The sequence below is a fragment of the Pseudomonas sp. TAA207 genome, from assembly GCF_001529285.1.
In the GTDB taxonomy this organism is placed as follows: Bacteria; Pseudomonadota; Gammaproteobacteria; order Pseudomonadales; family Pseudomonadaceae; genus Aquipseudomonas; species Aquipseudomonas weihenstephanensis.
Window position 1 is genome coordinate 115344 of the sequence record NZ_LLWJ01000069.1, and the last position, 179784, is coordinate 295127.

Here is a 179784-nt window from a genome sequence, read left to right on the forward strand (position 1 = left end):
CGATGATGGATGTCATCACCGGCAAGACGCGCCCCACCGAAGGCCAGGCCTGGTTCGGCGAAACCCTGGATTTACGGCACATGAGCGAAGTGCAGATCGCCCAGTCGGGCATCGGTCGCAAATTTCAGAAACCCACCGTGTTTGAAGCCCTGAGCGTGTTTGAAAACCTTGAGCTGGCGCAAAAAACCGACAAGTCGGTATGGGCCAGCCTGCGCGCCACCCTCACGGGCGAACAAGCCGACCGCATCGGTGAGGTGCTCAACACCATTCGCCTGACGAGTGCGGCGCATCGTCCGGCAGGGTTGCTGTCTCACGGGCAAAAGCAGTTTTTGGAAATTGGCATGTTGCTGGTGCAAGACCCGCAGCTGTTGCTGCTGGACGAACCGGTGGCGGGCATGACTGACGCTGAAACCGAGTTCACCGCCGAGCTGTTCAAAAGTCTGGCGGGCAAGCACTCGCTGATGGTGGTGGAGCACGACATGGGGTTTGTCGGTTCGATTGCCGATCACGTCACCGTCCTGCATCAGGGCAGCGTGCTGGCCGAAGGGTCGCTGGCGCAGGTGCAAGCGGATGAACGGGTGATCGAGGTGTATCTGGGACGTTGAACAACGGGTCGGCGTCGTTTATCAGGAATCCAAACATGCTTAAAGTCCAAAAGCTGCATCAGTTCTACGGCGGCAGCCACATCCTGCGCGGCGTGTCGTTTGAGGTAAACGTCGGCGAAGTCACTTGCCTGCTGGGCCGCAACGGCGTGGGCAAAACGACGTTGCTCAAGTGCTTGATGGGCTTATTGCCGATCAAAGAAGGGGGCGTGAGTTGGGAAGGTCATGCCATCTCCACCCTCAAACCCCACCAGCGGGTGCACGCAGGCATTGCGTACGTGCCACAGGGCCGGGAGATTTTCGGCCGCCTCAGCGTGGAAGAAAATCTGCTGATGGGCCTGTCGCGCTTCCCCGGCAGCGAGGCCAAAGAAGTGCCCGCGTTCATCTACGAGCTATTCCCGGTGCTGCTGCAAATGAAGCATCGGCGCGGCGGCGATCTGTCGGGCGGGCAACAGCAACAACTGGCCATCGGTCGCGCGCTGGCCAGTCGCCCGCGCCTGCTGATCCTCGACGAACCCACCGAAGGCATCCAGCCCTCGGTGATCAAGGAAATCGGCGCCGTGATCAAAATGCTCGCGGCACGCGGGGACATGGCCATATTGCTGGTAGAGCAGTTCTACGACTTTGCCGAGGAACTCGCGGATCAGTACCTGGTGATGTCACGGGGTGAAATCATTGCGCAAGGTCGCGGTGAAAATATGCAAACAGAAGGTGTGCGCGGGCTCGTGACGATTTAATCTGTAACTCTTTGTTACCAGAATGGCCTCTTATGAATTTACCTGCCAATACCGCCTTGTTCACCCCTAGCTGGCAGGCCGAGCTGGAGCTGGGTTATGGGCGTTTTGGCGACAGTACGCGCCCGACCCTGCGCCGTCATCTCGGGCCTTTGCGCGTACAAAAGCACCTGTACGCCGAAGGCCCCCAAGTGTGCCAGCACATCATCGTGCACCCCCCCGGCGGGATTGCCGGCGGCGATCAACTCGACATTCGCGCCAGCGTCGGGCCCGATGCCTGGGCCCAACTCACCAGCCCCGGCGCCGCCAAGTGGTACCGCGCCGCAGGCCCGGCGTATCAAAGCGTTGAGCTTAAGGTGGCCGCAGGCGCGACGCTGGAGTGGCTGCCGCAAGAAACCATCGTATTTAGCGCAGCGCAGGCCGAGCTCACTACGCGCATCGCGCTTGAGGGGGATGCCCGTTTGTTTTATTGGGACATGGTGGCGTTGGGACGACTGGCCAGTGGTGAGCGTTTCGAGCACGGGTCTTTTCAATCGCAACTGGATATTCGCCGCGACGGCCAGTTGCTCTGGCATGAGCGCCAGCGCATTGTGGGCGGCGACGGATTGCTGGCCTCGCCCATTGGGCTGGATGGCCACCCGGTGTTTGCAACGTTGCTGGTGACGGGAGAAATCAGTGCTGAGCTGCTGCAAACCTGCCGCAGCCTGGCCAACCCGGTGCGGGGTGATCTGACGCAATTACCGGGTTTACTGGTGGCCAGGTGCCTGGCGGGGGAAGCGTTGCAGGCCCGGGGCTGGCTGATTGATTTATGGCGACTGCTGCGCCCGGCATTGTTGGGGCGCGAGGCGTTGGCGCCGAGAATCTGGAGCACCTGAAGAGCCCCTCGCCCCAACCCTTTGAGCTGAACGCAGGTGAGCACACACGTCACGCGACACACAAAATAGCCCTCTCTTGCTCCGGGAGAGGGTCAGGGCAAAAGGCCCGATTACTTTTTAACTGCCGAACACGGACCCCTCATGGACCTGACTCCACGCGAAAAAGACAAAATGCTGATCTTCACCGCTGGCCTGCTGGCGGAGCGCCGATTGGCGCGCGGGGTGAAACTCAATTACCCGGAAACCATTGCCTATATCTCAGCCGCCCTGCTCGAAGGCGCCCGCGATGGCAACACCGTGGCCCACCTGATGCATTACGGCACCACCTTGCTCACGCGCGAGCAGGTCATGGAGGGCATCCCGGAAATGATCCCCGACATTCAGGTCGAAGCCACCTTCCCGGACGGCACCAAGCTGGTCACGGTCCACCAACCCATCGCCTGAGGCGCAGCCATGGCTTACGTTATTCGTGATGCAGTCCCGGCCGACCTGCCGGCGATTCTCGATATTTACAACGATGCAGTGCTCAATACCCTCGCCATCTGGAACGAGAACACCGTCGACTTGAGCAACCGCCAGCAATGGTTCGACGCTCGCCAAACCCAGGCTTACCCCATTCTGGTGATCGTGGATCACGCCAACGTGCCATTGGGCTATGCCTCATTTGGTGACTGGCGCCCCTTTGAGGGCTTTCGTCATACCGTCGAGCATTCGGTGTACGTGCACCCCGATCAGCGCGGCAAACGCCTTGGCCCGCAGTTGCTGGCAGCGCTGATTGAACGCGCCAAAGCGTGTGACAAACACGTCATGGTCGCCGCGATTGAAAGTGCCAATGCCGCCTCGATCCATGTGCATAAGCAACTCGGGTTCGTCACCAGCGGGCGCATGCCGCAAGTGGGCATCAAGTTCGGGCGCTGGCTGGACCTGACCTTCATGCAATTGATGCTCAACCCCGGCGCCCTGGCGCCACAGGAGCGCGACCAATGAGCGCTGAACAGGTGCTGCGCGTCACGCCGCAAACGTTCGCTCGCTACCGTGAAGGCTTGATTGCGCTGCTGGTGGACGCCGTTCATCACGGCGCGTCCGTCGGGTTTATGGCCAACCTGGACCCGGCCCAGGCCAGCCAGTATTTCAACGAGGTGCATACCCAACTGGAGCAAGGCAGTGTGCTGCTGTGGGTGTTGGTCGAAGACCAGCGCGTGCTCGCCAGCGTGCAATTGGCCTTATGCCAGAAAGCCAACGGCCTCAACCGGGCCGAAGTGCAAAAGCTGCTGGTGCTCAACGAAGCGCGGCGCCGGGGCTTGGGCCAAGTGCTGATCCACGCGTTGGAACAAGGCGCACGCCAGCAACACCGTGGCCTGTTGCACCTGGACACCGAAGCTGGCTCGCCCGCCGAAAACTTCTACAGCGCGCTGGGGTATACCCGCGTCGGTGAACTGCCCAACTATTGCCGCAGCCCCGACGGTCACTACAGCCCCACCGCCATCTACTTTAAAACCTTGAGTGAACCGCAATGATTCCAGGCGAATACCGCATCGAGTCCGGCGATATCGAGCTGAATGTGGGCAGGCGTACCCACACACTGAGTGTGTCCAACCGCGGTGACCGACCGATTCAGGTCGGTTCGCACTATCACTTTTTCGAAACCAACGATGCGCTGATGTTTGATCGCGGTGACAGCCGTGGCATGCGCCTCAATATCCCGGCTGGCACCGCCGTACGCTTCGAGCCGGGGCAAACTCGTGAAGTGGAACTGGTCGAACTGGCAGGTTTGCGCCGCGTGTTCGGCTTTGCCGGGCGAGTCATGGGCGATCTGGATTGACATAAGCCACACAAATGCCGCCTTTGCGGTTGCTTCGCGACCGGGCGCAGTCTTCAGCAACTGCTACAGGTCACTATTAGGAACGACACACCATGAAAATTTCCCGTCAGGCCTACGCCGATATGTTCGGCCCCACCGTTGGCGACAAAGTTCGCCTGGCCGATACCGAGCTGTGGATCGAGGTCGAGCAGGACTTCACCACTTACGGCGAAGAAGTGAAGTTTGGCGGCGGCAAAGTGATTCGTGACGGCATGGGCCAAAGCCAGTTGCTCGCGGCCGAGGTGGTCGACACTTTGATCACCAACGCGCTGATCGTCGACCACTGGGGCATTGTCAAAGCCGACGTGGGCCTGAAAAACGGGCGCATTCACGCCATCGGCAAAGCCGGCAACCCGGATATCCAGCCCAACGTCAGCATCGCCATCGGCGCCAGCACGGAAGTGATTGCGGGCGAAGGCATGATCCTCACCGCCGGTGGTATCGACACCCATATTCACTTCATCTGCCCGCAACAGATCGACGAAGCACTCAACAGTGGCGTCACCACCATGATCGGCGGCGGCACCGGCCCGGCGACCGGCAGCAACGCCACCACCTGCACCTCTGGCCCGTGGCACATGGCGCGCATGCTGCAAGCGGCAGACGCATTCCCGATGAACATGGGCTTCACCGGCAAGGGTAATGCCAGCCTGCCACAACCCTTGATCGAGCAAGTCGAAGCGGGCGCCATCGGCCTTAAATTGCACGAAGACTGGGGCACCACACCGGCCTCCATCGACAACTGCCTGACGGTGGCCGACCGGTACGACGTGCAAGTGGCGATTCACAGCGACACGCTGAACGAGTCGGGGTTTGTCGAAACCACCCTCGCCGCCTTCAAGGGCCGCACCATTCACACCTATCACACCGAAGGCGCGGGCGGCGGGCATGCGCCTGACATCATCAAAGCCTGCGGCCTGACCAACGTACTGCCCAGCTCGACCAACCCGACCCGCCCGTTTACGCGCAACACCATCGACGAACACCTGGACATGCTGATGGTGTGTCACCACCTGGACCCCAGCATCGCCGAAGACGTGGCCTTCGCTGAAAGCCGCATCCGCCGTGAAACCATCGCCGCCGAAGACATCCTGCACGACCTTGGCGCGTTTTCGATGATCAGCTCCGACAGCCAGGCCATGGGCCGTGTGGGCGAGGTCATTACCCGCACCTGGCAGACCGCCGACAAAATGAAGAAACAACGTGGCCCGCTACCGGAAGACGGCGTGGGCAACGACAACTTTCGGGCCAAACGCTACATCGCCAAATACACCATCAACCCGGCCATCACCCACGGCATCAGCCACGAAGTCGGCTCAATCGAGGTGGGTAAATGGGCCGATCTGGTGCTGTGGCGCCCGGCGTTTTTCGGGGTTAAACCGACGTTGATTCTCAAAGGTGGCGCCATCGCATCGAGCCTGATGGGCGACGCCAACGGCTCCATCCCGACCCCGCAGCCGGTTCACTACCGGCCAATGTTCGCCAGCTACGGCGGTTCTCGGCATGCCACCAGCCTGACCTTCATCAGCCAGGCGGCCGCTGAGGCCGGAGTGCCCGAAACCTTGGGCCTGAAGAAGCAAATCGGCGTGGTCAAAGGCTGCCGTGATGTGCAAAAAACCGACCTGATTCATAACGGCTATTTGCCCAACATTGAAGTCGACCCGCAAACCTATCAGGTCAAGGCGGACGGTGTATTGCTGTGGTGTGAACCGGCAGACGTGCTGCCAATGGCCCAGCGCTACTTTCTGTTTTGAGGCCAGGCGCAGGTCAGGTTGCGATCTGACCTGCGGTTCACTGGCTCAGATCAAGAGTCACCCCGGCCAGTGATGGGTTCGTCCTCATCCGGCGTCGACACTTCACGTCCCATCGCTTCATCCGTCAGTGCCTCCATCAATCTGCGCCGCTCAACCCCAAAGGCGAGGACTTGCGCATCGTAGACGTCATCGGGCATGACATACCCCTCAGGGACAGAGCCGGGCAACATGCCCAGGGTGCGAGCCTTTTGCACAATGGTTTCGCGCAGTGCGGCCTTCTGTTCAGCCGACAGGTCGGTACCCGAAACCCACGCTTGCTGCGCGACCTGCAAGTCGGTCAAGGCATCGACTTTGAGCGCCAATGCGTCAAATCTGGAGCGATAGGCACCCTCAATAAAGTTGATCCACATCGGCTGCTCCAGCAATTGATTACGCAAGCCCTCTCCTTGCTCCAGCGCCCTCACCCAATCATGTGCGCTGTCCGTCATGGCCTCGGTCACGTCCTCCTCCGGGAACATCAGTTCAGGTGACTGCCACGGCAACCCCAGCCGGTCCGCCAACAGCGTGGTGTAGGTCAGGTACACCTCCACTTCATCAATATCGCGCATCGCGACACCCTGTTCATCGTAGTGAAGGATACGGTCCCCCAACGCGTTGTATTGCGGATGGCGGCGCCCTTGTGCCTCCAGCTCAGTCACGCGTGCACGGGCAACACGCCCTAGTTGATCCAGACGGCACTTGCCTCTGGCCAGGTCTAACACTTCAAGCCTGACCAGCCATTCCATGGGTGCCTTGTAGGCTTCATGCAATAACACCTCGACACCCAGCGCATTGAACAACTGAGCCCCTGCATCCACGCAGGTAAAAGGCGCCTTGGCCATCAAAAACAGTTTGTCGCGCAGTTCATCGCTTTCATCCATCGCCTCCAGCATGCGCCAGATTTTGGTGCTCATGTCCGCCTGGAACGCAGGCGTGCGATAGCGCATGTTGCTTGCTTGATCACTGAGGATTTCGAAGAACGGCTCCGCGTTACCGGCATATTCGATACGGTTCCACAACGCCTGTTTAGGCGCCACGTCATCGACCGACAAGACGCTGATCCAGTGATGGCTGGCCAACTCCTCGCGCGGGGGGCGCGCACGCTGGGAAGAGATGCCCACCGATTCGCTGTACAGGTTGTATCTGGCCAACACCTCTTGCGTTAAAGCGTGACGTGTCACGACCGTGCGGGCCAGGGTGCCCGCCATGCTGGAGCCTGGCTCAACGTGGGGGATGTGCGCCAGGGGATTGTTTTCGAGATAAAGCCTGAACGTGCGAGGTCGCGGATGCGCCAGCAACCCGGTTGGCCAGCGATCAAGACCGCAACCGTTGAGGGAGACGCCGACCAAATCCGGCATGCGGCTGATGTCCAGCGACACACCGATGGGGCTTGCATCCAGAGACAAGGCCCGCATTTGGGTCATTCGGCCGATCTGTTGAACATCGCCGGGCGTGAGGACAATTTTATTGGACGCCAAATCCAGCTGTTCAAGCTGGCGCATTTGCGCAAGGGAGGGGGGTAAGCGGGTCAGTTGGTTGCTGTCCAGGTCAAGCGCACGCAATTGAGTGAACTGAGACACAAACCCGTCAATGGCATCGCTCGCGCCAATGCCTGACAAGGACAACTTGCTGACATGGGTAAAATCGGCCGTTAACGGCGGTAGGGTTTCCAGTACTGCGCCTAATGCATCGACATCGAGGATCAGAGCCTGACCCATGTGCCGCCCGGCATCATTAAAATGGCGCGAACCTGTTCGCTGCCATGCACAAAGCAAACGGTCCTGGACCCATAATCTGGCCTTGACGGTCGGGCGCTGTGTGGCCAGCGGCGAATCAAGCTCCACCGGTTGGCCATCGATGGGCAATATCAACCAGTCTTCAAGATCGGTTACAAGCTGCACAAACTCATCTTCCAGAGCGGCTATGTGCGTGCGTGCATTGACACCATGCAACTCTAGGAACCCGGTCAATTCGGCTTGCGTAAAGCTGGGGTAGAGCTGAAAAAGGCGCGTCCTGTAGGTATCGGCAAGGCTTGACTGCGCCGTGATTGGCCCCCGACCACTCAACGGATAACCAACCCGGCCGCCTGGCAGGCGTTCGGGCGGCAGGAAAAAGGGTTGGCTTTCACCGCGCATTTTCAGTAATACGCGCAAGTGCTCGCGGGGCAAAGCGTGTTGCTGGATGCGGCCTTTTAACGCCCCACCTTGCCAGACACCCGGCAAACCTATGGCCCGGCGATGAGCGTCGGGCAATGCATGCTGAAGGCTGTTGTACAGGTTATCGACACCGTGCAGCTCATTGCCCAGACCATCGAAAGCCTGATATTTACCGTCCGACACGCGGACCAGTACTTTGCGCTCTGCGACATCGCTGGCCCCGCAACTTGCCCTCACCTCCCCCGAAAACCTGTTGCTGCGTATCTCCAGGCGCACATCGTTGCGCCAGCCCGGTAACTCCAATAGCGTGTTCAACACCAACATTTCAGTGTCTTTGTCGACCAGCCCTTCCAGGTACAAGCCCAGGTAAGCAGAGGACAGCCGCGAGTCACGCTGTATTCGCCTGGCAGCGCCCATCAGCCTGGACGGGACCTTGCCTGAGTTTAACGCTGCCAGTTCCAGAGCATTGGCATCGGCCACTAACCTGCGGGCAATTGAGGTCGGTAGCGTGGGGAATATCCGTTGCAATAACTCAATAGAAGGCCGCGCAGGATCGGTGCTCAACAGAGGGTCTTCATACAGGCTGATGAACAAACGCTGCGTATTGAACTCCATTTGCTGGCTCAAGCGGTGCCTGAATGACTCAAGGCGCTCTGAACGCTCAAGCGTGGTGCGCTCGCCCAGCAAACGTTCAAGTTGCGAGGTACTCAGAGCATCCACTACACGCTCGGGCAACTGGCCATTCATCAGGTCCGCACGGCTTATGCGAATCACATCCGCACCGCTGGCGTTCGCATTGCCATAACGGACCACAGCACTCTGCGAAGCCAGCGAGTCATACAGTTCAATGGCTTTACTGGCAGGCCACCCTGGCAATTCAACGGTAAAAGCGGTGGCATAACTGCACAGCTCGTTGGAAATACGCCCGGCCCGGACTTCGCTCACCGCACTCATGGCCTTGGAGTAAGCCCTGAACTGGCGCAGGCTTTCTATTAACAGCAAGGGGGTGGGTTCGTTCTCGGTATAAAGGCGTCGCAACTCATCTTCGCGTACGTCGCAGACCTTGAGGATGTGCTCAAAATCATTGTCGCTAAACCCCTGCGCCAGGGGCCCGAGACGGCGCTTGAGCTGACTGCGCTCCCACATCACAGGTTGCTCGCCTTCATGCACCCAGACGCCGTGCCCGTTGTGTCTGAATGTGGGTTGATAAGCCTGCGGGCGACGTGGGTGGACTGCGCGGTAGTGCTCAGTCAGAGGGTCTTTACTCAGCACATAGTGCTTGCCTTCATGGGGTAAAACCTGCTGATTATTGAGCCGGTGCAGACCAGCGTCGTTGGGGTTGGAGTGAGGCGGTACGTCAATCGTGTGTGCATAGGGCGTTATATCCCCGCTCCACAAGCGTTGCCTGGCACCTGGCAAGGTAATCACTTTGAGTTTTTCAATCACCGGCGTGACGACGGCATGCATCGCCGCGCCGCCCACGGCCAGGGTCGCCAGGTTCTCCACGACATCACTGATGTGCCCCCACGCGGCATCGGTATCGCCTGCCGACCATTCTTCAATGCCTTCAATGGTTTCGTAGAGCAACTGCGCGACCATCACCACCATCATGACTTCGCCTAATGCAGGCACAGCCATTGCCACCAGGTTTACCGCAAACAGGCCAATGTTCAGGTAATGCGCCCAGCGCGCAGAACGATTATTCGCGTCCGCATCGGCGGTCGGCACGGCCAGGTTGCGGGCATTGCCAAACATGCGCCCGCGCATGTCTTCAAACAACACCCCCCACACGTCGACCTCATCCCTTAGCTGATGGCCGCTCATAGCGCAGAGCACCAGATGAATCTGCGGGTGTTCGGCCTGCTCACGATGTGTGTGCACATCTGGAATGGGTTCCACGCGAATAAGCGCAAACGGCACAGGGGCCAAGGCGTGAAACCAGAACTGGGTCTTTTCGGAACGAAACCACTCGCCACCCCACGGTTGAGCGGGAGCTTCTTTGACCAACTCGGTCAGCCGTTTGTAGTAATAAGGGCGCTCTTTCTGGTCGATATAACGGCTTAAGAACTGCTGATAGGGGGTCAGTGTTGTCAGCCTGGCTTGATCAGGTCTGGCCGTGAGTTTGCGCACCCACTCGTCACGCAAGCTGGCATAACTCGCATACTGCTTGAGCGGGTGTTGGGGGTCGCCGGGTATCCAGGCAATCAGCTTCTCAGTGCGCCTATCCTCATAACTGAGCGAAAAAATCACGCAGCCTTTGAGTTCAATGCCCATCACACAAGGGGTGCGATACCAAAGCTGTCGACCATCCGCCAGTTTGATCCCGCGTTCGCCATTCAGCACTCGCTGAATCAAGGCATGCGATGCGCTGTCTATATCGCCCTTATGCCACGCAACCTGCGCATCGACTTTAAGCACCGCGTGCTGATGCGTGAGGTAGCGAGAGCGTAAAAGATCAAGCGACACCTTGTTGACCGGGTTCAAGGTGTTGCTGAGCAAGGTTTGATACTGCCCGCCAATATCCAGCCTTCGACACAACTGCGTAAACGCCTCAAGGGTCAGGTCGGTGGCATACGATTTAAAGCGGCCCTGCTCATCGGGCGATGTAATAAAGCCCGAACCTCCCGCAAAATAACGCTCTTGGGTCTCGGGTTCTTCAAAGTTATGCAGCGCGGCTTGAAGCAATGACAGGGTGCGCGTACTAAACCCGCCGGTGGCGACGCCAAAGGCATCAAACGAAGGCGTGTAGAGGCGCACATATACCTGATCGACGGGCACGCTGTAGCCTGCGTTTGTCAGTGCTTGCGTCAACAACGGCCGGGCAAAGTCGTTCAACGCAGGAATAACACCCAGCGCTTTCTCCAGTGTGTTCAGCGACTGACCACGAGCGTCGATCATCACTTTGAGTGCGTCTTTTTCTTTGAGCGTTAACCCGCCAAACCACTCAGGTACTTGGGCCTGGGTTTGCCTTAAGGCTGAGCGCCGTTCAGTGGTCGTTTCAACCAGCCACGGTGGAACCACGTGTTTAAAAAGCCGGTAATGGCGCCTGTGCTCCACAGGAACAGGCGACGCTGACAGGGGTTTATCAAGGGGTTGGGCCATGTCAAAAACCTCATAAATGATGAGGCCCGAGCTTATCGGCGGGGGTCTTTAGACGCGGGGTATCTATCTATAGAGGCGTCCAGCGGCAGTATTGAAAAAGATCGACAAGCGCTAAGATGCGACCTCTTTTTTCCTGTGCTTCATAGCAAGGTCGCGGTTATGCGTTTATCTGAGTTCATCGTGCAAGAGGTTGACCGTATCGTCGATGAATGGGAGAGGTTTGCCGCTACCATCACTCCCGCCGCCAACACGATGGACAGCATCGCGCTGCGCGATCACGCCAAAGTCATTTTGCTGGCCGCCTCACGGGACATGAACACCGCTCAGACAGCCAGCGAGCAGCAGGCAAAAGCTGAAGGTGAGGGCGCTGAAAAAACCCCAAGCCTGGACCAGGCTGCCGCCAGTCACGGAGAGCTGCGCCATACCGTGGGCTTTGATCTGGTGCAGATGACCTCGGAATTTCGTCATTTACGGGCCACGGTCATCCGCTTGTGGGTAGGCAGCCTGCATGTCCCCGAGCAAGCGCATTTCACCGACATGATCCGCTTCAACGAAGCCATTGACGAAGCGCTGGCCGAATCCACCGCGGCGTATGCCGAACAGGTTAACCGTTCGCGGGATATCTTCCTCGCCATCCTGGGCCACGACTTGCGTGCGCCCTTGCAAGCGGTGAGCATGTCCACCGAAATGCTGGTGCGCAAAGCCAGGCTCGATGCCGATGCCCTGAACTATGTGAGCGCGATTAAAAATGGCACTCGCCATATGGGCTCGATGGTCAGCGATTTGTTGGCATTTGTGCGCAGTCGCCTGGGCAGCCAGTTGCCTATCGAACGTGTCACGCTGGATTTGGGCGAAGCCTGCCGCGCCGCCCTGGCCGAAGCGTGTGCCGGGCAACCCGACTGCGAGCCGGTGCTGACCGTTGACGGCCCAGTGCAAGGCGAATGGGACCGTGGGTTGATCAACCAACTGCTGCAAAACCTGATTGGCAATGCGCTGCAACATGGCAGCCACAGCCGCGTGGTGACCGTAACCTTGACCGGCGGCGCCGAACAAGTGCTGCTCTCGGTGCACAACCGCGGTACACCGATTGACGAAGGTTCGCTGGCTACCCTGTTCGACCCGTTGGTTCGCAGCCCGAGCGAAGACGTCAGCCTGCCGGGCACCTCCACCAGCCTGGGGTTGGGCCTGTTTATCGTCAAAGAAGCGGTCAACGCCCACGACGGCACCATTGAGGTCACCTCGACCGAAGCCGAAGGCACCACGTTTACCGTGACATTGCCGAAAAAAGCTTAACCCGTGCAGGCGCTGGCGCAGACTGCGAGCTGTTGATATTGAGTCACAGATCGCAGCCTGCGGCCGCTCCTACCGGTCGGTCATGCGTTGGTGTTGCCCACAAACCGTCCCAACTGCTGCTTCAATCGACGGTTTTCAGCGCGCAGTTGCTGCACTTCTTCCACCAGCTGCAGCGCCAGAGCAACGCCCTCCCACTCCAGTTCAAGCTCCTGATGCAGCTTGGCTGCACGCTTTGCGATGACCAGTTCATAGTCTTCAAAACGCCACGCATCGGGTGCGCGGCCCTGAGGTTCGATAATTCCGTGTTCGACGATCTCTATCACGTAAGCGGCCGGGATATTGGCCTCTTCGCAGAACCTTTCCATGTCCAGCTGAACGATCAGGGTGCTGCTCATGATCAATTACTCCATTGGGCTCTCGGATCAAAGGCGGCTTTATCAGCCAACGCTTGCCACAGGGCTTTGGTCGCCTCGTCGGTGTGTTTAGGCATGACCACTTTCAATTGGGCATACAAATCGCCGCGCTGACCTTTCTTGTCTGCCAGGCCGTGGCCTTTGATGCGCAAACGCTGGCCGCTCTGGCTGTCCGCACGAATGGTCAGGTTGAGGGTACCGGTCAGGGTGGGCACAGCGACCTTGGTCCCCAGTGCCGCTTCCCACGGAGCCAACGGCACCGTGATCACCAGATCGTGACCTTCAACGTCAAACTTCGGATGCGGTGCAAAACGAATGATCAGGTACAGATCACCGTTGGCCCCGCCACCTGCGCCCGGGCCGCCCTGCCCTTTCAGACGGATGCGCTCACCGTCGGTCACGCCGGCCGGGATTTTCACGTTCAGGGTCTTGCTGACGCCACCGATCTGGAAACTGATCGGTTTGGACTCGCCCGACAGGGTTTCTTCAAGGAAAATCGGCAATTCCATTTCTACATCCTGCCCACGACGGCCCGCACTGCGGCCCGATTGCCCACCAAAGCCATTACCGCGCGAACCGAAGATCGAGCTGAAAAAGTCTGAAAAATCGCCTGTATCCTCGAAGCCACCGCTTGAGCGACCCTGCCAGCCAGGGGGGCCCTGAAATGGCTGCCCGTGCTGACCGTACTTACGCATTTCGTCGTACTCAGCACGTTTGTCGGCACTTTTGAGTGCTTCATACGCTTCATTGACGTCCTTGAACTTGTCCTCGGCGTCCTTTTCCTTGCTCACATCCGGGTGATATTTGCGCGCCAGCTTGCGATAGGCGGTCTTGATCGCCTTATCGTCAGCCGTGGGCTCGACACCCAGGATCTTGTAATAGTCTTTGAAGTCCATGTAAGGATCACCATCCGTTATCAAAAGCGCGCCGCTCGGGTTACCCGGCCTGTCGATTGACCGATCTCAACCTTGTGACTGAACAGCGCTGCAAAAGTTTATCGGCAGCCTGCGGGCTTCACGCAATCGCCTGCCAACTACCAAGCCAATGTCTGGAAGTTTGGGGGTGAAGGATAGTCTTTCAAGGGGATTAAAACCTGCGAATTAACGAATAGTCGCGCTTCGATTCTGTGAGCGACTGACATACACTGCGCGGCCGTTTTTTAACCGGAACACGACAGACATGAAAAGCGCCTCTCCAGCACGTGCCTGCGGCATCGACTTCGGCACGTCCAACTCCACCGTCGGCTGGCTGCGCCCAGGCGTGGACACCCTCATTGCGCTGGAGGACGACAAGATCACCCTGCCCTCAGTGGTGTTCTTCAATATAGAAGAACGCCGCCCGGTGTATGGCCGTCTGGCGCTGCATGAATACCTGGAAGGTTACGAAGGCCGCCTGATGCGCTCGCTCAAGAGCTTGCTGGGCTCCAAGCTGATCAAGCACGACACCAGCGTGTTGGGCACTGCCATGCCATTCAAGGACTTGCTGGGGCTGTTCATCGCGCAGCTGAAAAAGCGCGCCGAGGCCACCGCAGGTCGTGAATTCGAAGAAGTGGTACTGGGCCGCCCGGTGTTTTTCGTCGATGACGACCCGCTGGCCGACCAGGAAGCCGAGAACACCCTGACCGACGTGGCACGCGCCATCGGTTTTAAAGAAGTCTCCTTCCAGTACGAACCCATCGCCGCTGCCTTCGACTACGAGTCGACCATCGAGCGCGAAGAACTGGTACTGATTGTCGACATCGGCGGCGGTACGTCCGACTTCTCGCTGGTGCGCCTGTCGCCCGAGCGTCGCGGCATGGACAACCGCCAGGACGACATTCTGGCCACCGGCGGCGTGCACGTAGGCGGTACTGACTTCGATAAACAGCTGAGCCTGCAAGGCGTGATGCCGCTGTTTGGCTACGGCAGCCGGATGAAAAGCGGCGCCTACATGCCCACCAGCCACCACATGAACCTGGCGACCTGGCACACCATCAACTCGGTGTACGCGCAAAAATCACAATTGGCGCTGGGCAGCATGCGCTACGACATCGAAGACACCGGTGGTATCGACCGCCTGTTCAAATTGATCGAACAGCGCGCCGGTCACTGGCTGGCGATGGAAATCGAAGAAACCAAAATCCAGCTGACCCACAACGAAAGCCGTCATTTGCCGCTGGACCGGGTAGAACCCGGGCTGGCCGTTGATTTGAGCCGCGTCATGTTTGAAGCGGCGATCGACAACCAGCTTGAGCGCATCCGCAACAGCGTGACGCAATTGTTGGGCAGTGCAGGCGTGGCTGTCGAGCAAGTGGATACGGTGTTCTTCACCGGGGGTTCGAGCGGCATTCCGGCGTTGCGCCAGAGTGTTTCGGCCATGCTGCCCAATGCACGCCATGTAGAAGGCAACATCTTCGGCAGCATCGGTAGCGGTTTGGCAATTGAAGCCAAGAAGCGCTACGGCTAAAAGCCCCTCACCCCAGCCCTCTTCCAACAGGAGAGGGCTGGCGGCTAAACCAACCCCACCTGCTTCAACTCACTCTTCAAATACGCGTAGTAAATCGGCCCAGCCACCACACCCGGCAGGCCGAACGCCGCTTCAAACACCAGCATCGCCAACAACAGTTCCCACGACTTGGCGCTGATCTGCCCGCCCACAATCTTGGCGTTCAAAAAATATTCCAGCTTGTGGATAACAATCAGGTAGGCCAACGCCCCCACGGCCACCCAAATCGACAGCGACAAGCCCACGATGGTGATCAGCGTGTTGGAAATCAAATTGCCAATCACGGGTAACAAACCCAGCAGAAAGGTCAGCACGATCAGGGTTTTGGTCAGTGGCAAGTGCACACCGAACAACGGCAGCACCACTGCCAGGAAGATCCCGGTAAACGCGGTGTTGAGCAGTGCAATCTTGATTTGCGCAAAAACGATGTTGCGAAACGCCTGCACCAACAGGTGCAAACGCTCAAACAGGGCCGCAGACAACGGCTTGCGCCGGCTCACATCAGGAATGCGCTGCAAGGCGATGATCGCGCCCAGCACCATGCCGATCAGCAAGGTCACGAACATGTGCGCCGCATCCTTGCCCACCAGTTGCAAGTCACTGAGGTGCTTGTTCATCCACGCGCCAATGGCCACACGGAACTCGGCAGCACTGGCGGGCAAATAACTGTCTACAAACGGCGGCAGCTGCCCGCGCGCTTTGTCGACCACGGCCATGAACTTGTTCAGCGAGGCGCCGGGATTTTCGGCTTCATGCAGTAGAAAGCTGATGGCACCGGCAAATATCAGCGCCAGTACGCTGACCACCAACGTGCCCAGCAACATCACGGCCAGCCATCGCGCACGACGCCCGGCGATCAGGCGTTGCAGTTGCGGTGTGAGCATGTTGACCAACTCGTACACCAACAGACCCGCCAGCAAACTGGGTAACAGACGCAAAGGAAAAACCAGCAGCAAGCCGCCCGCAATAATGATGTAGCTGGCCAGCAGAATGTGACGCTGAGAAAACGATGGCATACAGCCTCAAAACAAGCAGCGCGAAAGGATGGGCAGTCTGCCAGCCTTCGACGGGGATCACTACAACTTGTGACTGGCGCAGGCGTGTGCACGCCTCATATCGGGTCGATAGGCAAGCGGCGAAGGGTTAGAGGCGCGTCTGAATGAACGCGCTACTGCGCAACTCTTCGCAGTCTGCGGCAGCGACTACGCCGGTTCAGTGCATTATTTGCTCTTCAAGCACGTGCTCATGAAGGCTTTGCGGGCGTCGCCTTTAAGCGCTTGGGTGCCTGCGGTGGCGTTGCAGGTTTTCATTTTTTCCTGCTGCGTGGCAGCACCGGCCGGTTTGGCTTTGAGGCAGGCGCTCATGAATGCTTTACGCTCATCGCCCTTGAGGGTTTTGGCGCTGGCATCTGCGTTACAACGGGTCATTTTGTTTTGTTGGGCCGTGGCCGCAAACCCCTGGGAGCACAGCAACACACCCAGCAGCAGCAAAGGAACACGCAGCATTTTCATGGAGTTTTCTCCTTACGCCGTGCCGGATGGCCACGGACTTCATCGCAGTGTAGACAAACTCTGTTACAGCTTCCTCTGTGCGATCAAACATGCCGCGCCTGACGCCGGTACTGCTCAGGCGTGCAACCGGCCTGGCGTTGGAACATTGCAATAAACGCCGACGCGGTGCTGTAGCCCATGTCAAAGCCAATGTCCTGCACGCTGCGTGGCGATTCCAGCGCCTCGATGGCCGCCAAAAACCGCAGGCGCTGGCGCCACTCACCAAAACTCATGCCCAACTCGCGCACAAACAGCCGCGCCAATGTGCGTTCACTCACATGCACCTGTGCGGCCCATTGCCCCAACGGGCGGTTGTCGCCGGGCTGATGTTGCAGCGCGGCCAGCACCACGCCCAAACCCGGGTGATTGGCGTAGGGCAAATAACATTGATGCACCGACGCCTGGCTCAGTTGATCGACCAATACGTGGGCCAGCCGTTTGTCAGCCTCACCCTGGGGAATGTTGACGTCACGGCGTGCGAAATCGCTGAGGATGGCTTTGAGAATATCGCTGATCGCCAGCGTGACCGGCTGGCTCGGCAAATGCTGACAATGCGCCACGTCCAGATACACCGAACGGTAAACAATCGCCTGCGCGTTATAGGAGCTGTGCTCCGTGTGGGGTGGAATCCACAACGCGTACTGCGGCGGCGACATAAAACGCTGCCCTGCCACCTCGTACCGCATCACCCCGTGGGCCACATAGTCCAGCGAACCCCACGCATGGCAATGCGCCTGCGCATGGCTGTCAGCGTCAATTTCGGCGTAACGAAAGTAGACCGGAGCCGGTAAAGCGTCGAACTCGGGGACGCTGATCAGATTCTTGCGCATGCTGTCTGGATTCAATAAGAGGTTGGCCGGATCGAAGTATAGGCCTGCGAACAGACAAGCGGATAATCGCCGCTCATTAACCCTGTGGTTGTTCCTGATGCAATACGCGTATCCCCTGCTGGCCATTTTTATCTGGGCCGGTAACACCGTTATCAACAAACTAGCGGTCGGCGCGATCTTCCCCTCAGAGATCGGCTTTTACCGCTGGCTGCTCGCGGGTCTGTTGTTCACCCCGTTTATGCTCAAACCGATAGTGGCCAATTGGCCGGTGATCCGCCCCAACCTGGGCAAGATTTTCGTCCTGGGGGTGCTCGGCATGGCGGTCTATCAAAGCCTGGCCTACTACGCGGCCGCCCGCACGTCGGCCACCAACATGGGCATCATCTTGTCGCTGATGCCCTTGATGGTATTGGCCATGTCCATCATCAGCCTCGGCCAGCGCCTGACAGCGGGTGCATTGGTCGGCGCGGTGCTGTCATTTATCGGCGTGCTGGTGGTGGTGTCCGGTGGCAGCCTCGGCGCATTGCTAGATCACGGTTTGAACCTGGGCGACGCGATGATGCTGGTCGCCACGCTGGCCTACGCGATCTACAGCACCTTGTTGAAAAAGTGGCAGCTGCGTTTACCGCCGTTGCAGATGCTGTACCTGCAAGTGTTGGTGGCAATTGTGGTGCTACTGCCGCTGTACCTGATCTCGCCCAAGGTTGGCCCAACCGTGCACAACTTTGGGTTGGTGCTGTACGCGTGCGTATTGGCCTCCATGATTGCGCCGCTGGCCTGGATGAAAGCCGTCGTGTTGCTCGGCCCGAGCCGCACCACGCTGTTCTTCAACTTGCTGCCATTAATTACCGCACTGATTGCCGCCGTGGTGCTCAAAGAGCAACTGCACAGCTTCCATCTGATCGGGGGGGCGCTGACCCTGGGCGGCGTGATTCTGTCGGAACGCTGGACTACACCGGTGCGCAACATCCGATAAAACTTTCTCGGCCAGCTGAACTCACACCTTATGAACCGACTTCGCCAGCAGAGCGAGGCGGCAACCGGATTAGTGAGGAGATTGAAATGACCGAGATGCAATTGTCCGACAAGCAAACCCTTCGCGATCGCGCTCGCAAGAACGTCGAAGAAGGTGCCGTAACCGAAGGCTACAGCGCAGATCGAGAAGAAATCCTGCGTTTGCTCAACGAGTCGCTGGCCACAGAATGGGTGTGCGTGCTGCGTTACAAGCGCCACTACTTCATGGCCACGGGCCTGAAAGCCAGCGTGGCCGCGGATGAGTTTCTGGAGCATGCCAATCAGGAAATGCAACACGCCGACAAACTGGCCGAGCGCATCGTCCAGCTAGGTGGCGAGCCGGAGTTCAACCCGGACCTGCTGTCCAAGAACTCCCACGCTCAATACGTGGCCGGTAAAAACTTGAAAGAGATGGTCTACGAAGACCTGGTGGCCGAGCGGATTGCGGTCGACAGCTACCGCGAAATCATCCAGTACATCGGCGACAAAGACCCGACTACCCGCCGGATCTTTGAAGAGATTCTCGCCCAAGAGGAAGAACACGCCGACGACATGGCGGATATTCTCAAAGACCTGTAAGCCTTCGCAGATATTGAAAAGCCCGCCCTCAGGCCATGAGGGCGGGCTTTTTTATGCCGGTTGAACAGCGCCCTCACCGTTCAGCAGAGCGCTGATCGGCGGTGCGACGCGGACTGGCTCTGCTCTTGGCCCCCTCCCCCACCGGGAGAGGGTCAGGGTGAGGCAAAGCCCTTATTTCACCGTCTTCGGCACTTTACCCTGCTGCATTTGTTGCAACAGCGGTGCGCATTGGTTCGGCTCATCGCCGCTCGGTGCCACCAGCGCCAGCAGCCCGGCCGCTGGTCCCGCAATCACCCCCAGCGCAACCATCCCCGCGCCCCGCAGCAGTAATGGCACTGCCTGCACACCCGCCGACGGGTTGCCAAAGGTGCCACGCACGTACAAGGGCGAACGCAGCGAGAACAAACGCAGCCCCTTGGACTCCGGGGTGATTTTCAAATCGAGCTGTTCGGTCGCGAAGTTGGCCGTGCCATCGATGTAAATGATCGCGTTCTCGGTATCGAACACGAACAGCTGCGACGTGGCCAAACCGTCTTTGATGGCAAAATCGGCCGCCGCGCAGTTGATCTTCACGTCTTCGTCACCAAAGATCTTGCCCACGACATAGTTGCCCACATTCAACCCGGCAATTTCCATCAGGCTACGGCTGATTGCGCCATCGTTGACGATCATTTTCAAACCGCCATTGGCGGTGCCCAGCAACTTGGCGACCGAGTTGCCACGGCCCGACAGTTCAGCATCGCCGTTAAGCTCACCAAAACTGGTTTTCATCGGTTCAAACGTTGGGAACAGTTGCTTGAGTTTGAAGTTGCGCGCGGTCAACTTGGCGCGGCCTTCGAGCGGCGTATCACGGCCATTGAGACGGATTTGCGCGTCCAGCTTGCCGCCCGCCACACCGAAGCGCAGCGGTTCAAGGCTCAACACACCGTTGTTAAGCACCAGGTGCGTGTAGAGGTCGGTGAACGGCAACTCGGCGCTTTGCACAATGCGCTTGCCGGTGAACTCAACATCGGCGTCCATGTCGCGCCAGCGCTCAGTGCGGAACTCTTCAACAGGCAACACCTTGCCCGCAGGTTGTTTACTCGCGCCGCCACGGGCCTTTTGCTCAGTATTGCTGTCAGCCCCGATCAGCGGCCCCAGGTCGGCCATCAACAGCTGGTTGGACACCAACTTGCCCGACAGCTTGGGACGCGGCTGGCTGGCGGCGTATTTCAAATCACCGTGAATATCGCTGCTGCCGATCTTGCCGTTGAAGTTTTCATAGATGAACACCGCACCCCCCGGCTCATGCAACTTGGCAATCAAATGGCCATCGGTCGAGTACGGCGGCGAGTCCGGCAAGGTCACGCCGGTTAATGGATACAGGTTGCTCAAACTGCTGCCCGCCAGTTTCAAACGCAGGTCCAGGGCACCCAGATTCAGTGGGTCGGTCAGGGTGCCTGCCAAGGCAACGTTGGTATCGGCAATGCTGACTTGGGCTTGCAGCGGGAACGGCTTGTTCGCATCTTGCAGCGCCAGCAGGCCACCGATCTTGCCGGTGCCATTGAGTTTCTGACCGTGATACTGACCTTTAACCTTCAAGGCGAAGGCATAGTCCTGCGGGGTAGCGCCTTTTTCCTGAGTCTTTTTCGCTTCTTTCTCACCAACGATTTCACTGAACGGAATCGGCTTGCCCAACGGATCAATCAACACATCCAGTTGGGTCTTCAACGTTTGGTCATTAAGCGTGACGTGGCCTTTGTCGAACTTGATGGCGCCGATATCCACCGTCCAGTTGGACGGTTCTGCGTTCGGGTCTTTAGGGTCGAAGGTGAACGTCCAGTTGGCGCGACCGTCAGCCAAACGCACCAGATCGGCACTGGGTTCGGTCAACTCGATACGCGGGATGACCACGGTTTGGGTCAACAGAGGCAGCGGCGACAAGCGCGCCTGGACCCTTTTAAGGCTGACCATTTGCGGCGTTTTGGCCCACTGCGGATTACCCAGGGTCAGGTCTTGCGCAATAACGTGCGGCCACGGCACCCATGCGCGCCAGCCACCTTCATCGGGTTCACGTTGCCACTGCACCGCCAGGTCGCCATTGATGGCAAAAGGGCGATGGAGCATCTCGGACACCTGGGTGTTGATCGTGGGCTTGAGACGGTTCCAGTCGAAGGTGGCGATCAACACCACCAGCACGGCCAGCACGGCCAGCAACAAGACAAAAATCCCGCCTGCCCAGGCAAGCGTTTTACGGGTGCGCGTCATGACACGGCTCCTTATTACGTCTGAACGTCCAGATTGCGACGCGTATAAAAGTACGACCGACAAACACGGCCCAAGGTTTAACTGGCGTACCGCTTTGTCCTAAAAAAGCCCCGAGTCGTGTTTTACCTGCTCCTAAACCTGCGGGCTAGAGGGCTTTGGTTGAACAATCAATTTTGTCGATTATCACCATTGGCCTTATGAACTTGGTTATCGAAAATCCAAGCGTAGCATTGCCTGCGTACCCCACTTATTGCCCTGCTACGGAGCACCTGCATCATGAAACGCCCAGTCCTGTTTGGTTTGTCCCTCTCACTGCTTGCCTTTAACGCCTTTGCTCTGCCCGCCGCTGAGCAGCCTGCACCGCAAATTCAGCCCGCACCCAGCACCTTGAACCAGCCGCTTGACCCTGTCGCCGAAGACGGTGCGCAACGCACGCTGGATCAACAAAACCGCGTGGCCGAAGATGGCTATGACCGCACCCAGAAACAACAGCAAAATCGCCTGGCCGAAGGCGGCGCTGAGCGTTTGGCTGAAAGGAATCAACGTGCCAGCTAAGCGGTCTCGTTATGTCTGACCCGCACATTGATCGCTACACCGTTCGACGTCATCAAAGCTGATTTGCTAGAGTGCGCCGCTGCCCTAGTCAGGAAGACCAGCCCCGATGCTCCCCCGCGCTAAACAGAAGCAACAAACCCGCCTTGCGCTGATGGACGCCGCCCGCCACTTGATGGAATCGGGTCGCGGCTTTGGCAGCCTGAGCCTGCGAGAAGTCGCAAAAACCGCGGGCATCGTGCCCACCGGGTTTTATCGCCATTTCAGCGACATGGACCAATTGGGCTTGGCATTGGTCAGTGAAGTCGGTCAGACCTTTCGTGAAACCATCCGTTTGGTGCGCCATAACGAGTTGTTCATGGGCGGTGTAATCAATGCCTCGGTGCGCATTTTTCTCGATGTGGTGCAGGCCAACCGCTCGCAGTTTCTATTTTTGGCGCGTGAGCAATATGGCGGCTCGCAGCCCGTACGGCAGGCAATTGCGGCCCTGCGCGAAGACATCACCTCGGACTTGGCAGCCGACCTGGGTTCCAAACCCAAGTTACAACACCTCAACGCGGCAGCGCTGACGGTCATCGCCGACCTGGTGGTTAAAAGTGTGTTTGCCGCCCTGCCTGACGTCATCGACCCGCCCGCCGAACCCTTGCCCGAATACCTGCAACCCCAAGCCAAAATCAGCCAGCAGCTGCGGTTCATCTTTATCGGCCTCAAGCGCTGGCAGGGTTTGGGCAGCACGGAATAAACCCTGACGCACCTTAATGGCGCGCAACCGCCTTCATTGCGCCCCCCTTTGGATCAAGTTTCATCTTCCTGCCCTCTTTTTGAGCTTACGATTCCACGAAAAGTGCAGCCCACTGCAAGGTTGGCAAGCCCCTTGCTCTGAGCACGTATATCGTCAATCGCAGGAAGCCTTCCGATGCTGGTCATTCACCGAAGAGTCGACGCCCACCCCGTGTGGAGCGCCGAGTTGCACCTCAACTTCGAAGCCCGAAGCAAAAGTCGCCTGCGCTGTTTCAGCAGTGAGGGCGAAGATGTCGGTTTGTTCCTTGAGCGCGGTCAGCCGCCACTGCATGACGGCGAATGCCTCCAGGCTCAGGACGGACGCATCCTGCGCGTCTGTGCTCGCCCTGAGCAGTTACTGCACGTGACCTGCAGCAATACCTTTGAGCTGACCCGCGCCGCCTATCACCTGGGCAACCGCCATGTGGCGTTGCAAGTGGGTGACGGCTGGCTGCGCCTGCTCGATGACTACGTGCTCAAGGCGATGCTTGAACAGTTGGGCGCCCACACCGACGCCATTGAAGCGCCGTTTCAACCCGAACACGGCGCCTACGGCGGCGGGCATCATCATTCACGGGCGGGCGAAGAAGACTTCAACTACGCGCCCAAAATCCACCAGTTTGGCGTGCGTTTGTGAGTCCGGCCTGGGCGCTATTGCGTCTGGCCAGCCCACAGCTGCCAATCGGCGGCTACAGCTATTCACAAGGGTTGGAAATGGCGGTTGAGCAAGGCCGTGTGCACGACCCGGTCAGCGCTGCACGCTGGATCAACGATCAGCTACTGCTCAATCTGGCACGCTTCGAAGCGCCGTTATTGCTTGCCCATTGCCTGGCCGCCGCGCAAGAAGACTGGGGCACCCTGCAACAGTTTTGCGACCAACACCGCGCCAGTCGCGAGACCCGCGAACTGCATCAGGAAAGCCGGCAGATGGGGTATTCCTTGCAGCAACTGCTCACCGGCTTACCTGAACTGGACGAGCCAGCGCGCCACTTCCTTGTACAACAGCGCGAGCCGCATCTGGCACTGGGCTGGGCCTTGGCTGCCCGCGCGTGGGGCATTAGCCCGCAAGATGCACTGGCCGCCTGGCTCTGGAGCTGGCTGGAAAATCAGTTGGCGGTGCTGATGAAAACCCTGCCGTTGGGCCAACAGGCCGCACAACGCATGACCAGCGAGTTGTCCCCCAGCTTGCAGCTGGCGCAACTGCACGCCAGCAACCTCGATTTATCCCACATGGGCAGTGCCGCTTTTGGCCTGTCATTAGCGAGCATGGCCCACGAGCGCCAGTACAGCCGCCTGTTTCGTTCCTAGGAGATTTGAATGAACGCACAACCCCTGCGTGTCGGCATCGGTGGCCCGGTAGGCTCCGGTAAAACCGCACTCACCCTCGCGCTGTGCCTGGCGTTGCGCGAACGCTATAACCTGGCCGTGGTCACCAACGACATTTACACCCGCGAAGACGCTGACTTTTTGGTGCGCAACGAGGCGTTGGCCCCTGAGCGCATTATCGGCGTAGAAACCGGCGGCTGCCCGCACACCGCGATCCGCGAAGATGCGTCGATCAACCTTGAAGCAGTGGACCAATTGAACCGCCGCTTCCCGGGGCTGGACGTGATTTTGGTGGAATCGGGTGGGGATAACTTATCGGCGACTTTCAGCCCTGAATTGTCTGACCTGACGATCTACGTGATCGACGTATCAGCGGGCGACAAGTTACCGCGCAAAGGCGGGCCGGGGATTTGCAAATCAGACTTGCTGGTGATCAACAAGATCGACCTGGCACCGCTGGTGGGCGCCTCCCTGGAACTGATGGACAGCGACACGCGCCGCATGCGCGGCGACAAGCCGTTTGTGTTCAGCAACCAGAAAACCGGGCATGGCCTGGACACGATCGTTGCATTCATCGAACGCCAAGGGCTGCTCACGCAATAGCCCGAACGTCGCCGTTGGCGCAGGCGACGTCCGATTGCGAAGCAAGCGTAAACCGGCTGACAGCGGTATGCCGGATGCTGCGCGTTGCCAGGTTTAGCGAGCGCTTCGCGCCCGGACGTAGCTTCGCGCTACTCCTCAACGGCTACAAAGTGAACCCACGCGCTTTATGCAATCCATTTGCGATCGCCGGTGAAGCTGATGGTCAGCCAGCGTGCACTGTCCGCCTTGCCCAGCAATTGGGAGATTTCTTCGCGCAGGGCATCGAGGGTTTTCACGCTGGTCAGCGGGTAACCCGCTGGCAACACAATGTGGATCTCGATAAACCGCGCCCGTCCATGTTTCTGCACATAGGTTTTATAGCCTTCAAAACCATGGCGCGCTGAAGCGATTTCCAGTGCATCACGCACTTTGTCGTCCAATGCGTCCGGGGCAATGCCCAGCACATCGCGCAACGCCGGTTTGAGGATCTTGAATGCAGGCGCCAGCATGCTCAGGGCCAGCACAATCAAAATCGCCGGGTCTACGTAAGCCGCCCACTGTGCATAACCTTGATGTTTTAAGGCCAATGCCGTGACAAAACTTATCAACAGCCCCACCGACAACATCGCGTCTACCAGCCAACTGATGTTGTCGAACTGGATCAGTGTCGATTTCAATTTGCGGTTTTTGCGCCGCACCCAGAAGTAATAGCCGAATTCGATCACGGTAAACACCGCCGCATAGACGATGACCAACCCCAATTCGATATCGCGTCCGCCATTGATGATGCCGAAAACACCGTTCAAAAAGGCGTAGATCGCAATCAATAACAGGAAGCTGCCTTCAATCAACAACACCATTGGCTCAAGGTGCCAGAAGCCGAACTGGAAGCGCTGGTTACTTTCTTTGGCAATAAGTTGCGCTGTAATCAGCATCAACACTTTGATAAAGGTCGCGATCAACGAGAAGAATCCATCAAACAGGATGGATTGGGAACCTGACATAAAACCCGTCACGATGCCGGCAATGGCCACCGCGAACATCAGAACAGTCGATTGTTTGAGCAGTTTCTGCTCACCACGGTTACTCACAAAAACTCCTTTCAGCCCTATTGAGTGCGACCCCTCTCAGGGGTCGCGGACGGGCTGCCAGGCGCGAGTTTACTCCTTGGCGTGCCTGTGGATGGCAAAACCGCTCCAGGACTGCGTAACGGGCATCAGCTCAAGGCGATTAATGTTGATGTGCGCCGGGGTGTTGAGCACCCAGAAAATGGTTTCGGCGATGTCCTGCGGCTGAATCGGCTCAGCCCCTTGATAGGTGGCGTCGTAACGCGCCTGGTCGCCACCGAAACGCACCATCGAGAATTCGCTCTCGCACAACCCCGGCTCAATGTTGCTGACGCGCACACCGGTGCCTTGCAAGTCGCAACGCAGGTTCAGGGAAAATTGCTTCACAAACGCTTTGGTGCCGCCATACACATGGCTGCCGGGGTAAGGGTAGTTACCGGCAATGGAACCCAAGTTGACGATCCCGGCTCCACGGCCGTAGGCAATAAGACGCGGCAACAGCAGATTAGTGGTGTAGAGCAGGCCCTTGATATTGGTATCGACCATGGTTTCCCAATCGTCGAGTTTGCATTGCGGGGCCGGGTCGGTCCCTACGGCCAGACCTGCGTTGTTGATAAGCCCACGCAGCTTGCTGAATGCAGGCGGCAAGTTGGCAATCGCCTGCTCCATCGCCGCACGATCACGTACGTCCACCACCAGGCCATGTACTTCAGTGTGTTTGGACAACTCTTCGCACAGCGCCTCCAAGCGTTCTTTACGGCGGCCGGTCAGCACCAGTTTCCAGCCTGCTTGTGCAAACTTGCGGGCACACGCCTCACCAAATCCAGAAGTCGCGCCGGTAATAAACAGGGTGGAAGTCATCGTGTTCTCCTTGGCTGGCGGGCAGTGTCCGCCGTTGAAATGGGACGCCGAGCAGAATGCCCCGACTGCGGTTGAGCGGCAACCCGAATAGCGTTCACCGCGTTCAGCTGTACAAAAAACAACCAGCGGCGTCAAAGCCGTGCTGCATAAGGGATAGCGCCATATGCACTCACCTTATCCACAGGCCCGTCCACAGTCTTTGGGGGCAAGTCGAAAAACGCAAAGCCACGGCATACAAGGCTTTCAGCCAACTTTTAAGCGTTTTTTACTTGACCGGAACACAAGCCGCATGCAGCCGCCCCAAAAAGGTGCGACGCCAGGCAACCAAGGGGATAGCCAGAGGCCAGTCTTTACGGCACTCAGGGCATTCTTTCCAGAGTTTAACCACAGACTTATCCACAGGCTGACGGAGCATTTTCAGCGCCTTATCTTTATCAACAAAGCTGTTGACAAATCGACCGCGCGGGCAACCAAAAGAAGCTGATCAAAAAACAATCACACCTCTACACGCCTTATAAACAAAGGGCTACAGCCAACTACTCCCACGTTACCCACAGCCACCTCCACAGCAAACGGGGACAAGTCAAAATGATGACAAAACAGGGGTTTACAGCGTCTTTATGTCGCGCTTTCGCAGCCCCGCAATTTTGTTTTCCACAATTTGAGGGCGTCTCAATTTTGTTGTTGATGCACGCCTGTTCGCGAAAGCACTCGGTACGGCTCTGACAGGCAAACCTCGACAAACCCATCGCGAGTACGCTCGCGCCTACAAGGCGATGGGATATTCGAGACGCCCGTTAACGCTTAATGCCCGCCCAGATACGCGTTGCGCACCTCTTCATTGCTGAGCAATTCTTTACCGGTGCCGGTCAGGCGGATTTCGCCATTGACCATCACGTAGGCCCGGTCAGACAGGCGCAGCGCATGGTTGGCGTTCTGCTCGACCAAAAAAATGGTCATGCCGGTTTTCGCCAGTTCACGCAAGGTGGCAAAAATCTGTTTCACCACAATCGGTGCCAACCCCAAGCTCGGCTCGTCCAGTAGCAGCAGCTTGGGTCGGCTCATCAGCGCCCGGGCGATGGCGAGCATCTGCTGCTCGCCACCCGACATGGTCATGGCCCGCTGGTTTCGCCGCTCCTTGAGGCGCGGGAACAGTTCGAACATGCGTTGCATGTCTTCGCCCGCATGCTTGTCGCCAATGGGAATGGTGCCCATCAGCAGGTTTTCCTCAACGCTCATGTCCGGGAACACCCGCCGCCCCTCCGGCGATTGGGCAATGCCATTGGAGGCAATGTAATGCGATGACTTTTGGGTAATGTCGACACCCTGGTAAATAATCTGGCCACCGCTGGCACGAGGCTGACCAAAAATCGACATCAGCAAGGTGGACTTTCCCGCGCCATTGGAGCCGATAAGGCTCACGGTTTCGCCCTCATCAATGTGCATCGAAACCTTTTTCAGCGCCTGAATCGGCCCGTAATGGACATCCAGCGCATTGAGTTCGAGGATCGGGTGGCTCATATCAGTTCCTCTTCGTCAGCACCGAGGTAAGCCGCGATCACTTTCGGGTCATTGCGAATGGCCTGCGGGCCACCCTCGGCGATCACGTTGCCGTGGTCGAGCACCACAATGTGATCGGAAATGCTCATGACCATGCCCATGTCGTGCTCAATCAGCACCACCGTCAGGTCGTGCTCGTCGCGTAACAGGCGAATCATGCCGCTCAGCGCTTCGGTTTCTTGTGGGTTGAGCCCGGCGGCCGGTTCGTCGAGGCAGATGATTTGCGGGCGCGTACACATGGCCCGGGCAATCTCCAGGCGCCGCTGCTGCCCGTAAGACAGCTCCCCGGCCAAACGGTTGGCGCAGTCCACCAGGTCCACTACTTCGAGCCAGTAAAACGCATGGTCGAGGGCATCGCTTTCGGCCTTGCGATAGCCCTGGGTGTTCAGGATGCCCGCCAGCATGTTGCGGTTGACCCACATGTGCTGAGCCACTAAGAGGTTTTCCAGCACGGACATTTCCTTGAACAGACGAATGTTCTGAAACGTACGCGCCAGACCTGCGCGATTCACCAAATGAGTGCCGCCGAACATCTTGTAATACAAACGGCTGGCGAAGGCTTTGGGCGAAATGAAGTCGGTCACGCGAAACGGTTCGCCCAACAGCTGGATTACGTTGGTGCGGGTGCCACGGGCACTGAGTTCGATTTTGCCGCCACTGGCCTTGTAAAAACCGGTCAGGCAGTTGAAAACCGTGGTTTTGCCTGCCCCGTTAGGCCCGATCAGGGCGAAGATCGAATTGCGTCTGACCTTGAGGCTGACATCGCTCAGGGCCTTGATGCCGCCGAAATGCATCATCAGTTTGTCCACCGAGAGCACGATGTCTTTGTCCATAGAAGGCTCGTTCATGGCGCGACTCCCTTGCGTGGTGTAACCCCCACCCGGCTGATACGGATCAGGCCGCGTGGCCGCCAAATCATCATCAACACCATCAGCACGCCAAACAGCAGCACGCGGTATTCAGCAAAGCTGCGCAGCAGTTCCGGCGCCACGGTCAACACGAACGCGGCAATCACCACGCCCACGGTCGAGCCCATGCCGCCGAGCACCACAATCGCCAAAATCAGCGCCGACTCAAAAAAGGTGAACGAGGAGGGGTTCACAAAACCCTGGTAACTGGCGAAAAACACACCGGCCAGCCCAGCGGTGGAGGCACCCAACGTGAAGGCCGAGAGTTTGACCAGCACATGGTTAAGGCCCATCGCACGGCAGGCGATTTCGTCCTCACGCAGGGCTTCCCACGCGCGACCGATTGGCATGCGGGTCAAGCGATGCTTGATGTACAGCACCAGCAGCACCACCAGAAACAGCACGATATAGATGAACAGGAATTTGATATTGGGGTTGTAGTCCAGACCGAAGAACTCGTGGAAAGGCACCCCGCCATCTTTGGCCCGGCGCCCGAACTCCAGACCGAAAAACGTCGGCGACGGGACGGGCATGCCGTTTGGCCCACCGGTAAACGACAGCCAGTTGTTGAGCACCAGCCGGATGATTTCACCAAACCCCAGCGTCACGATGGCCAGGTAATCGCCGTGCATGCGCAGCACCGGAAACCCCAGAATGCACCCCGCCATCGCCGCCGCAATCGCTGCCAGTGGCAGCACTGTCCAGAACCCCAGCCCCAGGTATTGATAGCCGAGCGCCAGCCCATAAGCCCCGATGGCATAGAACGCCACATAGCCGAGGTCGAGCAGGCCCGCCAGCCCCACCACGATATTCAGGCCCAGGCCGAGGAGCACGTAGATCAGGCCCAGAATCACCACGGTCAGCAGGTATTTGTTGGCAAAGAAAGGAAACACGATGGCGATCACGATCAGCAGCGGCACGATCCAGCGCAGTCGCGTTTTGTAATCCGGGGGCAACACGTGCACGCCAGACCCCGTGGACTCAAAGCCTTGAAGCACTTTGAGGCCCTTGGGCGTTTGCAAAAACAGGCTCAGGGCAAAGCGCCCTGCCATCACAATCGCCACCAGCCAGCCCACCCGCGCCGGTTGCAAGTTGAAACTGTAACCGTCGAGCACCACGCCCACGATGGGCCCGAACACAATCAAGGAGATCAACCCGGCAAGGATCGAGTCGACAAGGCTTTTTTTGATATCAATCGGTTTATTAATGGCCGCAGACATACTCACACCTTCGCCACGAGAGGACGACCCAACAGGCCTTGAGGACGGAAGATCAGGATCAGCACCAGCAGCGAGAAACTGAACACATCTTTGTCGTCCGAGTTAACCAGCCCTGCGAACAGCGACTCGGAAATCCCCAGAATGATGCCCCCGAGCATGGCGCCGGGCAGCGATCCAATCCCGCCGAGCACCGCCGCCGTGAACGCCTTGATGCCAATGATGAAGCCTGCATAAAAGTCAAAAGTGCCGTAGTTCATGGTGATCAGCACACCGGCCAGGGCGGCCATTGCGGCGCCGATCACGAACACGTAGGAAATCACCCGATCCGTGTTGATGCCCAGAATGGAGGCCATTTTGCGGTCTTGTTGGGTGGCGCGGCACATGCGGCCCAGTTTGGTGTACTTGATGATGTAAGTGAGCAGGCCCATGCCGATGAAGGCCGCGACCAGAATGAAGACTTTGGTGTACGTGAGTTGCACGAAACCTGAGCCGATATCGACTCGCCACGCACCGCTGAGCAACGTAGGCACGCCTTGTTGGCGCGAACCCTGAGCGATTTGTACGTAGTTTTGCAGGATCAGGGAAATACCGATGGCACTGATCAGCGGTGCCAGTCGCGTGGAGTTTCGCAGGGGCTTGTAAGCCACGCGCTCGATCACCCAGCCATAGACGCCAGTGACTACCACGGTGAAAATCAACGTGCCGAGCATCAGGAGCGGAAAGGACTCAATACCGAAATAGGCCAACAGAGCCAGACTGATTGCCGCCAGGTAAGCAGAAATCATGTACACCTCGCCATGGGCGAAGTTGATCATGCCGATGATGCCGTAGACCATTGTGTAGCCGATGGCGATCAGGCCGTAGACAGACCCGAGGGTCAGGCCGTTCAGCAGTTGCTGTAGGAATATACCGTCCATAACGCAATCTCACGCACTGGAGCCATCACGCAGACACACGCCTCCCACGCCGTCCGCGGACAGCTTGTTTGGCAGGGTTTGCGTGGCTCCTGGAAAAGAAGACAGGTGAGGCAGATGTCACCCGCCTGAACGGTCGCCCAAGCGCCGTTCAGGGGTGGGGGTCATCTCACTTCTGTTTTTCCAGCTGGTGATACTTGCCGTCTTTGTCCCACTGATACACCACGTAGTCAGAGACTTTGAGGTCGCCTTTGCTGTCCCAGGCTTTTTCGCCCATCACGGTTTTCACCGGGTTGGCTTTGAGCCATTTGGCAGCGTCTTCGCCTTTATTGGATTTAGCGCCGTTGAACGCTTGAGCCAAGGCTTGAATCGAGGCGTAGGCATACAAGGTGTAGCCTTCAGGCTCGGTGCCAGCTTTGCGGAACTGGTCCACCACCGCTTTGCTGTCAGGCAGCAGGCGTGGGTCAGCACCAAAGGTCATGTACACACCTTCAACGTATTGCGGGCCACCTGCGGTGGTGACCAGCTCATCAGTGACCACGCCATCATCGGACATGAACTTCACGTCTTTAAGACCCTGCTCACGCAATTGGCGCACCAGAGGGCCGGCTTCCGGGTGCAGCCCGCCGAAATACACAACATCGGCGCCGGTTGAACGGATCTTGGTCACCACGGCACTGAAATCTTTTTCGCCACGGGTCAGGCCTTCGTACAGCACCGGCTCGACGCCACGTTTGATCAGTTGGGCTTTGGTGGCATCGGCCAGGCCTTGACCGTAGGTGTCCTTGTCATGCAGCACCACCACTTTTTTGCCTTTGAGCACGTCGACAATGTAGTCCGCCGCCACGATGCCTTGCTGATCGTCGCGCCCGCACATACGGAACATGGCGCTCAGGCCGCGCTCGGTGACTGCCGGGTTGGTGGAACCCGGCGTGATTGCGATCACACCCGCATCGGCATACACCTCAGAAGCCGGAATCGTGGACGAAGAACAGAAGTGCCCCACAACTGCCGCAACCTTGTCCTGATCGACCAAACGGTTGGCCACCGCTACCGCCTGTTTAGGTTCACAAGCATCGTCGCCTTTGACCAACATGATTTTTTCGCCGTTGATGCCCCCTGCGGCGTTGATCGTATCGGCTGCCGCCTGCGCGCCCTTCATGTACTGCTCACCAAATGCCGCATTGGCGCCGGTCATCGGACCCGCTACACCAATTTTTAAATCAGCCTGAACAAACGTAGAAACACCCAGCGCAGTCGCCACTGCGAGGGCCAGAAAACCTTTCTTATAGAACGTCTGCGACATGAGGTGATGCTCCTGAGGTTTTTAGTAGGCACTTCGACTTCACGTAAAGCGCTGAGCAAGGCGCGTGCCATTGGTTTTTTATTCTTATAAAAGCCGTTGTCTTATTGTTTTATCGACTGTTTCGGGCCCATTTTTATTGGGTGTGCAACCGTCTAAACCGAGGAAGGTGAAACTGTTGATGGTTGCCGGGTGCTACCTGCGCACCCGTGTAGCGCAACCGGATCGCCCTGGGGTGCGCAGGCAACCTGTAACCACCTGCGTCACCTAACTGCACACTCCCGGTGCGTGATTGCTACAGCCCGCACCATGTGAGGCTAGTCGCTACGCAGATAAACGCCGGGCTATATGACGATTCTTAAACACTGCCCCGCGTGGTACAGCGAAAAGCCGGCTTCATATAAACAACTGCGCAAACCCGTGCCCGAGAGCGGTTGCATGGCAGAAAAAGGGATCGGCAGGGCCTTGGCGTCGCCATGGCACAGATAATCGGCAAACGCCTTGCCCACCACGCTGCCAGTGGTCACGCCCCGGCCGTTGTAACCGGTGACCGCGACTAAACCGGGCGCAGGCTCAAATAAACGCATCAAGTGGTCTGGGGTAAACGCAATGCAGCCGGTCCAGGTGCATTCCCACTCCACGCCTTTCAAGTACGGGAAGTAGTGCTGTTGCACCCGATCGGCCCAGGCTTTGAGGAACCACGCCGGTTTTTGGTTGCCATTGCCCAGGCTGCCGAGCAGCAAGCGGCCCTCGGCATCCCTGCGGATGCTGCTCAGTACCTGTCGCGTGTCCCAGGAGCCTTGACCGCCGGGCAAGATGCGTTGCGCGGCCTCGTCCGTCAGGGGTTTGGACGCCACCTGGTAGTAATAACCGGGGAAAAAATGCCGCCGCAAGTCAGTCCATTCGCCTTCGGTATAGGCATTGGAGGCCAGCACCACCTGCTCAGCACTGACCGCACCAAGGGCCGTGTGCACTGACCAGCGCTGCCCCTGGCGCTCTAGCCCGGTAACGGGCGAGTGATCGAACAGGCGCGCGCCCAAATCACTGGCGGCCTTAGCCAAGCCGGATGTGTAAGCCATCGGGTTGAGCGTACCGGCACGTCGATCCAGCAAGGCTGCCGCAATTTTTGCAGTGCCGGTGGCCGCTTCGCAGGCGGCGCCGGTCAGAAGTTCCACGGGCGCACCGCGACGTTTCCATTGCTGCTCACGGCTGCGCAGGTCCGCTTCACCTTTGGCGTTATGCGCCATGTGCAACGTGCCTTCGCGGCGCAGTTGGCAATCAATGTTGTAGGTATCAATCAGGCTGAACACCAAGGCAGGCGCAGCGCCAAGCATACGGTTGAGCTGGCTGCCCACGGTGTTGCCAAATCCGGCTTCGATGTCATCGGGGGCAATCCACATCCCCGCGTTCACCAGCCCCACATTTCGCCCCGAGCCGCCGTGACCGGTGCGATGGGCTTCGAGCACGCAGACGCTTTTGCCTTGTTCGAGTAAATGGATCGCACTGGATAAACCGGTAATGCCGGCTCCAATCACACACACATCAACGTTTAATTCGCCCTTGAACGCGGGCGATTGGGGGCGTTGTGGCGTGAGGGTTTCCCACAGACATTGTTCTTGTAGTGGCATTGCCAAGCTCCAGAAATGAAACCTAACCCAAGGGCAAACATCACATCAGTCAAAGGTAATGCCCTGTGCCAACGGCAACTCCAGTGAGTAGTTGACGGTATTGGTCTGGCGCCGCATGTAGCCACGCCACGCATCCGAACCCGACTCACGCCCGCCGCCCGTTTCTTTTTCGCCACCAAAGGCGCCGCCAATTTCCGCACCGCTGGGCCCGATATTGACGTTGGCAATCCCGCAATCACTGCCCGTCGCCGACATAAACTGCTCAGCCTCTCGCACGTCGGTGGTAAAGATGCACGACGACAAACCCTGCGGCACGGCGTTATTGAGCCGCAGCGCCTCAGCGAATTCGCTGTAACCGACTACGTACAAAATGGGCGCAAAGGTTTCGTTGCACATCACCTCGCTCTGCTCGGGCATTTCAACAATAGCCGGGCTGACGTAGTACGCCTGGGGATAATGGCTGACCAATTGACGCTCACCACCAAACACCCGCCCGCCTTCGCTCAGGGCCTGCTCCAGCGCATCCTGCATGTTTTCAAAGCTGTGTTTGTCAATCAGCGGCCCGACCAAATTGCCCTCCAGCGGGTGGCCGATACGGACGTTGGAATAGGCGGCTTTGAGCCGGGTAACGATCTCGTCTTTCACCGATTCATGGGCTATCAAACGGCGCAGACTGGTGCAGCGTTGACCTGCCGTGCCCACCGCGCTGAACAGAATGGCGCGTACCGCCATGTCCAGATCCGCACTCGGCCCCAGGATCATGGCGTTGTTACCGCCCAATTCAAGAATGCTGCGGGCAAAGCGCGCGGCAATTTTAGGTGCCACTTCACGGCCCATGCGCGTGCTGCCGGTGGCGCTGATCAGGGCCACACGCGGGTCATCGACCAAGGCTTCGCCAGCGTCGCGGCCACCGATAATCACTTGGCTGAGGTAGTTGGGCGCATCGCTGAAGGTGCTGAGCACGCGATCAAACAACGCCTGGCAGGCCAGCGCAGTGAGTGGGGTTTTTTCGGAGGGTTTCCAGATCACTGCGTTACCGCACACCAGCGCCAGCGTGGTGTTCCATGCCCACACCGCGATCGGAAAGTTGAACGCGCTGATGACCCCGACCACACCCAGCGGATGCCAGGTTTCACGCATGTGATGGCCGGGGCGCTCGGAGGCGATGGTCAGACCATACAACTGGCGGGACAGCCCGACCGCGAAGTCGCAGATGTCGATCATTTCCTGCACTTCACCCAAACCTTCCTGAGTGATTTTGCCCGCCTCCCACGACACCAACTCGCCCAGGTCTGCTTTGTATTGACGCAGTAAATCGCCAAATTGGCGCACCAACTCTCCACGACGAGGGGCCGGCACCTTGCGCCACGCATCAAAAGCATGTTCGGCACGGGTCACGTGCTGCTCGACTTCGGCCCCACCTTCCCAGTGCACGGCGGCAATCTGGCTGCCATCAATGGGCGTGTGTACGGGCTGCTTGCCCTGTTGATACAACGCAGGGCTTACCCCTAAACGATCCAGCAATGCGCCAACCATGTGAACACTCCCTCAACGTGAAGACATTTGCCGCAGTCAGCGGCACAGGTCTTTAGTTGTAGCTGGCACTTTGCGCGCCAACAAACGACCTTTAAGCGAGATATCATTCCGAAAATTCATGCTGCGCTGGTAACGTTGGCTTACAACAAAAATACGAGGCTGCTCATGCTCAATAAACGCTACCTGCCGTCGATCACTGCCTTGCAGTGTTTTGAAGCCGTGACTCGCCATCTGAGTTTTACCCGCGCGGCGCAGGAGTTGAACTTGACCCAAAGTGCGGTCAGTAAACAGGTCGCACAGCTCGAAGAATTGCTCCAGCATTTGCTGTTCCGGCGGGTACGGCGTCGTCTGCAACTGACGCCTGCCGGTGATTTGTATTTGGTAGAAGTCCGAAAAATCCTGACCCAAGTCGAAATGTCGACCCACACACTGCGCTCCTACGGCGGCGAAACTGAAGTGTTGCGCGTCTCCACCCCCTCAACCTTCGGCGCACGCTGGCTTGTGCCACGGCTTAAAGGTTGGCGGCTACGGCACCCGCAGATTCATCTGGATGTGTGCAACGAACAGCAGGCAGACGATTTGTTGCAAGGGCACAGCGATCTGGCGTTTTACTTCGGCCAAGGCTCACGCCCCGGCAGTGAGTGCCTGAAAGTGTTGGAAGAAGAGTTGGTGGCCGTGTGTGCGCCCTCAAGCTTGCCCGGCACTGCGTTCACCGATCCCACGCAATTGACCGATTTGGTACTGCTGCAAAACGCTTCACGCCCACAAGCGTGGCATGAATGGTTTGAACATCAGGGCTACCGCACGGACCACAGCTACCACGGCCCGCGCTTTGACACCTTTTATATGTGCATTCGTGCAGCTCAGGTCGGCTGCGGGGTGGCCTTGCTGCCACGGTTTTTGGTCGAAGAGGAATTAGCAGATGGCAAATTGGTAATCGCCTGGCCGTACGCCATGCCCAGTCACGATGCGTATTACCTGGCCTACCCCGAGCATTCTGCGAGCGTGCCCAAAGTGCAGGCGTTCGTCAGCTGGATGATGGAGCAAAGGGCCACCCCGCCGTCTGCGGCTGTCGAGGGCGAGTCGCTCTAAACGTAAAAACCGCTGGCACAACCGCCCACGGATATGCGCCACTAGCGTCATTCATTGAAAGAGCTGAAAGCCGTGGCAATCAGGCACGGCCAGCATGGAGATTCGCGTTATGAGCGAGAGTGTGTTTGCCGATCGCATCGTGCAGAACCTGCTCGACACCGACTTCTACAAATTGACCATGATGCAGGCGGTGCTGCACAACTACCCCAACGTGGAAGTTGAATGGGAGTTTCGCTGCCGTAACAGCGAAGACTTACGCCCCTACTTGAGCGAAATCCGTCATCAGATCGAGCGTTTGGCTGACTTGAGCATGAGCCAGGACCAACTGGGTTTTCTGGAACGGATTACGTTTATGAAGCCTGACTTCATACGCTTCCTGGGCCTGTTTCGCTTTAACTTGCGCTATGTCCACACCGGAATCGAAAACGGCGAGCTGTTTATCCGCCTGCGTGGCCCGTGGCTGCATGTGATTCTGTTTGAGGTGCCATTACTGGCGATCGTCAGCGAAGTGCGCAACCGCTCACGCTATGCCGATACGGTTCTGTCGCAAGCCCGTGAGCAGCTCTATCGCAAGTTTGACTGGCTGCAAGCCAATGCCAGCGCCGATGAACTGGCCGGTTTACAAGTGGCCGACTTCGGTACACGTCGCCGGTTTTCGTACCGCGTGCAGGAAGAAGTGGTCAGCGTGCTCAAGCATGACTTCCCCGGTCGTTTTGTGGGCACCAGCAACGTCAACTTGTCCCGCGAACTGGACATGAAGCCCCTGGGCACAATGGCCCACGAATGGATCATGGCCCATCAGCAACTGGGGCCACGGCTGATCGACAGTCAAAGTGCGGCGCTCGATTGCTGGGTGCGTGAATACCGGGGCCTGCTGGGGATTGCACTGACGGACTGCATCACCACCGATGCCTTCCTCAAGGATTTCGATCTTTACTTTGCCAAGCTGTTTGACGGCTTGCGCCATGACTCGGGTGACCCCGTGGTGTGGGCCGAAAAATGCATCGCGCATTACCACGCGCTGGGCATAGACCCAATGAGCAAGACGCTGGTGTTTTCCGACAGCCTGACCCTGCCCCGCTCACTGGAAATATTCCGCACGTTGCGCGGCAGGATCAACGTCAGTTTCGGTATCGGCACCAACCTGACCTGCGACATTCCGGGGGTTGAGCCGATGAGCATCGTCCTTAAAATGACCGGCTGCAACGGCTCACCTGTGGCGAAAATTTCGGATGAGCCGGGCAAGACCCACTGTTCCGACCCCAACTTCGCCGCCTATCTGCGCCATGTTTTCCAAGTTCCTGAACATTCTCCCAAGGAGTGAACCATGCAGGCCGTACAGCGCCAAATTGCACAAGACCTCAAGGTCCAGCCGCCGTTTAAAGACACTGCTGCCCTTGAAGCTGAAGTCGCACGTCGCATTACCTTTATTCAGTGCTGCCTGCACAACGCCAGGCTCAAGACGCTGGTACTGGGCATCAGCGGCGGTGTCGACTCACTGACCGCAGGCCTGATGGCACAACGTGCGGTCAAGCAACTGCGCGAGCAGACCGGCGATCCGGCCTATCGCTTTATTGCGGTGCGCCTGCCCTATGGCGTGCAGCACGACGAAATCGACGCGACCGCAGCGGTGGACTTCATCAACCCCGATGAACGCCAAACGGTAAACATTGGGCCTGCGGTCAAAGCGCTGGCAGCTGAAGTGGCCTCGTTTGAAGGCAAGCCACCGGCCACTGTGGACTTCGTGCTGGGCAATACCAAAGCGCGGATGCGCATGGTGGCGCAATACACCATCGCCGGTGCAACGGGCGGGCTGGTGATCGGCACTGACCATGCGGCAGAAGCGGTGATGGGGTTTTTCACCAAGTTTGGTGACGGCTCGTGTGATTTGGCGCCGCTGAGCGGGCTGGTGAAACATCAGGTGCGGGCGATTGCACGGCATTTTGGTGCGCCCGAGTCGCTGGTGGAGAAAGTCCCGACGGCCGACCTCGAAGACCTGGAACCGGGCAAGCCCGACGAAGCGTCCCACGGCGTCACCTATGCCGAGATTGATGCCTTTTTGCAGGGCGAACCGGTAAGCGAAGAGGCGTTCAACATCATTTGCAGCACGTACGAAAAAACCCATCACAAGCGTGAGATGCCGTTCGCGCCTTGAGACCGCGCTCAACCTTTGCCCTCCCCCCAAACTCTGCGAAAAGGAACGGGGGTGAGGGGCTTTGGACCTTGCGCACGCCAGCCAGAAAAAACGGAATGACCCCAGCGTTTTTTTTCGCTTGTGGCCTACCCCGTCTACAGCTTTGATAGACGCCTGTTTCGTCGCCAGAGCCCTGCCCGCCATGTCTTCTTTCGATGGTCTTTTTTCGCTTGTCGAATCCACGCTCGACTCGTCTGCCGCCCACTGGCTGCGCGAGCATGTCGAGGTGCCTGAAGCCCTGCTGCGCTTCAGCTGGCATGAACAGGCGTTGCACCGCGTCTGGCTCGCCGAAGCGCTGAACCTGTGTCTTCTGCACACGCTGGTCAATGCCGTGCCCGATGGCTATCGCTATGTGGAAGAACAGGCGCGAGGTGGACGCAAGGTGGTGTTCGATCATGGGGCGCTGCGTACCGTGGACTGGCCGCACAATGGTGAACTGCCCCGTGGCCGTCAGGCATTTGCACGCTTGCTGGAGCCGTTGGGCTTTAACGATGTGCGAACGTACCCGCTGACCAAACTGAACATGACTGGCTGGGGCTACCGGCAAATGGACTTGCCCGAAGACATCGCACAGTTTTTTGTGTCGGAGTTACACCCGGGGCGGTTCAGTGAAACCTTCCAAAGCGCCGTGACCCGCGTCGTCAGCAGCAGTCGAGATCCATTGGGCGCTGAACACGTCAGCATCCTTAAGCGCCTGCAACTGACCCGCCATTGCAGCCTGCCTGAGGCTCAAGCCCTGTTGCCGGGGTTGTACCGCGCCTTCGACCGCCAGCATGGCGCCGTGCTCGAAACTGACTATCGCTGCCTGCTGGATGAAAGTGCGGAGATGGCGTGGATTGCAACTGAAGGCAACCGCTTCAACCATCTGACTGATCGGGTAGCGGATTTGGAAACCACCGTCGCACAACAGCGCGCTTTGCAGCGGCCCATGAAAGACAGCATCGAAGTCTCGGCCACAGGTCGAGTCATGCAAACCGCCTATCGCGCGTGCGCGGTGACCCGTGGTCTGGTCGATGCCAGCGGCCACTACTGCGAGCATCAAGTGCCCGGGTCATTTGTTGAGTTCATCCAACGCAAGGTGGATCCAGACACCGGGCGCCTGGACCTGAATTTCGACAGCAGCAACGCTCAGGGGATTTTCAAGATGACCGCCTCAAAAACCTGAGCCTGAACGTAAACAGCCCTGACGGCATGAAGCGCGTCAGGGCTGTATTTGAAAGCGTCTGCGTTCTTATTTCAGAACCACAGCACCTTTCATCATCGAGTTGTGGCCCGGGAAGGTGCAGAAGAATTCGTACTCTTCACCCGCTTTGAGCTTGGAAACGTCGAAGGTCACAGAATCTTTCTCGCCGGCACCGATGATCTTGGTGTGAGCGATGATGCGCGTGTCGCCATCTTTCAGGTAGTTTTTGTCCAGACCGGCGGCCATGCCGTCATTGGTGACGCCCTGCATGTCTGCTTTAGTGCTCAGGACCCAGTTATGACCCATGACATTTTTTGGCAGGCTGCCGGAGTGAGTCAGGTTTACCGTGAAGGTTTTGCAGGACTTGTCGATGGTGATTTCTTTGGTGTTGTACGACATTTGATCAGTCGAATCGACTGTCACGCTGCATTCAGCCGCCAGCAAATGGCCGCTGGCCAGGGTCAAAAGGGATACCGCAACAACTTTGGCAAACATGGTGTATCTCCAAGGCAGGGTATAAAAATTCCACAATTTGTATACAGGTTGCCCGAAAATCGTCTCAATTCCAATGACCTGGGTCATGACCAAGCACGTTAATCGGGTGTAATAGCCTGCTAGACGAACTGCGGGCTTATAACCTTAGGCCATGTTTTTGATTTTTGGAGAATAAGTACCCTGCTTAACAAGCCGTTTCCTACAGATTTTTTACGAACTGTCGGAACTGATTTATCACGCGATAAACAACCTTGCAAAAACCCAGCTAACGGCTAAGCACTAATACAGGGCAGAATACCCTTCGCTCACCACACCTTCGAGCACAAGAGGATCGCCCATGGCCAAACCAAACTACAACTTCGCAAAGCGTCAAAGAGACTTGGCTAAAGAGCAGAAGAAAGAAGAAAAGCTTCAGCGCAAGAAGGCTGCCGCTGAAGGTGGCACCGTAGACCTGGAACAGGACGTCGAGACACCCGCCACAGAAGGCGAAGTTGCCGCGCAAGAGACTGGCGCTGTAGAAGAAGACAAAGCACCCAACGCGTAACACCCTCGGCCCGGTTATCCACAACCCGGCCCACAGGATCTGTGATCAGGATCAGCAGCTCAGCTGTTGATCCTCGCAGTTAACCTGACCGCCTCGTAACGCCCTCAGACGCTTTGATACTCATTACCTGACGAAGCCTCAGCATAAAGCCTACAAACCCGTGGCAGGCTTCTCAGCGCGCAGAAAGCACAACGCCAGCTCGATGGCTGGCGTTGTGGCGCACTCGAACCCGTAGTTGCCGGCGCAGGCTGCGATAAAGTCCAAAGGCGCGACCCCTTCAGGCTCGATCGCCGCCTGTGGCAGCGACTACACGCTTGTTTAGCGAGGCACGACGGGCTTGCGGGCCGGACGTTGGCTTTTGCCACCCTTGGCCGCTTCATGACGCTCTTTGGCCGCCTGCTTGTTACGCGCAAAGGCCGCCGCTTTGGCTTGCTCGCGCTTGTCCCACGGGTTGCCGCCATCACTGGCGCGCGGCGGCAGGCCGGTGTGCTGAGTGAGGATCTTGGTCGTCTTTTCCCCGGCGACTTTGTGGCTGCCAGCAGGGGTCGAGTTTTTACGACGGGCACTTTGGTAGCTATCCGTCGCAGGTTGATGCAACGGGATCAACTGGTCTTTGCCCGAACCGATCAAATCGGCGCGGCCCATACGCGTCAGCGCTTCGCGCAGCATCGGCCAGCCTTTGGGATCGTGGTAGCGCAAGAACGCTTTATGCAAACGGCGCTGTTCTTCGCTCTTGACGATGGTGACCGAGTCGCTCTTGTACGTGACCTTGCGCAGCGGGTTCTTGCCCGAGTGGTACATCGCCGTGGCCGTGGCCATTGGCGAGGGGTAGAACGCTTGCACCTGGTCAGCCCGGAAACCGTTGCCCTTGAGCCACAGCGCCAGGTTCATCATGTCTTCGTCTTTGGTGCCGGGGTGAGCGGCGATGAAGTACGGGATCAGGTACTGCTCTTTGCCCGCTTCCTTGGTGTACTTCTCGAACATGCGCTTGAACTTGTCATAGCTGCCAATGCCCGGCTTCATCATTTGGTTGAGCGGACCTTCCTCGGTGTGTTCCGGGGCGATCTTAAGGTAACCACCAACGTGGTGCGTCACCAGCTCTTTGACGTATTCCGGCGACTCGACCGCGAGGTCGTAACGCAGGCCGGAAGCGATCAGGATCTTCTTCACACCCGGCAACGCACGGGCGCTGCGATACAGCTGAATCAGCGACGAGTGGTCGGTGTTCAGGTTCGGGCAAATGCCGGGGAACACGCAGGATGGCTTGCGGCACGCGGATTCGATTTCCGGCGTTTTGCAGGCGATGCGGTACATGTTCGCGGTCGGGCCGCCGAGGTCGGAAATGACGCCGGTGAAACCTGGCACCTTGTCGCGGATCTCTTCAATCTCGCGAATGATCGACTCTTCAGAACGGTTCTGAATGATGCGGCCTTCGTGCTCAGTGATGGAGCAGAAGGTGCAGCCGCCGAAGCAGCCACGCATGATATTCACCGAGAAGCGGATCATGTCGTAGGCAGGGATTTTTTCCTTGCCGTACGCAGGGTGCGGGACACGTGCGTACGGCATGCCGAACACGTAGTCCATTTCTTCGGTGGTCATCGGGATCGGCGGCGGGTTGAACCACACGTCGACTTCGCCATGCTTCTGTACCAGCGCACGGGCGTTGCCCGGGTTGGTTTCGAGGTGAAGCACGCGGTTGGCGTGGGCATACAGAACAGAGTCGCCACGCACTTTTTCAACCGACGGCAGACGGATGACCGTCTTGTCGCGGGTCATGCGCGGGCTGGCCAGAATTTGTACAACCTGTGCTTCGTTCGGGTCTTCAACCGGGCCTTTTTCTTGCTCGATGGCGCAGGCTTGAGTGTCCTGGGTGTTCACGTACGGGTTGATGATCTTGTCGATCTTGCCCGGACGGTCGATACGCGTGGAGTCGACTTCATACCAGTCTTTTGGCGTATCACGACGAATGAACGCAGTACCGCGCACATCGGTGATGTCTTCGATTTTGTGGCCGTAGGACAAGCGCTGAGCCACTTCGACAATTGCGCGCTCGGCGTTGCCGTACAACAAGATGTCGGCGCAGGCGTCGATCAGGATCGAGTTACGCACACGGTCTTGCCAGTAGTCGTAATGTGCGATGCGACGCAGAGAGGCCTCAATGCCACCCAATACAATCGGCACATTCTTGTAGGCTTCTTTACAACGCTGGCTGTAAACCAGGCTGGCGCGATCCGGACGTTTGCCTGCCATGCCACCGGGGGTGTAGGCGTCATCGGAACGGATCTTTTTATCAGCCGTGTAGCGGTTGATCATCGAGTCCATGTTGCCGGCGGCGACGCCGAAAAACAGGTTCGGCTCACCCAGCTTCATGAAGTCGTCTTTGGACTGCCAGTTCGGCTGCGCAATGATGCCCACACGAAAGCCCTGAGATTCCAGCAAGCGGCCAATGATGGCCATGCCGAACGAAGGGTGGTCGACGTACGCATCACCGGTGACGATGATGATGTCGCATGAATCCCAGCCAAGCTGATCCATCTCCTCCCTGCTCATCGGCAGGAATGGCGCTGGCCCGAAACATTCGGCCCAGTACTTCGGATAGTCAAATAGAGGCTTGGCTGCTTGCATGTCGATGACCGGTGTTGAGTGCATAAAGAGGGGCGCGACATTTACTGAGAAATTCGCGGGCGCGGAATATAGCACAAAAAATGATCAATTCCGACTAAAGCGCTTGGCTTTATCGACGAGGTGCATGCCGACCTTATACAAGGCAGAAGTCAAAACCTTAAAGGCAGGTGATCCAGAAATGAAATGGAGTGGCGCGGCCACGGAAGTGCGTGCCAGGCGGCGGCCTCCCACTCAGGCGCCAAGGGTGTAAACGGCAACCCGCGCGACGCTGTGTTGAAAAGCGCCTGGACACCCCAGTCCCATCGCTGCACGCCGGTGACCGAATACATGATCAGTGCGACATCGGCATGGGTGATTTTCACCTGCTGCTGCGACCTAAAACCCGGCGTGTTGTGCATTTTGCGCAAGGTTAACAAGCACAGACCCAGGGTCCACAGAATGAATCGACGTATCCCCTTCTGCTCTACCGGAATCAGCAGGGCGTATTGGAGGGCCAGATGCAAATGCGCGTGAGCCGTGCCGATCAGCACTGACAGCGCGCAGGCATGATTGGGGGCTGCATGCCCCGGATCGAGCGCGTGTAAATGCACGCCATACGCCCTGAAAAGTTCACGAGGCAGCCAGCAAATGCCGCGCTCACGGTCCTCCCATTGATCCTTGAGGATATTGGTCAACTGCAGGGCCGCACCGAACGAAATCGACAGGCGATGCAACGTGGCTCTGCGCGCTTCAAGAGACGGGACGGCCTCGATAAAAAACTCGGTCAACATTTCGCCCACAACCCCCGAGACGCAATAGCACAGGCGATCAAGGTCATGGAACGTTGCCAACCCCTGAAGCCCCAAACCTTGCCGAAACTCGGACATGCCTCGCGTCATGACCGCCAGGCAATTGAGCAGGGCCGCACGCTGCACAGGCGTCAGCAGGCTGTGAACCTGCATCACCCACGGCAAGTGCTGCATTAACTCGCGCTCGGCGTCTTGGGTTTGCCCCGTCAGCAATGCGCACACTTGATCGCTGAAGCGCCGGGCATCCGCTCGCCCAGCCACAACCTCAAGAAATGCGTCCTCATAAACCCGAATTTGCTGCGCAGTCAGCGCAGGCTCATCTTCTATGGTGTCGGCCAGACGAAGCAGTAAATAGGCATGCGTGACCACCGTTGCCAGCTCGGCGGGCAACTGCGGGATAGTCAACGCAAAGGTGCGTGAAACCCGCGACAGGATCCGGGCCTGATAACCCAGTGGGTCGGGATGAGGCGTGGCGACATCTTGTGGGTCACGCAGGTCTCTTGGGACGTTACGCACTGGCTTGATCCCCTGTCGCTCGTTACGCGGGATGGGTTAAGCATGCACAAGCAAACGCCGCTCGACCGGGCACCTTCGCGACGGCGAGCATCGATGGGCAATATTTGCGCACCAAGCAGCACGACAAAACTGTCAATTGTGACAGTGCCGATGAGCGGTTGAGGTCAAGACGAGGGAGGATGCAGGAAGAGGTGATGAGAAGCGCGGGCAGCAGGCTTTACCCACATGCCCAACGCCTGCGCCACTACCGATTAGTCATCGTCGAAGTTGTAACTGCCTGGCGCAAGGTTTTCGAAGCGCGTGTACTTGCCGATAAACGCCAGCCGCGTGGTGCCAATCGGCCCGTTACGCTGCTTGCCGATGATGATTTCGGCAATGCCTTTGTGCTCGGTCTCGGGGTGGTACACCTCGTCGCGGTACACGAACATGATGACGTCGGCATCCTGCTCGATGGCGCCGGATTCACGCAAGTCGGAGTTGATCGGGCGCTTGTTGGGGCGCTGCTCCAGGGAGCGGTTGAGCTGTGACAACGCCACAACCGGGCAGTTGAATTCTTTGGCCAGCGCCTTGAGCGATCGCGAAATCTCGGAAATTTCATTGGTTCGGTTATCACCGCCCGAACCCGGAATCTGCATCAATTGCAGGTAGTCGATCATGATCAGGCCGATGTCGCCATGTTCACGCACCAGGCGGCGGGTACGCGCACGCATTTCCGAGGGACTGATGCCCGCCGTGTCATCAATAAACAGCTTGCGGTCGTTGAGCAGATTGACCGCCGAGGTCAGGCGCGGCCAATCATCGTCCTCAAGACGACCCGCACGGACCTTGGTCTGGTCAATACGCCCCAGGGACGACAGCATACGCATGATCAGCGACTCACCTGGCATCTCAAGCGAGTAAACCAGTACCGCTTTTTCGCTGCGCAATACCGCGTTTTCGACCAGGTTCATCGCAAAAGTAGTTTTACCCATCGACGGACGGCCCGCCACGATGATCAAGTCCGACGGCTGCAAGCCACTGGTCATGCCATCAAGATCGGTGTAACCGGTGGACAAGCCGGTAATGGCGTTGTCGGTGTTGAACAAGGTGTCGATACGGTCGATGGCCTTGGTCAACAGATCGTTGACACTGACCGGGCCGCCGGTTTTTGGCCGGGCCTCGGCAATGGCAAAGATCTGGCGCTCGGCCTCATCAAGGATTTCTTCGGCACTGCGGCCTTCAGGGTTGAAAGCGCTGTCGGCGATCTCGGTACTGATGCCGATCAACTGCCGCAAGGTCGCCCGCTGGCGGACGATCTGCGCGTAGGCCTTGATGTTGGCGACCGACGGCGTGTTTTTTGCCAGCTCGCCCAGGTAACCCAGCCCACCGACTTGCGAGGTCTGACCTTCCTTGTCCAATTGCTCGGCAAGGGTCACGACGTCGATCGGCGAGTTCTGGTCCGCCAGTTTGGCGATGGCCCGGAAGATCAGGCGGTGGTCATGTCGATAAAAGTCACCGTCCGACACCTGATCCAGCACGCGTTCCCAGGCGTTGTTGTCCAGCATCAAACCACCGAGCACGGCCTGTTCGGCCTCGATGGAATGCGGTGGCACCTTCAAGGATGCGGTTTGCAGGTCGTATTGCTCAGGAGCGGAGATATCGTTCATGGCCACGTGTAATTTGGGGGGTGAAAATCAACGTCTGTAGAAAGACAAAGGGCACGACCTGTAAACAGGATCGTGCCCGATGTTAACCGTCTGACACACAAGGTGCCAGTCAGTTAAGACTGCTTAAGCAGCTACCACAACAACGCGTACGGTTGCTTCAACTTCGGCGTGCAGGTGCACAGCCACGTCGAATTCGCCAACGTTGCGGATAGTGCCGTTCGGCAGACGAACTTCGCTTTTTGCAACTTCAACGCCAGAGGCGGTCAGTGCATCAGCGATGTCGTGAGTGCCGATCGAACCGAACAGCTTGCCTTCGTCACCGGCAGTGGCAGTGATAGTCACTTCCAGCTCAGCCAGTTGGGCAGCGCGTGTTTCAGCCGAAGCTTTCTTGTCTGCTGCTGCTTGTTCCAGCTCAGCACGACGCTCTTCAAACGCAGCCAGGTTGGCAGCGGTTGCAGCGGTAGCTTTGCCGTATGGCAGCAGGTAGTTACGACCGTAACCGGCCTTAACATTTACTTTGTCGCCCAGGTTGCCCAGGTTCGCGACTTTTTCCAGAAGGATCAGTTGCATGTGAAAATCCTCTTAACTTTTAACCTTCACCGTTCGCAGAGTCTTTATCGACGTCTTTCGGCGCCAAACGTCCGCGAAAATCAATCAGGCTGTCGACAATGGCCAAAACCACGAGCAACGGATAGATCAGCTGCATGAACAGCAACAGCGTGACGTACAACCCCACCAGCCAAAACTTGCCCAGTCGCTTTTGCGCCACCAGCCCATGAATCAGGGCCAGCCCGGCGAAGAACAACGCTACGCTGCACAACGGCGTAAGCATGGCCATTTGCGGACCGAAGTTCGGTCCGACAAGCATGCACGCCAGCAACAGTAACGCTGGACCCAGCGGTAGGCGGATGCTGCGAAATTCGCTGGCAAAACCGCCCGGGTTATACAACAACGCTTGCCAATAACGCCCAAGCATCAGGCTCAGCACGCTGACGACCTGCATCAAAGCTGCAATCAAACCGGTCAGGACGGGTGCAATCAGTGCTCCAAGGCGCGCTCGCTCTACGTCAGATAACGTGTCGTAGAGACCATTGAGGACCTGCGGCAGAAGTTTTTCCAACTCCTGCGCCATCGCACCAATGGGTTCGCGGAAAACCGTGCCCAGGATAACGCCATACACACCACCCAATGCCACGCTGACCAGCAGCACGCGATGCCAGGGCTGACCGGCGCGCAAAAACAACGCCAGCCCCAGAGTCCCCAACAACACCATCAAGGTGCGAGGTTCTCCGATAAACCACCAGACCAAGGCCGGCAGTAACGCCCATGAGAGGATGCTCAAGGCATCTCTCGGACCGCGCCGCAGGAGCACAAGGCTTCCTGCAGCAGCACTCAACCAGAACAAAAACGGCAATGCCGCACATCCGGCCACGACTAACGTGGCCTGCACACGGCCTCGCATGATGAACTCAGCTAAGGCGCGCATGCTTTCAATCCTTTACTACGTGTCGACTGCCCGGTCTCAGCGGCCGTGGCTGTCGGTGTAGGCCAGCAGGGCCAGGAAGCGGGCGCGCTTGATAGCGGTGGCCAGCTGACGCTGATAACGAGCTTTAGTACCGGTGATGCGGCTTGGAACAATTTTGCCGGTCTCGGATACGTAAGCTTTCAGAGTGTTGAGATCTTTGTAATCGATCTCTTTCACTTCTTCTGCTGTGAAGCGGCAGAATTTACGACGACGGAAGAAACGTGCCATGTAATTGGCTCCTCAAAAGGTCCGTGGATTACTCGTCAGCGTTATCGCTGGCGTCGCTGTTATCGCTGTCATCGCCATCGGCGCTGTCAGAATGCTCAGGACGGTCACGACGCTCACGGCGCTCACTGCGGTTCTCTTCAGCCTTGAGCATCTCGGACTGGCCAGTTACGGCTTCGTCGCGACGGATGACCAGGTTACGGATCACAGCATCGTTGTAACGGAAGTTGTCTTCCAGCTCAGCCAAAGCCTTGCCAGTGCACTCAACGTTCAGCATCACGTAGTGAGCCTTGTGAACATTGTTGATTGCGTAGGCCAGTTGACGACGGCCCCAATCTTCCAGACGGTGGATTTTGCCGCCGTCTTCTTCGATCAGCTTGGTGTAACGCTCTACCATGCCGCCGACTTGTTCGCTTTGATCCGGGTGGACCAAAAAGATGATTTCGTAATGACGCATGAATGCTCCTTACGGGTTGTAGCCTGCCGCTAACTAAAAAGCGGTCAGACAAGGAGTGAATGACACTTGTGTGTCTTGCCTAGAGAGGCACATATGCGCCCGCCATGACGGCAAGGGGCGCAATTGTAGAGAAGGCACAAGAGAGGCGCAAGGCAATTGGTGATTATTTGAACAATCTTGCCGTACGGTGACCTGTAGCCGCTGCCGCAGGCTGCGATCGAGCGCGAAGCACTCGGCTTGTCGACTCAAGCTTGAAGGCCTGCGGCCTTATCGCAGCCTTCGGCAGCGGCTACAAATTATTTCTTCTTGGCAGGGGACTTGGCTTTGACGCTGCGCTGACGCAGGGCTTCGAACAGGCAAACACCCGTCGCTACCGAAACGTTCAGGCTGCTGACACTGCCAGCCATCGGCAGGCGCACCAGGTAGTCGCAATGCTCGCGGGTCAGGCGACGCATGCCTTTGCCTTCTGCACCCATGATCAGAATGGTCGGGCCGGTCATGTCTTGCTCATACAGCTCTTGCTCGGCCTCGCCAGCTGTACCAACGATCCACAGCCCGCGCTGCTGAAGCTTTTTCAGTGTGGCCGCGAGGTTAGTGACAGCCACCAACGGGATAACTTCAGCCGCGCCGCATGCCACTTTTCGCACAGTCGGGGTCAATGTTGCGGACTTGTCTTTCGGCACGATGACCGCCAGCGCACCGGCAGCATCTGCCGTACGCAAGCAAGCACCCAGGTTGTGCGGGTCGGTCACGCCGTCCAGCACCAAAATCAGCGGTGCGCCTTCGGTACGGTCGAGCAATTCATTGAGCATCGCCTCGCCCCACACCTGGCTGGGGCTTACGTCCGCCACAACACCTTGGTGCACGCCTTCAACCCAAACGTCCATTTCACGACGTTCGGCGTTACCCACCGGCACCCGGCTTTCATCGGCCAGCGTAATCAGGGTCTGTACGCGAGGATCGCTACGACCCTCGGCCAGCCACACCTGCTTGACGCGCTTGGGGTGATGACGAAGCAACGCTTCTACAGCGTGAATGCCGTAGATTTTTTCCAACTGACTCATGACTTAGCCTTAGGTTTGCGCGACCCGCCGCTTTTGGCGGCAGGCGCTGCGCCCGATTTTGGCGGGCCTTTACGATGTTTGCTCGGCTTGGAAGGCTTGCCCGCGTCTTTAGCGGGTGCTGCCCTCCCCGACTTTCCCGGCGCCGATGTCCGACCGCCGCTTTTCGATTCGGCCAGCAACGCCTGTTTCAATTCACGACTCTTGCGCAGCTCGGCATTTTTGGCCGCTGCATCGCCAGGGCGATAGGCATCATCGGTATTTTTGCTGGTTTTGGCGGGTGCCCGACGAGGCGCCTTTGCCGATTCAGCAGGCTTGTCTGTGTCGTAGCCACTCGGCTTGCCAGCTGGCTTGCCGGTTTTGGCAGCAGGCTTTTCAGTGCCACGGTTTTTACGACCGATTGGCGCACTGAGGGTTTTCTCAGCCATCTCGAAGTCGATTTTGCGCTCGTCAAGATCAACGCGCATCACCCGCACTTCGACGGTATCGCCCAAGCGGAAGCTGCGACCGGTGCGCTCGCCCGCCAAGCGGTGATGCACAGGGTCGAAGTGGTAGTAATCGCCCGGCAAGGCCGTGACATGCACCAGACCTTCGACGTAGATGTCGGTCAATTCCACAAACAGACCAAAACCTGTCACGGCAGTGACCACACCCGGGAACGACTCGCCGACGCGGTCTTTCATGAACTCGCACTTAAGCCAGTTGGTCACGTCACGCGTGGCTTCGTCGGCACGGCGCTCACTCATCGAGCACTGTTCGCCAAGCTGCTCAAGGGCCGCTTCGTCGTACGGATAGATGCGCGCTTTCGGAATGGTCATCGCGCCAGCACGACGTACGTGCGGTGTGTCCATTTTGGAATGGATCACACTGCGGATCGCACGGTGCGTGAGCAAGTCCGGGTAGCGACGGATCGGCGAAGTGAAGTGGGTATAGGCTTCGTAATTCAGGCCGAAGTGGCCCTGGTTGTCCGCGCTATAGACCGCCTGACTCAACGAACGCAGCATCACGGTCTGGATCAGGTGGAAGTCCGGACGATCCTTGATGCTGGCCAACAACGCTTGATAATCCTTCGGCGAAGGACCGTCCTTGCCTTTGTGCAGGGTCAAGCCCAGCTCACCCAGGAAGGCACGCAGTTTTTCCAGACGCTCTGGCGGAGGGCCATCATGCACGCGGTACAGCGCAGGGATTTCGTGCTTTTTGAGGAATTCAGCCGTGGCCACGTTGGCCGCCAGCATGCACTCTTCGATCAGCTTGTGGGCATCGTTACGCGTGGTTGGGCGAATCTCAGCGATTTTGCGATCTGCCCCGAAGATGATGCGGGTTTCCTGCGTTTCAAAATCGATCGCACCACGGGTATGGCGAGCCGCCAGCAACACCTTGTACAACGAATAAAGCTGCTTGAGGTGCGGCACAACATCACCGTACTCCGCGCGCAATTGTTTGGCTTCGTTGGTTTTGGCGTGCTCAAGCATCGTGCTGACCTTGTTGTAGGTCAGACGTGCCTGCGAATGGATCACCGCTTCGTAGAACTGGTAGTCGGTCATTTCGCCGGTTTTGGAGATGGTCATCTCGCATACCATCGCCAAACGGTCAACTTTCGGGTTCAGGGAACACAGGCCGTTGGACAGCTCTTCCGGCAACATCGGAATCACGCGCTCAGGGAAGTACACCGAGTTGCCACGTACCTGCGCTTCAGTATCCAGCGCCGAACCGATTTTCACGTAGCTGGAAACGTCGGCAATGGCCACGTACAGCTTCCAGCCACCCGAGAACAGGCGAAGCTTGCCCGGCTTGGCTTCACAGAACACCGCGTCATCGAAGTCGCGTGCATCTTCGCCGTCAATGGTGACGAACGGCAGATGACGCAGGTCGATGCGCTTCTCTTTGTCTTTGTCTTCAACTTCAGGCTTGAGACGACGCGCTTCTTTAACCACAGCTTCTGGCCAAACGTGCGGAATGTCGTACGTGCGCAGGGCAATGTCGATTTCCATGCCCGGAGCCATGTAGTTGCCTACCACCTCAAGCACATCACCTTGCGGCTGGAAGCGCGGCGTCGGCCAGTGAGTAATCTTCACTTCAACGAACTGGCCAATCTTGGCGCCCGCATTGCGGCCGGGTGTCACCAACACTTCTTGCTGGATTTTCGGGTTATCGGCAACAACAAAACCAATGCCGCCTTCTTCGAAGTAACGGCCGACGATGGTTTCGTGAGCGCGTGATACCACTTCGACAATCACGCCTTCACGGCGACCACGGCGGTCCAGCCCCGAAACACGGGCCAGCGCACGGTCACCATCAAACACCAGGCGCATCTGCGACGGGCTCATGAACAGGTCGTCACTGCCGTCATCCGGGATCAGAAAGCCGAAGCCGTCACGGTGACCACTGATGCGGCCGAGAATCAGGTCGAGCTTATCCACCGGCGCATAAGTGCCACGGCGGGTGTAAATCAATTGTGCATCGCGCTCCATCGCTCGCAAGCGACGGCGCAGGGCTTCGATCTGGTCTTCCGTGGTAAGACCAAACTCTTCTACCAACTGCTCGCGAGCGGCTGGCGAGCCACGCTCGGCCAGATGCTGAAGGATCAGCTCGCGGCTAGGGATAGGGTTTTCGTATTTTTCCGCTTCACGTGCGGCCTCGGGATCGAGGGTCTGCCAATCGGCCATTAGATAGTTTTCACCTTGTCTATATGCGGGTTAGTTTGGCATACGCGTATTGAAACGGGAAATTTCGGACTCACTCAGAGCCTTAATAGTCCTTTCTGACGCGCTTTGCCGCTGTTGTCCCACCGTTCGCGAAATATTTTGGATATTTTTATTCACAACGCTTTACAGGTCAAAGGGTCATCCGTATAGTGCGCGCCATCGACAACGGCAACGTTGAAGATGCTGCCCAGATGGTGAAATTGGTAGACACGCCAGCTTCAGGTGCTGGTGATCGCAAGGTCGTGGAAGTTCGAGTCTTCTTCTGGGCACCAATTTAGAGATGCAGATTAGTACAATCTTCAGCCTCACACAAAAACCCGCGAAAGCGGGTTTTTGCATTCTAAGCCCCTGATTTAATAAAACTAAAACAGGGGGTTTACAGATTTAAAAGCGCTCCGTATAGTGCGCCACATCAACAGCGGCAACGTTGCTGATACTGCCCAGATGGTGAAATTGGTAGACACGCCAGCTTCAGGTGCTGGTGACCGCAAGGTCGTGGAAGTTCGAGTCTTCTTCTGGGCACCAATTCAGGTTTACAGCTTCACGCTGTAAACCACTCAAAAAGCCCGCGAAAGCGGGCTTTTTAGTTTCTGTCATTCAGCCTCCCGCCTTTTATCAGACCTTCTATCAGCCCTTCGATACTGTGTTTGATAATCCATCTCAATCGCACTAATATCCGGCCATCTTCAGATCGCTCATGCGTACTCCTGGAAACCCGTGCCCGACACCAACGAACGGCTTCAACTCTACCTCACGCATCGACATGCCCTGGTGGACTACGCCGCCCCTATCGTGGGCTGCCGCGCCAAGGCCGAAGACGTGGTGCAAGACGCCTGGCTGCGATTCAACCAAGGGGCAGACAACGCCAACCCTTTGACCCAACCCGTTGGCTACCTCTATCGAATCGTGCGCAACCTGGCCTTTGACCTCAATCGCCGCACCAGCCTTGAAAATCGCCACACCACGCGTGAAGACGCGCTGGATGAGCACATTTCCAACACCCCGTCACCCGAGCAGCAAGCGCTGCATGTGGACGAGCTGCGCAAATTGCAACATGCTCTGTCCCGCTTGCCCGAGCGCACACGCCAAGCGTTCATCCTGCATCGCTTACAGGGCCTGACATTTCAGCAAATTGGCGCCCAACTGGGGATTTCTGTCAGCCTGGCCCACCAATTGGTACGCGACGCCCTGACCTACTGCGCGGAACAACTGAGCGATGACTGACTTTTTCGACCTGCCACCACGCTTCGTGCCCACTCACGGTTTTGATACGGGCAGCATGTTCCGTGGCGCCTGATAACCCGAACCCGATCTGGGAAACCGCGCTCGACTGGCTGCTGCTGATCCAGCAACACCCTGACGACCCCGACCTGACTCAGCGCCTGAACGACTGGCGCGCCAGCGCTCCCCAACATGACGCGGCCTACCGCAAAGCGCTGAAAGTCTGGCGCCTGAGCGGTGAAGCGCTGAGCTTGGCGCAGGAGCCAACCCCCGCACCCGCCGCTCCCCCCGCGCCGAGGCTTGCGCCTGCACCCCGTCGATCTAGCCGCCGTAAGCGCTCACTCATCGGCGCGGCCGTCGCCGCCTGCGCCGTGTTCATGCTGCTACCGGACTGGCCAGCTTTGCGCGCCGACTGGCATAGCCCAATGGCCGAACACCGCGACATTATTTTGAGCGACGGCAGCCGCGTGCAACTCGACAGCAACAGCCTGATCGATGTGCAATTTGACCCGCAGCAACGGGAGGTCACGCTGTTACGCGGCCAGGCATTTTTCTCGGTGAAGCCCGATGCCACACGCGCGTTTTACGTGAAGGCGGGGTCTGTGCGTGTGCGCGTCACAGGGACTGAATTCGCCGTGAGCCTGAATGACAGCAACGTTGACGTCAGCGTCCAAAGCGGCACCGTCGTGGTCAAAACCCCGGATTCGTCTGCTCGCCCTGAGCACGTGCTGCATCACGGCGACCAATTAAGCTACCGCGCCACCCATCAAACCACCCGCCTGGCTCAATTGCCCGACGAACAAATTGCGCCGTGGCGCCGCTGGCAATTGGTAGCGATTGATCAATCGGTGGACGACGTCGTGTCGCACTTACGGCGTTATCAGCCAGGACTGATTGTGCTGACGGACAAAGCGCTCGGCCAACGGCGCATTACCGCCGTGTTAAACCTGCGCGACCCCAAGCGTGCGTTGCAGGCCGCCATCGCCCCGCTGGGTGGGCGCGTGCAAGACAGCGTGCCCTATACGCTGATCGTTTCGGCAAAACCTTAGCCCAGTAGACGCTGGCGAAGGTTGCGACAAAGGCTTACAGCGCAAGCCTTCGCAGCTTTCGCCAGCTCCCACAGGCTTCGTACTGACCCCGGTTTGCATGCGCGGATAATTATTTTCGTTTATTTCTGGAAATCCTTTGGCGCCGAGAGTCTTTACCTACGAACGTCACTGATAAAGATTCGCATTAGTGACTATGACGTTTCATTTCGTAGGTCATCTCATGCCTTCTTCGCGTTTGTGCTGCGCCCGCTTTGCTCGTCATCTGTCGTTAGTGCTGACTTTCTGGCTCGTGTTACCTGCGCTGGCCAACGCCGCCCAACCCCATTTTGAAATTGCGGCGCAACCATTGGCCTCCGCGCTGGTTGCGTTTTCTCAGCAATCGGGCTGGCAAGTCAGTGCAGAAAGCACCTTGCTCACCGATCGGAGCAGCCCGGCCGTTACGGGCGATATGAGCCCCGAGAAAGCCCTGGCCCGGTTGCTCGATGGCAGCAACCTGCAATGGGAGGTCACCTCTGCCGACAGCGTGTCGATCCTGCCGCCTACCGACAGCAATGTGCTTCTGATCAAAAGCACGCCCATCACTGCCTTGGACTCGACGTTTCAGGGCGAGCAAACCATTGACCGGGCAATGATCGACAGCCTGCCTGCCGGCAACGGTGACATCACCAGCTTGCTGCGCACCAACCCCAATGTGCAATTCGATAACAGCCAGTTAAACAGCAAATCCCCCGGTGAAATCGCCCCGGCCAACATCAGCATCAACGGCGCCCAACCCTGGCAGAACCTGTTCATTGTCGACGGCATGAACATGAACAACGACCTCGACCCCGGCAACACCAACGATGACATGGACGAAATACCGGGCCGCAGCCAGGGCCTGGCGCTCGACACTGACCTGCTCAGTGAGATCAAGGTCTATGACAGCAACGTGCCCGTGGAATACGGTGGTTTCAATGGCGGCGTGGTGCAGGCCAACACCCGCGACCCCAGCATGGACCTGCACGGCAAACTGTCGGTACAAATGACGCGTTCGCAGTGGACCCGCTATCACCTGAACGAAGATGACCCCGACCTCGAAAATTATGAGGCGGGCTTCGGTAACAGCTCGCAGCCCGATTTTAAAAAGGTCATCACCCGCGCCACGCTAGAAGGGCATTTAACCGAGAACTTCGGTTTGTTGGGCAGCTTCTCGCGCAAGGATTCGACCATTCCGACCCGCGTCTTCTCAGTCGCCAACCAGACCGACACCGCCAATGCTGCCCAGGTGCAGACCCGGCGCATCGACAACTACTTCCTCAAAGCCGCCTGGCAAATTAACGAAGACTGGAAACTCGATGTCAGCGTGACCCATGCACCGGAAACCGCAGAGACGTTTGGCCCCAACGCCATTCTCTCCGGGCGGGAGATGACCGCCGGGGGCGACAGTGTCAGCGCACGCATGGTGTGGAATGCGCCCCTGGCCAGGGTTGAGCAAAACATCAGCTGGAGCCAAATGAACACCTCTCGCACATCAGACAGCGATTACATGGTGTTCTGGCGCGCATCGACCTCCAAGAACTGGAGCAATCTGGCGATGGCCACCGAAGGCGGTTTCGGCGATATCGAAGAGGCGCAGAAAACCCTGGCCTACAAACTGAAAGCCGACTGGAACACCGTCAACTGGCTGGGCGTCGATCACGCCGTGCAAACCGGACTTGAGCTGGCGCAGAACGCCGTGATGTACGAACGCGACTCGCCCTACACCAGCTATTCAGTGGCCAAGGCCACCGCCTGCCCACCCAACGACTCTCTGTGTTCGATGGGCCAGACCACCAATGGCTGGGGCGGACAATACGCCAACAAAAAAACCGTGACTCAGGGTAAAACGTCCTTCGATACACGCTCTTGGGCGCTCTACCTTCAAGACGAAATGCGCTACAAGCGCCTGACCGTACGTCCCGGCCTGCGCCTGGACGGCGATGACTACATGAACCAAGTCACCCTCGCGCCGCGATTCGCCATCGAGCTGGATGTATTCGGTAATGGCCAGACCCGCCTCACCGGTGGCGCCAACCGTTATTACGGACGCAACCTGTACGCCTACAAATTGCGCGACGGCGTGGCCGCCATGAATACCGAATACACCCGCCCCAACCCGTCCGCCGAGTGGGAAATGAGCAAACGCGTACCCAACGACAGCCAGTTCAATCAGTTGAAAGTACCCTATGACGACGAACTCACCTTGGGCTTGAGCCATGTGCAATGGGACACCGAGTTTGCCGTCAAGTACGTCAACCGCAAGGGCCGCGAACAGGTGAGCCGTGCCTGGGGTTCACAAATTGGCGCCCCCACGGACGACCCCACCACCCTGGCCGCCAATTACTACACCTATTACAACGGCGGCAACAGTGAAGCCGATATTTACACCCTGACCATCACCCCGCTGCACCCCTTTGTACTGGGCAGCACCCGCACCAGCGGGCAGTTCGCCATGGACTGGAGCAAGGTGCAAAACACAGGGCTGTCCAACTACAGCGCCAACATTGGCGCCACGTATGTCGACGACCCGACGATTCAATACGACGGCAAGTTCATGAAGTATTCCGACATGCCCGCGAGTAATTACAACCGCCCCTGGACGGCACGCCTGACCACCGTCACCGAAGTCGAACCCCTGCACCTGACCTGGAGCAACTTCCTGCGTTACCGCGACGGCTACCGGCGCATCGCAGCCACCGGCAAAACCACTGAATTCCAGGGCGCTGCCGTGCGCGTGTGGGAAGAAACGCCGTTTTCCGGCGCCCTGACCTGGGACACCCGCCTCGCCTGGGCGATGCCCACAGCCAAGGATCAGACGGTGTTCGTCAACCTCGATGTCACCAACCTGCTGGACAAGCAAATCGTCAGCACCACCGACACCACGGGCCTGACCACCTTTGAAGTGGGTCGCCAGTTCATGGTCGAAGTGGGGTACACATTTTGAAGCGCATTATCCTGCTCAGCGTGTTCGGCCTCGGATTGGTCGCGCCAGCCTGCAACGTGAACGCCGCCCCCTGCGACACAACGTCTGCCGACTACACACACTGCATCGCCAACCTGTATCGCCAGCCGGTTGCCCAGTGGCCCGCACCTACCGTGGACGCCGATGTGAAATGGCAAGAGATGGCCGCCCTCCCCGCCCATGCGCCTGCACCGCCCGACAACCCGTTCACTGACGCCAAGGCCGAACTCGGCAAAAAACTGTTCAACGACCCCAAACTCTCGCGTTCCGGCCAGATTGCCTGCGCCTCCTGCCATGAAGCCGACATGGCGTTTGCAGATGGGCGACGCGTTTCATTTGGCCACGACCGCCAAAGCGGTCGACGCAACGCCCCAAGCCTGGTGATGAGCGGCTACAGTCAGACCCTGTTCTGGGACGGACGGGGCGCCGGCCTGGAACAACAGGCCATGCACCCCATCATCGACCCAGTAGAAATGGCCTTCGATATCCCGCAATTGCTGCAACGGCTCAATTCAGACGCAGCCTACAGCGCGCAGTTTGCCCAAGTGTTTGGCCCCGGCCCGATTACTCAGCAAAACACCGCAAAAGCCTTGGCCACCTTTCAGCGCACGCTGGTGACCGCCACGCGCAACACCGGGTTCGAGCAACTGCTGCGCGGGCGCCCGCAGCGCATGAACGACGAGCAGTTGTACGGCCTGCACCTGTTTCGCACCAAGGCCCGCTGCATGAACTGCCACTTCGGGCCGGCGTTGAGCGACGAGCAATTTCACAACGTTGGCCTGAGTTATTACGGACGCAAATACGAGGACCTCGGGCGTTACGAAGTGACCGGCAAGCCCGCAGACGTCGGGGCTTTTCGCACGCCGTCGTTGCGTCTGGTCAGCAAAACCGCGCCGTGGATGCACAACGGCCTGTTTGTGAACATGCAAGGCACGTTGGCGTTCTACAACATGGGCATGCCGCGCCCGCGCCCCACCGCACAACAGGTAAACGATCCGCTGTTCCCGAGCACCAGTGAACGCCTGAAAGCACTGAACATGGACAAGGATGAACTGCGGGCCTTGCGCAGTTTTCTGGACACACTTTGAAGGAGGCGGCATCACAGTTGGTCGCGTTTGCGCAATTGGACGCTGGGTCAAGCGCACTTGAGAAACGATATCGTTTATTATTGTTACAAGTTTTGTAGTACCCAAGCGAGGAACCCAGCGAATGATGCTCCGAAATACCCAGCTTGCGACATTCCTACTGCGCGGCCTGTCCATCGCCGCTCTTGGTCTGACACTGACCGCACCTACCGCCTACGCCGCAGACAAAGTTTCCCTGACGCTGTACAACGGCCAGCACAAGGAAGTCGGCGACAACCTCGCCGCAGCCTTCGAAGCCAAGACCGGCATTCACGTCAATGTGCGCAAAGGCAGCAGCAACCAATTGGCCAGCCAGATTATGGAAGAAGGTGATCGCTCGCCCGCCGACGTGTTCTACGCCGAAGAATCCCCGCCATTGAACAACCTGGGTGAACAGGGTTTTCTGGCCAAGGCCGATGACGCCACGCTACAAGCCCTGCCCAAAGAGTACGTAGCGACCAATGGCACCTGGATTGGCGTCACTGCGCGCACCCGCGTCGTGGCCTTCAACCCGAAAAAGATTAATGAAAAAGACCTGCCCAAATCGGTGATGGATTTCGCTGATCCTGAATGGCAAGGCAAAATCGGCTTCGTGCCCACCAGCGGCGCGTTCCAGGAACAAGCCGTGGCCATCATCAAACTGCACGGCCGTGAAGCCGCTGAAGAATGGCTGACTGGCCTGCGGGCATTCGGCAAAACCTACACCAACAACATGGTTGCGCTCAAAGCCGTGGAAAACGGCGAAGTAGCGGCGGTACTGGTCAACAACTACTACTGGTTCGCTTTGCAGCGCGAGAAAGGCCAACTGGATTCCAAGCTGCATTACTTCACCGATGGCGATGCGGGCGGCTTGATCACCGTGTCCAGCGCCGGCGTGCTCAAGGCCAGCAAACACCCTAAAGAAGCCCAGCAGCTGCTGGCGTACATGGCCAGCGAAGAAGGTCAGCGTGTGATCACCAACACCACGGCTGAATACCCGATGCGCAAAGGCATGGTCTCGGAGCGCGGCCTCAAGCCGTTCGAGGAGCTGCAACCACCGAAAGTGACACCGGCTGACTTGGGCAATGCCGAAGAAGCGCTGGACCTCGAACGCGACGTTGGCCTGCTCTGATGCTGTCGGTCGCCCAACCTGCCCGCTTCACCCTCAAACGCAAACGGCCTTCGATCTGGCTGCTGCTGCCCGTCCTGTTGCTGGTGGGTTTAAGCCTGTTGCCGTTGCTGTATGTCGGCACCAAAGCGTGGCAGGCCGGGTGGGCGCAAGCGGTGCACATGTTGTGGCGCCCTTATGTGTTCGACCTGATGCGCAACACCTTGCTACTGATGGTCGGTGTGACCGTGGTGTGCGCAGTGGTCGGCCTTTCGCTGGCCTGGTTGCTGGAACGCAGCAACCTGGCGGGACGACGCTTGTGGGGGGTGATTTTGTGCCTGCCTTTTGCCGTTCCGGCATTCGTCAGCAGCTTCACCTGGGTGTCGCTCAGTTCAAGTTTTGAAGGTCTGGGCGGCGCGATTCTGGTGATGAGCCTGTCCAAGTACCCGCTGATTTTCCTGCCGGTGGCGGCAACCTTGCGCAACCTCGACCCGGCGCTTGAAGAATCGGCCCGCACCCTGGGCCAGAACCGCTGGGGGGTGTTTTTCAGAATCACCTTACCGCTGCTCTGGCCGTCGCTGCTGGCAGGCTCGCTGCTGATTGCCCTGCACATGCTGGTCGAGTTCGGCGCGCTGTCGATCATCGGCCTGCAAACCTTCACCACGGCTATTTATCAACAGTTTGAGCTGGAGTTCAGCAACGCCAATGCGGCCATGCTGTCCGCCGTTTTGCTGGTGATGTGTTTGACGCTGTTGTGGCTGGAACTCAAAGTGCGCGGCAAGGGCCGCCATGTGCGGATTGGCCAGGGTGCGGCGCGGCATGCCGGGCAGGTTAACCTGGGCACATTGGCACTGCTCGGCCAGTTGTATTGCCTGGCGCTGGCGATTGTGGGCAGCGGCATCCCGCTGGGGATGCTGGTGTACTGGCTGATCAAAGGCAGCTCTGCGGCGTTCCCCGTTGCACAAATCGGTGAGGCATTGCTCTCCTCGGTGTCGCTGGCGCTGGGGGGTGCTGCGTTGTGCCTGGTGCTGGCGGTGCCGGTCGGGTTGCTGGTGGTGCGTTACAAAGGCCAATTGGCGATCTGGGCCGAACGCTTGCCGTATCTGCTGCACGCTCTGCCGGGACTGGTGATTGCCCTTGCACTGGTGTATTTCGCGCTGCACTGGGTGCCTGCGCTGTATCAGACCTCGGCGCTGTTGCTGATCGCTTACGCCTTGCTATTTCTGCCGCTGGCGCAGGCACCGATCCGTACCGCACTGAACAAGGCCGCGCCACAGCTTGAAGAAGCTGCGCGTACGCTGGGCGCTTCTTCGTTCTCGGCGTTTTGCCGGGTGACGTTGCCCATCATCTTTCCTGCGTTGGGTGCGGCGTTTGCACTGGTGTTCCTTGATGCGATGAAGGAGCTGACCGCGACCCTGCTGCTCAGCCCGACCGGGCTTAATACGCTGGCGACACAAGTGTGGTCGCACACCTCGAACATCGAGTTTGCAGCGGCGGCGCCGTATGCGGCGCTGTTGATTCTAGTGTCGGGGTTGCCGGTGTATTTGCTGACTACGCGGATGTATTTGAGTCGATGACACGCCCTTCACCCCGCCCCTCTCCCGCGCAGGAAAGGGGTGGAGTGAAGGCTTTTGGTTTCAGGCCCTGAATTGCCCCAGGCTCGCTTTAAGTTGCGCAGCCAATCCGTCCAGCACTTTGCCACTGGCCGTGGTTTCATTCACCGCCTGCGCAGCACGCTCAGCCTGTGCATGAATTATTTCTACACGCCCGCGCACCGCCTGCGCACCTTGCGCTTGATGCGCTGCGGCACGGGTCGCATCACCAATGGCCGCGTGTACTTTTTCTACGGACGACTGCACGCTTTTCTGCAGTTTCACGCTGCCACGCAACACGTCCAGCCCCTCCGTGGCTTGACGCCCCGCCAGGCCGATAGCCGTCACGGCCTCTTTCGCACCTTGCTGCAACGCCACAATGTGCGCCTGAATATCTCCGGTTGAGCTTTGGGTCTTACTCGCCAACGCCCGCACTTCATCAGCGACCACCGCAAAACCACGCCCGGTTTCCCCTGCTCGCGCCGCTTCAATCGCCGCGTTCAGCGCCAGCAGGTTGGTTTGCTCGGCAATGCCGTGAATCACGGTCAACACCACCTCGATCTGCTCACTTTGCTGGGCCAGGCGCTCAATCACTTTGGCGCCCGCGCCCACCTGCCCCGCCAGCGCCTCAATCAGCCCGCCCACTTGCGCGGAGGTGCGTGTGTTTTCATCCGTGGCCTGACGAATATCCAACACTTGCTTAAGCGCTGCCTGCATCGCCTGACTCTCAGACTGCGCCGCATCAGCCATCGTTGATAACGCCTCAAGGCTTTGCGCCACTTCATCACGCTGCAATTGTGCAGCGGCATCGGCCCCGGCATTGCGCAGGGTCATGGCACCAATCTCGACGCCGGTACGCTGCGCCACATCGCCCGCCTCACGCACGATGGGCTGCAACTTGTCGACGAAACGATTGACCGCTGCCGCCATGTCGCCAATCTCATCCTTGCTGTTGAGGCCCACACGCTTGGTCAAATCGCCCTCACCGGCCGCCAGATCGTTCAGCGCCGCGATCAACAGCAGCAATTTGTTGACCACACGCCGCCCCAGCACGACGGCCACCAACAGCAACACACCCAACCCCACAATCGCCAACCCCAACCCCATACGCCAGCGCAACGTGTCCGCGGCGTCGCGCACGGTGGCAGCGGTATTGGCCTGCATCTGCGCTGCCGCGGTTTGCGCCGAGGCCAAGCGGGTACGTAACGCGCCCGCGCTGTCACTGGCCGCGCCTTGCAGGCTTTCATCGACCAATTGCTCACTGCTGACAATCAGCTGCGAAAAACGATGATCAAGCGCTACCAGGTCTTGCTCAATCGAGGCAGTGGAGACGCCCATCAGCACCTTGCCAATCTCCACGCCATTGGGGCTGATGGGGGCTTCGAGGTAGTAGACGGCGGGGTCATGCCGCGCGGCATCCAGCACTTTGTCCAGCGCGCGGTCGCCTTTGCCTTTTTCCAGCAGTGCTTTGTTGATGGGATTTTCACGGTTCAGGTAGCGCGTCAGATGCTGACCCGTGGCGTCGTCGTACACCACAAACAGCACATTGGGATTGCGCTGAGCACGACGTGCGAATTCGGACAGCGTCGGCACATCGCTGTCCCACATAGCCCGAGGCGCCACTGCCGCCAGCAGTTGCGCCATATCGTTGGCCGAGTCCATCAGGCTCTTTTCCAGCGTCGCCCGAACCTGCGCTTGCTCATCTTTCAAGCGCGGGGACAAACCCGCCGTCAACCGTTGTCGGGTACTGGCAGAAAGTCCCTCCAGACTGCCTTTCACCTCGCGTGCGGCCTGTTCAAGTTCGGCGGAGAGTTTCTGGCTGTCGGTGCCCAGGCGCGCGTCCAAATCTGCTTCTAACGCGGTGACTGTGCTCCGAGTCAGTGCAACAGCGACCAGTACCTGCACCAAAAGAGCGATACCGAGGGTAACGAACACGGGTCGCAACAGACGGCTTTGTAACAGTGAAAGAATGGCTGACATGAAGAACCCCTCTACGGCGGTGCCATTACATTGATGGCACCCTTGATGGGTTCTCTACAGCAAGGGTCGTGCCGCACACCGGGGCGGGGCAAAAACAACAAAGGGCCCCGAAGGGCCCTTTGTTTTACAGCACGACGACTTAAGCGAACGGGTGACGCAGAACGATGGTTTCGTTGCGGTCCGGACCTGTCGAAATGATGTCGATCGGCGCGCCGATCAGTGCTTCTACGCGCTTGATGTAAGCACGCGCGTTTTCTGGCAGCTCTTCCAGGGTTTTGGCGCCCACGGTCGATTCAGTCCAGCCCGGCACTTCTTCATACACAGGCTGTAGGCCCACGTAGCTGTCAGCGTCGGTCGGTGCGATCTCGTTACCTTCTGCATCTTTGTAGCCAACGCAGATGTTGATGGTGTCCAGACCGTCGAGTACGTCCAGCTTGGTCAGGCAGATGCCCGAGATGCTGTTCACATCGATAGCGCGACGCAGGATAACGGCATCGAACCAGCCGCAACGACGTGCGCGGCCAGTAGTGGCGCCGAACTCGTGGCCTTGCTTGGCCAGGTGAGCGCCGACGTCGTCGAACAGCTCAGTCGGGAACGGACCCGAACCTACACGCGTGGTGTAAGCCTTGGTGATGCCCAGGATGTAGTCCAGGAACATCGGGCCAACGCCCGAACCGGTCGCAACGCCACCCGCGGTGGTGTTGGAGCTGGTCACGTACGGGTAGGTGCCGTGGTCGATGTCGAGCAACGAGCCTTGAGCGCCTTCGAACATGATGTCTTTGCCAGCGCGACGCAGGTCGTGCAGCTCAGCGGTCACGTCCAGCATCAGCGGCTTGAGCAGCTCGGCGTACTCTTTGCACTCGGCCAGGGTCTTGTCGAAGTCGATGGCAGGCTCTTTGTAGTAACCGACCAGCATGAAGTTGTGGTAGTCCACCAATTCACGCAGTTTGGCTTCAAAGCGCGGCATGTTCAGCAGGTCGCCAACACGCAGGCCACGACGTGCAACCTTGTCTTCGTAAGCCGGGCCGATGCCGCGACCGGTCGTACCGATCTTCAGCTCGCCACGGGCTTTTTCACGGGCCTGGTCCAGCGCCACGTGGAACGACAGAATCAGCGGGCAAGACGGGCTGATACGCAGGCGCTCACGCACCGGTACGCCTTTCTCTTCCAGCTTGATGATTTCACGCAGCAGGGCATCGGGTGCAACCACGACGCCGTTGCCGATCAGGCATTGCACGCCTTCGCGCAACACGCCCGACGGAATCAGGTGCAATACGGTTTTTTCGCCGTCGATCACCAATGTGTGGCCAGCATTGTGGCCACCTTGGTAACGCACTACAGCGGCAGCATGTTCGGTCAGCAGATCAACGATCTTGCCTTTGCCCTCATCACCCCATTGGGTGCCCAGGACTACGACATTCTTACCCATAACACTTGTCCTCATTCGCGCAAACTTGGTGCCGGCTGTCGCCGGCAGGAAAACTCAAGAAGCCAGCGGCACTACTTGCCACAAGCCGTTCTGCTGAATCAATTGGCGGTCGCAGTCTGCCTCATGGGCGCCAGCCTGCTGTTGCCCAGGCAACGCCTGAACCACACGCTGACCTTCACTGCGAAGCTGGCAAACCTGCTGCCAGAGTGCCGCATCCGTGCTGTCAGGCATCCAGATACCGCCAGACGGCAACTCGACCTGCGCCCGCCCCAGGGTCACCAGGGTTTTCAAATCGGTCGAAAAGCCGGTTGCCGGCCGGGCACGCCCGAACACAGCACCAATGTCGTCATAACGACCGCCCTGAGCGATGGAATCCCCAACGCCCGGTACAAAAACCGCAAACACCACACCTGTGTGGTAGTGATACCCACGCAACTCACCCAGGTCAAAGTACAGCGGCAACTGCGGGAAACGCACAGACAACCGCTCGGCAATTGCCAACAAGTCGTCCAGAGCGGCCAACACAGGGGCCGGAGCCTTGGCCAGACGCTCACGCGCAGCAACCAGAACGTCGTGGCCGCCACACAAATCAACCAGTGCCTGCAGCATGCCAGCCAAATCAGCCGGCAAGCCTTGGGTCAAGGCCGTTACTTCGTCGATCGCTTTGCGTTGCAGAGCGTCGAACAATTGTTGTTCTACTTCAACCGACAGATTGGCCGCACGGGCCAACCCACGATAAATACCGACATGCCCCAGGTCCATGTGGACATCCGGGACATCAGCCAGTTGCAGCATGGCCAGCATCAGGCTGATGACTTCAACATCGCTGCTCGGGCTCGCATCGCCATACAACTCGGCGCCCAACTGGATCGGGCTGCGCGAGGAAGACAAACCGCGAGGCTGTGCATGCAGCACGCTACCGGCATAGCACAAGCGGCTTGGGCCGGCGCGTCGCAAGGTATGCGCATCGATGCGCGCCACTTGCGGCGTGATGTCTGCACGAAAACCCATCTGGCGACCCGTTTGCGGGTCAATCACCTTGAAGGTCCGCAGATCGAGATCCTGGCCAGCCCCGGTCAACAGGGATTCCAGGTATTCGATATGCGGGGTGACGACGAACTCATAGCCCCAGCTCTGGAACAGATCCAACACCTGACGGCGCGCCACTTCGATGCGAGCGGCTTCAGGTGGAAGTACTTCTTCGATGCCATCTGGCAAGAGCCAGCGGTCTACCGTTGCCATTACGCCATTCCCCTATGATCCGGGCGGCCAGCCAGCAGGCGAGCCTTGAGTAAAGCAGAACGTGGCTGCGTCTTGAACGCGCACAGCAAAAAAGCCCTAAACGAAAGGCTCACACAGCACATTCCTCGAAAAATCTGCCGACGCTGTACCAGCCGATCGGGCAATCAAACATGCAGACGCAAAAAAGCCGGGAATTTCCCGGCTGCCGCATCATACACACGTTTTCTAAAAGGATCACCCCGCCAGGCCATTTGCCCGCCCGGCGGAGTGAATACATGCATTTGATACGCACTGTGGGAGCGAGCTAGCTCGCACCTACAGGGTTATTGCGGCTTGGACTTTTCCAGGTAACGGAAGAAGTCACTGCTTGGGTCCAGCACCAGTACATCGCTCTTGTTCGCAAAGCTTTCGCGGTAAGCACGCAGGCTGCGATAGAACTTGTAGAACTCCTGGTCCTGGCCATAAGCCTTGGAGTAAATCGCGGCAGCTTGAGCGTCACCATCACCGCGTGCTTCTTCAGACTGACGATACGCCTCAGCCAGCAGAACACGACGTTGACGGTCGGCGTCAGCACGAATGCCTTCTGCCAGCTCGTTACCTTTGGCCCGGTGCTCGCGTGCTTCACGCTCACGCTCGGTGCTCATGCGTTCGAAAACGCTGCGGTTTACTTCTTTTGGCAAGTCGATGGCCTTGACGCGAACGTCGACCACTTCGATGCCCAGCTCTTTTTCAGCCATTTTGTTCAGCGACGCGGTGATGTCAGCCATCAACGCATCACGCTCACCCGACACCACTTCGTGCAGGGTGCGCTTACCGAACTGGTCGCGCAGGCCGGATTCCAGACGACGCGACAAACGCTCGTCAGCAATCTGCTTCATACCCGAGGTGGCGGTGTAGAAGCGCTCGGCATCTTTCACGCGCCACTTGGCGAAGGCATCAACCATCACAGCTTTCTTTTCCAGCGTCAGAAAACGCTGCGTCGGCGCATCCAGCGTCATCAGGCGGGCATCAAACTTGCGCACCTGGTTAACGTAAGGAATTTTCACGTGCAGGCCCGGCTGGACATCCGCCTGAACCACACGGCCGAAACGCAACATGACTGCGCGTTCGGTTTGCGAAACGATGTAGAAGCTGTTCCAGGCAACCACTGCCACGACAACGCCGACAATAAGGGCGATCAGCGATTTATTGCTCATCAGCGGCTCTCCCTGGTACGCGGCTGTTGCGCCTGATCGGTGCTGACATGCGAAGCAGCATCGTTGTTGGTGCTCGCTGCGGCGGCCGAACCCGTTGCCGGGGTGCTGCCATTACGGCCTTCAATCATTTTGTCCAACGGCAGATAAAGCAGGTTGCTCTGGCCGTTTTTGTTACCGGTCACGAGTACCTTGCTGGTATTGCTGAAGACATCTTGCATGGTGTCCAGGTACAGACGATCACGCGTAACTTCGGGTGCTTTGCGGTACTCGGCAACCAGTTTGGTAAAGCGGTCAGCCTCACCCTTGGCACGCGAAACCACTTCATCACGGTAGCCGTTGGCATCTTCGATGATGCGCTGAGCCTGACCGCGCGCTTCCGGCACCACGCCATTGGCGTAGCTTTCTGCCTGGTTGCGGGCACGTTGCTCGTCTTCACGGGCGCGAATCACGTCGTCAAAGGCTTCCTGCACTTCACGCGGTGCAGCTGCGTTCTGTACGTTGACCTGCGTTACGGTGATACCGGTCTTGTAGGTATCGAGGAAGCGTTGCAGACGCTCCTTGATTTCTACAGCCATCTGCTCACGGCCTTCGGTCAGCACTTTGTCCATCGAGGTCGAACCCACGACGTGACGCAAGGCGCTGTCTGTAGCCTGTTGCAGACTGATTTCCGGTTGATCAACGTTGAGCACGAAGTCGCGCAGGTTGCTGATCTTGTACTGCACGGTCAGCGGCACTTCGACGATGTTTTCGTCTTCAGTCAGCATCTGGCCCTGCTTGGTGTACGCACGCTCACGCGTCACGTTCTCCATGTACTTTTTGTCGAACGGCGGGAAATAAATGTTCAGGCCCGGCCCAACGGTGTCGTAGTACTTGCCCAGGCGCAGCACAACAGCTTGCTCCTGCTCGTCGACTACATAAACCGCGCTGTACAGCCAGACGGCTGCCATGACGACCAGTACGATGCCCAGCACGCCAAAGCCGGCGCTTTTGCCGCCGCTTGAGCCGCCATCGCTACCGCCTGTACGTTTTTTCCCACCACCGAACAACCCATTCAGGCTTTCCTGCAGCTTTCGGAAGGCCTCGTCGAGATCTGGTGGTCCCTTGCGGTCGCCATTTTTAGGGCGTTTGCCACCCCAAGGATCTTGATTATTCGAGTTGCCACCCGGCTCATTCCAAGCCATAGCGCTCTCCATCTGATAAAGCAAAGACGCGCCCACGGCGCGCCGACCAATGCTACAGAATGCCTATCACAGCGGCACGACCGCTTTGCGAGGCTTTTATTGCAAAGTGTGTTCTTCGATGAACGCTGCTGGCTCCAACCCTTCGCGGCTGACCAGGCGATTAAGCTCGGCTCGCGGCAGGCGAACGTCCAGCAGGCAGACCCCTTCATCGTCATGTGCTTCTTTTTGCACTGCACCCAATTCGAAGAATTGCGCACGCAGTCGAGCAAATCGCTGCGGCAAGCGCAAGGTGGCGACGAACAAATCGTTGCCCAACAACTCGGCGATGGCCTGTTCCAGCAGCTCCAGCCCTGCACCGTCACGGGCCGACAACCAGACCCGCTGCGGTTTGCCATCGGCATCACGCTGGATCTGCGGCTCAACCGCTTCAAGCAAATCGATTTTGTTGTAGACCTCAAGGATCGGCAAGTCCTGAGCGCCAATCTCGCCCAAAACCACCATCACCTGCTCGATCTGCGCCATGCGCTCCGGTTCGTGTGCATCAATAACATGCAGCAACAAGTCCGAATTGCTCGACTCTTCGAGCGTAGACCGGAAAGCCTCAACTAGCTTGTGCGGCAAGTGACGAATAAAGCCCACGGTGTCGGCCAGTACGATGGGCCCCAGGTCGGCCAGATCAAGACGGCGCAAGGTGGGGTCAAGCGTGGCGAACAATTGGTCAGCGGCGAACACTTCAGAGCCGGTGACCGCATTGAACAGCGTGGATTTCCCGGCGTTGGTATAGCCCACCAGCGACACCGTAGGAATGTCGGCGCGTTGGCGCCCTCTACGTGACTGCTCGCGTTGACTGCGGACTTTTTTCAGACGGGCCTTGATCTGGCTCATGCGCACACGCAGCAGGCGACGGTCGGTTTCGAGCTGGGTTTCACCCGGCCCACGACTACCAATGCCACCGCCTTGACGCTCAAGGTGGGTCCAGCCGCGCACAAGACGCGTGCTCATGTGGTCAAGCTGGGCCAGTTCAACCTGGAGCTTGCCTTCATGGGTACGGGCGCGTTGAGCAAAGATGTCGAGAATCAGCCCGGTACGGTCAAGCACGCGACACTCGAAAACACGTTCGAGGTTTCGCTCCTGACTGGGCGTGAGGACGTGATTGAAAATCACGATGTCGACCTTCTCGGCCTTGACCAGGTCGCGTAACTCTTCGACCTTGCCAGTGCCAATCAAGTACTTGGCCGATGGCCGATGACGCGGCACGTTAAAAAACGCGACGGTCTCGGCGCCGGCCGATACAGCTAACTCCTGGAACTCCTGCGGATCTTCGCGCGCCTCAGGGTCCTGACCTTCCAAGTGAACGAGGATCGCTCGCTCACCACCACCGTGGCGCTCAAAGAACAAAGCAGACTCCTATCAAGCGTTACCTGGTTCAGCGTCTGCCTGTTCCGATTCTGCTGCGCTTGGCAGACGAATTGGACGTACAGGAACGACTGTCGAGATAGCGTGTTTGTAAACCATTTGGCTGACGGTGTTTTTCAGCAGAATCACGAACTGGTCGAAAGACTCGATAGTCCCCTGCAGCTTGATCCCGTTGACCAGGTAGATGGAAACGCCAACCTTCTCTTTACGCAAAGTATTCAAGTAAGGGTCTTGTAGCGAATGCCCTTTTGACATATGCCGCACTCCTGTAAGGATAAAAAATAGAAACAAAATGTAGAGGGTCGATGACGCCACACCCATAGGATAGACGGCATTTCTGGAGACTCAGCTCAATATGGAGACCGATCCCAGGTATTTCAAGGCTCGTGGCAGATTGTCGCAGGCCAGGCTGTCAAGCCAATGCAGGTCATCCCAACCGCGCAACCAGGTGAACTGTCGCTTGGCCAATTGGCGCGTGGCAATGATGCCGCGCTCCTTCATCTCGGCCTGTGACAGCTTGCCGTCAAGGTAGTCCCAGACTTGTCGATAGCCCACTGCACGTATAGACGGCAACCCCGCATGAAGGTCACTTCTAGTCCGCAGGGCTAGGACCTCATCAATGAACCCCTGTTCCAGCATTTGCCCGAATCTTTGTGCAATTCGCTCATGCAGTACCTGACGATTCGCCGGGGCGATGGCCAGATTCGCGACAGTATAGGGCAATTGACTGGAGCCTGAAGCCGCTGCTTTAGTAGATTGTTCAGATTGTTTCAAGCGATGGGCTGTCATGCTCAAACCGCTGACCCGATAAACCTCCAGCGCCCGCGTCAAACGCTGCGGATCGTTGGGGTGAATGCGCGCGGCCGACTCGGGATCAATCGCTGCCAACTGCTCGTGCAAGGCTTGCCAGCCCAGGCGCTGAGCCTCTTCTTCAAGCTGCGCCCGCACCTCTGGATCGGCGGCGGGCATGTCAGCCAGACCGTCAGTCAGGGCCTTGTAATACAACATGGTGCCGCCCACCAGCAGCGGAATATTGCCGCGCGCGGTGATCTCGGCCATCGCCTTGAGTGCATCGGTACGAAAGTCAGCCGCCGAATAGCTTTGAGCCGGGTCGAGGATGTCGATCAACTGGTGCGGATGTTTAGCCAAAATGTCGCGCGAGGGCTTGGCGGTGCCAATGTCCATGCCGCGATAGACCAGCGCCGAATCGACGCTGATCAGCTCACACGGCAATACCTTGCTCAGCTCGATGGCCAAGTCGGTTTTGCCGGCAGCCGTGGGGCCCATCAAGAAAATGGCGGGGGGTAAAGCGTTGGAACCTGTCATCAGCGACCGCGCAAAAAGAGTTTGTCCAAGTCGTCCAGGCCCATTTGGGTCCAGGTGGGACGACCATGATTGCACTGACCACTGCGCTCGGTGTTTTCCATGTCACGCAACAAGCCGTTCATTTCAGGGATCGCCAAGCGGCGGTTGGCCCGAATGGCACCGTGGCATGCCATGGTCCCAAGCAGCTCGTTGAGGTGGGCCTGAATCCGGTCACTGGTGCCGTATTCCATCAGATCAGCCAGCACGTCGTGTACCAGACGCTGCGCCTCGGCCTGCTTGAGCAACGCCGGGATTTGGCGGATGGCCAGGGTTTCGGGGCCAAGGCGTTGCAACTCGAAGCCCAGGCGCTGGAACCACTCGGCGTGTTCTTCGGCACAGTCGGCTTCACGCTGACTGACCGCAATCGACTCCGGCACCAGCAATGGCTGCCCGCTCAGCCCTTCACTGGCCATAGCGATTTTCAGCCGCTCGTACATGATGCGCTCGTGCGCGGCGTGCATATCGACCAGCACCAGCCCTTGGGCGTTTTCCGCAAGGATATAAATGCCCTTGAGCTGCGCCAACGCAAAGCCTAACGGGGGGATATCACCCTGCCCGTCCGGTAGCGGCGCGGCATTGGCTTCAGGCAACGGTGCAAAGAATTCGCGGTAGGCATTGCGGGCTTCTTCGGCGGGCACAGCAGGTGCTGAAGGCTGAGGGCGATATTGATACTGATAACCCGCCCCCGCACCTGAACCGGCAACGTGCGGCATCGGCGCGGCTTGCTGCTGTTCCAGCGCATGGGCGGCCAGGCGCATTTCGCCTTGCGGGCCAAACTCACCCGCATCCAGACCGCTCGCACGCTCGGCCCCCGGCACAGGCGCCGGGGCGGCCAACTGGTCTTCGGGGCGCACATCACCCAACGCACGGTGCAAGGTGCCGTACAAAAAGTCATGCACCATGCGTCCGTCACGAAAACGCACTTCGTGCTTGGTCGGGTGAACGTTGACGTCGACCACCGCAGGGTCGACTTCAAAAAACAGCACAAACGTCGGATGCCGACCGTTGAACAGCACGTCGCGGTACGCCTGACGCACCGCATGCGCCACCAGTTTGTCGCGCACGGCACGGCCGTTCACATAGAAGTACTGCAAGTCGGCCTGGCTGCGCGAGAACGTCGGCAAGCCGACCCAACCCCACAAATGCAGGCCGTTGCGTTCAACCTCAATCGGCAGCGCCTGCTCCAAAAAGGCCGAGCCGCACACCGCCGCCACACGCCGTGCGCGAGCGGTGTCGTCACGTGCTTCATGCAGGTTGAGGATGGTTTTGCCGTTGTGGCGCAGGTTGAACGCCACGTCGAAACGCGCCAACGCCAAACGCTTGATCACTTCTTGCAGGTGATCGAATTCGGTTTTTTCGGTTTTAAGAAACTTGCGCCGCGCCGGGGTGTTGAAAAACAGGTCGCGCACCTCCACCGAGGTCCCGACCGGGTGTGCGGCAGGCTGAACCCTGGGCGCCATGTCGCGACCCTCAGTTTCGACCTGCCAGGCCTGATCGGCGCCACGGGTGCGCGAGGTCAGGGTCAGGCGTGCCACCGAACTGATGGAGGCCAGCGCTTCTCCGCGAAAACCGAGGCTCATCACCCGCTCGAGGTCTTCAAGATCACGGATCTTGCTGGTGGCGTGACGCGCCAGCGCCAGCGGCAAGTCGTCACTTGAGATACCGCTACCATCGTCGCGCACGCGCAACAATTTGATGCCCGCCTGCTCCACGTCCACATCAATACGCTTGGCGCCCGAGTCGAGGCTGTTTTCCAGCAACTCTTTTATCACCGAGGCCGGACGCTCAACCACTTCGCCTGCTGCAATCTGGTTAGCCAGACGCGGGCTGAGCAGTTCAATGCGTGTATTGGCGTTCAACTCACCGTCACTCATTGCTTGGACACCAACTCACTGGCCGGAATGTTGAGGGTCTGGCCGATTTTCAACTCATCGCTTTTCAGGCTGTTGCTGGAGCGCAACGTCGCCACGCCCACTTGATAACGCACGGCAATCATGGCCAGCGTTTCACCGGGTAGCACGCGGTGTTCGCGCGCGCCCTGGGCAATTTTGCCGGTGTCGCGCAACCAGGCGATGTAAGTGCCCGGTGGCGGGTTCTGCTGGAAGAACTGCCGCACGCCGCTGCTGATCGAACGCGCCAGCGCCTGCTGGTGGTTGGAGGAAGCCAGTTTCGACGCTTCGTTGGCGTTAGAGATAAACCCGGTTTCGACCAGAATCGACGGGATGTCCGGCGATTTCAGCACCATAAACCCGGCTTGCTCTACGCGCTGCTTGTGCAGCGGCGTGACGCGGCCGATGTTGGTCAGCACTTTTTGGCCCACGTTCAGGCTTGAGGTCAGCGACGCGGTCATCGACAGGTCGAGCAGCACACCCGCCAGCATGCGGTCCTTGTCATCGAGGCTGACGTTGCCGGCACCGCCGATCAAGTCAGAACGGTTTTCACTGTCCGCCAGCCAACGCGCTGTTTCAGAGGTTGCGCCGCGTTCAGACAACGCAAACACCGAGGCACCAAAAGCGGCCTTGGACGGTGCCGCGTCAGCGTGGATCGACACAAACAGGTCGGCGCCCTTTTTACGGGCGATTTCGGTACGACCGCGCAACGGAATAAAGTAGTCGCCTGTACGGGTCAGCTCAGCTTTAAAGCCTTTCATGCCGTTGATTTGGCGTTGCAACTCTTTGGCAATCGCCAGCACCACGTCTTTTTCACGCTGGCCCGCAGAGCCGGATGCACCGGGGTCTTCACCACCGTGGCCAGCGTCAATTACCACGACCACGCTGCGCTTGCCACTCGGGATCGGCGGCAGTTTCACATCAGGCTGCGCCGGGGTGACCGGCACCACCGGGACTTTTGCCACGTTGGTCGCGGGCAGGCTTGGCGCCAGATCAACACCCTGGTCATACAGGTCGACCACAAGGCGATTGCCGTACTGCGCGTTCGGCGCCAGCACAAAGCTCTTCGGGGTCACCGGTTTTTTCAGGTCGATGACCACGCGCAAATCGGTGGGCGTGCGTTGCGCAGAACGCAAGCTGGTGATCGGCGTGTTGGCCATCGGCACGTTCAACGCGCCTGCCAGGGTTGCACCGTTGATATCAATCACCAGCCGATCTGGCGACGTCAGGGTGAATACGCTGTGCTGCACGGGACCTGTGAGGTCAAACACCAAACGGGTGTTGTCCGGAGCACGCCACAAACGCACACTTTTTACCTGGGTCGCGGCCACGGCATTGACGGCCATGACACTGAGCAACACACCCACCACACTGACTAACGCGCGAAAGCGCATACCAAACCCCATCATTATTTGTATTCCGGTGCCAAAGCGGCACACCAAGACTCGCCACGAGAACCTTGGGGCGTCAGCTTCAGCAAACGCCCGGTGTTATGCGGGGTAATGGTAATGGTCAGGTCGGGCTTTGGCAAAACGCCTGCACCCTTTTCGGGCCACTCGATCAGACACAGGGCGTCTTCATCGAAGTAGTCACGAATACCCATGTACTCCAGCTCTTCGGGATCGACCAAGCGGTACAGGTCGAAATGGAACGCGCGTATATCGCCAATCTCGTACGGTTCGACCAACGTGAAGGTCGGACTTTTTACCGCCCCGGTGTGCCCAAGCCCGCGAATCAAGCCGCGCGACAAGGTGGTTTTGCCCATCCCGAGGTTGCCATCCAGAAAAATCAGGCCGTGGCCTTGGGTGACAGTGGCCAAACGCGCGCCAAAGGCGGTCATTGCCTCTTCATCGGCCAGTTGCAGTGTTATTTCGTGCACGGTGCGTGTTCCTCCAACAACTGACGAATGGCTGGTATCAAATCACTGGCCGCCAGCCCACGGCCCAGAATGCCTTGTTGCTCACCGGCGCGGGCATGTAGCCACACCGCCAGGCATGCCGCATCAAACGCGCTCATGCCTTGTGCCAGCAGCGCGCCAAGCACGCCCGCCAACACATCACCTAGCCCGGCGGTGGCCATTGCCGGATGCCCGTGGTTGCAGATGGCCAACTCGCCATCGACCCCGGCAATCAAACTGCCCGCTCCTTTAAGGACGCAAACAACTGAGTATTTTTTAACCAGAGCCCGCGCCGCAGCAGGGCGATCGGCCTGCACCTGCTCGGTGCTGATGCCCAGCAACCGTGCGGCTTCGCCGGGGTGCGGGGTGATTACCGAGCCGCGAGCCAATTCAAGGCCAGCGTTGGACAACAGATTCAGCGCATCAGCATCCCAAACCTGTAGGATTTTTGCCTGCGCCGCCGCAGACAACAAACTGCGGCCCCACGGCGCCTGCCCCAAACCGGGACCGGCCACCAACACCGACGCGTGGGCCAACACGCCCATCAGTTGATTGGCAGACGACACACCCAACGTCATCACTTCAGGCAAGCGGGTCAAGGCGCCAGGCACGTGTTCTGGGCGCGTGGCCAGTGACACCAGCCCGGCGCCACAGCGTAATGCGGCTTGAGCGCTCAACATGATCGAGCCGCCAAATCCCCGGTCGCCGCCAATCAGCAGCACATGCCCAAACTGGCCTTTGTGAGCGTCTGGCGCACGCGCAGGCAGGCGCGCCAGTGTCTCTGCGCGCAGGACATGAGGTTCGGGTAACAGGTGTTTGGTCTGCGGCATACGTGTCGGGCTCCGATGTCTGGCAGAATTATACGCATCTCAGCTCCGGTTTCCCTTGCCTCATGCCTGCTAATACTGTCGACCTTCCCGTTCTCGCTCAATCCATCAAGGAATGGGGCCGCGAGCTGGGCTTTCAACAAGTCGCCATTGCTGGCCTCGACCTGGGAGAACACGAGCAACATCTCGAACGCTGGCTCGCGGCGGGCTACCACGGCGAAATGGAATACATGGGCGCCCACGGCAGCAAACGTTCGCATCCTGAAGAGCTGGTACCCGGCACGTTGCGCGTGGTCTCGCTGCGCATGGACTACCTGCCTGGCGACACGCACATGGCGCAGCTCTTGGCACAACCCGAAAAAGCCTACGTGTCGCGTTATGCACTGGGCCGCGATTATCACAAGCTGATCCGCAAACGCGTGCAGCAACTGGCAGATCGTATTCAGGCCGAGATTGGCCCGTTTGGCTTCCGGGCGTTTGTCGACAGTGCTCCGGTGCTGGAAAAGGCCATCGCACAAAAGGCCGGTTTAGGCTGGATCGGCAAGAACACCTTAGTCCTCAATCGCAAAGCGGGCAGTTACTTCTTTTTGAGCGAACTGTTTGTCGACTTGCCGCTGCCCGAAGACCCGCCCCACGACACCGAGCACTGCGGGCGTTGTACCGCGTGCCTGGATATTTGCCCGACCAATGCCTTCGTGGGGCCGTATGTGCTGGATGCGCGACGCTGTATTTCGTACCTGACCATCGAACTTAAAAGTGCGATCCCGGTGGAACTGCGCTCAATGATCGGCAATCGGGTGTTTGGCTGCGATGACTGCCAGATCGTATGCCCGTGGAACCGTTTTGCCCGCACCACGGGCGAAGGCGACTTCAAACCACGGCACAATCTGGACAACGCCGAGCTGGCCGAACTGTTTATGTGGGACGAAGACACGTTCCTGAGCAGTACCGAAGGGTCGCCATTGCGTCGAGCGGGCTATGAGCGCTGGTTACGTAACCTGGCCGTGGGCCTGGGCAATGCACCGTCGAGCATTCCGGTGCTGGAAGCGCTAAAAGCACGACGTGAGTACCCCTCAGAGCTGGTGCAGGAACATGTGGAATGGGCGCTGCAACAACACGCAGATCGGGCCTGACCACCCCGTTTCACCCCGGCGCCTGCGCAACCGTGCTTAATGCTCGTCGTTGTAGACAAACTTGGGCATTTCCCAATTGAAGCGAATGGCCAGCAAGCGCAGCAGCAGGCCACCGAACAACGTCACGAAAATCGCCTGATCGTTGGGCATGTCCAGGTAGGTACACAGCAAAAAACACCACGCGGCCGCAAACGAGACGCTGGCGTACAGCTCACGGCGAAAGATCAACGGGATGTCGTTACAGAAGATATCGCGCAGGATACCGCCGAACACGCCGGTGATCACGCCACTGACCGAGGCCACGAGCATGCCCTGGCCCATTTCCAGCGCGGTCATGCAGCCAATCAGGGTGAACGCCACCAACCCCAGCGCATCGAGCACCAAAAACAGCGAGCGCAAATGGCGCATCAAGGGGGCGATAAAGATCGTCACCAATGCTGCAAATGTCGTGAGCACCAGGTATTCCGGGTGTTTGACCCACGTCAGCGGGTAATGCCCCAGCAGCATGTCGCGCACCGAACCGCCGCCCAGCGCCGTGACGCACGCAATCAGCACCACACCAAACCAGTCCATGCCCCGACGCCCGGCAGACAGCGCCCCGGTCATGGCTTCCGCAGTAATGGCAACTAAATAGAGCATCAGCAACATGGCGGCGATCCTTGCAATAAGGCGCGCAGTCTACTCAGTTGGCGCGAGCACCAAAAGGGGGCGGCGAAGAAGGTTTGCACCGACCCCGTAGCAGTAGACGAAGGCTACGTCCGATTGCGAAGCCATCGTAAACCCTGAGTCCAGGGTGCGCCTGATACACCCCGATGCCTGACTTCACGACGACTGTGTCGCCGAACGCAGCCTTCGCCAGCGGCTAAGACAGTGCGCTGACATCATCAAAACTTGATGAAATGCTTACGGTAGTGCTGCAACTCGGCAATTGACTCACGGATGTCGTCCAGTGCCAGGTGCGTGCCTTTTTTCACCAGGCTGTCGCGCACTTCAGGTGCCCAGCGGGCGACCAGTTCTTTAAGCGTCGAAACGTCGAGGTTGCGGTAGTGGAAGTAGCTTTCAAGGGCTTTCATGTGGGTGTACAGGAAGCGACGATCCTGGCAGATGCTGTTACCGCAGATGGGGGATTTGCCTTTTGGCACCCATTGTTCCAGAAAGGCGAGGGTCTGCGCCTCGGCCTCGGCCATGCTGGTGGTGCTGTCTTTGACGCGCTGGGTCAGGCCGCTGCCGCCGTGGGTGCGGGTGTTCCACTCGTCCATGCGCGCCAGTACGGCGTCGCTGTGGTGGATGGCAATGACCGGACCTTCAGCCAGGGTGTTGAGGTTGCTGTCGGTGACGATGGTGGCCATTTCGATAATGACGTCGTTATCTGGGTCCAGACCGGTCATTTCCAGGTCGATCCAAATCAAATTCTGTGGGTTTTGCATAGAAGGCTCCTGGGCTTAGTCGCGCAGTTTAGCTTAGGCGTGCAGCCCTCGTGCTAAACTCGCCAGCGTTTTACCTTCCTTATCGTTTTATCAACACGGAACACCCATGGCCAAACGCCAGCTCAACCGTCGCCAAAACTGGCGCATCGAAAAGATCCAGGGCGAGCGCGCTGCCCGCGCCGCCAAACGCGAATCCAGTGCCGTCGAAGCGCTCGAAGGGGGCGATCTGGGCCCTGAGCAACTCGGGCTGGTGATCGCGCACTTCGGTGTGCAGGTCGAAGTCGAAGCCCAAGAAGGTGAGCTCAAAGGTCAGATGTTCCGGTGCCATTTGCGCGCCAACCTGCCAGCGCTGGTCACGGGTGACACTGTTGTTTGGCGCGCGGGCAATCAGGGTATCGGCGTTATCGTCGCCCAACTGCCACGCAAAACCGAACTGTGTCGCCCAGACAGCCGCGGCCAGCTCAAGCCGGTGGCCGCTAACGTCGACATGATCGTGATTGTGTTCGCGCCCATGCCCGAGCCGCATGCCAACCTGATCGACCGCTACCTGGTCGCCGCCGAGCACGCGGGTATCCGTCCGTTGCTGTTGCTCAACAAGGCCGACCTGATCGACGACCAAAACGCTCCCGCGCTGAACGCGCTGTTGGGGGTTTATCGTCAACTGGGCTATCCCGTGCTGGAAGTGTCAGCCCATCACGGCGACGGCATGCAACAGTTGCAAGCCCAGCTGGACGGTCATATCAGCGTGTTTGTGGGTCAGTCGGGCGTCGGTAAATCGTCGCTGGTCAACAGCTTGCTGCCAGAGGTCAACCTGCGCGTCGGGCCGCTGTCCGAAGTCTCCGGTCAGGGCACGCACACCACGACCACGGCGCGACTGTTCCACTTCCCGGGTGGCGGCGATTTGATCGACTCCCCCGGTATTCGCGAGTTTGGCCTGGGCCACGTGAGCCGGGCCGATGTTGAGGCGGGCTTTATCGAGTTCAACGACTTGATCGGCCGCTGCCGCTTCCGCGACTGCAAGCATGACCGCGAGCCGGGCTGTGCCTTGTTGATGGCACTCGAAGATGGCCGCGTACAGCAACAGCGCATGAACAGCTACCGCTCGATCATCGCCAGCTTGCCTGAGTCCAGTTACTGAAAGCCCCCTCAGCCACTCCTCGCCCAAAGGCAGAGGAGTGGCTGAGGGCAAGCAGCGTTAAGGCTTCGGCGCTTCTGGCGCTTTGTCGTCGAACAGGTTCAGCTTTTCCCGTTCTTCGTGCATCGCCGGGGGGATTTGGTCCGCAGGCAGTGTGATCGGGTCAATCGGGGTGGTCGGCGTTTCGGGCTTGGCCAGTTCAGAGCCTTGTTCACCTTCGATGGCGCGCTGCGCCTTTTTCGTCAGCACCACGATGTCGATGCGGCGGTTGACCGGGTTCAGCGGGTTGACCTTGTCAAACAGCACCGAAGACGCGTAGCCCACAATCCGCGCCACCTGGTCTTGTGGATAACTGCCCGCCACCAGTGCACGACGCGCCGCGTTGGCGCGGTTGGCCGACAACTCCCAGTTACCAAACTCCGCATCGCTGGTGTACGGCGTGGCATCGGTGTGGCCGCTGATGCTGACTTTGTTCGGCACCGCTTTGATGGTGTCGGCCATGGCCAGCAAAATATCTTCGAAGTAAGGCTTGAGGCGCGCACTGCCGACGTCAAACATCGGGCGATTTTCAGCGTCCATGATCTGGATACGCAGGCCGTCCGGGGTGATTTCGAACAACAATTGATCTTTGAATTTGCGCAGCTGCGGGTTTTCTTCGACCTTGTTCTGCAACTCCTGAAGCAGCAGTTCGAGGCGTTCTTTCTCGACCTGCTCAGCCATGCCTTCCACCTGGTCGGTGTCGACCGTGATCTTGTCCGGCTGGGGCTGCATTTTTTGTTCAGGGTTGAGGGTGTTGTCCGGCGCCATCGTCGGCGTGCCGCCCAAGTCGATGATGTACGGCGTGCCACTTTCCGAAAACCCGATCGGGTCTTTGAAGTAGCCGGCAATGGCGATTTTCTGTTCCGGGGTCGCGGTGGACATCAGCCACAACACCAGAAAGAACGCCATCATCGCCGTCGCAAAGTCAGCGAAGGCGATTTTCCAGGCGCCACCGTGGTGGCCCGCTGCGAAGCGCTTGACGCGCTTGATGATGATTGGCTGATTGTTTTCCATGGATCAGCGACCGCGAACCACTTGTTCCAGCTCGGCAAAGCTTGGACGGTGCTTGGGGTACAGCACTTTACGGCCAAACTCGACGGCCAGCGAAGGCGGCATGCCGGAGGCCGACGCCACCAGCGAAGCTTTAATCGACTCGTACACGTTGAGTTCTTCTTTGGCATCGTGGGCCAACGAGGTGGCCAGCGGACCGAAGAAGCCGTACGCGGCCAAAATACCGAAGAATGTACCCACCAGAGCGGCACCTACGTGGACACCGATCATGGCCTGGTCACCGTCGCCCAGCGACGCCATCGTCACCACGATCCCCAATACCGCCGCCACAATACCGAAACCCGGCATGCCGTCAGCGATGCCGGTCACGGCGTGCGAGGGATGCTCCAGCTCTTCTTTGAGGCTGAACAGCTCCATATCGAACAAGCCTTCCAGCTCGTGGGGCGCCATGTTGCCCGACGACATGATGCGCAAGTAGTCGCAGACGAAGGCCGTCATCCGGTCATCTTTGAGCACAGCAGGGTATTTGGCGAAGATCGGGCTGGCGGCCGCGTCTTCAATGTCGCCTTCGATGGCCATCATGCCTTCGCGACGACTCTTGTTAAGAATCTCGTAAACCAGGCCCAACACTTCCAGGTAGAAGGTGTGGGTGAACCGCGAGCCGAACATGCCCAGTGATTTTTTGATCACGTGCATGGTCATGTAGCCGGGGTTGGCTTGCAGGAAGGCACCAAACGCCGCCCCGCCGATAATCAAGACCTCGAACGGCTGAATCAGCGCCCCGATCTTGCCGTGGGAAAGCACGTATCCGCCGAGCACGCTCGCGAACACGACAATGATGCCGATAATTTTAGCCATAGGAATTCAGGTACTTCTGCGTCGGGTTCAAGGTCATATTCGAGAGTTAAAAAACTCTTCTTCTCCTTATCGGCAAAACTGCGCCAGACTATAGGCCATAAAGGCGAAAAGCCAGTTGGGCCCACTCCGGGCGTGTAAACAATGGATGATGACCACTCTCCCATCATGGCTAATGAAACCAGCAGCTCGACCCCAATCCCTTCTACCCTCGATGCGTGGGTTAAGCAGCTCGACGCCGTTCGCCTGCCCATCCCGCTCGACAGTCATGAGCGCGTTTGCAAGGCGATCAACGACAATCGCCGCTCGTTGCGCGACATTGCCGAGCTTATGCAAGACAGCCCGGCGCTCGCGCTGAGCCTGATCCGCGACGCCAATCACCACACTCACGGCAGTTTGAGCGAGCCGGCCGAAAGCCTCGAAGTGGCGATTAATCGTTTGGGACTGGCGCGCACTCAAGAAATGCTTGAGCGCTTGCCCGCCTTGCCGTGGGAAGAAATCCCACAATCATTCCGCCAAATTCAACTGATCAGCCAGCACGCCGCGCAACAAGCCAGCGGCTTGTTTGGTAATCGGCTGGCGCGCCTGTGGCAAGAAATCTACTGGGGCAGCCTGCTGTTTCTCTCACCGTTATGGGCGATGGCGCTGACGCATCCCGAGCAACTTGAAGAATGGGAGCTGCGGGTCATTCACAAAGGCGAATGCGCAAGCAAGGTCGAACTGAAACTGTTCGGCGTGCGCCTGTTTGAAATCTGCCGCGCGCTGGCCCAGCTGTGGCGGCTGCCCGAGTGGGTGTTGCAGGGCTATGCGGTGATTACTGATGAACAGCGCACGCTGGTCAAAGTGCTGCACATCGCCCGCGACAACCATCATCGCCTGCGCCAGCAACAACGACTGGACGCCGACCCGGCACTGCGCCGCTGGCTGAATCAGCCGTCGAATACCGTGCTGCTGGCCAATGGCCTGGCACTGTCGGCGCAACAAGCCTGGGACACGCCGCACAATTTGCGCTGGCAGTACCTGACCAGCCTGTACCTGCAAATACCCATTGAAGAACTGCAACAGCAGGTTCACCAAAACGCAGCCAGCAGTGCGCGCTATCACTCGATGCCCGACCTGTGGCACCCGGCCGAATCGCTGTTGTGGCCGTGGGAAATGCGCCGCGTACACCGCGGCTTGTTACCGGCTCCGCCGCCCTCTGCCGAGTCACTGCTGGTGTGGCGTAAACAGTGCGGGCAATTGCTGGCCGAGCCGAGCACCTTCACCAACTCAATGCACCTGACCACCTGCGCCCGCGATGCGCTGACGGCCTGCGGCATGCGTCGGGTGCTGCTGTTGATGGCCGATAAAACCTCGACCACCCTGTCTGTGCACCAGATTGCCGGCCTGCCCAAAGCGGCCTTCGATTTAAGCCTGCCGATCAAAAACAGTGCGGTGCTGCAACGCCTGATGACGCAACCGGCACAATTTCGTCTGACACCTGAGAACAATGCACAGATTTCGGCGGTCTTACCCAACAGCCTGCGCAGCCTGTTCCCCGGCGAGCACTTGTTGTTGCGCTCGATCAGTAACAATGGCCGCGTGGTGATGCTGATACTGGCCGACCAAGGCGGCGGGCCGTTTTCAGAAACCAGCGTGCAGGCGTTTGGCAAAACCGCGCAGTGCATCGAAAAAGCCTTAAACAGCTTTACCACCCGCGGGCGTTAACGCTTGCGCTACAATTCGCCCCTTTTCGCTCTGGAGACCTCACATGCCTGACTTCTCTGGCTTGCCGCTGTTGATTGAGCCATGCGATCTGCACGCACGGCTCAACGCGCCCAACGTGATCATTGTCGACCTGACCAGCGAGGCGCGTTACGCGGCCGGGCACATCCCGGGCGCTCGCTTCGTCGACCCCAAGCGCACCCAGCTCGGCCAACCGCCAGCGCCCGGCTTATTGCCGTCGCGCACTGCACTTGAAGCGCTGTTCGGTGAGTTGGGGCACACCCCGAACGCGGTCTACGTGGTGTACGACGATGAAGGCGGCGGTTGGGCCGGTCGGTTCATCTGGCTGCTGGATGTGATCGGGCACAAGGCTTACCACTATGTAGACGGTGGCATTCATGCATGGGTTGCTGAGGGCTACGGCACCTCTACCGACGTACCCCCCATCGCGCACCACCCGGTGACCCTGACGTTGCACGAGGAGCCAACCGCCACGCGCGAATACGTGCAAAGCCGTTTGGGCGCCGCAGACCTGGCAATTTGGGACGCGCGCAGCCCGGCCGAGTACAACGGCGAAAAGGTGCTGGCGGCCAAAGGTGGACACATTCCCGGCGCGATCAATTTTGAATGGACCGCCGGCATGGATACACACCGCAGCCTGCGAATTCGCACGGACATGGCGCAGATCCTCGAAGATCTGGGCATCAGCAAAGACAAAGAAGTGATTACCCACTGCCAGACTCACCACCGTTCTGGCTTTACGTATCTGGTGGCCAAGGCGCTCGGTTACCCGCGCGTCAAAGGCTATGCCGGCTCCTGGGGCGAATGGGGCAACCACCCCGACACCCCCGTCGAGCTGCCCGTCAATCATTAAGGACCTGTAATGAAAAAGCGTTTGTTTCTCTTGAGTCAGTACCTGTTGCCGCATCACTTGCTCTCACGCCTGGCAGGCTGCGTAGCGGAGTGCCGTGTGCGCTGGTTCAAAAATGCCTTCACCACCTGGTTCGCCAAGCGCTATCAAGTGGACATGTCCCAGGCGCTGGTTGAAGACGTTACCGCGTATGAGCACTTCAATGCCTTCTTCACCCGCGCATTGAAAGACGGCGCCCGCCCGCTGGATCAAACCCCCGGCGCCGTTTTAAGCCCCGCCGATGGCGCCATCAGCCAGTTGGGCCCGATTGAACACGGACGCGTGTTTCAGGCCAAAGGCCACAGCTACAGCGTGCTGGAACTGGTGGGCGGCGACCCGGCTGTTGCGGCGCAATTCATGGGCGGCGAATTTGCCACCATTTACCTGTCGCCCAAGGATTACCACCGCGTGCACATGCCGCTGGCCGGTACGTTGCGCGAAATGATCTACGTGCCGGGCCGTCTGTTTTCGGTCAACCAGACCACCGCCGAAAACGTGCCGGAACTGTTTGCCCGTAACGAACGTGCCGTGTGTATTTTTGATACCGAGCGCGGCCCGATGGCCGTGGTATTGGTGGGCGCCATGATCGTGGCATCGATTGAAACCGTATTCGCCGGTCTGGTGACGCCGCCTAAGCGCGAGCTGAAAACCTTGCGTTATGACGAAGCGGCACGCGCACCCATCCACTTGGAAAAAGGGGCCGAACTGGGTCGCTTCAAACTGGGTTCGACAGCCATCGTATTGTTTGGCCCAGAACAAGTGAAATGGGCCGAAGGCCTGACGGCGGGTACGCCGGTGATGATGGGCCAGAAGCTGGGCGAATAACCGGTCGTCGCTGCCGCAGGCTGCGAGGGGTCGCAAAGCGGCCCCGCTAAAAGCGAAGGGCCTTGGGCCCTTATCGCCGCCTGCGCAACGACACGTTCTGTTTAGCCCTGGCTGTTACGGTCGCGCTGACCCAACAGATACAACACGCCGTCCAGGCCCAAGGTTGAAATCGCGTGCTTGGCCGACTTCTTGACCAGCGGCTTGGCGCGGAACGCCACACCCAACCCTGCAATGGCCAGCATGGCCAAGTCATTGGCGCCATCACCCACCGCAATGGTCTGTTCGAGGCTCAAGCCTTCCTTTTGTGCCAGCTCACGCAGCAAGTTTGCTTTGCGCTGCGCGTCAACAATCGGCTCAACCGCCACACCAGTCACCTTGCCGTCGACCACTTGCAGCTCGTTGGCAAATACGTAGTCGATGCCCAACTTGGCCTGCAATTGTTTGGCGAAGTAGGTGAAGCCGCCTGACAAAATGGCAGTTTTATAGCCCAGACGCTTGAGTTCGGCGAACAGCACCTCTGCGCCTTCGGTCAAACGCAGCGACGCACCGATGGCATCCAGCACACCCACGTCCAACCCTTGAAGCAACGCCAGGCGCTCCTTGAAGCTGGCTTTGAAATCCAGCTCGCCAGCCATCGCCCGCTCGGTGATAGCGGCCACTTTGTCGCCGACGCCCGCCGCTTTTGCCAGCTCATCAATGACCTCGGCTTCGATCAGGGTCGAGTCCATATCAAAGACCGCAAGGCGGCGATTACGCCGAAACAGGGTGTCTTCTTGCAGCGCGATGTCGATATTAAGCGCTTGCGACAAGTCGAAGAACTCGGCCCGTAGAGCCTCAAGGTCCGCCACTTCGCCGGTCACGCGCAGCTCGATGCAGCTTTTGCTCAGATGGGTGGGTGCATCCAGCGGCACGCGGCCCGACAGGCGATCGGTCTGCTCAATGTTCAACCCGTGCTGGCTGATAACCGAGGTCACGCGCAACAGCTGTTGGGCTGTGACCTGGCGACTCATCAGCGTCACCACGTGACGCTTCTGGCTTTGCTCGTTCACCCAGCGCTGGTAATGCGCTTCGGTGATGGGGTCGAAACGCAGTTGCAGCCCTTCATTGGCGATCAAGGGTTGCAGGTCCTTCAGCACCGCCGACACCTGATCGGCTTGCTCGATCTCAACCAGATAACCCAACGACAAAACGCCATGAATGACGGCCTGGCCGATGTCGAGCATGTTCACACCATTGTTGGCCAATACACCGGTAATGGCCGCTGTGAGACCCGCACGGTCCTCACCCGTGATGTTTATCAAGACGATTTCGCGCAAGGCACACCCCCATTCGCTAAAAAAAACGCATTCTACCCACTTTCAGTGACCATCGGGCATCGCCAAGGCTTTGCCGCCTCAGGGCTGCTCGCTATACTGCGCACCAACTTAACGGACTAAGAGCCGCGCTCAGTGAACCGGCCATTGCCTGTAAAAACCGATAACTTCTTCCTGCTGATCTTCCGGGCCTTGCGCGATCGTCGCGTTCCGCTTGCGCTGCGTATTGCCAGCCATAACGTGATTCTGGTCGCGTTGGCCCTGGTGATTTACGCCGTGGTCATGGGCCTGCAATTCAAGCAAGCCATGCACGAACAAGCCGATGCGCTGGGTCAGAGCCTGACCACGCAAACCGCCACCTCGGCGACTGAGCTGCTGGTGTCCAACGACATCCTCAGCCTCAACGTGCTGCTCAACAACCTGACCAAAAACCCCTTGGTGGCCCACGCTGCTATTTATAGCGTCGACAACCGCATCCTCGCGGAAGCCGGGGAACGTCCCAAAAACGGACTGTTGGGTGAAGCCGAAGGCATGTATCAGACCAAGATCACGTTCCAGGACGTGACCGCCGGGCATCTGCGCATCAGCCTCGACATGAACCAGTTCCAGCAGCCGATGACCATCAGCCTGCAAAGCATGGGCATCCTCAGCGCTATCTTGCTGGCGTTGGCCCTGGCCTTGAGCTTGCGTCTGGGCCGTCATATTTCGACCCCGCTGCTGCAACTGCGTGTCTGGCTGCGCGAACCCGACCCGTACACCCCGGCCATCAACCGTCAGGATGAAATCGGCGATCTGGCGCGTCAGCTTCACACGCGTCTGGCACCACCGGCCCCGGAACCCGAGCCAGAACCTGAGCCGGAGTACGACGACAGCGACTACGAGGACGCCGACGATCACGAGCCTCATTTTGAGGTGCGCAGCCTGCGCGACCCAAGCTTTGACGAAACGCCGGCTGTGCCTGCGCCAAAAGCCGTTGCGCGTCATGTGATCCACGCCGAAGAAGACGACACCGAAGAAGACCCGTTTGCCGATGTGCGTGACAACAGTGCTGCCCCTGTTGCGCAGGCCAAGCCAAAACCGCTCGTACCTGCCGCGCCGCAACCCAGCGCAGTACTGGCCGTGCAACTGGGCGCGCAAGATCAACTGCGCCGCCTGCCCCGCGCGCGTTTGACCGAGCTGCTTGAGCGCTATCGCGATTGCCTTGAACAGGCGGCATCGTTGTACGAAAGCGAACTGCATACATTGAACGATGGCAGTACGCTGATGCTGTTCCACAGCGAAGAGAGCGGCGACGACTACCTGACCAACGCCATATGCTGCGGCGAGTTGCTGCGCGCCTTGGGCCATGCCTTGCAAATTGAAGTGGCTGACAGCGGCATCACCCTGCAATTGCAATTGGGCCTGGTGCTGGGCGAAGGGCTGACGGGCATGAGCCAGATCGACCTGTTGCTGACTGAAACGGCGCAGGATGCTTTGGCACTGTCGCAACACAGCCGCAACCTGCTGCTGGTGGAACGCAAGATCAGTGACGATGCCCTTATTCGCCAACGTGCGCGTATCCGCCCGATTGCCAGCCCTGAAGGTGCCTGTTGCGTAGAACGCTTGATGGAACCTTACCCCTCGATGCTCGAACGCCAACTGGCGCGCATGCATGAGAAACGCGGGTAACCGTTGCAGCCCCTCACCCTGCGGGTGAACGGCTTTTGAGGCGCCAAAAAAAATCCCGCACATGTGCGGGATTTTTTGGTTTCAGCCACCGGCTCAGAAGCGAAACACTTCCATGTCGGTACGAATCGGTGAAGCCATCGGAATGCGAGGCTTTTCAGATTCTTGCTTTGCAGCAGGCTTGGGTTCCGGCTTGCGCGCATCCACCACAGGCGGTTGATTGGCCAACGGCTTAAGCGCCACTGCCAATTGCTGACTCATCTGTTGCAACAACTCGCCTTGCGCCTTGACCTGCGAGGCCGTAGAGCCATCGTGCGACTTCTCCAGATGCACCATGCGGTTGTCACGTACCTGGCCGCGACGATCAATCAAGCGCCACTGGGCATCCAGGATCGCAGGCTGATTTTTGCCGGAATCCAACCGCGTGATCGACAGCAAGACTTGCACGTCAGGACTGAAGCTCGCCGGGGCTGGCGACAACACAACGCGCTGGCTGTCCAGGCGCCAGGCCAGTTGACGAAGCAGCAGTTGGTCGATGTCAGCCGACAAGCTACCCGCCCACCGACCATCAGTGGCCGCACTCAGGCTGCCGTCGCTTTGACGTTGCAACAAGGTTTCACGTTGCAGGTAGTCAGCCACGGTCACCGGGCCAAGTACCACCGCCATGCCAGCGCTTTGCGCAGGCTGGCCGGGTGTGCCGCTGTCCAGTTGGTACAAGGCCGCAGGCTGGTGCGTGGTGCACCCCGCCAAGCCGAGCACGCCCGTCAGCAACGCAATTAAAGGAAGGCGCAGAACGTTCATCATTCCATCCAGGTGGCAACCATCAGGCACGCCACAGTGTGATTCTCGAAAAATTCGTTGGGCTCGTCGCCATGAGCGATGCCAGAAGTGCGCCATATCATCCGCGAATATCCGGTTCGACTCCAGCCTCGTAGCGCCGATCTACGCGAAAAAACGCAGATCGGACGCTCTAAATCGGCTTAATTTGGCGTTTCTACCAACATCGCATCCACGCGCTGGAAGCCACGCGGCAATTTATTGCCACGCCGCCCGCGCTCACCACGGTAATGTTCCAGGTCATCCGGCTTGAGCGACAGGTTGCGCTTGCCCGCCTGTAACACCAGCGTGGCGTTATCTGGCAGCACGGCAATATCAGTCACGTACTCTTCGCGACTGGCTACCCGATCTCCGGGAATGCCAATGATCTTGTTGCCCTTGCCCTTGCCCAACTGCGGCAAATCGCTGACTTTGAAAATCAGCAAACGCCCTTCGGTGGTCACGGCGGCCAGCCAGTTGTGCTCGCGATCCGTGACGGGACGCGGCTGCATCACCTTGGCGCCTTTAGGCAAGCTCAACAACGCTTTGCCCGCTTTGTTTTTGGCTTGCAGGTCTTCACCTTTGACCACAAAGCCATAACCGGCGTCGGAGGCGATCACGAACAGCGAATCGTCTTCAGGCAGCAACACGCATTCAAAATTGGCACCCGGTGGCGGTGTCAGGCGGCCGGTCAACGGCTCACCCTGACCACGGGCCGACGGCAAGGTGTGGGCCGCCACCGAATAGCTGCGCCCGGTGGAGTCGATGAACACGGCAAATTGATTGGAGCGCCCCGCCGCCGCTGTTTTGTAGCCATCGCCTGCTTTATAGGACAAGCCCGTCGCGTCGAGGTCATGACCTTTACCGCAACGTACCCAGCCTTTTTCAGACAACACAACCGTGACCGGCTCAGTCGGCACCAGCTCGTTTTCCGACAGCGCTTTGGCTTCTGCACGGGCCACGATAGGCGAACGACGGTCATCACCGTAGGTTTTGGCGTCTTCGATCAACTCAGTGCGCACCAGCTTTTTCAGCTTGGCTTCGCTGCCAAGCAAGGCTTGCAGCTTGGCTTGTTCTTTACGCAGCGCGTCCTGCTCGTCGCGCAGTTTCATCTCTTCAAGGCGGGCCAGTTGGCGCAAGCGTGTGTCGAGAATGTAGTCGGCCTGGGTTTCGGTCAGGCCAAAACGGGCAATCAGCTCGGCCTTGGGGTGCTCCTCGGTGCGAATGATATGAATCACTTCGTCGAGGTTCAGGTACGCGGTGAGCAAGCCGTCCAACAGGTGCAGGCGGCGCTCGACTTTGTCCAGGCGGAACTGCAAGCGGCGGCGCACGGTGTTGATGCGAAACTCCAGCCATTCCACCAGCAAGGCACGCAGGTTTTTCAGCTGCGGCTTACCGTCCAGGCCGATGATATTGATGTTGACCCGGAACGTGGACTCCAGCTCGGTCACGGCGAACAAGTGCTGCATCAGTTCGTCGAGATCGACTTTGTTGTTGCGCGGGATGATCACGATACGGCAAGGGTTTTCGTGGTCTGACTCGTCACGCAGGTCGGTGACCATGGCCAGCTTGGTCGGCTTGGCCTGCATCAGTGCCGCGATTTGCTCCAGCACCTTGGCGCCCGACACTTGGTGCGGCAACGCGGTGACAACGATATCGCCGTCTTCAACGTGATACACCGCCCGCATGCGCACCGAGCCACGGCCGGTCTGGTAGATCTTCAACAGATCGGCGCGCGGGGTGATGATTTCAGCTTCGGTCGGGTAATCCGGGCCTTGAATGTGTTCGCACAGCTGCTCAACCGTGGCCTTGGGTTCGTCGAGCAAACGCACGCAGGCAGTGGCCACTTCGCGCAGGTTATGCGGCGGCACGTCGGTGGCCATGCCCACGGCAATGCCGGTGGTGCCATTGAGCAAAATGTTCGGCAAACGCGCAGGCAATACCGCAGGCTCGTCCATTGTGCCGTCGAAGTTCGGCACCCAGTCCGCCGTGCCCTGGCCCAGCTCGCTGAGCAGCACTTCGGAGTAGCGCGACAAACGTGCTTCGGTGTAACGCATGGCCGCGAAAGACTTGGGATCGTCCGGTGCACCCCAGTTACCCTGGCCGTCGACCAGCGTGTAGCGGTAGCTGAACGGCTGAGCCATCAGCACCATCGCTTCGTAACAGGCCGAGTCACCGTGCGGGTGAAACTTGCCGAGCACGTCGCCGACGGTACGTGCCGATTTCTTGTGCTTGGAATCGGCGTCCAGCCCCAACTCGCTCATGGCGTACACGATACGCCGCTGTACGGGCTTGAGGCCGTCACCGATGTGCGGCAAGGCCCGGTCCATGATCACGTACATGGAGTAGTTGAGGTAGGCCTGTTCTGTGAAGTCGGCCAGTGACCGGCGTTCTACGCCGTCCAAGCTGAGATCAAGGGAGTCGCTCATGCGGACCTCATTCAGTTCGTTGTCTGGCGCAGCAGCATGGTGCCGCCGCGCTGGGTAAATTCAAGTTTGTTTAACGCGCTCATGCCCAGCAGCACTTGTTCGCCTTCCAGCCCCGGAGCCGCCACTGCGCGTACGTCGCGCAACACGATGGCGCCCAGTTGCAGACGCTCGATTTGCGTGCGATAGCCCTGCGCCCGCCCATTGGCGGTGTTGAGGGTCACGGCCACGCCTTTGGGCAAGGCCAATTGCCGGGCTAAATCCAGCGGAACCGCCACATCGGTGGCCCCGGTATCCAGTAAAAATTCCACCGGCACATTGTTCAGGCGGCCGTTGGCGACGAAGTGACCCTGCACGTTGGCCAGCAACTTGACCTCGATGTAGCCCTCGCCCTGCTGCGAGGTCACTTCAGTGTTGGGGTTTTGCTGACGTTGTTCCCAACGCCCAAAAAAATGCGTGGCCAAGTACAAACCGGCGCACCAGGCCACGATCATAAACACACGACCGGCACCCTTGCCCGGTGGTTGCTGGCTCATGGTTTTGCACTCCAGCCACCTTGCGGGGCAGCGAAACGCCACACGACCGGGCGTTTTTCACCATCGGCGCGTACATGGTTGCCGTTGTCGACACCCACCCATGCGCCTTTGTCGTCAATGCTCAGCGCTTCGGCATTGCCGTAGGCCGAGGTGTAACGCCGGGCATCGGTCAATGCGTCCTGGGCGAACGACCAGCAGCGCTCAACCTCGCCGGTACTCGGCGTACGACGGCAAATGCGATAAGCCATGCGCTCAAGGGTAAACAGCTTGGCGTCGAACAAGGCCAGGTCGGAGAAGTCTTTGGACTGCGGTTTGGCCTTGAGTTGAACGGGCGGTTGTTCAGGCCCGGCTTCGCTCATGATCACGCAGCCGTCTTCACAATCCCACACGCTCTGTTTTTTACGCACCGTCAGCAAACCGCGGCGTTCGCGCTCTGCCGCGAGCCAGATCTGATTGCCCTGCGGGTTTACCGCAATGCCTTCAAACAAGGCGTTGAAATGCAGCAACATGCCGCTGGCGCGCGCCTGTCGAACCAGGCCCGAATCGATTTTCAGCCACGAGGCATTGCCCTGTGGCGCAACCATCAACACTGCGGCATACGACTCGCTGACCACGTAGCGGTTGCCCGCTGCGTCGCAGGTGATGCCTTCGAAATCCAGATCGCCACCGCGCAGCGGGGCGATAGCTTTACCCATCATGCGCACGCCCCACGGCAGACCGCTTTCAGGCGGCGCGGGCACGTTGATGCTGACCTCATTGGCCAGCCACTCGGGATAACGGGTATCCAAACGGTAAATCTGATCGTCATCGCGGTCAGACACCGCCCACATTTCGCCCTGACACATCGCCAAACCCGACAGGTTAGCGCCGCGCATGCCTTCAACCGGATGCTCGGACTGCAACACCAGTTCTGGCCATGTCTGGGCCAGCACCGGTGTTGCTCCCAGCAAAAGCAGCGCCAGCAAGGCTCTGCGCATCAGGTCAGCACCTGCGCCAGGTTGCCTTTGGATTCGAGCCAGGACTTGCGGTCACCGGCGCGTTTTTTCGCCAGCAGCATGTCCATCATTTCTGACGTAGCGGCGAAATCTTCCAGCGTAAGCTGCACCAGGCGACGCGTATTGGGGTCCATCGTGGTTTCGCGCAATTGCGGCGGGTTCATTTCACCCAGACCCTTGAATCGTGTGACCTGCGGTTTGCCACGCTTCTTCTCGGCCACCAGACGATCAAGAATGCCATCGCGTTCCGCTTCGTCCAGCGCGTAGAAAATCTCTTTGCCCAAGTCGATGCGGTACAGCGGCGGCATGGCCACATACACGTGACCGGCGTCGACCAAGGGCCGGAAGTGCTGCACGAACAACGCGCAGAGCAAGGTTGCGATGTGCAAACCGTCAGAGTCGGCGTCGGCAAGGATGCAGATTTTGCCGTAGCGCAGTTGGCTGATATCGGCCGCGCCCGGATCGACACCAATCGCGACCGCGATGTTGTGCACTTCCTGACTGGCCAGCACTTCGCTGCCGTCGACTTCCCACGTGTTAAGAATTTTGCCGCGCAGTGGCAGGATCGCTTGAAACTCTTTGTCCCGCGCTTGCTTGGCCGAGCCGCCAGCGGAATCACCTTCGACCAAAAACAGCTCGGAACGCATCGGGTCTTGCCCGGCGCAGTCTGCCAGCTTGCCCGGCAACGCCGGCCCTTGGGTGATGCGCTTGCGCTCGACCTTTTTGCTGGCCTTGAGGCGGCGGCCCGCGTTGTTGATTGCCAGTTCGGCCAACTGCATGCCCAGCTCAGGGTGCGCGTTGAGCCACAGGCTGAAGGCATCCTTGACCACGCCGGAGACAAACGCCGCGGCTTCACGCGATGACAGACGCTCTTTGGTCTGGCCGGAGAACTGCGGCTCCTGCATTTTCATCGACAGCACGAACGCAATGCGCTCCCACACGTCTTCGGGCGCCAGCTTCACGCCACGCGGCAGCAAGCTGCGGAACTCGCAGAACTCGCGCATTGCGTCGAGCAAACCTTGGCGCAGGCCGTTGACGTGGGTGCCGCCCTGAGCCGTCGGGATCAGGTTGACGTAGCTTTCCTGAACGCTGTCTCCACCTTCCGGCAACCACAGCAATGCCCAGTCGACGGCTTCTTTATTACCCGCCAGGCTGCCGCAAAACGGCTCGTCCGGCAGGCGCTCGAATTCGCTGACCGCATCGACCAGATAAGAACGCAGGCCGTCTTCGTAATGCCATTCGACCTTTTCACCGCTGCTTTTGTCTTCAAAGGTGACCAGCAACCCCGGACACAATACGGCCTTGGCTTTGAGTACGTGCTTGAGGCGGCTGACCGAAAACTTGGGTGAGTCGAAGTATTTTGGGTCCGGTGCAAAGTACACGCTGGTGCCGGTATTGCGCTTGCCCACGGTGCCGACAATTTCCAGGTCGGTGGCTTTGTAGCCATCGGCGAAGGTCATCTGGTACTCGTTACCGTCGCGCTTGACCTTGACCCGAACCTGAGTCGACAAGGCGTTTACCACTGAAATGCCAACCCCGTGCAGACCGCCCGAGAACTGGTAGTTCTTGTTCGAAAACTTGCCGCCCGCGTGCAGCTTGGTGAGGATCAGCTCGACACCAGACACACCCTCTTCGGGGTGGATGTCGACCGGCATGCCGCGCCCGTCGTCGCTGACTTCCAGCGAGTGATCGGCGTGCAGGATGACGTTGACCGACTTGGCGTGCCCTGCCAGGGCTTCGTCGACACTGTTGTCGATGACTTCTTGCGCCAAGTGGTTCGGACGACTGGTGTCGGTGTACATGCCGGGGCGTTTGCGCACCGGGTCGAGGCCCGAGAGGACTTCGATGGCGTCGGCGTTATAAGAGCTAGCGCTGGGAGTGGCCATAGGGTCTCGTCGTTAGTCGTAAATGAAAAATAAGGGTCATTCGACGGGCGCCTTAAAGGGCCGCAAAGTCGATGGTTTGAAACTGTTGCGCAGCAATCCCGGCAAAACTCAGCAGCGCTGGCAATTGCAAGGCAAACCCCTGATAACTGTGATCGCCACCGGCCTGAATACGCAAGGCACATGCTGCGTAGTACTTTTCGGCGTGGCGGTAGTCCAGGGTTTCATCGGCGGTCTGCAACCACACTTGAATACGCTGCGGGTCTTGCGGAGCCGACACTTCCAGTTCAGCCAGGGCTGCAACGTGGTCATGGGTCAGCTCCCAGGTCTGGCCGCTGTACAGGTTGGTTTGCGTCCCCAGATAACCGTCAAACATCCGGTGCGGACTGACGGCAGGGTTGACCAGCAAGGCCTTGAGGCCATGCCGTTCGGCCAGATACGTCGCATAGTAGCCGCCGAGTGAACTGCCAACCAGCAGCGGGCTACCCAGCTCGCTGATTGCCGCATCGAGCTGCATCAGGGCCTGACGCGGGTGATGGTGCAAGGCCGGCACCTGCAACCGGTCATCAAGCCCCATTTGCTGCATCACTGACCTCAACTGCGTCGCTTTTTTCGACTCGGGCGCACTGTTGAAACCGTGGATATACAAGATGGAACCCGACATGCCGTTACTCCCGAGAACAAATTCAGCCAGACGCAGCCTTGAGAAAGACGCGCAGTTTAGCCTGACTCGGGGTGAATGACTCGACCCATCATCTGTAAGTTTGTCCAGTACTCAATATTTACCCGCGCCATAGTCGGGTTCGAAGTCAAAGTGCGCCACCCGCGACACGCCTGTCTGCAAAGTGCCATCAGGTTGCAGGCGCAGCCAGCGATAGCCGGGCGCCTCGTTGCTGACGTTGAAATCGGCGCTGTGAGGCGCGAACTGGAAGCAGGTCGAAGGCGTGGCCAGCAGCCTTAGTCCGTTGCGCTGCTGGTCGAAGGGCTGATGAACATGCCCCCACAGCACTGCTTTAACCTGCGGAAAACGGTCAATGACGGCCCAAAATGCCTCGGCGTTGAGCAGCCCGATCGGCTCGATCCATTCGCACCCCACCGCGACCGGGTGATGGTGCAGGCACACCATATGGTGGCGATCCGGGGCTTCGCTCAACGATTGCGCCAATAATTGAAGCTGGTTGTCTTCCAGATAGCCGTAGCTCTTGTTGGCGACATTGGAGTGCAACAACGTGATACGCCAATTGCCGATATCGACACGCGGCTCCATCAAACGGCTTTGCACTGCGGCCGCCGCCATATGCTGGACATTGTCATGATTGCCAGGCAGCCAGCGTGCCACCGCCGCGAGCGGCTGGGTGGCCTGCCGAAACTGCTGATACGCCGCAACGCTGCCATCCTGAGCCAGATCGCCGGTCGCCAGCAGTACATCGATAGACGGCTGCTCGGCGCGTACCAACGCAATCACCTGTTGCAGGCTTTGGGCGGTTTTGAGCCCTAACAGCGAGCCATCTGCGTCAGCAAACAAATGGCTGTCGGACAGCTGCACCAGCAGCACCGGGGCGTCGGTGGTCAGCGTGGATACACTCGGCAAGGCAGCTCTCCCGGGAGGCGTCGATGAATGGCGCGATTATGCCACTGCGTCTTGCAGACTGAACACCAACTCGCACCGCGAACCCATGAATCAAAAGATCGCAGCCAGCGCCTACTGCCTAGCGCACTTGTGCGTATTCGTGACCGCACGCCAGGCAATGGCTCAACCACTCACCCAAAAACACATTGAGCTGGGCTTTTTCATCCGGCTGGTGCATGGCGTCGTTGGGGTAAGGATAGATGCTGCGAAAGCGGCGCGCGTGTTCGGCACCAATCACTTCGGCCATGCGAGCGTCGTGGTACACCTGCACCTGCAACTCAGGCACCGGCAGCCACGGCAAGCTATGTTCCTGGCGCACGCGCAACGTGCTGGTATACGGGCATTCGAGCATCACTTCGAGGGTCAGCACCCCGAGCATTTGATCCCCCTGGGTCACGGCGATCCGCCGCACGTCCGGCTGCTCGCGCATGTCGGGTAGCAAACGCATCAGGCGCGCATAGTTGGCTTCGCAGGCAGCCTGCAAGCCAATCAAGTCGACCCGATAACGGTCACGCCCCCCATTTACGACCATCGCCCCCTCACCTCCGCGCGATTAAGCGCCAGCCATTGCAAGGCAATAATGCTCGCCGCATTGGAAATCCGTCCATCTCGTACAGCTTGTAGCGCCTCTTCGTACGCCCAAACTGTTACGCGGATATCTTCTGCCTCTTCTTCAAGCCCATGCAAGCCACCCACGCCTTCAGTGCTGCAACGCCCCAAAAACAGATGCACAAACTCAGTACTGCCGCCCGGTGACGGGAAGTAGCGGGTAATGGGCCATAACGAGGAGAAGGTCACCCCGGCTTCTTCTTCGCCTTCGCGGTGGGCCACCTCTTGCGGGTCAACCTCACCTTCCTTGTCGATCAGCCCGGCCACCAGTTCGATCAGCCACGGGGTATCGGTCTTGCCCATCGCGCCGACCCGGAACTGCTCGATCAGCACCACTTCATCACGTTGCGGGTCGTAGGGCAGTACACACACGGCATCATGGCGCACAAACACTTCGCGACTGATCTCACGGCTCATGCCACCGGCAAACAGTTCGTGGCGCAGGTGCACGCGATCCAGTTGATAAAAATCTTTAAAACACTGTTCGCGCTTTACGATCTCGACTGTGCTGGGCGTGGCCCGGGTGATATCCGTCATGTAAAACCTCTTGCTGGCAAATACTCGCCGGGGTGGCCCACGGCATCGCGCATCCTAACGCGCCGGCGCGCTGCGATGCAGCCTCTTTTCTGACACGGGGATAGACGGATCACCTGCAAACCAACTCTAATTGACACTATTGAGCTTAGTGGCGAACTGATGCCTTTGTGGGCAGTCAAACCACCATAATTTTTGCTTTTGTTTTGTTGATGAAGGACGACCATGTCGCTTTTAAAGATTGCCTCCATGACCTGCATCGCCCTGACCCTGGGCGCCTGCCAAAGCGTGTTTCAAGCGTCTGCGCCAAAGCCGCTGGCCATTACGCCCGATGCATCGGAGCAGCTCAAGGCCGGTTGCAAAGGCCAGGACTGCCCGCTGGTCAACATTGACACTGTGCATTTTGCAGACGAACCAAAGCTGGACGCGCTGATTGAAGCTCGCCTGCTGAAAATGACCGTCAACTCGCCGCAAGATAAAGTGGCGCCGTCGCTCAATGCTTACCGCGAACAGTTTTTACGCACCGCGCAAAGCCGCTACAGCAGCTACTTGCAGGCCAAGGTACGTGAGCAGCATGACGGCCTGGTGATTGTCGAACTGTCGAGCTACCTGGACACCGGCGGCGCGCATGGCATGCCGGGGCGCGGGTTTATCAACTATTCGCGCAAAGACCAAAAAGAAGTGACCTTGCAGGACATGTTGGTGCCAGGCCAGGAAAAGGCGTTTTGGGCCGCAGGCAAAGTGGCGCACAACAACTGGTTAATCAGCACCCGCTTTGGCAATGACCCGGAATTCGTGAAGACCTGGCCGTTCCAGCAAACCCCGCACGTAGCCCTGCTCAAAGACAACGTGGTGTTGAAATACGACGTGTACAGCATTGCGCCGTACTCCGAAGGCCATGTTGAACTAAAGATCCCTTATTCGCGTTTGAACGGGATTCTTAAACCAGAGTGGTTCCCAGCTTAGGGTCAATAAACACCGCCCCAAGCCTCTCCCGCCGGGAGAGGCTTGGGGTGAGGGCCTTTAGCGGTGACGGCCCATTGCCCACTGCAATGCACCCGCCACAACCAATGCGGGCAAGGTCGCGCCCACGTCCGGGCACACAGTGGCCAGCAGGTGATACAGGCTCACACCCCCCAACCACGCCAATAACGCCGCCCGGCGAAACAAGGCCGGGGCCACCTGCGCACTGCGCTTGCGCAAGATGAAGTGATCCACCAACACCACGCCAAACAATGGTGCAAACACCGAGCCGATCAGCAACAAAAAGTTCTGGTACTGCGCCAGTGGCGCAAAACAGGCGATCAAGGTGCAGATCACCCCGATGGTCAACGCTAAATGTTCGACCTTCAATTTGAGCAAGATCCCGCCCGAAACCGCTGCCGAGTGGATATCAGCGAACGCGTTTTCAGACTCATCAAGCAAAATCAGCAGCAACGGAATGCCCAGCCCTGCCCCGGCCAGCGCCAACAGGAGTGCATTGACTTCACCGCTCGGAGCAAACGCCAGGGTGTAGGCCACGCCCAAGCTCATCAACCAGACGTTGCCAATGAAGAACCCCAATGCAGTGCCAGCAAACACTTTTTTTGCGCGTGAACCAAAGCGCGAGTAATCGGCAATCAAAGGCAGCCAGGACAGCGGCATCGCAATGGCGATGTCAAAACCCACGGCAAAGGGCAGCGAACCATCGCCCTTCTGCGCCCATAACGCAGGCAGGTCGGCTTTGGCGAACAGGTTCCAGGTCAGCCACACACAAGCTGCCAACAGCAACCAAATCCCCCACTTGCGCAGCACTTTGCGCACAAACGTCAGCGGCCCGCTCACCGCCAGCAACGTCGCCAACGCACCGAACAACAGCGTCCACAACAGCGGGTTACTCAATAAGCTGCCTTCGCTGAACGCGCGGGCGCCGAGCAAACTGGCCGCGTCGCGCATTACGATGATTTCAAATGAGCCCCAGCCAATCAGTTGCAACACGTTGAGCAGAGCCGCAAGCATCGCACCACGGCTGCCGAGGCTGAGCTTGAGCGCCGCCATGGACGACAGGCCGGTGTCGCTGCCAATCACCCCGACCGATGCCAACAGCGCCACGCCCACCAGCGTGCCGAGCACAATCGCCAGCAACGCGCCTGACAAACCCAAGCCCGGTGCCAGCAGCGCACCGGTCTGCAACACCATCAGGCCAATACCGAGCGAAAACCACAGTGAAAACAGGTCGCGGGTGCCGAAAACGCGCTTATCCAAAGGCACCGCCACGTCAGGGGAATACAGGCCGGGTGTGTTCAAGGGATGAATCTCAAAAAGAAGGATAAAGCCCGGTGTAGCCGCTGGCGCAGGCTGCGTCCAGCGGCTACGGGAGAGGTGCGCCAGATGGACTGGCGCGGTTTACATCAGACTTTTTTGTACAGTTGGCTGCCTTCCTGCTTGAAGCGCTCGGCCTGTTCGGCAAGGCCTTTGGCAACATCGACGTCAATGGCGTCGATACGTTGGTTGGCGGCGTAGATGCGCACTTCCTGGGTGATTTTCATCGAGCAGAATTTCGGCCCGCACATGGAGCAGAAATGCGCGACTTTGGCCGAGTCCTTAGGCAGGGTTTCGTCGTGGTAAGAGCGCGCAGTGTCCGGGTCCAGGCCAAGGTTGAACTGGTCTTCCCAGCGGAATTCAAACCGCGCCTTGCTCAACGCGTTGTCGCGGATTTGCGCACCCGGATGGCCTTTGGCCAAGTCCGCAGCATGGGCCGCGATCTTGTAGGTGATGATCCCGGTCTTCACGTCATCCTTGTTCGGCAAGCCCAAGTGTTCTTTAGGCGTGACATAACAAAGCATGGCGCAACCAAACCAGCCGATCATCGCCGCACCAATGCCCGAGGTGATGTGGTCGTAACCCGGCGCAATGTCCGTGGTCAGCGGGCCAAGGGTGTAGAACGGCGCTTCGTCGCAGCACTCCAGCTGCTTGTCCATGTTCTCTTTGATCAACTGCATCGGCACATGGCCCGGGCCTTCGATCATGCACTGCACGTCGTGCTTCCAGGCGATCTTGGTCAACTCGCCCAGGGTTTCCAGCTCACCGAACTGCGCAGCATCGTTGGCGTCGGCAATCGAACCCGGACGCAAGCCGTCACCCAGCGAGAAGCTGACATCGTAGGCTTTCATGATTTCGCAGATGTCTTCGAAGTGGGTGTAGAGGAAGTTCTCTTTGTGGTGCGCCAGGCACCACTTGGCCATGATCGAGCCACCCCGGGACACGATGCCGGTCACCCGCTTGGCGGTCAGCGGCACGTAACGCAGCAACACACCGGCGTGGATGGTGAAGTAGTCGACGCCCTGCTCGGCCTGTTCGATCAAGGTGTCGCGAAACAGCTCCCAGGTCAGGTCTTCGGCCACACCGTTGACCTTCTCCAGCGCCTGATAAATCGGCACGGTGCCGATCGGCACGGGTGAGTTGCGGATGATCCACTCGCGGGTTTCGTGAATGTGCTTGCCGGTGGACAAGTCCATGACCGTGTCCGAGCCCCAGCGAATGCCCCACGTCAGCTTGGCCACTTCTTCTTCAATGGACGAACCCAGCGCGCTGTTGCCGATGTTGCCGTTGATCTTCACCAAAAAATTACGACCGATGATCATCGGCTCCAGCTCAACGTGGTTGATGTTGGCGGGGATGATGGCGCGACCGCGGGCGATTTCATCGCGGACAAATTCGGGGGTAATTTCCTTGGGGATGTTGGCGCCGAAGCTGTGACCGGCGTGTTGCTGGTCGAGCAAGCCCGCCGCCCGCGCCTCTTGCAGCTTCATGTTTTCGCGGATGGCGACGTATTCCATCTCGGCGGTAATGATGCCCTGACGCGCATAGTGCATTTGGCTGACATTGACACCGGCCTTGGCCCGACGCGGATTTTTGACGTGGGCAAAACGCAGCTTGGTCAGTTCAACGTCGTCGAGGCGCATTTGCCCGAAGTTCGAGCTCAGGCCCGGCAGGCGTTCGGTGTCCGCCCGGTCATTGATCCATGCCGAACGCACGTCGCCCAACCCTTTGCGCACGTCAATCTGCACAGACGGGTCGGTATACGGGCCAGAGGTGTCGTAGATCAATACCGGGGCGTTGATTTCGCCGCCAAAATCAGTGGGTGTCACATCCAGGCTGACTTCACGCATCGGCACTAGAATGTCGGGGCGCGAGCCCTGTACGTAGACTTTTTGCGAGCGGGTAAACGGCTTGACCGACTGCTCATCGACTTTTGCCGAGTCACTGAGATTGATCGCGTTTTTTGGTTTTGTACTCATCACGGCTCTCCAGACTGCATCCAGGCGGATTGTCGGAGGGAGAACCTGAAAAATGTACGGGTGCACCCAAGGACTGGGTGCTGAGTGACGACCTCGAAGGATTGCTCATTTTTTGAACAATCGATCCCGGACGGCACTCAAGAGGACTCGCCGGGTGACGAGAAATCTTGTTCCCTACGCAGGCGTTAACCTGATCAGGTTCAACGGGATCCGAAATTATTCGATCTCAGCCTCATAGCAAGGCACCCCGACAAGAACCCGGCCAGTCTAGACAAGAGTGACCCTGAACGCCAACCCCTGATTTTTTAACGTTACGTAAAGACGTACTAAGAGCATTGTTGCAAGGTGTCACGGCTACTACACTCGCTACGTCTTGAAACCACGAGTCGGACTCGGGGGTTCATTTTCCGCATTCTTGAACTAGGGATCGCTCATGCTGCGCAAACTCTCACTGGCTGTCGCCGTGTCTTGGGCAACCAGCGCAATGGCGCTGGAGACAACGGCCCCGTTGGCCAGCCAAAATGGCCTGGTCAGCGTGTATCACGAAGCCGTTGATAACAACGCCGACCTGGCGGCGGCACGCGCCAACTACGCAGCACAAAAAGAAGTCGTGCCGCAGGCCCGCGCCGGTTTGCTGCCTAATCTGTCGGGCGGTGCCGAGTCGAGCAGTGTGCGCACCTCCATCGACCAGCCTTCGCTGACCACCACCCGCAGTGCCGTGGTGTATCAGGCGACCCTGGCCCAACCGATCTTCCGCATTGACCGCTGGTTCCAGCTCAAAGCCGCCGAGTCGGTCAACGAACAGGCAGCGCTGCAACTGTCGGCCACCGAGCAAAACCTGATTTTGCAAACCGCCGAGTCCTACTTCTCGGTACTGCGCGCCCAAGACACGCTGGCCGCAACCAAGGCTGAAGAAGCCGCGTTCAAGCGCCAGCTCGACCAGTCCCGTGAGCGCTTTGACGTGGGTCTGTCAGACAAGACCGATGTGCTGCAATCCCAGGCCAGCTACGACACCTCGCGTGCCAACCGGATTGTGGCCCAGCGCCAGGTCGATGACGCCTTTGAGGCGCTGATCACCCTGACCAACCGCCAGTACAACTCGATTGAAGGCATGCGCCACACGCTGCCGATCCTGCCGCCTTCACCCAACAACGCGAAAATCTGGGTTGAAACCGCAGCCCAGCAAAACTTGAATTTGCTGGCCAGCAATTTCGCCGTGGATGCCGCGCAAGAAACCCTCAAGCAACGCAAGGCCGGCCACGCGCCGACCCTCGATGCCGTGGCGCAGTACAAAACCGGCGACAACGACGGTTTTGGCCTGAGCAACCCCAATGCCTTGCAGCAGCGCTACAGCGGGGACGTCTCGCAACGCAGCATTGGCATTCAGTTGAACATTCCGATCTACAGCGGCGGGCTGACCAGCTCGCAGGTACGTGAGTCGTACTCGCGGCTCGATCAAACCGAGCAACAGCGCGAAGGCCTGCGCCGCCAGGTGGTCGAAAACACCCGCAATCTGCACCGCGCAGTGAACACCGACGTTGAGCAGGTACAAGCGCGCAAGCAGTCGATCATCTCCAACCAGAGCGCGCTGGAAGCCACAGAAATCGGCTATCAGGTGGGCACGCGCAACATCGTTGACGTGCTGGACGCCCAGCGCCAGCTGTACAACTCCGTGCGCGATTACAACAACACCCGCTACGACTACATCCTCGACAACCTGCGCCTCAAGCAAGTGGCTGGCACGCTGAACCCCGGCGATCTGGACGCGTTGTCGCGCTATTTGAAAGCTGACTACAACCCTGACAAAGACTTTCTGCCGCCTGACCTGGCACAGGCCGCAGAAGCCAACATGCGCTCCCCCGGTAATTGATGGTCGAGTATCACGGGCGCTAAACCTGTCGTCGTTGAGGCATCACACGAGGCTGAAATCCGCGACATCAGGGGGTGGTATATACCAATACCACCCGTCCTTGAGAGTTCCAGAGGTAAATACGACACCGGTCGTGTGACCTCCATGAATTCAATACAGGTACGCCCATGCCATCACCTTCTATTGCGATACCCGTCGCGCCCACCGCCACCGCAGTGAAGGCACAATTCGCTGCTGCCCCCTCGCTTGAATCGATTACCCGCCAGATGCTTGCGCAGGCCATTGCTCAAACCTGCCCGACATTGAAAATCGACCTCACCCGCACCCAACTGGCCGTGCCCATGCCAAACGGGGGCTGGGAGTTGCAACCGTTCATGCAACGGGTCATGGACTACCTGGGCAGTGGCACTGCGCTGGATTTGAGCCCTGTCAATGCGCAGCCCTATTACCTCAGCGATGACGCGCCGAACAGGCTCAAGCCCGATCAAGGCGAGCTGGACATGCAAGACATCGAAAAGGCCGTCAAGGAACTGACCTGGCGCCTGCCTATTGGTTTGCAAAACGCATTGAACGACTTCTGGGCGGCGCCCTCGCACGCAACAGGCATCAGCCGCTGGCAGTGGCTCAGTGACACCCTCAAGGACACACTGAGCATCAGCGTGCTGAAGCAAACAAACTTGTCCAACAACGCACGGGATGCCATCAACCAAGTGATCCTGTTCCCAGTCTCCGAAGACCGCACACGCCAATACGGGGAGCGGGCTACACGGGCCTACTGGCTGAAGACCAGCTTGATCAACAACAGCACCCGACGCTCAGCGCTAAGCCCCAGCGTTGTATTGGAGAGCGCCAATCAGGCGCTGATATTCAGAGTTGACGGCAACATCAGTGCTTACCCGTCGCTGGACGAGCTGGGCAAGGCATGGAGCCGCCGAATTAACCGGCTTTATACCGCCGATGAAATCCATATCACGCGGTTCGAACTGGATGGCAATGTATTCGACGTTCAGGCCGCTGCCATCCAGAACCGTCAATCAGAAAAACTGGGAGCACTCACACTGCCCACGACTGTGGGCTGGCAGGGGTTGCAAGCCGTTTTTGACGACATCACTGACACCTCGCTGTTCTTTGCCAATGCGCCAACTGCCGACCTCTACACCCTCAATACGCTAAAACAGCAGCTTCCCGACTGGCTGGTGCAAGCCAGCCCCGCGACTCAGGCCCTCTATCGCCAATACAGCGTGGCGTGGGCTCGCGCCAAAAAAAACAGCAGGGGGCAAACTTACCTCAACAACATTGCCGATATCCGTACCTATGCAGCGCAGGTGTTGCATCAACAGATGGTGCGTGACCAGATCACATTCGAGCCGAGCCCCTCTGCCCGCGCGCCCGAAAGCATGCTCGACCCCAACGACATTGAGTTGACGTTCCTCATTGCAACCGGCCTGCCAGATACCGTCGGCATCGTAGAACGCATCACCATGACCCTGACCGAGCTGTCACTGAAAAATCTGATTGGCCGTCCCAAGGGGGTCTTGACGCTGCGCCATCGCCTTGGGGTTTCGTTGCCCGAGTGGCTCACACCCGCTTACATCACACACCGCGAGGGTTTGATTGAGCAGGTCAACATCGGCCAGGCCTACCCCCAACAGCTGGAAAACCTGTTATTGAGCGACACCCCCGAGGCCAAGGTGCGTGAACAGCTTTTTGCCGAACAGTTACGCGTGCAATTACCGCTGCAAGCACTGGAACATAGCCTCAAAAAAGAACACGCCATTACACCGCTCGGTGCCCGTTATGTCGCGGCACTGATGGAACCCGGCACCACCGAACGTCAACTTGAAGGGCTGCCGATCGTCATTCGACGTCTGGCACTGGTACGCAAACCCGAGGCGCTGCCCGATATCGTCAACAACATGTACATCATTGAACCCAGTGACGTGGAGAAGGGACCGCACCTGTTGTATCGGCCGTTTTATACCCAGTCGCTGCTTGAGTTCCCCACACGTTCCGCCCTGCTGGACGCCATCGCCCAGCCTGGGGATCTGCAAAACAGCGTGCTGACTTGGCTAAACGATATTGCCCGGCCCATCTATGACAACGGCGGATTCACCCAACCGCACTACGTGCGATTTGGATTGGGCAGTGAATTTGATCCACTCGAAGTCCCTGCGCCAGCCCGTCTTGCAACCAACGGCATCAGTAACGAGCTGCTGCAATTTATGAATAATGACCAGTTGACGCTCTACCTGTATGGCTGCAACGCCAGGGCATTGGTCGATCAGGCGAGCGCCGAATCGGTGTCCAACCGTGAAAGCCGTTGGCAGGCGCTGTTTGAAGGTGGCAACCTGATTTTCAATAGCTTGCTGCTACTCCCCGGTTTGCCTCGCCCGCTCATGCTGGCAGGGTGGTTTCTGAGCGTAGCGAGTGCCGCCCGCCAGGACATACCGGCACTCGCCAGCGACGACGCCACCGAACGGGAACTGGCCGCGGCCGATGTGTTACTCAATGTGGGGATGCTGCTGTTTCACCTCAATCCGGTGGCCGCACCGCAACGCGCTCGGGGGATCGGTGCCCTCAGCAAAAAAACCCTGCGCCCGTTTGCGCCCTCGCCCATCGCCGAACTGTGGCCTGAACCGCCCTTCCCAAAAGTACTGGAGGGCATTGTTGCCCTGCCGGGCGACTTCCCCAATACAGAAAGTACAGCCCTGGACTTCAGTTTTGCCAGCGCCCGCAATCGCCTCACGCCCAGCCAACGCGAGCGTTTGCAGCTGTACAGCGTCCCAGCACCCGATCCGCTGCCTGTACCGCAATCAAGCGGGCCACACAAAGGGCTCTATCTGTTTCAAAACAAATGGCATGTGTTGCTCGATCAGCAGCTGTACGCCATTGCGCTAAATACAGACGGGACGGCCACCATCTTGTCGCCATCGGACTCGGCTCACCCTGGCCCTAACGTGAAGGTCAACGATGAAGGTCAGTGGTCGCTTGACCTGCGTTTGCGCTTGCAAGGCGGCATGGGACCCAAGCGAATTGCCGCCTTCCAACAGAAAAAAGCCGCCCGCATGGCCCAACTGGAAACCGAACTCCAAGCGACGTTCCAGCAAGAAGAACCTCTGCATCGAACGGTCGAAATCATTCAATCCGCCCTGCAAGCGGCCAGAGCGGATCAGCATTTTGCACTTGAAAAACTTGCGACCCTGAATGATCGGTTCAACGGCGCATTAAAAAACCAGTTCGACATTTATCAGCAACTGCTGGACAGCCAAAAAGAACGCACCGAGCTGGGCATCCCCCTGAGTGCAAGGATTGTGCTCTCTCTGCTAGAAAAGATTTTCGATAACAAAAATAAGGCCCTGGCCAATGGCCTTTATGAGCAACGCTTTTTAGTCAAAAAATGGCCGACATTCACCACACCCAGCCCCGAGTTAGAGCCGGCCAGTGAAGCGGACCCTGAAGGCTTTATGCAGTACATGAGGGAGCAGGTGGAGTTCAACACGCGCAGTATCCAGCACCTGGAACGCAGGAACAGTGCACTGGAGCAACTGTCCACCCTCAGCGAAGCAGGTGCCGAAGTTGCTAACGGTTTGGCATCAGGACTTTCCCCGAATGAACACACACCCCTGACCCTCAGAAGCTTCCAAATGAGCTGCCTGAAACTGGCCAGCACAAAAGTGATGGCCACACGCCTGGTCGAGAGAGGTCTGGATGAGGCGATCGACCCGCTTCAGGTGCATTTACGCACCCACGGCGAGCTGAACAGCTTTGAGTTCCCTCCCAGTAAACGCCTTGAGGTGCTGGACAGTCTGGTCAGCCAGTACGGCCAGGCACTGGACGCGTTGCAGGGCATCAGCCTGGTACACGCCGAGGAACTTGAGCCGGCGTACTTCGAACAATTGCGACAGTTACTGAACGAGCTGTATCAGGATGTCGTTGCGCAGTTGGCGGGCGAGATCAAACCCACGTCCGCACCGCGCAAAAGCTCACGCAAACGCACCCCTTCGGCGTCCGGAAAGCCGCAGAAAAAAGTGATCAATACCCGCGAAAAGGGCCCGTTGATTGGTGACCTCAAGCCTGCCGGAGCCGAATGGCCGATAGAGGTCATAGAAATTCGCTCTGCCTACGACAACCAGTTGCTGTCCACGTATTCACAACAGGGCGAAGAATGGGTCGAGATCGAAACCGTACGCGCCAAACCGACTGCGGCGACACGCGCTCTGAACGTCATCAAAGGCGACGCACGCAAGCTCTACGCCATGTTCGAAATGCAGCTATACAAGGCCAGGCAATACAAGGCCCAGTGCAAACACCCCGTAGAGATCGAAGAGCTGTTCAACCTTGAAGCCTCCAGACTCGACACCTTGGCCACCGAGCTGCACCACGCCTACCAGGCCCAGCCCCATTCGGCACAACTGCCAGGCGATCAGACCCTCATCGACGATATGCGACTGGCCGCTAAAACCTTCACCCATGAAGGCAAGACGCTGCGTATCGAATTAAGCCTGCAATTAGCGCCCACCCACGGCAACCTGCAATACCTGCTGGATCAAGGCCATGTACAGATCGCCAGGCTGGGCGAGCGCCTGGCGTTACAGGGCGAGCGCCGTGACTTCATTCAGGAATACACGGTCAACGACAAGAAAGGCTTTGCTCTGTGGTATGCGCACTTTCATTACGCCGAGACCACAGACCCCAAGCAGAGCTACACCGTGGCCCACTTGAAAACCAAAGCACAACGCAAGCAGAGCTACTACTCACAACTGGCTAACGCACAAAGCGGGCATGCCATTGTTAACGTGCATCGAGGCCAGATCGGCAAGCTGCTGGCAGAGCGCTGGTTTCTGCCTTTGGCGCCCTGAACAGGTCAAGTTTTGAACGGCCCCAAAAGGCCAGGCGAGCCATGAATCATCGAGGCAGCCTGGCCTTTGGAACAGATCAATGAAGCAGTCGGGCCAATCCGGCCAGTAAACGCTGCAAGGCTCCCTGATTGGCCTGCATCACCTTCAGGCCAGCCTCAGCCATGCGTTGCGCGTCTTGTGGCAACTCAAACAAACGCTGCACTGCCACGGCTAAACCGGGCGCATCGTCGACTTCTTCCAACGCGCCAGCCTCACGCAACAGGGCGGCGATTTCCAGGAAGTTGAACAAGTGAGGCCCGCTCAATACCGGCTTGCCCAACGCCGCAGGCTCCAACACATTGTGCCCGCCGTTGGGCACCAGGCTGCCGCCCACGAAGGCGCTGTCTGCCACCGCATACAAAAACAGCAGCTCGCCCATGGTGTCACCCAGCAGTACCTGAGTTTGAGCGCTGACGGGCGTGTGTTGCGAACGACGCACCGTCACAAAGCCTTCACGCTGGCACAACTCAAATACGCTGTTGAAGCGCTCAGGGTGACGCGGCACCAGCATCAGCAAGGCATTCGGATAATGGGCGAGCAATTGCCGATGCGCCGCCAGAACGATTTCGTCTTCCCCTTCATGGGTGCTGGCCGCGATCCATACCGGGCGCTCTTGCGCCTGCCATTGCTCGCGCAGCTCGCGGGCCTTGACCCACAGTTGAGGATCAATGCTCAGGTCGAACTTGATCGAACCCGTGACCTCTACGCACTCAGGTCGTGCGCCTAACTGGCGAAAACGCTCGGCTTCGGTTTGAGTCTGCACGGCGATCAGGCTCATCGCTTCCAGCATCGGCCGTGTCAGGCGGGCAAAACGCGCATAACCTTTGGCCGAACGGGCCGACAGGCGCGCATTGGCCAGCGCTACCGGGATCCCGCGCTTGGCACATTGGTGGATAAGGTTGGGCCACAGCTCGGTTTCCATGATGACGCCGAGCCTGGGCTTGATCCGGTCCAGAAAACGCGCGGCCGCCCACGGTAAATCGTAAGGCAGGTAGCAATGTTGAATGCGCGGTTCATCGGCAAACAGGGCTTGAATACGCTCTGAACCTGTCGGCGTCATGCACGTCACCGTAATGGGCAACTGTGGATAACGCGTGAGCAGCGCCCGAATCATCGGCGCAGCGGCAATGCTTTCACCCACGGACACCGCGTGTACCCAAATCCCGCCCGGCTGCATCGGGGGCAGGTTCAAGGCAAAGCGTTCGCCTATTCGCCTGGCGTACGCAGGCGCCTTGCGCGCTCGCAGCCACAACCGAATCGCCACCAGTGGTAGCCCCAGATGAAACAACAAGGTGTACAGAGTTCTATTCATGGGCGCGGAGTTTACTTGAAAACGACACGCACAATGATGGCACCGAACACGACCATCGCCCGGCGAAATAAAAAACGGCTACACACTTTTACAACCTCTAGAATGCCTTGCTGTTAAATTGCCTCGCCTCATATTCAGGACCTCATCATGAACGCTTACTACTACTTGGCTATCGCCATTTGTGCCGAAGTGATTGCCACCGTATCGATGAAAGCGATCAAGGGTTTGAGCACCCCCCTGCCACTTGTCCTCGTGATTGCCGGTTACGCCACCGCCTTCTGGATGCTGACACTGGTGGTGCGCACCATTCCCGTAGGCGTTGCCTACGCAGTGTGGGCCGGTATGGGGATTGTGATGGTGAGCATCGCCGCCTTATTCATCTACGGCCAGAAACTCGATGTACCCGCCATCTTGGGCATGGGTTTGATCGTGCTGGGCGTGGTGGTCATTCAGTTGTTCTCCAAAACCGCCGGCCACTGAAACACGCCACCTCCTGGAACAACCGCCTGAGGAGCGCAGCCTCGCGCAGCACAGATCAAGCTGCGACAGGGAAAAGGCCAGGTTGAGGATCAGGCTGTATACTCCCGGCCTTGTCTTTGAACGCTGAGGTCGCCCATGCCATCTGTTATTTCCACCGACGTGCTGATTGTCGGCGCGGGTATTGCCGGCCTCTGGCTCAATGCACGCCTGCGTGCCCAAGGGTTTTCGACCCTGGTGGTCGAGCGCGAAAGCCTGGGCGGCGGCCAAAGTGTGAAATCTCAAGGGATCATTCACGGCGGCGCCAAATATGCGTTGCACGGCGCGCTGACCGGCGCATCCGAAGCCATTGCCGACATGCCGCGTCGCTGGCGCGAAGCCCTGGCCGGTGACGGCGAGCTGGACTTGAGCGGCGTACGCATTCTTTCCCAAGCCCACTATCTGTGGTCACCGGGCACGCTGGCTGGCAACCTCACCAGTTTTTTTGCCAGCAAAGCCGTGCGCGGCCGCGTGGATCAGGTCAAGGGCGATCAATTACCGCCTGCGCTGCAAGACCCGCGTTTCAAGGGCAAGGTGTATCGACTGGCCGAACTGGTGGTCGACGTGCCGAGCCTGATCGAACGCCTGGCAACGTTGGCGGGCGATGGCCTGTTGGCCGGGCACGTCATCGAACCGCTGTTTGAGCACAACGAACTGGTGGGCCTGCGGGTCGACGGCCGCGAGATTCATGCGCAGCGCATTGTGTTCAGCGCTGGCGCCGGGAATGCCGAGTTGCTGGCGAGCGCCGGTATCAGCGTGCCCGCTCAACAGTTGCGACCCCTGCACATGGTGCTGGTCAAAGGGCCGACCCTGAAACCCTTGTACGCCCACTGCCTGGGGGGCGGCCCCAAGCCGCGCATCACCGTGACCACGCACCCGGCAGCCAATGGCGAGTGGGTGTGGTACTTGGGCGGTGACATTGCCGAAGCCGATGGCGTGGCCCGTGAACCTGACGAGCAGATCGCCGTGGCGCAAAAAGAGTTGGGCCATTTGCTGCCGTGGGTCGACCTGAGCCAGGCGCAATGGGCGACGTTACGGGTCAATCGCGCTGAGCCAGCCCAGTCAGGGCTGGTGCGCCCGGACAATGCATTCCTCGCCGACCAGGGCCGCCTGCTGGTGGGTTGGCCCACCAAGCTGGCGCTGGCACCTGACTTTTCGGATCGCGTGCTGCAAGCACTGGAACATGACGGCATCAAACCGGGCCAGACCCCTGCCCTGCCTGCTGATTTGCCGCGCCCTGCACTGTGTAAAACTGCGTGGGAGCAATTGCTGCCATGAGCCAGGCGACTTTGCACGACCTGCATCGCCCACTGGGCAGCACCGGTCTGTTCGTCTCCCCACTGGGGTTGGGCACCGTCAAGCTGGGCCGTGATCAAGGGGTGAAGTACCCCAGCGGCTTTCAGATCCCGGATGACGACGACGCGCGCAGGCTGCTCAAGCTGGCGCGCGATATGGGCATCAACCTGATCGACACCGCGCCCGCCTACGGGCGTAGTGAAGAACGCCTTGGCCCGCTGCTGCGCGGCCAACGTCAGGACTGGGTGATCGTCAGCAAAGTTGGCGAAGAGTTCGTCAACGGTGACTCAAGCCACGACTTCAGCGCGCTCCACACACGGCGCTCGGTCGAACGTAGCCTGCAACGTTTGGAAACGGATTTCATTGATCTGGTACTGGTGCATTCCGACGGCAATGACCTGGCGATTCTCAATGAATGTGAGGTTTACCAAACGTTGGCCGAGTTAAAGCGTGAAGGTAAGATTCGTGGTTTTGGCTTGTCGGGCAAAACCGTAGAAGGCGGCCTTAAAGCCCTGGAAACCGGCGACTGTGCGATGGTCACCTACAACCTCAACGAGCAGGCCGAAAAAACGGTGATCGACTACGCCGCCGCTCACGGCAAAGCGATTTTGGTCAAAAAAGCCTTGGCCAGTGGCCACGTCTGCTTAAGTCCGGGGGTGGACCCGGTGCGCGCCAGCTTCGAACTGGTGTTTGGCCATCACGGGGTTGCCAGTGCTATTGTCGGCACCATTAATCCTTTGCACTTGGCCCATAACGTGGCAACTGTTGCGCAGGTGCTGCGCAAATCCTGATGCCGCCGACGCGGCCGACCCCGACGCAAGAAGGAGCCGACATGCCGCGTTCACTCATCCGCAAGAACCCCAGCGACTTCAAAACCTTGCCGCTGTTCGTCGAAGCCACGCCTGAAGGCCTGAGCTATCAAAGCGTCGGCATGCCGCTCAACTTTGCCCAAACCCTGCAAAAGCGCCGACAGGTCAATGTGACCGACACCGAGCGTTTTGGCCTGGAGCTGGCGAACCTGGGCGTGTCCGTACGCCTGACGCTGCACTGGCAAGGCCGTGATTATTGGGTGCTGGTGCGCCAACGGCGTCAGGACCGTGGCGACGTCGTACTCAAACTGATCTCAGGCTACGTGCCGGCCCACGAGGTGAATCTGCCGTTGCATACGGCCATTCAGGAGGTGGCTGAAGAGTGCCTGCTCGAAACCCCGGAAGGCTGGCTGGGGGGTCGTTTTAATGAGACATGGCTTCCAGCGCCCTACATCAGCGCACTGCATTACCGCGAAGCGCTGCCTTTTCGCCTGACGCCCAACTCAGGCGCGGCGCGGCCCGTACGGTGTGGCAGCCAGCCTTTGCTCGAACGCCCCAGAGCGTATGTGCATTTACCCACTGCGTCCCTGCAACTGATCTATGACCTGCGCCTTGAAGTGCCCAAAGAAGCCAAATCGTTGAGTTTGTTTCATGTCGATGAGCGTTTGGAGGGTGATCAGTTGGTGGCCCGACTGGATCGAAAGCGGCCTGATTTGTACCTCATCCCCCTGACCGACGGCCAGCCGTGTGCCGAGTTGTACACCCTGAGCAAAGACCGTTTGCAGGCTGCCAGTACACGCGGGCTGTATTTGGCGGAGAGCTTTGCGCCGCAGGACGGCTGGGTGGTGCGCGATGAGCGGATTCGCTGGAAGGACTGGCTCAAACAGCAGGGCTTGAGCGAAGCGGGTAAAGAGTCGCGGCTTAAGCGCTTGACGGGAAAGGCACGGCAGATATTCAAGAAGGTGGTGAAAACCAAAAGCCCCTAACCCTCTCCCGGAGGGAGGGTTAGGGCAAGGCGCTCATCACTGACCGCGAATCTTCTCGACGATGGCCGTGGTCGAGCTGTTCTCAACCAGACCCAGCACTTTCACTGTTCCACCATAAGACGCCACGATGTCAGCACCCACCACTTGGTCGATACCATAGTCACCGCCTTTGACCAGCACGTCGGGCCTGACCTGAGCCAGCAGGTTTTCCGGTGTGCCTTCGGGGAAGCTGATGACCCAGTCCACCGCGCCCAGTCCGGCCAATACCGCCATGCGCCGGTCGACACTGTTGATCGGGCGACCCGGGCCTTTCAAGCGACTCACAGAAGCGTCATCGTTAACCGCAACGATCAAGCGATCACCCTGGGCACGCGCCTGCTCCAGATAGGTCACATGCCCCGCGTGCAGAATGTCGAAACAGCCGTTGGTGAAGACGATTTTTTCGTTGTGAGCGCGTGCATCGTCGATGGCCAGCAGTAGCTGATCAAGGCTCAAGACACCGCGCTCCGAGCCTTCTTCGCGCTGTATGGCACGACGCAGTTCCGGGGCGCTGATGGCCGCCGTGCCCAGCTTGCCCACCACAATACCCGCAGCCAGATTGGCCAGCGCTACGGCGTGGGGCAGCTCTTCACCCGCAGCGATGGCCGCGGCCAGCGTAGAGATCACGGTGTCACCCGCGCCGGTCACGTCAAACACTTCACGCGCACGCGCAGGCAAGTGCATGGCCGCAAAGTTTGGGCGCAACAAGGTCATGCCGTGCTCGCCACGCGTCACCAGCAATGCCCCCAAATCGAGGTCAGCCATCAATTTGGCGCCCTTGGACACCAGCTCGGCTTCATCGGCGCAACCGCCGACGATGGTTTCGAACTCGCTCAGGTTGGGCGTAATCAGGCTGGCTCCCCGGTACACCGAGAAGTCCTTGCCCTTGGGGTCGGCCAGCACCGGGATGCCTTTGGCGCGTGCGGCCTGGATCAGCACCTGGTGGTTTTTCAACGCACCTTTGCCGTAGTCCGACAACACCAGCACCTTGATGCCTTCAAGCAAGTTGTCGACTTCAGCGCCCAGTGCCAGTGCATCCGTGGCAAAGGGTTCTTCAAAATCAATACGCAGCAGTTGCTGGTGACGGCTCATGACCCGCAGCTTGACGATGGTCGGCTGGTGCGCAATGCGCTGGAACAGTGCACGAACACCCGCGCCTTGCAGGCTGTTGGCCAGGCTGTCGGCGGCTTCGTCGTCACCGGTCACGCCCACCAACGAGGCAGGAGCACCCAGTGCAGCAATGTTGAGCGCAACGTTGGCAGCACCGCCCGGACGGTCTTCGATCTGCTCGACTTTGACCACCGGCACTGGCGCTTCAGGGGAAATCCGTGAGGTTCCGCCATGCCAATAACGGTCGAGCATGACATCGCCTACCACCAAGACAGGGGCTTGATCGAATCGCGGCATGGACAACTTCATGGAGAACCCACATACAAAATGAACAGGGGCGCGATATTAACACAGGGTGAACGCTGGTCAGTTCACGGTATTAATCGCGAGGAATGAGAATCAGACGTGGCTTACAAAACCTGCGCTCAATGACACACAGGCCCGTGCAGGAGATGGGCGAACCCATCCCCTGCAAGGGATCAGGCGATGTCGCCCGACGCCAACGGTGCATCAAGCCCCAAAGAATGCAGGCGAGCGTAGTAACCGTTTTGCGCCAACAGCTGGGCATGAGTCCCGCGCTCAACGATCTGGCCCTGGTCCATGACCAGGATCATGTCGGCTTTTTCGATGGTCGAAAGGCGGTGTGCAATCACCAGGGTGGTGCGGCCTTTCATCACATGATCCAGTGCGGCCTGAATGTGACGCTCGGACTCGGTGTCGAGCGCCGAGGTCGCTTCATCCAGAATCAGCAGCGGGGCATTTTTCAGCAAGGCGCGGGCAATCGCCAGGCGCTGGCGCTGACCACCCGAGAGCAATACGCCGTTTTCACCGACCTGAGTGTCCAGGCCCTGGGGCAGTTGCTCGATGAAGTCCATGGCGTAGGCGTCGCGCGCAGCCTTCTCGATATCGGCCCGCGGCGCGCCCGCCAGGTCACCGTAGGCAATGTTGTTGGCCACGGTGTCGCTGAACAGGGTGACGTGCTGGGTCACTTGCGCAATATGACGGCGCAGATTGAGCAGGCGGTACTGCTCGATATCAATGCCATCGAGCAGAATTTCACCCGAGGTGTGATGGTAAAAACGCGGAATCAGGTTGGCCAGCGTTGACTTGCCGCTGCCCGAACGCCCCACCAATGCCACCATCTGGCCCGGCTCGGCAATGAACGACACATCCTTGAGCACCTGGCGATCGGTGTCGGGGTAGGTGAAGTTCAAGTTGCGCACCTCAAGGCGACCGCTGACGTGGTCGCGCTCAACGGTGCCGGTGTCGACTTCCGGTTTTTCGTCCAGCTGTTCGAAGATGCTCTCAGCGCCCGCCACACCCTTCTGGATCGTGGAGCTGACTTCGGACAATTGACGAATCGGCTTGGGCAGCAGGCCCGCCAGGGTGATGTAGGCGATCATGTCGCCCGCCGAAGCATCGCCACGCATGTACAGCACCAGAAACATCAGGATGCCCATGGCCACGTAGATCACCAGTTGCAGCATCGGCGTGTAGATCGCCCCGGTACGGGTCATGCGCAACTGTTTATCGGTGTTGCTCTGGCTGGCTTTCAGAAAGCGTCTTTGCTCGTAGGTTTCGCCGCCGAAGCTGCGCACCACGCGATAACCCTGAATGGTTTCCGAGGCCACGTGGGTGACGTCGCCCATCGCTACCTGAATCTTCTTGCTCTGCTTGCGAAACTTCTTGCTGGCCGTGCTCACCATGACCGCGATCAGCGGCAGGATGGCGATCATCACCAGCGTCAGGCGCCAGTTCATCCACAGCAACGATGCAAACAGGAACACCACGGTCATGCCTTCGCGGATGACGACCTTGATCGCATCGGTGGCAGCACCCGTGACCATGGTCACGTTGAAGGTGATACGCGAAATCAGATGGCCCGAGTTGTGTTTGTCAAAGTAGCGGTTAGGCAGCACCAGCAGGTTGTTGAACAACTGAACCCGCAGGTCGTGAACCAGTCCCAAAGACACCTTGGCCAGGAAGTAGTTACCCAGGAAGGAACCCAAACCCTGCCAGGCCGCGATCAGCACGATCAATAGCGGCACCGCTTGCAGCAGGCGCAGGTCGCGCAAGTACGGCACGGACGGGAACAGCACCGCATCCGGGTTGGACAGGCCGTCAACAAAGTACTTGAGGATGTAACCCAGCATGGGCTGAGTGGACGCAAAAATGAGGAAGCCGACAATACTCAGCAGAAACAGACCGATATAAGGCCGGACATAACTGAGGAGGCGCAGATAGATCTTCAAGCTCGATTCGCTTGAGCTGGGGCTGGATTCGGTCATATCACGCGACAGTTGTGAAAAAAGGTTGCTGACTTTATCACAGCTTCTCTGGTGTACTGCCAGCCGGTTGGGACAAGGTCTCACAGGACGCCTAAAACGACATTAAATGGCCATTACGTTAGTATGGCCATCCAAAACCTGGAATGAACCTTTCAGCATGCAATTCAGTTACTTGAGCTACTCAAAACATCGGATGTTCGATTTCATTTGCCTGTGGCTACTGCCAATCGGGCTTTTTTTGCTTCTATCTGATTTGTATTTTGTGCCTGACCGCAGCATCCATCACAAACTGTATTACGGTTTATTCAGCATTCCGACGTTGATTGCCCTGCTGCTGCGTCCGCGGGAGATGAAAACGCTGCTTCAGGAACCCCTGATCCTGGGCCTGCTGGCGTTTATCGGCTGGTCAATGTTCACGCTGATATGGAGCCCCACCGCCGACAGCGCACTGGGCCTGCTCAAACCGCCGCTGCACATTTTGATGTTGTTTCTGGGCTGTTCTCTGTTGGTCAAATACCGCAGTGAAAGCCTGCAACCGATATTTTTTAGCGCCGCCGTGATCGCGATGCTGATCACGCTGTATAACCTCTACGTGTTTGCCGGGGAGTGGTCGCCCGACATCCCCGAGCAACGCATGATTGGCGCCGGCGCCTTCGATAACCCGTTGCTCAGCTCCCACGCCTTCGGTTTTTTCTGCATCTATTGGCTGACGCTGGGCATGACCAGCAAGCGCAAGGCCATCGTCATGGCGGCGGCCCCTGCGTTTCTCATCATGTTTGCCGCCTTGCTGGCTACAGGCTCGAGAACGCCGCTGGTGGCGGTTGTCCTGAGCATGGTCTGGCTCAGCTTCATTTGCTGGAATCGCCGTTCTCTGGCCTTGATCGGCATGCTCACAGCAGGCGCCGTGGTGGTGCTCGCGCTGTTCTCAGAGATGATCTTTCTTCGCGGCAGCTCGTTCCGGCTGGACATCTGGCGCATGGCGCTGGAGCTGATCGCGCAACGACCGTTTATCGGGCACGGGTATGAAGCACCTTTGGCGTTTGATGTGCCGCAAGTGGGTTACACACTCAGCGAGCCGCACAACTTCGCCCTGGGCGTGCTCTATTACGTTGGCATCATCGGTTTCATTCCGTGGGTGTTCATGCAGGTGTGGGGGCTTTACAGCAGTTGGCGCCATCGCGTTAACCCTTTGTTCATTCTGGCGTCTGCCTGGTTGGTGTACGGCATCGGCGCCGCGTTGACCGAGGGCGGGGGAATCTTGCCGCGACCTAAAGAACACTGGTACTTGCTGTGGATTCCACTGGCACTGATCGCCGCGTTAAGCATCAGCCAACGCCTCAAAACCTTGCTCGACCGCCCGGTTAAGCGCCTGAACAACGCTGATTACAGTGCGCTGCTAGCCCATGCAAAAGTGATCGAAGAAGACGGCCTGGGGCCCAAAGTTCTGCGCCTTGAGAACGGCAGCTTCCTGAAACTGTTTCGCGAGCGCCGCAGCTATACCTCCGGCAGCTTCAACCCCTACTCCCAGCGTTTTGCCGTCAACAGCGAACGCTTGCAAGCGATGGGTATTGCCGCCCCCAGGATTCTCGATCTTTACCTGTTTGCCGATGGCAGCAGCGGGGTGTTGTATCAGCCATTGCCGGGGCAAACGCTGCGCCAGGTGATGCAGTCGATGGGTTCGGGCGCCATGCGCCAGGCACTGGTGGAGCGCTTCGGCAAGTTCCTGGCACTGCTGCACGACAAGGGCGTTTACTTCCGCTCGCTGCACTTGGGTAACGTGTTGCTGATGGACGATGGCGAGTTTGGCTTGATCGACATCGCCGACCTGCACTTCTATCCGTCCTCGCTGAGGCTGGCCTTGCGTCAACGCAACCTGCGCCACATGCAGCGTTACCCCGAAGACCGCCGCTGGCTGTTTGAAGAACAGCTGCAAGCTTTACTCGACGGTTACGCCGTCCAGGCCCCACCGATTGCCGTGGGCCGCTTGAGGCAACAGATAGAACAGCTGGGCCGCACTGAGAGCACTGTCAGTTGAGCCTGGGGAGCAACAACCCGCTATGGGCCGTGATCGCATACGCACTGGCAATCACCACTTCAGCATTGTTGCTCCGCTTCTTCCCGCGTCTTCAGCGCAGCGTGCAACACACAGGGCAACAGCGCTTTAGCAGCGTCGATGGTTTGCGCGGTTATCTGGCGTTCGGGGTGTTCGTCCACCACACCGCCATCACCTGGATCTACCTGCACACCCGCGTGTTTGACGTCCCCAAGAACTATTTCTACGCACAAATCGGCCTGGCCAGTGTTGCGCTGTTTTTCATGATTACCGGCTTCCTGTTCTGGGGCCGCCTTATCAAACATGGCCGCCATCACGACTGGCTGGCCTTTGCCGTATCGCGCATTTTCCGCCTGTACCCGCTCTACCTGCCGCTATTGCTCGTCGTGATCCTCTGCGTGTTTTACCTGCAAGGCTGGACCTTCGAGGATGAACCGCTGGTGGTCGCCAAACAGGTTCTGGCCTGGCTGGTGTTCGATCGCCCCGACATCAACCAGTACCCGCAAACCGGCATGCTGATTTCCAATGTCACTTGGACACTGAGCTACGAGGTGTTCTTTTACCTGGCATTGCCGCTGTTCGGGATGGTGTTTGTGTACCGCAAAAACTGGAAACAGGCCGTGCTGTGCCTGCTGGGCATTTATGCCCTGTATCAGGTGGTCGGCTGGGAGCATTCGCTGAAAAAACACATCCTGATGAGCTTTCTCGGCGGCATTGCGGCGGCTTATTGGGTGCGTCGCCCACAGTGGGTGGCGTGGGGCCAGACCCGTCTGGCAGCCTGCATCGCCTTGATGCTGTTGGTCGTGGTGCTGTTCATGTTCCGCAAGAGCTTCGCCACAGCGCCACTGCTGCTGTTGACCGCGTTCTTCTGCATCGTGGCCTCGGGCAACACCTTGTTTGGCGCCCTCACGCTGCGCAGCATCCGCTGGATGGGCGAAATCAGCTACAGCACCTACCTGCTGCATGGCCTGCTCATTTGGCTGTTGATGCACCGCCTGCCGGTGGTGATGCAGTGGGACATCCAGCAACCGCTGGTATTTGTTGCATTGGCGGCGGTCGCCAGCAGTTTGCTGATCGTGATCAGCAGCCTGACGTTCTTGTTTATCGAGCAGCCCGGCATGCTCGCGGGCAAGAAGACGGTGCGCTGGCTACGTCAGCACACCCCTCTTAAAACAACCCAATCCGTGAAAGACGACGCCTGATACTCAGTCTTTTTCCAGCGGCGAAAAGTACAGACGCCCCAGGCCGCGCCAGGTTTTACCGGTCCAGTGCTTGAACGGAATTTGCTTGAGCAGTTCGCGCGCCAGACCACGGTCCCGGTTGGAGGTTTTCAGGAACATCGAGTTCAGGAACTTGTAACGCACTTCGTCATACAGCGGGTGATCACTGAACAACGCGTAGATGCGCAAAATGCTGTCGATCATGAACCGGTGGTTTTTGTACGAGTTGGTGGCGTGCTTGCGGTACTGCGCCATGACCACACTCAAACCGTCGATAAAGTACCCGGCGTGGGTGATCTTCAGCTCGATGTACAAGTCTTCCAGACGAATGCTCGGGTCAAACCCGCCCACCTTGTCCAGCGCTTCACGACGAATCATCAGCGTGGTCGCGGGCGGGTAAGGTTTGCGCTCCAGAAACATGTCATCGAAGTCCAGGCGACGGAACGGCACATCACGGCGCTGGCGCTTTTCGGGGTAGAGGTTGCCCTCGGCGTCGATCAGTTCGATATTGCCCGCGCAAATGCCGACCTCGGGCTTGCCGTCCATGTACTCAACCTGAATCGCGATGCGGTCCGGTTTCATGATGTCATCAGAACCGAACGGCACGATCAACGAGCCTTTAGCCCGCGCAATCGCGCCATTGAGGGTGTTGGTCAGCCCCTGATTTTGCTGGACGCGAAAATCAAACCCGTGCGCAGCCTGCAAACGTTGAATGCGCTCAACACTGTCATCGCTCGATCCGTCGTCAACCACCAACAATTCGATATTGGGGTAGCTCTGGTCCAGAACGCTCTGAATGCTCTGTTCGATGTACGGGCCGTGATTGTAAGAAGCAATAATCACCGAAACCAAAGGTTGAGCGTCTGTCATGAGCGGTCCTTGCGTGCTTGACTCAGGCCTGAGTCGATCAAATCCAGATACGCCTGACGGAACACCTCGATGTCGTGGTGTTCTTGCAGGTAGCGATACGCCTGTTCGCCCTTGGCGTGCAGCGCCTCGTCTGGCAGTGCGAGGTACTCATCGAGGGCGGCGGTCAATGTCGCCACGTCGCTGGGTTTGACGGCCAGCCCTCCCGCGCCCTGAATCAACGGCAACATGGCGGGCACATCGGTGGCAATCACCGGCAAATGGCCACTCATGCCTTCAAGCAATGCCAACCCCAGACCTTCGGCCAACGAAGGCATGGTCCAGATGTCGAACGCGCGCACGTACTGCAAGGCGTTCTCCTGAAAACCCAGCAAATGCGCGCGACCGTTCAGGCCCAACTGTTCGATCTGTTCGCGCAAGCGCGACTCTTCACGACCGGCGCCGATAATGGCCAACTGCGCATTGGGGTATTTGTCCTTGAGCGCGGCAAAAGCCTGGAGCAAGAAACGATGGCCCTTGATAGGCACCAAACGTCCCAGTGCACCGACCATGCGCGCGTTCTGGTCCAGGCCCAGTTTTGCACGGGCTTCAGCCCGCGGCAGTTGCAGGGCCTCGGCTTGCTCGATGTCGATCGCGTTGGTAATCGCGTAGGTGTTTTGCTCGGTAAACCCGCACTTGCAGTCCAGCAAGTACTGTTTGACCGCTGGCGATACACCGACAAAACGCCACGCCTTGTCGATCAGGCGTTTGGCCTGGCTGCGACGATAAAGGCGGTCGTACTCACCAAAACCATGGGAAATGCCAATGCATAACGGGATTTTCAGCCAGCGATTAAGCTGCAACATCATGTTGACCGGCTTGAAGCGGTTGCAAATCACCACGTCAAACTGTTCTTTGCGACAGAACTTGTACAGCGCCCACATCGCGCGGATGCGCATGCCTTTGAGCGACTTGTCACTGAACTCGAAGTACACCGAGTGATCGGCCTTGCTCACCGGCTCGCCGGGGCCAGGGCGACCGCGCAAGAACGCGGCCGTGATTTCATAACGCTCATTGGGCAGCGCACGCACGATTTGCTCGGCCAGGTCAGCGAAATCATGGGATTTGACGTTGTAATCAGGCTGCAACTGCAAAACCTTGGAACGCTTCATAACTCTCCCCGGTGAAATCCGGTGGCATCAATAACCCAGGCAGGCTCGGCGGCCAGACGCTGGACAGTGGCGGGATCGGGAATGGGCAACGCGGCCCATTCATTGCGCTTCCAGCACACGAAGTGAAAGTACGGAAAGGTGTAGTCGCCGTCGCGGTCATTGGTCAGTTGACCCTTCTTCCAGAACCATTTGCCCGGGAAGTTTTGCGTGCCGTCATGCCACTTGATGCAACCGCCCGGCGTACTGAACGCCTCGGTGAAGTCGCTGGTACGACGCAATGGGTTGAACTTGCCCACCAGATCAAACAGCGGCTTGGGAAAGTTCTTGCGCCACAAGAAGATCCGGCTGAAGGCTCCTTCATCAAGCGCATGGTGCTGATCGTCGGTAAAACGCTGCTGCCAATCCTCGATTTTCATGAACAGCTCGCGCTTGCACGGCGTGTTGCGCATCAAGCACAAATGACCTGCGACGCGGCGTTCATGGGTGGAGAACAAGTCGTAGCGCGCCAGCCGCTCAGCGGTGAAATAGCTGCGCAAGTTGCCGTACACCAGGTCGATGTCGCCAAAGGCCCAGAAATCATAGCCGTGCAGGCTGTCTTCATGGATGTAACCCAGCGCGGGCTTGATATCGCACAGTTTGTAGGCGGCTTTGGGCGCGAAGTTGATCTTCAGGCGCTCAGACACCTTGCGGCAATAATCGCCAAAACTGATGCTTTGAACAGTCACATTGGGCGGCAGGTTTTCAGGCACCCCACAGTCACTGAACAGCAGCCAGTCAATATCAGGATTGTGCCGGCAGCTTTCCAGGAAAAAAGGCATCCAGAACGGCCATTGGCCGAAGTAAGGGATGACAAACGCAATACGCGGTGATGGTTTTATCACAGGGAACTCAATGTAATGGTCGAGAAAAGGGACAACGCTATGCCCCTGAAAACGGTGTTTTTATTATTTAAGGTGCCAAAACAGTTCATGTCGGCGAACCGCTTTGCGGAAAAATTCGTTCTCACCGTAAGGTGATGGCTTTCGGCCAGCCAAGAGCCTTTGTATCGACCGCCGCACCCGCCGCTTGAGCGCTGCACGCGGTTGCAGATCATGCATCATGCCCAGCGCCATCGCTTTGTCGCGCTGTTGCTCAAGGCTCAACACCCGGCTATACGGACGCAGCGTGAGTGAGGCATCGAACACCGGTGGCAGTGCAATGCCATCCCCGCTGTTGCCCATCGGCCAACGGTCGTTGTCATGCAAGTGGTTGGCGTAGCCCAGTAACGTGTCCGGCTGCCACGCCAAGCCTTGCAGCGCCTCAATGACCGCCGAATGCGCGCAGATATGATCGGGGTGCGGATCAATGGCGGGATGCGGCAGCACGATCACTTGCGGCTTGGCCCGCAGGATTAACGCCCGCAGGTCGGCCAGCAAATTGTTCCAGGTCGGCGCGCCATCCTCATCACCCGGCAGCGCCAGGCTGTTGAACTGGCGAAACATGCGGGTATCGGTCAGGTCGGCTTCGCGAGAAGGGATCGGTTGCTCAGGGGCCGCCTGCATGGCGGGCAATTGCAGGCAGAAATAACCGAGCTGCGCGCATTGGGCTTGCGGCACACCGGCCCAGCGCGGCACCGCCACGCTGTCCCAGGCACGCAGACGACCCTTGAGACGCGCCGCTTGCGCAGGTTCGAGCCCCATCTGCTGATAATGCTGCGCTTCGATCTCACCCGCGGTCAGCGTCACGATCCAGGCTTCTTTGGCCTGACTGTACAAATCAAACGCAGCCAGCTCGGCGTCGTCGGCATGCGGGGCAATGACCATGACCCGCTGCTCGCTGTAGTCCGGCTGAGGCAAAACCCACAGTTGGGGCTGGCCCACTACACGGCAAAAGCGCCCGCGCAGCGACACCTCACCGGCGCTCAACGCCTCAGCACAGCCTGTGAGGTTCAGATAACGCAGGCCATTGACGCCGCGCTCGAATGTTTGCCGATCGTCGGCGAACTGGACAAACGGGTCGACAAACCGCCCCAGCACGCCACTTTTCACCTTGAGCGCCAGAATCAGTGTTTCGTCACCCGCCAGGCTCAGCGGCGCTTGCAGCAGCACGCGTCCACCTTCAAGGCGCACATCAGGGCACTCAGTGTCGGCCGCAAAACGGTATTGATAGTCGTCTTTGGGGGCATAAAACAGATGGTCGGCAAACCACGCTTCATGGGCGATCCAGCCCACCACCGCCAGCAGCAGGGGTAACCACCAGGCCACCAGCACACCGCTAGCAATCAGTAACAGCAGACCGATCACCAGACTGATGCGTTTATTGCGTCGATGGCGCTTGAGAAGTTGCTGTTTGCGGCTCATGGCTTGGCTCTTGTTGGCTGATTGCCGTTTTTAGGCGCGAGCGTGGCCCCATTGCGAGCGCGCTCGGGCCTAACGGGACGACATCACACTTTGAAGACGGGCACCGGGTTGCACCAGCGCTCTTTGTATTCGCGGTCAGCGCGGCCGAACGAGAAACGCAGCGGCTTGTTAACACTGCGGGCCTGCTCCCAGGCCGACTGGGTGTTGATAAAGCTCAACACGCTGCCGGGGCTGAAAGCACGCGTTTGGGGGTCGACGCCGCCATTGACGTACTCAACGCTGATCCATTGCGGCGATTCAACCCGATACACCAATTGGATGGCAATGGGCGCATCGTTGAGGAAGATCACCGAACCGATCAAAAACTCGCGTAATAGCTCAATGACTTCAGCCATACGCTCGGCCCCGGTGGCCACAAAGCCCCAGCGCCGCAGAAACAAATCGCAATAAATGGCCGACAACTCGACGCTGGAAAACTCAGACACCGGGCGTATGACTCCGCCCGCCTCTTCGAGTAAACGCAGTTCACGGCGCTGGTTATAGCGAAACTTCTTTGACAGCTCTTCGGGCGTGCGTGCCATCGCCAACTGTTCGGTTTGCGCGACTAGCGTACTGAAACGCCCCTCGTTGAGTTGTGACAAGTAACGCCCACGATGGCGTAAAGGCGCTGCTGCGTCATCGGCCGCTGGCAAAATCAACTCGGCATTGCCCAGATCAAACAGGCCTTTTTTGCCGTGGCGCTTGAGCACGTCCTTGGACAGTGCCAAGTCGCGGCCCCACGTCGCGATTGCGGCTTTAAGTTCAGCGCCCTGCTCCCAGGCTAAATAACGCACCGGGATGCCCGCCAAGTGCGCCAGGCGCTCAATGACCTGTGGATGGGTGGCGACGCTGCCACCAAAACGCTGCCAGGCATGGGCATAAGTGTCAGCGTCAACCGCCTGCCAGCCGCGCTCGCGCCAGCCCTGAAATCGATTAAGCATCAGGCCCCCGCAGTCAGGTCGGTGACTTGCGGCAAGTGCCAGAAGGTATCGCGCACCGCTTGATCGCTAAAACGCTCATGCAGGCGCGCCAGCATCAATTGGGCACAGGCCAGACGCTGCGCATCATCGAGCTGCGCCAAATGTTGCAGGCCCTGAGCCAGATGATCTGCGTCGCCCAGCGGGAACAGAATGCCCACGCCCTCGACCACTTCCTTGGCGCCACCACAGGCCGTGGCCAGTAGCGGCACGCCAGCAGCCATCGCCTCCAGCAGCACCATGCCGAACGGTTCATGGTCGGAGCTGAGGGCAAACACATCAAACGCGCGAAAGTAGCGGCGCGCGTCGGGCACTTGACCGAGAAACTTCACCTGCTCGGCAACGCCGAGTTCTTTCGCCAGTTCCTTGAGGTCTTGCTCCAGACGGCCCTTGCCCATGATCACCAGTTGGCTGTCCGCGGGCAGGTGCGCCAGTGCCTTGGCAAAGCCTTGAATCAGCGTGGCCTGGTCTTTGTCAGGGTGCAGACGCCCAACGTTGCCGATCACAAAACCGTCAGCCGACAGCCCAAGGTCTGCACGCGCCTCGGCACGCGGTACCTGGCTGGCTTGCACCGCCTGAATGTCGATCCGGTTGTACAGCGTACTGATACGCCCGTTTGGCCATTTTGGCAGGCACTTGCGCAAGTCATCGCGCACAGCATCCGAAACGCCGAGCAGGCTCAAACGCTTGCCAAACAAGTGAGCGAACAGCTTGCGGCTGCGACGCTGGTAATCGCCGAACGCATGGTGCACGCCGATCACCGGCAAATCAGTGGCCAACAAAGCGACGTAAATCGGCTTGAAACGGTGTGCGATGCAAAAGCTGAAATCGCGCGAGGCAGCAATTTTGCGCAGCTCGCGGATGGCGCCCAGCTTCAGGCCACGAATGGCCTTGGAGCTGAATTCCATGAACAGCACGTCGTCCGACCCGCAGCCCGCTGCAACCTGGGGGTCGGCCGCCCCGGTCAAAAAGACCGTGGTGACCTTGTACCCGGTGCCTGCAAAGAGGCTGGCGTATTGACGGGCGCAGTCCAGAAACGGCCCGTCATAGCCGTGACAGAACTGCAACACATGACGCTCAGTCGAGCGAGTCATAAGCATCCGCGCCGTCTTTGACTACCAAAATGTCTTCCATGATCAGGTACTGCAAATCAGAACCGAAGAACATGTTCAGGGCGTCGGTCGGCGAGCACACCATCGGCTCGCCACGACGGTTGAGCGAGGTGTTGAGTGACACACCATTGCCGGTCAGCACTTCCAGCGCTTTCATCATGTCGTAGTAGCGCGGGTTGTATTGACGCTCAAGCACTTGGGCACGGGAGGTGCCGTCTTCGTGCACCACCTCTGGCACGCGGGTCTTCCACTCTTGCGCCACTTCAAAGGTGAAGGTCATGAACGGGGCCGGGTGATCGACCTTGATCATTTGCGGGGCCACGGTGTCGAGCATCGAAGGGCAGAAAGGCCTCCAGCGCTCGCGGAACTTGATTTGTTCGTTGATGCGGTCAGCCACACCCGAGCTGCTTGGGCAGCCGATGATCGAACGACCGCCCAAGGCACGCGGGCCAAACTCCATGCGGCCCTGGAACCAGGCCACCGGGTTGCCGTCGACCATGATCTTGGCGATGTTTTCAGGGGTGTTGTTGATCTTGCGGTACGCCGGTTTGCCAGGATGACGGGCACAGGCCGCGATCACGTCTTCGTTGCTGTACGCAGGGCCCAGGTAGACGTGTTCCATCTTCTCGACCGGTACGCCACGGGCGTGCGACACATAAGCGGCGGCACCGACAGCGGTGCCTGCATCGCCGGACGCCGGTTGCACGAACAGCTCTTTGACGTCAGGACGGGCAATGATCTTCTGGTTCAACTTGACGTTCAGCGCGCAGCCACCGGCAAAGGCCAGCTTGCCGGTTTCTTTAAGCACGTCGCCCAGGTAGTAGTCGATCATCTGCAACGACAGTTTTTCGAACAGTGCCTGCATGCTGGCCGCGTAGTGGATGTACGGCTCGTCGGCGATATCGCCTTCGCGCTTGGGACCCAGCCACTCGATCAGTTTTGGCGAGAAGTAGAAACCTTTGCCCTTCTCTTTGTAGCGGCGCAGGCCGATGACGTTGGCGTATTCGGTGTTGATCACCAATTCGCCATTTTCGAACGAGGCCAGGCGCGAGAAATCGTACTTGCTGGCGTCGCCGTACGGCGCCATGCCCATCACTTTGAACTCGCCGTCCAGCATCTCGAAACCGAGAAACTCGGTGATCGCGCCATACAGGCCGCCCAGGGAGTCCGGGTCGAAGAACTCTTTGATCTTGGTGATCTTGCCGTTTTCGCCATAACCGAAGAAGGTCGTGGCGTACTCGCCTTTACCGTCGATGCCCAGGATCGCGGTCTTCTCTTTGAAACCCGAGCAGTGGTAAGCGCTGGAGGCGTGAGCCAAGTGGTGCTCAACCGGTTCGATCTTGATTTTTTTCGGATCGAAACCCAGTTGCTCAAGGCACCAGACAATCTTGTTGCGATAGCGCTTGTAACGACGGTTACCCATCAAAATCGCATCCAGCGCACGATCCGGGGCGTACCAGTAACGCTTGGCATAGTGCCAGCGCGCCTCACCGAACAAGCTGATCGGGGCGAATGGAATCGCCACTACGTCAACGTCGGAAGGCTTGATACCCGCTTGTTCAAGGCAAAATTTTGCAGATTCGTACGGCATACGGTGTTTTGCATGCTTATCACGTACAAAGCGCTCTTCTTCCGCTGCCGCGACCAGCTTGCCGTCGATATACAGGGCGGCGGAGGGGTCATGGCTCAGGGCGCCGGACAGGCCAAGAATCGTCAATGCCACAGGTTGTGCCTCTTTTGAATGCAGGCAGGCGGCAGGCGCCTGAAAAAAGGGTGTGCTGCGCGCAACGCGCAGAAACAACTAAAGGGCGCGATTATAGCGTAAAGAGCACGGTAATGACCCAGCGCGATTTGCCACGCCCTGCCTTGAGGGCTGATGGCGCCCTCGCGGCGTAATCCCTCCCCCACGCAATACATATGTAAGCCCAGCCCCCCTGCACTTTGCGATTTCCTGTGATGACGCATTGGTGTGCATCTCGCACCCACCCCCACGACAGGAACGCCCCCTATGCCTGACAACTTGGCATTGCTCACGAACGCCGCTAATGAACTGCTTACCCTGAGGAAAAACCTGCCAGACCTGGAAATCGCGATGGAGCATCGTCTGCGTCAGTTTTTCCCGACGCTGGCTGAGGACGTTTGCACAGACCTGCTTTTCATCAATGAACAAGCCCCGCCTGAGCCGGGCCAAACGCCCTTCATCACCAGCAAAACACTGAGCATGCTGATTGATCAGTGCTATCTCGAACAAAAGGTCCCCGCCTTTGTCCAGGGCCAAACCAAGGTCTATCACTATGCCCACACCGTGGAAGAACAAGACCAGGCCAGCGAAATCACCGTGGATCTGCTCGAAAAATTCCTCGCCTACACCACGTTTAGCCTTGAGCTTTGCCTGCGCGATGCGCTCACCGATTTTTGGCAAAAACCCCAGCGGGAGTTTAATTCACTGACGCCCAAAGCCTGGCTATCGCGCTATGTTACAAACCTGATCCGCACCGAAGCCGCTGTGCGTCATGCCGACAAAACCCTTGATGCAGCGGCCCTGAATGCCGTCAACCAGGTATTTGCTTCGCCCACACAGCCGCCCACGCCATGCACATTCGGGTTTTATACGCTGACCCTCAACGGCAACACCCAATTGGCGGCGCTGCCTCTGTACGGCCACTTCGTGATCACCACGAAAAACCTGCCAGTCGACTCCACTGACTCCTCCCTCCTGCGCGTGGTGCAAGACGATGCGCCGCGTACGGTCGTACTTTTCACCCCCACCCAGGGCCTGGAGTCTTTCGCGTCCTTGTCGGCGTTGAGCCAAGAGCTCAATGCTCGGCTTACTGACAATTACCAGCGCGATACGTTGCTCGAGAGCGTGCTGGTGCAAGACCGTGTGCGCGCCCTTGCCCATCATCATGTGGACCTCAGCTCGGTCGCCGACGCCTCTGCCCAGACCTTTTATGCCGATCAACTGATCCACAAGCAAAAACTCGACATGCGCCATGCCTGGCCAGTGGCGGTCGCGAACGGACAAGACAAGACCCTTGAGGACCTGTCCGATCACGTGGAGCAATCACTGGACTCAAGCATTGTGTTAAAACCCGCCGGCATTTTGCAGGCGCGCTATACCCGACTGCTGGAAAGCCAGCTCCCCGAGTGGCTTAAACAGGCGAGCGAAGCGGACAAAAGCCAGTGGCGACTGGCGGTTGAAAAACTCAACCATGAACAACTGGCGTCCGAAGCCAGCCAGGCGCAATCCATTAGCCTCAGCGGGCAAAGAAACACATTGTTGGGGTACGCGCGCCAGCAGCTCATACAAAGGATCAAAACCGAGCGCAACATAGAGGTCGATCCCGATTCCATTTTCATCTCCACCACCGAAGCCTTGCAGACAGGCGCCGTGATTTACCCTTTCGGCGGTTCAGGGTTTCCCGCCGGTGTCAGCATCGAGCGGACCGGACCGTCAATTACCCATAAAACCACCGTGCGTAGCCTCAGCGAACTGGCGCTCGCCAACGTCGGGGTCTGGGATGTCACCTTTGCCCTGACGGCACGCATTACCGATGCACAAGGGCACACACACCCGATCCTGACGCACAACTACATCAAACAGCTGGTGCGAGAACTCGATATCGGCGAACGCTACAAAACCCGGCTTAATGATTTGCTGTTGAACTCACAGCAAGCGCACTGGCGCAAAGAACGGTATGTCGCCCTCAAAACGGCACAACTCAAACTGGACCTGCTTGAAGCACGCCTGTCGGGTGTGCTGAATGAAGATCAGGCTGCCTGGGTGCAAGCGGTGTTGGACCATCCGGCTGAAAAAGACCGCCCTTTGGTCAAGGGGGGGCAGATAAAAGCCCAGTTATTAATGTTGCGCTACCACTCGCTGCCGGGGCTGCTGGTATTCACCTCTACAGCCGTTTCCCAATTGCTGTGTTACCTGCCCGGCGCGCCAAAAAACACGTGGTTTGCAGTGGCCCACTCACGCAATGAGTTGGCCCGCCTGTTGTCCCAGCCGATGTTTAACGCATATGTATTGCACAAGGTGACCTCAGCCCAGCAGGCGTATATCAGGCCATTGCTCAATGACGGGCTGAGCGACAGCAACGTGCAATTGCAAATCGTCCCTCACTCGGTGTTCGAAGCGTCCTACGACGCCGAAGCTTCGCATGCGCTCAGGGATGCCGACGAACAATCGACTTCCACCTATGAAAGCAACCTCAACACTGCCAAAGACGCGGCGTTGACGTTTCTGGACGTCATATCGTTTGTTTTACCGACCAAAATACTGCTGCCCATTGTGGCTGCGCGCTTCATCTACCAATTGACGCTCGTCTATGACGCCCTGCAACGGGATGAGGAATACGAAGGTTTTCTGCACTTGATGGGGGCCATCAGTCATCTCACCGATGGTGCTTCGGACTTTGCCGGCTCTGCGGTGTTTGGCCGCTCGATTCGTCAGCGGGCCAGACAACCTTTGGCCGCACTCAATCCCAATGCGGCCAGCTCACCGCCCCCGCAAACCCTCAGGCTACGCACGGGCAACGAGTATGGCTCAGGTGTCTATGAAGGCCCTTCAATCGGCGGTAGCGCACCGGCGCACTTCATCACAGACAACAAGGGGAATTTGTACCGCAGCCGCTATGACAACCTGGACGATACCTGGCGAGTGAGCGACGAGAGAGCCCCTGATGCCCAACGCAGCGTGCCCGTCAGCGAGCTGTCGGCGGGCAGGTGGGACGTGCACCCGGCATCGTCCCAGCTCACGCAAAGGAGCGGCATCGAGCGCGTCATAGACAGCGCAAAAGTCACGGGCGTTACGCTCAGAGGCAGAACACCTGACGCCCAAGGTGTGTACCGGGTCGGCAACCTTCGCTATATCGAGCAAAACGGCATTGTGTTCGAGGTTTCCTACGGTTGGCTGGGCCGTCACTGGTACCTGCAATTGCCCGCAGGTTCCAGCACCGTCGTGCGTTACAAAGTCCGGCGCACGCAAAGCTACTGGGAAATCAAGCATCGCCTGTCCAGTGCCGAAAAGCGCTGGGAACCCTTGGTCCTCGATAAAACTCAATTGCCTGCACGCGTCACAGACGCCTCGTACAGCGTCTACGATCTGCCCGTTGAGCACCGCACCCTTGTGCAGGAACTCATCGCAGGCAACGACAAACTGCTGCACGTCGACTACGCATCACCCAGTCCTGAGCTTCAAAAATCCAGCCAGACCTTCAAAGCGCTCAGGGCTAAATTACTGACGGACGCCCAGACGTTCCTCAAGGCCTTTGAGCCTAAACCACGACCCGTTCGCCCTTCTTTGGCACAGTCCGTCACGCCCGATGACCTGTTCAAAAGTTTGTTCGAGCAATCGCAAGGGGTGATTTTAGGCGAAACGCATTCGCAACAATCCGCGAAAAAAATATTGATCGCACAGATGAGTGAACTCAAAAAACGCGAGATCGGCGTGATCTTCCTGGAGCACCTGCAAACCGATACTCATCAGTCCCTGCTGGATGAATTTTTCAGCACTCAAAAAATGCCACCCCAACTGGATGAGTTTCTTAAATCCCAGGATGCCGGGCACCAGATCGACCCTTCGAGCGAGTTCACCTACAGCAAATTGGTGCGCGAGGCTGTACAACAGCGGATCCCGGTCAAAGCCCTGGACTGTACAGCCAGTTACCACGTTTCAGGGATGCCGACTCGCGTCCCTGACCTGAACCGCACTGAAATGTTCAGCTATTTTGCATCGCAGGTAATCAGGGGCCATCTGGCAACCAACCCCACTCAAAAATGGATCGCCCTCACCGGCAACAGCCATGCAAACACCTATCAAGGGGTCCCGGGAATAGCCGAACTGGAAGGCGCCATAGGGGTGCGTGTCTCAGATGCAGCACCGAACAACGCCCACGGCCTGCGCCAGAACATCCCGGAGATCATTGCGCCGAGCCTATGGCAGCGGGAGCACGTGCTGTTAAAAAATGACTACTGGCTAGAGGTAGAAATAGCCGGGACAAAACCAAAATTGCCGCCGTTCAATGCGCCGCAGATTGAGTCAAAACTCAATAAGCCTGGCACGTTCATGTTGGAAAATACGGTGTCCGAAGGCGCCTACCTGATTCATCGCGCCAGGGATCAACACATCGTGCGCACACGCATCCAGCTCGATAACGGCACACTGTTTATCGATCGTCCCAATTGGCCTGACATCCACCTTAAGCGCTATCACTACCTGGCTGATTTGGTTAGGAGCCTGAAAGCGAGAGGGCTGGAAGCTGCACGCTAACCGGCAGGGGGGGCGCTTTTAATTCTGCTTGCCGCCCCCCAAATCCGTAAGTGCGCAGCACGAGGGTGCCCTTCTTGTACTGTCGATACAGCGTGTCAGGCCAAACCGCTGTATCGAGAGGCAGGCACTGCACGCTTGGTCGCCTGCCTTTTTTGCCGCAAAGCGGCGCGTGAGCCGCTAAACTGCGCGCCCTCTGCTAGCCTGATACCCGTCGCCCAAGACGGGTCGCGTCCCACGGAACTCCAATACCCCCCATGAAATTTTTTGTACCCGCTCGCCTTGCCCTTTTTGTGCCCAGCCTCTGCCTGACATCCATCTGCTTTGCTGAACCGCTGGAACTCGACCCGAGCGTCATTACCGGCTCACGCAGCGCCAGCCCGAGTTTTGATCTGCCGTACTCGGTTGACAGCATCAACCAGGCGCAAATCAGCGACGGCCAACTGGGCATTAACGCGTCCGAAGTACTGTCCCGGGTGCCGGGGCTGGTGGTGCAAAACCGTCAGAACTATGCCCAAGACCTGCAAATTTCGTCCCGAGGCTTTGGCGCGCGTTCGGCGTTTGGTGTACGCGGTATCAAATTGATTGCCGATGGCATTCCGGCCAGCACCCCGGATGGCCAGGGTCAGGCGGCAACGTTTAACCTGGACACCGCCGAGCGCATCGAAGTACTGCGCGGCCCCGCTGCGACGCTGTATGGCAGCAACGCGGGCGGAGTGATTCAAATGTTCTCGCGCGATGGCGAAGGCCCGCCGCGCATCGGCGCCGAAACACTGATCGGCAGTGACGGCATGAGTAAAAACCACCTCACGGCTGAAGGCTCGGCCGATGACGTGGGCTTTGTGCTTGACGCCTCACGCATGGACACCGATGGCTACCGCGACCACAGCGCCGCCCGCCGCGACCAGACCTTCGCCAAGCTCAACTTCAAGCCCGACGAGGACAGCAAACTGGCGCTGATCTACAGCAGCCTGGAGCAGAACGGCACGCAAGATCCGCTGGGGCAAAGCTGGGAAGCCTACAAAGCCGACCCCCGCTCGGTGGCAACCAATGCCATTACCTACAACACGCGTAAAAGCATTGATCATCAACAACTGGGTTTGAATTACGAGCGCTACTTTGGCGACGCGACCTTGCAGGTCAATGCCTATACCGGCACGCGCAGCGTGATTCAGTATTTGGCGATTCCCAAATACATCGGTAATACCCAAACGCTCAATCCAGCCAATGCACGGGGTGGCGGTGTTGTGCAATTCGATCGCAAGTTTTACGGCACCAATGTGCATTGGATTCAGCCCATCACGAGCGCGCCAGGTGAGCTGATTATCATCAGCGGCGTGGACTTTGATCAGAGCCGTGACAATCGGCACGGCTACCAAAACTACAACGGGGCGCAATTGGGCGTTAAAGGCGAAATGCGCCGCGACGAAGTCGATACTGCTCGCAGTCTTGACCCCTTCGTACAAGCCAACTGGGCCATCGAAGACTGGACCCTGCAAGCAGGCTTGCGCTACAGCACGATGGAAATGGACGTCGACGATCACTTTTTGAGCAATGGCGACGCCAGCGGCACCAAACGCTACGAAAAGGCCACGCCGTCAATGAGTGTGATGTACGCCTTCACACCAGAACTGCATGGTTATGTGAGCGCGGGCAAAGGCTTCGAAACACCTACTCAAGCTGAGTTAGCCTATGCGCCGGGCAATCAGGAAGGCTTCAACTTCGGACTCAAGCCCTCTGAAAGTACCCAGTATGAAATGGGGTTGAAAGCTCAGGTCTACAACACGCGAATCAACGCTGCCGTGTTCCAGATCACCACCGAAGACGAGTTGGTGGTCGCAGGTTCAGTGGGCGGACGTACCAGCTACCAAAACGCCGGCCGCACCCTGCGCCGAGGGTTTGAGCTGGGCGTCGAAAGCCAGCTCAGCGAACACTGGACCACCACCCTGGCCTACACCCGCCTGCAAGCCACTTACGACAGCGACTTCAGCAGCAGCAAAGGCACTGTCGATAAAGGCAATTACCTGCCCGGCGTGCCGCAAACCACGCTGTTTGCCGAAGTGAACTGGAAACCCGCAGATTGGGTCAGTACCGCCGTCGAAGGCATGTACCGCAGCAAGGTCTACGTTGAAGACACCAACAGCAAGAAAGCCGCCCCGGCCTACAGCGTGTTCAACTGGCGTGCGCGTTTTGAGCAGAAAGTCGAACACTGGACCTTCCACCAAACCCTGCGACTGGACAACCTGCTGGACCGCCAATACGTGGGTTCGGTGATTGTGGCCGACGGCAATGACCGCTTCTACGAAGCTGCACCGGGCCGTTCGTGGTACGCCGGAGCCGGGGCGCAATACAGTTTTTAAAAACTGTGCACCTGCTTGCGCCGCTGCCATTGATTGAGCCGCTGTTGCAGCGCCAGCGGGCTATCCAGCCCCTGTGCGCGCGCACGGCTGAACAGGATCAGCGCCAGTTCGGCGGTGGCCAGGGCATCGGCGCTGGCGTTGTGACGGTCTTCGACCTGCAAGTTGAAATGCTTGATCCAGTGGTCCAGCCCCGCCTCGCGTAAATCGGCGTGCGGGCACAGCATGGGGGCCAACGCTGCCACGTCCATAAACGGATGCTGCAAGCGATAACCCAGGCTGTCTTTCAACGCGCGGCCCAGCATGTGCTGGTCAAACGGCGCATGGAACGCCAGCAACGGGCTGTCCCCCACAAACGCCATGAAATCGAGCAGGGCATCGGCCGGCTCACACCCGGCGGCAATCGTTTCAGGCCCCAATCCATGCAGCAGCACGCTGGGGCTGAGCGGGTTGTGGGCGCGGCGCAAGGTGCGTTCAAACGCCTGGCCCAGATCAATCGCCCCGTCCTCAATCACCATCGCACCGATTGACAGCACTTGGTCGCGGTTAAGGTTCAGGCCGCTGGTTTCCAGATCGACCACCACCCAACGTTGATGGCGCAACGAGGTGTCGCGCAGCCCCGGCGAGGCTGGCAGTTGCAGCAGGCGCTGTTGCTGCTCAAGGCTCAAGACGGGGCTTTTGCGCGACAACAGCCATGACAGCAGGCTCATAGCTGATACCGCAGCGCCAGGCTGCTTTGCAGGCGCTGCGCCTGACGCAACGCTTCACGCAGGATGCGCCGGTCGAGCTGGTTGAGGCTGTCCGGGTCGACCCGGTTGGAGTACGGTCGGTTTTCACGGGTTTGCAATTGGTGTTGCTGCATACGCGTTTGCTGAATGAAGTGATACGCCTCTTCATAGGCCGCCCCGTCCAGCGGCTCGATCACGCCCTGCGTCACCAAGTGGCGCAAGCGTTCGAGGGTGTTGTTGGCCTCCACGCCATGGGCCAGCGCCAATAAGCGTGCACCGTCCACAAACGGGGTCAGGCCCTGCACTTTAAGATCCAGGGTGGCTTTTTCGCTGCCTTTGCGTTCCAGCACAAACTCGCGAAAGCGCCCCACTGGCGGACGATGGCGCAAGGCGTTGTCGGCCATCATGCGCTGGAACAGACGATTGTCGGCGACCTGTTCCAGAATGCCGCGGCGCAGTTGCTGGCACCCGCTGTCGTCGCCCCATACCGCCCGCAGGTCGAAATAGATGCTGGAGGCCAGCAGATTTTCAGGCGTGGCTTCGCGGATAAACGCCGCAAAGCGTCGCGCCCATTCGGCTCGTGACAAACACAGGTCGGGGTTACCGGCCATGATGTTGCCCTTGCACAGGGTAAAACCGCAGGCCGCCAGGTGAGTGTTAATCAACTGCGCGATGGGCAGCAGGCGTTGACGAATCTCGGCGGCCTGCACCGCATCAGCAGCTTCAAACAGAATGCCGTTGTCCTGGTCGGTGTGCAGTGTCTGTTCGCGTCGGCCTTCGCTGCCGAAACACAGCCAGGTGAACGGCACGCCGGGGTCGCCTTTTTCAGCCAGTACCAGCTCAATCACGCGGCACACCGTGTGATCGTTGAGCAGCGTGATGATGTGGGTGATCTGGGTCGACGAAGCACCGTGGGCCAACATGCGCTCCACCAATTGACCGATTTCGCCCCGCAGGTTGATCAGACTCTCAAGCCGTGGTGCGTGGCGGATGGTGCGCGCCAGGTGCACCAGATCAACCCGTTGCAGTGAGAACAGATCACGCTCTGAAACCACACCGCACAAGCGCTGATCCTTCACCAGACAGACGTGGGCAATGTGCCGTTCGGTCATGGCGATGGCCGCATCGAACGCGCTGTGGTCGGGCGTCAGGTAAAACGGCCCCGGCGTCATGTGCTGGTCGATGGCTTGCGCAAAGTCCTGCGTGCCGTCGGCGACCACCTGGCGCAGATCGCGCAGGGTGAAAATCCCCAGCGGCGCCTTGCGCTCATCCACGATCACAATGCTGCCCACTTGTTGCTCGTGCATCAGCCGCACGGCTTCGCGCAAGGCGGTGCCGGGCAGGCAAGTAACAGGGTGGCGCATGGCCAATTCGCCCAGACGGGTATTGAGCGAATATTGAGTGCCGAGGGTTTCGACAGCTTTTTGCTGAACCTGCTGGTTCACCTTGTCGAGCAAGCTGCTGACCCCGCGCAGGGCGAAATCGCGAAACTCGTCAGACAAGGCAAACAATTTGATAAACGCGGGTTTGTTTAATTGAAGACAAAACGTGTCTTCAGCGGCGCGGTGCTCGGTGCGGGTGGCACGTTCGCCCAGCAAGGCTGCGAGAGGGAAGCACTCGCCTGCGGTGATCTCGAACGTGGTTTCGGCTTCCTGACGCCCGACATGGGTGCGCTCGCCCACCACACGGCCTTGTTTGACGATGTAAAAGTGTTCGACCGGGCCGTCCGCAGGCCGAATGATGCTTTCACCGGGCCCATAGAAGCGCAGTTGGCACTGCTCGACCAAAAACGCCAGGTGAGTGTTTTCCATGTGATTAAAGGGCGGGAATCGCTGCAAAAACTGCATGGTGCCGTGAATGTTCTGCAACACCGCAGCTTTTCCTGCCTGGAGAAACGCATCCGATTTACTCATTGACCGCTACCGCATGTCTGACCGTTGTTGTTATGCCGGGGCGCTGCACCCTGTCGTCGTAATGCAAGTCATGCTCGGTTGTCTGCGCCCAAGTGCCCATTGGACGTAAGTCTATGGGGATAGTGGCCTACTGATATTTTTGAATTACCTCACAGAAAACAGGTCCGTTTATTGTGTTGTAACGCTTGGAAATGCAGCCTTGCGGGCGCACATTGGGGCACAGCCTAGGAATAGCTGACTGCATCGGTGGGATAACAGACTGAATAACGCCGTTTTGAGAACCGTATGACCGAACACGACATTTTGAGCGACGCCGAGCGAGAGGCGCTGAGCGAAGTCATGAAAGCCCCCACTCGTGCCCAAGCTGCTCAGCGCGTACTGATCGTCGAAGACGATCAACTGGCGCGCGACTTGCTCAGCGAACTGCTGGAGTTGCATGGCATTCAGTGCATCAAGGCCGCTGGTCAGCAGCAAGCCTGGCACACGCTGGAGTCAGATAAATCGATTGCCCTGCTACTGACGGATTTGCGCATGCCGCCCGGTGACGGCCTGGAATTGATCCGCCAGCTTCGCCGTTCCGAGCGGGCGAACATGCCGGTGATCATCATGTCGGGCAATGCCGAGGTAAAAGATGCCATTGATGGCATGCACTTGAGCGTGCTCGATTTTCTGCTCAAGCCCATTGATACCGAAAAACTGACCGCGCTGATCAAACGCGAACTGCACATCGAATAGCCCCCCATGAGCTGCCGACTGAAGTGTGGCGAGCGCACCAATAAAAAGCCCCGGCAGTTCGCCGGGGCTTTTTGTTACTGCGCGTTAACGCTTATTCACAGGCCATTCTTGGCCTTGAACTCACGACGACGTCGGTGCAGCACCGGCTCGGTGTAACCGTTAGGCTGGCGGGTGCCCTCGATGACCAATTCGACGGCTGCCTGGAAGGCGATGTTGCTGTCGAAGTCGGGCGCCAGAGGGCGGTACAGCGGGTCATTGGCGTTTTGGCGGTCAACCACCGGCGCCATGCGCTTGAGACTGGCCATCACTTGAGCTTGATTGACGATGCCGTGACGCAGCCAGTTGGCGATGTGCTGGCTAGAAATACGCAGCGTTGCACGGTCTTCCATCAGGCCGATGTCATTGATGTCCGGCACTTTAGAGCAGCCCACGCCCTGATCAATCCAGCGCACCACATAACCCAGGATGCCCTGCGAGTTGTTGTCCAGTTCGTTCTGGATCTGCTCAGGCGTCCACTGCGGGTTGACGGCCAGCGGGATGGTCAGAATGTCGTCTACCGAGGCTTTGGCCCGCGTGGCCAGTTCGCCCTGACGCGCGAACACGTCGACCTTGTGGTAGTGCAGCGCGTGCAGCGCAGCGGCAGTCGGCGACGGCACCCACGCGGTGTTGGCGCCCGCCAGCGGGTGGGCGATTTTTTGCTCCAGCATCGCCGCCATCAGGTCGGGCATCGCCCACATGCCTTTACCGATTTGTGCACGGCCTTGCAGGCCAGTGCTCAAGCCGACGTCAACGTTGTTGTTTTCGTAGGCGCTGATCCACTTCTCGGCTTTCATGTCAGCCTTGCGCACCATCGGGCCAGCTTCCATCGAGGTGTGGATTTCGTCGCCGGTACGGTCCAGGAAACCGGTGTTGATGAACACCACGCGTTCGCTGGCGGCTTTGATGCACGCCTTGAGGTTGACCGTCGTGCGGCGCTCTTCGTCCATGATCCCGACTTTGAGCGTGTTGCGCGGCAAGTTGAGCACGTCTTCAATGCGCCCAAACAGCTCATTGGTGAACGCAGCTTCTTCGGCACCGTGCATTTTCGGTTTGACGATGTACACCGAACCGGTGCGGCTGTTGCTGCGCGTGGCGCTGCCGTTGAGGCTGTGGATCGCTGCGAGGCTGGTCAGCAGGCCATCAAGGATGCCTTCGGGCACTTCGTTGCCGTCTTTGTCGAGGATCGCATCGATGGTCATCAAGTGACCCACGTTGCGCACGAACAGCAACGAGCGACCGTGCAAGCTGAGGCTGGCGCCGTTGGGCGCAGTGTATTCGCGGTCCGGGTTCATGGTGCGGGTGAAGGTGTGCCCGCCCTTGGACACCTGCTCGCTGAGGTCGCCCTTCATCAGGCCCAGCCAGTTGCGGTAGATCACCACTTTGTCGTCAGCATCGACGGCGGCCACGGAGTCTTCGCAGTCCATGATGGTGGTCAGCGCAGCTTCCATCAGTACGTCTTTGACGCCCGCGGCATCGGTCTGGCCGACAGGGCTGGTTGCGTCGATCTGGATTTCGAAGTGCAAGCCGTTTTGCTTGAGCAGCACGGCGGTCGGGGCGCCAGCTTCGCCGTGGTAGCCGATCAATTGCGCGGCATCACGCAAAGCACTGCTGGCGCCGTCCTTGAGGGCGACGTGCAAGGCGCCGTTGACCACGGTGTAGCCAAGCGCATCAACGTGTGAGCCCTTGGCCAGCGGTGCGGCTTCGTCAAGGAAGGCACGGGCGAAGGCGATGACTTTGTCGCCGCGCACCTTGTTGTAGCCTTTGCCCTTTTGCGCGCCATCGGCTTCGCTGATGGCATCGGTGCCATACAACGCGTCATACAGCGAACCCCAACGGGCGTTCGAGGCGTTGAGGGCAAAGCGCGCATTCATCACCGGCACCACCAACTGCGGGCCGGCCATGCGGGCGATTTCGTCATCGACGTTTTGCGTCGTTGCCTGGAAATCTGCGGCTTCTGGCTGCAAATACCCAATGTCTTGGAGAAAGGCCTTATAAGCCACGGCGTCATGGGCCTTGCCGGCCGCAGCCTGGTGCCAGGCGTCGATCCGCGCCTGCAAATCATCGCGTTTGGCGAGCAGTGCTTTGTTCTTGGGTGCCAGGTCGTGAATAACCTTGTCGGCACCGGCCCAGAACTGGTCGGCGGTCAAACCGGTACCGGGGATAGCTTCGTTGTTTACGAAGTCGAACAGGACTTTGGCGACCTGCAGGCCACCGACGTGAACGTGTTCAGTCATTGCTTGCCTCACTCATTTTTATTTAAAGCCTGGAGCGCTTCTTAAAACACCGCGTGGCTCATGCTGGCGGGGTTGTACGGGGTAGTGCAGACGCTTTGGCGGACCTTGTTGCAAATTATGTAGTGGTCGCCGAGGCATACTACATGATCACTTGCAGATGTGAAAATCAGACTAATCACGTCGTTCTACGACCATTTTTATCGCAGTGGTCACGTAGAAGAATGGGATGTTCTCAAGAAACGCACAGGTTGTTCCAGATAATTCTAAAAACAGTACACAATTTGTTGTTTGCTGATCTGGTTTCTAAGGCGTTTAACGACCTGCGCGGCGTGTATAAACGCCGGGTACTGTCTTCGCGAGCCAACGCTCCCCTGCCAGTACGGCGGCGGCTGCCTATACTCAACCGACCTTTAATAAGAGAGCGTGCGCCATGAACCATCTTGTGATTACGGTCTTTGCCCCGGACAAAGCCGGGCAGGTTGAACGCATTGCGCAGTGCATCGCCGAGCACGGTGGCAATTGGCTGGAGAGCCGCATGTCGCGCATGGCCGGACAGTTCGCGGGCATCGTACGGCTGGGGGTGTCGGCCGAAGCCCATGACGAGTTGGTCAACGCACTTAAGGATCTTGAGAGGGAAGGGATTCGGGTGCTGGTGGCCGAGAGCGGGATCGAGCAGTCCTGCACCTGGAAGCCCATTGCGATGCAATTGGTGTGCAACGACCGGACCGGCATTGTGCGCGACATTACGCGAGTGCTGACCGAGCTGGGCGTGAACCTGGAGCGATTAGTGACCGAAGTGCGGCTCGCGCCCATGAGCAACGAGCCACTGTTTCACGCCGAGGCCATTTTGGCGGTGCCGCTGACGCTCTCGCTGGAGGTGCTGCGCGAACGCCTGGAAATCCTGGCCGATGAGATGCTGGTGGAGCTTGAGTTTCAGCTTGAGGATTAACGCCGGCGCAGGCTGATCCACGCATCGATGCTGTACACCACCAAACCGGCCCAGATGAACATGAACGCGATCAAGGTGCTGTGGGACAAGTGTTCGCCATACACCGCCACCGCCAGAATCAACACCAGGGTGGGCGCCAGGTACTGCATGAAGCCCAGCGTGGTGTAAGGCAAATGCCGTGCAGCGGCGTTGAAACAGACCAGTGGGATCAGCGTCGCCGGACCTGCTGCAACCAGCAGCCAGGCTTGCGAGCTGGACCAAAACTCGACGTGTGCGCTGTTGGCTTCGGGGTGCATCAGCAACCAGCCAATGGCAATCGGCACCAGAATCCAGGTCTCGACCACCAGCCCCGGCAGCGCCTTGACCGGTGCCTGTTTACGGATCAAGCCATAAAAGCCGAAGGTCAGCGCCAGCACCAGCGACACCCACGGCAGGCTGCCCACTTGCCACACTTGCTGTGCCACACCGACGGCGGCCAAGCCCACGGCAATCCATTGCAGACGCCGCAGGCGCTCGCCCAGCAGCAACATGCCCAGCAACACATTAACCAGCGGGTTGATGTAATAGCCCAGGCTGGCTTCGAGCATGCGGTCGTTATTGACCGCCCACACGTAGGTCAGCCAGTTGGCGGCAATCAACAGGCCGCTGACCGTCAGCACGCCAAGGCGTTTAGGGTTGTCGCGCAGCTCCTGCCACCAGCCGGGGTGTTTCCACACCAGCAACAGCAACGAACCAAACAGCGCCGACCAGAGCACACGGTTGACGATGATTTCAGCCGCCGGAACGCTGGCCAGCAGTTTGAAATAAAGCGGGAACAGGCCCCAGATGATGTAGGCACTCAGGCCCAGAATGTACCCGTGGCGCGGGTTGGCGGCTTGCATGGTGGATCCTTGCTCAGGCAACAGATGGACACAGTAGAGGCCGAGAGTGTAAGCAGGTTTTACAGAGGTGTCGTGCGTGACGGTAAGCGTGCAGCGCATTTTTGAGTCGCCGCCCAAGGCCGCGAAGAGGTGCGCAAAGGGCTGCTTTGCAGCCGCTGGCAGCCTTGGACAGCGACTACAAAGAGCCTTTGCGGTGGATCAAAACAATTTCAGCGGTTCTTCATTGAGCGCCGACAGCTGCTCGCGCAAGGCCAGCACCTGATCGCCCCAATAGCGTTCGGTGCCGAACCACGGAAAGCTGTGGGGAAACGCCGGATCGTCCCAGCGCCGCGCCAGCCACGCGCTGTAATGCATCAGGCGCAGGGCGCGCAGCGGTTCGATCAACGCCAGCTCGCGGGGGTTGAAGTCATGGAACTCGCTGTAGCCGTCCATCAGTTCCGACAACTGCCCCAGGCATTCTTGCCGATCACCGGCCAGCATCATCCACAGATCCTGCACCGCTGGCCCCATGCGACAGTCGTCCAGATCGACGATGTGGAACACCTCGTCACGGCACATCATGTTGCCGGGGTGGCAATCGCCGTGCATGCGGATGTTGGTGTGCGGCGTGGCGGCGTACACGTCTTCGACGCGTTTGAGCAAGTCACGGGCCACCGACTCGTAGGCAGGCAGCAAGCTGCGCGGTATGAAATTACCTTCGAGCAGGGTCGTCAGCGAGTCATGCCCAAAATTCTTCACACCCAGCGCTTCACGGTGTTCGAACGGCTTAGTGGCACCCACGGCATGCAGGCGCCCGAGCAGTTGGCCGAGGCGATACAGTTGGTCCAAATTGCCCGGTTCTGGCGCGCGACCACCCCGGCGAGGGAACAACGTGAAGCGGAACCCCGCGTGTTCAAACAGGCTCTGGCCGTTATGGATCATCGGCGCCACCACCGGCACCTCGCACTCGGCAAGTTCGAAGGTGAAGCGGTGCTCTTCGAGGATGGCTTCGTTGGTCCAGCGCTGGGGCCGGTAGAACTTGGCGATCAGCGGCTGCGAGTCTTCGATACCGACTTGGTACACGCGGTTTTCGTAGCTGTTGAGCGCGAGCACGCGGGCGTCGCTGAGGAAACCGATGCTTTCGACGGCGTCGAGCACCAGATCAGGGGTAAGTGTTGCAAACGGATGAGACATGCTGACTCCTGCGCGCAGCAGGCTGCCGCGTCCGGCCATGCATGTTAGCGCAGACCGGATGGCAGAGGGCGATGGAAATCCGCAGGCGTTTGATCAGCTACCGACAATCGCGCCGTCTTCGCGGCTGATGGCCACCACTGATGAGCGCGGTTTGCCGTTGGGCATGTGCTCGGGGAATGTCGAACCGCCGTTTTCACCCGGATGCTGAATACCGACGAACAGGGTTTTTTGATCCGGTGAAAAGCTGATCCCAGTGACCTCACAGCCGACCGGCCCGACCATGAAGCGACGAATTTCACCGCTCGCCGGGTCAGCACACAGCATCTGGTTATTGCCCATCCCGGCAAAATCACCGGTGTTGCTGACGTCGCCGTCCGTCAGGATCCACAGTCGTCCCGCGTCGTCAAACCCCATGCCGTCGGGGCTGTTGAACATGTTTTGCGCGGTGATATTGGCCGAGCCACCCTTGGGCTGTTTGGGGTGCACGGCCGGGTTGCCTGCCACCACGAACAGGTCCCAGTCGAAACTCATCGCGCCATGCTCGTGGTTGTGTTCGTTCCAGCGCAGGATCTGCCCATAAACGTTTTTCTCGCGCGGATTGGGACCGCCCACGGGCTGGCCGTCTTCACCGCGTTTAACGTTGTTGGTCAGCGTGCAATACACCTGGCCGTCTTTAGGGCTGACGACAATCCATTCCGGGCGGTCCATGCGCGTGGCTCCCACCGTGCTGGCCGCCAGACGCGCGTGAATCAGCACCTCGGCCTGATTGGCAAAACCGCTGCCCGCGTTGATGCCGTTTTTACCGTGACTCAGTTCGATCCACTGGCCCTGGCCTTTGGGACGGTCGGGGTTGCTGTCGCCGCCGTCGAAGCGGGCGACATACAAGGTGCCGTGGTCCAGCAGGTCGCGATTGGCTTGGGGGTTTTGCTGGTCGATTTTGTCGCGACTGATGAACTTGTAGATGAACTCACCGCGCTCATCGTCGCCCATGTACACCACGGCGCGGCCATCAGCGGTTTGTGCCAGTGCGGCGTTTTCGTGCTTGAAGCGGCCCAGCGCCGTGCGCTTGACCGGGGTCGATTGCGGGTCAAAGGGGTCGATTTCCACCACCCAGCCGTGACGGTTTAACTCGTTGGGGTTGTGCGCCAGATCGAAGCGCGGGTCGTGCAGGTGCCAGTTGATGTCTTTACTGGCGGCAACGGCGCCGTAGCGTTTTTGCGCGGCGTCGAAGCTGTGTTGGGGGTCGGTGCTGCCAAAACAGTCCGTGAAGTTTTCTTCGCAGGTCAGGTAGGTGCCCCACGGGGTCTTGCCGTTGGCGCAGTTCTGGAACGTGCCCAGCGCCAGCGTCCCGCTGTTATCGGCCCGGGTGCGCAGCAAAGCATGCCCGGCAGCCGGGCCACTCAGGCGAATCGGGGTATTGCCGTGAATGCGTCGATTAAACGGCGAACCTTGCACAAACTGCCAACGGTCGCCCTTGCGCTGAATCTCGATCACCGACACGCCTTCGCTGGCCTGCGCTTTGTGCACCTCTTCGGCTGAAGTTGGCTGACCGCCGTGGGGGTAAAGGTAGCGGTAGTTGGTGTATTCGTTGTTGATGGCCATCAGGGCACGGTTCGGGTCATCGGGGAAAGCGAAGAGGCTCATGCCGTCGTTATTGTCGCCAAACTGGACTTCCTGCTCGGCAGCGGTGCCGGTGCCGTCGGGGTTGAAGGCAGGCCCGTCGCTGTGCAGCGGTTGGCCCCAACTGATCAACACCGATGAGCGGTAGCCGGGCGGCAACGTGATGCTATCGGTGGTGGCAGCCTCGATACTGCCAAACCCCAGCAACGTGCTGGAAGCGGCACGGATGCCGTCTGCCAGCACGCTGCGGCTTAACAGGCTACCGCCCAAAAACATAGCGGCCCCGCACAAGGCCCCGGCGCTGATAAAGCCGCGACGGCTGAGGCCGACGATGTGCTCAAGATCGGTGGGTTGGTCTTCTTGTAATAGGTTCATGGCTGCCTGCACTCACGACGGTTTTGGCAGCCACCTTAATCAGCCGGTGTGACAACGATGTTTCAACGCACCCGCAGCCTCAGACAGAAGGGGCTGAGGCGCTGGCTGGCAAGCGCGCATCAATCACTTGATACAACGCGCTGCTGGCTGGCCAGTTGCGCATAAAGCGCGCCCGATCGCGGGCATACGCCGGAGCAAAACTGCTGAGCGAGCGGTGCTGGCACATCGAGTCCAAGTCAATCAGCGCCCAGCGACCGTTGTCCCAGAACACGTTATGCCCCTTAAGGTCGCCGTGGCTGATGTGTTCGCCAAGCAAATCGGCAAACAGTTGATCCAGCGCCTGTAACTCGGCTTCTGGCGCATCGCCCTGCTCTACATAAGGTGCAAAGCGCTCAATGATGTCCGGGCCGGGTAAATATTCAGTCACCAGATACGCTTTGCCACGCAACCCCAAAAAACGCGTTTCGAGCAGCGCCAGCGGCTTGGGCGTGGCGATGCCCAGGAACGCCAGCCGATTGCCTTCACGCCACGAATGCCAGGCGCGGCTCGGGCGCCAAAAGCGCTTGAGCCAATGGGCAAAGCCTTTAATGTTGTAACGCTTGATGACCAGCATACGAGCGGCCACTTCGACTTTACCCACGCTCGCAGCGCCACCGGTTTTATACAGATGACCCGCGTCCAGCAACGCATCGGCATTGGCCAGCACCGGCAACATCGCGGCCTCTTCTTCGCGACGGACCGCCCGCAATGCAGACACCGTGTTCTGCACGCTGAACAGTGTGCAGTCGCGTCCTGTTTTGCTCAGAAAGTCGTTCAAACGCCAGGCGCGGATTTTCTCGACCTGCTTGAGCAGCGCTTCGAGCGGCAAGGCGTGTTCGCCGTTGCTCAGCAGATAGTGCACCAGCAATTCTTCGGTAAACGGTTCAAGGCTTTTGGGCAGCTGGGCAAAAAACACACCGAGGTTTTCCAGCACTTTGGGCCGGGACAGTGGTTTGCCTGCCTGTTCGACGCAGATCCCTGCACCATCGATCAAGTACAGCGCGCCGTTGTGGCGCAGCAGGTTGTCCAGGTGCAGGTCTTGTTGCCACAAGCCTTTGAGGTGCATTTGCCCGATGGCCGCCAACGCTTCAGCCAGCACCGCTTGTTGCTCGTCTGCCAGCACAGGCAGGTGTTGCACCGCACTCCAGGCTTCGCCGAGGCTTTGCGCGCCGTCCAGAAACTCAAACAATAACCAGCCGCCCTCGCCTTCCTGCAAGCCGTCGGCCAGCAACTGTGGCGTGGTCAGCCCTTGCTCGGCCAAGAGCCGCACACCGGTCAGCTCGCGCTCAAAGTTGCGCGCCGCCTTGCTGCCGACCATCAGCTTGGCCAGTACCGTACGGCCGCGCCACACCCCCGCGCCCACGTAACGTTGGCCCGGCAATACACGCAACAAGGTCAGCAGTTGCAATTGCGCAGGCCCGGCGGCATCCGCCAGCTCGATGCTCAGCGGCAAGCCCGGCGCACGTCCGGCTTTTTGCAGTTCAGACAGGCGCATCAGCGAGTTTCCTTTTGGCTACGACGCACATTCAGGCGCTGATACCACGCCTGCACCAGGCCACTGTCCGCAGGCTGATCGAGATAGGCGGCGAGCAACGCGCGCACTTCGGTTTCGGTCCAGACCTGAGCCCTGCGCAATAACGGCTCGATGTCTTTGACCCGGTCACGCTGGCCCAGCAGCAGCGGCCGGGTTTTTTCCAGGTCGATCAATTGCGCGCGATAAGCCTCGCCATCTGCCTGCAAAAAGATGTGCTTGGGGTAGAAACAGCCGTGCACCTGACGCACCGCGTGCAGCCGTCGCGCCAGTTGCCCGCACGCGCGCAAGATCGCCTGCTGCTGTTGAGCCGTCAGATGCGGCCACTGCTCCAGCAGCGAATCGAGGTCATTCCAGCCGTCCAGCGCACGGGTCATCAGAATCGCCCGACGTTCACCCTGGACCTTACGCTCACCAAAAAACACCGCTTCCAACGCAGGAATGCCCAACGCCTGATAGCGCTGAATATTACGAAACTCGCGGGCAAAACTCGGCTCGCCCAGCGGGCTGTGCAGCGTGCGGGTCAGGTAGTTGCTTTGGCGTTTGAGGTAAAAGCCCTGACCGTCGAGGTCCAGACGGAACACGCTGCTCCAGCCACCGCGGCTGGTGTTGGGTTCGTCCACGGCATCGAGTTGCAGGTGCCACAGCGCTTCAAAATCCGCCAGCCCGTTGCGTTCCAGCAAGGCACGATCAGCGTCTGCTACAAAATCAGTCATTCCCGACCCTCAAAAAAACGCACGATATGGCGTACACGTTCCTTGTCCGCCGCGTTGAGCGTCGTGCGCCCGGTGTATTGGAAATAAAAACGCAGGCGCTGGGTGGCCGACAGATGATATTTGGCCACTTTGTCCAGGCACGCCAGGTCTTTGGTGATGCGGTACTTGAGCCAGAAACCGCGCCAGAAGTCGCCATTGGGGCAGTCGATCAAATACAGGCGTGCCTGATCGTCGATCAGCAAATTGCGCCACTTCAGGTCGTTATGCGTGAAGCGATGGTCGTGCATGGTTTTGGTGTAACGCGCCAACTGGCGGCTCACACCGTCGACCCAGACCCGGTCTTTGAGCAGCGGATCGTGGTTGTCGGCCAGGTCGGACAAATCGCGGGTATTGGGCAACTCGCGGGTAATCATCGCGCCACGGGCATAGGCCATGCCTTTGCGCTCAAGGCCCCAGGCCACCACGTCTGCGGTAGGAATGCCCCACTTGGCGAAGCGCTTGAGGTTCTGCCATTCGGACTTCACGCGCGGGCGGCCCAAATAACGGCGCAAGCCTTTGCCTGCCCCGGTATAGCGTTTGACGTAGTAATTGACGCCCTGACGCTCGACACGAATGACCTCGGACAACGGATCGCGGGTCAAGTGTTCGCCTTGCAGGGCAAACACGGCATCCAGGCTGCCAAAATCGTGGGCCAGCGCACTGTAGGCAGGGTCAAGGTTCCAGCCCGCCATTACAGTGCATCCCCATAACGCACTTTACGTGCATAGAGTTTGTTCGCTTTGCCTTCCAGCCACGCCAGCAGGCGGGCCTCTTCGCGCAGGATCTGGCGCAGCGGCATTTGGAAATAGCCGCGCAGGAAGCGCAACTTGTCGCGTTGCGTCAGGCCGATGTCCAGCGCCGAGAAATACAACGCGGCCAGATCCTTGTTGCGCCAGCGCTGACTGATCACGGCGCGGGTTTGGGCGCGGTGCAGGTCGATCACCGACAAACGGAAGTTATCGGCGGTGACCGGGGTGTCGGTGTGCAGCAAAAAGTGGCAAATGTAGCAGTCGCGGTGGTTGACGCCTGCGCGGTGCATCATGCCGGTCATGCGCGCCACCTCAGCAATCAACGCACGTTTGAGCGCGGGCTGCGGCGGCTGCTTGACCCAGTTGAGGCTGAAATCTTCGAGGCTGACGGTCGGCGCGAGTTCTTCAGTGATGATGAACGAGTGCTGCGCGGCCGGGTTGCTGCCTTTTTCGCCGTAGGCTACGGCGGTCATGGTGGGTACGCCGACTTCGTGCAGGCGATTGATCGCCCGCCACTCCTGACCTGCACCGAGCACCGGCAATTTGGCGGTCAGCAGGTTTTTGAACACTTCACCCCAGCCAATGCCACGGTGGATTTTCACAAAGTAGCCGCGCCCGTCGACTTCAGTACGCAAAGTACGTCGCCCTTCCAGTTCGCGGTACACCTCGCCTTCCAGACGCTCGACTTCGGTGAACGCATCGCGCCCGGCCCACAAGCTTTTGAACGGTTCGGCAAGAATCAGTTTCATCAGTGTTGCTCCGCCAGAATCACATCCGCAGCGTGCTGCGGCATGCTATAGAGGTCGGCCGTCTGCGCGAAGGCCAGGCCGTTTTGGCTCCAGGCCGCACGCGCAGCATCATCGGACAACATGTGGGTCAGGTACTCATTGAGTTGCGCCTGCTCAAACGGCTCGTCCAGCACGCGCCCCGCGTCTGCATCAGCGATGTAATGGGCATAGCCGCATACCGCGCTGACCAGCACCGGCAAACCGGCCACCAGCGCTTCGAGCAGTACGGTGCCGGTGTTTTCGTTGTAGGCCGGGTGAATCAGCAAGTCAGCGCCCAACAGGAAACGCGGGATGTCACTGCGCCCTTTGAGAAACTGCACCTGATCGCCCAGCCCCAATGTGGCACTTTGCAACTGAAAGACTTTGGGGTCGTCCTGGCCGATTACAAACAGCCGGGTACGTTTTTTAAGCTCGCCAGGCAGCGCCGCCAACGCTTTAAGGCTGCGATCCACGCCTTTGGTCTTGAACCCGGAGCCAATCTGTACCAGCAGCAGATCATCGTCGGCCAACTTGAATTCACGGCGAAACAGGGCACGAATCTCGGCGGCATTTGGCGGCGCACGGCGGTCCAGCGCGATACCCGGCGGCAGCAGGTGAAAACGCTCCAGCGGGGTGCCGTAATGCTTGATGAACAGCGGCTGCTGGACTTCGGAAATCATCAGGATCTGGGTCTTCGCCTCTTTGGCAAACACCGCGCGTTCGTACTCGGCAAAGTGCTTGTAACGTTTGAAGAAGCGGTAAAACGCATGGCGCAGGTTTTGCGCTTTGTCTTCAAAACAGCCGTCAGCGGCGTAGTACACGTCCAGACCGGGCATTTTGTTGAAGCCGATCAGGCGGTCCACCGGACGCTTGGCCAGGTCGGCCTGCATCCAGGCGAGCATTTTTTCGTTGCGGGTGTGGTTGTGAAACGCCTTCACCGGCGCCACCAACACTTCAAAACCGGGCGGAATATCGCCTTCCCAGATCATGGTGTACACACGGATCTGGTGCCCGCGCTGCTGGCACTCCAGCGCAATGCGCATGAAGTCGCGTTGCAAGCCACCAAACGGGAAATATTTGTACAGCACAAAAGCCAGTTGCATCAGCGCAGTTCCTCAGCCAGTAACAACGTGCTTAATCGACTCGCGACACGCTCAGGGTTCAAACGAGTGAAGCACAGCGGCCACTCGTTTTTCAGGTCAAACCGCTGCTGGTCCTGTGCAGTCGGTGAATAGGTACATTTTTTTTGCAGGCACGGCGCGCAGGGAAAGTCGCTGGCCAAGTGGATTTGCACCTTGCCGTAAGCGCCCGTCAGGCCGGGGTTGGTGGGGCCAAACAGGGAAATGGTCGGCACATCCAGTGCGGCGGCCAAATGCCCCAGACCGGTGTCCACCGCCACGCAGGCACTGGCGCTGGCCAGCACTTTGGCAACGCCTGCCAGGTTCAACTTGGGCAGCACCACAGCGTTGTGCAAATCCTTGGCGATGCGTTCAGCCCGCGCCTTCTCGGCCGGGTTGCCCCACGGCAAACGCACGTCGACACCCAAATGGCCCACGCGAATGGCCAGGTCGCGCCAGTACACTTCGGGCCAGTGTTTGGTGTCCCATGTGGTGCCGTGCAAGAACAACACGAAGGGTTTTTTACGCGGCAACTCGACCAGTTTTTCGACGTCCAGACCATAGTCGCCCAAACCTTTGGGCAGGTCGTAGCCCAGCGCAACCGCAAACAACTGACGCAACCGCTCGACCGCGTGTTGGCCACGGGCCACCGCCAAACGACGCTGATAAAAGCGGCTGGCCAAGGGTTCGCGGGCCGAATCTTTATCCAGCCCGGCCACCGGCGCCTTGACGTAGCGGGTCAGCCAGGCACTTTTGAGCAGACCCTGGGCGTCGATCACCAAGTCGTATTTTTCGGCACGCAGGCTTTGCTTGAAGCGTCGCCATTCGCCGCTCTTGAAGGTTTCCCAGATGTTTTTACGCCAGCGGCGAATCGCCACCGGAATCACTTTACCCACGGCCGGGTGCCAGGTCGGAATTTCGGCAAAGCCTTCTTCCACCACCCAGTCAAAGGTGATGCCCGGAATCGCCCGCGCGGCATCGGTCAGGGCGGGCAACGCATGAATCACATCCCCAAGGGATGAGGTTTTGACCAACAGTACGCGCACCTAGTGGACCTCGACCGGTGAACCCTGCAACCGCTGCAAGGCGTCTACGACGGGTTGCGGCATCAGCTCGCGCAAACAGTTGTAATGGCCGAAACGGCAGGTGCGCTCAAAGCAGGGGCTGCACTCAAGGCCCAGACGCACGATCTCGACCTTGTCGGCCAACGGCGGTGTAAAGCCTGGCGACGTTGAACCGTAGACCGCCACCAGCGGGCGATTCAAGGCGGCAGCCACATGCATCAGGCCCGAGTCGTTGGACACCACCGAATCGGCGCAGGACAACAAATCAATGGCCTCGGCCAGCGAGGTCTCGCCGCTGAGGTTGACGGCTTCTTCACGCAGACCGGGAATCAGGCGCGAGCGGATGTCTTCGCCTACCGCATGATCATTTTTCGAACCGAACAGCCAGACTTGCCAACCTTCGCGGATTTTTTGCTCGGCGACCTTGGCGTAGTGCTCGGATGGCCAGCGCTTGGACTCGCCAAACTCGGCGCCGGGGCACAGCGCCAGCACCGGACGGTCGAGCGCCAGACCAAACTTGGTCAATGCCGCCTCACGGCTCTGCGGATCAATCTGCAACGCAGGCCGCGGGTAAGGCTTGGGCAGCTCTGCACCCGGCTCGAAGGCCAGCGCCATGAAGCGCTCGATCATCAGCGGGTAGCGTTCTTTATCGAGCTTGCGCACATCGTTCAGCAGGCCGTAGCGAAACTCGCCACGCCAGCCGGTGCGCTTGGGCACCCGCGCAAAGAACGGCACGAGGGCTGACTTCAGCGAGTTGGGCAGCAAGATGGCCTGATCGTACTGCCCCTTGAGGGACTTGCCGATCTTGCGCCGCGTGGCCAGTTCCAGCGCGCCGTGGCCGAGCGGAAAGCTCAAGGCCTGGCGAACTTCAGGCATGCGCTCGAGAATCGGCCGGCTCCACTCGGGGGCCAGCACATCGATTTCGCACTCTGGGTGACGCTGTTTCAGGCACTGGAACAGTGTCTGCGCCATCACCATGTCACCGACCCAGCTGGGCCCAACGATCAAAATATTCATAAGTTTCCATAAACAAGCAAGGGAGGCATTCGCCTCCCCGCTGTGATGCCATTTCGCTTTATTTGACCAGTGTACGCCACTCGGGGTGGGCCGTTGTCTTGCCGGTCACCAGGTCAAAGTAAGCCTTTTGCAGTTTTTCAGTGATCGGGCCACGGCGGCCGATCCCGATTAGACGCCCGTCGACTTCACGAATCGGCGTGACTTCAGCGGCAGTGCCGGTGAAGAACGCTTCGTCGGCGATGTACACCTCGTCGCGGGTAATGCGTTTTTCAACAAATTTGTAACCCAGCTCGGTGGCCAGGGTCAGGATCGTGCTGCGGGTGATGCCGTTCAGGCAGGCCGTCACGTCCGGGGTATAAATGACGCCATCTTTGATCAGGAATACGTTCTCGCCCGAACCTTCGGCGACAAAACCTTCCGGGTCGAGCAACAGCGCTTCGTCGGCACCGCCCGAAATCGCTTCCTGCAAGGCCAGCATCGAGTTGATGTAGTGGCCGTTGGCCTTGGCACGGGTCATGGAGATGTTCACATGGTGGCGGGTGAAGGAGCTGGTACGCACCTTGATCCCGACTTCCAGCGCTTCGGCGCCCATATAGGCACCCCAGCTCCACGGCGCGATGATCACATGCACCTTCAAACCGGTGGCGCGCAAGCCCATTGCCTCAGAGCCGTAAAACACCATCGGGCGAATGTAGGCGCTGTCGAGGTTGTTTTCACGCACCGCCACGCGGGTCGCTTCATTGATTTCGTCTTTGCTGAACGGGATCTTCATGCCCATGATGTGGGCCGAATCGAACAGACGGTCAGTGTGCGCCTGCAAGCGGAAAATCGCTGCGCCCTGCGGGGTTTCGTAGGCGCGCACACCTTCAAATACACCCATGCCGTAATGCAGGGTATGGGTCAGCACGTGGGTGGTTGCGTCACGCCACGGCACCAGTTTGCCGTCATACCAGATCACACCATCACGATCAGCCATCGACATCATTACGCTCCTCAAAAGAATCCAGCACCTGCGCCTTGAGACGACAGGCAAATTGGACGAGCCTTATGGGCCCGCCGGATACGTTCTACAGCTTTAACTCTGTGTTCTGGCTGACCGGGTCAAGACCCAGCTCAGACCAAATGCGCCGCACGTGTTGACGTTCGACGACAAACTGATCACCCGTGACCACCCCCGCTTCCTTTTGCAAGGCTTGACGGTGAGCGACAGCACGGAAGGCTTTGTAAGCCTCACGCAACAGGCTGGCATCAGCGGCGGGCATCAACCCGGCCTGTTCCAGCCCTTCCAGAATGCGGATGTTATCGGTGTAACGGAGCAATTGCGGGTATTCCCACGCCCATGCAAGGGCCGCGTATTGCACCATAAATTCAATATCGACGATACCTCCGGCGTCCTGCTTGAGGTCGAACGGCACCGTGGGCTGGAAGGCGTTTTCGCCCAGCCCCGCCGCGGTGATGCGCGTGCCCAGGTTGTCGCGCATTTTGGCCCGCATCTCGCTGACCTCCAGGCGGAGCGTGGGCAAGTCACGCTCACGGCCCAACACCTTGGCGCGGACCTGCTCGAACGCAGCCCCCACTTGTTTGCAGCCTACAAGCACCCGCGCGCGCACCAGCGCCTGGTGCTCCCAGGTCCAGGCTTCGTTTTGCTGATAACGCTCAAAGGCACCGAGCGAGCTGACCAACAGCCCGGACGCGCCTGACGGACGCAAGCGCATGTCGACTTCATACAACTGACCGGAGTTGGTTTGCGCCGTGAGCAAGTGAATGATCCGTTGCCCCAAACGGGTGAAGAACTGCGCGCTGTCGATGGGTTTGGCGCCGTCCGTTTCGGCATTCGGGTCACCGTCGTGGATAAACACCAAATCCAGGTCCGAGCCGTGGCCCAGCTCGATGCCGCCGACTTTGCCGTAGCCCACAATAATGAAGCCCGGATCGCACAAGCTGCCGTCGGTGCGTTGCGGCGTGCCGTACTTGGCCACGGTCTGGCGCCAGGCCAGTGCCAGCACTTGCTCCAGAATGGCTTCAGCCAGCCAGGTCAGGTAATCGCTGACCTTCATTAATGGCAAGCTGCCAGCAATTTCCGAGGCCGCAACGCGCAAGCGGTGCGCCAGCTTGAAGTTGCGCAGCGCTTCCATCTGCTGCTCAAGGTCATCTTCGGGAATGCGCGTCAGGCGCTCGCGCAACTCGGCGGCCAGCTCCGGCGCCAAGGGTGGCTTGAACAGACGGCCTTCGTTGAGCAATTCATCGAGCAACAGCGGGAAACGGGTGATTTGTTCGGCAATCCACGGGCTTGCCGCACACAAGGTCAGCAAACGACGCAGCGCGTCCGGGTTTTCGGTCAGCAGCACCAGATACGCTGAACGGCGGGCCACGGCTTCTACCAGTGGCAATACCCGCTCCAGCACCAGGTCCGGATTGGCGTGCTCAACGGCCTGTGCCAGCAAGCGCGGAATGAAGGCATCCAGTCGCTCACGCCCCAAACGCTGCATCGCCCGCAGCTGCGGGCTGGAACGCAGCCCGGCCAGTTGTTTCAACGCTTTGGGCGCATCTGCAAAACCGGCTTCTTGCAATTGAACACAGGCGGCAGCGTCGTCCTGAACTTCTTCCCACAACGGCAGCCACTCGCCGCCCACGATCAACTCACCCTCGTCGATATCTTCTTCATCGTCCGGGTCAGCGATCACCTGACGGAAATGCCAGTCAATTCGCCCACGCCACGCCATCAATTGCTCATGGAACGTGGCCCAGCTATCGAAGCCCATCATGAAAGCGATACGCGCCTGATCCTGCTCGCTGTCGGGCAGCATCTGGGTCTGGCGGTCGGCAATCGCCTGAATCGCGTGCTCGGTGTAGCGCAAAAATTCATAGCCTTCACGCAGCTCACTGACCACCGCGCCCGGCAAGTAACCCTGACCTTCGAGGATGCTCAGCACGTTAAGCAGGGGACGCTGCTGCAAGCTCAGGTCGCGGCCGCCGTGGATCAGCTGGAACGCCTGAGCGATAAATTCGACCTCGCGGATGCCGCCCGCCCCCAACTTGATATTGTCGGCCATGCCTTTGCGCCGCACTTCTTGCTGAATCAATTGCTTCATGGTGCGCAGCGCTTCAATCGCCGAAAAGTCGAGGTAACGCCGATACACAAACGGGCGCAGCAGATTGAGCAACTGCGCGCCCATCACTTGATCGCCCGCCACCACACGGGCCTTGATCATCGCGTAGCGCTCCCAGTCCCGGCCCTGATCCTGGTAATACTGCTCCAGCGCATTGAAGCTCAGTACCAGCGCGCCCGATGAGCCGTAAGGGCGCAGGCGCATGTCGACCCGGAAGACGAAACCGTCGACGGTCATCGGGTCGAGTGCTTTGATCAGGCGTTGACCCAGGCGGATAAAGAACTCCTGGTTGTCCAGCGGGCGCTTGGCACCCACCGTTTCACCCCCTTCGGGGTAGGCGAAAATCAAGTCGATGTCTGACGACAAGTTCAGCTCGACGGCGCCGAGTTTGCCCATGCCCAGAATCACCATCGGCTGCGGCTCGCCACTGCGCTGCCCGATCGGCGTGCCAAATTGCTGGCAATGGCGCTCATACAACCAGCGATACGCCTGATCAATGCTCGCGTCGGCCATGTCCGACAGATCGCGACAGGTTTCGATCAAATCCGCCTGACGGGTCAGATCGCGCCAAATAATGCGCACTTGCTGACGCGTGCGTTGGCGGCGCAATACGCGCCCCAGCTCATCATCGGTGTGCGCCTGCTGCACTGCGGCGCCAATTTGCCCGCACAGCTCGCCGGGGGCAAAACTGCGGTCCAGTTCGCCAAAGCCCGCCAGCTCCAGCAGCATCAAAGGGTCACGTAACGCTTGTTCAATAAAGAAGTCACTGGCGGCGCTGACGCGATTGAAAGCCATCCACCGCTCGGCCGACCAATCCTCCAGCGCCCACTCACTGTCTAGCCCGGCCACCGCAGCGCGCCACGACTGTTCGGCACGGGTTACCAATGGCAATAAAAGGGGGGGGATTGGAGCAAGCGACGGAAGGCTCATGGTCTATCCTTGATCGGCGACAGTAATGCCGAGTACGGTGACAGGAAGAAACAGCGGTTTAATCCGACTGTCGAACAAAGGTTATTAATAGCTGAATTCTGTTTTTTATTGGCAGCAAACCTTCAAAAAGAAGGCAATAAATTAAATTTCGCACTAACAATATCGATTTTTCGCACAACTACACGGCTGACCATCAGCGCCTGACATGTAGTTTTACTACTGAGTGACCCACTTGAAAGGCTGAAATGGCCAACGATTTGTAGTAAAACTACACAACGCTGGAATCTACTTCCGGTCATCCAAGAATTTATGTCGTCTGCCCACAAGGCCAGTCGCAAACTCAGGCAACCGATTCTGGAAGCCTTTCCGCCCTGGAGCAAGCCATGCAAGACCTCGATCCCGTCGAAACCCAGGAATGGCTGGACGCCCTGGAATCGGTTCTCGACAAAGAAGGCGAAGACCGCGCTCACTACCTGATGACCCGTATGGGTGAGCTCGCAACCCGCACCGGTTCGCAACTGCCGTACGCCATCACCACGCCATACCGCAACACCATCCCTGTGACCCACGAAGCACGCATGCCTGGCGACCTGTTCATGGAACGCCGCATTCGCTCGTTGGTTCGCTGGAACGCCATGGCAATGGTAATGCGCACGAACTTGAAAGATTCTGACCTGGGCGGTCACATCTCCAGCTTCGCTTCCAGTGCAACCCTGTATGACATCGGCTTCAACTACTTCTTCCAGGCCCCGACCGAAGAACACGGCGGCGACCTGATCTACTTCCAGGGCCACACCTCCCCAGGCGTTTACGCCCGTGCGTTCATGGAAGGCCGCATCACCGAAGACCAGATGAACAACTTCCGCCAGGAAGTCGACGGTCAGGGCCTGTCGTCCTACCCGCACCCTTGGCTGATGCCTGATTTCTGGCAGTTCCCGACCGTGTCGATGGGTCTGGGCCCAATCCAGGCGATCTACCAGGCCCGCTTCATGAAGTACCTGGAAGCCCGTGGTTTCATCCCCGCCGGCAAGCAAAAAGTCTGGTGCTTCCTGGGCGACGGCGAATGTGACGAGCCTGAATCCCTGGGCGCGATCTCGCTGGCTGGCCGCGAAAACCTCGACAACCTGATCTTTGTCATCAACTGCAACTTGCAGCGCCTCGACGGCCCGGTTCGCGGTAACGGCAAAATCATCCAGGAACTCGAAGGCGTGTTCCGCGGTGCTCAGTGGAACGTGACCAAAGTCATTTGGGGCCGTTTCTGGGACCCGCTGCTGGCCAAAGACGTCGACGGCATCCTGCAACGCCGCATGGACGAAGTCATCGACGGCGAGTACCAGAACTACAAAGCCAAAGATGGCGCGTTCGTTCGCGAACACTTCTTCAACACGCCTGAACTCAAGGCGATGGTTGCTGATTTGTCCGACGACGAAATCTGGAAGCTCAACCGTGGCGGCCACGACCCGTACAAGGTCTACGCGGCGTACCACGAAGCGGTCAACCACAAAGACCAACCAACCGTGATCCTGGCCAAAACCATCAAGGGTTATGGCACCGGCGCCGGCGAAGCGAAAAACACCGCGCACAACACCAAGAAAGTCGACGTCGACAGCCTGAAGTTGTTCCGCGACCGTTTCGACATCCCGGTCAAAGACGAAGAAATCGAAAACCTGCCGTTCTTCAAGCCAGAAGAAGGCAGCGCTGAAGCCCGCTACCTGAGCGAGCGCCGTAGCGCACTGGGTGGCTTCGTGCCACAGCGCCGCGCCAAGAGCCTGAGCATTCCGACCCCGCCACTGGATACCCTCAAGGCCATCCTTGACGGTTCAGGCGAGCGCGAAATCTCCACCACCATGGCTTTCGTGCGCATTTTGGCGCAACTGGTCAAGGACAAAGACATCGGCCAGCGCATCGTGCCGATCATCCCGGACGAAGCCCGTACCTTCGGTATGGAAGGCATGTTCCGTCAGTTGGGCATCTACTCCTCCACCGGCCAGCTCTACGAGCCAGTCGACAAAGACCAGGTGATGTTCTACCGCGAAGACAAAAAAGGTCAGATCCTCGAAGAAGGCATCAACGAAGCAGGCGCCATGAGCTCCTTCATCGCTGCCGGTACTTCGTACTCCAGCCACAACCAGCCGATGCTGCCGTTCTACATCTTCTACTCGATGTTCGGTTTCCAGCGCATTGGTGACCTGGCCTGGGCCGCTGGCGACAGCCGCACCCGTGGTTTCCTGATCGGCGGCACCGCCGGGCGTACCACGCTCAACGGTGAAGGCCTGCAACACGAAGACGGTCACAGCCACATCCTGGCCTCCACCATCCCTAACTGCCGCACCTTCGATCCAACCTACGGCTATGAGCTGGCGGTGATCATCCAGGACGGCATGAAGAAGATGACCGAAGAGCAACAGGACGTCTTCTACTACATCACCGTGATGAACGAGTCTTACCAGCAGCCAGCCATGCCGGCCGGGGTTGAGGAAGGCATCGTCAAGGGCATGTACCTGCTCGAAGAAGACACCAAAGAAGCGGCACACCACGTACAGCTGATGGGCTCCGGCACCATCCTGCGTGAAGTGCGCGAAGCGGCAAAAATCCTGCGTGATGAATTCAACATCGGTGCCGACGTGTGGAGCGTTACCAGCTTCAACGAACTGCGTCGCGACGGCCTGGCCGTTGAGCGTGAAAACCGTCTGCATCCTGGCCAGAAGCCAAAGCTCAGCTACGTAGAAGAGTGCCTGAGCGGGCGTAAAGGTCCGGTCATTGCCTCCACCGACTACATGAAGCTGTTCGCCGAACAGATTCGTCAGTGGGTACCGGTCAAAGAATTCAAAGTGCTGGGCACTGACGGTTTCGGCCGCAGCGACAGCCGCAAAAAACTGCGTCACTTCTTTGAAGTAGACCGTCATTTCGTGGTGTTGGCAGCCCTTGAAGCACTGGCTGACCGTGGTGATATCGAACCTAAGGTAGTGGCAGAAGCCATCGTCAAGTTCGGCATCAACCCAGAAAAACGCAACCCACTGGACTGCTGAGGAGAATTTTTGTGAGCGAACTCATTCGAGTACCTGACATCGGCAGCGGTGACGGTGAAGTCATCGAACTGTTTGTAAAAGTCGGCGACCGTATCGAAGCCGACCAGAGCATTCTGACGCTGGAATCAGACAAGGCGAGCATGGAAATCCCTGCTCCCAAAGCGGGCATCGTCAAAAGCTTGAAAGTAAAGCTGGGCGACCGCCTGAAAGAAGGCGACGAACTGCTGGAACTGGAAGCCGAGGGCGCCGCTGCGGCGCCTGAAGCTGACGCTCCTGCGGCACCGGCAGCGGCTGAAAAGCCTGCGGCCGCGCCCGTAGCCCAGGCCCCTGCGGCCCCGGCCGCTGCACCTGCAAGCTCGACGGTTCAGGACATTCACGTCCCGGACATCGGCTCGTCGGGCAAAGCCAAAATCATCGAGATTCTGGTCAAGGCTGGCGACACCGTTGAGGCTGATCAGTCGTTGATCACCCTCGAATCCGACAAGGCCAGCATGGAAATTCCATCGCCAGCCGCCGGTGTGGTCGAAAGCATTTCGGTCAAGCTCGATGACGAAGTTGGCACTGGCGACTTCATCCTCAAGCTCAAAGTACAAGGCGCTGCGGCCCCGGCTGCACCTGCGCCAGCCGCTGCTGCTGAACAAGCTCCGGCCGCTCAAGCACCGGCTGCGGCCCCTGCGCCAGCCGCCAAAGCCGAGGCAGCCCCTGCCCCGGCAACCGCGCCTGTGCCAAAAGGCGCCAAAGTTCACGCTGGCCCTGCCGTGCGTCAACTGGCCCGCGAGTTCGGCGTCGAGCTGAATGCGGTCAGCCCAAGTGGCCCGCACGGTCGTGTGCTGAAAGAAGACGTGCAGGTTTACGTCAAAGCCATGATGCAAAAGGCCAAAGAAGCCCCGGCCGCCGGTGCAACCGGTGGAGCTGGCATTCCGCCGATTCCGGCTGTCGATTTCAGCCGTTTCGGTGAAGTCGAAGAAGTGGCCATGACCCGCCTGATGCAAATCGGCGCGTCGAGCCTGCATCGCAGCTGGTTGAACATCCCGCACGTGACGCAGTTCGATCAGGCTGACATCACTGAGCTGGAAGCTTTCCGCGTTGCACAAAAAGCGGTCGCAGAAAAAGCCGGTGTGAAACTGACCGTGTTGCCGCTGCTGCTCAAGTCCTGCGCGCACCTGCTCAAAGAAATGCCCGACTTCAACAGCTCGCTGGCGCCAAGCGGCAAAGCCATCATCCGCAAGAAGTACGTCAACATCGGCTTCGCCGTAGACACCCCGGATGGCCTGCTGGTCCCTGTGATCAAGAACGTTGATCAGAAGAGCCTGCTGCAACTGGCGGCGGAAGCGGCGGCACTGGCTGCCAAGGCCCGTGACAAGAAGCTCACCGCTGACGACATGCAAGGCGCCTGCTTCACCATTTCCAGCCTGGGCCACATTGGCGGCACCGGCTTCACGCCGATCGTCAACGCGCCGGAAGTGGCGATCCTTGGGGTTTCCAAGGCAACTATCCAGCCAGTCTGGGACGGCAAAGCCTTCCAGCCGAAACTGATGCTGCCGCTGTCGCTGTCCTACGATCACCGCGTGATCAATGGCGCTGCGGCTGCACGCTTCACCCAGCGTCTGAGCCAGTTGCTGGGCGACATCCGCACCATCCTGCTGTAAGCCAGACCCTGGCCTTCTTCACAGAAGGCCGGGGCCGCGCACTCTTTTTCGAGCGCCACGCTCGTACCTCAACCCCGCCCATGTGGCGGGGCTTTTTTTATCGCCGCGACCCTCCACCGAGTCGATCCCGGTGCACATGCTCGAATCCGTGATCCCCACTCCCGCACCGTCATAAAACTGAAACGTACGACGGTCGGTATGCAGGAAAGTCTCCGCCTGCCGATAACGCTATATAGCACTTAGCCTGCATGCTCACTTGTCAGCGCCGTGAGCATGATGCAACCTTGCCCAAACCGCAGGAACAGGCGCCAGCCCGTGCGTAAACAGCATTTGTGAAGCGAGTTTCCCAATGAAAAGCCAACCCGATGCTGCCCCGCGCGCGGCAGCCGAGGTCGTGACGCAGCTCCCCGTGCCTTCCAGGCTCGGTATGCTGCGTTTCGAGCGGCTTAATGAAGCCAGTTGGGCCTTGCTCTATCTGGACCCTAATTGCGAACGTCAGTTTGGCCTCGCTGCGGTAGACCTGTGTTCGCTGGTCGGCTCACCCTTTGCCAGCCTGATGGAGCCTGAAGCGCGCTATCGCCTGCACGATGCGATACAAACCCAGCTTGGAGCCAGCCCGCATTACGTGGTGCATTACACCCTGCATACCTCTCGGGGCGCCTTGAGCCTGATGGAGTTGGGCGAAGCGTACAAACAGCACAATCGGCATTTGCTGCGCGGTTACCTGCTCGTGCTTGAATCCACCCTCAACAGCACCCCGCCGGTGCCGCTCGCCGACCTCGAAACCCAGAATTCTCGCCTGCAAATCGCGCTGGAACTTAATCAGCGTGCCCAACAAGAGCAGTTGCAGCATTTGGAGCGGGTGCGGGCGCAGCAGGACTTGATCCTGCGTCTGGCGCGCCACCGTTATAGTCAAAACAACTCGCTGCAAGAAGCCGCCGAGCTGATTACCCACAGCGCCTGCGATATCTATCAGATCGACGCAGCCAGCCTGTGGAACCTTGAGGGCAACCGGCTGCTGCCTATTTCCGCCTACGAGCGTGAAAGCCAAGCGCACGTGGCCAACGAGGTTTTTGACGCCAGTGGCTTCCCTGATTATCTCGAAGCCCTGCACACCAGCCGCTCAATCGACGCGCACAACGCCACCCGCGACCCGCGCACCCGCGAATTGGCAGCCAGCCTCAGTCGCGGCGACGTAAGCGCGATGCTCGATGCGAGCATCCGCATTGATGGCCAGGTGGTCGGCGTACTGTGCCTGGAACAAATCGGCAGTACCCGCGTGTGGCAGTCCGATGAGATTGCTTTTGCCGGCGAGTTGGCGGACCAGTTTGCGCAGGTTATCAACAACCACAACCGCCGCGCTGCCACCAATGCCTTGCACCTGTTCCAGCGCGCGGTGGAGCAAAGCGCCAACGCCTTTTTGCTGGTCAACTGCGAGGGCCTGGTGGAGTACGTGAACCCCAGTTTTACCGCCATCACCCAGTACAGCACTGAAGAAGTGCAGGGCCACAAACTCTCAGAGTTGCCCGCGCTGGAGAACCTCAGCGAACTGCTGTTCGATGCCCAATCGAGCTTAAGCAAAAGCAACAGCTGGCAAGGCGAATTCAAGAGCCGGCGTAAAAATCTGGAACCGTACTGGGGCCAGTTGTCGATTTCCAAGGTCTACGGCGATAACCGCGAACTGACGCATTACATCGGCATTTACGAAGACATCACCGACGCGAAACTGGCGCAACAGCGCATCGAGCGACTGGCCTACACCGACAACCTGACCAATCTGGGCAACCGCCCGGCCTTCATCCGCAACCTCGATGAACGCTTCAATCGCAACAGCGAACAGCCCATCTGCCTGCTGCTAGTGGACATTGATAATTTCAAGCGCATCAACGACAGCCTCGGCCACCAGACGGGCGACAAACTGCTGATCAGCCTGGCACGCCGCCTGCGTAACAGCCTCAGCCCTGGCGGCAGCCTGGCGCGCTTTGCCAGCAACGAATTCGCCGTGCTGCTGGACGACACGGACCTGGAGACAGGCCAGCAAATTGCCAGCCAATTGCTGATGACCCTCGACAAGCCGATGTTCGTCGACAACCAGTTGATCAGCGTCACCGGCTCGGTTGGCGTGGCGAGCGCGCCGATTCACGGTCGTGACCCGCAGACCTTGATGCGTAACGCGGGGCTGGCGCTGCACAAAGCCAAAGCCAACGGCAAACATCAGGTGCAAGTGTTCACCGAAGCGCTGAACGCCGAAGCCAGCTACAAGCTGTTCGTCGAAAACAACCTGCGCCGCGCCCTGACCCAAAACGAACTTGATGTGTTCTACCAACCCAAACTCTGCCTGCGTTCGGGCCGGTTATTGGGGATGGAAGCGTTACTGCGCTGGAACCACCCGGAACGCGGCATGATCCGCCCCGATCAGTTCATCAGCGTCGCGGAAGAAACCGGGCTGATCATCCCTATCGGCAAATGGATTGCGCGCCAGGCATGCCGCATGAGCAAGCAATTGAGCGCCGAAGGCTTGGGCAATCTGCAAGTGGCGATCAACCTGTCGCCCAAACAGTTTTCTGACCCGGACCTGGTCGCCTCGATTGCCAGCATCCTCAAGGAAGAACAGCTACCGGCCTCTTTGCTGGAGCTGGAGCTGACCGAAGGCTTGCTGCTGGAAGCGACAGAAGACACCCATTTGCAGCTCGATCAGTTGAAAAAACTGGGCCTGACGCTGGCGATGGACGACTTTGGTACGGGCTACTCATCGCTCAGTTACCTGAAGAAATTCCCGATCGACATCATTAAAATCGACCGCAGCTTTATCAACGAAATCCCGGACAACCAGGACGACATGGAGATCACCTCTGCCGTGATCGCGATGGCGCACAACCTCAAGCTCAAAGTGGTGGCCGAAGGCATCGAAACCGCCGAGCAACTGGCCTTCCTGCGCCGTCATCGCTGCGACGTAGGCCAGGGATATCTGTTTGACCGGCCGATCCCCGGTAGCGAACTGGTAGAAAAACTTAAACGCTACCCGCGCGGCCCTCTGGCCTGACATCGTTGCAACACTCGGGCACACTGGCGGTCTACATTTTTACAATCTGACTGAGAGGGCTTGAAACATGGTCTTGCGCTCGGAAATCCTGGTGAATAAAAACGTGCTACCTACTCCTGAACAAGCCCTGCCGGGGCGCGAAACACCCATGGTGTTGCCTGAATACCATTTTGTTCATAAAAACATCCCATTGCTGGGACCTTTTATTGGCAATGTCGGCTTTGCGATTTTTGGCCTGGGTTGCTTCTGGGGCGCAGAGCGCAAGTTCTGGCAGAAAGAGGGTGTTGTCAGTACGGTTGTGGGCTATGCCGGAGGCCATACGCCGAATCCGACCTACGAAGAAGTGTGCTCCGGCCTGACGGGTCACAGCGAAGTGGTGCTGGTGGTCTATGAGCAGGACAAGGTCAGCTACCAAGAGCTGCTGAAGATGTTCTGGGAACTGCACGATCCGACACAAGGCATGGGCCAGGGCAACGACATCGGCACTCAATACCGCTCCGTGATCTACTGCACGACCCCTGAACAGCTCGACGAAGCATTGGCCAGTAAAAACGTATTCCAGGCCGAACTGACCAAGGCTGGCAAAGGCACTATCACCACCGAAATCCTTCAAGCGCCGACCGTCTATTTTGCCGAGGCTTACCACCAGCAATACCTGGCGAAAAACCCGAACGGCTACTGCGGCATTGGCGGCACAGGCGTGACCTGCCCGATTTGAGGCAAGCAAAACGTGTAGATACCGTCTTGACCCTCATCGCGCAAGCGCAATGCCGGGGTCAAACGCTCTGCCCGATCGCAGCCTCGTACCTCGACAGCGACTACAAAAGCCCGCGACTACCGGTTACACACCTGTAGTCGCTGACGAGTCGTGCGAGGCTGCGTCCGGCGGCGCAGCCGTCGTAAAACCATTCAACGCGGTGCCTCAGACACACCTCAGCGCCCGATCGCAGCCTCGTACCTCGACAGCGACTACAAAGGCCCGCGACTACCGGTTACACACCTGTAGTCGCTGACGAGTCGTGCGAGGCTGCGTCCGGCGGCGCAGCCGTCGTAAACCATTCACGCGCTGTCTCAGACACACCGCAGCGCCCGATCGCAGCCTCGACCTCGACAGCGACGACTACAAAAATGCAGGCTTACTCTGCGATCAACCATTCCATCTGCCAGCCGCCCTGGGTTTGACCCAGTTTCTTGGCCAACCACGGCAACAATTCACGCAGCTCTTCTTCCAGGCCCCACGGCGGGTTGGCAATGGCCAAACCCGAACCATTCAGGCTGTTCGGAGTATCCAACGGATGCACAAACAGCTCAACTTGCAGCAGTTTGGGCGCACCCGAACCCGCCAGATCCTGATAAAAGCGGCGCAACTGACGTTTGTCCTTAATCGGATACCAAATCGCAACAACGGTCTGGCGCATACGACTGATGGCGTCTTTCAACGACTCCGTGCAACGCTTCATCTCGTCGAGCTTTTCAAACGGCGGATCGATCAGCATCAGCCCGCGCTTTTCTGCCACCGGCAGCAGCGCACGCGGCACATGCCAGCCTTCACCCAGATGCACCGCTACCCGGCGATCACCCTTCATGTTGTCTTTGAGTAACACGCCGTCTTCCGGGTGTTTTTCGTTCAGCAACACGCGGTCTTGCGAACGGGTCAGGCGCCGCGCCAATTCAGGTGAACCGGGGTAGTAACGTAGCGTTCCATCCGGATTCATCTTGTGCAGCACTTGCATGTAATCCGCTGTTACTGCGGGCAAGTCTTTCTGGTCCCACAAACGGGCGATACCTTCCAGGTACTCACCAGTACGGTTGGCCTGGTCACCCTGAAGGTCGTACAGACCGATGCCCGCGTGGGTATCAAGGTAAGCAAAAGGCTGTTCTTTACGCGACATCAAGGCGATGAGGCGGGTCAACACAATATGTTTGAGAACGTCGGCATGGTTGCCGGCGTGGAAGGCGTGACGATAGTTCATGGTTGCTCCTGCGCAGGGGGCGAAGTTTACCCTGTGCAGCGAGTAACGTCAGGGGTTAAGCCGCTCGCCACGCCAAACGGTGTTATCCATCAAACCGCTTGCGGCATCAGCGTCAGATTTTGCACCTTTCGGTCTTCGTTCCAGTCAAAGAAGAAGCTTCTCTCGGCATCAGCCACAACGACCTGGTTGTCCAGGACTTCTGAGCGGATGACATACCCGGCGATGCTTGGGTCATTTACCGCCCCCCCGGCATAAAGCCCATACACAAAAGGCGATGCGATCTCACTGTACATTCTTGTTTCAGCCAGCGTCTTGCGACACCCCATGAGGTCATGTGCAAACAGCGTAACTGTCCATACGTAATGACGCTGAATAGAAAAAGGCAGTTCGTGGCTGGACACGTAACCGGTAACTGCTCTGTTGGGCATCTCAACGCTCCTTGATGAGGTACTCAACGCTGAGCACTCACACAAGATTAGTCGGTGCGTTTGAACAAAAACAGCCTCCAGACCATTCGATGCACAAATGCCGAAATTTCATACAGTTCATGCAAAAAAAAGCCCGCTCATTTACAGAGACGGGCCTTTTTTAACCACATTTACCGTGTGAGCCGAGGCTCAAATCACTCAGCGGTTTTGCTGGAAGTCTTTCTCGGCAGCGCTGAAACGCTCAACCATGTTCTTGCTTGGGCCTTTGCCCATCAAGCTAACCACCAGAATGGCGATGCTGGCGAAGATGAAGCCCGGAATGATCTCGTACAGACCAAACAGCGAGAAGTGTTTCCACACGATCACGGTAATGGCACCCACCAAAATACCGGCCAATGCGCCATTACGGGTCATGCCCTTCCACAGTACCGAGATCAGTACCACTGGGCCGAACGCAGCCCCGAAGCCTGCCCATGCATAGCTCACCAGGCCCAGAACGCGGTTATCCGGGTTGGCGGCCAGTACGATGGCGATCAAGGCAACCACCAGCACCATGGCGCGACCGACCCACACCAGCTCAACCTGGGAGGCGTTTTTACGCAAGAAAGCCTTGTAGAAGTCTTCAGTCAGGGCGCTGGAGCACACCAGCAACTGGCAGCTCAAGGTGCTCATTACCGCAGCCAGAATGGCCGACAACAACACACCGGCAATCCACGGATTGAACAGCAGCTTGGCCAGTTCAATGAACACGCGCTCAGGGTTTTCGGTCACAGGACCGGCCACCTCAGGATGTGCCGAGAAGTACGCGATACCGAAGAAGCCCACAGCCACGGTACCGGCCAGGCACAGGATCATCCAGGCCATGGAGATACGACGCGCCTTGGCGATCGATTTCACCGAGTCTGCGGCCATGAAACGCGCCAGAATGTGCGGCTGACCGAAGTAACCCAGGCCCCAGCCCATCAGCGAAATAATGCCGATGAAGGAGGTGCCTTTAAGCATGTCGAAGTTGCTTGGGTCTTTGGCTTCAATGGCCAGGAACGTGGTGTCCACACCGCCCGTGGCCAACAGCACGATGATCGGCGTGAGGATCAACGCGAAAATCATCAGGGTCGCCTGAACGGTGTCGGTCCAGCTCACGGCCAGGAAACCACCGATAAAGGTGTAGGCGATGGTTGCCGCGGCACCTGCCCACAATGCGGTTTCGTACGGCATGCCGAAGGTGCTTTCGAACAGACGGGCACCGGCGACGATGCCGGAAGCGCAGTAGATGGTGAAGAACACCAAAATCACGATGGCCGAGATGATCCGCAGCAGACCGCTTTTGTCTTCAAAACGGCTGGAGAAGTAATCCGGCAGGGTCAGCGCATCGCCGTTGTGCTCGGTCTGCACCCGCAGGCGACCTGCCACAAACAGCCAGTTCAGGTAAGCACCGGTTACCAGGCCAATGGCAATCCAGCTTTCCGACAGACCGGAAACATAAATGGCGCCCGGCAAGCCCATCAACAACCAGCCGCTCATGTCGGAGGCGCCAGCGGACAGTGCAGTCACAACGCTGCCCAGGCTACGGCCACCCAGAATGTAGTCGGAAAGGTTATTGGTGGAGCGATAGGCCATGAGGCCAATCAGCACCATTGCCACGATATAGATCACGAACGTGATCAGGGTTGGGTTACTAACACTCATTGAATTAAGCCCTGGCATTGTTTTTATGTTTAGCAGCGGTCTGGTCGGACGCTCACAAACGTCCTGTTTGAGACGAATAACATAGCCGCGCAATTATGACTGACGTTTCCCCAGGAAAATCATCAGCCGATGAACCCAACAGTGAAGAGGTTGCACCTTAGCGGCGAATGCTATGCAACAAAGCAAATCGGGTGCAACCAGTTTTTGTCTGACAAGTTGCACCTTGTCGCCTTTTCGTCTCAATTCGGTTTTTTTGCTCCTTTTCGGAGCAAGAACCACGCAAAGCCAATCAAAAAGCACCAAGTCTGTGCAAAAAATTGCACTCCATTCAAAATCCTGACGAAGCGTCGAACAATCCGCAAAAAAACGGGTTGCACAAGGTTGCACCTCTGGGTGCGCGCAGCTAATCTTGCCGCCAGCTGCTGCCGCGCAACTGCGGCACCCATGAGGATAAAAATATGGCTACCACCACCCTTGGGGTCAAACTTGATGACCCGACCCGCGAGCGCCTCAAGGCCGCCGCGACCTCGATTGATCGTACGCCGCACTGGCTGATCAAGCAGGCAATCTTTAATTACCTGGAAAAACTCGAGGGTGGTGCAACCCTGACCGAGTTGAGCGGTATCCCTGGCGCGGCCAGCGATGACGCCGACGAGGTGCAAACCGATCACGCGCATCAGTGCTTCCTGGAGTTTGCAGAAAGCATCCTGCCCCAGTCGGTGCTGCGCGCCGCGATCACTTCCGCTTACCGTCGCCCGGAACCCGAAGTGGTGCCGATGCTGATCGAGCAAGCGCGTCTGCCTGCCCCGATGGCCGAAGCCACGCAAACACTGGCCGCCTCGATTGCTGAAAAACTGCGCAATCAGAAGAGCGCCGGTGGCCGTGCAGGCATCGTCCAGGGCCTGCTGCAAGAATTCTCTCTGTCATCCCAGGAAGGCGTGGCATTGATGTGCCTGGCCGAAGCGCTGCTGCGCATCCCGGACAAGGGCACCCGTGACGCGCTGATTCGCGACAAAATCAGCACCGGCAACTGGCACCCGCACTTGGGCAACAGCCCGTCTCTGTTCGTCAACGCAGCGACTTGGGGTCTGTTGCTGACAGGCAAGTTGGTGTCGACCCACAACGAAGCAGGCCTGACCTCCTCCCTGAGCCGCATCATCGGCAAAAGCGGCGAGCCGATGATCCGCAAGGGCGTCGACATGGCCATGCGCCTGATGGGCGAGCAGTTTGTGACCGGCGAAACCATCGCCGAAGCCCTGGCCAACGCCACGCGCTTTGAAGCCAAGGGCTTCCGTTACTCCTACGACATGCTCGGCGAAGCCGCACTCACCGAGCTCGACGCGCAAAAATACCTCGCGTCCTACGAGCAAGCGATCCATTCGATCGGCAAAGCCTCTAACGGCCGTGGCATCTACGAAGGCCCGGGGATTTCGATCAAATTGTCGGCCCTGCACCCGCGTTACAGCCGCGCCCAGTACGAGCGCGTGATGGACGAGCTGTACCCGCGCCTGCTGTCGCTGACCTTGCTGGCCAAGCAATATGACATCGGCCTGAACATCGACGCCGAAGAAGCTGACCGCCTTGAGCTGTCGCTCGACCTGCTGGAACGCCTGTGCTTCGAGCCACAACTGGCTGGCTGGAACGGCATCGGTTTCGTGATTCAGGCTTACCAGAAGCGCTGCCCGTACGTGATCGACTACGTGATCGACCTGGCACGCCGCAGCCGTCACCGCCTGATGATCCGTCTGGTAAAAGGCGCGTATTGGGACAGCGAAATCAAGCGCGCTCAAGTCGAAGGCCTGGAAGGCTATCCGGTCTACACCCGCAAGGTGTACACCGACGTTTCCTACCTTGCCTGTGCGAAAAAACTGCTGGCCGTGCCTGAGGCTATCTATCCGCAATTCGCGACGCACAACGCCCAAACGCTGTCGGCGATTTACCATATCGCTGGTCAGAACTACTACCCTGGCCAGTACGAGTTCCAATGCCTGCACGGCATGGGTGAACCGCTGTACGAGCAAGTCGTCGGCAAACTTTCCGAAGGCAAGCTCAATCGTCCGTGCCGTGTGTACGCACCGGTCGGCACCCACGAAACACTGCTGGCCTATCTGGTGCGTCGCTTGCTGGAAAACGGCGCCAACACCTCGTTCGTTAACCGCATCGCCGACCACACCATTTCGATTCAAGAGCTGGTAGCCGACCCGATCTCGCAGATCGAGCACATGGCGGCGCAAGAAGGCGGCTTCGGCTTGCCTCACCCGCGCATCCCTTTGCCGCGCGACCTGTATGGCAGCGAACGCGCCAACTCCAGCGGCATCGACATGGCCAACGAACACCGCCTGGCGTCGCTGTCCTGCGCCCTGCTGGCCAGCGCACACAACGACTGGAAAGCTGCGCCGATGCTCGGTTGCGCCTCCAGCACCGAAACGCCTGCACCGGTGCTCAACCCGTCCGATCTGCGCGACGTGGTCGGCCATGTGCAGGAAGCTACCGTTGAGGACGCCGACAACGCGATCCAGTGCGCATTGAATGTCGCACCGATCTGGCAAGCCACCCCGCCTGCCGAGCGCGCCGCCATTCTGGAGCGTGCCGCAGACTTGATGGAAGCCGAGATCCAGCCACTCATGGGCCTGTTGGCACGCGAGGCGGGCAAGACCTTCGCCAACGCCATCGCCGAAGTCCGTGAAGCCGTCGACTTCTTGCGTTACTACGCCGTACAAGCGCGCAACGACCTGACCAACGACGCGCACCGCCCATTGGGCCCCGTGGTCTGCATCAGCCCGTGGAACTTTCCGCTGGCGATTTTCAGCGGTCAAGTTGCTGCCGCCCTGGCCGCCGGGAACCCGGTGCTGGCCAAGCCGGCCGAGCAAACGCCGCTGGTCGCCGCACAAGCAGTGCGTATCCTGCTGGAAGCCGGTATCCCCGAAGGCGTGCTGCAATTGCTGCCGGGTCGTGGCGAAACCGTCGGTGCGCGTCTGGTCGGCGACGATCGCGTCAAAGGCGTGATGTTCACCGGTTCCACCGAAGTCGCCCGCTTGCTGCAACGCAACATTGCCGGCCGTCTGGATGCACAGGGCCGTCCGATCCCGCTGATCGCCGAAACCGGCGGTCAAAACGCCATGATCGTCGATTCCTCGGCATTGACCGAACAAGTGGTCATCGACGTGGTGTCCTCGGCCTTCGACAGCGCTGGCCAACGTTGCTCGGCACTGCGCGTGCTGTGCTTGCAGGAAGATTCGGCTGATCGCGTCATCGAAATGCTCAAAGGTGCAATGGCTGAATCGCGCATGGGTAATCCTGAGCGCTTGAGCGTGGACATTGGCCCGGTGATCGACGCCGAAGCCAAAGCGGGCATCGAGAAACACATCCAGGGCATGCGTGACAAAGGCCGCAACGTGTTCCAGATGGCGATTGCCGACATCGAAGAATGCAAGCGCGGCACCTTCGTCATGCCGACCCTGATCGAGCTGGAAAGCTTCGACGAGCTGGAACGCGAAATCTTCGGCCCAGTGCTGCACGTGGTGCGCTACAAGCGCAAAGACATTGACCAATTGATCGCTCAGATCAATGCGTCGGGTTACGGCCTGACGCTGGGCGTGCACACCCGCATCGACGAAACCATTGCCAAAGTGGTCAACAGCGTCAATGCCGGTAACGTCTACGTAAACCGCAACATCGTTGGCGCAGTGGTCGGCGTCCAGCCGTTTGGTGGCGAAGGCTTGTCAGGCACCGGCCCTAAAGCCGGCGGCCCTTTGTACCTGTTCCGCTTGCTGTCGACCCGTCCGGGCAATGCCATCGAGCAGTCGTTCGCCAAGGTCGATGCCATCAGCGCACCCGACACCCAAGCCCGCGAAGCCTTGAGCAAACCGCTCAAAGCACTGCAAGCCTGGGCCGACAACAACCAGCAGGCCGCCTTGGCCGAGTTGTGCAGCGAATTCGCCGCCCATTCGCAAAGCGGTATCACTCGCTTGCTCAATGGTCCGACGGGCGAGCGCAACAGCTACGCCATCCTGCCGCGCGAACACGTGCTGTGCCTGGCCGAAGTGGAAAGCGACTTGCTGACTCAACTGGCAGCGGTATTGGCCGTAGGCAGCTCTGCGGTCATGCCGGAAAGCGAACTGGCCAAAGCCCTGCTCGCCCGCCTGCCAAAAGAGGTGCAGGCACGCATCAAACTGGTGGCTGACTGGACCAAAGACGACGTGATCTTTGACGCTGTCCTGCATCACGGCGACTGCGATCAATTGCGTGACGTGTGCCAGCAAGTGGCCAAGCGCGCAGGCGCGATCGTCGGCGTGCAAGGCTTGTCTCAGGGCGAAACCAACATCGCGCTGGAACGTCTGGTGATTGAACGCGCATTGAGCGTCAACACCGCAGCCGCAGGGGGTAATGCGAGCTTGATGACCATCGGTTGATGGATTAACCGAACGCTGAAAATAAAAACCGGGCACCTGTGAGGGTGTCCGGTTTTTTAATGTCCGAGCAACGGCTAACGTACCTGGCAGACCTTGGCTATCAGTAGGGCACATAGACCAATAGCATCATCATCAAGATGAAAACCATCCACACAACAGCACCGCATACTGCCCAAACACGGTTGGCAACGTTCAGTGTCCGGTTTTTTTTGCCCTGTGGGTCGTTGTGCAAATAATTGACGGCGCGTTGCGCTCCGATCAACAACCACCCGCACGCCACAAACAACCCCCAATTCAGAAGGATAAATATCCAGAAGGACGGTTCATCTCCCTCAATCATCATGCTGATAATGGGTAATGCCCAAGCGATGCCTAACAGAGCGGCCCGCCGTGTCGGGAACCATAGGTAAGTGCGACCTGACACATCCAGTGCCTGCTGAATCCTGCTGAACAGCGAAAAAACATAGACCCCGTTAAAAAGAGCGCGAAAGACCGGCAAAGCCTGTGTCCCGGTAGAGCGTTGATAACATTTCCAATGTTGGTAGAACCATGCGAACAAATACAAACCCATCGTGACGCCATACATGAATGACAGTTTTTTAATCGAGACCACATAAAACTCGGCGGGCTTTACACCTGCGAGTGAAGTGTCCTGAGTCATGAGTGCGTTCCAACCAAAAGAAAGCTACGACCCTGATCCATTCCTCAGATTTAAAAAACCACCCGGCTCTGATCTTCATGCAGGACAAATCTGATTTATTGTCCGAGTTCATTGTCTGGAGATGCCTTATCCTGCGAAAACTTAATATTGTAAAACTCCAACAAACTTAAGCCTTGGCTAAAAGCCTCCCTGACTTCGGCACTTTGTTGCAGCAGCTCGGGGCTGGGTTGGGCGTGTTGTTCGGCAGGTATCGGTTTGGACCATTCGACAATTGAGTCAGGGAACGCCGCTTTGGGCTGATTGCTGACCCATTGGGCGAGTCGGCAGGGCAAAGTCCAGCCGCTGCAAAACTGAATCGTCAAAAAGCCAAAGGCATACACCGGCCAAGCGTGCATTTCGCGGTAGACCTCGCGACACATATGAAAGTAGGCCACGGTGCCTTCCTGAAACTCTTCATCCGTCAACAACGTGACTGGCACCGCTTCCGGCCCCTCTTCCATGTACACCCTCAGGGCCTCCCATTCACTGACTGCCAGACTCAAGTGCCCGGTTGGAATGGTCAGCCACGCCACCGCCCCACTGCTGCTGTCGCGCAGACCGATCATCAGTGAAGCGCTGGGCATGACGGCGTATTCAGTCACCACCGAGCCTACCGTGACGCAGGCAATCACTTCCTCCCAAGGCACGATTAACGGCGGCTGGCCTTTTTTAGGGACATACGCCACTTCGCGGCGTTGGCGGTTGAAACGGACGGGGGGATCATTTATGACTTCCAGAATGGTTTTGGTCAGGGGGATACCTGCCATCAGTATCAGAAGAATAATAAACCCCCACAGATAGTAATTAGGGAGAATTAAATTAATTAAGACTTCATAAAACGGACTCCCGTACTTTATACATGCATGCACCCCCAACCCTAACCCTATCAAGAAAAACGTAATCACCATATTCATCACTGTCCCTACAGAGCACCTTATCGCAAACTCTAATCCACCACCTCCAGGGCCAAAATCCAGAAACACATCGTTAATTTCCCTGTGCATGCGTTGACCACTAAAAGGTACTACGCCTGTCGGTAAAGGATTGGGCGCCAGATATAAAGCTTCCGTTCCTTTATTTTTCTCAAAATCACCGGCATGAGGCAGTCGATCGTATTTTTCATCACGCATTAAAGTCACTCACATTCAATTCACACCACTCAGCCTCACCCATATAAGCAACACCCTCAACTCCCTCGACAGGGGCATTGATAACTCCAATATCCAAAGGAATACGATAACTTAGGTAGTGCTCATTCGACTTCAGATAGTTTTCTGCAAGATCCGGTTTAACTGCAAACCTGACATTCAATATGGACTGAGTACCACACCATTCATAAGGCAAATTAAGCTGTATACCTAGAGGACTGTCCCCTACCAGTACAAAATTGCTCCTTACTATTGCCCCAACATCCCTATATTGGGAGGTACTGTCACGCCGCCACTGAGCTGTAAAAATTATGGGGGAACGCTCCAAGCTTTGCAGACTCGTACCCGGGAGACTAAGGTAAAAAGAACGAACTTTGCCCCATTCGTCCAACGACTGGGTAATTCCTTGATCTAAAAAAACTGGACGTTGGGTAGCTTCAGACAAGTGCTGCGCGTGGTTAAGCCAGTTCCACCCCTGACTGTCATTCCCCCAGCAACATTGCAATAACCAGCGCTGATGATCATTGCGTTTGTGGTAGTTATAAATGGCTTCTCCTACAAACCCCAAAGCCATAAAAGCCAGGTTCCAGGGAGTGAGGCCTGCTACATATCCAAAAAAACGCCCCCCTCCCATCGCCCATGCTTTGCTGGTCGCCTGAACTCCTTTGCCGAAAGACTTGATCAATATCCGGATTTCAACAAGCGCTTTAAGTTGTATCGCTCCGGCTACTACAGTGCTACCGGTATCACCTACCAGTGCTATAAATGCGCCTGCTTTTTCTCCCGCACTTCCGGTACGAATAGCATTCACCCACTTATTAAAATTATTGAGTGATATACCTAACGCCCCAAAGAAAGCCAAGGGTGCAATAAGTCCACCAAGACCCAGCCCTAACTTTCCGATTTTTACTGCAAACAGCATCCCATTTTCACTATTACTTGAGACCTGTACTGCTCTGAACGCCTTATCTACAAAGCTGATATGTATATTTTGATAAACCGACAGCGCTGCCGCTAATGTGCCTGTTATGGCTCCACTAATGATGAATAAGTCTTTGATAGTGCCCTCGTTTTTTTGAATTTCCCATACTTTCAAAGCCTCCCCCAACGAATACGCCTGCCACAGCATCAGCCCCAGCGGGAGCCAGCCACTTTTGAACACAGTAGCCCCGGCGTTTCCTTCGCCGTATCCGCCTTTGATGCCCGAGCGCAGGCGGTTGATTTCTTCGTTCAGGTACGCCTGCTGTTGAGGGTTCAAGTTGAGTTGCAAGCCGATAAATCCAGCAGGCTGGGTACTGGTGATGGTCAGGCTGTTTTGAATGGTTTTGACCAGCGCCACCCGCTGTTCGCGAGCATCTAGCAGCAGGCGGTGGTAATGCTCGGCCTGCTGCCGCGCTGTCTGACGCTGAATGTCAGTGGAATGGCGGTATTGACTGTTTTTGTTTGCGACAGAACGGTTGTACTTGTAGGTGTCTTCGTTTTTTAGCAGCACTTGCAGGTTGGTAAGGCGCAGGTTGAATTGCTGGACGTCTTGCGCGCTGGCAATCCGCAAGGTGGCTCCTTCGTGTTGCAAGGCCATCAGACCTGCCAATCGGTGGGCACGATTGGTGGTGCTGTCAAAGGCGTCGAGGTGTGCTTTGAGGGCGGGGCCATTAACGCTTGCCTGAAGCGTGACCAACCAGCGTTCCAGCCGCAGCGCCGCCGCCGGGGCGTAGGCCGCCTGCACCAATTGGCTCGACTGCCTGGCCTGCGGGTCGAGGTCAAGGGTGTTGGCCCAGTGCTGGCCCATCAGGGTGTTCAGTTGCTGCACGCGCACGTGTGATTGGGCAATGCTGTCTTGTGCGGTGCGTGCCTGATCGAGCCACTTGACCAGATCGGCCGCCTTGCTGCTCAGAAAGGTCCAGTCAAGGCGACTGCCAAACGCCGGCAAAATGTAATACGGGTGCGTATGCAGGTACTCTCCTACAGCTTCCAGACTCTCATCGGTTCGGCACAGATCGCGCACGCAGTTGTGTTCCGCCACCAGTGCCGCGTGCAGTTGTTCATCCACTTTGGGGTCGAAGTACCACAGGCTGCGGTGCAGATCGCCACGAATGAGCAACTGGGTGCGATCTTCGGTGATGCGGTCCAGACGCGCGGTCCAACGCTTGATGTGTACCCGTTCGGCTTCCAGGTAGGCGGTCATTTCCCGGTGGCGCACCAGATCATGAATGCCCCGCGCACCCAGCCCCCGGCCTTGTAAGGTCGCATCGCTATGGTCTTGCAGGGTCTCGATATCGTCTTGCAGTTCGTCATGCAGCGCTTCACCGAGGGCGTCGTGCATAGCCTGTTTTTTGTCATTCAGGCTCTGGCGCACACCACGCGTCTGTGCGTCCAGGCCGTGGCCGGGATAGGTGGCTTTTTCAGGACTGAGTCCCCGATAGGTATTGCGCGCGTTCAAGTAGGCATAGATGGCTTCGCGCTGCGCCGGGCTGGTTTTCTCGAACAGGCGCTTATCTACGCCGGTGCTGACAGCGTTGCCATCACTGAGCACCATCAGGGTTTCGATGTAACTGCCCACCAGGTATTTGAGTTCTTGGCGCTCTTTGGCCACCCAGGTGTCAATCCAGCTCACCACAAGGTCTTGTTCCTGGGCCAGATCGCGCATCACGCCCAAGGTGTCGTTGAACAGCAGATACAAATGATCATGCTCGTAGGCCGCGAGCATCTGACCTTTGACGGCGCCGATGTGCCGCTTTTGAAAATGCGGCTGATCTTCCCAGGCGTAATCTTCAGACTCTTGCGGGTCTTGCCCCTCGACAGTCACGTCAGTGCCGGGTTGTTCTGCGACTTCTGCCAACCACTGTTGCGCCTGGGCTTCAGTCAGCAAGTGCTGCCCACCGATGGCGCAATGGGCCGTGCTCAAGTCGACGTGTTGCATGAAGTGATCACGCTCGTTGCGACTGTCGATCATTCGCGAGCACTTGTGGGCCGTCCATTGCAGTTCGCTGTAGGCCATGTGCAAGGTGGTCGAGCGCTCGAACAGCAGCGCATGTTGGGCAAACACGCCGTCGCGCTGATCCTGGCTGGCCTCGCTGCCTTGCCACACAATTTGTGTCACCTGCCCCTCAAGCACCCGGTATTCGTGCAAATAGCCACTGGTGTTGTCGATGACATACAGCCAACCGTCACGCAGCTGGCGAATACCCAACGGCCGCGAAACCAGTCGATACGGCATCGTCAGCGCGCTGGCCGGGTCGAGCCGCTCGACCCGGCCATACCGTAAGGGCAACAACTGCACACGCGGCTTGCGCAGCGGACACACACCCAGAGCCGTTTTCGCGTCGCTGCGGCTCAGGTCAATGTGATTGGGATTCGGGCGCCGGGCACTCATACGTTGAATTCCTCACGGTATGGACTGCGGGCAAGCGCCAGTGCGGCGGCCTGTTCGATGCGCTGGGTGGGCGTCAAGGCGCACGGTTGGGTGAGCAACTGCGCGATGTCGGGGTGGCGCTCGAGCACGTCATCACCCAGCAAAATGCGCACGTTGGCGTACAGGCACATCTCGTGTTCACTGTTGAACCCCAATGCATAGGCGCTTGCGGCCACGTTTCGAATCCATGCCCAGCGCGCGAGGGCATCCTGCCCGCCGAACACCTCGGGGAAGGCTGTATGCAGACGCTCATGCAGGCTTATCCAGACGGCTCGCAGGCGTACTTCATCAAGCAAGGCCACCTGACGCTCACACAAACCATAAGACTGGGCAGCCAATGACCGGGGTTGAGCACCCCGGCGTACGTGGTGGTGCCATGCGTTGCTGATGGCATCCGGCAGCACCACCTGCTCCATCGGCCCAAAAAAATCAGCGCTTGCGGTATCTTCAGCGTGCTTGAGCAAAGCGTGCATCACGGCGGGATCAGCCACCCGCAACCAGACTTTTTGCCCGTGCGGGTACTGCGCATCCAGCAGCGTACGCAAATGAGTGATGACCTCGAACGCGCTGGCATGACTAAAAATCAAATAGCCCCACTCCTCGGCACTGTGCGCCAAGTAGTGGCTCAACCCCGGTGTACTTGGCCCCTTCAAGGTAATCAGGCACGGGGACACCGGGTTGCAGGACACCAGCGGCGTATTGGCATACAACAGCTGGAAGTCCGGCGCTGCGAACCAGTCGAGCAGGCGAACCCGCAGGTTTTTCACGCTGATGCCATCCAGCAGCAGGTAAGCATTGCCCTCCCAGGGCAAATCAGGGGGCAACGTATCAGGCGTCAACATGGATGCCACCGACTTGCGTATTCGCCTTCAAGGCTTCGCACTGCGCACAGGCCGGCGCCTTGAGCTGTAAGGCTTGCAGCTGTGCCGAAGGGTCCAGCTCAATACTGTGCAGGACCTGAACCACGCCCGGTGATAACGGCATGGCAGGCGTACCGGGCATCGCCACCCCACCCACTTGAATCGGCGTACTGCTAAAGA

Annotated in this window: 138 protein-coding genes, 2 tRNA genes, 3 pseudogenes and 1 riboswitch (1 of these 144 cut by a window edge); of the genes and pseudogenes, 54 read left to right on the forward strand and 89 right to left on the reverse strand. The window is 58.6% G+C overall.

All coding sequences use genetic code 11. The features are described 5' to 3' along the window. The 8 genes from urtD to ureC form a co-directional block, all read left to right on the forward strand. Window positions 1–605, forward strand: partial view of an urea ABC transporter ATP-binding protein UrtD gene (gene urtD / locus AP059_RS16135; RefSeq protein ID WP_059763433.1) — the 3' portion only. 256 nt of this gene lie to the left of the window's left edge; only the last 605 of its 861 coding nucleotides appear in the window; its start codon lies off the left edge, out of view; it ends in the stop codon at window positions 603–605. A gap of 35 nt (window positions 606–640) precedes the next feature. Further along, the gene (urtE, locus tag AP059_RS16140) at window positions 641–1339 is read left to right on the forward strand and encodes an urea ABC transporter ATP-binding subunit UrtE (RefSeq protein ID WP_059763434.1); all 699 of its coding nucleotides are present in this window, start codon (window positions 641–643) and stop codon (window positions 1337–1339) included. A gap of 32 nt (window positions 1340–1371) precedes the next feature. After that, on the forward strand, window positions 1372–2211 hold the full coding sequence (locus AP059_RS16145; protein WP_048364394.1) for an urease accessory protein UreD: 840 nt from the start codon (window positions 1372–1374) through the stop codon (window positions 2209–2211). Window positions 2212–2352: 141 nt separating this feature from the next. Then, the gene (ureA, locus tag AP059_RS16150; RefSeq protein WP_059763435.1) at window positions 2353–2655 is read left to right on the forward strand and encodes an urease subunit gamma; all 303 of its coding nucleotides are present in this window, start codon (window positions 2353–2355) and stop codon (window positions 2653–2655) included. 9 nt (window positions 2656–2664) lie between these two features. Then, window positions 2665–3198, forward strand: coding sequence for a GNAT family N-acetyltransferase (locus AP059_RS16155; RefSeq protein WP_059763436.1), 534 nt, complete (start codon window positions 2665–2667; stop codon window positions 3196–3198). Then, window positions 3195–3728 carry a GNAT family N-acetyltransferase gene (locus AP059_RS16160; RefSeq protein WP_059763437.1) on the forward strand — a complete coding sequence of 178 codons (534 nt, stop codon included), beginning with the start codon at window positions 3195–3197 and terminating at the stop codon, window positions 3726–3728. The genes AP059_RS16155 and AP059_RS16160 overlap by 4 nt, the downstream gene beginning before the upstream one ends. After that, complete coding sequence (locus AP059_RS16165) at window positions 3725–4033, forward strand: urease subunit beta (RefSeq protein ID WP_059763438.1); 309 nt, start codon at window positions 3725–3727, stop codon at window positions 4031–4033. The genes AP059_RS16160 and AP059_RS16165 overlap by 4 nt, the downstream gene beginning before the upstream one ends. A 92-nt stretch (window positions 4034–4125) precedes the next feature. Continuing rightward, window positions 4126–5826: an urease subunit alpha gene (gene ureC / locus AP059_RS16170; RefSeq protein ID WP_059763439.1), complete on the forward strand. Its 1701-nt coding sequence runs from the start codon at window positions 4126–4128 to the stop codon at window positions 5824–5826. 50 nt (window positions 5827–5876) lie between these two features. On the opposite strand, the gene AP059_RS16175 is transcribed toward ureC, so the two are convergent. Next, entirely contained in the window at window positions 5877–11123 is a 5247-nt protein-coding gene (locus tag AP059_RS16175; RefSeq protein ID WP_059763440.1) for a dermonecrotic toxin domain-containing protein, read from the reverse strand. A 159-nt stretch (window positions 11124–11282) separates the two neighbouring features. On the opposite strand from AP059_RS16175, the gene AP059_RS16180 reads away from it, so the two are divergent. Then, the gene (locus AP059_RS16180; RefSeq protein WP_059763441.1) at window positions 11283–12416 is read left to right on the forward strand and encodes a sensor histidine kinase; all 1134 of its coding nucleotides are present in this window, start codon (window positions 11283–11285) and stop codon (window positions 12414–12416) included. 80 nt (window positions 12417–12496) lie between these two features. On the opposite strand, the gene AP059_RS16185 is transcribed toward AP059_RS16180, so the two are convergent. Further along, complete coding sequence (locus AP059_RS16185; protein WP_059763442.1) at window positions 12497–12811, reverse strand: chaperone modulator CbpM; 315 nt, start codon at window positions 12809–12811, stop codon at window positions 12497–12499. A 2-nt stretch (window positions 12812–12813) separates the two neighbouring features. After that, a complete protein-coding gene (cbpA, locus tag AP059_RS16190; protein WP_059763443.1) occupies window positions 12814–13725 on the reverse strand; it encodes a curved DNA-binding protein in 912 nt (303 codons plus the stop codon). Window positions 13726–14008: 283 nt separating this feature from the next. On the opposite strand from cbpA, the gene AP059_RS16195 reads away from it, so the two are divergent. After that, on the forward strand, window positions 14009–15274 hold the full coding sequence (locus tag AP059_RS16195) for an Hsp70 family protein (RefSeq protein ID WP_048364404.1): 1266 nt from the start codon (window positions 14009–14011) through the stop codon (window positions 15272–15274). A gap of 44 nt (window positions 15275–15318) precedes the next feature. Here the strand turns inward: AP059_RS16195 and AP059_RS16200 are convergent, their stop codons facing one another. From AP059_RS16200 to AP059_RS16210, 3 genes are all read right to left on the reverse strand, one after another. Beyond that, window positions 15319–16329 (reverse strand): AI-2E family transporter, encoded by a 1011-nt coding sequence (locus tag AP059_RS16200; RefSeq protein WP_059763444.1) that lies wholly within the window; start codon window positions 16327–16329, stop codon window positions 15319–15321. 204 nt (window positions 16330–16533) lie between these two features. Beyond that, window positions 16534–16824: a PsiF family protein gene (locus AP059_RS16205; RefSeq protein ID WP_048364406.1), complete on the reverse strand. Its 291-nt coding sequence runs from the start codon at window positions 16822–16824 to the stop codon at window positions 16534–16536. An 83-nt stretch (window positions 16825–16907) separates the two neighbouring features. Continuing rightward, window positions 16908–17693, reverse strand: coding sequence for an AraC family transcriptional regulator (locus AP059_RS16210; RefSeq protein WP_059763445.1), 786 nt, complete (start codon window positions 17691–17693; stop codon window positions 16908–16910). A 97-nt stretch (window positions 17694–17790) separates the two neighbouring features. Here AP059_RS16210 and AP059_RS16215 point away from each other — a divergent pair, with 97 nt between their 5' ends. Continuing rightward, window positions 17791–18669 carry a DMT family transporter gene (locus AP059_RS16215; protein WP_059763446.1) on the forward strand — a complete coding sequence of 293 codons (879 nt, stop codon included), beginning with the start codon at window positions 17791–17793 and terminating at the stop codon, window positions 18667–18669. Window positions 18670–18755: 86 nt separating this feature from the next. Continuing rightward, window positions 18756–19286, forward strand: coding sequence for a ferritin-like domain-containing protein (locus tag AP059_RS16220; RefSeq protein WP_059763447.1), 531 nt, complete (start codon window positions 18756–18758; stop codon window positions 19284–19286). Between the two features lie 171 nt (window positions 19287–19457). Here the strand turns inward: AP059_RS16220 and AP059_RS16225 are convergent, their stop codons facing one another. Beyond that, a complete protein-coding gene (locus tag AP059_RS16225) occupies window positions 19458–21533 on the reverse strand; it encodes an AsmA family protein (RefSeq protein WP_059763448.1) in 2076 nt (691 codons plus the stop codon). 276 nt (window positions 21534–21809) lie between these two features. On the opposite strand from AP059_RS16225, the gene AP059_RS16230 reads away from it, so the two are divergent. From AP059_RS16230 to ureG, 5 genes are all read left to right on the forward strand, one after another. Continuing rightward, on the forward strand, window positions 21810–22088 hold the full coding sequence (locus tag AP059_RS16230) for a hypothetical protein (protein ID WP_059763449.1): 279 nt from the start codon (window positions 21810–21812) through the stop codon (window positions 22086–22088). Between the two features lie 106 nt (window positions 22089–22194). Continuing rightward, a complete protein-coding gene (locus AP059_RS16235; protein ID WP_059763450.1) occupies window positions 22195–22827 on the forward strand; it encodes a TetR family transcriptional regulator in 633 nt (210 codons plus the stop codon). 174 nt (window positions 22828–23001) lie between these two features. Continuing rightward, window positions 23002–23502, forward strand: a complete 501-nt coding sequence (gene ureE / locus AP059_RS16240) for an urease accessory protein UreE (protein WP_059763451.1) — start codon at window positions 23002–23004, stop codon at window positions 23500–23502. Continuing rightward, entirely contained in the window at window positions 23499–24173 is a 675-nt protein-coding gene (locus AP059_RS16245; protein ID WP_059763452.1) for an urease accessory protein UreF, read from the forward strand. The genes ureE and AP059_RS16245 overlap by 4 nt, the downstream gene beginning before the upstream one ends. Before the next feature lie 9 nt (window positions 24174–24182). After that, window positions 24183–24794, forward strand: coding sequence for an urease accessory protein UreG (gene ureG / locus AP059_RS16250; protein ID WP_059763453.1), 612 nt, complete (start codon window positions 24183–24185; stop codon window positions 24792–24794). A 164-nt stretch (window positions 24795–24958) separates the two neighbouring features. Here the strand turns inward: ureG and AP059_RS16255 are convergent, their stop codons facing one another. From AP059_RS16255 to amaB, 9 genes are all read right to left on the reverse strand, one after another. Continuing rightward, entirely contained in the window at window positions 24959–25864 is a 906-nt protein-coding gene (locus AP059_RS16255) for a cation diffusion facilitator family transporter (RefSeq protein ID WP_059763454.1), read from the reverse strand. Window positions 25865–25933: 69 nt separating this feature from the next. Next, window positions 25934–26701 (reverse strand): SDR family oxidoreductase, encoded by a 768-nt coding sequence (locus AP059_RS16260; RefSeq protein WP_059763455.1) that lies wholly within the window; start codon window positions 26699–26701, stop codon window positions 25934–25936. 804 nt (window positions 26702–27505) lie between these two features. After that, window positions 27506–28222 (reverse strand): ABC transporter ATP-binding protein, encoded by a 717-nt coding sequence (locus AP059_RS16270; RefSeq protein ID WP_059763457.1) that lies wholly within the window; start codon window positions 28220–28222, stop codon window positions 27506–27508. Further along, the gene (locus AP059_RS16275; RefSeq protein WP_048364419.1) at window positions 28219–29094 is read right to left on the reverse strand and encodes an ABC transporter ATP-binding protein; all 876 of its coding nucleotides are present in this window, start codon (window positions 29092–29094) and stop codon (window positions 28219–28221) included. Before AP059_RS16275 ends, AP059_RS16270 begins: the two co-directional genes overlap by 4 nt. 11 nt (window positions 29095–29105) lie before the next feature. Beyond that, window positions 29106–30389, reverse strand: coding sequence for a high-affinity branched-chain amino acid ABC transporter permease LivM (livM, locus tag AP059_RS16280; RefSeq protein ID WP_048364420.1), 1284 nt, complete (start codon window positions 30387–30389; stop codon window positions 29106–29108). Between the two features lie 2 nt (window positions 30390–30391). After that, complete coding sequence (locus AP059_RS16285) at window positions 30392–31306, reverse strand: ABC transporter permease subunit (RefSeq protein WP_059763458.1); 915 nt, start codon at window positions 31304–31306, stop codon at window positions 30392–30394. Between the two features lie 166 nt (window positions 31307–31472). Next, window positions 31473–32609 carry a branched-chain amino acid ABC transporter substrate-binding protein gene (locus tag AP059_RS16290; RefSeq protein WP_059763459.1) on the reverse strand — a complete coding sequence of 379 codons (1137 nt, stop codon included), beginning with the start codon at window positions 32607–32609 and terminating at the stop codon, window positions 31473–31475. Window positions 32610–32950: 341 nt separating this feature from the next. Continuing rightward, window positions 32951–34234: an L-pipecolate oxidase gene (amaA, locus tag AP059_RS16295; protein WP_059763460.1), complete on the reverse strand. Its 1284-nt coding sequence runs from the start codon at window positions 34232–34234 to the stop codon at window positions 32951–32953. 45 nt (window positions 34235–34279) lie between these two features. After that, on the reverse strand, window positions 34280–35770 hold the full coding sequence (gene amaB, locus AP059_RS16300; protein ID WP_059763462.1) for an L-piperidine-6-carboxylate dehydrogenase: 1491 nt from the start codon (window positions 35768–35770) through the stop codon (window positions 34280–34282). Between the two features lie 165 nt (window positions 35771–35935). Between amaB and AP059_RS16305 the strand changes: the two genes are divergently transcribed. The 4 genes from AP059_RS16305 to AP059_RS16320 all read left to right on the forward strand — a co-directional run bounded on the left by AP059_RS16305 (window position 35936) and on the right by AP059_RS16320 (window position 40221). Continuing rightward, the gene (locus AP059_RS16305; protein ID WP_059763464.1) at window positions 35936–36862 is read left to right on the forward strand and encodes a LysR family transcriptional regulator; all 927 of its coding nucleotides are present in this window, start codon (window positions 35936–35938) and stop codon (window positions 36860–36862) included. Between the two features lie 109 nt (window positions 36863–36971). Then, complete coding sequence (pncB, locus tag AP059_RS16310) at window positions 36972–38186, forward strand: nicotinate phosphoribosyltransferase (RefSeq protein ID WP_059763466.1); 1215 nt, start codon at window positions 36972–36974, stop codon at window positions 38184–38186. Between the two features lie 3 nt (window positions 38187–38189). Then, complete coding sequence (nadE, locus tag AP059_RS16315; RefSeq protein WP_059763468.1) at window positions 38190–39017, forward strand: ammonia-dependent NAD(+) synthetase; 828 nt, start codon at window positions 38190–38192, stop codon at window positions 39015–39017. Window positions 39018–39198: 181 nt separating this feature from the next. Continuing rightward, window positions 39199–40221, forward strand: a complete 1023-nt coding sequence (locus AP059_RS16320) for a DUF1338 domain-containing protein (RefSeq protein WP_059763470.1) — start codon at window positions 39199–39201, stop codon at window positions 40219–40221. Between the two features lie 66 nt (window positions 40222–40287). Here AP059_RS16320 and azu read toward each other — a convergent pair whose 3' ends face one another. Beyond that, window positions 40288–40734, reverse strand: a complete 447-nt coding sequence (gene azu / locus AP059_RS16325; RefSeq protein WP_059763472.1) for an azurin — start codon at window positions 40732–40734, stop codon at window positions 40288–40290. A gap of 337 nt (window positions 40735–41071) precedes the next feature. Here azu and AP059_RS16330 point away from each other — a divergent pair, with 337 nt between their 5' ends. Then, a complete protein-coding gene (locus AP059_RS16330; protein WP_059763474.1) occupies window positions 41072–41278 on the forward strand; it encodes a hypothetical protein in 207 nt (68 codons plus the stop codon). A 318-nt stretch (window positions 41279–41596) separates the two neighbouring features. On the opposite strand, the gene AP059_RS16335 is transcribed toward AP059_RS16330, so the two are convergent. From AP059_RS16335 to rnr, 9 genes are all read right to left on the reverse strand, one after another. Beyond that, entirely contained in the window at window positions 41597–43903 is a 2307-nt protein-coding gene (locus AP059_RS16335; RefSeq protein WP_059763477.1) for a YgiQ family radical SAM protein, read from the reverse strand. A 149-nt stretch (window positions 43904–44052) separates the two neighbouring features. Beyond that, the gene (locus tag AP059_RS16340; protein WP_256209917.1) at window positions 44053–45207 is read right to left on the reverse strand and encodes a phytoene/squalene synthase family protein; all 1155 of its coding nucleotides are present in this window, start codon (window positions 45205–45207) and stop codon (window positions 44053–44055) included. Between the two features lie 251 nt (window positions 45208–45458). Next, complete coding sequence (dnaB, locus tag AP059_RS16345) at window positions 45459–46853, reverse strand: replicative DNA helicase (RefSeq protein ID WP_048364432.1); 1395 nt, start codon at window positions 46851–46853, stop codon at window positions 45459–45461. A 123-nt stretch (window positions 46854–46976) separates the two neighbouring features. Further along, entirely contained in the window at window positions 46977–47423 is a 447-nt protein-coding gene (rplI, locus tag AP059_RS16350; RefSeq protein WP_003439047.1) for a 50S ribosomal protein L9, read from the reverse strand. A gap of 19 nt (window positions 47424–47442) precedes the next feature. Beyond that, window positions 47443–48339, reverse strand: a complete 897-nt coding sequence (locus tag AP059_RS16355; protein WP_048364433.1) for a hypothetical protein — start codon at window positions 48337–48339, stop codon at window positions 47443–47445. Window positions 48340–48375: 36 nt separating this feature from the next. Beyond that, window positions 48376–48606, reverse strand: coding sequence for a 30S ribosomal protein S18 (gene rpsR / locus AP059_RS16360; RefSeq protein ID WP_003171373.1), 231 nt, complete (start codon window positions 48604–48606; stop codon window positions 48376–48378). Between the two features lie 28 nt (window positions 48607–48634). Continuing rightward, window positions 48635–49060 carry a 30S ribosomal protein S6 gene (gene rpsF / locus AP059_RS16365; RefSeq protein ID WP_003439045.1) on the reverse strand — a complete coding sequence of 142 codons (426 nt, stop codon included), beginning with the start codon at window positions 49058–49060 and terminating at the stop codon, window positions 48635–48637. A gap of 296 nt (window positions 49061–49356) precedes the next feature. Then, window positions 49357–50124 (reverse strand): 23S rRNA (guanosine(2251)-2'-O)-methyltransferase RlmB, encoded by a 768-nt coding sequence (gene rlmB, locus AP059_RS16370; RefSeq protein WP_059763479.1) that lies wholly within the window; start codon window positions 50122–50124, stop codon window positions 49357–49359. Then, entirely contained in the window at window positions 50121–52787 is a 2667-nt protein-coding gene (rnr, locus tag AP059_RS16375) for a ribonuclease R (RefSeq protein WP_059763482.1), read from the reverse strand. The genes rlmB and rnr overlap by 4 nt, the downstream gene beginning before the upstream one ends. A 224-nt stretch (window positions 52788–53011) precedes the next feature. Between rnr and AP059_RS16380 the strand changes: the two genes are divergently transcribed. The 8 genes from AP059_RS16380 to AP059_RS16415 all read left to right on the forward strand — a co-directional run bounded on the left by AP059_RS16380 (window position 53012) and on the right by AP059_RS16415 (window position 61864). Next, window positions 53012–53098, forward strand: a tRNA-Leu gene (locus tag AP059_RS16380). 166 nt (window positions 53099–53264) lie between these two features. After that, a tRNA-Leu gene (locus AP059_RS16385) sits at window positions 53265–53351 on the forward strand. A gap of 192 nt (window positions 53352–53543) precedes the next feature. Next, window positions 53544–54050, forward strand: coding sequence for a sigma-70 family RNA polymerase sigma factor (locus tag AP059_RS16390; RefSeq protein ID WP_059763485.1), 507 nt, complete (start codon window positions 53544–53546; stop codon window positions 54048–54050). Between the two features lie 62 nt (window positions 54051–54112). After that, entirely contained in the window at window positions 54113–55096 is a 984-nt protein-coding gene (locus tag AP059_RS16395) for a FecR family protein (RefSeq protein WP_082706802.1), read from the forward strand. Between the two features lie 220 nt (window positions 55097–55316). After that, on the forward strand, window positions 55317–58058 hold the full coding sequence (locus AP059_RS16400) for a TonB-dependent receptor (RefSeq protein ID WP_256209918.1): 2742 nt from the start codon (window positions 55317–55319) through the stop codon (window positions 58056–58058). Then, window positions 58055–59164, forward strand: coding sequence for a cytochrome-c peroxidase (locus tag AP059_RS16405; RefSeq protein WP_256209920.1), 1110 nt, complete (start codon window positions 58055–58057; stop codon window positions 59162–59164). Before AP059_RS16400 ends, AP059_RS16405 begins: the two co-directional genes overlap by 4 nt. Before the next feature lie 121 nt (window positions 59165–59285). Then, window positions 59286–60311 (forward strand): iron ABC transporter substrate-binding protein, encoded by a 1026-nt coding sequence (locus AP059_RS16410; protein ID WP_059763491.1) that lies wholly within the window; start codon window positions 59286–59288, stop codon window positions 60309–60311. Further along, a complete protein-coding gene (locus tag AP059_RS16415; protein ID WP_048364437.1) occupies window positions 60311–61864 on the forward strand; it encodes an ABC transporter permease in 1554 nt (517 codons plus the stop codon). Before AP059_RS16410 ends, AP059_RS16415 begins: the two co-directional genes overlap by 1 nt. 60 nt (window positions 61865–61924) lie before the next feature. Here AP059_RS16415 and AP059_RS23250 read toward each other — a convergent pair. The 13 genes and pseudogenes from AP059_RS23250 to AP059_RS16475 all read right to left on the reverse strand — a co-directional run. Beyond that, window positions 61925–62419, reverse strand: a pseudogene (locus AP059_RS23250) (methyl-accepting chemotaxis protein); the annotation flags it as partial. 411 nt (window positions 62420–62830) lie between these two features. Then, a pseudogene (locus tag AP059_RS23255) lies at window positions 62831–63859 on the reverse strand (methyl-accepting chemotaxis protein); the annotation flags it as partial. Window positions 63860–63998: 139 nt separating this feature from the next. Then, entirely contained in the window at window positions 63999–65288 is a 1290-nt protein-coding gene (locus AP059_RS16425) for an adenylosuccinate synthase (RefSeq protein WP_048364439.1), read from the reverse strand. A gap of 54 nt (window positions 65289–65342) precedes the next feature. Continuing rightward, window positions 65343–66530 (reverse strand): ATP phosphoribosyltransferase regulatory subunit, encoded by a 1188-nt coding sequence (locus AP059_RS16430; RefSeq protein ID WP_059763494.1) that lies wholly within the window; start codon window positions 66528–66530, stop codon window positions 65343–65345. 323 nt (window positions 66531–66853) lie between these two features. Then, on the reverse strand, window positions 66854–67726 hold the full coding sequence (gene hflC / locus AP059_RS16435; protein ID WP_048364441.1) for a protease modulator HflC: 873 nt from the start codon (window positions 67724–67726) through the stop codon (window positions 66854–66856). Further along, on the reverse strand, window positions 67726–68907 hold the full coding sequence (gene hflK, locus AP059_RS16440) for an FtsH protease activity modulator HflK (protein ID WP_059763500.1): 1182 nt from the start codon (window positions 68905–68907) through the stop codon (window positions 67726–67728). Before hflK ends, hflC begins: the two co-directional genes overlap by 1 nt. Before the next feature lie 96 nt (window positions 68908–69003). Next, complete coding sequence (hflX, locus tag AP059_RS16445; protein ID WP_048400500.1) at window positions 69004–70305, reverse strand: ribosome rescue GTPase HflX; 1302 nt, start codon at window positions 70303–70305, stop codon at window positions 69004–69006. Between the two features lie 12 nt (window positions 70306–70317). After that, a complete protein-coding gene (gene hfq, locus AP059_RS16450) occupies window positions 70318–70578 on the reverse strand; it encodes an RNA chaperone Hfq (RefSeq protein WP_047273123.1) in 261 nt (86 codons plus the stop codon). A 90-nt stretch (window positions 70579–70668) separates the two neighbouring features. Further along, on the reverse strand, window positions 70669–71649 hold the full coding sequence (gene miaA / locus AP059_RS16455; RefSeq protein WP_048364444.1) for a tRNA (adenosine(37)-N6)-dimethylallyltransferase MiaA: 981 nt from the start codon (window positions 71647–71649) through the stop codon (window positions 70669–70671). Next, window positions 71649–73562: a DNA mismatch repair endonuclease MutL gene (gene mutL, locus AP059_RS16460; RefSeq protein WP_059763503.1), complete on the reverse strand. Its 1914-nt coding sequence runs from the start codon at window positions 73560–73562 to the stop codon at window positions 71649–71651. The genes miaA and mutL overlap by 1 nt, the downstream gene beginning before the upstream one ends. After that, window positions 73559–74983, reverse strand: coding sequence for an N-acetylmuramoyl-L-alanine amidase (locus AP059_RS16465; RefSeq protein WP_203303091.1), 1425 nt, complete (start codon window positions 74981–74983; stop codon window positions 73559–73561). Before AP059_RS16465 ends, mutL begins: the two co-directional genes overlap by 4 nt. A gap of 2 nt (window positions 74984–74985) precedes the next feature. Beyond that, a complete protein-coding gene (tsaE, locus tag AP059_RS16470; RefSeq protein ID WP_059763505.1) occupies window positions 74986–75456 on the reverse strand; it encodes a tRNA (adenosine(37)-N6)-threonylcarbamoyltransferase complex ATPase subunit type 1 TsaE in 471 nt (156 codons plus the stop codon). Next, window positions 75444–76304 (reverse strand): NAD(P)H-hydrate dehydratase, encoded by an 861-nt coding sequence (locus AP059_RS16475; RefSeq protein WP_059763507.1) that lies wholly within the window; start codon window positions 76302–76304, stop codon window positions 75444–75446. Before AP059_RS16475 ends, tsaE begins: the two co-directional genes overlap by 13 nt. A 62-nt stretch (window positions 76305–76366) precedes the next feature. Between AP059_RS16475 and queG the strand changes: the two genes are divergently transcribed. Continuing rightward, window positions 76367–77434: a tRNA epoxyqueuosine(34) reductase QueG gene (queG, locus tag AP059_RS16480; RefSeq protein WP_059763510.1), complete on the forward strand. Its 1068-nt coding sequence runs from the start codon at window positions 76367–76369 to the stop codon at window positions 77432–77434. Window positions 77435–77470: 36 nt separating this feature from the next. Here queG and AP059_RS16485 read toward each other — a convergent pair whose 3' ends face one another. Both AP059_RS16485 and orn read right to left on the reverse strand, forming a co-directional pair. Continuing rightward, window positions 77471–78082, reverse strand: a complete 612-nt coding sequence (locus tag AP059_RS16485) for a trimeric intracellular cation channel family protein (protein WP_059763512.1) — start codon at window positions 78080–78082, stop codon at window positions 77471–77473. A gap of 236 nt (window positions 78083–78318) precedes the next feature. Then, window positions 78319–78861 carry an oligoribonuclease gene (gene orn / locus AP059_RS16490; RefSeq protein ID WP_048400508.1) on the reverse strand — a complete coding sequence of 181 codons (543 nt, stop codon included), beginning with the start codon at window positions 78859–78861 and terminating at the stop codon, window positions 78319–78321. Window positions 78862–78967: 106 nt separating this feature from the next. Between orn and rsgA the strand changes: the two genes are divergently transcribed. Continuing rightward, window positions 78968–79999, forward strand: coding sequence for a small ribosomal subunit biogenesis GTPase RsgA (gene rsgA, locus AP059_RS16495; protein WP_048400510.1), 1032 nt, complete (start codon window positions 78968–78970; stop codon window positions 79997–79999). Between the two features lie 57 nt (window positions 80000–80056). Here rsgA and motB read toward each other — a convergent pair whose 3' ends face one another. Both motB and motA read right to left on the reverse strand, forming a co-directional pair. After that, entirely contained in the window at window positions 80057–81049 is a 993-nt protein-coding gene (motB, locus tag AP059_RS16500; protein ID WP_059763514.1) for a flagellar motor protein MotB, read from the reverse strand. A 3-nt stretch (window positions 81050–81052) separates the two neighbouring features. Beyond that, window positions 81053–81904 (reverse strand): flagellar motor stator protein MotA, encoded by an 852-nt coding sequence (gene motA, locus AP059_RS16505; protein WP_048364453.1) that lies wholly within the window; start codon window positions 81902–81904, stop codon window positions 81053–81055. A 165-nt stretch (window positions 81905–82069) separates the two neighbouring features. On the opposite strand from motA, the gene AP059_RS16510 reads away from it, so the two are divergent. Genes AP059_RS16510 through asd form a run of 3 tightly spaced genes read left to right on the forward strand, consistent with a single transcriptional unit; the run spans window position 82070 to window position 85340 of the window. Beyond that, window positions 82070–83608 carry an HDOD domain-containing protein gene (locus tag AP059_RS16510; RefSeq protein ID WP_059763649.1) on the forward strand — a complete coding sequence of 513 codons (1539 nt, stop codon included), beginning with the start codon at window positions 82070–82072 and terminating at the stop codon, window positions 83606–83608. Window positions 83609–83651: 43 nt separating this feature from the next. After that, window positions 83652–84479, forward strand: coding sequence for a rhodanese-like domain-containing protein (locus tag AP059_RS16515; RefSeq protein ID WP_059763516.1), 828 nt, complete (start codon window positions 83652–83654; stop codon window positions 84477–84479). A gap of 9 nt (window positions 84480–84488) precedes the next feature. Beyond that, window positions 84489–85340, forward strand: a complete 852-nt coding sequence (gene asd / locus AP059_RS16520) for an archaetidylserine decarboxylase (protein ID WP_059763518.1) — start codon at window positions 84489–84491, stop codon at window positions 85338–85340. A 101-nt stretch (window positions 85341–85441) separates the two neighbouring features. Here the strand turns inward: asd and serB are convergent, their stop codons facing one another. Continuing rightward, complete coding sequence (serB, locus tag AP059_RS16525) at window positions 85442–86656, reverse strand: phosphoserine phosphatase SerB (RefSeq protein WP_059763521.1); 1215 nt, start codon at window positions 86654–86656, stop codon at window positions 85442–85444. A 132-nt stretch (window positions 86657–86788) separates the two neighbouring features. Between serB and AP059_RS16530 the strand changes: the two genes are divergently transcribed. Continuing rightward, window positions 86789–88321, forward strand: a complete 1533-nt coding sequence (locus AP059_RS16530; RefSeq protein ID WP_059763524.1) for an AhpA/YtjB family protein — start codon at window positions 86789–86791, stop codon at window positions 88319–88321. 93 nt (window positions 88322–88414) lie between these two features. Here the strand turns inward: AP059_RS16530 and AP059_RS16535 are convergent, their stop codons facing one another. The 9 genes from AP059_RS16535 to AP059_RS16575 form a co-directional block, all read right to left on the reverse strand. Continuing rightward, complete coding sequence (locus tag AP059_RS16535; protein ID WP_177332399.1) at window positions 88415–89119, reverse strand: PqiC family protein; 705 nt, start codon at window positions 89117–89119, stop codon at window positions 88415–88417. Window positions 89120–89298: 179 nt separating this feature from the next. Beyond that, window positions 89299–91563 carry a DNA topoisomerase IV subunit A gene (parC, locus tag AP059_RS16540; protein WP_048364459.1) on the reverse strand — a complete coding sequence of 755 codons (2265 nt, stop codon included), beginning with the start codon at window positions 91561–91563 and terminating at the stop codon, window positions 89299–89301. 11 nt (window positions 91564–91574) lie between these two features. Further along, window positions 91575–92096, reverse strand: coding sequence for a retropepsin-like aspartic protease family protein (locus AP059_RS16545; RefSeq protein WP_059763529.1), 522 nt, complete (start codon window positions 92094–92096; stop codon window positions 91575–91577). Then, the gene (locus AP059_RS16550) at window positions 92093–93073 is read right to left on the reverse strand and encodes an esterase-like activity of phytase family protein (protein ID WP_059763531.1); all 981 of its coding nucleotides are present in this window, start codon (window positions 93071–93073) and stop codon (window positions 92093–92095) included. Before AP059_RS16550 ends, AP059_RS16545 begins: the two co-directional genes overlap by 4 nt. Further along, entirely contained in the window at window positions 93073–94977 is a 1905-nt protein-coding gene (gene parE / locus AP059_RS16555) for a DNA topoisomerase IV subunit B (protein ID WP_048364462.1), read from the reverse strand. Before parE ends, AP059_RS16550 begins: the two co-directional genes overlap by 1 nt. Before the next feature lie 52 nt (window positions 94978–95029). After that, entirely contained in the window at window positions 95030–95638 is a 609-nt protein-coding gene (locus AP059_RS16560; RefSeq protein ID WP_059763532.1) for a YqiA/YcfP family alpha/beta fold hydrolase, read from the reverse strand. 111 nt (window positions 95639–95749) lie between these two features. After that, window positions 95750–96565, reverse strand: a complete 816-nt coding sequence (gene cpdA / locus AP059_RS16565; protein WP_059763535.1) for a 3',5'-cyclic-AMP phosphodiesterase — start codon at window positions 96563–96565, stop codon at window positions 95750–95752. Between the two features lie 118 nt (window positions 96566–96683). Beyond that, window positions 96684–97136: a DUF1249 domain-containing protein gene (locus AP059_RS16570; RefSeq protein WP_059763537.1), complete on the reverse strand. Its 453-nt coding sequence runs from the start codon at window positions 97134–97136 to the stop codon at window positions 96684–96686. Further along, window positions 97127–97750 carry an NUDIX domain-containing protein gene (locus tag AP059_RS16575; protein WP_059763539.1) on the reverse strand — a complete coding sequence of 208 codons (624 nt, stop codon included), beginning with the start codon at window positions 97748–97750 and terminating at the stop codon, window positions 97127–97129. Before AP059_RS16575 ends, AP059_RS16570 begins: the two co-directional genes overlap by 10 nt. 222 nt (window positions 97751–97972) lie before the next feature. Between AP059_RS16575 and AP059_RS16580 the strand changes: the two genes are divergently transcribed. Beyond that, on the forward strand, window positions 97973–98713 hold the full coding sequence (locus AP059_RS16580) for an RsiV family protein (protein ID WP_059763541.1): 741 nt from the start codon (window positions 97973–97975) through the stop codon (window positions 98711–98713). A gap of 57 nt (window positions 98714–98770) precedes the next feature. Here AP059_RS16580 and cytX read toward each other — a convergent pair whose 3' ends face one another. Then, window positions 98771–100033, reverse strand: coding sequence for a putative hydroxymethylpyrimidine transporter CytX (gene cytX / locus AP059_RS16585; RefSeq protein ID WP_082706803.1), 1263 nt, complete (start codon window positions 100031–100033; stop codon window positions 98771–98773). Window positions 100034–100137: 104 nt separating this feature from the next. Further along, window positions 100138–102027 carry a phosphomethylpyrimidine synthase ThiC gene (thiC, locus tag AP059_RS16590; protein ID WP_048364468.1) on the reverse strand — a complete coding sequence of 630 codons (1890 nt, stop codon included), beginning with the start codon at window positions 102025–102027 and terminating at the stop codon, window positions 100138–100140. Window positions 102028–102181: 154 nt separating this feature from the next. Continuing rightward, window positions 102182–102287, reverse strand: a riboswitch (TPP riboswitch). 173 nt (window positions 102288–102460) lie between these two features. On the opposite strand from thiC, the gene AP059_RS16595 reads away from it, so the two are divergent. Together AP059_RS16595 and AP059_RS16600 are read left to right on the forward strand one after the other, a co-directional pair. Then, window positions 102461–103897 (forward strand): TolC family outer membrane protein, encoded by a 1437-nt coding sequence (locus AP059_RS16595; protein ID WP_059763545.1) that lies wholly within the window; start codon window positions 102461–102463, stop codon window positions 103895–103897. Between the two features lie 167 nt (window positions 103898–104064). Continuing rightward, on the forward strand, window positions 104065–108756 hold the full coding sequence (locus AP059_RS16600; protein WP_059763547.1) for a dermonecrotic toxin domain-containing protein: 4692 nt from the start codon (window positions 104065–104067) through the stop codon (window positions 108754–108756). 76 nt (window positions 108757–108832) lie between these two features. Here the strand turns inward: AP059_RS16600 and waaA are convergent, their stop codons facing one another. After that, complete coding sequence (gene waaA / locus AP059_RS16605; RefSeq protein WP_059763549.1) at window positions 108833–110107, reverse strand: lipid IV(A) 3-deoxy-D-manno-octulosonic acid transferase; 1275 nt, start codon at window positions 110105–110107, stop codon at window positions 108833–108835. 147 nt (window positions 110108–110254) lie between these two features. Between waaA and AP059_RS16610 the strand changes: the two genes are divergently transcribed. From AP059_RS16610 to AP059_RS16625, 4 genes are all read left to right on the forward strand, one after another. Further along, window positions 110255–110587 carry a DMT family transporter gene (locus tag AP059_RS16610; protein ID WP_048364471.1) on the forward strand — a complete coding sequence of 111 codons (333 nt, stop codon included), beginning with the start codon at window positions 110255–110257 and terminating at the stop codon, window positions 110585–110587. A gap of 135 nt (window positions 110588–110722) precedes the next feature. Continuing rightward, the gene (locus tag AP059_RS16615; protein ID WP_059763551.1) at window positions 110723–111901 is read left to right on the forward strand and encodes an NAD(P)/FAD-dependent oxidoreductase; all 1179 of its coding nucleotides are present in this window, start codon (window positions 110723–110725) and stop codon (window positions 111899–111901) included. Continuing rightward, window positions 111898–112710: an aldo/keto reductase gene (locus tag AP059_RS16620; protein WP_059763553.1), complete on the forward strand. Its 813-nt coding sequence runs from the start codon at window positions 111898–111900 to the stop codon at window positions 112708–112710. The genes AP059_RS16615 and AP059_RS16620 overlap by 4 nt, the downstream gene beginning before the upstream one ends. A gap of 41 nt (window positions 112711–112751) precedes the next feature. Continuing rightward, a complete protein-coding gene (locus AP059_RS16625; protein ID WP_059763556.1) occupies window positions 112752–113714 on the forward strand; it encodes a hypothetical protein in 963 nt (320 codons plus the stop codon). 36 nt (window positions 113715–113750) lie between these two features. Here the strand turns inward: AP059_RS16625 and hldE are convergent, their stop codons facing one another. Both hldE and msbA read right to left on the reverse strand, forming a co-directional pair. Then, window positions 113751–115172 carry a bifunctional D-glycero-beta-D-manno-heptose-7-phosphate kinase/D-glycero-beta-D-manno-heptose 1-phosphate adenylyltransferase HldE gene (gene hldE, locus AP059_RS16630; RefSeq protein WP_059763558.1) on the reverse strand — a complete coding sequence of 474 codons (1422 nt, stop codon included), beginning with the start codon at window positions 115170–115172 and terminating at the stop codon, window positions 113751–113753. Between the two features lie 170 nt (window positions 115173–115342). After that, window positions 115343–117151 carry a lipid A export permease/ATP-binding protein MsbA gene (gene msbA / locus AP059_RS16635; protein ID WP_059763560.1) on the reverse strand — a complete coding sequence of 603 codons (1809 nt, stop codon included), beginning with the start codon at window positions 117149–117151 and terminating at the stop codon, window positions 115343–115345. A 157-nt stretch (window positions 117152–117308) separates the two neighbouring features. On the opposite strand from msbA, the gene AP059_RS16640 reads away from it, so the two are divergent. Further along, complete coding sequence (locus AP059_RS16640) at window positions 117309–119186, forward strand: bifunctional O-antigen ligase/aminoglycoside phosphotransferase family protein (protein ID WP_177332402.1); 1878 nt, start codon at window positions 117309–117311, stop codon at window positions 119184–119186. A 2-nt stretch (window positions 119187–119188) separates the two neighbouring features. Further along, window positions 119189–120406 (forward strand): acyltransferase family protein, encoded by a 1218-nt coding sequence (locus AP059_RS16645; RefSeq protein WP_177332404.1) that lies wholly within the window; start codon window positions 119189–119191, stop codon window positions 120404–120406. Window positions 120407–120409: 3 nt separating this feature from the next. Here the strand turns inward: AP059_RS16645 and AP059_RS16650 are convergent, their stop codons facing one another. The 7 genes from AP059_RS16650 to AP059_RS16680 all read right to left on the reverse strand — a co-directional run bounded on the left by AP059_RS16650 (window position 120410) and on the right by AP059_RS16680 (window position 128632). After that, window positions 120410–121294, reverse strand: a complete 885-nt coding sequence (locus AP059_RS16650; protein ID WP_059763567.1) for a glycosyltransferase — start codon at window positions 121292–121294, stop codon at window positions 120410–120412. Beyond that, window positions 121291–122442: a glycosyltransferase gene (locus tag AP059_RS16655; protein ID WP_059763570.1), complete on the reverse strand. Its 1152-nt coding sequence runs from the start codon at window positions 122440–122442 to the stop codon at window positions 121291–121293. The genes AP059_RS16650 and AP059_RS16655 overlap by 4 nt, the downstream gene beginning before the upstream one ends. After that, entirely contained in the window at window positions 122439–123323 is an 885-nt protein-coding gene (locus AP059_RS16660) for a DUF6625 family protein (RefSeq protein WP_177332400.1), read from the reverse strand. The genes AP059_RS16655 and AP059_RS16660 overlap by 4 nt, the downstream gene beginning before the upstream one ends. Before the next feature lie 63 nt (window positions 123324–123386). Further along, the gene (locus AP059_RS16665; RefSeq protein ID WP_059763572.1) at window positions 123387–124781 is read right to left on the reverse strand and encodes a PIG-L family deacetylase; all 1395 of its coding nucleotides are present in this window, start codon (window positions 124779–124781) and stop codon (window positions 123387–123389) included. Between the two features lie 83 nt (window positions 124782–124864). Then, window positions 124865–125761 (reverse strand): GNAT family N-acetyltransferase, encoded by an 897-nt coding sequence (locus AP059_RS16670; RefSeq protein WP_048400535.1) that lies wholly within the window; start codon window positions 125759–125761, stop codon window positions 124865–124867. Beyond that, a complete protein-coding gene (locus AP059_RS16675; protein ID WP_059763574.1) occupies window positions 125761–126891 on the reverse strand; it encodes a glycosyltransferase in 1131 nt (376 codons plus the stop codon). Before AP059_RS16675 ends, AP059_RS16670 begins: the two co-directional genes overlap by 1 nt. Beyond that, window positions 126875–128632 carry a carbamoyltransferase family protein gene (locus AP059_RS16680; protein ID WP_059763658.1) on the reverse strand — a complete coding sequence of 586 codons (1758 nt, stop codon included), beginning with the start codon at window positions 128630–128632 and terminating at the stop codon, window positions 126875–126877. Before AP059_RS16680 ends, AP059_RS16675 begins: the two co-directional genes overlap by 17 nt. A 285-nt stretch (window positions 128633–128917) precedes the next feature. On the opposite strand from AP059_RS16680, the gene AP059_RS16685 reads away from it, so the two are divergent. Together AP059_RS16685 and AP059_RS16690 are read left to right on the forward strand one after the other, a co-directional pair. Continuing rightward, the gene (locus AP059_RS16685) at window positions 128918–133183 is read left to right on the forward strand and encodes a membrane-targeted effector domain-containing toxin (RefSeq protein WP_059763576.1); all 4266 of its coding nucleotides are present in this window, start codon (window positions 128918–128920) and stop codon (window positions 133181–133183) included. Window positions 133184–133437: 254 nt separating this feature from the next. Further along, the gene (locus AP059_RS16690) at window positions 133438–135540 is read left to right on the forward strand and encodes a TonB-dependent receptor family protein (RefSeq protein ID WP_059763579.1); all 2103 of its coding nucleotides are present in this window, start codon (window positions 133438–133440) and stop codon (window positions 135538–135540) included. Here the strand turns inward: AP059_RS16690 and AP059_RS16695 are convergent. Next, window positions 135537–136247, reverse strand: a complete 711-nt coding sequence (locus tag AP059_RS16695; protein ID WP_059763581.1) for a 3'-5' exonuclease — start codon at window positions 136245–136247, stop codon at window positions 135537–135539. The two genes, AP059_RS16690 and AP059_RS16695, sit on opposite strands and share 4 nt — an antisense overlap. Beyond that, window positions 136244–138178 (reverse strand): putative nucleotidyltransferase substrate binding domain-containing protein, encoded by a 1935-nt coding sequence (locus AP059_RS16700; protein ID WP_048364487.1) that lies wholly within the window; start codon window positions 138176–138178, stop codon window positions 136244–136246. Before AP059_RS16700 ends, AP059_RS16695 begins: the two co-directional genes overlap by 4 nt. Window positions 138179–138463: 285 nt before the next feature. Here AP059_RS16700 and AP059_RS16705 point away from each other — a divergent pair, with 285 nt between their 5' ends. Continuing rightward, window positions 138464–138913: a response regulator gene (locus AP059_RS16705; RefSeq protein WP_059763584.1), complete on the forward strand. Its 450-nt coding sequence runs from the start codon at window positions 138464–138466 to the stop codon at window positions 138911–138913. Window positions 138914–139008: 95 nt separating this feature from the next. Here AP059_RS16705 and AP059_RS16710 read toward each other — a convergent pair whose 3' ends face one another. Further along, window positions 139009–141186, reverse strand: a complete 2178-nt coding sequence (locus AP059_RS16710; protein ID WP_059763586.1) for a malate synthase G — start codon at window positions 141184–141186, stop codon at window positions 139009–139011. A gap of 430 nt (window positions 141187–141616) precedes the next feature. Here AP059_RS16710 and AP059_RS16715 point away from each other — a divergent pair, with 430 nt between their 5' ends. Continuing rightward, window positions 141617–142135, forward strand: a complete 519-nt coding sequence (locus AP059_RS16715; RefSeq protein ID WP_059763588.1) for a glycine cleavage system protein R — start codon at window positions 141617–141619, stop codon at window positions 142133–142135. Here the strand turns inward: AP059_RS16715 and rarD are convergent. The 12 genes from rarD to glnE all read right to left on the reverse strand — a co-directional run bounded on the left by rarD (window position 142132) and on the right by glnE (window position 157264). Next, complete coding sequence (gene rarD, locus AP059_RS16720) at window positions 142132–143016, reverse strand: EamA family transporter RarD (protein ID WP_059763589.1); 885 nt, start codon at window positions 143014–143016, stop codon at window positions 142132–142134. The genes AP059_RS16715 and rarD overlap by 4 nt on opposite strands. A gap of 198 nt (window positions 143017–143214) precedes the next feature. Further along, the gene (locus AP059_RS16725; RefSeq protein ID WP_048364492.1) at window positions 143215–144189 is read right to left on the reverse strand and encodes a serine/threonine protein kinase; all 975 of its coding nucleotides are present in this window, start codon (window positions 144187–144189) and stop codon (window positions 143215–143217) included. 93 nt (window positions 144190–144282) lie between these two features. After that, window positions 144283–146184, reverse strand: a complete 1902-nt coding sequence (locus AP059_RS16730) for a PhoX family protein (RefSeq protein ID WP_059763590.1) — start codon at window positions 146182–146184, stop codon at window positions 144283–144285. Window positions 146185–146263: 79 nt separating this feature from the next. Next, window positions 146264–147718 carry a lipopolysaccharide kinase InaA family protein gene (locus tag AP059_RS16735; protein WP_059763592.1) on the reverse strand — a complete coding sequence of 485 codons (1455 nt, stop codon included), beginning with the start codon at window positions 147716–147718 and terminating at the stop codon, window positions 146264–146266. After that, on the reverse strand, window positions 147718–148470 hold the full coding sequence (locus tag AP059_RS16740) for a lipopolysaccharide kinase InaA family protein (RefSeq protein ID WP_059763595.1): 753 nt from the start codon (window positions 148468–148470) through the stop codon (window positions 147718–147720). The genes AP059_RS16735 and AP059_RS16740 overlap by 1 nt, the downstream gene beginning before the upstream one ends. Continuing rightward, window positions 148467–149201, reverse strand: coding sequence for a lipopolysaccharide kinase InaA family protein (locus AP059_RS16745; protein WP_059763603.1), 735 nt, complete (start codon window positions 149199–149201; stop codon window positions 148467–148469). The genes AP059_RS16740 and AP059_RS16745 overlap by 4 nt, the downstream gene beginning before the upstream one ends. Continuing rightward, window positions 149201–150007 (reverse strand): lipopolysaccharide core heptose(I) kinase RfaP, encoded by an 807-nt coding sequence (rfaP, locus tag AP059_RS16750; RefSeq protein WP_059763606.1) that lies wholly within the window; start codon window positions 150005–150007, stop codon window positions 149201–149203. Before rfaP ends, AP059_RS16745 begins: the two co-directional genes overlap by 1 nt. Beyond that, window positions 150007–151128 (reverse strand): glycosyltransferase family 4 protein, encoded by a 1122-nt coding sequence (locus AP059_RS16755; RefSeq protein ID WP_059763608.1) that lies wholly within the window; start codon window positions 151126–151128, stop codon window positions 150007–150009. The genes rfaP and AP059_RS16755 overlap by 1 nt, the downstream gene beginning before the upstream one ends. Further along, window positions 151128–152189: a lipopolysaccharide heptosyltransferase I gene (waaC, locus tag AP059_RS16760; RefSeq protein WP_059763610.1), complete on the reverse strand. Its 1062-nt coding sequence runs from the start codon at window positions 152187–152189 to the stop codon at window positions 151128–151130. Before waaC ends, AP059_RS16755 begins: the two co-directional genes overlap by 1 nt. Further along, window positions 152190–153224 (reverse strand): lipopolysaccharide heptosyltransferase II, encoded by a 1035-nt coding sequence (gene waaF, locus AP059_RS16765; RefSeq protein WP_059763613.1) that lies wholly within the window; start codon window positions 153222–153224, stop codon window positions 152190–152192. 58 nt (window positions 153225–153282) lie between these two features. Then, window positions 153283–154206, reverse strand: a complete 924-nt coding sequence (locus AP059_RS16770) for a branched-chain amino acid transaminase (protein WP_048364501.1) — start codon at window positions 154204–154206, stop codon at window positions 153283–153285. Between the two features lie 85 nt (window positions 154207–154291). Next, window positions 154292–157264 (reverse strand): bifunctional [glutamate--ammonia ligase]-adenylyl-L-tyrosine phosphorylase/[glutamate--ammonia-ligase] adenylyltransferase, encoded by a 2973-nt coding sequence (gene glnE, locus AP059_RS16775; protein WP_059763615.1) that lies wholly within the window; start codon window positions 157262–157264, stop codon window positions 154292–154294. A 383-nt stretch (window positions 157265–157647) separates the two neighbouring features. Between glnE and aceE the strand changes: the two genes are divergently transcribed. The 4 genes from aceE to msrA all read left to right on the forward strand — a co-directional run bounded on the left by aceE (window position 157648) and on the right by msrA (window position 165703). Beyond that, window positions 157648–160293, forward strand: coding sequence for a pyruvate dehydrogenase (acetyl-transferring), homodimeric type (gene aceE, locus AP059_RS16780; RefSeq protein WP_059763617.1), 2646 nt, complete (start codon window positions 157648–157650; stop codon window positions 160291–160293). Between the two features lie 11 nt (window positions 160294–160304). After that, window positions 160305–161942, forward strand: coding sequence for a dihydrolipoyllysine-residue acetyltransferase (gene aceF, locus AP059_RS16785; RefSeq protein WP_059763619.1), 1638 nt, complete (start codon window positions 160305–160307; stop codon window positions 161940–161942). 349 nt (window positions 161943–162291) lie between these two features. Then, window positions 162292–164985, forward strand: coding sequence for a putative bifunctional diguanylate cyclase/phosphodiesterase (locus AP059_RS16790; RefSeq protein WP_059763622.1), 2694 nt, complete (start codon window positions 162292–162294; stop codon window positions 164983–164985). 67 nt (window positions 164986–165052) lie between these two features. Next, window positions 165053–165703 carry a peptide-methionine (S)-S-oxide reductase MsrA gene (msrA, locus tag AP059_RS16795; RefSeq protein ID WP_059763623.1) on the forward strand — a complete coding sequence of 217 codons (651 nt, stop codon included), beginning with the start codon at window positions 165053–165055 and terminating at the stop codon, window positions 165701–165703. 418 nt (window positions 165704–166121) lie between these two features. On the opposite strand, the gene AP059_RS16800 is transcribed toward msrA, so the two are convergent. The 3 genes from AP059_RS16800 to putP form a co-directional block, all read right to left on the reverse strand. After that, the gene (locus AP059_RS16800; RefSeq protein ID WP_059763626.1) at window positions 166122–166958 is read right to left on the reverse strand and encodes a 23S rRNA (adenine(2030)-N(6))-methyltransferase RlmJ; all 837 of its coding nucleotides are present in this window, start codon (window positions 166956–166958) and stop codon (window positions 166122–166124) included. An 89-nt stretch (window positions 166959–167047) separates the two neighbouring features. Beyond that, the gene (locus AP059_RS16805; protein ID WP_048364508.1) at window positions 167048–167386 is read right to left on the reverse strand and encodes a hypothetical protein; all 339 of its coding nucleotides are present in this window, start codon (window positions 167384–167386) and stop codon (window positions 167048–167050) included. Window positions 167387–167584: 198 nt separating this feature from the next. Then, the gene (gene putP, locus AP059_RS16810) at window positions 167585–169072 is read right to left on the reverse strand and encodes a sodium/proline symporter PutP (RefSeq protein WP_048364509.1); all 1488 of its coding nucleotides are present in this window, start codon (window positions 169070–169072) and stop codon (window positions 167585–167587) included. 458 nt (window positions 169073–169530) lie between these two features. Here putP and putA point away from each other — a divergent pair, with 458 nt between their 5' ends. Then, window positions 169531–173484, forward strand: coding sequence for a trifunctional transcriptional regulator/proline dehydrogenase/L-glutamate gamma-semialdehyde dehydrogenase (gene putA / locus AP059_RS16815; protein ID WP_059763628.1), 3954 nt, complete (start codon window positions 169531–169533; stop codon window positions 173482–173484). 100 nt (window positions 173485–173584) lie between these two features. Here the strand turns inward: putA and AP059_RS16820 are convergent, their stop codons facing one another. The 6 genes and pseudogenes from AP059_RS16820 to AP059_RS22515 form a co-directional block, all read right to left on the reverse strand. Next, a complete protein-coding gene (locus AP059_RS16820) occupies window positions 173585–174145 on the reverse strand; it encodes a hypothetical protein (RefSeq protein ID WP_059763630.1) in 561 nt (186 codons plus the stop codon). A 95-nt stretch (window positions 174146–174240) separates the two neighbouring features. After that, the gene (locus tag AP059_RS22805; protein ID WP_256209928.1) at window positions 174241–175314 is read right to left on the reverse strand and encodes a DUF6708 domain-containing protein; all 1074 of its coding nucleotides are present in this window, start codon (window positions 175312–175314) and stop codon (window positions 174241–174243) included. Continuing rightward, window positions 175307–178012: a hypothetical protein gene (locus tag AP059_RS22275; protein WP_165599945.1), complete on the reverse strand. Its 2706-nt coding sequence runs from the start codon at window positions 178010–178012 to the stop codon at window positions 175307–175309. Before AP059_RS22275 ends, AP059_RS22805 begins: the two co-directional genes overlap by 8 nt. Window positions 178013–178288: 276 nt before the next feature. Further along, a pseudogene (locus AP059_RS23090) lies at window positions 178289–178705 on the reverse strand (toxin VasX); the annotation flags it as partial. Continuing rightward, window positions 178702–179586 (reverse strand): DUF4123 domain-containing protein, encoded by an 885-nt coding sequence (locus tag AP059_RS16835; protein WP_059763635.1) that lies wholly within the window; start codon window positions 179584–179586, stop codon window positions 178702–178704. The gene AP059_RS16835 and the pseudogene AP059_RS23090, both read right to left, overlap by 4 nt. Further along, window positions 179573–179784 (reverse strand): hypothetical protein (locus AP059_RS22515; protein ID WP_165599946.1); only part of this gene is annotated, 212 nt, incomplete at its 5' end. The genes AP059_RS22515 and AP059_RS16835, both read right to left, overlap by 14 nt.

Coding starts and splice junctions, on each gene's coding strand:
- rnr (WP_059763482.1), bottom strand. CDS start 52,787: ATGGCCGATTGGCAGACCCTCGATCCCGAGGCCGCACGTGAAGCGGAA.
- parE (WP_048364462.1), bottom strand. CDS start 94,977: ATGGCCACTCCCAGCGCTAGCTCTTATAACGCCGACGCCATCGAAGTC.
- AP059_RS16230 (WP_059763449.1), top strand. CDS start 21,810: ATGAAACGCCCAGTCCTGTTTGGTTTGTCCCTCTCACTGCTTGCCTTT.
- AP059_RS16290 (WP_059763459.1), bottom strand. CDS start 32,609: ATGTCGCAGACGTTCTATAAGAAAGGTTTTCTGGCCCTCGCAGTGGCG.
- AP059_RS16615 (WP_059763551.1), top strand. CDS start 110,723: ATGCCATCTGTTATTTCCACCGACGTGCTGATTGTCGGCGCGGGTATT.
- AP059_RS16640 (WP_177332402.1), top strand. CDS start 117,309: ATGCAATTCAGTTACTTGAGCTACTCAAAACATCGGATGTTCGATTTC.
- AP059_RS16515 (WP_059763516.1), top strand. CDS start 83,652: ATGCCTGACTTCTCTGGCTTGCCGCTGTTGATTGAGCCATGCGATCTG.
- nadE (WP_059763468.1), top strand. CDS start 38,190: ATGCAGGCCGTACAGCGCCAAATTGCACAAGACCTCAAGGTCCAGCCG.
- AP059_RS16805 (WP_048364508.1), bottom strand. CDS start 167,386: ATGCCCAACAGAGCAGTTACCGGTTACGTGTCCAGCCACGAACTGCCT.
- AP059_RS16550 (WP_059763531.1), bottom strand. CDS start 93,073: ATGCGCAGAGCCTTGCTGGCGCTGCTTTTGCTGGGAGCAACACCGGTG.
- parC (WP_048364459.1), bottom strand. CDS start 91,563: ATGAGCGACTCCCTTGATCTCAGCTTGGACGGCGTAGAACGCCGGTCA.
- rpsF (WP_003439045.1), bottom strand. CDS start 49,060: ATGCGTCATTACGAAATCATCTTTTTGGTCCACCCGGATCAAAGCGAA.
- AP059_RS16710 (WP_059763586.1), bottom strand. CDS start 141,186: ATGACTGAACACGTTCACGTCGGTGGCCTGCAGGTCGCCAAAGTCCTG.
- AP059_RS16400 (WP_256209918.1), top strand. CDS start 55,317: ATGCCTTCTTCGCGTTTGTGCTGCGCCCGCTTTGCTCGTCATCTGTCG.
- AP059_RS16665 (WP_059763572.1), bottom strand. CDS start 124,781: ATGAGCCGCAAACAGCAACTTCTCAAGCGCCATCGACGCAATAAACGC.
- AP059_RS16820 (WP_059763630.1), bottom strand. CDS start 174,145: ATGACTCAGGACACTTCACTCGCAGGTGTAAAGCCCGCCGAGTTTTAT.
- AP059_RS16670 (WP_048400535.1), bottom strand. CDS start 125,761: ATGCTTAATCGATTTCAGGGCTGGCGCGAGCGCGGCTGGCAGGCGGTT.
- AP059_RS16745 (WP_059763603.1), bottom strand. CDS start 149,201: ATGGCGGGCTGGAACCTTGACCCTGCCTACAGTGCGCTGGCCCACGAT.
- rarD (WP_059763589.1), bottom strand. CDS start 143,016: ATGCAAGCCGCCAACCCGCGCCACGGGTACATTCTGGGCCTGAGTGCC.
- azu (WP_059763472.1), bottom strand. CDS start 40,734: ATGTTTGCCAAAGTTGTTGCGGTATCCCTTTTGACCCTGGCCAGCGGC.
- AP059_RS16215 (WP_059763446.1), top strand. CDS start 17,791: ATGCAATACGCGTATCCCCTGCTGGCCATTTTTATCTGGGCCGGTAAC.
- AP059_RS16715 (WP_059763588.1), top strand. CDS start 141,617: ATGAACCATCTTGTGATTACGGTCTTTGCCCCGGACAAAGCCGGGCAG.
- ureC (WP_059763439.1), top strand. CDS start 4,126: ATGAAAATTTCCCGTCAGGCCTACGCCGATATGTTCGGCCCCACCGTT.
- AP059_RS16570 (WP_059763537.1), bottom strand. CDS start 97,136: ATGGTCGTAAATGGGGGGCGTGACCGTTATCGGGTCGACTTGATTGGC.
- thiC (WP_048364468.1), bottom strand. CDS start 102,027: ATGAGTACAAAACCAAAAAACGCGATCAATCTCAGTGACTCGGCAAAA.
- livM (WP_048364420.1), bottom strand. CDS start 30,389: ATGTCTGCGGCCATTAATAAACCGATTGATATCAAAAAAAGCCTTGTC.
- dnaB (WP_048364432.1), bottom strand. CDS start 46,853: ATGAACGATATCTCCGCTCCTGAGCAATACGACCTGCAAACCGCATCC.
- msrA (WP_059763623.1), top strand. CDS start 165,053: ATGGTCTTGCGCTCGGAAATCCTGGTGAATAAAAACGTGCTACCTACT.
- AP059_RS22805 (WP_256209928.1), bottom strand. CDS start 175,314: ATGCGTGATGAAAAATACGATCGACTGCCTCATGCCGGTGATTTTGAG.
- AP059_RS16205 (WP_048364406.1), bottom strand. CDS start 16,824: ATGAAAATGCTGCGTGTTCCTTTGCTGCTGCTGGGTGTGTTGCTGTGC.
- AP059_RS16685 (WP_059763576.1), top strand. CDS start 128,918: ATGCCTGACAACTTGGCATTGCTCACGAACGCCGCTAATGAACTGCTT.
- AP059_RS16790 (WP_059763622.1), top strand. CDS start 162,292: ATGAAAAGCCAACCCGATGCTGCCCCGCGCGCGGCAGCCGAGGTCGTG.
- AP059_RS16485 (WP_059763512.1), bottom strand. CDS start 78,082: ATGTTGCTGATGCTCTATTTAGTTGCCATTACTGCGGAAGCCATGACC.
- AP059_RS16580 (WP_059763541.1), top strand. CDS start 97,973: ATGTCGCTTTTAAAGATTGCCTCCATGACCTGCATCGCCCTGACCCTG.
- putP (WP_048364509.1), bottom strand. CDS start 169,072: ATGAGTGTTAGTAACCCAACCCTGATCACGTTCGTGATCTATATCGTG.
- amaB (WP_059763462.1), bottom strand. CDS start 35,770: ATGGTTGGCGCATTGCTGGATCGTTTAGGGGTAAGCCCTGCGTTGTAT.
- AP059_RS16510 (WP_059763649.1), top strand. CDS start 82,070: ATGGCTAATGAAACCAGCAGCTCGACCCCAATCCCTTCTACCCTCGAT.
- rsgA (WP_048400510.1), top strand. CDS start 78,968: ATGGCCAAACGCCAGCTCAACCGTCGCCAAAACTGGCGCATCGAAAAG.
- hfq (WP_047273123.1), bottom strand. CDS start 70,578: ATGTCAAAAGGGCATTCGCTACAAGACCCTTACTTGAATACTTTGCGT.
- AP059_RS16275 (WP_048364419.1), bottom strand. CDS start 29,094: ATGGACAAAGACATCGTGCTCTCGGTGGACAAACTGATGATGCATTTC.
- AP059_RS16705 (WP_059763584.1), top strand. CDS start 138,464: ATGACCGAACACGACATTTTGAGCGACGCCGAGCGAGAGGCGCTGAGC.
- AP059_RS16335 (WP_059763477.1), bottom strand. CDS start 43,903: ATGCAAGCAGCCAAGCCTCTATTTGACTATCCGAAGTACTGGGCCGAA.
- orn (WP_048400508.1), bottom strand. CDS start 78,861: ATGCAAAACCCACAGAATTTGATTTGGATCGACCTGGAAATGACCGGT.
- amaA (WP_059763460.1), bottom strand. CDS start 34,234: ATGCCACTACAAGAACAATGTCTGTGGGAAACCCTCACGCCACAACGC.
- mutL (WP_059763503.1), bottom strand. CDS start 73,562: ATGAGTGACGGTGAGTTGAACGCCAATACACGCATTGAACTGCTCAGC.
- pncB (WP_059763466.1), top strand. CDS start 36,972: ATGAGCGAGAGTGTGTTTGCCGATCGCATCGTGCAGAACCTGCTCGAC.
- AP059_RS16545 (WP_059763529.1), bottom strand. CDS start 92,096: ATGAGCCAGCAACCACCGGGCAAGGGTGCCGGTCGTGTGTTTATGATC.
- AP059_RS16535 (WP_177332399.1), bottom strand. CDS start 89,119: ATGAACGTTCTGCGCCTTCCTTTAATTGCGTTGCTGACGGGCGTGCTC.
- AP059_RS16755 (WP_059763608.1), bottom strand. CDS start 151,128: ATGCAACTGGCTTTTGTGCTGTACAAATATTTCCCGTTTGGTGGCTTG.
- AP059_RS16595 (WP_059763545.1), top strand. CDS start 102,461: ATGCTGCGCAAACTCTCACTGGCTGTCGCCGTGTCTTGGGCAACCAGC.
- AP059_RS16800 (WP_059763626.1), bottom strand. CDS start 166,958: ATGAACTATCGTCACGCCTTCCACGCCGGCAACCATGCCGACGTTCTC.
- AP059_RS16200 (WP_059763444.1), bottom strand. CDS start 16,329: ATGCCATCGTTTTCTCAGCGTCACATTCTGCTGGCCAGCTACATCATT.
- AP059_RS16835 (WP_059763635.1), bottom strand. CDS start 179,586: ATGTTGACGCCTGATACGTTGCCCCCTGATTTGCCCTGGGAGGGCAAT.
- motA (WP_048364453.1), bottom strand. CDS start 81,904: ATGGCTAAAATTATCGGCATCATTGTCGTGTTCGCGAGCGTGCTCGGC.
- AP059_RS16695 (WP_059763581.1), bottom strand. CDS start 136,247: ATGAGCCTGCTGTCATGGCTGTTGTCGCGCAAAAGCCCCGTCTTGAGC.
- AP059_RS16430 (WP_059763494.1), bottom strand. CDS start 66,530: ATGGCAACGGTAGACCGCTGGCTCTTGCCAGATGGCATCGAAGAAGTA.
- waaF (WP_059763613.1), bottom strand. CDS start 153,224: ATGAATATTTTGATCGTTGGGCCCAGCTGGGTCGGTGACATGGTGATG.
- AP059_RS16725 (WP_048364492.1), bottom strand. CDS start 144,189: ATGTCTCATCCGTTTGCAACACTTACCCCTGATCTGGTGCTCGACGCC.
- AP059_RS16575 (WP_059763539.1), bottom strand. CDS start 97,750: ATGACGGATATCACCCGGGCCACGCCCAGCACAGTCGAGATCGTAAAG.
- AP059_RS16330 (WP_059763474.1), top strand. CDS start 41,072: ATGGCCAAACCAAACTACAACTTCGCAAAGCGTCAAAGAGACTTGGCT.
- AP059_RS16320 (WP_059763470.1), top strand. CDS start 39,199: ATGTCTTCTTTCGATGGTCTTTTTTCGCTTGTCGAATCCACGCTCGAC.
- AP059_RS16475 (WP_059763507.1), bottom strand. CDS start 76,304: ATGCCGCAGACCAAACACCTGTTACCCGAACCTCATGTCCTGCGCGCA.
- AP059_RS16145 (WP_048364394.1), top strand. CDS start 1,372: ATGAATTTACCTGCCAATACCGCCTTGTTCACCCCTAGCTGGCAGGCC.
- AP059_RS16225 (WP_059763448.1), bottom strand. CDS start 21,533: ATGACGCGCACCCGTAAAACGCTTGCCTGGGCAGGCGGGATTTTTGTC.
- glnE (WP_059763615.1), bottom strand. CDS start 157,264: ATGAGCCTTCCGTCGCTTGCTCCAATCCCCCCCCTTTTATTGCCATTG.
- waaA (WP_059763549.1), bottom strand. CDS start 110,107: ATGAATAGAACTCTGTACACCTTGTTGTTTCATCTGGGGCTACCACTG.
- miaA (WP_048364444.1), bottom strand. CDS start 71,649: ATGACAGGTTCCAACGCTTTACCCCCCGCCATTTTCTTGATGGGCCCC.
- hflC (WP_048364441.1), bottom strand. CDS start 67,726: ATGAGCAATAAATCGCTGATCGCCCTTATTGTCGGCGTTGTCGTGGCA.
- AP059_RS16165 (WP_059763438.1), top strand. CDS start 3,725: ATGATTCCAGGCGAATACCGCATCGAGTCCGGCGATATCGAGCTGAAT.
- AP059_RS16770 (WP_048364501.1), bottom strand. CDS start 154,206: ATGTCGATGGCTGATCGTGATGGTGTGATCTGGTATGACGGCAAACTG.
- AP059_RS16160 (WP_059763437.1), top strand. CDS start 3,195: ATGAGCGCTGAACAGGTGCTGCGCGTCACGCCGCAAACGTTCGCTCGC.
- ureE (WP_059763451.1), top strand. CDS start 23,002: ATGCTGGTCATTCACCGAAGAGTCGACGCCCACCCCGTGTGGAGCGCC.
- asd (WP_059763518.1), top strand. CDS start 84,489: ATGAAAAAGCGTTTGTTTCTCTTGAGTCAGTACCTGTTGCCGCATCAC.
- AP059_RS16270 (WP_059763457.1), bottom strand. CDS start 28,222: ATGAGCCACCCGATCCTCGAACTCAATGCGCTGGATGTCCATTACGGG.
- AP059_RS16730 (WP_059763590.1), bottom strand. CDS start 146,184: ATGAACCTATTACAAGAAGACCAACCCACCGATCTTGAGCACATCGTC.
- AP059_RS16620 (WP_059763553.1), top strand. CDS start 111,898: ATGAGCCAGGCGACTTTGCACGACCTGCATCGCCCACTGGGCAGCACC.
- AP059_RS16180 (WP_059763441.1), top strand. CDS start 11,283: ATGCGTTTATCTGAGTTCATCGTGCAAGAGGTTGACCGTATCGTCGAT.
- AP059_RS16235 (WP_059763450.1), top strand. CDS start 22,195: ATGCTCCCCCGCGCTAAACAGAAGCAACAAACCCGCCTTGCGCTGATG.
- AP059_RS16155 (WP_059763436.1), top strand. CDS start 2,665: ATGGCTTACGTTATTCGTGATGCAGTCCCGGCCGACCTGCCGGCGATT.
- rfaP (WP_059763606.1), bottom strand. CDS start 150,007: ATGAAACTGATTCTTGCCGAACCGTTCAAAAGCTTGTGGGCCGGGCGC.
- AP059_RS16560 (WP_059763532.1), bottom strand. CDS start 95,638: ATGTCGGGTTCCATCTTGTATATCCACGGTTTCAACAGTGCGCCCGAG.
- aceE (WP_059763617.1), top strand. CDS start 157,648: ATGCAAGACCTCGATCCCGTCGAAACCCAGGAATGGCTGGACGCCCTG.
- AP059_RS16195 (WP_048364404.1), top strand. CDS start 14,009: ATGAAAAGCGCCTCTCCAGCACGTGCCTGCGGCATCGACTTCGGCACG.
- AP059_RS16650 (WP_059763567.1), bottom strand. CDS start 121,294: ATGACAGACGCTCAACCTTTGGTTTCGGTGATTATTGCTTCTTACAAT.
- ureA (WP_059763435.1), top strand. CDS start 2,353: ATGGACCTGACTCCACGCGAAAAAGACAAAATGCTGATCTTCACCGCT.
- AP059_RS16655 (WP_059763570.1), bottom strand. CDS start 122,442: ATGAAGCGTTCCAAGGTTTTGCAGTTGCAGCCTGATTACAACGTCAAA.
- AP059_RS16675 (WP_059763574.1), bottom strand. CDS start 126,891: ATGACTCGCTCGACTGAGCGTCATGTGTTGCAGTTCTGTCACGGCTAT.
- urtE (WP_059763434.1), top strand. CDS start 641: ATGCTTAAAGTCCAAAAGCTGCATCAGTTCTACGGCGGCAGCCACATC.
- AP059_RS16735 (WP_059763592.1), bottom strand. CDS start 147,718: ATGCGCCTGTCTGAACTGCAAAAAGCCGGACGTGCGCCGGGCTTGCCG.
- motB (WP_059763514.1), bottom strand. CDS start 81,049: ATGGAAAACAATCAGCCAATCATCATCAAGCGCGTCAAGCGCTTCGCA.
- AP059_RS16625 (WP_059763556.1), top strand. CDS start 112,752: ATGCCGCGTTCACTCATCCGCAAGAACCCCAGCGACTTCAAAACCTTG.
- cbpA (WP_059763443.1), bottom strand. CDS start 13,725: ATGGACTTCAAAGACTATTACAAGATCCTGGGTGTCGAGCCCACGGCT.
- AP059_RS16175 (WP_059763440.1), bottom strand. CDS start 11,123: ATGGCCCAACCCCTTGATAAACCCCTGTCAGCGTCGCCTGTTCCTGTG.
- AP059_RS16410 (WP_059763491.1), top strand. CDS start 59,286: ATGATGCTCCGAAATACCCAGCTTGCGACATTCCTACTGCGCGGCCTG.
- putA (WP_059763628.1), top strand. CDS start 169,531: ATGGCTACCACCACCCTTGGGGTCAAACTTGATGACCCGACCCGCGAG.
- AP059_RS16415 (WP_048364437.1), top strand. CDS start 60,311: ATGCTGTCGGTCGCCCAACCTGCCCGCTTCACCCTCAAACGCAAACGG.
- AP059_RS16260 (WP_059763455.1), bottom strand. CDS start 26,701: ATGACTTCCACCCTGTTTATTACCGGCGCGACTTCTGGATTTGGTGAG.
- AP059_RS16465 (WP_203303091.1), bottom strand. CDS start 74,983: ATGGGGTTTGGTATGCGCTTTCGCGCGTTAGTCAGTGTGGTGGGTGTG.
- ureG (WP_059763453.1), top strand. CDS start 24,183: ATGAACGCACAACCCCTGCGTGTCGGCATCGGTGGCCCGGTAGGCTCC.
- AP059_RS16185 (WP_059763442.1), bottom strand. CDS start 12,811: ATGAGCAGCACCCTGATCGTTCAGCTGGACATGGAAAGGTTCTGCGAA.
- AP059_RS16700 (WP_048364487.1), bottom strand. CDS start 138,178: ATGAGTAAATCGGATGCGTTTCTCCAGGCAGGAAAAGCTGCGGTGTTG.
- rplI (WP_003439047.1), bottom strand. CDS start 47,423: ATGCAACTGATCCTTCTGGAAAAAGTCGCGAACCTGGGCAACCTGGGC.
- AP059_RS16600 (WP_059763547.1), top strand. CDS start 104,065: ATGCCATCACCTTCTATTGCGATACCCGTCGCGCCCACCGCCACCGCA.
- rpsR (WP_003171373.1), bottom strand. CDS start 48,606: ATGGCACGTTTCTTCCGTCGTCGTAAATTCTGCCGCTTCACAGCAGAA.
- AP059_RS16355 (WP_048364433.1), bottom strand. CDS start 48,339: ATGCGCGCCTTAGCTGAGTTCATCATGCGAGGCCGTGTGCAGGCCACG.
- AP059_RS16425 (WP_048364439.1), bottom strand. CDS start 65,288: ATGGGTAAGAATGTCGTAGTCCTGGGCACCCAATGGGGTGATGAGGGC.
- rlmB (WP_059763479.1), bottom strand. CDS start 50,124: ATGAGTCAGTTGGAAAAAATCTACGGCATTCACGCTGTAGAAGCGTTG.
- AP059_RS16740 (WP_059763595.1), bottom strand. CDS start 148,470: ATGACTGATTTTGTAGCAGACGCTGATCGTGCCTTGCTGGAACGCAAC.
- msbA (WP_059763560.1), bottom strand. CDS start 117,151: ATGACCGAATCCAGCCCCAGCTCAAGCGAATCGAGCTTGAAGATCTAT.
- AP059_RS16690 (WP_059763579.1), top strand. CDS start 133,438: ATGAAATTTTTTGTACCCGCTCGCCTTGCCCTTTTTGTGCCCAGCCTC.
- AP059_RS16210 (WP_059763445.1), bottom strand. CDS start 17,693: ATGCGCAAGAATCTGATCAGCGTCCCCGAGTTCGACGCTTTACCGGCT.
- hldE (WP_059763558.1), bottom strand. CDS start 115,172: ATGAAGTTGTCCATGCCGCGATTCGATCAAGCCCCTGTCTTGGTGGTA.
- queG (WP_059763510.1), top strand. CDS start 76,367: ATGCCTGCTAATACTGTCGACCTTCCCGTTCTCGCTCAATCCATCAAG.
- AP059_RS16610 (WP_048364471.1), top strand. CDS start 110,255: ATGAACGCTTACTACTACTTGGCTATCGCCATTTGTGCCGAAGTGATT.
- AP059_RS16220 (WP_059763447.1), top strand. CDS start 18,756: ATGACCGAGATGCAATTGTCCGACAAGCAAACCCTTCGCGATCGCGCT.
- AP059_RS16285 (WP_059763458.1), bottom strand. CDS start 31,306: ATGGACGGTATATTCCTACAGCAACTGCTGAACGGCCTGACCCTCGGG.
- AP059_RS16305 (WP_059763464.1), top strand. CDS start 35,936: ATGCTCAATAAACGCTACCTGCCGTCGATCACTGCCTTGCAGTGTTTT.
- hflK (WP_059763500.1), bottom strand. CDS start 68,907: ATGGCTTGGAATGAGCCGGGTGGCAACTCGAATAATCAAGATCCTTGG.